This window comes from Streptomyces sp. NPDC034086 (assembly GCF_055575515.1).
Map to the genome: position 1 here is coordinate 114,171 of NZ_JBVISM010000008.1, position 183,835 is coordinate 298,005.

At 73.6% G+C, this 183,835-nt stretch carries 161 protein-coding genes, 6 tRNA genes, 1 pseudogene and 1 riboswitch (1 of these 169 running past the window's edge); of the genes and pseudogenes, 83 read left to right on the plus strand and 85 right to left on the minus strand.

Features of this window, described 5'->3' with window-relative positions:
- Positions 1-279, plus strand: partial view of an MBL fold metallo-hydrolase gene (locus tag ACZ514_RS19810; RefSeq protein ID WP_468171828.1) — the end only. It extends 474 nt beyond the left edge of the window; only the last 279 of its 753 coding nucleotides appear in the window; its start codon lies beyond the left edge, outside the window; it ends in the stop codon at positions 277-279.
- A gap of 74 nt (positions 280-353) precedes the next feature.
- On the opposite strand, the gene ACZ514_RS19815 is transcribed toward ACZ514_RS19810, so the two are convergent.
- A complete protein-coding gene (locus ACZ514_RS19815) occupies positions 354-1,610 on the minus strand; it encodes a PTS transporter subunit EIIC (RefSeq protein ID WP_468171831.1) in 1,257 nt (418 codons plus the stop codon).
- A 242-nt stretch (positions 1,611-1,852) separates the two neighbouring features.
- Entirely contained in the window at positions 1,853-3,154 is a 1,302-nt protein-coding gene (locus ACZ514_RS19820) for a PTS transporter subunit EIIC (RefSeq protein ID WP_468699647.1), read from the minus strand.
- 157 nt (positions 3,155-3,311) lie between these two features.
- Here ACZ514_RS19820 and ACZ514_RS19825 point away from each other — a divergent pair, with 157 nt between their 5' ends.
- The 4 genes from ACZ514_RS19825 to rdgB all read left to right on the plus strand — a co-directional run bounded on the left by ACZ514_RS19825 (position 3,312) and on the right by rdgB (position 5,555).
- Complete coding sequence (locus ACZ514_RS19825; RefSeq protein WP_469125265.1) at positions 3,312-3,620, plus strand: PTS sugar transporter subunit IIB; 309 nt, start codon at positions 3,312-3,314, stop codon at positions 3,618-3,620.
- A 105-nt stretch (positions 3,621-3,725) separates the two neighbouring features.
- On the plus strand, positions 3,726-4,460 hold the full coding sequence (rph, locus tag ACZ514_RS19830) for a ribonuclease PH (RefSeq protein WP_468171840.1): 735 nt from the start codon (positions 3,726-3,728) through the stop codon (positions 4,458-4,460).
- A gap of 97 nt (positions 4,461-4,557) precedes the next feature.
- Entirely contained in the window at positions 4,558-4,944 is a 387-nt protein-coding gene (locus tag ACZ514_RS19835; RefSeq protein ID WP_468171843.1) for a hypothetical protein, read from the plus strand.
- Between the two features lie 8 nt (positions 4,945-4,952).
- On the plus strand, positions 4,953-5,555 hold the full coding sequence (rdgB, locus tag ACZ514_RS19840) for an RdgB/HAM1 family non-canonical purine NTP pyrophosphatase (protein WP_468171846.1): 603 nt from the start codon (positions 4,953-4,955) through the stop codon (positions 5,553-5,555).
- A 224-nt stretch (positions 5,556-5,779) separates the two neighbouring features.
- Here rdgB and ACZ514_RS19845 read toward each other — a convergent pair.
- From ACZ514_RS19845 to bcp, 3 genes are all read right to left on the minus strand, one after another.
- A tRNA-Leu gene (locus ACZ514_RS19845) sits at positions 5,780-5,863 on the minus strand.
- Positions 5,864-5,905: 42 nt separating this feature from the next.
- Positions 5,906-6,925, minus strand: a complete 1,020-nt coding sequence (locus ACZ514_RS19850; RefSeq protein ID WP_468171849.1) for an HNH endonuclease signature motif containing protein — start codon at positions 6,923-6,925, stop codon at positions 5,906-5,908.
- A 137-nt stretch (positions 6,926-7,062) separates the two neighbouring features.
- A complete protein-coding gene (bcp, locus tag ACZ514_RS19855; protein ID WP_468171852.1) occupies positions 7,063-7,530 on the minus strand; it encodes a thioredoxin-dependent thiol peroxidase in 468 nt (155 codons plus the stop codon).
- Between the two features lie 116 nt (positions 7,531-7,646).
- Here bcp and ACZ514_RS19860 point away from each other — a divergent pair, with 116 nt between their 5' ends.
- From ACZ514_RS19860 to ACZ514_RS19870, 3 genes are all read left to right on the plus strand, one after another.
- A complete protein-coding gene (locus ACZ514_RS19860) occupies positions 7,647-7,964 on the plus strand; it encodes a DUF3618 domain-containing protein (protein ID WP_388941009.1) in 318 nt (105 codons plus the stop codon).
- A 68-nt stretch (positions 7,965-8,032) separates the two neighbouring features.
- Positions 8,033-8,374, plus strand: coding sequence for a GroES family chaperonin (locus ACZ514_RS19865; protein WP_388941012.1), 342 nt, complete (start codon positions 8,033-8,035; stop codon positions 8,372-8,374).
- A 52-nt stretch (positions 8,375-8,426) separates the two neighbouring features.
- A riboswitch (guanidine-III (ykkC-III) riboswitch) is annotated at positions 8,427-8,499 on the plus strand.
- A gap of 33 nt (positions 8,500-8,532) precedes the next feature.
- Entirely contained in the window at positions 8,533-8,853 is a 321-nt protein-coding gene (locus ACZ514_RS19870; RefSeq protein WP_030158619.1) for a DMT family transporter, read from the plus strand.
- A 29-nt stretch (positions 8,854-8,882) separates the two neighbouring features.
- Here the strand turns inward: ACZ514_RS19870 and ACZ514_RS19875 are convergent, their stop codons facing one another.
- The gene (locus tag ACZ514_RS19875) at positions 8,883-11,345 is read right to left on the minus strand and encodes a transglycosylase domain-containing protein (protein ID WP_469125266.1); all 2,463 of its coding nucleotides are present in this window, start codon (positions 11,343-11,345) and stop codon (positions 8,883-8,885) included.
- A 220-nt stretch (positions 11,346-11,565) separates the two neighbouring features.
- Here ACZ514_RS19875 and ACZ514_RS19880 point away from each other — a divergent pair, with 220 nt between their 5' ends.
- From ACZ514_RS19880 to ACZ514_RS19900, 5 genes are all read left to right on the plus strand, one after another.
- Positions 11,566-12,369 carry an ABC transporter permease gene (locus ACZ514_RS19880; protein WP_469125267.1) on the plus strand — a complete coding sequence of 268 codons (804 nt, stop codon included), beginning with the start codon at positions 11,566-11,568 and terminating at the stop codon, positions 12,367-12,369.
- A gap of 61 nt (positions 12,370-12,430) precedes the next feature.
- Complete coding sequence (locus ACZ514_RS19885) at positions 12,431-13,333, plus strand: ABC transporter permease (protein ID WP_469125327.1); 903 nt, start codon at positions 12,431-12,433, stop codon at positions 13,331-13,333.
- 2 nt (positions 13,334-13,335) lie between these two features.
- Positions 13,336-14,298 carry an ABC transporter ATP-binding protein gene (locus ACZ514_RS19890; RefSeq protein WP_469125268.1) on the plus strand — a complete coding sequence of 321 codons (963 nt, stop codon included), beginning with the start codon at positions 13,336-13,338 and terminating at the stop codon, positions 14,296-14,298.
- A 78-nt stretch (positions 14,299-14,376) separates the two neighbouring features.
- Complete coding sequence (locus tag ACZ514_RS19895) at positions 14,377-15,177, plus strand: DUF1707 SHOCT-like domain-containing protein (protein ID WP_468699653.1); 801 nt, start codon at positions 14,377-14,379, stop codon at positions 15,175-15,177.
- A gap of 160 nt (positions 15,178-15,337) precedes the next feature.
- Entirely contained in the window at positions 15,338-16,699 is a 1,362-nt protein-coding gene (locus ACZ514_RS19900; protein WP_468699654.1) for a DUF445 domain-containing protein, read from the plus strand.
- Between the two features lie 354 nt (positions 16,700-17,053).
- Here ACZ514_RS19900 and ACZ514_RS19905 read toward each other — a convergent pair.
- Positions 17,054-17,352 (minus strand): annotated as a pseudogene (locus ACZ514_RS19905) (hypothetical protein).
- A 53-nt stretch (positions 17,353-17,405) separates the two neighbouring features.
- Entirely contained in the window at positions 17,406-17,588 is a 183-nt protein-coding gene (locus ACZ514_RS19910; protein ID WP_468171871.1) for a hypothetical protein, read from the minus strand.
- A gap of 157 nt (positions 17,589-17,745) precedes the next feature.
- Here ACZ514_RS19910 and ACZ514_RS19915 point away from each other — a divergent pair, with 157 nt between their 5' ends.
- A complete protein-coding gene (locus ACZ514_RS19915; protein WP_468171874.1) occupies positions 17,746-18,285 on the plus strand; it encodes a GNAT family N-acetyltransferase in 540 nt (179 codons plus the stop codon).
- Between the two features lie 29 nt (positions 18,286-18,314).
- Positions 18,315-19,319, plus strand: coding sequence for a hypothetical protein (locus tag ACZ514_RS19920; protein WP_469125269.1), 1,005 nt, complete (start codon positions 18,315-18,317; stop codon positions 19,317-19,319).
- On the opposite strand, the gene ACZ514_RS19925 is transcribed toward ACZ514_RS19920, so the two are convergent.
- Positions 19,312-19,698, minus strand: coding sequence for a hypothetical protein (locus ACZ514_RS19925; RefSeq protein ID WP_469125270.1), 387 nt, complete (start codon positions 19,696-19,698; stop codon positions 19,312-19,314). The genes ACZ514_RS19920 and ACZ514_RS19925 overlap by 8 nt on opposite strands.
- A 691-nt stretch (positions 19,699-20,389) precedes the next feature.
- Between ACZ514_RS19925 and ACZ514_RS19930 the strand changes: the two genes are divergently transcribed.
- The 4 genes from ACZ514_RS19930 to ACZ514_RS19945 all read left to right on the plus strand — a co-directional run bounded on the left by ACZ514_RS19930 (position 20,390) and on the right by ACZ514_RS19945 (position 25,732).
- Positions 20,390-21,073, plus strand: a complete 684-nt coding sequence (locus tag ACZ514_RS19930; protein WP_469125271.1) for a hypothetical protein — start codon at positions 20,390-20,392, stop codon at positions 21,071-21,073.
- A gap of 99 nt (positions 21,074-21,172) precedes the next feature.
- On the plus strand, positions 21,173-22,585 hold the full coding sequence (locus ACZ514_RS19935) for a ParB N-terminal domain-containing protein (RefSeq protein WP_469125328.1): 1,413 nt from the start codon (positions 21,173-21,175) through the stop codon (positions 22,583-22,585).
- Positions 22,582-24,411 carry a DEAD/DEAH box helicase gene (locus tag ACZ514_RS19940; RefSeq protein ID WP_469125272.1) on the plus strand — a complete coding sequence of 610 codons (1,830 nt, stop codon included), beginning with the start codon at positions 22,582-22,584 and terminating at the stop codon, positions 24,409-24,411. Before ACZ514_RS19935 ends, ACZ514_RS19940 begins: the two co-directional genes overlap by 4 nt.
- Positions 24,412-24,535: 124 nt before the next feature.
- Positions 24,536-25,732 (plus strand): DNA cytosine methyltransferase, encoded by a 1,197-nt coding sequence (locus ACZ514_RS19945; protein WP_469125273.1) that lies wholly within the window; start codon positions 24,536-24,538, stop codon positions 25,730-25,732.
- Here ACZ514_RS19945 and ACZ514_RS19950 read toward each other — a convergent pair.
- From ACZ514_RS19950 to ACZ514_RS19960, 3 genes are read right to left on the minus strand one after another with little or no spacing between them, the layout of a single operon-like run.
- The gene (locus ACZ514_RS19950) at positions 25,729-26,175 is read right to left on the minus strand and encodes a very short patch repair endonuclease (protein ID WP_468802080.1); all 447 of its coding nucleotides are present in this window, start codon (positions 26,173-26,175) and stop codon (positions 25,729-25,731) included. The genes ACZ514_RS19945 and ACZ514_RS19950 overlap by 4 nt on opposite strands.
- Positions 26,165-27,064: a NaeI family type II restriction endonuclease gene (locus ACZ514_RS19955; protein WP_469125274.1), complete on the minus strand. Its 900-nt coding sequence runs from the start codon at positions 27,062-27,064 to the stop codon at positions 26,165-26,167. The genes ACZ514_RS19950 and ACZ514_RS19955 overlap by 11 nt, the downstream gene beginning before the upstream one ends.
- Positions 27,061-28,077, minus strand: a complete 1,017-nt coding sequence (locus tag ACZ514_RS19960) for an SEC-C metal-binding domain-containing protein (protein ID WP_469125275.1) — start codon at positions 28,075-28,077, stop codon at positions 27,061-27,063. Before ACZ514_RS19960 ends, ACZ514_RS19955 begins: the two co-directional genes overlap by 4 nt.
- Positions 28,078-28,151: 74 nt before the next feature.
- On the opposite strand from ACZ514_RS19960, the gene ACZ514_RS19965 reads away from it, so the two are divergent.
- The 4 genes from ACZ514_RS19965 to ACZ514_RS19980 all read left to right on the plus strand — a co-directional run bounded on the left by ACZ514_RS19965 (position 28,152) and on the right by ACZ514_RS19980 (position 31,174).
- The gene (locus tag ACZ514_RS19965) at positions 28,152-28,976 is read left to right on the plus strand and encodes a class E sortase (protein WP_469125276.1); all 825 of its coding nucleotides are present in this window, start codon (positions 28,152-28,154) and stop codon (positions 28,974-28,976) included.
- A gap of 123 nt (positions 28,977-29,099) precedes the next feature.
- Entirely contained in the window at positions 29,100-29,396 is a 297-nt protein-coding gene (locus tag ACZ514_RS19970; protein WP_469125277.1) for a DUF6412 domain-containing protein, read from the plus strand.
- Positions 29,397-29,509: 113 nt separating this feature from the next.
- Positions 29,510-30,175: a YidC/Oxa1 family membrane protein insertase gene (locus ACZ514_RS19975; protein ID WP_468171892.1), complete on the plus strand. Its 666-nt coding sequence runs from the start codon at positions 29,510-29,512 to the stop codon at positions 30,173-30,175.
- Between the two features lie 141 nt (positions 30,176-30,316).
- Complete coding sequence (locus tag ACZ514_RS19980; protein WP_468699668.1) at positions 30,317-31,174, plus strand: fumarylacetoacetate hydrolase family protein; 858 nt, start codon at positions 30,317-30,319, stop codon at positions 31,172-31,174.
- A gap of 93 nt (positions 31,175-31,267) precedes the next feature.
- Here ACZ514_RS19980 and ACZ514_RS19985 read toward each other — a convergent pair whose 3' ends face one another.
- Together ACZ514_RS19985 and ACZ514_RS19990 are read right to left on the minus strand one after the other, a co-directional pair.
- Positions 31,268-32,533 (minus strand): ALF repeat-containing protein, encoded by a 1,266-nt coding sequence (locus tag ACZ514_RS19985; RefSeq protein WP_469125278.1) that lies wholly within the window; start codon positions 32,531-32,533, stop codon positions 31,268-31,270.
- A gap of 96 nt (positions 32,534-32,629) precedes the next feature.
- On the minus strand, positions 32,630-33,751 hold the full coding sequence (locus tag ACZ514_RS19990; protein WP_469125279.1) for a Gfo/Idh/MocA family oxidoreductase: 1,122 nt from the start codon (positions 33,749-33,751) through the stop codon (positions 32,630-32,632).
- Positions 33,752-33,806: 55 nt separating this feature from the next.
- Between ACZ514_RS19990 and ACZ514_RS19995 the strand changes: the two genes are divergently transcribed.
- The 5 genes from ACZ514_RS19995 to ACZ514_RS20015 all read left to right on the plus strand — a co-directional run bounded on the left by ACZ514_RS19995 (position 33,807) and on the right by ACZ514_RS20015 (position 38,645).
- Complete coding sequence (locus tag ACZ514_RS19995) at positions 33,807-34,919, plus strand: ROK family transcriptional regulator (protein ID WP_469125280.1); 1,113 nt, start codon at positions 33,807-33,809, stop codon at positions 34,917-34,919.
- A gap of 607 nt (positions 34,920-35,526) precedes the next feature.
- Positions 35,527-36,306, plus strand: a complete 780-nt coding sequence (locus tag ACZ514_RS20000; protein WP_468171907.1) for a hypothetical protein — start codon at positions 35,527-35,529, stop codon at positions 36,304-36,306.
- Between the two features lie 185 nt (positions 36,307-36,491).
- Positions 36,492-37,271 (plus strand): HAD-IIA family hydrolase, encoded by a 780-nt coding sequence (locus tag ACZ514_RS20005; RefSeq protein WP_468171910.1) that lies wholly within the window; start codon positions 36,492-36,494, stop codon positions 37,269-37,271.
- Positions 37,272-37,377: 106 nt separating this feature from the next.
- Positions 37,378-37,983 carry a hypothetical protein gene (locus ACZ514_RS20010; protein ID WP_468171913.1) on the plus strand — a complete coding sequence of 202 codons (606 nt, stop codon included), beginning with the start codon at positions 37,378-37,380 and terminating at the stop codon, positions 37,981-37,983.
- Positions 37,980-38,645 (plus strand): class F sortase, encoded by a 666-nt coding sequence (locus ACZ514_RS20015; RefSeq protein ID WP_468171916.1) that lies wholly within the window; start codon positions 37,980-37,982, stop codon positions 38,643-38,645. The genes ACZ514_RS20010 and ACZ514_RS20015 overlap by 4 nt, the downstream gene beginning before the upstream one ends.
- A 143-nt stretch (positions 38,646-38,788) precedes the next feature.
- Here ACZ514_RS20015 and ACZ514_RS20020 read toward each other — a convergent pair.
- Positions 38,789-38,862, minus strand: a tRNA-Lys gene (locus ACZ514_RS20020).
- A gap of 227 nt (positions 38,863-39,089) precedes the next feature.
- On the opposite strand from ACZ514_RS20020, the gene ACZ514_RS20025 reads away from it, so the two are divergent.
- The 5 genes from ACZ514_RS20025 (at position 39,090) to ACZ514_RS20045 (ending at position 45,572) form a co-directional block, all read left to right on the plus strand.
- Positions 39,090-40,532, plus strand: a complete 1,443-nt coding sequence (locus tag ACZ514_RS20025) for a peptidoglycan-binding protein (RefSeq protein ID WP_469125329.1) — start codon at positions 39,090-39,092, stop codon at positions 40,530-40,532.
- Between the two features lie 11 nt (positions 40,533-40,543).
- A complete protein-coding gene (locus ACZ514_RS20030; protein WP_469125281.1) occupies positions 40,544-42,622 on the plus strand; it encodes an SPFH domain-containing protein in 2,079 nt (692 codons plus the stop codon).
- 401 nt (positions 42,623-43,023) lie between these two features.
- The gene (locus tag ACZ514_RS20035) at positions 43,024-43,689 is read left to right on the plus strand and encodes a lytic polysaccharide monooxygenase auxiliary activity family 9 protein (protein WP_468171922.1); all 666 of its coding nucleotides are present in this window, start codon (positions 43,024-43,026) and stop codon (positions 43,687-43,689) included.
- Between the two features lie 26 nt (positions 43,690-43,715).
- Positions 43,716-45,422 carry an AMP-binding protein gene (locus tag ACZ514_RS20040; protein ID WP_469125282.1) on the plus strand — a complete coding sequence of 569 codons (1,707 nt, stop codon included), beginning with the start codon at positions 43,716-43,718 and terminating at the stop codon, positions 45,420-45,422.
- A 76-nt stretch (positions 45,423-45,498) separates the two neighbouring features.
- Positions 45,499-45,572, plus strand: a tRNA-Lys gene (locus ACZ514_RS20045).
- A gap of 135 nt (positions 45,573-45,707) precedes the next feature.
- Here ACZ514_RS20045 and ACZ514_RS20050 read toward each other — a convergent pair.
- Positions 45,708-46,466, minus strand: a complete 759-nt coding sequence (locus tag ACZ514_RS20050; protein ID WP_388946303.1) for an IclR family transcriptional regulator — start codon at positions 46,464-46,466, stop codon at positions 45,708-45,710.
- 263 nt (positions 46,467-46,729) lie between these two features.
- Between ACZ514_RS20050 and ACZ514_RS20055 the strand changes: the two genes are divergently transcribed.
- Positions 46,730-47,893: an LLM class flavin-dependent oxidoreductase gene (locus tag ACZ514_RS20055; RefSeq protein ID WP_469125283.1), complete on the plus strand. Its 1,164-nt coding sequence runs from the start codon at positions 46,730-46,732 to the stop codon at positions 47,891-47,893.
- A 265-nt stretch (positions 47,894-48,158) separates the two neighbouring features.
- A complete protein-coding gene (locus tag ACZ514_RS20060; RefSeq protein ID WP_468171931.1) occupies positions 48,159-49,856 on the plus strand; it encodes a glycosyl hydrolase family 18 protein in 1,698 nt (565 codons plus the stop codon).
- An 87-nt stretch (positions 49,857-49,943) separates the two neighbouring features.
- Here the strand turns inward: ACZ514_RS20060 and ACZ514_RS20065 are convergent, their stop codons facing one another.
- Positions 49,944-51,776 carry a putative bifunctional diguanylate cyclase/phosphodiesterase gene (locus ACZ514_RS20065; protein WP_468171934.1) on the minus strand — a complete coding sequence of 611 codons (1,833 nt, stop codon included), beginning with the start codon at positions 51,774-51,776 and terminating at the stop codon, positions 49,944-49,946.
- A gap of 369 nt (positions 51,777-52,145) precedes the next feature.
- On the opposite strand from ACZ514_RS20065, the gene ACZ514_RS20070 reads away from it, so the two are divergent.
- A complete protein-coding gene (locus ACZ514_RS20070) occupies positions 52,146-53,384 on the plus strand; it encodes a M6 family metalloprotease domain-containing protein (RefSeq protein WP_468171937.1) in 1,239 nt (412 codons plus the stop codon).
- A 115-nt stretch (positions 53,385-53,499) separates the two neighbouring features.
- On the opposite strand, the gene ACZ514_RS20075 is transcribed toward ACZ514_RS20070, so the two are convergent.
- From ACZ514_RS20075 to ACZ514_RS20090, 4 genes are all read right to left on the minus strand, one after another.
- Positions 53,500-53,573, minus strand: a tRNA-Lys gene (locus ACZ514_RS20075).
- Positions 53,564-54,157, minus strand: coding sequence for a bifunctional DNA primase/polymerase (locus ACZ514_RS20080; protein WP_468171940.1), 594 nt, complete (start codon positions 54,155-54,157; stop codon positions 53,564-53,566). Before ACZ514_RS20080 ends, ACZ514_RS20075 begins: the two co-directional genes overlap by 10 nt.
- A gap of 179 nt (positions 54,158-54,336) precedes the next feature.
- Positions 54,337-54,684 carry a hypothetical protein gene (locus ACZ514_RS20085; RefSeq protein ID WP_469125284.1) on the minus strand — a complete coding sequence of 116 codons (348 nt, stop codon included), beginning with the start codon at positions 54,682-54,684 and terminating at the stop codon, positions 54,337-54,339.
- A 73-nt stretch (positions 54,685-54,757) separates the two neighbouring features.
- The gene (locus ACZ514_RS20090) at positions 54,758-55,315 is read right to left on the minus strand and encodes an NADPH-dependent FMN reductase (protein WP_468171946.1); all 558 of its coding nucleotides are present in this window, start codon (positions 55,313-55,315) and stop codon (positions 54,758-54,760) included.
- Between the two features lie 135 nt (positions 55,316-55,450).
- On the opposite strand from ACZ514_RS20090, the gene ACZ514_RS20095 reads away from it, so the two are divergent.
- Together ACZ514_RS20095 and ACZ514_RS20100 are read left to right on the plus strand one after the other, a co-directional pair.
- Entirely contained in the window at positions 55,451-55,945 is a 495-nt protein-coding gene (locus ACZ514_RS20095) for a MarR family winged helix-turn-helix transcriptional regulator (RefSeq protein ID WP_468171949.1), read from the plus strand.
- A gap of 68 nt (positions 55,946-56,013) precedes the next feature.
- Positions 56,014-56,430, plus strand: a complete 417-nt coding sequence (locus ACZ514_RS20100) for a GNAT family N-acetyltransferase (protein WP_468171952.1) — start codon at positions 56,014-56,016, stop codon at positions 56,428-56,430.
- An 18-nt stretch (positions 56,431-56,448) separates the two neighbouring features.
- Here the strand turns inward: ACZ514_RS20100 and ACZ514_RS20105 are convergent, their stop codons facing one another.
- Genes ACZ514_RS20105 through ACZ514_RS20120 form a run of 4 tightly spaced genes read right to left on the minus strand, consistent with a single transcriptional unit; the run spans position 56,449 to position 61,128 of the window.
- Complete coding sequence (locus ACZ514_RS20105; protein ID WP_469125285.1) at positions 56,449-57,036, minus strand: hypothetical protein; 588 nt, start codon at positions 57,034-57,036, stop codon at positions 56,449-56,451.
- Between the two features lie 35 nt (positions 57,037-57,071).
- The gene (locus ACZ514_RS20110; RefSeq protein WP_468171958.1) at positions 57,072-58,406 is read right to left on the minus strand and encodes an AAA domain-containing protein; all 1,335 of its coding nucleotides are present in this window, start codon (positions 58,404-58,406) and stop codon (positions 57,072-57,074) included.
- Positions 58,403-59,974 (minus strand): hypothetical protein, encoded by a 1,572-nt coding sequence (locus tag ACZ514_RS20115; protein ID WP_468699684.1) that lies wholly within the window; start codon positions 59,972-59,974, stop codon positions 58,403-58,405. The genes ACZ514_RS20110 and ACZ514_RS20115 overlap by 4 nt, the downstream gene beginning before the upstream one ends.
- On the minus strand, positions 59,962-61,128 hold the full coding sequence (locus tag ACZ514_RS20120) for a hypothetical protein (RefSeq protein WP_468171964.1): 1,167 nt from the start codon (positions 61,126-61,128) through the stop codon (positions 59,962-59,964). The genes ACZ514_RS20115 and ACZ514_RS20120 overlap by 13 nt, the downstream gene beginning before the upstream one ends.
- A gap of 192 nt (positions 61,129-61,320) precedes the next feature.
- Between ACZ514_RS20120 and ACZ514_RS20125 the strand changes: the two genes are divergently transcribed.
- Together ACZ514_RS20125 and ACZ514_RS20130 are read left to right on the plus strand one after the other, a co-directional pair.
- Complete coding sequence (locus ACZ514_RS20125; RefSeq protein WP_468171967.1) at positions 61,321-61,917, plus strand: histidine phosphatase family protein; 597 nt, start codon at positions 61,321-61,323, stop codon at positions 61,915-61,917.
- A 42-nt stretch (positions 61,918-61,959) separates the two neighbouring features.
- Complete coding sequence (locus ACZ514_RS20130) at positions 61,960-62,301, plus strand: VOC family protein (RefSeq protein ID WP_468171970.1); 342 nt, start codon at positions 61,960-61,962, stop codon at positions 62,299-62,301.
- 94 nt (positions 62,302-62,395) lie between these two features.
- On the opposite strand, the gene ACZ514_RS20135 is transcribed toward ACZ514_RS20130, so the two are convergent.
- Positions 62,396-63,718, minus strand: coding sequence for a tetratricopeptide repeat protein (locus ACZ514_RS20135; RefSeq protein WP_469125286.1), 1,323 nt, complete (start codon positions 63,716-63,718; stop codon positions 62,396-62,398).
- A 275-nt stretch (positions 63,719-63,993) separates the two neighbouring features.
- On the opposite strand from ACZ514_RS20135, the gene ACZ514_RS20140 reads away from it, so the two are divergent.
- Complete coding sequence (locus ACZ514_RS20140; protein ID WP_468699686.1) at positions 63,994-64,473, plus strand: hypothetical protein; 480 nt, start codon at positions 63,994-63,996, stop codon at positions 64,471-64,473.
- Positions 64,474-64,498: 25 nt separating this feature from the next.
- Positions 64,499-65,392: a spermidine synthase gene (locus ACZ514_RS20145; protein ID WP_468699687.1), complete on the plus strand. Its 894-nt coding sequence runs from the start codon at positions 64,499-64,501 to the stop codon at positions 65,390-65,392.
- A 6-nt stretch (positions 65,393-65,398) separates the two neighbouring features.
- Here ACZ514_RS20145 and ACZ514_RS20150 read toward each other — a convergent pair whose 3' ends face one another.
- Positions 65,399-65,944 (minus strand): hypothetical protein, encoded by a 546-nt coding sequence (locus ACZ514_RS20150; protein ID WP_468699688.1) that lies wholly within the window; start codon positions 65,942-65,944, stop codon positions 65,399-65,401.
- Positions 65,945-66,046: 102 nt separating this feature from the next.
- Between ACZ514_RS20150 and ACZ514_RS20155 the strand changes: the two genes are divergently transcribed.
- From ACZ514_RS20155 to ACZ514_RS20175, 5 genes are all read left to right on the plus strand, one after another.
- On the plus strand, positions 66,047-66,733 hold the full coding sequence (locus ACZ514_RS20155; protein WP_468171985.1) for a response regulator transcription factor: 687 nt from the start codon (positions 66,047-66,049) through the stop codon (positions 66,731-66,733).
- Between the two features lie 55 nt (positions 66,734-66,788).
- Positions 66,789-68,165 carry a sensor histidine kinase gene (locus tag ACZ514_RS20160; RefSeq protein WP_469125287.1) on the plus strand — a complete coding sequence of 459 codons (1,377 nt, stop codon included), beginning with the start codon at positions 66,789-66,791 and terminating at the stop codon, positions 68,163-68,165.
- Between the two features lie 88 nt (positions 68,166-68,253).
- Complete coding sequence (locus ACZ514_RS20165; RefSeq protein ID WP_468171991.1) at positions 68,254-68,418, plus strand: DUF5993 family protein; 165 nt, start codon at positions 68,254-68,256, stop codon at positions 68,416-68,418.
- Positions 68,419-68,430: 12 nt separating this feature from the next.
- On the plus strand, positions 68,431-69,072 hold the full coding sequence (locus ACZ514_RS20170; RefSeq protein WP_468171994.1) for a disulfide bond formation protein B: 642 nt from the start codon (positions 68,431-68,433) through the stop codon (positions 69,070-69,072).
- A 141-nt stretch (positions 69,073-69,213) separates the two neighbouring features.
- Entirely contained in the window at positions 69,214-69,513 is a 300-nt protein-coding gene (locus ACZ514_RS20175; RefSeq protein ID WP_468171997.1) for a hypothetical protein, read from the plus strand.
- A 126-nt stretch (positions 69,514-69,639) separates the two neighbouring features.
- Here the strand turns inward: ACZ514_RS20175 and ACZ514_RS20180 are convergent.
- The 4 genes from ACZ514_RS20180 to ACZ514_RS20195 all read right to left on the minus strand — a co-directional run bounded on the left by ACZ514_RS20180 (position 69,640) and on the right by ACZ514_RS20195 (position 72,359).
- Positions 69,640-69,712: transfer RNA gene (locus ACZ514_RS20180), tRNA-His, on the minus strand.
- 93 nt (positions 69,713-69,805) lie between these two features.
- On the minus strand, positions 69,806-70,408 hold the full coding sequence (gene orn, locus ACZ514_RS20185; protein WP_467886517.1) for an oligoribonuclease: 603 nt from the start codon (positions 70,406-70,408) through the stop codon (positions 69,806-69,808).
- A 78-nt stretch (positions 70,409-70,486) separates the two neighbouring features.
- A complete protein-coding gene (locus tag ACZ514_RS20190; RefSeq protein WP_467886515.1) occupies positions 70,487-71,662 on the minus strand; it encodes a helix-turn-helix domain-containing protein in 1,176 nt (391 codons plus the stop codon).
- Positions 71,663-72,038: 376 nt separating this feature from the next.
- A complete protein-coding gene (locus ACZ514_RS20195) occupies positions 72,039-72,359 on the minus strand; it encodes a hypothetical protein (protein ID WP_469125288.1) in 321 nt (106 codons plus the stop codon).
- A gap of 483 nt (positions 72,360-72,842) precedes the next feature.
- Here ACZ514_RS20195 and ACZ514_RS20200 point away from each other — a divergent pair, with 483 nt between their 5' ends.
- Together ACZ514_RS20200 and ACZ514_RS20205 are read left to right on the plus strand one after the other, a co-directional pair.
- A complete protein-coding gene (locus ACZ514_RS20200; RefSeq protein ID WP_468172003.1) occupies positions 72,843-73,373 on the plus strand; it encodes a universal stress protein in 531 nt (176 codons plus the stop codon).
- A gap of 99 nt (positions 73,374-73,472) precedes the next feature.
- The gene (locus tag ACZ514_RS20205; RefSeq protein ID WP_469125289.1) at positions 73,473-74,039 is read left to right on the plus strand and encodes a GPR1/FUN34/YaaH family transporter; all 567 of its coding nucleotides are present in this window, start codon (positions 73,473-73,475) and stop codon (positions 74,037-74,039) included.
- A gap of 127 nt (positions 74,040-74,166) precedes the next feature.
- Here the strand turns inward: ACZ514_RS20205 and glmS are convergent, their stop codons facing one another.
- The 3 genes from glmS to ACZ514_RS20220 form a co-directional block, all read right to left on the minus strand.
- A complete protein-coding gene (gene glmS, locus ACZ514_RS20210; RefSeq protein WP_468172009.1) occupies positions 74,167-75,984 on the minus strand; it encodes a glutamine--fructose-6-phosphate transaminase (isomerizing) in 1,818 nt (605 codons plus the stop codon).
- 71 nt (positions 75,985-76,055) lie between these two features.
- A complete protein-coding gene (locus ACZ514_RS20215) occupies positions 76,056-76,331 on the minus strand; it encodes a hypothetical protein (RefSeq protein WP_388938730.1) in 276 nt (91 codons plus the stop codon).
- A gap of 106 nt (positions 76,332-76,437) precedes the next feature.
- Entirely contained in the window at positions 76,438-77,322 is an 885-nt protein-coding gene (locus ACZ514_RS20220) for a DUF4429 domain-containing protein (protein WP_468172012.1), read from the minus strand.
- Positions 77,323-77,385: 63 nt separating this feature from the next.
- Here ACZ514_RS20220 and ACZ514_RS20225 point away from each other — a divergent pair, with 63 nt between their 5' ends.
- Positions 77,386-78,975 carry a beta-N-acetylhexosaminidase gene (locus ACZ514_RS20225; RefSeq protein ID WP_469125290.1) on the plus strand — a complete coding sequence of 530 codons (1,590 nt, stop codon included), beginning with the start codon at positions 77,386-77,388 and terminating at the stop codon, positions 78,973-78,975.
- A gap of 74 nt (positions 78,976-79,049) precedes the next feature.
- On the opposite strand, the gene ACZ514_RS20230 is transcribed toward ACZ514_RS20225, so the two are convergent.
- The 10 genes from ACZ514_RS20230 to ACZ514_RS20275 all read right to left on the minus strand — a co-directional run bounded on the left by ACZ514_RS20230 (position 79,050) and on the right by ACZ514_RS20275 (position 92,402).
- The gene (locus ACZ514_RS20230; RefSeq protein ID WP_468172018.1) at positions 79,050-80,831 is read right to left on the minus strand and encodes an IucA/IucC family protein; all 1,782 of its coding nucleotides are present in this window, start codon (positions 80,829-80,831) and stop codon (positions 79,050-79,052) included.
- Complete coding sequence (locus ACZ514_RS20235) at positions 80,828-81,406, minus strand: GNAT family N-acetyltransferase (RefSeq protein ID WP_468172021.1); 579 nt, start codon at positions 81,404-81,406, stop codon at positions 80,828-80,830. The genes ACZ514_RS20230 and ACZ514_RS20235 overlap by 4 nt, the downstream gene beginning before the upstream one ends.
- On the minus strand, positions 81,403-82,704 hold the full coding sequence (locus tag ACZ514_RS20240; protein ID WP_469125291.1) for a lysine N(6)-hydroxylase/L-ornithine N(5)-oxygenase family protein: 1,302 nt from the start codon (positions 82,702-82,704) through the stop codon (positions 81,403-81,405). Before ACZ514_RS20240 ends, ACZ514_RS20235 begins: the two co-directional genes overlap by 4 nt.
- Positions 82,688-84,178, minus strand: a complete 1,491-nt coding sequence (locus ACZ514_RS20245; RefSeq protein ID WP_468172027.1) for a pyridoxal phosphate-dependent decarboxylase family protein — start codon at positions 84,176-84,178, stop codon at positions 82,688-82,690. The genes ACZ514_RS20240 and ACZ514_RS20245 overlap by 17 nt, the downstream gene beginning before the upstream one ends.
- 161 nt (positions 84,179-84,339) lie before the next feature.
- Positions 84,340-85,248, minus strand: a complete 909-nt coding sequence (locus ACZ514_RS20250) for a siderophore-interacting protein (RefSeq protein ID WP_469125292.1) — start codon at positions 85,246-85,248, stop codon at positions 84,340-84,342.
- A 188-nt stretch (positions 85,249-85,436) separates the two neighbouring features.
- A complete protein-coding gene (locus ACZ514_RS20255; protein WP_469125293.1) occupies positions 85,437-86,483 on the minus strand; it encodes an ABC transporter substrate-binding protein in 1,047 nt (348 codons plus the stop codon).
- A gap of 148 nt (positions 86,484-86,631) precedes the next feature.
- Positions 86,632-87,792, minus strand: coding sequence for an acyl-CoA dehydrogenase family protein (locus ACZ514_RS20260; protein ID WP_468172036.1), 1,161 nt, complete (start codon positions 87,790-87,792; stop codon positions 86,632-86,634).
- Between the two features lie 7 nt (positions 87,793-87,799).
- Entirely contained in the window at positions 87,800-88,720 is a 921-nt protein-coding gene (locus tag ACZ514_RS20265; protein WP_468699740.1) for a hydroxymethylglutaryl-CoA lyase, read from the minus strand.
- Positions 88,721-88,731: 11 nt separating this feature from the next.
- Positions 88,732-90,762, minus strand: a complete 2,031-nt coding sequence (locus tag ACZ514_RS20270) for an acetyl/propionyl/methylcrotonyl-CoA carboxylase subunit alpha (RefSeq protein WP_469125294.1) — start codon at positions 90,760-90,762, stop codon at positions 88,732-88,734.
- A 23-nt stretch (positions 90,763-90,785) separates the two neighbouring features.
- On the minus strand, positions 90,786-92,402 hold the full coding sequence (locus tag ACZ514_RS20275; RefSeq protein ID WP_468172042.1) for a carboxyl transferase domain-containing protein: 1,617 nt from the start codon (positions 92,400-92,402) through the stop codon (positions 90,786-90,788).
- A 100-nt stretch (positions 92,403-92,502) separates the two neighbouring features.
- On the opposite strand from ACZ514_RS20275, the gene ACZ514_RS20280 reads away from it, so the two are divergent.
- Positions 92,503-93,081, plus strand: a complete 579-nt coding sequence (locus tag ACZ514_RS20280) for an SACE_7040 family transcriptional regulator (RefSeq protein ID WP_469125295.1) — start codon at positions 92,503-92,505, stop codon at positions 93,079-93,081.
- Between the two features lie 56 nt (positions 93,082-93,137).
- Positions 93,138-93,944, plus strand: coding sequence for a phosphatase (locus ACZ514_RS20285; RefSeq protein ID WP_468172048.1), 807 nt, complete (start codon positions 93,138-93,140; stop codon positions 93,942-93,944).
- 39 nt (positions 93,945-93,983) lie between these two features.
- On the opposite strand, the gene ACZ514_RS20290 is transcribed toward ACZ514_RS20285, so the two are convergent.
- From ACZ514_RS20290 to ACZ514_RS20310, 5 genes are all read right to left on the minus strand, one after another.
- Entirely contained in the window at positions 93,984-94,391 is a 408-nt protein-coding gene (locus ACZ514_RS20290; protein WP_468172051.1) for a helix-turn-helix transcriptional regulator, read from the minus strand.
- On the minus strand, positions 94,351-95,364 hold the full coding sequence (locus ACZ514_RS20295; protein ID WP_468172054.1) for a cation diffusion facilitator family transporter: 1,014 nt from the start codon (positions 95,362-95,364) through the stop codon (positions 94,351-94,353). Before ACZ514_RS20295 ends, ACZ514_RS20290 begins: the two co-directional genes overlap by 41 nt.
- 19 nt (positions 95,365-95,383) lie before the next feature.
- On the minus strand, positions 95,384-96,259 hold the full coding sequence (gene tesB / locus ACZ514_RS20300) for an acyl-CoA thioesterase II (RefSeq protein WP_468172057.1): 876 nt from the start codon (positions 96,257-96,259) through the stop codon (positions 95,384-95,386).
- 5 nt (positions 96,260-96,264) lie between these two features.
- Positions 96,265-97,422, minus strand: a complete 1,158-nt coding sequence (locus ACZ514_RS20305) for an acyl-CoA dehydrogenase family protein (RefSeq protein WP_467886458.1) — start codon at positions 97,420-97,422, stop codon at positions 96,265-96,267.
- A gap of 211 nt (positions 97,423-97,633) precedes the next feature.
- The gene (locus ACZ514_RS20310) at positions 97,634-99,106 is read right to left on the minus strand and encodes a PucR family transcriptional regulator (protein ID WP_469125296.1); all 1,473 of its coding nucleotides are present in this window, start codon (positions 99,104-99,106) and stop codon (positions 97,634-97,636) included.
- A 116-nt stretch (positions 99,107-99,222) separates the two neighbouring features.
- Between ACZ514_RS20310 and speB the strand changes: the two genes are divergently transcribed.
- Together speB and ACZ514_RS20320 are read left to right on the plus strand one after the other, a co-directional pair.
- On the plus strand, positions 99,223-100,185 hold the full coding sequence (gene speB / locus ACZ514_RS20315; protein WP_007264163.1) for an agmatinase: 963 nt from the start codon (positions 99,223-99,225) through the stop codon (positions 100,183-100,185).
- A gap of 60 nt (positions 100,186-100,245) precedes the next feature.
- Positions 100,246-101,931, plus strand: a complete 1,686-nt coding sequence (locus ACZ514_RS20320) for a thiamine pyrophosphate-binding protein (protein WP_469125297.1) — start codon at positions 100,246-100,248, stop codon at positions 101,929-101,931.
- A 46-nt stretch (positions 101,932-101,977) separates the two neighbouring features.
- Here ACZ514_RS20320 and ACZ514_RS20325 read toward each other — a convergent pair whose 3' ends face one another.
- Positions 101,978-103,078, minus strand: coding sequence for an alpha/beta hydrolase (locus ACZ514_RS20325; RefSeq protein ID WP_469125298.1), 1,101 nt, complete (start codon positions 103,076-103,078; stop codon positions 101,978-101,980).
- 297 nt (positions 103,079-103,375) lie between these two features.
- On the opposite strand from ACZ514_RS20325, the gene ACZ514_RS20330 reads away from it, so the two are divergent.
- Positions 103,376-107,116, plus strand: a complete 3,741-nt coding sequence (locus ACZ514_RS20330) for an ABC transporter ATP-binding protein (RefSeq protein ID WP_469125330.1) — start codon at positions 103,376-103,378, stop codon at positions 107,114-107,116.
- Between the two features lie 50 nt (positions 107,117-107,166).
- On the opposite strand, the gene ACZ514_RS20335 is transcribed toward ACZ514_RS20330, so the two are convergent.
- Complete coding sequence (locus tag ACZ514_RS20335) at positions 107,167-107,721, minus strand: EF-hand domain-containing protein (protein WP_469125299.1); 555 nt, start codon at positions 107,719-107,721, stop codon at positions 107,167-107,169.
- Between the two features lie 305 nt (positions 107,722-108,026).
- Here ACZ514_RS20335 and ACZ514_RS20340 point away from each other — a divergent pair, with 305 nt between their 5' ends.
- Positions 108,027-108,395 carry a hypothetical protein gene (locus tag ACZ514_RS20340; protein ID WP_468174724.1) on the plus strand — a complete coding sequence of 123 codons (369 nt, stop codon included), beginning with the start codon at positions 108,027-108,029 and terminating at the stop codon, positions 108,393-108,395.
- Between the two features lie 88 nt (positions 108,396-108,483).
- Positions 108,484-109,956, plus strand: a complete 1,473-nt coding sequence (locus ACZ514_RS20345; protein WP_468174721.1) for an aminopeptidase — start codon at positions 108,484-108,486, stop codon at positions 109,954-109,956.
- A 5-nt stretch (positions 109,957-109,961) separates the two neighbouring features.
- Here ACZ514_RS20345 and ACZ514_RS20350 read toward each other — a convergent pair whose 3' ends face one another.
- Positions 109,962-111,797, minus strand: coding sequence for a glycoside hydrolase family 3 protein (locus ACZ514_RS20350; RefSeq protein ID WP_469125300.1), 1,836 nt, complete (start codon positions 111,795-111,797; stop codon positions 109,962-109,964).
- A 149-nt stretch (positions 111,798-111,946) separates the two neighbouring features.
- Positions 111,947-112,843 carry a LysR family transcriptional regulator gene (locus tag ACZ514_RS20355; protein ID WP_468174715.1) on the minus strand — a complete coding sequence of 299 codons (897 nt, stop codon included), beginning with the start codon at positions 112,841-112,843 and terminating at the stop codon, positions 111,947-111,949.
- A gap of 82 nt (positions 112,844-112,925) precedes the next feature.
- Between ACZ514_RS20355 and ACZ514_RS20360 the strand changes: the two genes are divergently transcribed.
- A complete protein-coding gene (locus ACZ514_RS20360) occupies positions 112,926-113,849 on the plus strand; it encodes an EamA family transporter (RefSeq protein ID WP_469125301.1) in 924 nt (307 codons plus the stop codon).
- Between the two features lie 96 nt (positions 113,850-113,945).
- Here ACZ514_RS20360 and ACZ514_RS20365 read toward each other — a convergent pair whose 3' ends face one another.
- Positions 113,946-114,503 carry a DUF937 domain-containing protein gene (locus ACZ514_RS20365; RefSeq protein WP_468174709.1) on the minus strand — a complete coding sequence of 186 codons (558 nt, stop codon included), beginning with the start codon at positions 114,501-114,503 and terminating at the stop codon, positions 113,946-113,948.
- A gap of 277 nt (positions 114,504-114,780) precedes the next feature.
- Here ACZ514_RS20365 and recD2 point away from each other — a divergent pair, with 277 nt between their 5' ends.
- The gene (gene recD2 / locus ACZ514_RS20370; RefSeq protein WP_468174706.1) at positions 114,781-117,030 is read left to right on the plus strand and encodes an SF1B family DNA helicase RecD2; all 2,250 of its coding nucleotides are present in this window, start codon (positions 114,781-114,783) and stop codon (positions 117,028-117,030) included.
- 183 nt (positions 117,031-117,213) lie between these two features.
- Positions 117,214-118,503: a citrate synthase gene (locus tag ACZ514_RS20375; protein ID WP_136216460.1), complete on the plus strand. Its 1,290-nt coding sequence runs from the start codon at positions 117,214-117,216 to the stop codon at positions 118,501-118,503.
- Positions 118,504-118,878: 375 nt separating this feature from the next.
- Here ACZ514_RS20375 and ACZ514_RS20380 read toward each other — a convergent pair whose 3' ends face one another.
- The 5 genes from ACZ514_RS20380 to ACZ514_RS20400 form a co-directional block, all read right to left on the minus strand.
- Positions 118,879-121,173, minus strand: coding sequence for a heavy metal translocating P-type ATPase (locus tag ACZ514_RS20380; protein ID WP_469125302.1), 2,295 nt, complete (start codon positions 121,171-121,173; stop codon positions 118,879-118,881).
- A 102-nt stretch (positions 121,174-121,275) separates the two neighbouring features.
- Entirely contained in the window at positions 121,276-121,509 is a 234-nt protein-coding gene (locus tag ACZ514_RS20385; RefSeq protein ID WP_468174700.1) for a heavy-metal-associated domain-containing protein, read from the minus strand.
- A 167-nt stretch (positions 121,510-121,676) separates the two neighbouring features.
- On the minus strand, positions 121,677-121,877 hold the full coding sequence (locus tag ACZ514_RS20390) for a helix-turn-helix transcriptional regulator (protein WP_469125303.1): 201 nt from the start codon (positions 121,875-121,877) through the stop codon (positions 121,677-121,679).
- A 281-nt stretch (positions 121,878-122,158) separates the two neighbouring features.
- The gene (locus ACZ514_RS20395) at positions 122,159-123,172 is read right to left on the minus strand and encodes a Gfo/Idh/MocA family protein (protein ID WP_468699707.1); all 1,014 of its coding nucleotides are present in this window, start codon (positions 123,170-123,172) and stop codon (positions 122,159-122,161) included.
- A gap of 26 nt (positions 123,173-123,198) precedes the next feature.
- Positions 123,199-124,113, minus strand: coding sequence for a sugar phosphate isomerase/epimerase family protein (locus tag ACZ514_RS20400; RefSeq protein ID WP_469125304.1), 915 nt, complete (start codon positions 124,111-124,113; stop codon positions 123,199-123,201).
- A gap of 171 nt (positions 124,114-124,284) precedes the next feature.
- On the opposite strand from ACZ514_RS20400, the gene iolC reads away from it, so the two are divergent.
- The 5 genes from iolC (at position 124,285) to ACZ514_RS20425 (ending at position 130,073) form a co-directional block, all read left to right on the plus strand.
- Complete coding sequence (gene iolC, locus ACZ514_RS20405; RefSeq protein WP_469125331.1) at positions 124,285-125,208, plus strand: 5-dehydro-2-deoxygluconokinase; 924 nt, start codon at positions 124,285-124,287, stop codon at positions 125,206-125,208.
- Positions 125,209-125,215: 7 nt separating this feature from the next.
- Positions 125,216-126,271, plus strand: a complete 1,056-nt coding sequence (gene iolB / locus ACZ514_RS20410) for a 5-deoxy-glucuronate isomerase (protein ID WP_469125332.1) — start codon at positions 125,216-125,218, stop codon at positions 126,269-126,271.
- The gene (gene iolD, locus ACZ514_RS20415) at positions 126,268-128,157 is read left to right on the plus strand and encodes a 3D-(3,5/4)-trihydroxycyclohexane-1,2-dione acylhydrolase (decyclizing) (protein WP_468699709.1); all 1,890 of its coding nucleotides are present in this window, start codon (positions 126,268-126,270) and stop codon (positions 128,155-128,157) included. The genes iolB and iolD overlap by 4 nt, the downstream gene beginning before the upstream one ends.
- A gap of 12 nt (positions 128,158-128,169) precedes the next feature.
- On the plus strand, positions 128,170-129,669 hold the full coding sequence (locus ACZ514_RS20420; protein WP_468174685.1) for a CoA-acylating methylmalonate-semialdehyde dehydrogenase: 1,500 nt from the start codon (positions 128,170-128,172) through the stop codon (positions 129,667-129,669).
- A gap of 113 nt (positions 129,670-129,782) precedes the next feature.
- The gene (locus ACZ514_RS20425; protein WP_469125305.1) at positions 129,783-130,073 is read left to right on the plus strand and encodes a DUF6879 family protein; all 291 of its coding nucleotides are present in this window, start codon (positions 129,783-129,785) and stop codon (positions 130,071-130,073) included.
- 314 nt (positions 130,074-130,387) lie between these two features.
- On the opposite strand, the gene ACZ514_RS20430 is transcribed toward ACZ514_RS20425, so the two are convergent.
- The 5 genes from ACZ514_RS20430 to ACZ514_RS20450 form a co-directional block, all read right to left on the minus strand.
- Positions 130,388-131,614, minus strand: coding sequence for a hypothetical protein (locus tag ACZ514_RS20430; protein ID WP_469125306.1), 1,227 nt, complete (start codon positions 131,612-131,614; stop codon positions 130,388-130,390).
- Positions 131,615-131,678: 64 nt separating this feature from the next.
- Positions 131,679-132,704 (minus strand): WxL protein peptidoglycan domain-containing protein, encoded by a 1,026-nt coding sequence (locus tag ACZ514_RS20435; RefSeq protein ID WP_469125307.1) that lies wholly within the window; start codon positions 132,702-132,704, stop codon positions 131,679-131,681.
- Positions 132,705-132,830: 126 nt separating this feature from the next.
- Positions 132,831-134,126: a hypothetical protein gene (locus ACZ514_RS20440; protein WP_469125308.1), complete on the minus strand. Its 1,296-nt coding sequence runs from the start codon at positions 134,124-134,126 to the stop codon at positions 132,831-132,833.
- Positions 134,127-134,339: 213 nt separating this feature from the next.
- The gene (locus tag ACZ514_RS20445; RefSeq protein WP_469125309.1) at positions 134,340-135,677 is read right to left on the minus strand and encodes a S8 family peptidase; all 1,338 of its coding nucleotides are present in this window, start codon (positions 135,675-135,677) and stop codon (positions 134,340-134,342) included.
- A 325-nt stretch (positions 135,678-136,002) separates the two neighbouring features.
- The gene (locus tag ACZ514_RS20450; RefSeq protein ID WP_469125310.1) at positions 136,003-136,719 is read right to left on the minus strand and encodes a 4'-phosphopantetheinyl transferase family protein; all 717 of its coding nucleotides are present in this window, start codon (positions 136,717-136,719) and stop codon (positions 136,003-136,005) included.
- Between the two features lie 82 nt (positions 136,720-136,801).
- Between ACZ514_RS20450 and ACZ514_RS20455 the strand changes: the two genes are divergently transcribed.
- Positions 136,802-137,578: an alpha/beta fold hydrolase gene (locus tag ACZ514_RS20455; protein WP_468174651.1), complete on the plus strand. Its 777-nt coding sequence runs from the start codon at positions 136,802-136,804 to the stop codon at positions 137,576-137,578.
- Between the two features lie 10 nt (positions 137,579-137,588).
- Here the strand turns inward: ACZ514_RS20455 and ACZ514_RS20460 are convergent, their stop codons facing one another.
- Positions 137,589-138,140 carry a hypothetical protein gene (locus tag ACZ514_RS20460; protein WP_469125311.1) on the minus strand — a complete coding sequence of 184 codons (552 nt, stop codon included), beginning with the start codon at positions 138,138-138,140 and terminating at the stop codon, positions 137,589-137,591.
- Positions 138,141-138,405: 265 nt separating this feature from the next.
- On the opposite strand from ACZ514_RS20460, the gene ACZ514_RS20465 reads away from it, so the two are divergent.
- Positions 138,406-138,936, plus strand: coding sequence for a phospholipase (locus ACZ514_RS20465; RefSeq protein ID WP_469125312.1), 531 nt, complete (start codon positions 138,406-138,408; stop codon positions 138,934-138,936).
- A 129-nt stretch (positions 138,937-139,065) separates the two neighbouring features.
- Here the strand turns inward: ACZ514_RS20465 and ACZ514_RS20470 are convergent, their stop codons facing one another.
- A complete protein-coding gene (locus ACZ514_RS20470) occupies positions 139,066-140,478 on the minus strand; it encodes an oxygenase MpaB family protein (protein ID WP_468174644.1) in 1,413 nt (470 codons plus the stop codon).
- Between the two features lie 185 nt (positions 140,479-140,663).
- Positions 140,664-140,739, minus strand: a tRNA-Arg gene (locus tag ACZ514_RS20475).
- A 332-nt stretch (positions 140,740-141,071) separates the two neighbouring features.
- On the opposite strand from ACZ514_RS20475, the gene ACZ514_RS20480 reads away from it, so the two are divergent.
- From ACZ514_RS20480 to ACZ514_RS20500, 5 genes are all read left to right on the plus strand, one after another.
- Positions 141,072-142,685 (plus strand): dynamin family protein, encoded by a 1,614-nt coding sequence (locus ACZ514_RS20480; protein ID WP_468174641.1) that lies wholly within the window; start codon positions 141,072-141,074, stop codon positions 142,683-142,685.
- 4 nt (positions 142,686-142,689) lie between these two features.
- Entirely contained in the window at positions 142,690-144,687 is a 1,998-nt protein-coding gene (locus ACZ514_RS20485) for a YfjP family GTPase (RefSeq protein ID WP_469125313.1), read from the plus strand.
- A 98-nt stretch (positions 144,688-144,785) separates the two neighbouring features.
- Positions 144,786-145,193, plus strand: a complete 408-nt coding sequence (locus ACZ514_RS20490) for a single-stranded DNA-binding protein (RefSeq protein WP_468699721.1) — start codon at positions 144,786-144,788, stop codon at positions 145,191-145,193.
- A 278-nt stretch (positions 145,194-145,471) separates the two neighbouring features.
- Positions 145,472-146,653 (plus strand): TQXA domain-containing protein, encoded by a 1,182-nt coding sequence (locus ACZ514_RS20495; RefSeq protein WP_469125314.1) that lies wholly within the window; start codon positions 145,472-145,474, stop codon positions 146,651-146,653.
- Positions 146,654-146,681: 28 nt separating this feature from the next.
- Positions 146,682-148,250, plus strand: coding sequence for a phosphatase PAP2 family protein (locus ACZ514_RS20500; protein WP_469125315.1), 1,569 nt, complete (start codon positions 146,682-146,684; stop codon positions 148,248-148,250).
- Here the strand turns inward: ACZ514_RS20500 and ACZ514_RS20505 are convergent.
- Positions 148,235-148,798, minus strand: a complete 564-nt coding sequence (locus tag ACZ514_RS20505; protein WP_468174625.1) for a hypothetical protein — start codon at positions 148,796-148,798, stop codon at positions 148,235-148,237. The two genes, ACZ514_RS20500 and ACZ514_RS20505, sit on opposite strands and share 16 nt — an antisense overlap.
- Before the next feature lie 257 nt (positions 148,799-149,055).
- Here ACZ514_RS20505 and ettA point away from each other — a divergent pair, with 257 nt between their 5' ends.
- The 3 genes from ettA to ACZ514_RS20520 are packed head-to-tail and all read left to right on the plus strand — an operon-like array spanning position 149,056 to position 151,913.
- Positions 149,056-150,720 (plus strand): energy-dependent translational throttle protein EttA, encoded by a 1,665-nt coding sequence (ettA, locus tag ACZ514_RS20510; protein WP_468174622.1) that lies wholly within the window; start codon positions 149,056-149,058, stop codon positions 150,718-150,720.
- Between the two features lie 9 nt (positions 150,721-150,729).
- On the plus strand, positions 150,730-151,197 hold the full coding sequence (locus tag ACZ514_RS20515) for an acyl-CoA thioesterase (protein WP_468174619.1): 468 nt from the start codon (positions 150,730-150,732) through the stop codon (positions 151,195-151,197).
- Positions 151,194-151,913: a DUF8010 domain-containing protein gene (locus ACZ514_RS20520; RefSeq protein ID WP_468174616.1), complete on the plus strand. Its 720-nt coding sequence runs from the start codon at positions 151,194-151,196 to the stop codon at positions 151,911-151,913. The genes ACZ514_RS20515 and ACZ514_RS20520 overlap by 4 nt, the downstream gene beginning before the upstream one ends.
- 12 nt (positions 151,914-151,925) lie before the next feature.
- Here ACZ514_RS20520 and ACZ514_RS20525 read toward each other — a convergent pair whose 3' ends face one another.
- Positions 151,926-152,330 carry a globin gene (locus tag ACZ514_RS20525; protein ID WP_388938846.1) on the minus strand — a complete coding sequence of 135 codons (405 nt, stop codon included), beginning with the start codon at positions 152,328-152,330 and terminating at the stop codon, positions 151,926-151,928.
- A gap of 108 nt (positions 152,331-152,438) precedes the next feature.
- Between ACZ514_RS20525 and ACZ514_RS20530 the strand changes: the two genes are divergently transcribed.
- The gene (locus ACZ514_RS20530) at positions 152,439-153,428 is read left to right on the plus strand and encodes a methyltransferase domain-containing protein (protein WP_468174613.1); all 990 of its coding nucleotides are present in this window, start codon (positions 152,439-152,441) and stop codon (positions 153,426-153,428) included.
- Between the two features lie 10 nt (positions 153,429-153,438).
- On the opposite strand, the gene ACZ514_RS20535 is transcribed toward ACZ514_RS20530, so the two are convergent.
- The 14 genes from ACZ514_RS20535 to ACZ514_RS20600 form a co-directional block, all read right to left on the minus strand.
- Complete coding sequence (locus ACZ514_RS20535) at positions 153,439-154,452, minus strand: FHA domain-containing protein (protein WP_469125316.1); 1,014 nt, start codon at positions 154,450-154,452, stop codon at positions 153,439-153,441.
- A gap of 16 nt (positions 154,453-154,468) precedes the next feature.
- Entirely contained in the window at positions 154,469-155,794 is a 1,326-nt protein-coding gene (locus tag ACZ514_RS20540; protein ID WP_469125317.1) for a VWA domain-containing protein, read from the minus strand.
- A gap of 38 nt (positions 155,795-155,832) precedes the next feature.
- Positions 155,833-157,410, minus strand: coding sequence for a protein phosphatase 2C domain-containing protein (locus ACZ514_RS20545; RefSeq protein ID WP_469125318.1), 1,578 nt, complete (start codon positions 157,408-157,410; stop codon positions 155,833-155,835).
- Between the two features lie 3 nt (positions 157,411-157,413).
- On the minus strand, positions 157,414-160,323 hold the full coding sequence (locus tag ACZ514_RS20550) for a serine/threonine-protein kinase (RefSeq protein WP_468174600.1): 2,910 nt from the start codon (positions 160,321-160,323) through the stop codon (positions 157,414-157,416).
- Positions 160,320-161,579, minus strand: coding sequence for a hypothetical protein (locus tag ACZ514_RS20555; protein ID WP_469125333.1), 1,260 nt, complete (start codon positions 161,577-161,579; stop codon positions 160,320-160,322). The genes ACZ514_RS20550 and ACZ514_RS20555 overlap by 4 nt, the downstream gene beginning before the upstream one ends.
- A 116-nt stretch (positions 161,580-161,695) precedes the next feature.
- Positions 161,696-162,628 (minus strand): glutamate ABC transporter substrate-binding protein, encoded by a 933-nt coding sequence (locus ACZ514_RS20560; protein WP_468174741.1) that lies wholly within the window; start codon positions 162,626-162,628, stop codon positions 161,696-161,698.
- A gap of 167 nt (positions 162,629-162,795) precedes the next feature.
- Positions 162,796-164,202 (minus strand): hypothetical protein, encoded by a 1,407-nt coding sequence (locus tag ACZ514_RS20565; protein WP_469125319.1) that lies wholly within the window; start codon positions 164,200-164,202, stop codon positions 162,796-162,798.
- Between the two features lie 188 nt (positions 164,203-164,390).
- Positions 164,391-165,395 (minus strand): N-acetylglucosamine kinase, encoded by a 1,005-nt coding sequence (locus ACZ514_RS20570; RefSeq protein ID WP_468699746.1) that lies wholly within the window; start codon positions 165,393-165,395, stop codon positions 164,391-164,393.
- A gap of 74 nt (positions 165,396-165,469) precedes the next feature.
- Positions 165,470-166,732, minus strand: a complete 1,263-nt coding sequence (locus tag ACZ514_RS20575; protein WP_469125320.1) for a 6-phospho-beta-glucosidase — start codon at positions 166,730-166,732, stop codon at positions 165,470-165,472.
- A 5-nt stretch (positions 166,733-166,737) separates the two neighbouring features.
- Entirely contained in the window at positions 166,738-167,574 is an 837-nt protein-coding gene (locus ACZ514_RS20580; protein WP_468174738.1) for a carbohydrate ABC transporter permease, read from the minus strand.
- A 1-nt stretch (position 167,575) separates the two neighbouring features.
- Positions 167,576-168,523: a carbohydrate ABC transporter permease gene (locus ACZ514_RS20585; protein ID WP_468174588.1), complete on the minus strand. Its 948-nt coding sequence runs from the start codon at positions 168,521-168,523 to the stop codon at positions 167,576-167,578.
- A gap of 5 nt (positions 168,524-168,528) precedes the next feature.
- Positions 168,529-169,863 (minus strand): ABC transporter substrate-binding protein, encoded by a 1,335-nt coding sequence (locus tag ACZ514_RS20590; RefSeq protein ID WP_468174585.1) that lies wholly within the window; start codon positions 169,861-169,863, stop codon positions 168,529-168,531.
- Positions 169,864-169,916: 53 nt separating this feature from the next.
- The gene (locus tag ACZ514_RS20595; protein ID WP_469125321.1) at positions 169,917-171,128 is read right to left on the minus strand and encodes an ROK family transcriptional regulator; all 1,212 of its coding nucleotides are present in this window, start codon (positions 171,126-171,128) and stop codon (positions 169,917-169,919) included.
- Between the two features lie 141 nt (positions 171,129-171,269).
- Entirely contained in the window at positions 171,270-172,337 is a 1,068-nt protein-coding gene (locus ACZ514_RS20600; protein ID WP_468699730.1) for a mechanosensitive ion channel family protein, read from the minus strand.
- 278 nt (positions 172,338-172,615) lie between these two features.
- Between ACZ514_RS20600 and ACZ514_RS20605 the strand changes: the two genes are divergently transcribed.
- Positions 172,616-173,149: an HNH endonuclease gene (locus ACZ514_RS20605; RefSeq protein ID WP_467886326.1), complete on the plus strand. Its 534-nt coding sequence runs from the start codon at positions 172,616-172,618 to the stop codon at positions 173,147-173,149.
- Between the two features lie 42 nt (positions 173,150-173,191).
- On the opposite strand, the gene ACZ514_RS20610 is transcribed toward ACZ514_RS20605, so the two are convergent.
- Positions 173,192-176,185, minus strand: a complete 2,994-nt coding sequence (locus ACZ514_RS20610) for a beta-N-acetylglucosaminidase domain-containing protein (protein WP_469125322.1) — start codon at positions 176,183-176,185, stop codon at positions 173,192-173,194.
- Positions 176,186-176,425: 240 nt separating this feature from the next.
- On the opposite strand from ACZ514_RS20610, the gene ACZ514_RS20615 reads away from it, so the two are divergent.
- The 3 genes from ACZ514_RS20615 to ACZ514_RS20625 are packed head-to-tail and all read left to right on the plus strand — an operon-like array spanning position 176,426 to position 178,926.
- Positions 176,426-176,638: a hypothetical protein gene (locus tag ACZ514_RS20615; protein ID WP_468174735.1), complete on the plus strand. Its 213-nt coding sequence runs from the start codon at positions 176,426-176,428 to the stop codon at positions 176,636-176,638.
- A 33-nt stretch (positions 176,639-176,671) separates the two neighbouring features.
- Complete coding sequence (locus ACZ514_RS20620) at positions 176,672-178,636, plus strand: 4-alpha-glucanotransferase (RefSeq protein ID WP_469125323.1); 1,965 nt, start codon at positions 176,672-176,674, stop codon at positions 178,634-178,636.
- A gap of 56 nt (positions 178,637-178,692) precedes the next feature.
- The gene (locus ACZ514_RS20625) at positions 178,693-178,926 is read left to right on the plus strand and encodes a hypothetical protein (protein WP_468174571.1); all 234 of its coding nucleotides are present in this window, start codon (positions 178,693-178,695) and stop codon (positions 178,924-178,926) included.
- A gap of 118 nt (positions 178,927-179,044) precedes the next feature.
- On the opposite strand, the gene ACZ514_RS20630 is transcribed toward ACZ514_RS20625, so the two are convergent.
- A complete protein-coding gene (locus ACZ514_RS20630) occupies positions 179,045-179,560 on the minus strand; it encodes a MarR family winged helix-turn-helix transcriptional regulator (RefSeq protein ID WP_468174568.1) in 516 nt (171 codons plus the stop codon).
- Between the two features lie 169 nt (positions 179,561-179,729).
- Here ACZ514_RS20630 and ACZ514_RS20635 point away from each other — a divergent pair, with 169 nt between their 5' ends.
- Genes ACZ514_RS20635 through ACZ514_RS20645 form a run of 3 tightly spaced genes read left to right on the plus strand, consistent with a single transcriptional unit; the run spans position 179,730 to position 182,608 of the window.
- Positions 179,730-180,689 (plus strand): EamA family transporter, encoded by a 960-nt coding sequence (locus ACZ514_RS20635; protein ID WP_468174565.1) that lies wholly within the window; start codon positions 179,730-179,732, stop codon positions 180,687-180,689.
- Between the two features lie 46 nt (positions 180,690-180,735).
- Positions 180,736-181,695: a DMT family transporter gene (locus ACZ514_RS20640; protein ID WP_469125324.1), complete on the plus strand. Its 960-nt coding sequence runs from the start codon at positions 180,736-180,738 to the stop codon at positions 181,693-181,695.
- Between the two features lie 10 nt (positions 181,696-181,705).
- Positions 181,706-182,608 (plus strand): LysR family transcriptional regulator, encoded by a 903-nt coding sequence (locus tag ACZ514_RS20645; protein ID WP_468699735.1) that lies wholly within the window; start codon positions 181,706-181,708, stop codon positions 182,606-182,608.
- Positions 182,609-183,835 lie beyond the last annotated feature (1,227 nt).

Below are 183,835 nucleotides of genomic sequence, written 5' to 3' on the forward strand. Positions count from 1 at the left end.
TCGGGCGACACCGGGGTCTGCCCCGAGCTGGGCGTGCTGGCGGAGGGCGCCGACCTGTTCCTGTGCGAGGCGTCCTTCACGCACGGCAAGGAGGACATCCCGGACCTCCACCTCAACGGCCGGGAGGCGGGCGAGTACGCGCGCGACGGGCGGGTCGGCCGGCTCGTGCTGACGCACATCCCGCCGTGGACGGACGCCGCGCGGAACCTGGCGGACGCCCGCGCGGTCTACGGCGGCCCGGTCGACCTCGCGTACGCGGGCGCCGAGTACGAGGTCTGACGTCGTACGGGAGTACGACGCGGCCCCCGCCTCCCTTCCGGGAGAGCGGGGGCCGCGTCGCGCGGTACCGCCTGCTACTTGGCCTCGGCCTTCGCCAGTTCGGCGAGTTCCTCGTCCGACTCGCGGCCCGGGGTGGGCAGGTTCCACTTGGTGATCGCGAAGCGGAAGATCGCGTAGTAGAGGGCCGCGAAGCACAGACCCACCAGGACGAGCATCCACGGCTTGGTCGCGATGCCCAGGTTCAGGAAGAAGTCGATCGCGCCGGCGGAGAAGCCGAAGCCGTCCTTCATGCCGAGCGCCCAGGTCAGGGCCATGGACACACCGGTCAGGACCGCGTGGACCGCGTACAGCACCGGGGCGATGAACATGAAGGTGAACTCGATCGGCTCGGTGACACCGGTGACGAACGCGGTGAGCGCGAGGGAGAACATCATGCCGCCGACGACCTTGCGGCGCTCGGGGCGGGCGCAGTGGACGATCGCCAGGCAGGCGGCCGGGAGGGCGAACATCATGATCGGGAAGAAGCCGGTCATGAACTGTCCGGCGCTCGGGTCACCGGCGAGGAAGCGGCCGATGTCACCGCTCTTGCCGTTGTACTCGCCCGCCTGGAACCACGGGAAGGAGTTGAGCAGGTGGTGCATGCCGACCGGGATCAGCGCGCGGTTGGCGACGCCGAAGATGCCCGCGCCGACGGCGCCGGACCCGACCAGCCACTCGCCGAAGCCGTGGATGCCCTTGCCGAGGACCGGCCAGATCAGCCCGAAGAGGATGCCGATGAACAGGCCCGCGAAGGCGGAGAGGATCGGGACCAGGCGGCGGCCGCCGAAGAAGCCCGCCCAGTCCGGCAGCTTGGTCCGGTAGAACTTCTGGTAGAGCAGGGCGACGACGAGGCCCATCACCACACCGCCGAGGACCTTGGCGTCCACGGGCGCCTCGACCATCGCGACCTTGCCGTCGACCACCTTGGCGATCTTCGGCAGGCTCGGGTCGGTGAAGGTGGCGAGCACCTTCTGGAAGACCAGGTAACCGGTGACGGCCGCCAGGGCCGTTGAACCGTCGGACTTCTTGGCGAAGCCGATCGCGATGCCGACGGCGAACAGCAGCGCCATGTTGCCGATGATCGCGTCACCACCGGCCGCCATGTACGTGGCGATCTTGTTGATGAAGTCCGGCAGCGACGCCTTGCCGAGCATGTCGTCCTGGCCGAGGCGGATGAGCAGAGCGCCGGCGGGCAGCACGGCAACGGGGAGCATGAGGCTCCGGCCGATGCGCTGCATGACGGCCATCACGCCAGCGCCCTTCTTCTTCTCCGCAGCGGTCGCTGTGGACATGGGTTCCTCCAGAGGACAAGGCGCTGCCTGGGGACGTGGAAAACGGGGGTGGCGGCGTCTCGGAAAAGGGGGACCACGGGCCGCTCGGCAGCCGCATGGTCTACACCATTGGGTGGTGTAGACCAGTTGTAGCACGGTCGGGGTTAGATAAGGAACCTTCGATTTCCTGTGGCCTGCGCCACAGGACGGAGGGCCTCCGGATCAACCGATCCGAAGGCCCTCGCCCCGTGCCAAGGGGTATGTCACGCCTTGGTGTTCTCCGCCTGCATCGCGGCGATCTCCTCATCCGACTCCCGGCCCGGCGTCGGGATGTCCCACCGCGTGATCGCGAAACGGAACACCACGTAGTAGACCACCGCGAAACCCAGCCCGATGGGAATGACCAGCCAGGGCTTCGTCGCCAGACCCCAGTTGATGACGTAGTCGATCAGACCGGCCGAGAAGCTGAACCCGTCGTGCACCCCCAGCGCCCACGTCACCGCCATCGACACGCCCGTCAGCACCGCGTGCACCACGTACAGCGCCGGCGCCACGAAGAGGAAGGAGTACTCCAGGGGCTCCGTGATCCCCGTGACGAAGGACGTCAGACCCACCGACAGCATCAGCCCGCCGACCTCCTTGCGCCGCTGCGGCTTCGCGCAGTGCGCGATCGCCAGCGCCGCCGCCGGCAGGGCGAACATCATGATGGGGAAGAACCCGCTCAGGAACTGCCCGGCATCCGGATCACCCGCCAGGAACATGTTGATGTCGCCGTGCACCGTCGCCCCGTCCGGCTTGGTGAAACTGCCGAACTGGAACCACACCGGCACGTTCAGGAACTGGTGCAGACCGATCACCAGCAACGCCCGGTTCGCGACACCGAAGATCCCCGCACCCCAGGCGCCCAGACCCACCAGCCAGTCCGAGAAGCTCTCCAGCGCGTCACCGACCGGCGGCCACACCCACAGGCACAGCGCCGCGAAGACGATCGCCACGAACGACATGATGATCGGGACCAGCCGGCGCCCGTTGAAGAAACCCAGCCAGTCCACCAGCTTCACCCGGTGGTAGCGCTGCCAGAACCAGGCCGTCAGCAACCCCATCACGATGCCGCCGAACACCCCCGGATTCTGGTACGCGTACCCGGCGAAGGTGTCCGCCGGAGTCAGGCAGCCGCCCCCGACGTCCTTCGTGCCGGGCGGACACGGCTTCGGGAAGGCGTGCAGCACGCCCCGGTAGACGAGGAACCCCGCCACCGCCGCCAGCGCCGTCGAACCGTCCGCCTTCTTCGCCATGCCGATCGCGACGCCGACGCAGAACAGGAGGGGCAGACCCAGATCGGCGTCCAGCAGGGCCCCGCCCGCACCCGCCATCACCTTGGCCACGGCCGTCCAGTCCAGCCCCTCCGCACCGAACACGTCCGGCTGCCCGAGCCGGTTCAGGATGCCCGCGGCGGGCAGCACCGCGATCGGCAGCTGGAGACTGCGCCCCATCTTCTGCAGCCCCTGGAACAAGCCGTTCCACCACCGCCCGCGCGGCACCGCCGCTGCGCTGCTCGCGCTCATCCGCGTCTCCCTCGACCGGCCCGTTTTTGGCACGCGCAGCCCGTGCGGCACACTGGTGTAGACCAGTTGCGGGCAGGCTGCCGCTGATCGTCATCCTTCGGCAGGAACCCCGCCCGCGCCCGCACAGATAGGCCAACCGTGAGCGACCTGAGCTACCGTGACAAAGCGGACGCAGCGGGTAGCCGGGCACGGCCGCACAGACCCGTTCTTCGACACACTCAGGGAGAAACACATGGCCACCAAGGCTGAGAAGATCGTCGCCGGGCTCGGCGGCATCGAGAACATCGAAGAGGTCGAGGGCTGCATCACCCGCCTGCGCACCGAGGTCTCCGACCCCTCCCTCGTCGACGAAGCCGCCCTCAAGGCCGCCGGCGCCCACGGCGTCGTCAAGATGGGCACCGCCATCCAGGTCGTCATCGGCACCGACGCCGACCCGATCGCCGGCGAGATCGAAGACATGATGTGAGCTGAACCCACCGCTCACCCGCCCCGCCACGGGGCAGAACGAGGACCCCGTACCGGCCCGCCGGACGGGGTCCACGCGTACCCCCGCACCGACTAGGCTCACACCATGTCTCGCATCGACGGCCGCACGCCCGAACAGCTCCGCCCGGTCACCATCGAACGCGGATGGAGCAAGCACGCAGAGGGCTCCGTCCTCATCTCCTTCGGAGACACCAAGGTCTTCTGCACCGCCTCCTTCACCGAAGGCGTCCCGCGCTGGCGCAAGGGCAGCGGCGAAGGCTGGGTCACCTCCGAGTACTCGATGCTGCCCCGCTCCACCAACACCCGGGGCGACCGCGAATCCGTCCGCGGCAAGATCGGCGGCCGCACGCACGAGATCTCCCGCCTCATCGGCCGCTCGCTCCGCGCCGTCATCGACTACAAGGCCCTCGGCGAGAACACCATCGTCCTCGACTGCGACGTCCTCCAGGCCGACGGCGGCACCCGCACCGCCGCCATCACCGGCGCCTACGTCGCCCTCGCCGACGCCATCGCCTGGGGCCAGAAGAAGAAGCTCGTCAAGGCCGGCCGCAAGCCCCTCACCGGCACCGTCGCCGCCGTCAGCGTCGGCATCGTCGACGGCGTCCCGCTCCTCGACCTCTGCTACGAGGAGGATGTGCGCGCCGAGACCGACATGAACGTCGTCTGCACCGGCGACGGCCGCTTCGTCGAGGTCCAGGGCACCGCCGAGGGCGAGCCCTTCGACCGCAAGGAACTCAACGCCCTCCTCGACCTCGCCGCCGGCGGCTGCGCCGACCTGGAAGCCCTCCAGCTCCGCGCCCTGGACCTCCAGGTCCCCTAGCAACCGCCGGCCGCGGCCACGCGTCTACGCGAGTACGGGCGCACGGTCTCACCACCGTGCGCCCGTCCACGCATCCGAGCCTTTCCCGGGGGAATCCATGAAGCCGAAACTCCGCATCGCCGCCGTAGCCGTGGCGGCCGTCCTGACCGTCCCCGCCCTGACGTCCTGCGACGCCATCTCCACCGCCATGGACTGCGCCAACACGGCCGTCGCCATAGCGGACAGCGTGGGCGACCTCCAGCAGGCCGTCTCCAACGCCGGCAACAGCGTCCAGGACACCCAGAACGCGCTCGACCAGGTCGAGACCAACCTCAAGAAGATCAAGGACACGACCGGCAACGCCGACCTCGGCAAGGCCGTCGACTCCATGAGCACGGCCGTCAAGAACGTCCGCACCGCCGTCAACAACGGCGACGCCACCCCCGACGTCCAGCCCGTCGCCGACGCCGCCACCGAGATCTCCAAGGTCTGCACCCCGGGATAATGGGCCGCATGACCCGCCTGATCCTCGCGACCCGCAACGCGGGCAAAGTCACCGAGCTCCGCGCCATCCTGTCCGCCGCCGGCCTGCCGCACGAACTGGTCGGCGCGGACGCGTACCCCGAGATCCCCGACGTCAGGGAAACCGGCGTCACCTTCGCCGAGAACGCCCTCCTCAAGGCCCACGCCCTGGCCCGGGCCACCGGCCTGCCCGCGGTCGCCGACGACTCGGGGCTCTGCGTCGACGTCCTGAACGGCGCCCCCGGCATCTTCTCCGCCCGCTGGGCCGGCGCCCACGGCAACGACCGCGCCAACCTGGACCTCCTCCTGGCCCAGCTCGGGGACATCCCCTCGGAACACCGCGGCGCCCACTTCTTCTGCGCGGCGGCCCTCGCCCTCCCGGACGGCACCGAACGCGTCGTGGAGGGCCGCCTCCTCGGCACCCTCCGCCACACCCCGGCGGGCGGCGGCGGCTTCGGCTACGACCCGATCCTCCAGCCCCTGGGCGAGACCCGCACCTGCGCGGAACTCACCGCGGACGAGAAGAACGCCATCTCCCACCGCGGCCAGGCCTTCCGCGCCCTCGTCCCGGTGATCCGGGAACTGCTGGGCTAGGCCGTCTCTTTCGCATCTTGCCGGTTAAGCCCGCGTCGTCCGGTGCCGTGCATCGCAAGGCGGAGAGGCTCCCGATTACCGGACGTCCTCGGGTGCCTCGACAACGCGGCGAGGTGCGGTGCCGGGCGACGCGGGTCAGGCAAGATCCGGAAGAGACGGCCTAAGGCCCGCCGGACGCGGCGAAGGCCCCGTACGCGGATGCGCGTACGGGGCCTTCGTGCCGGTGCGGTCGGAGGGACTCGAACCCTCAAGGGATTTCTCCCACAACTACCTAAAAGTTGCGTGTAGGCCAATTCCACCACGACCGCGACTAACCGGCCAATTCGGACATTGATCCTGGCCGGCTGCGGCTAGTCTACGACTGCGGAGGTCTGGCGGGCGACACCATTGCGGCGACCGCCTCCGCGGCACCAGGTGTCGGTCAGCGCATGGCAGTTGGGGCACAGGTACCGCAGGTTCTCGCGCCGGTTGTCGAGCCAGTCGCCGCTGACGTGGTCGATCTGGAGGGTGATCGGCCTTCCCCGCCATTCGCCGGGATTCCCGCACGTGGCGCAGGCGTAGGGGACGCCGACTTCTTGCAGGGCGCGGTGCAGCCGACTGCGGTTGGTCCGGGGAGAACCCGCGGGAAGCGCGATCAGTACGCCAGACGCGACGGGCCGGCGCGTCATGGCCGGGGCCGCCCATGTGCGCCGCTTGAAGTGGCTGACGTCGAGTCCGAGCTCCGTGACGCGTCGCCGCACCCGGCGATGGTTGACGTCGTTCACTTCGAGACCGAGGGCCCGCATCAGGTCGGCGAAGCCGGTCACGTGCGGAACGGCGGCGCGCACGGCCTCCTCCGGGATGGTCCGGCGGGAGTTGCGGAAGTGCGCGGTGTCGATGCCGTGCTCTTTCAGCATCCTTCCGAGTGCGGCGCGGGACCGGCCGTCGTCGGGAACGCCCAAGGCGCGGGCCGTGCCGCGGAGGCTGTCGGCGGAGCCCGCTGCCGCCGCGAGTTCTGTGGGAGTGAACGGCAGCTCGACGCGGCCCCGCTCCATGCCCGGGAAGTGGCTGGTGTCGATACCCGCTGCCGCGATGCGGCGGGCGAGGTGCGACAGCGTGCCCGTGGCGGGCCGGGCGCCGAGTTGCAGCGCCACCTGGCGCAACGTGGTCGATGAGGCGACAGCCGCGGCTATGGCCTCGTCCGGGTACGTGTGCCGGGGGCTGCGCTTCGCGAAGTGGCTGGTGTCGATCCCGTGGAGGGCGACCTTTTCCTGCAGCACGCGGCGTTGCCCGCCGTTCTCCCTCAGGCCGAGGCGCCGCATCAGATCGGCCCAGCCTTTCGACGCGGCCACTGCGGTGGTCAGGGTGCCTCGCGCGTACGGGCCGGTCACGGTTCCGTTCCCCCTCTCGGCCGGGCGTTCCGGCCTCGTACGGGTCAACGAACCGCTGGGCGCGGTGTTACGTGCGATAAACGGAAAGCCCCGCACCACTTCTGTGCGGGGCTTTCCGGGGCGGGAGGCGGGCCGGGTCAGATGCCGAGGTCCTTGATGATCTTCGCTACGTGGCCGGTGGCCTTGACGTTGTAGAAGGCGTGCTCGACCTTGCCCTCCTCGTCCACGACCACCGTGGAACGGATCACCCCGGTGACCGTCTTGCCGTACAGCTTCTTCTCGCCGAAGGCCCCGTACGCCGTCAGGGTCTCCTTCTCGGGGTCCCCGACGAGGGTGACCTTCAGGTGCTCCTTCTCGCGGAACTTCGCGAGCTTCTCCGGCTTGTCCGGGGAGACGCCGATGACGTCGTAGCCGGCCGTGGCCAGGACGTCCAGGTTGTCCGTGAAGTCGCAGGCCTGCTTGGTGCAGCCCGGGGTCAGGGCCGCCGGGTAGAAGTACACGATGACCTTGCGGCCCTTGTGGTCGGCGAGCGAGACCTCGTTGCCGTCCGCGTCGGGCAGGGTGAAGGCGGGGGCGATGTCGCCCGGCTGGAGTCGCTCGCTCATGTCAGTGCTCTCCTCGGGAGGGGATCCGTACGGCATGAGCCTAAGCTGACCTAGCTGACAGACTGTCCATGACGGATCAAGCCCATACGTGACGACACGACGACGGAGGCAGCGCGGTGCCGGAAGCCAGGACCCCCGCACAGATCGAGGCGGACATCGTCCGCCGCCGCGAGCAGCTCGCCGAGACGCTCGACGAGATCGGCGTGCGCATGCACCCGCAGACGATCATCGGGGACGCGAAGGCCCGGGTCGCCTCGACGGTGGACCACACGGCCGGCCGCGCCTTCGTCGCGGTGAACCGGCTCGTCACCGACGTGAAGGACGGCCTGCGCCACGAGGACGGCGCCCCGCGCCTCGAGCGGATCGTGCCGGTCGTGCTCCTCGCGGTCGGAGTGGTGGGGCTGCTCGTGGCCTCCTCGCGCCGCAAGCGGTGACGGGGCGGTGACGGGGCGGTGACGACCCTCCGGGTCACGGGCCGGGTGGCGGCAGGTAGGTTCGAGGCGTGAGCGAGAACACCACCCACGACAAGCTGCCCATCCGCATGCTCCACGACCGCGTGCTCGTGAAGTCCGACACGCCCGAGGGCGAGCGGCGCTCGGGCGGCGGCATCCTGATTCCGGCGACGGCCGCGGTGGGCAAGCGGCTCGCCTGGGCCGAGGTCGTCGCGGTCGGGCAGAACGTGCGCAGCGTCGAGACGGGCGACCGCGTGCTGTACGACCCGGAGGACCGGGCCGAGGTGGAGGTGCGCGGGGCGACGTACGTGCTGATGCGCGAGCGGGACCTGCACGCCGTGGCCTCGGAGCGGCTGGAGGGGTCGAAGGACTCCACCGGGCTGTACCTCTGATCCGTTCCGGGGGAGAGGGCCGGTGACAGGGGTCACCGGCCCTTTCGCATGCCCTTTGCTACGGTGGAGCGGAACCCCCGACGAGACGCGCCGTACCGGGTAGCAGGACGCGAAGACGACGCACCCCCTTGCCGTTTCTCGTCCCGGAGGTGCCTGTCATGGCCTGGGTTCTTCTTCTCGTCGCCGGTCTGCTCGAGGTCGGCTGGTCCATCGGCATGAAGTTCACCGAGGGGTTCACGCGGCTGTGGCCGTCGGTGTTCACGGGGGCGGGGATCGTCGCCAGCATGGTGCTGCTGTCGTACGCGGCCAAGACCCTGCCCATCGGTACGGCGTACGGCGTCTGGGTGGGTATCGGGGCGGCCGGGGCGGCCGTGCTCGGCATGGCGGTGCTGGGGGAGCCCGTCACCGCGGCGCGGATCTTCTTCATCTGTCTGCTGCTGGTGGCGGTGGTGGGGCTGAAGGCCACGTCAGGGCACTGACCGGCTCGGTCGGCGGCTCGGTCGGCGGCTCATTCGAGGAACTCGGCGGGCGGGCGGCGGCGGCCCTGGGTGGTGCCGCCGTCGGTGTCGCCCCCGTTCGTCCCGCCGCCGGCGGTGTCGCCGCCGTTCGTCTGGCCTCCGGTGGTCTGGCCTCCGTTCGTCTGGCCTCCGGTGGTCTGCCCGCCGTTCGTCTGGCCGCCCTGGGTCTGGCCGCCGTTCGTTTCGCCGCCGGTGGTCTGGCCCCCGTTGATCTGGCCCCCGTTGGTCTGCCCGCCCTGCGTCTGCCCGCCCTGCGTCTGGCCGCCGTTCGTCGGGGTCGTCGGGGTGGGCGGCCCGGGCGGGGTGGGCCGGTCGGGCCGCTGCCACGGCGGGCGGCTGCCCTCGGGCCGCTGCGGGACGGTGGGCGGCGGAGGCGGGAGCTGGGCCGCGCCCGGCTGGAGCTCCAGGTCGAATTCCTCCGGGTCCGTGGCCTCCAGGGCCGCCTTCGTGTAGGCGGCCCAGATCCGGGCCGGGTAGCCGCCGCCTCCGATGCGGGCCTCGCCCAGCGCCCCGTACAGGGACTGGAGGGTGCCCGTGTCCGGGTCCTGGCCCATGACCGAGACCACCGTGACCAGGTCGGGGGTGTACGCCGCGAACCAGGCGGCGCGGTCCAGTTCGGCGGTGCCCGTCTTGCCGGCGGCCGGGCGGCCGGCCGCCAGGGCCTCCGTACCGGTGCCGTTGTCGACGACGCTGATCAGCATGGAGGTGGTCGTGTCGGCGGCCTCCCGGCTGAGGGCCTGTCGGGGGGTGCGGTCGGGGAGGGGGACGTCGTCGTCGTCCTTGGAGATCTTCTCCAGGAAGGTGTAGGGGGTGTACCGGCCGTGGTCGGCCAGGGTCGCGTAGGCCTGGGTCATGTCGACGACGCTGGCCTGCATGGTGCCGAGCGCCATGGCCGGGCCGACGACGAGGTTCGGGGTGTTCTCGGGGATGCCGAGGGCGATGGCGGTCCGCTTGACCTTCTCGGTGCCGACGTCGACGACCATCTGCGCGAAGACGGTGTTGACGGAGAGGTCGGTGGCGGTGTTGACGGTGATGTCCCCGTACGACTGCTGGCCCTCGTTCTCGGGCGCGTACACGCCCCGGGTGCCGACGACGCGGCGCTTGTTGTCGCCGTTGTAGAGGGTGTTCGGGGTGATCCGGCGGCCGTCCTGGGTGCGCGAGTCGTTCTCGACCGCCGAGGCGAAGACGAACGGCTTGAAGGTGGAGGCGACCTGGTAGTCGTGCCGGGTCGCGTTGTTCACGTACTGCTTGGTGTAGTCGATGCCGCCGTAGAGGGCGACGACCTTGCCGGTGGCCGGGTCGATGGAGGCCCCGCCGGCCCGTACCAGGCGGTCCGCGGGGCGGGCGGCCGGGTCGAGCTTGTCGACCAGTTGCTTCTGGACGGCGTCGGCGAGGGCGTTCTGGCGGCGCTTGTCGATGGTGGTGGTGATCCGGTAGCCGCCCTCGGCGAGGGTCTTGTCGTCGAGGATCCCGTGCTCGGTGATGTAGTCCTTGACGGCCTCGACGAGGTAGCCGCGCTGCCCGGACAGCCCGGCGGCGCCGCGCACCTTGCCGGGCTCGGGGAACCGTACGGCGGCGCGCTCGCCGGCGGTCATCCACTTCTTCTTGACCATGCCGTCGAGTACGTAGTTCCAGCGGGCGACGGCACGGTCGCGGCTCCGGGGGTGGGAGACGACGTCGAAGGCGCTGGGGGAGTTGAGGAGGGTGGCGAGGTAGGCGCCCTCGGCGGTGGTCAGCCTGGTGACGTCCTTGCCGTAGTAGGCCTGGGAGGCGGCCTGGATGCCGTAGGCGTTGCGGCCGAAGTAACTGGTGTTCAGGTACCCCTCGAGGATGTAGTCCTTCGACTTCTCACGACCGAGTTTGATCGCGATGAAGAACTCCTTGACCTTCCTTTTGATCGTCTGTTCCTGGCCCAGGTAGTAGTTCTTGACGTACTGCTGGGTGATGGTCGAACCGGACTGGGTGCCCTTGCCGGTCGCCGTGTTCCAGGCGGCCCGGACCATCGCCTTGGGGTCCACCGCCCGTTCGGAGTAGAAGTCCCGGTCCTCGGCGGCCAGTACGGCTTGCTGGACGCCGAGGGGGATCTGGGAGAGCGGGACGTTGACGCGGTTGACCTCTCCGTCACGGGCGAGCGGGGAGCCGTCGGCGTAGAGGTAGACGTTGGACTGGGCGGTGGCGGCCGCGTTGGCCGGGGGGATGTCGACCAGCAGGTACCCGGCGACGAGCGCGCCGCCGAGCAGCAGGGCGCACAGCAGCAGGGTGCCGGCGACCGCGCGCCAGGTGGGAACGAAGCGGCGCCACCCGGTGCGCCCGCGCCCGCCGCCGGTGCCGCCTGCGGTGCCGGTGCCGGTGCGGCCGGTCCGGGGGTGGGACGCGGCCGGGTGTGCGGGGGGACGGCCCGGGAAGTCGGGGTCACGGGGGGCCCAGCCCGGCGGGGGTGACGGGTCGCTCATCTCCGGGGCTCCTCGGGACCGTGGGAAATATCCACATCTGTACCTCATGGTGTCTACCCGATGGCCGGTGATTTGCCTCCGGACGGACATAAAACGGTCGCGTGGCTCGCCCCTCCGCACTAAGCTCCCGCGCTTTGGCCGGCGCAGCGCCGACGGCTCCGGCCGGGCCGGTGCCCCGACGCCTCCGGCCTGGGAACGACGCGGGAAAGGGAGGGATACGGTGCGTCTCTATCTGGCCGTCGCGGCCGGCGGCTTCCGCCGCTACGCCGCCTACGGGACGGCGACGGCCGCCGGCGTGTTCACCAACACCGTCTTCGGCTTCATCGTCGCCTGCACGTACGTGGCGCTGTGGGACGAGCGCCCGCACCTCGGCGGCTACGACCGGGCGCAGGCCCTGACCTTCGTATGGGTCAGCCAGTCCCTGCTCGCGGCCGGTTCGCTCATCGGCGGCGGCTTCCAGGAAGAGCTCCAGGAGCGCATCCGTACGGGTGACATCGCGGTCGACCTGTACCGCCCGGCCGATCTCCAGGCGTGGTGGCTCGCGGCCGACCTGGGCCGGGCGGGCTTCCAGCTGCTGGGGCGCGGCCTGCTGCCGCTGGCGGCCGGGGCGTTCGCCTTCACCCTCGCCCTGCCCGCCGATCCGCTGCGCTGGCTGCTGTTCCTGGTGTCGGTCACCCTCGGGCTGGTGGTCGGCTTCGGCGTGCGCTACCTGCTGGGGCTGGCGGCGTTCTGGCTGATGGACGGCGCCGGCGTCAACATGATGGCCACCGTCGTGACCGTCTTCTGCTCCGGGATGCTGCTGCCGCTGACGGTCTTCCCGGGCGGGTTCGGCGAGCTGGTGAGGCTGCTGCCGTGGGCGGCGATGCTCCAGGTGCCGCTGGACGTGCTGCTCGGTACGCATACCGGGGCCGGGGCGGCGGTGCGGGCGCTGGCCTTCCAGGCCGCGTGGGCGCTGGCCCTGCTGGGTGCGGGACGGCTCGTGCAGTCGGCGGCGGCCCGGAAGGCGGTGGTCCAGGGTGGCTGAGACCGGGGCCCGGGCGGCGGTGACCCGGGGGGCGGTGGCGCGCGGGGCGGGGGCCGGGGTGGTGGCCGGGGCGGACGCGCCCGGGCGAGGTGGTCCGTACGAGGGGCGGCCGGGGCGCGGCGGCCGGGTGCGCGAGGGGCGGCCGGGGCGCGGCGGCCTGGTGGGCGAGGGGCTGCGCGGGTACGGGCTGATCGCGGGGATGTGGATCCGCTCGACGATGACGTACCGGACCTCGTTCGCGCTGGCCACCCTCGGGAACGCGGCGATCACCGCGCTCGACTTCGTCGCGATCGCCGTCATGTTCACCCACGTGGAGGTGCTGGGCGGCTTCACGCTGCCCGAGGTCGCCCTCCTCTACGGGGCCGGCTCGGCCTCCCTGGGCCTGGCCGACCTGCTCCTCGGCAACACCGACCGGGTGGGGGCGCGGATCCGCGACGGCTCCCTCGACACCATGCTGGTGCGGCCCGTGCCGCTGCTCGCCCAGGTCGCCGCGGACCGGTTCGCGCTGCGCCGGCTCGGGCGGATCGCGCAGGGCCTGGGGGTGCTGGGCTGGGCGCTGTCGGTGCTGGACGTGCCGTGGACGCCGGGGAAGGTGCTGCTGGTGCCGGTCATGGTGGTGGCGGGGGCGGCGATCTTCGCCGCGGTGCTGGTGGCCGGCGCGGCCTTCCAGTTCGCCGCCGGGGACGCGGCCGAGGTGCAGAACTCCTTCACGTACGGGGGCTGCACCATGCTCCAGTACCCGCCGACGGTGTTCGCGAAGGAGCTGCTGCGCGGGGTGACCTTCGTCGTCCCGCTGGCCTTCGTCAACTGGCTGCCCGCGCTGTACGTGCTGGGGCGGCCCGATCCGACGGGGCTGCCGGGGTGGGTGGCGTTCCTGAGCCCACTGGTGGCCTTCGTGGTGTTCCTTCCCGCGTCGCTGGCGTGGCGCGCGGGAGTCCGTTCGTACCGAAGCACGGGGAGCTAGCGGTGTCCGAGGCGCTCATCTCTTTGGACGGGGTCGAGAAGGTCTTCGACGTACGGCGTCGGGTGGGCCTGCTGCGGCGTGAGAAACGCCGGGTCAGGGCAGTGGACGGGATCAGCTTCGAGATCGCCCGGGGCGAGGTCGTCGGCTGCATCGGGCCCAACGGGGCCGGCAAGTCCACCACCATCAAGATGCTGACGGGGATCCTCACCCCGAGCGGCGGCCGGCTGCGCGTCGCCGGTATCGACCCGGCGCGGGAGCGGATGCGGCTCGCGCACCGGATCGGGGTGGTGTTCGGGCAGCGCACGACACTGTGGTGGGACCTGCCGCTGAAGGACTCGTACGGGCTGATGCGCCGGATGTACCGGATCCCGCGGGCGCGGTTCGAGGAGAACATGGAGCGCTGCGTGGACCGGCTGGACCTGGCCCGGCTGCTCGACGTACCGGTGCGGCAGCTGTCGCTGGGCCAGCGGATGCGCGGGGACATCGCGGCGGCCCTGCTGCACGATCCGGAGGTGCTGTACCTGGACGAGCCGACGATCGGGCTGGACGTGGTGAGCAAGGCGAAGGTGCGCGGCTTCCTGCGGCAGTTGAACGAGGAGCTCGGCACCACGGTGCTGCTCACCTCCCACGACCTCCAGGACGTCGAGCAGTTGTGCGAGCGGGTGGTGGTGATCGACCACGGCCGGCTGATGTACGACGGGGCGCTCGGCGGGCTGCACGCCTGGGGGGAGGGCGGTGAACGGACGCTGGTGGTGGACCTGGAGCGGGAGCTTCCGCCGGTGGAGGTGGCGGGGGCGCGGGTGGTGAGGGTGGAGGGGCCGCGGCAGTGGCTGGCGTTCCCGGCGGGGGAGTCGGCGGCGCCGCTGGTCGCGGCGGTGGCGGCGCGGTACCCGCTGCTGGACCTGTCGGTGCGGGATCCGGACATCGAGGACGTGATCGCGCGGATGTACGCGGGGAGGGGGTGAGGGGGGTGGGGGCGAGGTAGGGACAAATCAGGGTCGGGACCGGGGTGACGGGTCCGGTCTGTGCATAGGGTGGTCCACATGAGTGACGAGCGGCCGGAGAAGCCGTTGCCGGAGAACCCGTTGCCGGAGAAGGCCTCGCTGGAGAAGCCGGCGGAGGGGTCGGCGGGGGTGTCGGGGGAGGCGCCCGTGGCCGGGGCGGCCGGGGCGGCCGGGGTGGCAGGGGCGCCCGCGCTGAGGGCGTCGGACGCCGACCGCGAGCGGGTGGTGGACCGGCTGCGGGACGCGGTCGCCGAGGGGCGGCTCGACATGGAGGAGTTCGAGGAGCGCCTCGAGGCGGCGTACGCGTCCCGTACGTACGCGGAGCTCGAACCCCTGACCCGCGACCTCCCGGCCCCCGGGGCCGCCCCGCCGTCTCCGGTCTCCTCCGCTTCACCGTCCCGTTCCCCGTCCCGTTCCTCGTCCTGGCCGGGCCGGATCGGCGGTGCGGGGACCTCCGCCACGGGCGTCGCCGTCATGTCGGCCTTCCAGCGCAAGGGCCGCTGGACGGTGCCCGCCCGCTTCAAGGCGGTGGCCGTCTGGGGCGGGGGCCAGCTGGACCTGCGCGAGGCGGACTTCGCGGAGCGCGAGGTCGTCATCACCTGCGTGGCCGTCATGGGCGGCATCGAGATCACCGTCCCGCCGGGCGTGGAGGTCGACGTACGGGGCATCGGAGTCATGGGCGGCTTCGACCCGGGCGCGTCCCAGGAGAACCTCCCGGAGCCGGGCGCCCCGCGGGTGGTCGTGAACGGCTTCGCCCTCTGGGGCGGGGTGGCGGTCAAGGTCAAGGCGCCCAAGGGGCCGAAGCCGGTGGACGGTGGGAGCCCGCGCAAGGAGCTCTAGCGAGGAGCTCGAGGGAGGAGTTCCAGCGAGGAGCTCTGGCGGGGAGCTCTGGCGGTCCGGCGGGTCAGGGCCCGCCGCCCGGCCGTGATCCGCCGGCGCCCCGGCGACTGCAGCGGTACCGGCGGCGCGCCGGGAACTCCCCGGACCTCCCGGGAGTCGGATGCTATGCAGACAAAACCGGCCGTCGGGGGAAGGGCAGGAGCAGCACGTGAACAGCCACGACGGGGTGCGGGCCGCCCCACCCCCCGCCCGCGGGGCGTTCGTCTTCAGCACGGCGGACGAGGAGAGGCAGCGCGGTGTCCGCCGTATGAAGGCCACCGCGACCGGGCTGCTGGCCCTGGTCGCGCTGGTCTACGTACTGGCCACCTGCGCGCGGAACGCCTGGGGCGCCGGGGCCTGGGCCGGGTACGTCGCCGCGGCGGCCGAGGCCGGCATGGTCGGTGCGCTCGCCGACTGGTTCGCGGTGACGGCCCTCTTCCGGCGGCCCCTGGGGCTTCCCATCCCGCACACCGCGATCATCCCGACCAAGAAGGACCAGCTCGGCGTCTCGCTGGGGGAGTTCGTCGGCGAGAACTTCCTCTCCTCGGAGGTGGTGCGCGCCCGGCTGCACGCCCTCGGCATCGGCGGCCGGCTCGGTGCCTGGCTGGCCGAGCCCGCGCACGCCGACCGGGTCACGGCGGAGCTGGCCACCGCCCTGCGCGGGGCCCTGACCGTGCTGCGGGATTCCGACGTACAGGCCGTGGTGGGCGAGGCGATCACCCGGCGGGCGGAGGCGGCGGAGATCGCCCCGGGCATCGGCAAGACCCTGGAACGGGTCGTCGCCGACGGGGGACACCACCGGGCCGTGGACCTGGTGTGCGTGAAGGCGCACGACTGGCTGGTGACCCACGGGGACTCCGTCATGGACGCGGTCCAGGGCGGCGCTCCGGGCTGGACGCCGCGGTTCGTGGACCGCAAGATCGGCGACCGGGTGTACAAGGAGCTGCTGCGGTTCGTCACGGAGATGCGGGACATGCCGGGGCACCCGGCGCGCGGGGCGGTGGACCGCTTCCTGCGTGACTTCGCGGCGGACCTCCAGTCGGACACGGAGACGCGGGCGCGGGTGGAACGGCTGAAGTCCGAGATCCTGGCGCGCGACGAGATCCAGGACGTGATCGCCTCGGCGTGGTCCGCGATCCGTACGATGATCATTTCAGCGGCGGAGGACGAGCGGAGCGAGCTGCGCCTGCGGGTACGGTCCTCGCTGATGTCGCTGGGCTCCCGGCTCGCCACGGACGGCGGTCTGCAGCGGAAGGTGGAGGGCTGGACCGAGGGTGCGGTGGTGTACGTGGTCACCACCTACCGGGCGGAGATCACCTCGCTGATCACGGACACGGTGGCGGCCTGGGACGCCGAACACACCTCCCGCAAGATCGAGGCCCACATCGGCCGCGACCTCCAGTTCATCCGCATCAACGGCACGGTCGTGGGCGCGCTGGCGGGGCTGGTGATCTATTCCGTGTCGCGGGCGCTGGGGGGTTAGGGATGGAGGGCGGCGCAGGGCTTCGGGGGCGGTAGCCCCTGGGGCGGTGTCAGGGCCGGTTCGGGGGTTTCCCGTCAGTCCCATCGTCCTTCCGGGGCGGGAGGGGCGGCTCCCTCGGTGATGAGACGAGGGGCCGGGGGCGGCGGGAGCTCGCCGGGCCTCCCGGCCCCCTCTGCGTGCCTGGCGCGGGACCGGGGGGCGGTCACACCTGCACGGGAGGCTGACCAGGGCTCCCTGGGGAGCGGGCCGGACGCGCTGGATCGCTACGCGGTGCCGGTGTTCGGCGGTCGTGTGGTGGTCCGGTCCCGCCCGGTCCCTGACGGTGGGGGTCAGCCCGGTCCCCGAGGGCGGGGTTCAGCCCCGGTCGGCGACCGCCCAGGACGTCGCGGCCACGACGGCCGCCGCCCCCACGACGGCCGGCCACGCGCCGACCTTCTTCGCCAGCGGGTGCGCCCCCGCGAAGCCGGCGAGGTACAGCGCCCCCAGCCCGGCCGCGGCGGGACCCCGCCCCGCTTGTGCCACTCCCGCCCGGCCACGAGCCCGGCGGCGCCGAGCACGACACCGCCCAGGGGGCGCTTCTTCGTCCAGCGGGCGACGGCGTAACCGCCGACCAGGCCGGCCGCCGCCACCGCGGAACTGGGTACCCGTGCCATGTCGAACTCCCTCGTACGTCTTGTCTTCGGATCGGTTTGTCTCCGCCCCCAAGCTAACGCGGCCCGCTCCACGCACGCCGGGCCCCCACCGCCCCGAGCAGGAGCACCGTCCCGCCCACCACCGCGTCGGGCACCGCCTCCCGCACCGGGCGCGGCAACAGCGCGACGACCCCGAGGACGAGGAGGAAGGCGAGCGCGCACCGCCCCGCCACCCGCAGCAGCCTGTCCGTGTTCACGGTTGCTCAACGCCCCAGCCGGGCCCGCGACACGGAACGGGCGGAGGCGATTTGTCGCACACTCGCCGTTTCTGCGCATCACCGGGCCGGGGAACCCCCTGGGCGTAAATTCGGTCTTCCAGCAGGAAACCCGCCCAACTCACCGGGAGTCGACGCAGTGATCTCCTACGGACGCACCGTCCTGGACCTCGAGGACGAGCTGGTCGACGCCTACGCCGACGTCTTCTCCGCCGCGCCCTGGAACGAATGCGAAGAAACCATTCGTCAGTTCTCGACGCGCCTCCAGACCGACGTCCGGCGCCCGGGGTTCCGCATCGCCTTCGCGCAGTCGGCGGCCGGGGTCGACGGGTTCGCCACCGGCTGGCTGACGCGGGCCCCCTTCCCGCAGCACCGGGCGTACCCGCAGGTCACCGCGCAGCTCGGGCCCGACCGGGTGCGGGACCTGCTCGTCGGGGCGCTGGAGATCGACGAACTCGCCGTACGGGCCCACGCGCGCGGCCGCGGCACCGGCCGGGCCCTGCTCGCGGAGATCACCGAGGACGCCCCGCAGCGGCGCGCCTGGCTCCTGACCTCGCGGCTGGCCACCGACACGGTCGCCACGTACCGCCGCCTCGGCTGGCACGAGGTGCCGGCTCTGCCCGGGACCCGGTCGGGCGTGGTCGTCTTCCTGTCCCCGAACCACCCGGGCCGCAGCTAGACCCGTCACGGAACGGGCATATCCGGGCCATGATCACGCCCGGAGCAGCCAAAGTGGCCCGCCGCCAGCTCGGCCTCGCCACCCGTCACCAGCTCACCACCGCCGCCGGGATCCCCGACGGCACCGTCACCTCCCGCACCCGCCCGGGCGGCCCCTGGCAACGCCTGCTGCCCCGGGTCTACCTGCTCCAGACGGGCCCGCCCGACCACCGCCAACGCGCTCTGGCCGCGGTCCTCTACGCCGCCGAACCGGCCGCGGACCCGCTCTCCGGCGCGACCGCCGCCCTCACCGGAGCCGCCGCCCTCGCCCTCCTCGGCATCCGCGACACCCCGCCCACCCCGGCCGACGTACTGATCCGCGCCCCGCGCCGGCTCACCGGCACCCCGCAGGTGCGGCCCCTGACGACCTCCCGCTGGCCGCGCACCATGACCGTCGCGGGCGTCCCCACCGCCCGCCCGGTCCGCGCGGCCGCCGACTTCGCCGCCCGCCCCGGACCCGACGCGCACCCCGACCGCGTCCGCTCGGTCCTGGCCCAGGTCGTCCAGGCCGGCTGGTGCCACCCGCACGACCTCCACGCCGAACTCCGCGCCTCCCGCCTCCTGGGCCGCCCCGCCGTCCGCGCCGCCGCGGTGGAACTCCTGGCCGGGGTCCGCTCGGTGGCCGAAGCCCGGGCCCGCGACGCCCTCGCCGGCACCGACCTCCCGACCCCGCTGTGGAACGCCCGCCTCTACACCCCGGACGGCACGTTCCTGGCCACCCCGGACGCCTACTGGCCCGACGAGGGCGTGGCCCTGGAGGTCGACTCGGCGGAGTACCACTACACCCGCGACGCCTGGCACGCCACGCTCCGCCGCCGCCTGCGCCTGGAGTCCCACGGCATCCTGGTCGTCAGCGCGACCCCGTCGATGATCCGCGACACCCCGGACCAGGTCCTCGCGGCCCTCCGCACCCTCCTCACCCTGGCCACGATCCGCCCCCTCCCCCCAACGGCCAGGGCCCGGGGCCACCAACAGCTTCACCTGCCGTTCAGTTAGCGGACCGTGCAGCGGTCAGCAGGAATGCCACATCTTCTGCTCGTCCGGCGTGCTGAAACGCGGCCAGAATGTTCAATACGGCCTGCCTGTCGGAGCGTTCGCTCACGCTGCTCAGGACGGCGTCTGCGGCATCGGCGTGTCCTGCGGCCCGGCATGCGCCCACGGCTTCCAGGAGTTCCGCCGGGGAGAGTGTCCGTCCAGCCCGCCACAACAGCAGTCCCGCGTCCCGGTGGCGTCCGTCGGCGAGGAAGGCTGTCAGGGTCTCCAGCTCGGTCCAGTGTCCGGCACTCGGCGGTCCGGCAAGCGGCCGGTCCCCCTCCGCGAGGGGGACCGGCACCTGACGCGGGCCCGACGCCCGCTTCAGGGCGCGGCGCGACACGGCCTTTCCCTGCGGCGGAAGCCGTCTCGTACGGCGGACCCGAGGGCCAGTGAAGGTCGCCGCGGAAGGACGGGAGTCCGGGGAAGCCGGCGATACCTCAGCTGCCGCAGGGGCGTTCCGCTCCCCGGTGTGGGGGACACACGCACAGTGCTGGACTCGGGCCATCCTTCGCATATCCAGAAGGTGATCGAGAGTGCAAGGAAGCTCTGTACCGGTCCCGTCAGGCCCCGTGCACTCATCCAGCAGTGCGTTGAAGAAGGCGATGACCTGTGACTCGTCCGGGATCCGTCCGCCGTTGAGGTGGTTGGACAGGCTGCTTGGGACGAGGTACCCCGACTTGGCGATCTCGGCCTGGGTCCTCGGGCTGCAGTCCCGCAGCTTGCGCAGCATCTGCACGAACTCCCGGTGCGCCGGAGACAGATCCGAGGGCAGTTCCTTCCATTTTCCAGTCCGCCGCGGCATCACCACTCCATTCGTTCTGACCTCTGATATCCCCCGAGTCTTCCGGCAGAAGCGTCTGAGGTGAACCGCTCAGAGTTTTCATCTGCCCTCGATATTCCGTCAACTCTGTTCTGAACAAGCAGGGCTGAGTCAGAGTTATGCCGTTCGCCGAGGCGCCGGTGGGGGCTCCTCAAGCTGCCCCAGCGGACAGCCGGACAGTTCAGCTGGGGCCAGAGATAAGGAGATAGGCATGAGTCTTCCCTCGTGGACGGACGAGAAGTTCGGCACGATGAAGCGGGCGGCGTTGTGGCTCGTCACGGTGGTGGGGGAGGGCAACGTCTTCACGAAGGAGGACGTCAAGCAGGCCTTCCCGGGCATCAGCCAGGCCGACCGCCGGGTGCGTGACCTGCGCGACTTCGGGTGGAGGATCGACACCAACCGTGAAGACCTGGGCCTGGGCCAGCATGAGCAGCGTTTCGTTTCCCAGGGCGAGCCTGTCTGGGAACCGGGCAAGGGAACCCGGCCGGCCTCCTCGATCACCGATACGCGGCGCCGTGAAATCCTGGCCCGGGACGGGCACCACTGCCGCTCGTGCGGAATCACCGCTGGGGAGATCTACGCCGGCACCTTCGTATCTGCCCAGCTCGACATCGCCCGGAGGCCGGTGACTCAGCCCGACGGCACCACCAGCGTGGAACCGGTCGCCGAGTGCAACCGGTGCCGCGTGGGCGGCAAGGGCCTGACGGCAGATGTGGGTGCGGTCCTGACCCGGGTGAGCCGTCTCGCGGGGCTGGACCGTAAGACCTTGACGGCGTGGGTCGCGGCTGACGCGCGCGAGTTCGCCGAGGTGGAGCGCCTCTGGGCGGATATCCGTACGCTGCCGGCCGAGGCCAGGAACCAGGTCCGCGCGGCCCTCTCGCTGCCGCCGGTCTGACAATAGCTACAGACGGGGGCCGCACGGCCCGGCGGCCCCCACCCAATCGCCCGACTATGCATCAATAGGGATGCAGCCAGAGGAGAACGCACCGTGAGCATGGATTACGGCCGGCCGCCCCGTGCCGCTGAGAACGAGGAGCTGATTGAGAAGCGCCTCAAGGAGGCCAGCGCAGGTGACGGGCTGCAGGAGACACTGACGGTCGAGTGGCGCCTCAAGCCGCTGGTGGTCCAGGTCATCGACTTGCCCGTAGACCGGCTTTACTTCAACCCTTCCACGCACCGGATCCGCGCACAGCGCAGCTTCGACCTGGAGCGTGATCACCTGCTCACCGAGGACCCCTGGGCGCCGGAAAGCCAGGACTATCTCCGGTACCTGCTCCAGGCGCTCCCTTCCGATCCGGCCAAGCGGGACGGAGCTTTCGACGAGCTCAAGGCGAGCCTCAAGGAGTACCGCCAGAACGAACCCGGTCTCGTCACACGCGAAGGGATCCTGGTCAACGGCAATACCCGGGTCGCTGCCCTGCGCGAACTCGGCGTGGCGAGCGTCAGGGTAGGTGTGCTGCCGGAGTCGTGCACCTGGTCCGACATCAATGCGGTCGAACTGTCCCTGCAGCTGCGTCACGACACCCGCCGGCCGTACTCATACATCAACCGCCTGCTCACCATTGAGGAGCAGGCCGCGGCAGGCAGGCCGCTTGCTGACATCGCGAAGGACTTCCGGATCCGGCCGGAGACCGCTGAGCAGGACCGCTGGGTTCTGTCCACGCTCAACGACCTCGTCGCACGGTCGAAGACCGCGTCGGCGCAGCTCAAGCTGATGGATTTCGAAGACCAGCAGGAGAAGCTGCGCGAGCTGCACCGTGCCTTCGCCAAGGCGTCCCGGCAGAACCCCGGGCAGGCTGACCTGCTGAAGGAAAACCGTCTCGCGCTCATTGTTCTGGAGTTCTCCAAGACCGACGTCCGCCTGGCGGACGTGGACTTCCGCACCCGGTACCTCCACCGGCACCTTCCGGAGCAGCTCAAGCAGGTTCCCTCTGAGCCCGCTGCAGGGCGCGTCATTCCAGGCCTCAACCGGTCCCTCCCGGCCGACGACCCTCACGTGGCGGCGGCGAAGGCATTCACGAACACGCTCCTTCAGGCGAAGGCAGTGGAGAGGGCGCCGGGTGCGGTGGAGCAGCAGGAGTCTGAGGAGGCGGCCGAGCTGTGGCGCCAGGCAAGGGAGGCGGTGGAGCAGGCACTCGTGCCGGCGGGCAAGGATGCCCGCGTCCGTAAGCGGAAGCAGGCCGCTCCGGACCGCCTTTATGATGCCGTCCAGGACATTGAGCAGTGCGTCACCGACATGACCCTCGCCCGTGCTTCCCGCAATCTGGACGAGGAGACGCTGGACGAGGCGCTCCTGGCGCTCAGGGCCGGCCTCACGAAGCTTGCCCGTGAGGCAGCGCGCATTGACGAACCTGGTGATGGTGTCGTCTGGCTGCTCGGTGCCATGCAGCAGCAGGAGCAGGTGTGACCGAGCCCTCGCTGCACCTGGCTTTCGACGTCTCCCGTACGAAGGCCGTGCTCCGTGCTGCCGAGCCGTACGGCGCTGACCTGACGCATGTGGCCGCCGGCTTTCCCGTCGGCGGTCAGCGCGGTCCTCACCTGCTGGAGGTACCGCTTGACGACTTCCTTGCAGGCCTGCAAGTACTGTCGGACTGGCCGGCGCCAGATTCGGTTGAGTGGGAACAAGACCTGCTTGCCCTGGTCAGCGATGTCTTTGACGACGCGGACCAGGCGGCCGCACATCTGGATGAGAAGCCGGGGGCCGATGGCGCCGGTGCAGCAGGAGCCGACGCGGTAGTGGATCTCCTCGGTGATGGCTGGCGCGGAGCCCTGACGGACTTCCAGCGCCGGGACATCTCCAGGCTCCTCGCGATGAGGCACGGTGCCAACTTCAGTGTCCCTGGTGCCGGCAAGACGAGGGTCGGCCTGGCGGTCTACGCGGCCATGAAAGAACGGGGCACTGCCAGACGGCTGCTTGTCGTGAGTCCGAAGTCAGCCTATGAGTCCTGGCTCTCTGAAAGCCGCGAGTGCTTCGACAGTCCACCGGTCACCACCGTTATGGGCGCCATCCCTGATCCGCACGCCGAGATTCTGGTGGTGAACTACGAGCGTCTGGACCGTTCGCTCGCAGGACTCGCCGGCTGGCTTCGTGCTGCACCGTCGATGGTGATCCTCGACGAGGCGCACCGGATGAAGCTCGGCGCCGGGGGCACGTACGGAAGTGCCTGCATGGCGCTCGGTCCGCTGAGCCGACGACGCCTGATCCTCACGGGCACGCCAGCACCCAACGGAGCCCGTGACCTGGAGAATCTGCTGTCCTTCGTCTGGCCCGGCCACGGCCGCCGGGTGGTCACTCAGGCGGTGGCCGGCGGCGACCTGGCCCATGCGAGTTCGGTACTCCGCCCGTTGTTCACCCGCACGACGAAGAAGGAACTGGGGCTGCCTCCCTTCCAGCCAGTCATCCGGACTCTTCCACTGAAAGGGCTCCACAGGGAGATCTACGACGCTTTGGTGGGCCGGTTCACCGCGCGCGCCGAACTGTCCAGGGACGACTTCGACGCCCTGGGCAAGGCGATGCTCCGGCTGCTGATGGCTGCCACCAGTCCTGCGCTGCTGATGGAGGGAAGCAGCAGACACGAGGCCATTAGCTTCCAGGTTCCCCCCCTGGACATTCCTGTGGATGAACCGCTCTACGGCCTGCTGCAGAAGCTGCCTCAGTACGAGATGCCACCGAAGTACAAGGAACTGAGGGAGATCATCTCCGGCAATGCGGCAGCAGGCCGGAAGACCCTGGTGTGGTCGACGTTCGTCCGCAATATCACCAGTCTGGAGCTTCTGCTGAGCGAGTTCCAGCCCGCCGTGGTGCATGGCGGCACACAGGACCGGGAGGAACAGATCAGCCGGTTCCGGAATGATCCGGACTGCCTTGTGCTGATCTCCAACCCTGCCACGCTGGGTGAAGGCATCAGCCTGCACCGCCACTGTCATGACGCGGTTTACGTGGACCGGGATTTTATGGCTGGGCGGTTCCTGCAGAGCCTGGACCGCATCCACCGGCTCGGGTTGGACCCGCACGCTGAGACCCGTGTCACCGTGCTTGCCTCGGAAGGCACGATCGATGAGGTGGTGGCACTGCGCCTGGCGGCCAAGCTGGAGTTCATGGGCGCCATCCTGGACGATCCTTCGGTGCGGCAGCTGGGCGATCTGCAGGAAGAGCGGCCAGTGACCGCAGGTATGGACGAAGCCGACATGCGGGCCGTCCTGGAGCACGTGCAGGCTGCGGGCGCCTGCTGAAGAGGGCAGGCGGCGGGTGTGCCGGATGGTGCCTGGCGCACCCGCGAGGGCGGATGTGGCCCTGGGTGTCAGCGGCAGATGCGACACTTGCCTGTCTGCATCTGCTACACCCCAGGAGGACTCGATGGGCGCCCGCGACGACGCGCTGATTTCGATTGAGATTTGTGCTGGCGCCGGGGGGCAGGCCATCGGCCTCCACCAGGCTGGTTTCAAGCACCTCGCACTCGTTGAGATCGACCAGTACGCCGCTGCCACCCTGCGACGCAACATCGCGCACCGAGAAGGCTGGGAATTCGAGCGGGACTTCTGTGACGTCATTGAGGGGGACGTTAACGACTTCAAGCCGATGGTGCAGCTGGACAAGCCGGTCAAGTTCCTCGAGGGAGCCCTGAAGGAGAAGCAGCTGGATCTTCTCGCAGGCGGGGTTCCCTGTCCCCCTTTTTCACATGCGGGTAAGCAGTTGGGCAAAGACGACGAGCGTGATCTTTTCCCGCAGATGCTGGGACTTGTTGACGAACTCCTGCCCAAGGCCGTTATGATCGAGAACGTCCGGGGAATCAAGGACGATAAGTTCAGCGAATACCGCGAATGGGTCATGGCGCGCCTGCAGGGCGGGATGGCGACGGATCCGGTTACAGGTGTCCGGCAGGAGTATGAGGGTGCCGGATATGAGGTGTGCGGCTGGAAGGTGCTGGAAGCCAGCGATTTCGGCGTGCCGCAGCTGCGCCCGCGGGCCATCCTGGTGGCCATTCGTAGGGATATCCTCGGCGGTCAGAAATTTAATTGGCCTGTTCCGGAGGCTAGAATTAAGACGGTCGGCGAAGCTCTCGAGGCCACGATGGCCGAGCGGTACCAGCCGTTCATCGCAAAGGGCGGCCGGGAGGGCCGAGAAGCTGAAATGGCGCTGAAGGCGTGGCGTAAGGCCGCCACGGGCGTTGCACCCACCCTCGTCGGAGGTTCCAAGAAGCACGGGGGCGCCGACCTCGGGCCGAGCAGGGCCAAGGCGGCGTGGGCCAAGCTGGGCGTGAACGCCCTTGGTGTTGCGAACTCCCCGAAGGACGTGGAGAAGAAGGACAGCGCAGACCGCGACCTTTTCCGCGCCGGCCCGATGCTGACGGTCACCCAGGCAGCGATCATCCAGGGTTTCCCACCCGAGTGGGACTTCGAAGGTGACCCGTCCGAAGGCAGACTCCCCGGAAAGACCGCGCAGTACCGTCAGGTCGGCAATGCATTCCCGCCGCCCGTGGCCCGAGTAGTCGGCCAGGCCATCGCCGAGGTTCTGCGCGGCGCGCGTCCGGAAGGCGTGCCGTCCGCAGACTAAGGGCGGCGTTCCTGCACGGCGGCGGCGATCGCCGCCGCGCAGGCCTCCGACCCCTCGTGCTCCCAGAACCGGAGCACGAGCCAGCCGGCCTCCTCGAGCTGCCGGTCCGTGTCTCGATCACGCGCGATGTTCCGGGCCACCTTCTCCGACCAGTAGCCCTGGTTGGTCTTGGGAGGCACGTAGTGCTCGGGACATCCATGCCAGTAGCAGCCGTCCACGAAGACCGCCACCTTTGCCGGCCCGAAGACGAGGTCAGCGGTCCGCCTGAGCTGGGGCAGCGGCCGGGTGGCGACCCGGTAGCGCAGTCCTCGTGCGTGCACGAGACGCCTGATGACCCATTCCGGCTTGGTGTCGCGGCTGCGGATCGCCTGCATGTTGCGCCGCCGGGCAGCTGACGAAGCCCAGGAACCCTCAGGTGGCTGCCAGGGGCCCTCACCCGTCATGGGTCTGCCCTCCTTCGAGTCGCAGCGCCACCCAGTCCTCGGGCCCCAGAGTGATCTTGTGTGCGGCGGCGATGTCTTGCTGTTCCCGCCACTTCCCGCACAGCAGGGTAAGACCATCCCGCGCGAGCTGCTTCCTGATGTTGCGGGCCCTGCGCAGCGGGTCAAGTCTGCCCGCGCCGACAGTCGCGATGACGCTGCGCGGGATGATGTGGCCTTCCAGGTAGCGGAACATCATGGTGAACCGCTGTTCCTGCCCGGGGCGCTTTGCGAGGACCCTGCCAGCCTGCTCTGAGGTGAGGAGGGTCAGCGGGTTGACCGGCAGTGGTGTCCAGTCGTACAGCGGAATGCTCCACAGGGCCCGGGCGTCGACGGCAAGGCCTCTTTTGCCGTCCTTGTTTCCTTTGCCGCGGTAAAGCCACGAGCGGTGCGCCCGTACCAGCCACGAGCGGTGCCTGCCTCTCCCCAGCTGTATCTGGGTGCAGATGCAGAGCTGGCAGTGGGCCTCCGACGGTATCGCCCAGTTCGAACCGACGGTCGCCTTGATGTCGACCGGCACCTTCTCGATGAGCGTATCGAGCGGGGCCTCCTTCGGAAGACCGAACGAACGAAGGACCTCGTACTCGAGCTTCGCTCCGACAGAGGCCCTTTCTCCCGGGTGCACGTCGTGAGCCAGCAGGTCGTAGCGGCCGGTCCGGGCTCCGTCCAGCACGTAGTCGATCGCATTCGCGATGGCTCCCGTGTACAGGCCGGCCACATCGAAGGGCTGCAGCCAGTCCAGGACGGTCTGGGCGTCGGTGTCGTCGCCGGGGGCGAGAAGTACATGCTCACCGGCGTCGGTGTTCGTGCAGACCTCGCCCGGTCCCTGGAGGACGAGACGTCCCTTCCTCATACGAGCGCGGCCCCCGCATTCTCGCCGTGGCACTCCGTGTACGGCTTGCCCGAGGTGCACCAGCAGGGGGAGGTGGGGGTGGGGGGCCAGGGGGTGGCTTTGCCTCGGGCGGCCAGGGTGGTGGCGTATTCCGCCAGGAGGGACGGGGAGGCCGGGGAGGTCTTCTCCGATGCCGCGAAGGCCTCGTACGAGGGGACGCTGCCCGTCACGATGCCGAGGTTGGTGGTGCCCGAGGCGGCCAGGGTGCGCAGGGAGGACTCCACCGCCGCGAGGTGGGCGTCGTGCGAGGGGTATTCCGCCGCGAGGGTCGGGTAGCTCGTGAGCAGCTCGGCCAGTTCGCGCTGGGGCCAGTGGAGGATCGCCACCGGGAAGGGGCGGGACAGGGCGGCGCGGCGGTCGCCGAGTTCGGCGCGCAGCCGGGCGATCTCGGCGCGGAGTTCGGCCGGGTCGTCGGATCCCAGGGCCCAGATGCGCTTCGGGTCGTGCAGCTCGTCCAGCGGGATCGGGCCGATGTGGCGGGTGTCGGCCACCATGTCCCAGTCGTCGTGCGGGAGGGCCAGGAGCCGGCGTACCCGGTGCCGGCCCGTGAGGAGGGCCGTGGTGGCCCGGGTGAGGGGGGCGGACTCCGGGATCAGGAGGGTCGCCGCCTCGGTGAAGCACTCGTGCGCGGCCTCCAGCTCGTCGTGGGCCTCCAGGGCCTCCGCGATGACCTCCCACGGCGCCGGGTCGGTCGGGCCGGCCGCGCGGATGCCGGAGATCAGGGCGCGGGCCTCGGCCTCGTGGCCGTACTCCCAGAGGTTCGCGGCCTGGAGGGCCTTGATCAGGTGGGGGTCGGAGGGGGAGTCGGCGAGGAGTTGGTCGTAGAGGGCGCTCGCGCGCTCCCGGGCGTCGGCCAGTTCGAGGTGGGCCGCGGCCTGGAGGAGCAAGGGCTCCTGGTCCTCGGGGTAGCGGGTCGCCGTGCGGATGAGGCGCTCGGCTTCGGCGATGTGCTCGGCAGGCGTATCGGGGCGCATGGTTCACACCGTACTGCTGCTGGTCAGTTGAGGGGGGAGGTCTTAGGGTGCGGCCCGTGCGGGATGGTGTGCGGGTGGTGGTTCAGGGGGGCGGCCGACGGGAGCGCCGGGCCGGTCTCGCGCGGCTGCTGTGGGTGGCCGCCGAGGTGATCACCACCGTGGGTGTGGTGGTGGCGCTGCTGGTCGTGCACCAGGTGTGGTGGACCAACCGGCAGGCCGCGGCCGCCGCGCGGCAGCAGGTCCGGGTCCTGGAGGAGGAGTGGGCCGGGTCCGGGGCCGTCGGCGGTGGGGATCCAGTGGCCGTCGAGGGGGAATCGAGCGTTCCTTCTCCTTCCGGCGCGCCGCCCGTGGCGGATCCGGAGGCGGTGGCTCCCTCTGTGGCGCCGCCGTCCGTACGTCCCCCCGTGGCGCCCGCGCCGGCGGGCGGTGCGGCGCCGGCGCGGGACGAGGCGTACGCGGTGCTGAGGATCCCGCGGCTGGGTCTGGCGGTGCCGGTCGCGGAGGGGGTCGGCAAGCGGGCGGTGCTGGACAAGGGCTACGCCGGGCACTACCCGGGGACCGCGCGGCCCGGGGCGGAGGGCAACTTCGCGCTGGCCGGGCACCGGAACACGCACGGGGAGCCGTTCCGGTACCTGAACCGGCTGCGGGGCGGGGACGAGCTGCTCGTCGACGTGCGGGGGCGGCGGTACGTGTACGTGGTGGGGCAGGTGCTGGGGGAGACGAGCGCGGGTGACGTGGGGGTCATCGCGCCGGTGCCGCGGAGCGGGGTGAAGCCCGGTTACGGCTACGAGGCGGCGGGCTCCTACATCACGCTGACCACGTGCACGCCCGAGTACTCCTCCGCGTACCGGCTGGTGGTGTGGGGGACCCTCAAGACCGTTGTCAGTGGGGCCGGTTAGTATCGGTCGTGCGTTCCCGTTGTGTCTGCGGGTCCGCTCCGGTCGCGGGAGTCGAGGGAGGTGGTGAGGGTGCTGGTGCGGCGGGTTCGTGCGTGGTTCTCCTCTTCCTCTTTCTCTTTCCTGGTGTCCTCCTCGCGGGTGTTCCGGCTGCTCGTGGTGCTGCTGGTGCTCGGGGGGTTCCTGGGGCTGGTCTCCGGGGACGCCGGACTGGCCGCCGGTGTGGTCGCGCTGGCCGCCGCCGTCGCCGTCGGGGCCGCCGCGCTCGCCGCGTGCCTCGTGCGGCCCGTGCCGCCGCACCGAATACGTACCGCGATCCGTGATCGTGAGCAGCGCACGGCGTTCCTGCCGCAGCGCGATCCCGATGCCTCCGGCCGGTCGCGGCCCAGGGCGCCCGGCCGTCTCGTCCTGACGGCCGCGTAGGGGCGCGCAGTGCTTCCTGCCTTCTGCTGACCTATCGCTGATGTCGCCCCTCGCGGGTCGTCACGCCGAAATGCACCTTTTCGACGTTTGACGAGACCCCTCGGAGGGCCCGCGTGTCCGTTTTCGCTGATCTTGTCGTCGAGCTGGGCCGGCTCCTGGAGCCGGTGCTGGCCGAGTCCGCGACCGCTGCCGCGATCGTGCTGTTCACCGTCCTCGTGCGGCTGGCCCTGTACCCGCTGGGCCGTGCCGCGTTCCGGGCGGCGACCCCGGCGGCCGGCTGCCTGCCGATGCTGTTGCAGCTGCCGGTGTTCTACCTGATGTACCAGGCCTTCTCCTCGGGTGGTGAGCTGCTGGGGCACCGGCTCTTCGCCGCGCCGCTCGGTACCCGCTGGACCGGGGCGCTGGAGGAGGGCGGGCCGTTCGGGGCGCAGGGGCTGGTGTTCCTCGGCCTGTTCGCGGCGATCGCGGTGGTGGCCGCGTGGAGCGCGGTGCGGGGGCGGCGCGCCGCCGCGGCCGCGCCGGCGCCGGAACTGCCCACCGTGAAGGGTGCGGGCGGCCAGGCCGCGCTGAGCGCCGAGCAGCTGGCGGCGATGCGCAGGCTGGGCGGCGTACTGCCCCTGCTGTCGTTCGGGACGCTGGTCACGGCGGCGGTGGTCCCGCTGGCCGCCGGGCTGTACCTGCTGACGACCACCGCCTGGTCGGTCGGGGAGCGGGCCTGGCTCCAGTCCCGCAAGGACGGCGAGGGCGGGAAGGACGGAGCGGTGCGTTCCAGTCTGTGAACAGGGTCTTGCGGATCGGTCGGACATCTTGGAGGATCAGCCAATCCTCCGATGGCCGCAACCCATCGGCCGGCCCGTGCCGTGCGCCCGCTCCACCGGCACGCCCACGGGCCGACCACCCACGACCACGGGAGAATGCCCATGAAGCTGCTGCGTGTCGGACCCGTCGGGTCGGAGCGCCCCGCGCTCCTCGACCAGGACGGCACCCTGCGGGACCTGTCCGGTCTGATCACGGATGTGGACGGCGCCCTGCTGTCCGACGAGTCCGTGCTGTCCCGGGTACGGGACGCCGCGGCGGGCGGCGAGCTGCCGGTCCTGGACGCCGAGGGGCTGAGGATCGGCTCCCCGGTCGGCCGGATCGGCAAGATCGTGGGCATCGGGCTGAACTACTTCGGGCACGCGGCCGAGATCGGCGCGGAGCCGCCGGCCGAGCCGATCCTGTTCCTGAAGGCCGCGGACACCGTGGTGGGCCCCGACGACACCGTGCTCATCCCGCGCGGCAGCGTGAAGACCGACTGGGAGGCCGAGCTCGGCGTCGTCATCGGCAGCACCGCCCGCTACCTGGGCTCCGCCGCCGAGGGCCTCGCGCACGTCGGCGGCTACACGCTGGTCAACGACGTGTCGGAGCGCGAGTTCCAGATCGAGCGCGGCGGGACCTGGGACAAGGGCAAGAACTGCGAGACCTTCACCCCGCTCGGCCCCTGGCTGGTCACGGCCGACGAGGTCCCCGACCCGCAGGTCCTGGACGTCAGGCTGTGGGTCAACGGCGAGCTGAGGCAGGAGGGCAACACCTCGGACCAGATCTTCCCGGTCGGCGAGGTCGTGCGGTACCTGAGCCAGTTCATGACCCTGTACCCCGGTGACGTCATCGTCACCGGCACCCCGGCCGGTGTGGCCATGGGGCAGCCGGAGCCGAAGCCGTACCTGCGGGCCGGTGACGTCGTGGAGCTGGAGATCGAGAAGCTGGGTCGGCAGCGCCAGGAGTTCAAGAGCGCGTAGGGCGCTCGGAGCGCGTACGGCGTGCGTGCGGGGAGGGGCGGGCTGCCGGTGGCGGTCCGCCCCTCCCCGTGCCCCTGTGCGTGACGGTCCCGCTCAGCTCCCGGCCGAGGCGCGTCGGCGACGGTTGGCGACCACGAGGCCGGCGCCCGCGGCGAGCGCGGCGGCGCCGGTGCCGGCGATCCACGTCTGCGAACCGGCACCCGTGCTGGCGAGCGAGCCGGAGCCGGAGCCGCCCGCCGGGGTGACGTCGCCGTTGCCGGCGGTGCCCTTGGCGGCCGCCGGATGGACCCCGCCGGTGGTGGCGGTGCCGCTGCCGGTGCCCGCGCTGCCCGTGTTGGCCGAGCCTCCGGTGGTGCCGGTGCTGCCTGTGGTGCCGGTGTGGCCGGAAGCCTGGTCCTTGGCCCGGGCCACGTGCCGGCCGGTCTTCAGGAACGCGGCACGGTCCTCGGGGGTGCCCTTGAGGGCGGCGAGAGCGGCCTTCTTCAGCTCCGGGCCGGCACCGTTCACCATCTTCGAGATGGCGACCTGGTTGTCGTCGTCGCGCAGCGCGTGCTGACCGTTCTTCACGAACTCGCGCAGCTGCTCTGGGGTCGCGTTGTTCTCGAGGAGCTTGATGATCCCCTCCTTCAGGCCCGGCCCGGCGCCGTTCAGCATCGAGAAGAGCGCGACCCGGTCGTCCACGGCGCGGATCTTGTGCTGGCCGGTGGCGACGAACTCGCGGATCTGCTCGCGCGTGCCGTTGCTCAGCAGGTCGTTGACGGCCTGGGTGATGCCCCGGCCGGCGCCGTTCAGCATGCGCAGCATCTCGACGCGGTCGTCCTCGAGGCGGGCCGCGTGCTGGCCCTCCCGCAGGAACGCGGTGAACGCCGCCTGCGTTTCCTTGCGCAGTGCCTCGACCGCGGCGGCCTTCACGGCCTTCCCGCCGGCGTGGTGGATCTGGGAGATCCGGACGTAGTCGTCGTCGTACTGCTGCAGTGCCCACTCGACCGTCAGGAAGTGCCGCAGGGCGGCGGCGTCGCCCTCGAGCGCCTTCGCGGCCGCCGCACGGACGCCGGGTCCGCTCGCCGGGTCCTTCAGGATCCCCTCGATCCGGGCCCGGTCCTTCGCCGCCTCCGGGCCCTCGGACGGGCCTTCGGACGGGCCCTCGGACGGGCTCTTCGCCGGCGTCGCCGCCTGGGGTTCCGCGGGCTTCGCAGGCTTCGCGGCCTGCGGTTCCTGGTCGGGCGCGGCCGGCGACGACGGGGCGGCCGACGAGGCGTCAGCGGCGAAGGCGGGCGAGGCGAGCAGAACGGCCGGGGCGATCGCGGCGGTTGCCACGACGGACGCGATCCGGGGCAGCTTCACAGGCAGGGTTTCCATTCTTCACATGTGTGATGATCGGCGGCCTGTGCAGGATAGATCGCAATTCGGTGCTCAATGCATCGATTTTCCGACAAAGGGCCATCGGGCCGGACGTCACATTTCCACGGTCACCCCGTCGCGGGAGGACCTGCGGGCCGCCTCCAGCACCGCCAGGCAGCGCGCCGCCTCCTCGGCCGTCACCGGCGCCGGACCGCCCGTGCGCAGGGCCGCCGCGACCGCCGCGTAGTAGGCGGGGTAGTCGCCCGGGGCCGTCGGCACCGGGAGCCCACCGCCCGTCAGCGGTGACTCGCCGGAACCCAGCCGCCCCCACAGGTGCTCCGGCTCCTCCCCCCACGGCTGCCCCCCGGCGCCCGGCCGCAGCCCCTCGCGCAGGGCGGCCTCCTGGGGGTCCAGGCCGTACTTGACGTAGCCCGCGCGCGAGCCGAGTACGCGGAACCGCGGGCCGAGCTGGGCCGCGGTCGCGCTGACGTAGAGGTGGGAGCGGACCCCGTTGGCGTGCGTGAGCGCGATGAAGGTGTCGTCGTCGGCCTCGGCGTCCGGGCGGCGCACGTCGGTCTCCGCGTAGACGCGTACCGCCGGGCCGAACAGGACCAGCGCCTGGTCCACGACGTGGCTGCCGAGGTCGTACAGCAGGCCGCCGATCTCCTCCGGGGCTCCCGACTCGCGCCAGCCGCCCTTGAGCTGCGGGCGCCAGCGCTCGTAGCGGGACTCGAAGCGCTGCACCTCGCCGAGTTCGCCGCCGGCGAGGAGGCGGCGCACGGTGAGGAAGTCGTTGTCCCAGCGGCGGTTCTGGAAGACGGAGAGGAAGGTGCCGGTGCGCTCCGCGAGGGCGGCCAGTTCGTACGCCTCGGCGGCGGTGGCGGCGAGCGGCTTGTCCACGACCACGGGGATGCCGGCGGTCAGGGCTGCCGTGGCGAGGGGGACGTGGGTCTTGTTGGGGGAGGCGACGACGACCAGGTCCGGGGCGTCGGGCCGCTGCCACAGCTCGTCGGCGGAGGCGGCGATGCGGACGTCCGGGTAGGCCTCGCGGGCCTGGGCCTGCCGTCCGGGGTCGGAGGTGACGACCGTGTCGAGGAGGAGGCCTTCGGTCGCGGACACGAGCGGGGCGTGGAAGACGGAGCCGGCGAGTCCGTAGCCGATGACCGCGACGCGCAGCGGGGCGGCGGGGGAGGAAGGGGAGGCGGAGGAGGCGGGGGAGGCGGGGGAGGCGTTCATGGGACCACTTTGGCAACAGCGTTGCGTAAGTGCAAGGAGGGTGGACAATGGCGGGGTGAACAGGGGTGACGGGGACGGCGAGAGCGGCCACGCCGGCGGCGGCGGGCGAACCGGGGTGAACCTGCCCGCGCTGCGCGGGCACAACGAGGCGCTGCTGCTGGACCTGCTGCGCGCCGCCGGGACGCCGGGGCTGGGCCGGGCGGAACTCGCCGCCCGGACGGGGCTCACCCCCCAGGCCGTCAGCAAGATCACCGCCCGGCTGGCGGCGGAGGGCCTGGTGGCCGAGGCCGGACGCGGCGCCTCCACCGGCGGCAAACCGCGCACGCTGCTGCGGCTGGTGCCCGGCGCCCGGCACGCGGTGGGGATCCACCTGGACCGCGACGAGCTGAGCGGCGTCCGGGTCGACCTGGCGGGCGGCGTCGTCGCGCGGTGGAACGGGCCGCTCGACTTCGGCGCCGGCCCCGAACCGGTGGTGGACTCGGTCGTACGAGCCGTCGCGCGCGTGTCCGGTGAGCCGGGAGCGGCACCGCCGCTGCTCGGGGTGGGTGTCGCCGCGCCGGGCCCGCTGGACTGGCGCGGCGGAGTGCTCGGGAGGGTGACGGGGTTCCCGGACTGGGCGGGGTACCCGTTGCGGGAGGTATTGGCGGGGCGGCTGGGGTTGCCCGTGGTGCTGGACAAGGACACCAACGCCGGGGTCGCGGCGGGGGCTCCGGGCGGGCCCGGCTCGGGCACCTCCGTGTACCTCCACGTCGGCACCGGGCTCGGGGCGGGGCTCCGGCTGGACGGGGCGGTCCACCGGGGCGCGCGCTCGGCGGCGGGGGAGTTCGGCCACCAGGTGCTGCGGCTGGACGGCCCGCCCTGCCGGTGCGGGGGGCGCGGCTGCCTCGAGGCGCTCTGCCTGGCGGCGGTGGCCCGCGGCGACCTGGCGGAGGCGGCGCGGATCCTGGGGGAGGGCGCGGCGAACCTGGCCGCGCTGCTGGACGTGGACCGGATCATGCTCGGCGGGCGCGTGGTGGACGCGGACCCGGAGCCCTTCGTGGACGGCGTCCGTGCGGCGCTGGCGTCCCGCGCCCTGCTGGAGCACGCGCCGTCGGTCGCGCGCGCCCCGGCCGGGGTCGCGGAGGGCGCGGCGGCCCTGGTCCGGGGCCGCGTCTTCGGCTGGACCTGACCGGGACGCCGCCGCCCTGGCCGGCCGGGCGCGGGGCGGCCGGCTCCGCCGGGCCTCCCGGCTGCTGCTCCGGGCTCCGCCGGGCCTCCCGGCTGCTGCTCCGGGCTCCGCCGGGCCTCCCGGCTGCTGCTCCGGGTTGCGCCGGGATTCCCTGGGCTTCGCCCGGAGCCCAGGGCCATGTGGGCCCCGGGCTGTGCCGGGCGTCCCGGCGGCTGTGCCCGGACCCTCGGGCTGTCCGGGCTCCCCGCGCGCCGCCCTCCGCGGTGGCGCACGCCCCCGGTGGCGTCTCCCGGCGGGTTTCCGGCCCGGGGCACTGGGGCGGCTCCCCCTTGGGTCTGCGGCCGGGCGGCACAGGGGGCCGCGCCCGTCCCCGAGTCGCGCCGCGTCCCGCGTGGCGTGACCTGCCGTGCTCCCCGGGCGGCGGCGCCTCCCTGGCGCGCCCCCAGCCCTGGCCCGTTTGACCCGGGCCGCCGTACGGGCGTAAACCGGGGGTGCTCGGGCGTGGGGTGGGATGTGGGTCGCGCGGGCGTGGCAGGGTGCGGGAGGGCCGGGGTGATTGTCGCCTCGTCCGATCATCGTTCCGTCCGGCGAGCAGCGAAGGTCCGCCATGAGACTGCGCAACGCCCTTGCCCTCACCGCCCTCCTCCTGGCCCTCAACACCGCGACCGCCGCTGCCGACGTCGGCAACGGCGGCGGTGCCCGCCCCGCCCCCGCGCTGCCCTCCCGCGCGCACGCCACCTGCGGCGACGGCAAGGCCGGCGCCTTCCCCATCGGGGCGCGGATCCGGGGTGGGCCGGCGGTCTACCGGGCCGGTGCCGGGCCGCAGACCTGGCTGCTCGACCTGACCAACACCACCAGCGGCACCTGTTCGGCCATCCATCCCGTGGTCGTCTTCACCGACGCCGCCCGGGCGCTGCGCCCCGCCCACCTCCGGATGGAGTTCGAGGCCCCCGGCGGCCCCTTCCCCGTCACGCTGGAGCGCTCCGACCGCGACGAGATCATCGCCGTGTTCGACGGCGGGCACGGCGGGCACGGCGGGCACAGCGGCGGCAACGCGGGGAACGGCGGCAGCCGGTTCGCCGGGTTCTCCGTGCCGGCCGGCGGTTCCGCCACCGTCAAGGTGCGGCTGGCCTTCGCCCCCGACGCCCCCCTGGGTGAGGTCGTCGCCGACGCGGCGCTGGTCCAGCGCGAGGCCGACGACGGCGAGTGGGTCGGGGAGGCGGGCGGGTACCGCTTCTCCGTGGCGGGGCCGCAGGATCCGGCCGAGGCGGGTTCGCTCGCCCACACCGGGCCCCGCGAGTGGGCCTACGGCTCCGCGGCCGTCGCCGCCGTCGCCGCCGGGGGCGGCCTGCTGCTCGGTGCCCGGCGGCTCCGGGCCTCCGCCTAGCGGCGCCGCCGGCCGGCCCGAGGGGGTCGGCACCTCACCCCGCCGCACGGGGCGGCGTACACCGCTGAACGCCCCGCCCCGTCCGGGCCGTGGACGCCCTCCCCCTCCGCGGCCCCGCACCGCTAGGGTGGTTCAGACCAGAGGCCCCCCGAGGTCAGAGGCCCCGCAGAGCGGAGAGACGTCCCGTGGCAGAGCGCAAGCCGATCGAATCCTGGCTGACCGACATGGACGGAGTCCTCATCCACGAGGGCACCCCGATCCCCGGCGCGGATGCCTTCATCAAGCGGCTGCGCGAGTCCGGCAAGCCCTTCCTGGTGCTGACCAACAACTCCATCTACACCCCGCGCGACCTCCAGGCCCGGCTCAGCCGGATGGGTCTGGACGTGCCCGTCGAGAACATCTGGACCTCGGCGCTCGCCACCGCGAAGTTCCTCGACGACCAGCGCCCGGGCGGCACCGCGTACGTCATCGGCGAGGCGGGCCTGACCACCGCCCTGCACGACATCGGCTACATCCTGACCGACCACGAGCCCGACTACGTGGTCCTGGGCGAGACGCGCACGTACAGCTTCGAGGCCATGACCAAGGCCGTCCGGCTCATCAACGGCGGTGCCCGCTTCATCTGCACCAACCCCGACGAGACGGGCCCCTCCACCGAGGGCCCGCTCCCGGCCACGGGTGCGGTCGCCGCGCTGATCACCAAGGCGACCGGCAAGAAGCCGTACTTCGCCGGCAAGCCCAACCCCCTGATGATGCGTACGGGTCTCAACGCCATCGGGGCCCACTCCGAGACCAGCGCGATGATCGGCGACCGCATGGACACCGACGTGCTGGCCGGCCTGGAGGCGGGCATGCAGACCTTCCTCGTGCTGACCGGTCTCACCACGGTCGAGGACACGGAGAAGTTCCCGTACCGGCCGACCAAGACGGTCGATTCCATCGCCGATCTCGTCGACCTGGTGTAGCCGGTCGCGCGGCAGCGCGTACGGCTGACACGTACGGGCCAAGAGAGCGCCGCTCCGGATGCGGAGCGGCGCACGGCGCGTGAGGCTCCTTGTGAGGAGGTTCACCATGCGCTGTTCTCTGATCGCTCTGCGTGTCGCAGGGGCCGCCGTCGCCCTGACGGCATTCACCGCAGTGACCGCCCCCGCCGCCCTCGCGAACGAGTGGGACCGCGGCGGCGTCTCGGCGGAACCGAACCCTGCCGCACCGGGAGCGCACGTCAAGATCCGCGTGCTGGGCTGTCACGGTGACCGGGGTGTGGCCCGTTCCCCCGTCTTCGTGTCGGACGTGCGCCTCTCCTCGCGCCACGGGGACGGCCGCACCCTCTGGGGCGAGGCCGCCGTCCGCTCCCACGCCGACCCGGGCTGGCACGAGATCCGCGTCAAGTGCGAGGGCGCCGACGGCCTGCGGGGTTCCATCGAGATCCGCCACCGCGACCACCACCACCGCCCCGACCCGCACCGTTCGCCGGTCTGGCCGGTGCACGCGGGCGGCGGCGGGATGTCCGCCGAGGTCGCCGGGGCCACCCGGCCGGTGACGGCCGCGAAGAAGAGCCACGGCGGCGAGGGCCCCGGGCTGCCCCACACCGTGATCGGCGCCGTTCTCGCCGCCGCCGCCACCCTGGCGGTCGCGGGCAGGGCCATCACCCTGCGACGTCGCCGCAACGGCGGATGAGCGAGCCCAGGGCCTCCGCCGGCGGCCGGCTGCTGACCTTCGCCGCCTGGACGGTGCTGGTCATGGGGCTGTGGTTGTGGGGCAAGGAGATCACCGGGGTGCCGCCCGTTCCGGCCGCCGACCAGGCCGGCGCGCAGCCGGGGCCGGCCCTCCCGGCCGCGCGGCCCCCGTTGCCCGGGGCGATGCCCGCGCGGGTCGACGTACCGGCCCTGGGGGTCCGGGCACCGGTGATCGCCCGGGGTCTGGACGCGCAGGGGGCGATCGATCCGCCGCCGTACGAACTCCCGGGCACGGTGGGCTGGTGGGGCGCGGGCCCGGCGCCCGGTGCGGTGGGGGCCGCGCTGATGGTGGGGCACGTGGACACGAAGTCGAAGCCGGCGGTGTTCTACGGCCTGAGCTCCCTCAAGCCGGGCCAGAAGATCCGCGTGGAGCGGGCGGACGGCACGGTCGCCGAGTTCACCGTGGAGGACGTACGCGTCTTCGAGCGCGCGGGCTTCGACCCGCACGAGGCGTACGGGCCCCGGGTCGGGGGCCGCGCCGAGCTGAGGCTCGTGACCTGTGGCGGGAACTACGACAAGGCGGCCGGGCAGTACGCGGCGAACGTGGTGGTCTCGGCGTACCTCACGGGCGCGGGGGCGAAGCCGGCCGCGGCGTCGGTCTAGCGGTTCGTCCGGGTCAGCCGGGCCGCCGCCCCGCCCCCAGCCCCCCGGCAGCCGCCGACCCCAGCGCCCGGCCGCCGGCCGGGCCCACGGCAGAACGAAGAAGACCCCCGCGGCTTTCGCCACGGGGGTCTTCTTCTCGTCTGTGCGCCGCCAGGGACTCGAACCCCGGACCCGCTGATTAAGAGTCAGCTGCTCTAACCAACTGAGCTAGCGGCGCTTGCTGACAGGCAAAACTCTACCCCACCTGGAGAGGTACTCGTGACCGGCCGCGCCCGTTCTGTCCGATTAACCCATGTTTAGGGTGTTTGTCGTGCACGATATGTCTGGTCGAGCCGAATCTGATGCCCCGACAGATGCGTGCCCGGCCGACCAGTGGACGAGCAGGGGAGTGGACGGAACCGCATGACGACGCAGCCTCCGGTGCATGTGCACATGCCGACGCCGATGACGATGCCGGTCTTCGAGGAGTACGAGCCCGCCGGCGACTGTGTGTGCCCCGGGTGCGCGCAGCGGCGCCGCACCCTCGCGCGCGGGCGGGCCATAGCGCTGCGGGACGGCGGACACCCGGCCGCGCGCGGGGCCCGCCGGGCGCTGGTACTGGCGACCGCGGCCGGTGTGGTGCTGGGCGGCGGGTCGGCGGCGCCGGCCGCCGCCAAGCCGGTGCCGGGCCCGGGGCCGGTGGCCCTGGACGACCGGGACGGAGCGGACGGTCCGGGCACCCCGCAGGGCGACCGGGCCCCGCTGCACGGACGCCCGGCCCCCGGCCCGGGCCCGCGCCCCCCGTCCCCGTCGGCGGGGCGGCCGGGCGCGCCGCCCGCGGTGCGGGCCATCGACCGGGCCACGATCATCAACCGGGCGAAGACCTGGCTGGACGCCCAGGTCCCGTACAGCATGACCGCGTACTGGTCGGACGGCTACCGGCAGGACTGCTCGGGGTACGTCTCCATGGCCTGGAACCTGGGTACGAACGAGTGGACCGGCAGCCTCGACTCCTTCGCCACGAAGATCACGAAGGAGGAGCTGCTGCCGGGGGACATGCTGCTCTTCCACAACCCGGCGGACCCCAACAACGGCTCGCACGTCGTCATCTTCGGCGGCTGGGTCGACGAGACGCGCACGCACTACGTCGCGTACGAGCAGACCCGCCCGGCGACGCGGAAGCTGGCCACGCCGTACGGGTACTGGAAGAACTCCGAGAAGTACCTGCCGTACCGGTACAACGGCGTGACCACCGGCGTCCTCCCGGACCCGCCGGTGCCGGACGCGCAGGTGCCCGGTTCCCCCGTACCGGGCTCCCCCGTACCGGGCGCCCCGCCGGCGGGCACGGCAGCCTTCCCCGGCGCGGCCAAGTTCGGCCCGGGCGCGGACAACGAGTACGTCGCCGAACTCGGCAAGATGCTGATCGGGCGCGGCGCCCTGCGCTTCTACCCCAAGGGGCCGAGCTCGAAGTGGAGCGACGCCGACCGGCAGGCCACGCGGGCCTTCCAGGAGGCGCAGGGCTGGACGGGCGCCGACGCCGACGGCATCCCCGGCGAGCACACCTGGCGGCTGCTGGTCCAGCGCAAGGGCAAGGACATCCCGCCGACGGGACGGACGACGGCGCCCGGCGCGGTGAAGCCGGCCGTGGCCCTGCCCGGTCCGAGCGGGGTGCCCGCCTACCCGGGGCCCGGGGTCTTCCGCCCGGGGCAGTCCCATCCGGCTGTCCTCGCCCTCGGCCGCCGGCTGGCGGCGAAGGGCTTCGGCAAGCACTACACGTCCGGCCCGGGCCCGCGCTGGAGCGAGGCCGACCGCCGCAACGTCGAGGCCTTCCAGCGCGCCCAGGGCTGGCGCGGCGCCTCGGCCGACGGCTATCCGGGCCCGGAAACCTGGCGCCGGCTGTTCGCATGACGGAGGCAACGATGTACCCCACCCACACCACGTTCACCACGGGAACCTTCCGGATCCCCGCGCTGCCCGCAGCCCCCGCCGGCGCCACCGCCCACGCCCAGGGTCCCGCCGGCCCGCTGCCGTCCCGGGCGCCGGCCGTCGCGCCGGCCGTGGACCCGGCCGCCGGGCCCCGTCCCGAGCCGGTCGCCGCGTACCGCGGGTCATGGACGCCGCGGCCCCCGACGGCGGAACCCGCCCCCGCCCCGGTCGTCACCCCGGCCCCGGCCGCCGCCGCGCCCCCGGCCGGGCCGGGGCCGCAGACACCGTCCCGGGCCGGGGTTCCGGAGCCGGGCGGCTTCCGGGACCGGCCCGCCGCGCAGGCCGGCCCCGAGCCGACGGCCCGGGGCGCGCACCCCGACGGCCCCGCCCCCGGGCGGGCCGTCCAGCCGTTCGGAGCCACCCGGTTCGCGTCGGGGGTCGCCGCGGTCCGTCCGGCCGGGCCGGAGCCCCTGGCCGTGGCCCCGGCGGCGGAACCCGCCTCCGCGACCGGCGGTACGGCCTTCCCCGCGGCCCCCGCGACCTGCACTCCGGCCCCCCGCGCCGCCGAGCCGGCCGACGCGACGGCCCCCCGCGCCGCCGAGCCGGACCCGGTCCCGGCCGGGCCCGCGCACCCCGGCCCGGCCCCGTTGGCCCTGGCGGGGTCCCCGGCCGCCGCCCCCGACCCGGCGCCGGGGGTCTTCCCCGGCGCCGCCCGGGGCTACGCCCCCGAAGCGGAACCCGCCCGGCCGGGGCTCCCGCACCCGGCCGACGCCGAAGCCGACGCCGCCGACGCCAAGACCGAAGCCGAAGCCGAAGCCGACGCCGAAGCCGAAGCCGAGCCCGCCCGGCCGGGGCCGCCCCGGGGTGATGTGCCCGCCGCCCGGAGCCAGGCCGGGGCGGACACCGCCCCCGGCATCCCGCACCCCGCCCCCGAGCCCCCGCACGGCGTTCCCGGCCCCGGGCCCGCGGAGATCGCCGCGCGGGCCGTCGCACGCGGGATGCGCACCGAGGACCCCGCCCCGCGCGGCCTCCCGCACCACCCGCGCGGCACCGCCGTCACGGAGGTTCCGCTGCACCTCCCGTTCCGCCCGCGGCCGCAGCCCCCCGGGCCCGCGGCCGCCGCCCCCGCCGCCCCCGCCGCGCGGAAGCCGGCCGCCGGCCGCCGCGTCCCCCGGGGCGACGACCGGCTCCGGGAGCACCGCGGGCCGGTACTGCCCGGCTGGATCGCGGTGGCCGTCGGCGGCCTCGCCCTCCTCGGATGCGCGGCCGTGCTGTGGCGGGCCGGGGTGGTTCCGGCCACCGTGGTCGCCGCCTTCGGGGCCCCTCCCCGCCCCTACCGGGGGCTGCACGCCACGCACTGGCCCCCGCTCGCCTTCCTCGGCATCGTCACCCTCCTCGCGCTCGGCGGCCTGGGCCGCGCCAAAGCGGGTCACGCCTGGGTGCTCACCCTCTTCGGACGCTACCGGGGCACGGTCCGGCGTACCGGCCTGACCTGGATCAGCCCCCTCCTGCTGCGCCGGCGCGTCGACGTCCGGCTGCGGCACTGGCGCAGCGAGCCGATGCCCGCCGTGGACGCGGGCGGGCTCGCCCTCCAGGTGGTCGTGCAGGTCGTCTGGCAGGTCAAGGACACCGCCCGGGCCACGCTCGCCGTCGAGGACCACACCGAGTACCTGGCCGAGCAGGTCGAGTCGGCGATGGCCCGGGTGCTGTCGCAGCTGCCCGCCGACGCCTTCCACGAGGACGCCCCGACGCTGCGCGACGCCGAGGCCGTCGGCGACGCGCTGACCCGGATGGTGGCGGCCGAAACCGAGGCGGTCGGGATCGAGGTGTTCTCGGCCCAGCCGACCCGGATCGAGTACGCCCCCGAGGTCGCGGAGGCCATGCGCCGGCGCCGGGTCGCCGCGATCGACGCCAAGCACCGGGACACGGTGCTGACCTCGGTGGTCGACGCCGTGGACGACACCGTCCACCGGCTGACCTCGCGCGGGATCGTGGAGCTCGACGACTACGAGCGCAAGGCCCTGGTGAAGGACCTCACCGTCGCCTTCTACACCGGGCGGTCCGACCAGTAACAGCCGTCACGGGGGTTCCGCGAGCGAACGGGTGGCCGGTGAGGACCGGACCACCCGTTCGCTCATTGGTATAGACATGGCCAACTGCCGTCCATACCCTGGGACTTGGTCTAGACCTAGAGCGGCCGACCGGCTCCCCCCGGTCGGCCCGGCACCTCCGTTAGCCGCACCGGCCCCACGATCCCCGCACCTCGAACCAGCCTCACCAGCCCCGCCAGCTCCCATCAGCCCCACCAGATCTCACCAGCCCCGCCAGCTCCCATCAGCCCCACCCGGCGGCCGGCCCCACCGGCCGCAGGATCCCCGCTCCGGCCGGCCCGCCAGGGCCGATCCCCGCACGTGCGCATCCCCACGCGCGCGCATCCCTCGCCGGATTCCCCCCCCCACGCCCAAGGAGCACCATGCGTTCCTTCCGCATGCCCTCATGGCCCGTACGCCCCTCAGACCCCTCCCACCCCTCGCGCCCGTCCCGCCCCGCGCGGGCAGCCGCCGCCGCCACGCTCGGCCTCGGGCTCCTCGCCGGGATCGCCCTGCTCGGCGCCCCCAGCGCCAGCGGCCACGGCTACACCGACACCCCCATCAGCCGCCAGAAGCTCTGCGCCAACAGGACGGTCTCCGACTGCGGCCCCATCCAGTGGGAGCCGCAGAGCGTCGAGGGGTACAAGGGCTTCCCCGCGGCCGGTCCCGCCGACGGGAAGATATGCGCCGGCGGGCACGCCGAGTTCGCCCAGCTCGACGACCCGCGCGGCGGCAACTGGCCCGCGACGCGGGTGAACTCCGGCCAGCCCTTCGACTTCCGCTGGCAGTTCACTGCCAACCACTCCACCACCGACTTCCGGTACTACGTCACCCGGAACGGCTGGGACCCGGCCAAGCCCCTCACCCGGGCCGCCCTCGACCCGCAGCCCTTCCTCGTCGTCCCGTACAACGGCGGCCGCCCGGACATGACGACCATCCACCGCGGCTCCATGCCGGCGGGCAAGACGGGACGGCACGTGATCCTGGCCGTCTGGACCGTCAACGACACCCCGATGGCCTTCTACGCCTGCTCCGACGTTCAGTTCTGACGCTACGTCAGCTACGCTCCGGCGGCATGCGGACCACCACGCCGTCCGGCGCCGGCGAGACCGTCGCGGAACTCGTCGCGCGCCAGTGGGGCGACCACCGGCCCGGGCTGATGTACGGGGCCGGCGCGTCCGGCGGCGCCGGGCCCACCGTCCTCAGCCGCCACCGGACCGCCCAGGAGTCCGCGGCCCGCGCCGCGCTCCTCGCCGACCTGCTGCCGCCCGGGGCGGAGCCGCACGTGGGGGTGCTGCTCGACAACACCCCCGAGTTCCCCTTCTGGCTCGGCGCGGCGGCCCTGGCGGGAGCCGCCGTCGCCGGGATCAACCCCACCCGGCGCGGCCCCGAGCTGGCCCGCGACATCCTGCACACCGACTGCCGGATCCTCGTCACCGAGCCCTCCCACCTCCCGCTGCTGCGCGGCCTCGACCTGCCCGGCGTACGGCTCCTCGTCACGGGCACCGAGGAGTACGGGGCCCTGCTCGCCCCGTACGCCGCCGCGGGGCCCGGCGGCCCGACGGTGCGCGCCGGGGCGCCCGGCCCCGGCACCCGGCTGCTCCTCTACTTCACCTCCGGCTCGACCGGCGCCCCCAAGGCCGCCGTCTGCAGCCAGGGCCGCCTCGCGGCCGCCGGCGGATCGCTGGCCCGGCACTTCTCGGTCACCGCGGACGACGTCCACTACATCTGCATGCCGCTCTTCCACGGCAACGCCGTCATCGCCGACTGGCTGCCCGCCCTCGCCGCCGGCGCCCCGGTGGCACTGCGCCGCCGCTTCTCGGCCTCCGCGTTCCTGGCCGACGTCCGGGCCTACGGGGCGACGTACTTCACCTACGTCGGCCGGGCCGTCCAGTACCTGCTGGCCACCGAGCCCCGCCCCGACGACCGGGAGCACCGGCTGCGCCTGGGCTTCGGCACCGAGGCGGGGGCGGTGGACGCGGCCCGTTTCGCCGAGCGGTTCGGGGTCCGGCTGGTGGAGGGGTACGGGGCCACCGAGGGCGGCGCCTCGCTCCAGCGCGGCCCCGGCACCCCGGAGGGCGCGCTGGGCCGGGCGGCCCCGGGGGACGACCTGGCCGTCGTGGACCCGGAGACGGGCCGCGAGTGCCCGCCCGCGGTCCTGGACGGCCGGGGCCGGCTGCTCAACGGGGACGAGGCCATCGGCGAACTCGTCAACCGCGGCGGCGGCCTCTTCGAGGGCTACTGGCGCAACCCCGGCGCCGAGGCGGCCCGCACCCGGCACGGCTGGTACTGGACCGGTGACCTGTTCTTCCGGGACCCGGAGGGGTTCCTCTACTTCGCGGGCCGCGCCGACGACCGGCTGCGGGTCGACAGCGAGAACCTGGCCGCGGCGGTGATCGAGAACGTCCTGGCCCGCTGGGAGGCGGCGGCCGGTGTCGCCGTGTACGCGGTCCCGGACGAGGTCGCGGGGGACCAGGTGATGGCCGCCCTGGCCCTGCGGGAGGGCGCGGCCTTCGATCCGGAGGCCTTCGGCGCCTTCCTGGCCGCGCAGCCGGACCTCGGTACGAAGATGGCCCCGCGCTACGTACGGATCCTCGACGCGCTGCCCGTCACGGCCACGAACAAGATCCACCGGGTCGCCCTGCGCCGGGCCGGCTTCCTCGGCCCCGGCCCGGTCTGGCACCGGTCCGGCGGTGCGTACCGCCCGCTCGGTGGGGAGGAGCTGGCCGCGCTGCTGGCGGCGTACGAGGCGCAGGGCCGCCGGGAGCTGCTGGACCGCTGAGGGGCTCGCCGGGCGGGCCTGCGGTTACTGGTTTGGAGCACCCCTGGGGAGCAGGTAGTATTTTCTCTGTCAGCAGGCGCCGCTAGCTCAGTTGGTTAGAGCAGCTGACTCTTAATCAGCGGGTCCGGGGTTCGAGTCCCTGGCGGCGCACCTGATCTTCGGGCGGTTTCCGGTTCACCGGGAACCGCCCGAAGTGTTTCCGGGCCGCCGCGGTGCGCTTTCGGGAGCCGCAGGGTGTTCGGGGCGGAGGGCGGGGCCCGCGCCCGGCCTTCTTCCGCGGGGTCCTCAGAGGGTGAGCGACAGCAGCAGCGGCGCGGCCTTGCGGTTCAGGGTGTCGGCCGCGGCGCGCAGCCGGTGGGCGTGCTCGACCGGCATGGACAGGGCCAGGCAGCCCACCGCGGCACCGGCCGTGATCGGGACCGCCGCGCAGACCGTGCCCACCGCGTACTCCTGGAGGTCCAGGACGGGGACGGTGGCGGGCTGGGAGTCCAGCTTCGAGAACAGGATCCGCTCGTTCACGATCGTCTTCGAGGTGAGCCGGGCGATCTTGTGGCGGGACAGGTGGTCGCGCCGCCCGTTCTGGTCGAGCTGGGTCAGCAGGCACTTGCCGACCGCGCTGGCGTGCGCCGCCGAGCGGAAGTCCACCCACTCGTGCACCTTGGGCGTGCGCGGGCTGTCCGCGAACTGGGTGATGCGGACCTCGCCGTCCACGTAGCGGCTGATGTAGACGGCCGCGCCGACGGAGTCCCGCAGCTTGTCGAGGGTGTCCTGGAGCTTTTCCTGGAGGGCCTGCTGGCGGCCGAGGCCGGAGCCGAGCAGGACGAGGGAGTCACCTATGGCGTAGGCGCCGTCGGAGACCTGGAGGACGTATCCCTCGCGACGGAGCATGAGGAGCATCGGGGCGAGATGGACCGCGGGCAGGCCGGTCTCACGCGCGATCTGCACGTCGGTCACACCGCCGGTGTGCCGCGAGATCGTTTCGAGCACGCGCAGGGCGTACTGCACCGAGTGGAACGGCGCGGTCGGCTCGGGCTTCAGCGCCACGGTTTCCCCCTACCAGGTTGTTACCGCTTGCTCTACCACGATAGCCACCAAGAGGCCCACGTGGAGCGTGTGTTGAGGAGATTGATGGCTTAATCAAGTCGTCCGGCCTGGAACTACTCATGAGGCATATGCCACTGGCATGGGCATGCCCCGGTCTGCCGGGAATGCCCGGCGCGCACTTCCCGTTCGAGTTCTTCGTACGAACGCCGTACGAGGCGTACGGGGCGCCGCGGGCGCACGAGCGGAACGGGACGGGAGCGACCATGAGCGACACCGGGGACGCGGGCCGGGGCACGGACGGGTCGGCGGAAGGCAAGCCTCCGCGGGGGGACCGGGCCCGGGACCGCGGGCACGACCCGATCCGCGGGACCGCCCGGGGCGATGCGCCGGTGCCGCTGTCGGTGCTCGACCTGGTCACCGTGGGCAGCGGGTCCACCGCCCACGCGTCCCTGCGCACCAGCGTCGGGATCGCCCGGCAGGCCGAGGCCCGGGGCTACCACCGCCACTGGGTCGCCGAGCACCATTCCATGCCCGGGGTCGCCAGCTCCTCCCCGGCCGTGATCCTGGCCCACCTCGCCGCCCACACCTCGCGGATCCGCCTCGGCTCGGGCGGGGTGATGCTGCCCAACCACGCCCCGCTCGCCGTGGCCGAGCAGTTCGGCACCCTGGAGGCCTTCGCCCCGGGGCGGATCGACCTCGGGCTCGGCCGGGCGCCGGGCACCGACCCCCGCACGGCGGCCGCGCTGCGGGGGCCGGGCCGGCTGGACGAGGCGGCGGACGAGTTCCCCCGGCGGCTCGCGGAGCTGACCCGCTTCCTGGACGACGACTTCCCCGACGGGCACCCGTACGCCCGCGTGCACGCCGTTCCCGGCCCGGTGCAGGGACCCGCCGGGCGCCCCCCGGTCTGGCTGCTGGGCTCGTCCGGCTTCAGCGCCCGGCTCGCGGGGGAGCTGGGCCTCCCCTTCGCCTACGCCCACCACTTCTCCGCGGCCGGCACCCTGCCCGCGCTGGAGCTGTACCGCGAGAGCTTCCGCGCCTCGGCGGTGCTGGACGCCCCGTACGCCCTCATCGGCGTCTCGGCGCTGGCCGCCGACACCGCCGCCGAGGCGCGCGCGCAGGTGCTGACCGGGGCGCTGTCGATGCTCCGCCTGCGCGGCGGGCGGCCCGGGCTGGTCCCGACGCCCGAGGAGGCGGCCGCGTACGGCTTCTCGCCGCTGGAGCGGGAGTTCGTCGACGGCTGGCTCTCGAACGTCGTCCACGGCACCGCGGACGAGGTGCGGGCCGGACTCGACGCGCTGGTGGCGCGGACGGGCGCCGACGAGCTGATGCTGACCGCCAACGCCCATGGCGGAGAGGCCCGGTTGCGCTCGTACGGACTCGTCGCAGATGCGTACGGGATGCCCGCCGGGCCCTCGACGCCCGCCTGAGCGGGGGTGGATCCGGGGGAACGGCATGTGGCTGGTTTGTTGCCGAAGGCTTGCGGGAGCGTGGCCTAAGGGAGCCTTAAACCGCTCGTCACACGGGGTGGCGGGCGGTTTCTGAGGGGTGCGCGGGTCTCTGACGAGGGAATTTGGCCCTTGAGTGGTCTAGTCCTTCTTTGGTCCAAACCATTGACTGGGGTGTCGGGTGATCGCTATCACTTCTCTCACCTACCGCTGTTTTCCTCACCTCCCACCCCCACGGAGGCAGTCCATGCACGTTCGTAAACCCCTCATCGCGGCCGCCGCCACGGCCGCGCTGGCGGCCGGAGCGCTGGCCGGCTTCGCCGGACCCGGCACCGCACAGGCCGCCGACGCCTCCACCACCGCGACGCCCGGCGGTGTGCGGATCGCCTACTACGACCAGTGGAGCGTGTACGGCAACGCCTTCTACCCCAAGCACCTCGACACCCGGGGCATAGCGGGGAAGCTGGACGTCATCAACTACTCGTTCGGCAACATCCACCCCACCGAGCTCACCTGTTTCGAGGCGAACAAGGCGGCCGGCGACGACGCCAACCCCAACGCCGGCGACGGCGCGGGCGACTCGTACGCCGACTACCAGAAGTCCTTCAGCGCGGCCGACAGCGTCAGCGGCGTCGCGGACAAGTGGGACCAGCCGATCGTGGGCGTCTTCAACCAGTTCAAGCAGCTGAAGGCCAAGTACCCCCACCTGAAGGTCAACATCTCCCTCGGCGGATGGACGTACTCGAAGTACTTCAGCGACGCGGCGAAGACCGACGCCTCCCGCAAGAAGCTGGTCTCCTCCTGCATCGACCAGTACATCAAGGGCAACCTGCCCAAGGCCGACGGCTTCGGCGGCCCCGGCACGGCGGCCGGGGTCTTCGACGGCATCGACATCGACTGGGAGTACCCCGGTTCGCCCGACGGCCACCTCGGCAACCACTACGCACCCGAGGACAAGCAGAACTTCACCCTCCTGCTCAAGGAGTTCCGCGAGCAGCTCGACGCCTACGGCCAGGCCAACGGCGGGAAGAAGTTCATGCTGACGGCGGCCCTCCCGGCCGGCCAGGACAAGATCAAGCACATCGAGACGGACAAGATCGGCGCGTACCTCGACTACGCGAACATCATGACGTACGACATGCACGGCGCCTGGGACGGCGACGGGCCGACGTACCACCAGTCCCCGCTGTACTCCCCGGCCGGCGACCCGACCGACGTGATCGCCCCGGGCACCCAGAAGTACAGCATCGACAACGCCATCGACTCCTGGCTCGACGGCAACCCGGCCTACGGCATCGCCGGCGGCTTCCCCGCCAACAAGCTGACCCTGGGCTACGAGTTCTACTACCGCGGCTGGAAGGGCGTCCCCGCCGGCGCGGCGGGCGGCCTCGCCCAGCCCGCCACCGGCGCCTCCCAGGCCCGTCCCACCAGCCAGCAGGCCGGCATCGCCAACTACAAGGAGCTCGGCGGGATCGTCGACAACCCGGCGACCACCTACTGGGACGACCAGGCCAAGGCCTCGTACTTCTACAAGGACGGCGAGTTCTTCACCGGCCTGAACCAGAAGTCGATCCAGGCCCGCGTCGACTACGGCAAGCAGCGCGGCTTGGCCGGCGCGATGATGTACTCCCTGCTCGGCCTGGACAACAACACCACGCTGCTCAACCAGATCTCGGACGCCCTCGGCGCCGCCACCCAGCCGCCGACCACCCCGCCGACCACGCCCCCCACCACCCCGCCGACCACGCCGCCGACGACCCCGCCGACGACGCCCCCGACCACCGGCTGCGGCAGCGTCCCGGCCTACGTCGCGGGCACCGTCTACACCGCCGGCAACGAGGTCTCGCACAACGGCCGCACGTACCGGGCCCAGTGGTGGACGCAGAACGAGGCGCCCGGCACCACCGGTGAATGGGGTGTCTGGAAGGACCTCGGCGCCTGCTGATCTCCCCCCACCCCGCGCCGAGCGCCGGTCCGCCCCGCCCCCTTCCCGGGGGCGGGGCGGTTCCGGTTCCCGGGACGCGGGCGCCGCTCAGGCCTCCGGCGTCCCCGAGGCGAACCGGGCCCCCGGCGGCGGCGCGATCATCTCGGCGATCCGCTCCGGCGCCACGGCGCGGGAGTACAGCCAGCCCTGCCCGGTGTCGCAGCCGACGCGGCGCAGCCGGGCCGCCTGGCCGGCGGTCTCCACGCACTCGGCGGTGACCGTCAGCCCCAGCCGGTGCGCGAGCTGGACGAGGGCCTCCACGATGGTCTCGTCGGCCGGGTTCGGGTGGGTGCCCTCCTCGTAGCGGAAGCCGCGGACGAAGGAGCCGTCCAGCTTCAGCACGGACACCGGGAGCCGGCTCAGGTAGGCGAGGTTCGAGTAGCCGGTCCCGAAGTCGTCGATGGCGATCCGCACGCCCATGTCGCTCAGCGCCTGGAGGGCCTGGAGGGGGCGGCCCGCCGACCCCATCACCGCGGACTCCGTCAGCTCCAGCTGCAGCAGCTGGGGGGCCAGCCCCGTCTCGGCGAGGATCTCCGCGACGTCCCCCACCAGGTCCGAGTCCCAGACCTGGCGCACCGCCACGTTCACCGAGACGAACACCGGCGAGTCGCTGGGCTGTTCGATCTGCCAGCGGCGCGCCTGACGGCACGCCGTGCGCAGCACCCACCGGCCCAGCTGCACGATCGAGCCGTCCTCCTCGGCGATGCCGATGAACCGATTCGGCGTCAGCATCCCGAACTGCGGGTGCCGCCAGCGGACCAGGGCCTCCACCCCGCGCACCACCCCGCTCTCCAGGTCGACCAGCGGCTGGTACTCCAGCTCGAACTCCCCGCGCTCCACGGCCGGGCGCAGGCTGGAGGAGAGGGCCTGACGGGTCATCCGGTGCGCGTTGCGCTCGGGGTCGAAGAGGGTCCAGCGGGCCTTGCCGTCCGCCTTCGCCCAGTAGAGGGTCGTGTCCGCCGCCTGCATCAGCCCCGTCGCCGAGGTGCCGGCCGCGTCCCGCTCGACCACGCCGATCGACGCGGACACCGACAGCCGCTGCCCGGCCAGGTCGAAGGGCTCCTGTACGGCGGCCAGTACGCTGCGCGCCAGGTCGGCGAGCTGCTCGGTGCCGGTGGAGTCCTCGACCAGCAGGGCGAACTCGTCCCCGCCGAGCCGGGCGACGAGGTGGCCGCCCGAGCGGCCGTAGCCGGACTGGTCCGCGCACTGGCTGAGCCGGGCCGCCACGGCGGTCAGCAGCCGGTCGCCGACCCGGTGGCCCAGGGTGTCGTTGACCGCTTTGAAGCCGTCGAGGTCCAGGTAGCACAGGCCGATCCGGCCGGTGCCGCCGGTGCCGTAGGCGGAGGCCTCCAGGGCGGCCGAGAGCCGCTCGAAGAAGAGCGCCCGGTTGGGCAGCCGCGTCACCGGGTCGTGCATCTGGAGGTGCCGCAGCCGGGCTTGGAGGTCGCGCCGGTCGCTGATGTCGGCGACGGACAGCAGGACGTCCTGGGTGCCGGTCACCGGGCCCAGGGTGACCTCGGCCCACAGCGAGTGCCCGTCGGGGTGCTTGAGGCGGCGCGTGCACCGCAGCCGGGCCTGCCGGCCGCGCAGCACCTCCTGGTAGGCCTGCCAGGTACGGGCCTCCGCCGCCAGGTCCACCAGTTCGGCGGCGCACTGCCCGGCGAGGGCGTGCGGCTCGGCTCCCAGGAGGGTGGCCAGGGCCCGGTTGGCGGCGATCACCTCGCCGCCGCGGCCGATGACGGCCATGGCGAGGTGCGCCGCGTCGAAGGCGGCGCGGTAGTCGCGCGGTTCGGGCACGGCAGACACGGTTTGGTGACGCTCCGTAAGGGTCGGTCGGATGCTTTCGGCCGCCGAACCGGTCTCCTCTGAGGTTCCGCTCACCGTTCGCTCCCGCTGTGTTCGTGAGTGTCCGCGCAGGAAAGTGTGCCGATCATAGAGGCTGCCGGGAGCCCCTATCCAGCGGCGTCGCCGTGCGGGGACGGGTCCGTCGCCGTGCTGACGCCTTTCGGGGGGCGTCCTGACGGAGTGTCGGACGGCGGCCGGGTGACCGTTTGCGCGCATCTGTGAGCATCAGGCGGCGTGAGTCGATTGCATGTGATCGATCGTGACGCGCTGTAGTGGCCGCCGTGAACTCCGAGGGTCACCGGCTTGCCGCACCGGTCACTCGTGTGGGGCACCGGAACAGGACATTAGTCAGACAATCGCCTCAAGGTGGATGGGACGGGACGAATCCACCAGCGGGAGGTCGACGTGCGGCGAGAGCAGACACCCGGGGGAGTGGACCGCTCCCGCGCGCGAAGTACGGCCGCGGCCCTGACTTCCATGACGGCGCTCGCCGCCATGTCGCTCGTCGCGGGGCCGGCCGTCGCCGACACCGCCGCCGCGGGGCCCTGCGCGCTGACGCGGACGGCCGCCCACCACTCCCTCGGCGTGGACACCTGGAACGGCTCCTACCCCAAGCCGGAGCGCACGCTCCACGCGGTCATGGTCTTCCTCTCCTTCCCCGGCCACCGCACCGCCGTCACCCCCGCCGAGCTGACGGCCGACTACTTCCCGGCGACCAGCGAGTTCTTCGAGCGCGCCTCCTACGGCCGCTTCCGGCTGGCCCCGCACCCGCAGGAGCAGTGGATCCGGATGCCCCGGCCGGCGACCGCGTACGGGATACAGCGCGACTGGGCCCCCGAGGACCGGGCGGCCTACCTGCGGGACGCGGTCGCGGCCGCCGACCCGCGCGTGGACTTCAGCGCGTACGACGTCGTGTACTTCGTCGCCGACCCGAGCGCCCCCGGTGTGGACTCCGACGCCACCAAGGTCGTCAACTTCGACCGCCCGATCGTGGCGGACGGCACGGAGCTGCGGCGGATCGTCACCGTCTTCGAGCAGCACCCGCCGGACCGCAACGTGCTGGCGCACGAGACCGGGCACGTCTTCGACCTGCCCGACCTCTACCACCGGCCGACGGACGGCAAGGGCGACTGGGACACGTACGTCGGCGACTGGGACGTCATGGGCAGCCAGTTCGGGATGGCGCCGGACCTGTTCGCCTGGCACAAGTGGAAGCTGGGCTGGCTGGACCCCGCCCAGGTGGACTGCGTACGGTCCGGCACCTCCCTGCACACCCTCCAGCCGCTGTCGCAGGCCCCGCCGCCGGGCGGTACGGGCGGCACCCGGCTCGCGGTGGTCCGTACGGGCCCCGGCAGCGCGATCGCGGTCGAGGCGCGCGGCTCCGCCGGGAACGACGGGGACACCTGCACGGAAGGGGTCCTGGTCTACCGGGTCCGCAACGAGGCGTCCTCGGGCGGCGGGCCGATCGAGGTGCTGGACGGCCACCCCCGCACGGAGGCCTGCTGGGACCGCTCGGTCTACCCGCCGCTGGCGGACGCGCCGCTGGAGGTCGGGGAGACCTTCACCGTGCCGGGGGAGCGCATCACCATCGAGGTGGCGGACCGGACCCAGTCGGGCGCCTACACGGTGAAGATCACGACCTGAGGAAGGCCCGCGGCCCGAGGGGAGCCGTTCCCGTCGCCGTGCGGGAGCCGTTCCCGCCGCCGCGCGCACACGAAGAAGGCCCCCGCTCCGAAGAGCGGGGGCCTTCTCCCGTCTGTGCGCCGCCAGGGACTCGAACCCCGGACCCGCTGATTAAGAGTCAGCTGCTCTAACCAACTGAGCTAGCGGCGCCTGCTGACGTCGTAGACATTAGCAGGCGTTTCGGCCGAACCAAAAATCGATACCGGACCCCGGGCCGCGTGCAGGAACGCCCAGAGCAGGGCGTCCGGCCCGGGCAGCCAGGGCCGCCGGGCGTCCGGGGCCACCAGCCACCGCGACGGGCCCGGGGCGGCGGACAGCGGGGGCACCGTGACGGCGTCCCCGTGCCCGTGGCACAGCGGGGCCGGGGCGGCCGGGCCCCACTCCTCCCACGCGAGCAGCGCCGGGAGCCGCTGGGCGGTGCCGGGAGCGGCGAAGAGCAGCATCCGCCCGCGGTGGACGGCGGCCGGCCCCGAGCCGGGCCCCCGCTCCCAGAGCAGGTCGAGCATCCGGCGGCCGAGGACGAGCGGAACGTTGACGACGTCGAACGCGGTCCCGCAGGGCAGCACCGCGGGCGCGCCGGGCCGGGCCCGCCAGGCGGCGAGCGTCTCCTGCGGGCAGGCGGAGGCGGAGGCCAGCCAGGCGGCGCCCGGTGCGGTGACCTGGGTGGCGGGCGCGGTGCGTGCGTCGGGGCCGTCGAGGGCGGGGCAGCCGGCGGCCGTCGTCGAGGTCGTCATATGCCAGGTGTACCCGCCGTAGCGCGGCGGTTCCGCGGAGTTACGCAAAACCGGGACGGGGCGGGCGGTCCTGGGGTATGTTGCGCCGCGCATATGCCGCGCGCCGCAGGGCCCCCGGACCGGCCGCCCCGTTTCCGTGTGGCCCGGCCGGACCGTGCCGGGCCGCACCCCAGGGCGTCCTAGGCGGTGCCCGGGGTGGTGCCGCGCTGGAGGTCCTCGCCGAACTCGATCATCTTGCGGGCGTAGTCCTCGGTCCACTCGGCCATCGCCGCGATGGCCTCCGGCGGGAGCCGGTCGAAGCGCCGGGGATCCGCCAGCTGGGCCGCCGCCATGGCCTGGAACTCCACGGCCCGGTCCTGCGCGGCCCGGAAGGCCAGCGTCAGCTCGGTGGACCGGGTCAGCAGCTCGCGCGGGTCCTCGATCGACTCCAGGTCGAAGAAGTGCTCCGGGTCCGTGACGGCCGCCGAGGGCTCGAAGAGCAGCGGTGCCGGCCGTTGCCTCCGCTCGGTCCGCTCGGGCTCTGCCATGCGTGTCCTCCTGCTGCGCTGCGAACTCCTGGGCCACCCTCCATTGTCCAGCGTCGCGCAAGGGTGCCGTGCGTCAGGCGGCGGCGGGCTCCTTCGCCAGCGCCGCGATGTCGTCCAGCACGCCCGCGACCTCGCCGGCCAGGCCCTCCGGCGCCCCGAAGCCCTCGGCCCCGATCAGCGCGTTGATGCCGGCGACCGCCACCGAGCGCCCGGCGGGCCGCATGCCGAGCTGGGTGAGCACCGGCAGCAGCATCCGGGCGGCCGGGGCGCCGCCGGAGCCGCCCGCGCTGTAGCTGACCAGGCCGACCGGCTTGCCCTGCCACTCGCGGTAGAGGAAGTCGACGGCGTTCTTGAACGGGGCGGTGAACCCGCCGTTGTACATCGGCAGGACGAACACGAACGCGTCGGCGGAGTCGACGAGCGCGCTCCACTCCCGGGTGTGCGGGTGGGCGTAGTTGCCGCTGGAGGCGTACTCCGGCTCGTCCAGGAAGGGCAGGGCGAGCTCCGCGAGGTCCACCGGGACGACCTCGAAGGCGCCGTGCTCGCGGGCCTGGCGGACGACCCACTCGGCGAGGGGCCGTCCGGAGGAGGTCGGACGGGTGGCGGCGGAAAGGACGAGGAGGCGGGTCATGGCTGAACTCCCTTGGTGTGGAGGCGCGGTGTGCGGATCGCAGTCTGGTTGTTGATGTGTCACCCAGGAAAGCCGCTGCTGCGTGATATGTCAACTAGGTAGTTGATGTGTCACCAGACTGGTTAGGCTGGCCCCATGACCGACACGCCCGAGCCGGCCCACCCCCGCTGGCTCACCGAGTCCGAACAGCACGCCTGGTACGCGTGGCGCCGGATGTTCCCCCTGGTCGACGCGCGGATCGCGCGTGACCTCACCGTGGACAGCGCCCTGTCCGAGGCCGACTACGACGTCCTCTCGGTGCTCGGCTCCACGGAGGGCCACCGCATGCGGATCAGCGCCCTCGCGGTGCTGATGCAGTGGTCGCGCAGCCGCCTCTCCCACCAGATCAGCCGGATGCAGGGGCGCGGACTCGTCCGCCGCGAGGAGGTGGCCACCGACGGCCGGGGTGCCGAGGTGGTGCTCACCGCCGAAGGGCTGGACACCATCAACGCGGCGGCCCCGCTGCACGTGGAATCCGTACGGCGGCACCTGATCGACGTCCTCACCCCGGAACAGCTGCGCGCCCTGGCCGACGCCGGCGAAACCCTCCGCCGCCACTTCGGCATCGCCCGCAAGGACAACCCCGGATAGGCGGCGCCCGCACGGCCGCGGCCGATATCCCTTGGCCCGGCCCCGGCGGACGGTGCTTGGATGGCCCGATGGACGGCTACGAGATCTCCACCGACCCGGACCGGCTCGACAACGCGCTGGTGCACCGCTGGCTGTCGCAGGACGCCTACTGGGCCCTCGGCCGCAGCCGCGAGGCCCACGACCGGGCCGTCGGGTCCTCCCTGAACTTCGGCGCGTACGACACCGTTTCGGGCGCCCAGCTCGGCTACGCGCGGATCGTCACCGACCGGGCCACCTTCGCCTGGCTCTGCGACGTGTACGTGGACCCCGGCGCGCGGGGCAAGGGCCTCGGCGGCGCCCTCGTCCAAGCCGTCAAGGCCCACCTGGCCCCGTACGGCCTGCGCCGGATCATGCTGGCCACCGCCGACGCGCACGAGGTCTACGCCCGCGCGGGCTTCGAACCGCTGGCCACCCCCGAGAAGTGGATGGCGTACGGGGAGCAGTAGCCTCCCCGCCGGCGTCGCTCAGCCGTCCCAGGCCGCCACGAGCTCGCGGTAGCCCGCGAAGCGGGGGCCGGGGACCGGCTCGTCGGCCGGCCGGCCGTTCAGCCGGCACAGGCGCAGGCGGTCCCCCTCGGTGTCGAGCACGCAGCACACCCCGCCCGCGGCGGCGGTGAGGCCGGTGAACACCGCTCTGACGCTCGCGGACCGCTCGAACAGCCGGCTCATCTCCGACGTGGCCGCGGTGAACCGCATCGATGCGTGACGCGGGTGCAGCGCGGGCGCGAACCGCACGGTGAGGTAGACGTACCCGACCGCGACCCGCCCGAGCGCGTCCGGTTCGGTGCCGTGGCCGCGGGCGTACGCGCCCACCGCCTCGTCGGCGCCGCACAGGAGCGAGGTGTCGAGCTCGAGGGTCCCGCCCGTGGAGCAGTCGACCGGCTCGCTCGTGAAGCCGGAGGTGAAGGGGACGACGACCCGCTCACCGCCGGGCAGGGTGAGCGTGAGCGGCGGCACCCGGCCGGTGCGCGGCGCCAGTGCGACGAGCGCGCGCAGTGCCCGGGGGACGTTCCCCGCGGGCAGGAAGACCTCGTAGCCGTAGCGGAGCCCCATGCTTTCCCCCTTCGTGCCGGTCGTGCGGGCCCGCCCTACGGGCGCCACGGGACGCGGTGGTCGGACCAGGAGTCCCACGTGGTCATCATCGCCTCCCACCCGTCCGGGAACTTCACCGTCACGCCCAGCTGGACCGGTTCCGTCGAGGGGTGGTCGTCGAGCAGCTCCGCCACTCCCGCCCGGGCCACCACCACGCAGGCGTGCCGGTGCCGGGAGGCCAGGACGCACAGGCGGCCCGTCTCCAGGTGGAAGGCCGTCGCGTCGGGGCGCCCGGACAGCGGGTGCAGGACCACCGTGAGGTCGTACTCGCGGCCCTGGAGCCGGTTCGCGGTGTCGACCGTGACGCCCGCGACGCCCAGGGCCGCCAGGGCCGCGCGCACCGCCGCGGCCTGGTCGCGGTGGGCCGTGCCGACGGCGATGCGGGCCGGGGTCAGCGGGGAGGGAGCGGGGGACCGCTCGTCCGAGGTCACCGCACCGCGGTCCAGGGCGCGCCGCACCACCAGGGCCACCGCCCGCACCGCCTCCGGGTCCGTGCGCGGGGTGTGCCGCGCGGGCAGCTCCAGCAGCCCCCAGCCCGACGCGGCGGCCTCGTCCAGGACGCGGTCCGGGCCCGAGCCGTCGCCCGCGACCCCGTACGCGAGACGGCGCTCGCCGGGTCCGGTGCCGCTGCGGAACTGCGAGTACGGGTAGAAGGCGCGCGAGACCAGCGGCGCGGCGGTCGCCGGGAGCCGCCACGACACCGGCAGCCGGTGCTGCGGCAGTTGCGGGTTGTGGGCGAGGAGGGTGGAGACGGCGCTCGCCGAAGGGTCGTACGACAGGCCGGCCCACTGCTCCGCGCCGACCACGCTGAACGGGTCCAGCTGCCCCGGGTCGCCCACGAACAGCGCCCGCTCGAACAGCCCGGCCACGGCCAGCAGCGCGTCGGAGCGCATCTGGTAGGCCTCGTCGACGATGGCGTGTTCCCACGGCTCGGCGTCCTTGACGTACGCCCACTTCGCGGCCGTGGAGATCGTGATCGGCAGTTCGGCCAGCTCCGCCGGCTTCGCGGAGAGGGTGACGGACGGCAGGTCCCGCAGCGCCGGGTCGTAGGCGTCGGCGTCGCTGCTGTGCAGCCGGCCCACCTTCAGCTCCGGGTCCTTCTCGGCGAGCCGCAGCACCAGGTCGTCCACCTGGGCGTTGGTCTGCGCGACCACCATCAGCCGGCGCCCGGCGGCGGCCAGCTCCCGGGCGGCCCGCACCACGAGCGTCGACTTGCCGGCGCCCGGCGGGGAGTCCACGACGACGCCCCGCTCGGTGCCGTGCAGGGTGTCGTGGAGGATGGCGGCGGTGGCCCGGTCGGCGGCCGCGCCCGGGTCGAAGGCGGTGGTCACAGCAGGTCCTCGTCGGTCACGGCGTCCAGGGCGGGAGCGGTCCGGGAGCCCGGCGGACCGCCGTGCGTCCACGGGGTGTTCTCCGGGTCGGGCAGCTTCGGGCCGCCGCGCGCGTCGTGCTCGAAGAGCGTCCAGCAGTCCCGGTCGCCCTTCTGCGGCACCGAGCCCGCCACCGGTTCCCGGCCGGCGCCCATCTTGTCGAGCACGCGCAGCACCAGCTGCCCGTCGTCCTCGTACCGCACGAACTCGAAGGCCTGCTGGCGGCCGTCCAGGGACCGGAACACCTTGCCGCCGCCCTCGTCCGCCAGCTGCGGCCGGTCCTCGGTGGCCACCGTGACCAGCGGGCGCGGCCGGGGCCGCTTGCCGTCCGTCCACTCCATCAGCACCTCGGTGACCTCGCCGGCGAAGGCCTCGCCCGCGAACCGCCGGCCCGCCATGACGAGCGGGTCGTCCAGCGCCTCCTGCGCGTCGAGCCGTACCTGCTCGGTCTCCCGCGTGGCCAGCTTCTGGGCCGCCGTCACCGCGTCGTCGCGGCGCGGCTGCGGCGGCTCGCCGGCCCGGACCCGGTCGCGGTGGCCGGTGAACGACCAGCGGTCGCGGGTCCAGCGCTCCTCGGCCCGCTCGCCCGGCGGCAGGGTGCGCAGCAGCCCGATCGCCTCCCAGGTCTGCGACCAGGCGGGCCGCATCTGGTCCTCGACCAGCCGCCGGACCGCCTGCTCGGCCGCTCGCACCGCTTCCCCGTCGCGGGGTCCGCCCGCCGCCCGGGCCGCGTCGAACCTGGCGATGGCCGGCGCCAGCAGCTTGTTGTCGAAGGCCGGGTCGGTGGCCGGGCCGGACGGCGGCACCAGCAGCTGCCCGTCACCGTCCCGCGCGAGCTCCACGCGCAGCGCCCGCTCCGCCCCCGAGACGCCCTCCGGCGGGTCGATCCAGGCGAGGAGGGCCCCCAGGTGCTGGTCCTCCAGGCTGCTCTGGCCGGTCGCCCAGTGCCGGGCCAGCAGCTCCGTGGCGGCCAGCAGCATCGAGGAGCCGGGCACCCGGGAACGCTCGGCGAGGTGCGTGAACCAGCGTCCCAGCAGCGGCACCTGAGTGGGCGCCGGGTACGGGTTGTCCGGATCCTCCTCGGCGGTCCGCCGGAACCGCATCGACCGGCCCAGCAGGCGCACGTACTCGATGCCGGCCCGGCTCGGCACGACGATCTGCGGGGCGTCCACGCACAGCTCGGCCTCGACCTTGACCTTCCTGCCGCTCTCCGGGTCGGTCTCGGTGCGCTCGGCCGGCTCGACGACGTCCGCGTACGCGTCCACGTACGCCATCACCTCCGCGGCCAGGTCGGCCAGGAACTCCCAGCGCAGGTCCCGGTCGCGCGGCTGGGGTATGACGAAGACCCGCGGGTCCTGCGGGTCGGTGCCCAGCATCGCGCCGAGCGGCGCCCCCGCCTCACCGGCGGTGGTCAGCGGTACGAGGACCAGCGGCCGCCCGCTCAGGTGGCGGTGCCGTACGGTCGCGAGCGGCCGGGCGCGGCCCGCGCGGACCGCCTCCAGCCGGGCCAGGGTGCTCAGCAGGGGCATGCGGGGGTCTCCGGGGCCTGGTACGGGGGTCGGGCGGCGGCCTGCTCGAGCGCCTCGGCGCGCAGCCGGGCGGCCTGGCGCAGCGCCTGGGCGGTGGCATCGCCCTCGGGGCCCGCTCCGGCGGCCGCGGCGAGGGCGGCCTCGACGGTGGCGAGGCCGCCCAGCTCCCCCCGGACGGACCGGCCGAGCGCGGCCGGCTCCCCGGCGGCGCGGGCCCGCTCCCGGCAGTGGAAGGCCAGCTCGCAGGCGGCGAGGCACTCGGGGGCGTAGGAGGCGGAGACCGCCGAGACGGCCTCGGTCAGCTCGGCGGCGGGCCGCGCCGGGTCGAAGCACAGCCCCGGCGGCAGCGCCTCGGCCAGCTCCTCCACCCGGGTCAGCCGCTCCAGCTGGCGGCGGGTGACCGACCGCTCCCGGCGGATGTCCACGGGCGCGGCGGTGGGCAGGTTGGAGAAGTCCTTCGGGCAGACGAGCAGCACCCGGTGGCCGACCTCGGCCCCCTCCAGTTTCCCGGCGGTCTGCTCCAGGGCCAGCACGTACACGGCGGCCTGCCGCGCGGCGGCCCCCACCTTCGCGGCGTCGGCGGCCCCGTCGATCATCGGGAACGACTTGATCTCCACCACGGTCCAGCGGCCGTCGGGGTGCACCACGACGGCGTCGGGCTCCAGGTACGCGGGGGTGCCCGCCACCTCCAGGGCCAGCATCGGATGGTCCAGCAGCGTCCACGTCCCCGCGGCGGTGGCCTCCCGCAGGGCCAGTGCCGTCCGCGCGGCACGTCCCTCGGGGCCGGCGGCGGTGAGGTCCGGCACCCGGGAGTGCGGCCCGGGCGGCTCGGCCCCGCCGTCGAGGCGGGCGTGCGTCAGCCGCAGCAGTTCCGCGCCGCCGTCGGCCTTGACCCTGGCCTCGAAGGAGTTGCCGCGCACGATCGCGAACTGCGACTGCCCGAAGGCGGCGGGGGAGCCCAGCGCGGCCGCGAGCGCGGTCTTGTCGACACCGGCGCCGTCGAGGAGGGCCCGTCTGCCGCAGCCGGGGTTGGCGGCGAGCGCGGCGAGCGCCCGCGCGTCGAGCGGGCGGGGCGGCACGGCGGGGCCGCGCAGGTCGGCGAGCCGTTGCCGCAGTGTCGTCTGGGGCGGGCCGTCGGGCGGGTAGGAGCTCACGGGCGGAAGTGTCCCATCCGCCACTGACAATCGTGGTCATACGGCGGAAAAGAGCCGGTCGGCCACCCGGCGTCCGCCTCCCGCGCGCCCCCTCCGGCCGGCGGGGCGTCCCCCTTTTCCCGTCGGGGATGATGGACGGACGACCCCATCGCCCCTGGAGGGGTGAACCCCCAAGGACCGGGAGAAACACAGATGGCCCCCCGCATCCTGCTGGCCCGCCACGGGCAGACGGCATGGTCCCGGCTCGGCAAGCACACCGGACGCACGGACGTGCCGCTGCTGGAGGAGGGCAGGCTGGGGGCGAAGCGGCTGGGCGAGCGCCTGGCCCGGGAGCCCTGGGCGGGCCTGCGCGGCCTGGAGGTGCGCACCAGCCCGCTGGTCCGCGCCAGCGAGAGCTGCGACCTGGCCGGTTACGGGGCCCAGGCCGACCCCTGGGACGCCCTCATGGAATGGGACTACGGCGACTACGAGGGCATGACCCCGGCCGAGATCCAGGCGGTCCGGCCCGGCTGGCTGATCTGGCGCGACGGGGTCCCCGGCGGCGAGTCCGTCGCCGACGTCGCGGCGCGCGCCGACGAGGTCGTGACCTGGGCCCGCTCGGCGGAGCGTGACGTCCTCGTCTTCGCCCACGGCCACATCCTGCGCACCCTCGCCGCCCGCTGGCTCGGCTTCGAGGCCTCCTTCGGCGCCCGCATCCGGCTGGAGCCCACCTCCCTGTCGGTCCTGGGCTGGGCCTACGGTGCCCCGGCGCTGGAGCGCTGGAACGACACCGGGCACCTGGAGGGCTGACCCAACTCCCGTGCTCCGGGGCGGGTTTGAGACGATCACGGTATGACGATCAGCTCTGTGGTGCTGCGCCGGCGCGTGGCCGACCTGGAAACGGCGGCGGCGTTCTACGAGAAGCTCACCGGGGAGCCGGCCACCCGGTTCGCCTTCGCCGGCCTGGAACTGGCCGCCACCGGACCGTTCCTGCTCTTCTCCGGGCCGGACGGGGCCGCCGGGCGGTTCGCCGGGGTGGCGGCCACCCTGGCCGTGGCCGACCTGGACGCCGCGGTGGCCGGGGCCCGCGGAGCCGGTGCCGAGGTGGTCGCCGCTCCTGCCGAGACCCCGAACGGCCGCCGGGCCGTGCTGCGCCACCCCGACGGCGGGGTCTTCGAGTACGTCGGCCCCTGACGGGAAGGGCCGGTCGTCTCTGTCGGATCTTGGCGGTCGAGCCCGCGGTGCCGGGCGGCGCGGGTCAGGCACGATCCGGAAGAGACGGCCCCGCTCAGGCCTGGGCGTGCCGGGCCAGGAAGGCGCCGACGCGCGGGGAGCGCTGGTGCGGGACCAGGGTGCGGGCCGTGCCCGCCAGCATCGACCGGATGCGGGTCGAGCCGACCTCGGCCAGCAGGTCCAGTACCCGTCCGCCCGCCCAGGCCGCCTCGTCGGGCGCGCCCGCCCGGGCCAGGTCGTCGGCGAGTTCCGCCGTGTAGAGGGCCACGTTCCGCGCGAAGTGCGGGTCCTGGAGGTCGGCCGCGCGCCGGGCGTGCCGGGCCGCGCGGGCGTGCTCCCCGAGCGCGGCCCAGCAGCGGGACTCCAGCGATTCCAGCTCCGCCTCGCCGAAGAAGGACATCCACTCCGGGTCGGCGGGCGACGCGCCCCGCGCGAACTCCGCGTGTGCCCGGGCCAGGGACTCCTCGCACGCCCTGCGGTCCCCGAGCCCGGCCCAGCCGCCCGCCTCGCGCAGCGCCAGCAGCGCGAGCAGCCGGGGCGAACCGAGCGAGCGGGCCGCCTGCCGCCCCGCCTGGGCGGCCCGCACCGACTCGCGGGGACGGCCGCGGTCCCGGGCCAGGAAGGCCATGTTGCTGAAGGCGTGCGCCTCCAGGGCGGCGTCGCCCGCGACCCGGGCGGTGGCCAGGGCCTCGGCGTAGTGCGAGCGGGCGTCCTCGAAGCGGCCCGAGTCGTGCGCCAGCCAGCCCACCGAGACGGCCAGTTCCCCGGCCCCGGCGTGCAGCCGGTCCTCGGTGGACTGCCGGGTGGCGCCCGCGTCGAGCAGGGCGTAGGCGGTCCTCAGGGGCTGTGCCGCCCGCCGGTAGAGGGCGTCGGCGCCGTGCCGGTCGTCCAGGAGCCGGATCTGGCGCACCGCGTCCTCGACCGCGGCGGCCTCGGCCTCACCGGCGCGGGAGGGGATCCGGCGGCCGTCGCCGAGCAGGGTGAGGCTGAGGGTGGCGGCCGCCACGGTGGCGGACCCGCCGGTCATGAACGCGCGGCGCAGCACGTCGCTCTCCTTGGGACGCCGGACGGGGTGGGTGGGGGTCTGGGGCGCGGGCCGCGCGCGCTGCGCGGAGCGGCCGCGCACGGTCTCGCGGGGGGAGAAGCCGAGGTCGGCCAGGGTGTGGCCGGGGAACATGTGGAGGAAGACGCGTTCGTAGGCGTAGTTGGGGCAGCGGATCTCGCCGGACTCGACCCGGCCGATGTAGCGGGCGTCGCAGGAAACCGTTTCGCCGATCTCCCGGGCCGCGCGCCGGACCAGGCCCGCGAACTCGGCCGGTGAGCGCTGCCCGCGCAGCCCGCGGAAGGAGGAGTTGGGTGAGTGGGGGAACGCCGCCATGGACGTGTGCCTCTCTGGACGATCCCAAGGGGTCCCGCGGGACCCCCTTCGATCCGTGTCGGTCTCGCCCCGGAGTCAGGGCTCCGGCGCGCACGAACGTACCGCCGGGGAGAGGCGCTTGATGTGGTGTTTGGCTACAAAACGGATATCTCACCCGCGATCCGCCATGAACTGCCATCCTTTGCGGCGTCTTGCCGCCGCACCCGTTGACGCTTCCGTGCGTTGAACCCATGCGGATACGGATCGAGGAGGGGTTCCCCTTGGCGGAGGCCGGCATGGACAGCATCGGAACGAACACCGCGGCCGCGCCCTGCGCGGCCCACCCGGCTCCGAGCCCGGTCCCGGGTCCCGTCCATCCGCCCGTCGCGCCGCCCCTCCCGCCGCATGCCTTCGCCGCGGCCCCGGACCTGGTGACCGTGCCCACCCGCCAGGGGCTGGAGGCGGTGGACATCATCCGCCGCGGGGCCGGTCTGGCGGCCCCCGGCGTCGGCCCGGTGCTGCACGACGGCTCCGGCGACACCCTCGGCTTCCTCGTCCCGCCCGGCACCGCCGACGCCTGGGACCTGCCCGGCAGTGCCTGTACGCAGACCAACGGGCGCGGCATGCGCTTCGGCGACGCCGTCCCGCCCGTCTCCGGCAGCGCGGGCTGGCTGCTGCCCCCCGAGGCCGTGGGGCCGGTCACCGACCCGGAGGTCCTGCGGGCCGCGCTCGGCGAGGCGGCGCGGCTGATCGAGGCGGCCGACAACTGCCGCTGAGGCGCTGACCAGCCATAATGGGGGAGTGGCAGGCAAAGGCAAGAGCAAGGGCAGGGACAGGGGTGACAGGGGCGGCGCGATACCGGACGCCGGGCCGGTCACCGGGCAGGTGGGCGGCGGGCTCGCCGAGCTGGCACCGGACCGCGAGCGCCCCCGCGCCTGGACCCTGCTGATCGACGGGGCCCCGCAGTCCCATGTGGACCTGGACGACCCCGCTCGGCTGGACTTCGCCTACCAGCGCCGGATCGGCCACCTGATCGACCTCGCCGCGCCCGCCCGGCAGCCCCTGAACGTGGTGCACCTGGGCGGCGGCGCCTTCACCCTGGCCCGCTACACGGCCGCCTCCCGCCCCCGCTCCACGCAGCAGGTGGTGGAGATCGACGCGGCCCTGGTGGCGTTCGTACGGGAACACCTGCCGCTGGACCCCCAGGCGCGGATCCGCGTACGGGCCGTGGACGCGCGGGCGGGGCTCGCGAAGGTGCCCGACGGCTGGGCGGACCTGGTGATCGCGGACGTGTTCGGCGGGGCGCGCACGCCGGCCCACCTGACCAGCGTGGAGTTCCTGGACGACGTACGCCGGGCGCTCGCGCCCACCGGGTGGTACGTGGCCAACCTCGCGGACGGTCCGCCGCTGGCGCACCTGCGGGGCCAGGTCGCCACGGCCGCCTCGCGGTTCGCCCGGCTGGCGCTGGCGGCGGATCCCGTGGTCTGGCGGGGGAAACGTTTCGGCAACGCGGTGCTCGTGGCCTCCGACCAGGAGCTGCCCGTCGCGGAGTTCACCCGCCGCGTGGCGAGCGACCCGCACCCCGGCCGGGTCGAGCACGGCCGCGCCCTGGCCGACTTCACCGGCGGCGCGGCCCCGGTCGCCGACGCCTCGGCGGTGGCCTCCCCGCAGCCGCCGCCCTCGGTCTTCCGCTGACCCGCCCTACGGGTCGACGATCTCCACCGCCGGCGGATGGTCGTGCCAGGTGCAGAACACCGACACCTCGCGGCCGCCCTGGGTGAAGGTGACCCGGATCCAGAAGTCCTGCTTCCACACCTGCATGCGCCAGCCGGCCTCCGGGGTCGCCGAGACCAGCGCGGCCGAGGAGGTCCCGAGGTCGAAGACGACCCGGCCGCCCGACACCGAGTAGTTCTTCACCGTGCCGGGCGCGCCTCCCTGGCCGCCCTCCGGGTACGGGCGCCGGCCCGTCGGCGGCACCTGCTGCGGCTTCGCCGGCGAGGACGCGCCCGCACCGGCCGGCGCGGGCGGGACCGCCGAAGGGGACGCGGAGGACGGGGCGGAAACCGAACCCGAAGGCCCAGGCGTCGGGTCCGGCCCCCGCGTGGCCGGGGACGGCGCCGGCCCGCCGGGCCCCCCGGCCGTCAGCGGCACCGCGCGCGGGGGATCGTAGGCGGTCCCGGCCAGCACGGTGTGCACACCCCACCACGACAGGGTCGCCGCGGCGGCGGTCGCCAGCACCCAGGCCATGGCATGTACAGGTCCTCGTCGCATCAGGGCACATACTGCACCACCCGTCACAGACCCGGCCCGGCAGCTCCCCGCGTCGCCCGGATGGACTACCGTGCGCCCATGGCTAGTGTGCTCGTGGTCGAGGACGACCAGTTCGTACGTTCCGCCCTCATCCGGCACCTGACCGAGGCCTCGCACACCGTCCGGAGCGTCGGCACGGCCCTGGAGGCCCTGCGCGAAGTCGCCCACCACCCCTTCGACGTGGTCATCCTCGACCTCGGACTGCCCGACCTCGACGGCTCCGAGGCCCTGAAGATGCTGCGCGGCATCACCGACGTACCGGTGATCATCGCCACCGCCCGCGACGACGAGGCCGAGATCGTCCGGCTGCTCAACGACGGCGCCGACGACTACCTGACCAAACCCTTCTCCGTCGAGCACCTCTCCGCCCGGATGGCCGCCGTCCTGCGCCGCGCCCGCGCCGCCGGGGCCGAAGCGCCCTCGCGCGTGCTGCGCGTCGGCGGGCTCGCCATCGACCCGCTGCGCCGCCAGGCCGAACTCGACGGCGCGGTGCTCGACCTCACCCGGCGGGAGTTCGACCTGCTGGCCTTCCTCGCCGGACGCCCCGGAGTGGTCGTGGCCCGGCGCGAACTGCTCGCCGAGGTCTGGCAGCAGTCGTACGGGGACGACCAGACCATCGACGTGCACCTGTCCTGGCTGCGCCGCAAGCTCGGCGAGACCGCCGCCCGGCCGCGCTACCTGCACACCCTGCGCGGCGTCGGCGTGAAGCTGGAGCCCCCGCTGTGAGACGCGGCGCCGGCGGCCGGGCGCGCCGTCGGCCGGGCGTCGTGAGGCGGACGCCGTGAGGTGGGCGCTGGTCAAGGTGTGCCTCGCCGTCACGACCATGGTGGTCCTCGCCTTCGCGGCGCCGCTCGCGATGGTCGTGCGGGAGATGGCCAGCGACCGGGCCTTCTCCAACGCCGAACGGCAGGCCGCCACCATGGGACCGACCCTGTCCATCACCACCGACCCGGCCCAGCTGCGCCGGGCCGTGGAGTCCACCGAGATGGGCGCCGCCGGGCGGATGGCCGTCCACGTCCCGGCGATCGGCGGCGCCGCCCCCGTGGACATCGGCGACGGACGCGCCGGAGCGGACGCGGTGGCCGAGACCCGCTCCCTGGGGCGGGCGACCACCGCCGGCGTGCCCGGCGGCGGTTCGGCGCTGCTCCAGCCCGTCGCCCTCGGCTCCGGCGACATCGCGGTGATCGAGATCTACGTGCCGGAGAGCGAGGTCAGCAACGGGGTCACCACCGCCTGGCTCATCCTCGGCGGGGTCGGGCTCGCCCTCGTCATCGGCTCGGTGGCCGTCGCCGACCGGCTCGGCGCCCGCCTGGTGCGCCCCGCCGAACGCCTCGCGGACGCCGCGCACCAGCTGGGTGAGGGCAGGCTCGGCGCACGGGTCCCCGAGGAGGGGCCCAAGGAACTCCGCTCGGCGGCCGTCGCGTTCAACTCGATGGCCGACCAGGTCGTCGAACTCCTCACCAACGAGCGCGAACTCGCCGCCGACCTCTCCCACCGGCTGCGCACCCCCCTGACCGTGCTGCGGCTCAACGCCGCCTCCCTCGGCGACGGCCCGGCCGCCGAACACACCCGGGCGGCGGTGGAGCAGCTGGAACGGGAGGTCGACACGATCATCCGCACCGCACGCGAGCAGCGCCCGCCCGCCGCCGCGGCCACCGCCGGCTGTGACGCCTCCGAGGTGATCCGCGACCGGATGGCCTTCTGGTCGGCGCTCGCGGAGGACGAGGGCCGCGAGGTCCGGCTCGCCGGCGTGGACCGCACCGTACGCGTCCCCGTGGCCCGCCCCGAGCTGGCGGCGGCCCTCGACGCCATGCTCGGCAACGTCTTCCGGCACACCCCGGAGGCCACCCCCTTCGCGGTGGACGTGCACGACGCCGGGGACGCCGTCATCGTCCTCGTCTCGGACGGCGGCCCCGGGATCGCCGACCCGGCCGCCGCCCTGCGGCGCGGCAACGACGGCGCCCGCGACGGCTCCACCGGGCTCGGCCTGGACATCGTGCGCCGGGTCGCCGAGTCCACGGGCGGCGACGTACGGCTGGGCCGCTCGGTGCTCGGCGGGACCGAGGTGCGGGTGTGGATCGCGCTGGACGACCGGGCCCGGGGCGGCGAGCGCGGGGCGCGCGGCCGGCGCGGCCGCCGCAGGCGCCGGGGCGGCTGACCCGGGCCGCCGGGCCCGGCGGGGCAACCGGCTTACCCGGGGGCGCGCCTCGCGGGGCCGAAGTCCGCAGGTCGGTACGGTCCGCCCCATGGACACCCTCATCTTCGGCGGGATCCTCGCCACCCTCGTCGCCATGTACCGGGATACCTCCCGGACCGTGGTGCTCGGCGCCTGGTGGACCATGCTGGTCGCCGTCCTCCTGCTGATGGCGCACCACATCACCAGCGGCCTCGCCCTCGACCTGAGCTACTGACCCGTGGCCACGATGAGCAGCCTCCTGCCGGAGGCGCCCCTGGAGAGCGGCCTGCTGGCGCGGGCCCAGTACTGGTTCGCCTGCTTCTTCGCCGCCGGCTGGACGGCGGTCGTCTGCGGCGGCCTCTTCTACCAGTTCGCGCTGTGGGAGTACCCCTGCCCGCTCTGCGTCGTGCAGCGGATGTTCATGCTGCTGGCGGCGATCGGGGCCGGGTACATCGTCCGCACGGCCCTCACCGTGGGCGCGGTGACCGGCCGGGACTACATGACGGGCTGGGGCATGGCCCTGGTCGCGGTGATGGGCGGCTCCTTCACCGCGTGGCGGCAGACGATGCTGCACGTCCTCCCCGGCGACAAGGGCTACGGCAGCACGGCGCTGGGCCTGCACCTGTACGTGTGGGCGTGGATCCTCTTCTCCGCCTCGGTCGTCGCGATCGGCGTCGTCCTCGCCCTCGCCCACGCCACGGCCGGGCGGACCGTCCCCACCGCCGCGCCCGGCCCGCACCGGACGGCGGGCATCCTCGTCCTGGCCTTCCTGGGCCTGGTCCTCGCCGTCAACGTCGTGGCGGTGTTCCTGGAGGAGGGCTTCCACTGGTTCCTGCCGGACGACCCCGACCGGTACCGCTTCTTCTACGACGTCGGAATCCTGGACTGAGACGCCCCGCCGGACTGCGGCACGGACCGTGCCCCGCACCGGCCCGCGTCCACGCCGGCGGCCCCTCCGCCCGGACGGGGGCGCACATGTTGCGGCGCCCCCGGACCGCGCCGAGGGTGGCCGTGACGGAAGGAGCCACGCATGAGAGTCATGCTCAGGGCCCACATGGACACGGCCGCCACCAACGAGGGCATCAAGAACGGATCCCTGCCCAGGTCCATGAAGGACCTGATGGAGAGGACCAAGCCGGAGGCGGCCTACTTCGGCCTCCACGAGGGCGTGCGCTCCTGCTGGATGGTCTTCGACCTCCAGGACAGCGCGCAGCTGCCGCCGCTCCTGGAGGACCTCTTCCTCCAGTTCAACGCGGAGCTGGAGGTCGCCCCCGTCATGAACGCGGAGGACCTGGCGAAGGGCCTGGCCGAGATGCGGACGTCCCCGTAGGACCCGCAGGACCGGGACCCGGCCCGCCGGCGGAACCGATCGTCCACGGGCCGGCGCGGGGGCGCACCGAGGTCCGGGAACGCAGAAGGCCCCGGTCCGCTCTCGCGAACCGGGGCCTTCCCGCAGGGTGAGTGACGGGACTTGAACCCGCGGCCACCTGGACCACAACCAGGTGCTCTACCAGCTGAGCTACACCCACCATGTCCGGTCGCAGAACGACCGGCCGAAGAAAAGGGTACAGGGTCCGGGAGGGTGCTCGCTCCACCTTTCCCCCGCGCCCCCCTCCGGGGGACTACGCGTCCGTCACCACGTGCTTGGCGGCGATGGCCCGGGCGGTGTCCGAGTCGGGTCCGGGCTGCGGCACGAAGACCGCTTCCCGGTAGTAGCGGAGCTCGGCGATGGACTCCTTGATGTCCGCGAGCGCCCGGTGGTTGCCGTTCTTCGGCGGACTGTTGAAGTACGCCCGCGGGTACCAGCGGCGCGCCAGCTCCTTGACCGAGGACACGTCCACGATCCGGTAGTGCAGGTGGCCCTCCAGCGCGGGCATGTCGCGCGAGAGGAATCCGCGGTCGGTGCCGACGGAGTTCCCGCACAGCGGGGCCTTGCGCGGCTCCTTCACGTGCTCCCGTACGTACGCCAGGACCTGCGCCTCGGCGTCGGCCAGGGTCGTGCCGGCGGCCAGCTCGTCGAGCAGCCCGGAGGCGGTGTGCATCTCGCGCACCACGTCCGGCATGGTCTCCAGGGCCGCGTCCGGCGGGCGGATCACGATGTCCACGCCTTCGCCGAGCACGTTGAGCTCCGAGTCGGTGACCAGTGCGGCCACCTCGATAAGTGCGTCGTCCGTCAACGAGAGCCCGGTCATCTCGCAGTCGATCCACACCATGCGATCGTTCATGCGCCCCACCTTATGCCGAAGGTCCCCCGTACCGGTGCTCGGCCGGTGCGGGGGACCTCTTCGCTCGTGCGGGGACGGCTACGCGTGCTCGCGCAGCACCCGGCTCGGGGCGTACAGCTCGGTGACGCTCGGGCCCGAGGCGGCCAGGGCCGCCGCGGCCCGCTGGGGCTGCGGAGTGCGCTGGTGCGGCAGCGGGGAGCCCTGCATCTCCGACACCGGGGACACCTCGGCCTGCGGCCGGCGTGCGCGGTAGGCGGAGCGGTAGGCGGCCGGGGAGGACCCCAGCTGCCGCCGGAAGTGGCCGCGCAGGGCGACCGGCGACCGGAAGCCGCAGCGTCCGGCGACCTCGTCGACCGAGTAGTCGGAGGTCTCCAGCAGCCGCTGCGCCTGGAGCACCCGCTGCGTGATCAGCCACTGGAGCGGAGCGCTGCCGGTGAGGGAGCGGAACCGCCGGTCGAAGGTGCGCCTGCTCATGTAGGCGCGGGCGGCCAGCGTCTCCACGTCGAACTGCTCGTGGAGGTGTTCCAGTGCCCAGGCGACGACCTCGGCGAGCGGGTCGGCGCCGATCTCCTCGGGCAGCGACCGGTCGAGGTAGCGCTCCTGGCCGCCGGTGCGGCGCGGCGGGACGACGAGCCGGCGGGCCAGTGCCCCGGCCGCCTCGCTGCCGTGGTCCGTGCGCACGATGTGCAGGCACAGGTCGATTCCGGCCGCGGTGCCCGCGGACGTCAGCACGTCGCCGTCGTCGACGAACAGCTCGCGCGGGTCGACGTGGACGGACGGGTAGCGCTTGGCGAGCGTCGGCGCGTACATCCAGTGCGTCGTCGCGGGCCGGCCGTCCAGCAGGCCGGCGGCGGCGAGCACGAAGGCTCCCGTGCACAGGCCGACGATCCGGGCCCCCTCCTCGTGCGCCAGGCGCAGCGCGTCGAGCGCTTCCGGCGGCGGGGGCGAGGTGATGGAGCGCCAGGCCGGAACGACGACCGTGCCCGCCCGGGCGATCGCCTCCAGCCCGTACGGCGCGGTCAGTTCGAGTCCGCCGGTGGTCCGCAGGGGACCGTCCTCCCCGGCGCACACGAGCAGTCGGTAGCGTGGAACTCCCGCGTCCTGGCGGTCGATCCCGAACACGGACAGCGGAATGGAACTCTCGAAGATCGGTCCGCCGCTGAACAGCAGCACCGCGACGATCTCCCTGCGGCGACGCCCCGCGAGCTTCCGGCCCGCGTCGGCGACGACGGCGGCGGTGGAATCCTGGCTCATGGCGCTAAGCCCCCCTTGGGTGTCGCGACTCCTTGGTCTGGTCGCACCTGCACGTTTCCCCTCGGCCTTGCACGTGGATCCCCCGCCGTAAATACATGATCGAATCTACTGCGTCCCGTGGTGTCGGCGTGACAAGTTCAGCACGCAGCGCTATGTCGACTTGGCAACTTGGCGAAAAGCATTCGATCAGGAAGCGTTCCACTCCGCTACCCGCCCGGATAGCCCGCGATCCGGCCGTGGCCAGTACTCACGGGGTCGAATCGTCCCCTCTCGCCCGTAGTCGCTGGTGGTGACGGGGTCGGCGGAACATTCCGGCAAGGGAAGCACGGGGTCCGGAAGTTGGCCGAAAACAACCGGGTGTGTACGTACGAACCGGTCAGTCGTGAGGGGACAGGCCACCGGAACCGTGGCAGCCGCGGTGGGAACCCGCCCCGGTGCGGGAGTGCCGGCCCCGGTGGGCGGACGGAAGCGGATCCTCCGACCGCACGCGGGCGGCGGCCCGTGCCGCCTTCTCCGAGTACCGCAGCAGCACCCGGCAGGCGGCGGTGACGGCGGCCAGCCCCAGGGTCGCCACGGCGGCCCCGCCGTACGAGGTCCCGTAGACCACCAGGACCACGGGCACGAGCAGGCAGCTGAAGGCGGCCCAGCGCACCACGTCACCCGCCGGGTCGTCATGGGCGCGTCCGGCGGACCGCACGGACGGGTGAAGCGGGGCGCGCGCGGTCGACGGCGCGGAGCGGGCGGACCGGGCGGACCGCGTCATCGGAGCGGGCTGGACGGGCTGGACGGGGTGAACCGGATGACCGGGCACGGCGTACTCCCTGCGGGCTCTTCCTGGACGGTCGGACTCCTGTCCAACGCCCCGGCCGGGCCCCGGTCACTGCGCGCACGGGTGGCGCGGGGGGTCCCTCGTCACTGGCTGTAGGGGACAGCTGCCATTGCCAAGCCGCCCGCGCTCCGGCATGCTCCCTGGGACGCTCTCCAAGGGCGGCATGCCCTGTGCAGGACAGGAGTGTCGCCGTACCCTGGGGGGTAAGGGCTTGGGAAGATGCTTCCAGGACAGAACCCGGTCACACTGCGTCGTCAAAAACGTCCGTGATCCAGGCCCCCGTCGTCAGAAAGTCCGAGTCGCCGAAACCGCCCCTGTCGCTTCCCCCGAGGACTCTTCGCCGAGACACCCATGGCCGGTCACGAATTCTCCGAACCCGCGGACCGCAAGCGCAAACCCTTCGCCGATTCCGTATCGAGCGACCTGCGCGCGGTGGAACAGACACGTCACCCCTGCGACCCGGCCTTCCGGCACGGCGTGGTGGTGGGCTTCGACGGCTCCACGTCCAGCGAGCGGGCCCTGGCCTACGCGATCGGCATGGCCCGGCGTTCCGGTTCCGGTCTGATCATCGTCCACGTGGCGAACCGGCTCCCCACCACGGTGTGGGCCGGCTGCGAGCCGCCCGTCTTCGTGGACGTGCCCGACCACCGCACCGAGGTGCTCGGTCTGGAGCTGGCCTGCGCGGACTACCTGTCCGAGGTTCCGTGGATCCTCGTCGAGCGCGGGGGTGACATCTGCCACGAACTGGAGGAGGTCGGCCGGGAGTACTCGGCGGACGCCATCGTGGTCGGTTCCACTCACGGGATCGTCGGACGGATCTTCGGCTCGGTCGCGGGACGGCTGGCGAAGCGGGCGCAGCGACCCGTTGTTGTCATTCCGTGACCCGCTGTACGTCGCTCGTGCGGTTGTGAACCCTCTTGTAAAGGGTAGATAAATGCTGCTGGGACGCAGCACACAACTGCAGATCGAAGGGAGCCCGCCGTGGACAACGGTGTCTCTGCGGGAAGCACGGCCTCGACCTCGACCCTGGGCAACATCGCCCTGGGGCTCACCCTCCTCGCCTTCGGTATCGGCCACACGGGGATCCTCTCCGGTGTGACCGCCGCCCACTCCGTGCCGCTCGCGATGTACGTCGGCGGCGCGGCCCTCTTCCTCCTCGGCCTCCTCGAATACCGCGGCGGCGACGGCTTCAACGGCACCGCCTTCGCCGGCCTCGGCGTCTTCTGGTTCACCTGGGCCAAGGGCGCGGGAGCCCAGGTCTCCGACGAGGCGGCCGGAACGTTTCTGGTCCTCTTCGCGCTGCTCGCGCTGACCCTCACGCTCGCCGCGTCGAGCGGGCTGTTCGGCCAGGGCGTGTACGGCCTGCTCACCCTCTCCCTCGCGCTGCTGGCCGTCGGGGCCTTCGTGGACGGCGCCGGTCTGGCGAAGGCGGGCGGCTGGGTCGCGGCCGTGTCCGGACTGCTGGCCTGGTACGGGGCCACCGCCGCGCTGGCCAACTGGCCGATGGCGCTGGGCAGGACCTCGGGGCGCGCGGTCGCCGCGGGCTGACGGGCCCGTACCACGGGTGAACGGACGGGGGTGCCGCCGGAGTTCCGGTGGCACCCCCGTCGCGCCGGCCGGGGAGGTCGCCCCTCCCCGGCCGACGTGCAAGCGCGGTGGTACTGCTCGGCCGTGACTACTCGACGGTGACGGACTTCGCGAGGTTGCGCGGCTTGTCGATGTCCCGGCCCAGGGCCTGGGCGATGTGGTACGCCAGCAGCTGGAGCGGGATGCCCATCAGGATGGGGTCCAGCTCGTCCTCGTTCTTCGGGACCACGATGGTGTGGTCCGCCTTCTCCTGCTCGCGGTGGGCGACGGCCAGGATCCGGCCGCTGCGGGCCTTGATCTCCTCCAGGGCCGCGCGGTTCTTCTCCAGCAGGTCGTCGTCGGGGACGATCGCGACGGTCGGCAGCGAGGGCTCGATCAGCGCGAGCGGGCCGTGCTTCAGCTCGGAGGCCGGGTACGCCTCGGCGTGGATGTAGGAGATCTCCTTCAGCTTGAGGGAGGCCTCCAGGGCCACCGGGTAGCCCCGGACCCGGCCGATGAACATCATCGACTTGGCGTCGGCGTACTCGGCCGCGAGGCGCTTGATGTCCTCCTCGCCCTTGAGGATCTCCTCGATCTGCGCGGGCAGCCGGCGCAGGCCGTCGATGATCCGCTTGCCGTCGGTCACCGACAGGTCCCGGATCCGGCCCAGGTGCACGGCGAGCAGCGCGAAGGCCACCACCGTGTTGGTGAAGCACTTGGTGGAGACGACGCAGACCTCCGGGCCGGCGTGCACGTACACGCCGCCGTCGGCCTCGCGGGCGATGGCCGAGCCGACCACGTTGACCACGCCGAGGACGCGGGCGCCCTTGCGCTTGAGCTCCTGGACGGCCGCGAGGACGTCGTACGTCTCACCGGACTGGGAGACGGCGATGTAGAGGGTGTCGGGGTCCACCACCGGGTTGCGGTAGCGGAACTCGGAGGCCGGCTCGGCGTCCGCGGGGATGCGGGCCAGGCTCTCGATGAGGCCGGCGCCGATCAGGCCCGCGTGGTACGAGGTGCCGCAGCCCAGGATCTTGACGCGGCGGATGCCGCGGGCCTCGCGCGGGTCCAGGTTCAGGCCGCCCAGGTGGACGGTGTTGAACCGGTCGTCGATCCGGCCGCGCAGCACGCGGTCGACCGCGTCGGGCTGCTCGGAGATCTCCTTGTGCATGTAGGTGTCGTGGCCGCCCATGTCGTAGGAGGCGGCCTCCCACTCCACGGTCTCCGGGGTGGCGGTGGTCGTCGTACCGCTGGTGGTGTAGGTGCGGAAGTCGTCGGCCTTGAGGGTGGCCATCTCGCCGTCGTTGAGGGTCACGACCTGGCGGGTGTGCGCGATCAGGGCGGCCACGTCGGAGGCGACGAGCATCTCCTTCTCGCCGATGCCGAGGATGACCGGGGAGCCGTTGCGGGCGACGACGATGCGGTCGGCGAAGTCGGCGTGCATCACGGCGATGCCGTAGGTGCCCTCGATGACCTTGAGCGCCTCGCGGACCTTCTCCTCCAGGCTGTCGGCCTGGGAGCGGGCGACCAGGTGGGTGATCACCTCGGTGTCGGTCTCCGAGGCGAAGACGACGCCCTCGGCCTCGAGCTTGGCGCGCAGCTCGGCGGCGTTGTCGACGATGCCGTTGTGGACGACGGCGACCTTGTTCCCGGGGTCGAGGTGCGGGTGCGAGTTGAGGTCGCTCGGGGCGCCGTGGGTGGCCCAGCGGGTGTGGGCGATGCCGGTGGTGCCGGCGAAGCGCTTGGGGACGCGGGCCTCCAGGTCGCGGACGCGGCCCTTGGCCTTGACCATCTTCAGGGCGGCGGCCTTCGGGCTGTTGACGACGATGCCCGCGGAGTCGTACCCGCGGTACTCGAGCCGTGCCAGGCCCTCCAGCAGCAGCGGTGCGACGTCACGCTTGCCGATGTAACCGACGATTCCACACATACGGTCTTGCCCCTCCTGAAGTTCGGTGTCCTGCTCGTCCGCGCGCGGCCCTCGCGGCCGCCCCGGCCCGGTCAGCCGTAGACGATGCGGCGCAGCTGCCGGAGCGAGAGCTCCGGTGGCGCCACGGCGCGGTGCGGCAGCTCGGCCGCGATCCGCTCGAAGATCTCCGCGTTGACCGCCCCGCCCGACTGCAGCTCGCGGTGGCGGCGGCGGACGAACTCCTCGGTCGTCTCGTTGAAGTACGCGAGCACGTCGAGCACCACCCGGGCGGCCTCGCCGCGCCGCAGCGCGGTGCTGCGCACCAGGTGGTCGACGAGGTCGTCATGCGACGGGCGGCGGTCGAGCACCAGTAGATATTGACTGTCCGAGGAGTGAAACGCAAAGATCCTGCCCGACATCGGGCAGGATCCCGCTGGTCTGGACCAGGGAAGAGGAGATTCCGGTACTCCCTGGTCAGAAACGACCCAAAATCGCCGCCTTCGCCGCCGAGAACTCATCGGCGGTGAGGACGCCCGACCGGTGCAGCTCGCCCACCTCGCGCAGCCGCCGCAGCAGGGTGTCGTGGTCCGCGGCCTCGCCCGCCAGCGCCGGGGCCGACTCCGCCAGCGGCAGCGGCGCGGCCGCCTCGGGCGCGGGAGCCGCCGGGTGGGGCATCCGCACGGCCACGGCCGCGGCGACCAGCGCCATCAGCGGATCCTTCTTGAAGCCGAAGAGCTCCACGGCGCAGCGGTCGTACTTGGGCGCGGAGGCCGGAGGGGCGCCGTCCAGGGTGAACCGCAGCCAGCCGTGGTCCAGGCCCTTCGAGGGGTACCAGTCCACCGCGCGCACGTCCGCGACCCGGAACTCGCAGGGACCCCCCGAACGCTTGGCCTCCTCCGCCGTCCAGTTCCACTCCAGGACCACCCGGTCGCCGTCGAAGGAGGCCGTGGCGTCACCCGCGCCGAAGGAGACGGGCACGGGGGGTCCCGGCAACAGGTACGCGTCGCAGGGTCCGGGATCGACCTGGTCGAGCAGCAGGGCGTTGCGCACCTCGTCCACGAAGTACTCCGCCACCCCCGACCGGTCGGACTCCACGGCCAGCCGGTACGGGTCGGAGGCCTCCGGCAGCCGCCCGCCCGTCACCTGGAGCAGCGGGTCCGCCCCGTCACGCGGCCTGAGCCGCAGCCGGCCTGCCTTGCGCCCCGGCTCGTAGCTGATCCCCGCGATCGCGCGCAGCGGCACGACCACCTCGCCCAAGTGCTGCCGGAGCAGCCCCACCCCCTTGTCGCGGCCCGGCACGATGCGCACCGCGTCCCCGTCGAAGGTCCACGTACCGTCCTTCTGGATGATTTCCGCCATCCGGTGATTCTCCCACCGGTATGTGGGGCCCGAAGGGGGGCCGTCCGGCCTATACCTGGGCACATGAGAGTCCTGCGACGCACGCTCGGCACCCTCCTCGTCCTCGGCGCCCTCGGCGGCGCCGTCTCCTGCGCCGAGGCGCACGGAGACGACGCCAGACCCGGCTCCGGGCGTCCCGCCGCCCTCACCCCCTACGAACGGCTCCTGCCCGCGCCGGCCTCCGTCCGGGCCGCGGGCGCCGGGTACCGCTTCGGCGCGGGCACGGTGATCCGTACCGGGCCGGGCTCGCCGCGGGAGGTGCGGCGGGTGGGCGAGCTCCTGGCGGACCAGCTGCGCGGGCCGAGCGGGCTGCCGCTGCCGGTGGCCGACGGGGAGGAGGGGGACGGGATCCGGCTGCGGCTGGACGACCGGGCCCGGGAGCTGGGCGCCGAGGGCTACCGCCTGCGGACCACCCCCTCCGGGGTCACCCTGACCGCCCGCACCCCGGCGGGCCTCTTCCACGCCGGGCAGACGCTGCGCCAGCTGCTGCCGGTGCGGGGCGCGGGCGAGGTCCCGGGCGGGGAGATCGCCGACGTCCCGCGCTTCGCGTACCGGGGGGCGATGGTGGACGTCGCCCGCCACCACTTCCCGGTGGAGCAGGTCAAGCGGTACGTCGACCAGCTCGCCCAGTACAAGATCAACACCCTGCACCTGCACCTCACCGACGACCAGGGCTGGCGGATCGCCATCGACTCCTGGCCGCGCCTGGCGACGTACGGCGGAGCGAGCGAGGTCGGCGGCGGGCCCGGCGGCCACTGGAGCAAGGCCGAGTACCGCGACCTGGTCGCCTACGCGGCGGAGCGCTACGTCGAGGTGGTCCCCGAGATCGACATGCCCGGCCACGTCAACGCCGCCCTGGCCTCCTACGCGGAGCTGAACTGCGACGGCAAGGCCCCCGAGCGCTACACCGGGACCAAGGTCGGCTTCAGCTCCCTGTGCGTGGGCGAGGAGCGCACGTACGAGTTCATCGACGACGTCCTCGGTGAGCTGGCCGCCCTCACCCCCGGCCGCTACCTCCACATCGGCGGCGACGAGGCCCACTCCACCCCGGCGGCGGACTACGCGGCCTTCATGGACCGCGCCCAGGCGGTGGTGGCGAAGCACGGCAAGACGGTGGTGGCCTGGCACCAGCTCGCGAACGCCCGCCCGGCGCGGGGGGCGGTCCTCCAGTACTGGGGCCACGACCGGACGGCGGCGGCCGAGAAATCCGCGGTCGCGGCGGCGGCCGGGGCGGGCCACCCCCTGATCCTGTCCCCGGCGGACCGCGCCTACCTGGACATGAAGTACGACAAGGCGACGAAGCCGGGCCTGGCCTGGGCCGGGTACGTCCCGGTACGGCGCTCCTACTCGTGGAACCCGGGCGCCCACCTCCCGGACGTCCCCGAATCCGCCGTCCTGGGCGTGGAGGCCCCCCTGTGGACGGAGACCATCGCGACCCGCGCCGACTGGGAACTGATGGCCTTCCCCCGCCTCCTGGGCATCGCGGAACTCGGCTGGTCCCCGGCCGCGTCACTCGGCTGGGACACCTACCGCCCCCGCCTCGCCGCCCAGTCCCCCCGCCTGGAAGCCCAGGGCACCGCGTACTACCGCTCGCCGGAGGTGCCGTGGGAGTAGCCCGGCACCGGCACCGGGGACGGCGGCGGGCGGGCTGCCGGAGGACGTTCCGGGAGCCCGCCCGTTCCGGGGCGTCAGCGCCGGGCGAAGGGCGCGAGGGGGTTCTCGAGGGTGCCGACCAGCTGGAGGGCCGCCGACGGGTCCGCGAGGTCCACCATCTGCTTGTTGTCGCGCAGCTGGAGGCGGTTCAGGCAGGACAGCTGGAACTCCGGGGTGAAGAGGTCGTACTGCGCGAAGCGGTCCGCCAGGGCGGGGGCCGAGTCCTGGTAGTCGTGGGCGCAGTCCGCCACCGCCTGCCAGAACACCTCCTCCGTGCAGATGCCCTCCTCGGCCAGGATCGCGTTGAGGAAGCGGAAGAAGCAGTCGAAGACGTCCGTGAAGACCGACAGGAGCTTCATGTCCTCCGGGATGTCCGCGCGGACGCGTTCCACCGCCGGGGGCAGGACCGCGTCCGGGTCCATGACCACGATCTCCTCGGCGATGTCCTTGAAGATCGCCCGCTGCACCACCCCGTCCTTGATCACCAGGATCGTGTTCTCGCCGTGCGGCATATACGCGAGGTCGTACTGGTAGAAGCAGTGCAGGAGCGGCAGCAGGTACGCGCGGAGGTACGGCTTCAGCCACTGCGCCGGGGTGAGGCCCGATTCGGCGATCAGGGCGCCGGCGAAGGAGCGGCCCTCCGCGTCGACGTGGAGGAGCGAGGCCATGGTGGCCAGGCGTTCGCCCTCGCGGAGGGAGTTCACCGGGGACTCGCGCCACAGGGCGGCCAGCATCTTGCGGTAGGGGGAGTAGCGGTCCGTGGCCCGTTCGTACTGGCGGTGGTGGTAGCCGATCGCCGCGCGCTCGCGGATGATCGAGAAGTCGACCGACCGGAGGACCTCGTCCGACTCGATCAGCTGGTGCAGCCAGTCGTTGATGGCCGGGGTGGCCTCCATGTAGGCGGCGGACAGGCCCCGCATGAAGCCCATGTTGAGGACCGAGATGGCCGTCTTGACGTAGTGCTTGGTGGGGGTGGTGGTGTTGAAGAAGGTGCGGATCGACTGCTGCGGGAGGTAGGCGTCCTCGCCCTCGCCCAGCAGGACCAGGCGGCGGTTGGCGATCTCCGCCGCGAAGGTGACGGTGGTCTTGTTCCACCACTGCCAGGGGTGGACGGGGAGGAAGTGGTAGTCCTCCGGGTCGAGGTCCAGGGCGGTCAGCCTGGCCCTGAAGCCGGCGACCGCGGCTTCGCCCAGTTCCCCGCGCATGAACGTGTCGTGGTCCAGGCCCGTGCCCGCCGTGAAGGTGGAGACGTCCTTGTGGGCCGCCGCCCACACCAGGTGGACCGGGCTCGCCGTCTCCGGCGCGTACGCCAGGTACTCGTGCACGCCGAAGCCCAGGCGGCCGTTGTTGGCGACGAAGCAGGGGTGGCCCTCGGTCATGCCCGTCTCGATGTCCTGGAAGCCGGACTTCGCGAGGGTGGCGGAGGACGGCTGCGGCTTCGTGTACTTGAAGCCCGTGCCCGCCAGGGTGGAGGAGATCTCCTCGAGGTAGACGGGGAGCACCTCCGCGCTCAGGCCCAGGGTCCGCTGGAACTCGATGTGGAAGTCCAGGGCGTCCAGTTCCAGGGTCCCGCCGTCGTGGTGGCGGGTGATGGACCGCTCGTCCACCGCCCAGTGGTCCAGGGCGAGCCGGGCCGAGCGGAAGCGGTATTCGACGGCCCCGTCGTCGCTGCGGACGGAGTAGAGGTCCTCGCCCAGCGGCTCCGGGGTCAGCAGGCGTTCGTGGGAGAACTCCGCGAGGGCCTTGCGGACCAGGGCGCGGTTGGCGCGGGCCCACAGCTCGGGGGAGAGGTGGGAGACGGCGTCGTCGAGGCTCACACCGACCCCCGCTGGGTGGCCTCGAACTGCTCGCGGGTGCAGAAGCTGAGCAGGGCGACCTTCTCGGGCTTGCGGACCTCGCGCTCGGGGACGAAGCCGACGGCCTCGTTCAGGGCGTGGACCGCCTCGTTGCGGACGTCCGGCTCGACGACGACGCGCCGGGTGGCGGGGTCCGCGAAGAGGGCGGCCATCACCGTCGTGATCACCGCGCGGGTGAAACCGCTGACCGGGGTCTCGGTGGGGGCGACCAGGAAGTGCATGCCGACGTCGCCGGGCTGCGCCTCGTACAGGCCGACCAGTTCCAGGCGCGAGGGGTCGTAGCTCTCCATCAGGAAGGCGGGGCGGCCCTCGTGGAGGCCGATGAAGGCGTGGTGGTGCTCGTGCGCGGTGATGCGGACGTACTCGCGCTCGACGTCGGTGAGGGTGGCGTCCTGCATCATCCAGAACGCGGCCTTCGGGTGCGTGACCCAGCCGTGCAGGAGTTCCGCGTCCGAGAAGGGGTCCAGGGGGCGGAGGGAGAACGTCCCGAGGGCCGTGTCGGTGCGGGCGAAGAGGAGCTCTGGGGTGGTGCTCATGCGTGGATGCCTTCCGGGGCCGCGAACTGCTGGAACGCGATGGACTTCTCGACCTTGTAGTGCTGGCGGCCGAGCAGCTCACCGACGATGTACGCGTTGCGGTACGCGGCCATGCCCAGGTCGGGCGAGGTGAGGGAGTGGTTGTGGGTCGTGCCGTTCTGCAGGTACACCCCGCGCCCGGTCACGTCGACGCTGTAGTTGCGGGCGGCGTCCAGGCGGCCGCGGCCGTCGAAGTTCAGCCGGCCGCGGACGGAGGCCAGGAAGTCCGGGATCCGGTACGTGTAGCCCGTGGCCAGGACCAGGCCCTCCGTGGTGAGGGAGAAGTCCCGCTCCTGCTCCTCCTGGCGCAGGCCCAGGGTGTAGGTGCCGGTGGTGGTGTCGTACGCCGTGCTGTTGAGGGAGGTGTTGGTGCGCAGCGTCGTGGGGACCGCGCCCGGCATGGTGATCCTCTTCTGGTAGAGCAGGTCGAAGATGGCGTTGACGAGGTCGCCGTCGATGCCCTTGAAGAGGTTCTTCTGCTGGGTCTCCAGCCGGTAGCGGGTGTCCTCGGGGAGGGCGTGGAAGTAGTCCACGTACTCCGGAGAGGTCATCTCCAGCGTGAGCTTGGTGTACTCCAGCGGGAAGAAGCGCGGTGAGCGGGTGATCCAGTCGAGCCGGTAGCCGTGGACGTCGATCTCGGCGAGCAGGTCGTAGTAGATCTCGGCGGCGCTCTGGCCCGAGCCGATCAGGGTGATCGACTTCTTCCGCTGGAGCCGCTCCTTGTGCTGCATGTACGTGGAGTTGTGCAGGAAGTCCCCGCCGAGGCCCTCGCACGCCGCCGGGACGTGCGGCGGGGTGCCGGTGCCGAGGACGAGGCGGCGGGCGCGGTGGGTCCCGCCGCGGTCGGTGTGGACCTCGTACAGGCCGGCGGCCTCGTCGTAGGTGACCTCGGTGACGGAGGTGGAGTACAGGACGTTGTCGAGCCGGTCGGCGGCCCAGCGGCAGTAGTCGTTGTACTCGGCGCGCAGCGGGTAGAAGTTCTCCCGGATGTAGAAGGAGTACAGCCGGTCCTTGTCCTTCAGGTAGTTCAGGAAGGAGAAGGGCGAGGTCGGGTCGGCGAGGGTGACCAGGTCCGACATGAACGGGGTCTGCAGGTGGGCGCCGTCCAGGAACATGCCGGCGTGCCACTCGAAGTGCGGCTTCGACTCGATGAACAGGCCGTCGAGCTCGCCGATGGGCGCGGTCAGGCAGGCGAGTCCCAGGTTGAAGGGGCCCAGGCCGATGCCGATGAAGTCGTGGGGCTCAGTGGTGGACGGCAAGGGATTCTCCCAGGAACTGCTCGGCGTGTGCGGCGAGGAGGTCGAGGACGGCCGCGATGTCGGCCGTCGTGGTCTGCGGGTTGAGGAGGGTGAACTTCAGGTACTGCTTCCCGTCCACCTTGGTGCCGGCGACGACGGCCTCGCCGGAGGCGAACAGGGCCTTGCGGGCGTGCAGCTGTGCCTCGTCGACGAGGTCGGGGCGCGGCTCGCCCGCGGGGAGGAAGCGGAAGACCAGGGTGGAGATCTGCGGTTCGACGACGACCTCGAAGCGCGGGTCGGCGGCGAGGACCTCGTAGCCGGCGGCGGCCAGGTCGACGACCTCGTCGAAGAGGGAGCCGATGCCGTCGGCGCCCATGACGCGCAGGGTCATCCAGAGCTTGAGGGCGTCGAAGCGGCGCGTGGTCTGGATGGACTTGTCGACCTGGTTGGGGATCCGCTCCTCGGCCATCCGGCGCGGGTTGAGGTAGTCCGCGTGGTAGGTGGCGTGCCGCAGGGTGTGGCGGTCGCGGACCAGCATCGCGCTGGAGCTCACGGGCTGGAAGAACGACTTGTGGTAGTCGACGGTGACCGAGTCGGCCTTCTCGATGCCGTCGAGGAGGTGCCGGCGGGTCGGGGAGACCAGCAGTCCGCATCCGTAGGCGGCGTCCACGTGCATCCACGCGGAGTGCTCCGCGGCCAGGCGGGCGATCTCGGGCAGCGGGTCGATGGACCCGAAGTCGGTGGTGCCGGCGGTGGCGACGACGGCCATGGGGAAGAGGCCCTCGCCGGCGCAGCTCTCCAGCTCCAGGGCCAGTACGGCGGTGTCCATGCGGCGGTTGCGGTCGACGGGCACGCGGATGACGGCCTCGTAGCCGAGGCCCAGCATGGCGGCGGACTTCTGGACGCTGAAGTGGCTGGCCTCGGAGGTGAAGATGCGCAGCTTCGGCAGCACTTCGGCCTTGGTGATCCCCGCCCCCGCCTCGTGGGCGCGCTGCATGACGGTCCGGCAGGCCTCGTCGCGGGCGAGGAGCAGGGCGTGGAAGTTCGACTGGCTGCCGCCGGAGGTGAAGACGCCGTCCGCGCCCTCCCCGAGCCCGATGCGCCGGGCGGTCCAGTCGATCAGGCGGCGCTCGATCAGGGTGCCGCCGATGGACTGGTCCCAGGTGTCGAGGGAGGAGTTGACGGCCGACAGGACCGCTTCGCCGACCACCGCGGGGATGACCACCGGGCAGTTGAGGTGGCCCAGGTAGCGCGGGTGGTGGAAGTAGACGGCGTCGCGGAGGTAGACGTCCTCCAGCTCGGCGAGTGCGGCGGCGGTGTCGGCCAGCGGCGCGTCGAGGTCGATCCCGTCGATGACCGGGGCGAGTGCGTCGACGGATATGCCGGTGTGGGGCCGCCGCGTGGTGGCGAGCCGGGCCGCGACGCGGTCGACGCCCTCGGTGACGGATCGCCGGTAGAGGTCCGCGGTCGTCTCGTTCAGCAGATGCGTGCGCATCAACTTTTCCTCCGGGCATGGGGAAGCGGGGGGCGGGGGAGGGGTGGGGTGGGGTGCGTGAGTTAGGTTAGCCTAACCTAAGTTGTAGTACAAACGGAGGAGGGCCCCGGCGTGTGCCGGGGCCCTCCTCCGTCAATGTCCCTGCTCCGCGCAGGAGTCGGCTACAGCTCGGACGCCGGGTCCTCGCTCGGGGCCCGGCCCGCGTACGCCTCGGCGAGCAGCTGTTCCTCGCTCGCCCCCAGCCGCCAGTACCCGGTGAAGCGCACCGCGCGCCGGTCTGTGCCGCGCTCCCCCACCAGGTGGCGCCGGACGGCGCGCACCGTGCCCGCCTCGCCCGCGAGCCAGGCGTACGGGGCCTCGGCGGCGGGCGGTTCCGCCGCCCGGACCGCGTCCACCACGCGGGCCGCCCGCTCGGGGCCGGACGCGCCCCCCTCGCGCACGATCCAGGTGATGTCCGCGTCGGCGCGGGTGTGCGGGGCGAGCCGGTCGTCCGGGTGCGGGACCTCGAACCATGCCTTGACCCGGGCCCCGGCGGGCAGCCGGTCCAGGATGGCGCAGGCCGCGGGCAGGGCGGTCTCGTCGGCGTACATCAGGTACGCGTCCGTGGCCGCCGGGGGCTGGAAGCGGACGGACTTGTTCTGTGCGACCGCCGGCCCGATCGCCATGATCCGGCGGCCGGTGACGGCCCTGCCCGCCCAGCGGGAGGCCGGGGAGGCGTCCCCGTGGAGGACGAAGTCGATGTCGACCTCCGTCGCGCCGTCCTCCGTGCGCCGCTGATCGCGCACGGTGTACGAGCGCATCACCGGGCGTTCGGCGTCCGGCATCCCGCGCCAGGCCGCGAACCAGGTGTCCTCGTCGGTGGAGGGCAGTTCGGTGTGCTCGGCGTGCGGGGGCGGCAGGAAGAGCGAGAGGCTCTGGTCGTAGCCGCCGGACCTGAAGCCCGCCAGGGACTCCCCGCCGAAGGTCACGCGCAGGAACGAGCGGCCGAGGCGGCGCGTGCGGAGCACTTCCATCGTGAAGAAGCGGAAGTGCGCCGCGGCCTGCCCGGCCTCGGATGCGGTGGCGGTCATGCGCGAGTCCCCCCTGGGAGTCGAAGGTGGCGCCGGCGGCGGGTGGGTGCCGGGCGGTCAGTGCCGGACGCCGGGCCCCCGGCGGTGGCCGGGAGCCCGGCGTCAGGACCGGTGGAAGGGGTGTGGGGCCCCGGGCCGTGTCGTCGAAGCAGGGCCGATCGGGGCTTCGACGGCACGGCCCGGGAGGATCAGGAGACCTTCTTGGCGTTCTGGAGCGCCTTGGCGAGGTCCTCGAGGATCTGCGCGCACTTCTCGTACGAGTAGATCGGCTCGGTCACGCGCGGGGCGATCTGGCCGGCCTTGACGGCGGGCAGCTCGTTCCAGGTCGGCTTGGCCTTCAGGGCCTCGGCCTGGAGGGCCTGGGTGCGGTTGTCGAGCAGGACGAGATCGGCCTTGTACTTGCCGGCGTTCTCCCAGCTGAGGCTCTCGTAGAAGCCCTGCGGGTCCAGCTTGTCCTGCTCGGGCGCGACGAACTCGACGCCCAGGGACTCGAAGTACTTGAGGTCGGCCGAGGTCTTCGGCGTGGAGACGTAGAAGAGCTGGTCGGCGGCGGAGCCGACGAGCACCTTGATGCCCGGGTTGGCCTTGACGGCCTCGCGGACCTTGGCGGAGGCGGCCTCGAAGCGGGCCTTGGCGTCGGCGGCCTTCTTGGAGTTCAGGTCGGCGCCGAGGGACTTGGCGAGATCCGCCGTGCGCTCCAGGGCCTTGTCCATGGTGGCCTTGTCGCCCACGCCGATCGCGGCGGCCGGGGCCAGCTTCAGGATCTTGTCCTTGGAGGCCTCGGGGACGTACCAGTACGAGCCGTCCCAGGTGTTGGTGGCGAGCAGCTCGGGCTTGAGGGAGGCGTACTTCTCGACGTTGAACTCGTCGTAGACGTTCCCGAGGATCTCGACCTTGGAGATGTCCATCGAGCCGGCCATCGGGTCGGGCTTGCCGTCCGCGAGCTTGGTCGGGCCGAAGACGCCCTTGACCTGCACGCCGTAGTCGTACAGCGCGGCGGCGGTGCCGGTGTAGGCCACGATGTTCTTCGGCGTGGACTTGGCGGTGGCGTCCTTGCCGAGATCGTCCTTGAAGGTCCAGGGGCCCGAGGCGGCGGCCGTGCCGCCCTTGCGGCCGTCAGCATCCTTCGCCTTGTCGCCGCCACCGCACGCGGTGAGCGCGGCGACGAGTCCGAGGGCGCCGCCCGCCGCGACGAGGCCGCGGCGGGAGAGGAACGTGGAGCTGGGCTTGGGCATGGCGAAGTCCGCTTTCGTACGTGCAGGGGACGGCCGGGGAACCCGAGGCCGTTCGGAGGGAAGGTTAGCCTAACCTTGGCTGAAAACGGTAAGGGGACCCTAATTTCTCGGGTCCCCTCGTCGTTCCCCGCACGCCGCGGGTCACCGGTCAGCCGGTGAAGCCCAGCTCACGGGCGATCAGCATGCGCTGCACCTCGCTCGTGCCCTCGCCGATCTCCAGGATCTTGGAGTCCCGCCACATGCGGGCCACCGGGTACTCGTTCATGAAGCCGTAGCCGCCGTGGATCTGCGTGGCGTCCCGGGCGTTGTCGACGGCGACCGTCGAGGAGTACAGCTTCGCGATCGCCGCCTCCTTCTTGAACGGCTCGCCGCGCACCAGCCGGGAGGCGGCGTCGCGCCAGCCGATGCGGGCCATGTGGGCACGCGTCTCCATGTCGGCCAGCTTGAACTGGATGGCCTGGTTGTCGCCGATCGGCCTGCCGAAGGCCTGCCGCTCCTTGGCGTACTTCACCGACTCGTCCACACAGCCCTGCGCCAGGCCCGTGGCCAGGGCCGCGATGGCGATACGGCCCTCGTCGAGGATCCGCAGGAACTGGGCGTAGCCGCGGCCCTCCTGGCCCACCAGGTTGGCGAGCGGCACCCGTACCCCGTCGAAGGACAGCTCACGGGTGTCGGAGGAGTTCCAGCCGACCTTGGAGTAGGGCGCGGCCACCGTGAAGCCCGGGGTGCCGGACGGGACGATGATCGAGGAGATCTCCGGTCGGCCGTCCTCCTTGCGGCCGGTGACGGCGGTGACCGTGACCAGACCGGTGATGTCCGTACCGGAGTTGGTGATGAAGCACTTCGAGCCGTTGATCACCCACTCGTCGCCGTCGCGCACGGCGGTGGTGCGGGTGCCGCCCGCGTCACTGCCCGCGCCGGGCTCGGTCAGGCCGAAGGCGCCGAGCACCTCGCCCGAGCACAGCTTCGGCAGCCACTGGCGCTTCTGCTCCTCCGAGCCGAACAGGTACAGGGGCATGGCGCCCAGGGAGACGCCCGCCTCCAGGGTGATCGCGACCGAGGAGTCGACGCGGGCCAGCTCCTCCAGGGCGATGCCGAGGGCGAGGTAGTCGCCGCCCATGCCGCCGTACTCCTCCGGGAAGGGCAGGCCGAACAGGCCCATGCGGCCCATCTCGCGGACGATCTCGTACGGGAACTCGTGGCGCTCGTAGAGGTCGCCGATCTTCGGCGCGACGACGTCGTGCGCGAACGCCTCGACGGTGCGGCGGAGTTCCTCGTGCTCGGGGGTGAGCCGGTGGTCGAGGGACATGGTGTGACTACTCCTTGTGGGAGAGGGCGCGGACGGTGCGGGAGGGGCTGGGGCGGCCCAGCCGTTCGGCCATCCACACGCTCGTGGCGGTGAGGGCGGCCAGATCGACCCCGGTCTCGATGCCGAGGCCGTCGAGCATCCACACCAGGTCCTCGGTGGCGAGGTTGCCGGTGGCGCTCTTCGCGTACGGGCATCCGCCGAGGCCGCCGGCGGAGGAGTCGACCGTGGTCACGCCGTGCTGGAGCGCGGCGAGGGTGTTGGAGAGGGCCTGGCCGTAGGTGTCGTGGAAGTGCACGCCGATCCGGTCGGTCCCCACGCCCTGCTCGTTCAGCGCGGAGAGCAGGACCTGGACGTGGCCGGGCGTGGCGACGCCGATGGTGTCGCCCAGGCTCAGCTCGTCACAGCCCAGGTCGAGCAGGGCCCTGGCGACGGAGACCACCTGGCCGACCGGGACCGGCCCCTCCCAGGGATCCCCGAAGCACATCGAGAGGTACCCGCGCACGTGCGCCCCGTCCGCCTTGGCGCGGGCCACCACGGGCTCGAACATGGCGAGGGACTCGGCGACGGTGCGGTTCAGGTTCCGGGCGGCGAAGGTCTCGGTGGCCGAGCCGAACACCGCGATGCGGGTCGCCCCGAGGGCGAGCGCCCGGTCCAGGCCCCGTTCGTTGGGGACCAGGACCGGGAGGTGCGCCCCGACGTCCGAGAGCAGGGGGAAGAGCTGCTCGGCGTCCGCCAGCTGGGGGACCCACGCGGGGTGGACGAAGCTCGTGGCCTCGATGGTGGTGAGGCCGGCCGCGGCGAGCCGGTGGACGAACTCGGCCTTCACCTCCGTGGGAACGGCCGTCTTCTCGTTCTGCAGCCCGTCGCGCGCGCCCACCTCGTGGATGCGTACGCGCGGCGGGAGCCCGGCGGGGGCCGGGAAGGTCATGGGCAGCCCGTTCACGCGGCTCCCTCCTCCGCGTCGGGGGTCACCACGGCCAGGACCTGGTCCATGGCCACCGTGGTGCCCGGCGTGACGTCGAGCTCGGTGACGGTGCCGTCGTGCGGGGCGGAGATGACGTGCTCCATCTTCATCGCCTCCACCACCAGCAGGCTCTGACCGGCCGTCACCCGGTCGCCGACGGCGACCTTGACGACGGTGACGGTGCCGGGCATCGGGGCGGCGAGGGTGTCAGCACCCGCCCTTCCGCCGCCGCCGAGGGAAGCGGCCACCGGGTCGTGGTGCTGGACGTGCCAGCTGTCACCGTCGCGGCCGAGCCAGATCCCCTCCGGGGAGGCGGCGACGCCGAAGCGGTGGGTGACGCCGTCCAGTTCCACGCTGATGGTGCCGGGGGTGCGGTCGACGACGCGGCCGCGGACCGGTGCGCCGGGCTCCTGCCCGGCCGCCGGCCCGCCCCCGCCGAGGAGCAGTTCCGTGCCGGAGCCCGACCGGCGGGTGCGGACCTCCACCGGGTCCTGGCCCGGGAGGCGGAAGTGGTGCACCGTCCACGCGGGCGTGCCGCCCAGGCGCCAGCCGTCGCCGGCGCCGAACGGGTCCACCCAGCCGTCCGTATCCGCCGCGGCGGGCCGCGCCAGCAGCGCCGCCGCCGCGTACACCTCGGCCGGGACGCCCTCCGGCAGGAGGGACGGCAGGTCCCGCTCGACCAGGCCGGTGTCCAGGTCGCCCGAGACCACGTCCGGGTGCGCGAGCAGCCGCCGCAGGAAACCCGCGTTGGTCTGGACGCCCAGGATCACCGTGTCGGACAGGGCCCCGCGCAGCACCCGCAGGGCACTGGCGCGGTCCGGCCCGTACGCGATGACCTTGGACAGCATCGGGTCGTACGTGGAACCGACGGGGACGCCCGCCGTCAGACCGGAGTCGGTGCGCACCGCCCCGCCGTCCGGCTCCGACAGCGCCAGCACCGTGCCGCCGGACGGCAGGAACCCGCGCGCCGGGTCCTCCGCGCAGACGCGGGCCTCGATCGCGTGCCCGGTCAGCCGGACGTCGTCCTGCCCGAACCCGAGGGGGGAACCGGCCGCGACGCGCAGCTGCTGCTCCACCAGGTCCAGGCCGGTGACCAGCTCGGTGACCGGGTGCTCCACCTGGAGGCGGGTGTTCATCTCCATGAAGTAGTACGAGGACGGGTCCCCGCCCGGGACGATGAACTCCACCGTGCCCGCGCCGACGTACCCGCAGGAGCGCGCCGCCTCCACGGCCGCCGCGCCCATCGCCGCGCGGGTCTTCTCGTCCAGCAGGACCGAGGGGGCCTCCTCGATGACCTTCTGGTGGCGCCGCTGGAGGGAGCACTCGCGCTCGCCCAGGTGCACCACGTTCCCGTGGGCGTCCGCCAGCACCTGGATCTCGATGTGCCGGGGCCGGTCGATCCACCGCTCCACGAGCAGCGTGTCGTCCCCGAAGGAGGACTTCGCCTCGCGGCGGGCCGCCGCGATCTCCTCGGCCAGCACCGCCTCGTCCCGCACCAGGCGCATGCCCTTGCCACCGCCGCCCGCCGAGGGCTTCAGCAGCACCGGCATGCCGATCCCGGACGCGGCCGCGGCCAGTTCGGCGTCGGTCAGACCGCTGCCGGAGGAGCCCGGGACCACCGGGACCCCGGCCGCCCGGACCGTCTCCTTGGCCGTGATCTTGTCGCCCATCAGGGAGATGGCGGAGGCGGGCGGCCCGATGAAGGCCAGCCCGGCGTCCGCGCAGGCCCGGGCGAAGGCCGCGTTCTCCGCGAGGAAGCCGTAGCCCGGGTGGACGGCCTCGGCGCCCGTGCGCCTCGCGGCGTCCAGGAGCCGCTCCACCGACAGATAGCTCTCGGAGGCGGCCGCCGGACCGATCCGGACGGCGGTGTCGGCCTCCCGTACGTGCCGCGCGTCGGCGTCCGCGTCGCTGAAGACGGCCACGGAGCGGATGCCGAGCTCCCGCAGGGTGCGGATGACCCGGACCGCGATCTCGCCGCGGTTGGCGACCAGAACAGTGCTGAACATCAGTGAGGTCCTCACGTCACACGTCACATACGGAAGATGCCGAAGCCGGAATCGCCCAGGGGGGCGTTCGCGCACGCGGTCAGGGCCAGTCCCAGCACCTGCCGGGTCTCCATCGGGTCGATGACCCCGTCGTCCCACAGCCGCGCGGTGGCGTAGTAGGCGTTGCCCTGCTCCTCGTACTGCGCGCGGACCGGTGCCTTGAAGGCCTCCTCGTCCTCGGCGGGCCACTCCTGGCCCGCGCCCTCGATCTGGTCCCGCTTGACGGTCGCCAGCACCGAGGCGGCCTGCTCGCCGCCCATCACCGAGATCTTGGCGTTGGGCCACATCCACAGGAAGCGCGGCGAGTACGCCCGCCCGCACATCGAGTAGTTGCCCGCGCCGTACGAGCCGCCGACGACCACGGTCAGCTTCGGGACCCGGGTGCAGGCCACCGCCGTGACCATCTTCGCGCCGTGCTTGGCGATGCCGCCGGCCTCGTAGTCGCGGCCGACCATGAAGCCGGAGATGTTCTGGAGGAAGAGGAGCGGGATGCCGCGCTGGTCGCACAGCTCGATGAAGTGGGCGCCCTTCTGGGCGGACTCGGAGAAGAGGATGCCGTTGTTGGCGACGATGCCGACCGGGTGGCCGTGGATCCGGGCGAAGCCGGTGACCAGCGTCTGCCCGAACTCCGCCTTGAACTCCTGGAAGCGGGACCCGTCCACGATCCGGGCGATGACCTCGCGGGCGTCGTAGGGGGTGCGGGAGTCGACGGGGACCGCGCCGTACAGGCCGGACGGGTCCACCTTGGGCTCCTCGGGAGCCTCGACCGACCAGGGCAGCGCCCCGCGCTCGGGCAGGGTCGCCACGATGTTGCGCACGATCCGCAGCGCGTGCGCGTCGTCCTCCGCGAGGTGGTCGGTGACCCCGGAGGTGCGGGAGTGGACCTCGCCGCCGCCCAGCTCCTCGGCCGTGACCACCTCCCCGGTGGCGGCCTTCACCAGCGGCGGGCCGCCGAGGAAGATCGTGCCCTGGCCGCGCACGATGACGGCCTCGTCGCTCATCGCCGGTACGTACGCCCCGCCCGCCGTGCAGGAGCCGAGGACGGCGGCGATCTGCGGGATCCCGGCCCCCGACATGCGGGCCTGGTTGTAGAAGATGCGGCCGAAGTGCTCCCGGTCGGGGAAGACCTCGTCCTGCATGGGGAGGAAGGCGCCGCCGGAGTCCACCAGGTAGAGGCAGGGGAGACGGTTCTCCAGGGCCACTTCCTGGGCCCGCAGGTGCTTCTTGACGGTCATCGGGTAGTACGTGCCGCCCTTGACGGTGGCGTCGTTGGCGACGATCACGCACTCGCGCCCGCTGACCCGGCCGATGCCCGCGATGACCCCGGCGGCGGGGGCGGCGCCCCCGTACATCCCCTCGGCGGCCAGCGGGGCCAGCTCGAGGAAGGGCGAACCGGGGTCGAGGAGGGTGTCCACGCGGTCGCGGGGGAGCAGCTTCCCGCGCGCGGTGTGGCGGGCCCGGGCCTTCTCGCCGCCGCCGAGACGGGCCGCGTCGAGCCGGGCGCGCAGGCCTTCGGCGAGTTCGCGGTGGGCGGCCTCATTGGTCCGCCAGGCCTCGGACGCCGGGTCCGCGGCGCTCGTCAGCACTGGTGCCTGCTGCATCGGTCGAGCTCCCTTGCTCGTGCACGCTTTGTTAATGACCGTTAACGCGTTCGGGTCTCAGGTTAACGAGCGCTAACCGCCCTGTCTAGAATGGATTTCCATGAGCACCAGAGCGGCCACCCCGACCCGTCGCGAGCAGATCCTCAGTGAGGCCGCTCGTCTTTTCGCGGAGCGCGGCTTCCACGGCGTGGGCGTGGACGAGATAGGGGCGGCGGTCGGCATCAGCGGCCCCGGTCTGTACCGGCACTTCGCCGGCAAGGACGCCATGCTCGCCGAGCTGCTCGTCGGGATCAGCGAGCGGCTGCTGACGGGCGGCCGGCGCCGGGCAGAGGAGGCCGCCGGGGACCCGGAGGCGCTCCTCGCCTCCCTCGTCGAGGGCCACATCGACTTCGCCCTGGACGACCGCGCCCTGATCACCCTGCACGACCGCGAACTGGACCGGCTCCGCGAGGCCGACCGCAAGCTCGTGCGCCAGCTCCAGCGCCAGTACGTGGAGCTGTGGGTGGAGGTCGTACGGGAACTGCACCCCCGGGTGGAGGAGTCGGAGGTACGGGTGGCCGTGCACGCCGTCTTCGGACTGCTGAACTCCACCCCGCACCTGGCCACCCCCGGCCGGGAGGCGACCGAGTCGCTGCTGCGCAGGCTGGCGAACGGGGCCTTCGGGGCGTTGTCGGGGTGAGGCGCGGCTCGAGCGGCGCTTGGTGGAACGGACGGCTCCGGGCGGGCGGCGGCAGAATGGGCCGCATGCCGAAGCCGATAGAGACGCCCGTACCCAGCCGCGCCGAACTCGTCGACCACCTGGTCCGTACGCGCATCGCGGGCCGGGTGGCCACTCCGCGGGAGAACAACCTCTCCCACTACCGCAAGCTCGCCAATGGCGACCGGCACTACTGGCTCGGCCTGGAACTGGGCGACCGCTGGGCCGACGAGCAGGACGTCCTGGCCGTGATGGCCGAGCGCGTCGGCGTCGTCGACGATCCGGCCCACCGGGCCGGACAGGACACCATCGACCCGGAACTGACCGTCGCGGGCCTGGACCGGATGGCGGCCCGGCTGCACAAGGCCGCCCTGGACCGGCAGAGCGTGCTGCTGGCCACCGGCCACCCGGGCGGCCTGCTCGACGTCCACCGCGCCACCGCCGACGCGCTGCGCGCCGCGGGCTGCGAGATCGTCCGCGTCCCGGCCGGCCTGATCGCCGACGAGGGCTCGGTGTGGCAGTTCGCCGACGTGGCCGTGCTGGAGCGGGGCGCGACCCTGTGGCACACCCACTCCCCGGCCCCGATGGCCGCGATCCTGGACGGCCTCGCGGCGGAGGGCCGCCCGCAGCCGGACCTGGTCGTCGCCGACCACGGCTGGGCGGGCTGCGCGGCGCAGCGCGGGCTCGACGCGGTGGGGTACGCGGACTGCAACGACCCGGCGCTGTTCGTCGCCGAGGCGGAGGGCACCCTCCAGGTGGCGGTCCCGCTGGACGACCACGTCCGCGACCCGCGGTTCTACGACCCGATGGTGGCGTACCTGCTCTCGGCGGCGGGCCTGCTGTAGCCGGGGCCGCGCGGTGGGCGCGGACCGGGCCGGGGGCCGCTACGGCATCCCCGGTCCGTTCCTGACCGGCCGGGTGTGGATCTTCGCCACGCAGGCCGGCAGGGCCGCGTCGTCCCCGTGGACGCGGGCCCGGTACGCGCTCGGGGTCTCGCCCACCAGCTCCGTGAACCGGGAGCTGAACGACCCCAGCGAGGTGCAGCCCACCGCGAAGCAGACCTCCGTCACCGACTGGTCGCCCCGCCGCAGCAGCGCCTTGGCCCGCTCGATCCGGCGCGTCATCAGGTAGCCGTACGGGGTCTCCCCGTAGGCGGCACGGAAGCTGCGCGAGAAGTGGCCCGGTGACATCAGGGCGGTCCGCGCCAGCGCGGCGACGTCCAGCGGCTCCGCGTAGTCGCGGTCCATCAGGTCACGGGCCCGGCGCAGCCGGGCGAGGTCCTCGAGGTTCACCCGTCCAGCCTCGCACGCCCCCCGGCGGTACCGCGGGTTCCGCCGGGGAGGGGGTCGGGTCCAGGTACACCCGGCGGATCGCCGGCCACCGCTCCCGCAGCTGGTCCTCGGCGTCCTCGCAGGCCGCCTCCACCTGCCGGGCCGAGGCCAGGTCGTGGAAGTCCACCTTCGCCGCGATCAGCACCTCGTCCGGCCCCTGCACCAGGGTGGTCAGCTCCAGCACCCCCTCGACGTGCGGGACCGACAGCAGCTCCTCGCGGACCTCCGCCCGCATCGGGGCGGGCAGCGGCCGCCCGATCAGGTACCGGGCGTTGGAGCGCCCCAGCTCCCACGCCACCGCCGCCAGCAGCAGCCCGATCAGCAGCGACGCCACCCCGTCGTAGACGCCCGAGCCCGTGAGCCGGGCTCCCAGCAGTCCGCCCGCGGCCAGCGCGAGGCCGACCAGCGCGGCGGCGTTCTCCAGCAGGACCGCCTTCACCGCCGTGTCCGGGGTGTGCTTCACGTACAGCCCCAGCGGCGCCCGCCTGCGGGCCGCCTCGCCCGTCACCTGCCGCCAGGCCACCAGCAGCGAGTACCCCTCCAGGACGAAGGCGACCGCGAGGACGGCGTACGGGAGGGCCGGGTCACCGGGCTCCTCCCCGTGGACCAGCGTGTGGATCCCGTCGTGGACGGCGAAGACCGCGCCGCCCGCGAAGGTGGCGATCGAGGCGAGCAGCGCCCAGACGTAGCGCTCGGGCCCGTACCCCAGCGGGTGCGCCTCGTCGGCGGGGCGGGCGCTGCGCTTCAGGGACGTCAGCAGCAGCACCTCGGTGACCGTGTCGGCCACCGAGTGCGCGGCCTCGGACAGCATGGCGCTGGACCCGCCGACGATCCCGGCGACGGCCTTCGCCGCGGCGAGGGCCAGGTTGGTGACCACGGCGACGACCACCGTGGCGACGCTCTCGGATTCCGCCCCTTCGGCTGCGACCGGCATGGGGTGACGGTATGTCCGCTCAGCCGCGCGGGACGCGTACGACACCCTCCTGGATGACGGTGACCGCCAGGCGGCCGTCGCGGGTCCAGATGCGGGCCTGGCCCAGGCCGCGGCCGGCGGACGCCGAGGGGGACTCCTGGTCGTACAGCAGCCACTCGTCGGCGCGGAAGGGCCGGTGGAACCACATGGCGTGGTCCAGCGAGGCGCCGACCACGTCGCCGACCGCCCAGCCGCCCCGGCCGTGCGCCAGCAGCACCGAGTCCAGCAGGGTCATGTCGGAGACGTACGTGGCCAGGCAGATGTGCAGCAGCGGGTCGTCCGCGAGCTTGCCCTGGGTGCGGAACCAGACCTGGGAGCGCGGCTCCCTCGGTTCGCCGACCGAGCCCCACGGCGGGGTGGTCGCGTACCGCAGGTCGACCGCCCCGCGGGACTCCAGCAACCGCTCGACGGTGCCCGCGTCACGGAAGGTCCCGCGGTAGGCGGGCAGCGCCTCGGCGGCGGTCGGCAGGGTCTCGGGGTCGGGCGCGTCCGGCACCGGGGCCTGGTGCTCCATCCCCTCCTCGTACGTCTGGAAGGACGCGGAGAGGTGGAAGATCGGCTGTCCGTGCTGGACGGCGACCACGCGCCGGGTGGTGAAGGAGCGTCCGTCGCGGATCCGGTCCACGGAATACACGATCGGCGCGCCGGAGTCGCCGGTGCGCAGGAAGTACGAGTGCAGCGAGTGCGGCAGCCGGTCGGCGGGCACCGTGCGGCCGGCCGCGACCAGGGCCTGGGCCGCGACCTGGCCGCCGAACACGCGCGGCACCAGGGAGGTGCGGCTCGTGCCCCGGAAGATGTCCTCCTCGATCTGCTCAAGGTCGAGCAGATCGAGGAGGTCCGCCAGTGCGTCGTTCAAGTGGGTTACAGGCCCATCGACTTGGCGATGATCGACTTCATGATCTCGCTGGTGCCGCCGTAGATGCGGTTGACGCGGTTGTCGGCGTACAGGCGGGCGATCGGGTACTCGTTCATGTAGCCGTAGCCGCCGTGCAGCTGGAGGCAGCGGTCGATGACGCGGTGCGCGACCTCGGTGCAGAACAGCTTGGCGGAGGCGGCCTCGGCCGGGGTCAGCTCGCCCGCGTCCAGGGCCTCCAGGGCGCGGTCGGCGACCGCCTGGGCGGCGTCCACCTCGGCCTGGCAGGCGGCCAGCTCGAACTTGGTGTTCTGGAAGTGCGCGACCGGCTTGCCGAAGACGGTGCGGTCGGTGACGTACTGCTGGGCGAACCGGACGGCCGCGGCGGCCTGGGCGTAGGCGCCGAAGGCGATGCCCCAGCGCTCGGAGGCCAGGTTGTGGCCGAGGTAGTAGAAGCCCTTGCCCTCCTCGCCGAGCAGGTCCTCGACGGGGACCTTGACGTCGACGAACGCCAGCTCGGCGGTGTCGGAGGTCTTCAGGCCCAGCTTGTCGAGCTTGCGGCCGATCGAGTAGCCCTCGGACTTGGTGTCCACGGCGAAGAGGGAGATGCCGAAGCGGCGGTCCTCGGCCGACGGGGCGGAGGTGCGGGCGCAGACGATCACGCGGTCCGCGTGCACGCCGCCGGTGATGAAGGTCTTGGCGCCGTTGAGGACGTAGTGGGTGCCGTCCTCGGAGAGCTTGGCGGTGGTCTTCATGCCCGCGACGTCGGAGCCGGTGCCCGGCTCGGTCATCGCCAGCGCCCACATCTCCTCGCCGGAGACGAACTTCGGCAGGAAGCGCTTCTTCTGCTCGTCGGTCGAGAGCATCTTGATGTAGGGAAGGGCGAGCAGCACGTGCACGCCGGAGCCGCCGAAGTTGACGCCCGCGCGGGAGGTCTCCTCGTAGAGGACGGCCTCGAACTTGTGGGTGTCCAGGCCCGCGCCGCCGAACTCCTCGGGCACGTTGATGCCGAAGATGCCCAGCTCGCCGAGCTTGTAGTAGAAGTCGCGCGGCGCCTGGCCGGCCTGGAACCACTCGTCGTAGACGGGGACGACCTCGGCCTCGATGAAGGCGCGGAGGGTCTCGCGGAACGCCTCGTGGTCCTCGTTGAATACGGTACGGCGCACGAGCCGCCTCCTCGATCCCTAGTTCGGCCAGACTATGTCTAAGCGCTTGCTCATAGCTAAGTTACCCGGCGGTCACTCCGGCTGTCCAGGGAGTGTGACGCGGTCCCCGCAACCTTTCCGCGGCCGGGTGCCGGCACCGGCGCCGGCGGCCCGCGGGGCTAGGCCGTCTCTTCCGGATCTTGCGGGTCAGGCACGATCCGGAAGAGACGGCCTAAGGCAGCAGGCGCAGCGCGAACCACAGCTCCATCCGGGCGTCCGGGTCGTCGAGGTCCCGGTCCAGCAGCGCCGCGCAGCGGGCGATGCGCTGGCGGACCGTGTTGCGGTGGACGCCCAGTGCCGCCGCGGCCCGGTCCCAGCCGCCGTGGTGGGCCAGCCAGCCGCGCAGGGTGTCCCGCAGGGCGGGGGAGAGCGGCTCCAGCAGGGCCTCGGCGTGGGCCCGCGCCTCCGCCTCGCCGACCAGCCCCGCGAAGCCGGGGTCCGTGTGCCGGGCCAGCGGCGTCCGGGCCGCCTCGGCCCGGGCCAGGGCGCGGCGGGCCTGCGCGCCGGCGGTGGCCAGGGCGGCGGGCGCGGCCGGGGCGCTGACCCCGAGCCGCCACCCGGGCTGCGGGCCGGGCTCGCGGTCGGTGAGCAGGCGTACGCCGTCCCCGCGCGGGTCCAGCAGTACGGTGCCCAGTGCGGCCGCCAGGGCCTGCGGGTAGCCGTCGCCCCGGGCGTGGACCGCGTACCAGGGCCCGGCGCCGAGTGCCCCGGCCGGGTCCCCGTCCAGCAGCAGCCGGGTCAGGGCCGCCGCCTCGTCCCCGGCCGGGCGCTCCGCGGTGACCAGGCTCAGCAGTACGGCGGCGATGGAGGCGATGGTGTGGTCGCCCGGGGTCCGCCCGGGGGTGGCCAGGGCCAGGACCCGCCCGCCGCCCACGGCGTACGCGGCCAGGCTCGTCGCGCCCAGCGCGTCGGTGGCGGTGGCCGCGGCCCCCGGCGCCACCCGCCGCGCCAGCGCGGCCACGGCGTCGAGCACCCCGGCGTCGGGCACCGCCCCGGCGGCCGCACCGGCGGGGCCCGGCCCGGGCGCAGCCCCGGCGGCTGCGGCCGGGCCGGTCCCGGCGGTGACCGCGTCGAGCAGCGCTGCCCAGCCGCCCAGGCCCGCTGCCAGGCGGGACAGCACCGCCGGGACCGGGTCCGGACGGGCCGCGGCCGCCGCCAGGGCCTGCTGCGCCTCCGCGACCCGGCGCAGCTCCCGCGTGCGCGCCTCCGCCATCAGCCGCCCGACGCTGCGGGCGACCGCCGTGAACGGGGTCCCGGGCGGGACCTCCACCAGCGGCAGCCCGTACCGCTCGCACGCCTCGGCCAGGCCCGGCGGCACCACCTCGTGCACCGGGGTCACCCCGAACCCGAGCGCGGCGGCCCCGGCACGGGCCAGCCTGCCGACGTAGGCGGCGGCGCCGGCCTCCGTCAGCTCGGCCCCCGCCGTCAGCAGGAGCTCGCCGCCCAGCAGGTACGGGGACGGGTCCGCCATCTCGGACGCGTGCACGCCGTGCACCTCCGCCACCCCGGGCCCCGCGAGGTGCCGCAGCCCGAGGCCGCGCTCGCCGAGCAGTCCGGCCAGCCCCACGGGCGGCGTCATCGGCTCACCGGCGGGCGCACCGGCCCGCCCGCCGCCGGGGTTCGGAGTGACCGGGACCTCGGACATGGATGCTCCGTACATTTCCGTACTGCCAGATGGATGAAACGTACCCTCCCCACCCCTGCGCGGCACGCTTACGCTCGAAGGACCGCACCCGCAGGACCATCAGAAGGGCACCCCCCATGAGCACGCAGCCGCGCGGCCCCGTCGACTCCTCCCGCATCCCGCGCTACGCGGGCCCGGCGACCTTCGCCCGCCTGCCCCGCCTCGACGAGGTCGGCTCCGCCGACGTCGCCGTCGTCGGCGTGCCCTTCGACTCCGGTGTCTCCTACCGCCCCGGCGCCCGCTTCGGCGGCAACGCCATCCGCGAGGCCTCCCGCCTGCTGCGCCCGTACAACCCGGCCCAGGACGCCTCCCCCTTCGCCCTCGCGCAGGTCGCGGACGCCGGTGACATCGCGGTGAACCCCTTCAACATCAACGAGGCCGTCGAGACGGTCGAGGCCGCCGCCGACGAGCTCCTCGGCAACGGCTCCCGCCTGATGACCCTCGGCGGTGACCACACCATCGCCCTGCCGCTGCTGCGTTCCGTCGCGAAGAAGCACGGCCCGGTCGCGCTGCTGCACTTCGACGCCCACCTGGACACCTGGGACACCTACTTCGGCGCCGAGTACACCCACGGCACCCCGTTCCGCCGCGCCGTCGAGGAGGGCATCCTCGACACCGAGGCGCTCTCCCACGTCGGCACCCGCGGCCCGCTGTACGGCAAGCAGGACCTCGACGACGACGCCAAGATGGGCTTCGGCATCGTGACCTCGGCGGACGTCTACCGCCGCGGCGCCGACGAGGTCGCCGACCAGCTGCGCCAGCGCATCGGCGACCGTCCGCTGTACATCTCCATCGACATCGACGTGCTCGACCCGGCCCACGCGCCCGGCACCGGCACGCCGGAGGCCGGCGGCATGACCTCCCGCGAGCTGCTGGAGATCATCCGCGGCCTGTCGTCCTGCAACCTGGTTTCGGCCGACGTCGTCGAGGTCGCCCCGGCGTACGATCACGCGGAGATCACCTCGGTCGCGGCCTCGCACACCGCGTACGAGCTGACCACGATCATGAGCCGTCAGATCGCCGCCTCCCGCCAGGGCTGACCAGCCCGGCCCGGCGGCGCCGGGAGCGGAACGACCGCAGCACGAAGGGCACGTACGCGCGTGACGCACGACCACGACCTGGTACTCCGTCCCACCGAGGCCCAGACGGCGGCCGCCCTGGCCCCGCCGCCGGGCCGCACGGGCGGGGACCTGGTCGTGGAGACGCTGCGCGGCCTCGGCGCGACCACCGTCTTCGGCCTGCCGGGCCAGCACGCGCTGGGCCTCTTCGACGCCGTCGGCCGCTCCGACCTGCGCCTGGTCGCCCTGCGCACGGAGAACAACGCGGGCTTCGCCGCGGACGCGTACGGCCGGCTCACGGGCGAGGCGGTGCCCCTGCTGCTGTCCACCGGGCCCGGCGCGCTGATGTCCCTGCCGGCCCTCGCGGAGGCGGCGGCCGCCTCCGCGCCGGTCCTCGCGATCTCCTCCCAGGTCCCCACGGAGGGCCTGGGCGGGGGGCGCCGGGGCCACCTGCACGAGCTGCGGGACCAGTCGGCCTCCTTCCGCGACGTGGTCAAGTCGGTCCACACCGCCCGTACGCCGTCCCAGATCCCCTCGGTGATCGCCGAGGCCTGGGAGTCCGCGCTGACCGCCCCGCACGGACCGGTCTGGGTGGAGATCCCCGAGGACGTCCTGCGGGCGCCGACGCTGATCCCGCAGGTCACGGGGATGGACGCGACCCCGCACGAGCTGGCCCCGAGGCCGGAGCTCACCGCGCTGGCCGCGCACTGGCTGTCGAACGCCGCCCGCCCGGTGATCATCGCGGGCGGCGGGGTCATCCGCGCCGACGCCGCCGGCAAGCTCAGGCAGCTCGCGGAGCGGCTGAACGCACCCGTGGTCACCACCTTCGGCGGCAAGGGCGCCTTCCCCTGGACGCACCCGCTCTCCCTCCGGTCCTGGCTGGAGGACCGCCACACGACGGACTTCCTGGAGGACGCGGACGTCCTGCTGGTGGTCGGCTCCGGCCTCGGCGAGCTGTCCTCGAACTACCACACGTTCCACCCCGCCGGCCGGGTCGTCCAGATCGAGGCGGACCTCGGCAAGCTGGAGTCCAACCACCCGGCCCTGGGCATCCACGCCGACGCCCGCCTCGCCCTCCAGGCCCTCCTGGAAACGGTGGAACCCCGCCCGGACGAGGAGGCCCCCGAGCGGGTCCGCGCCCTCCTCGCCGCGGTCGAGGAACGCCTCGCCCCGCAGGACGTCACCCTCGAACGCGGTCTCCTGACCGCCATCCGCCAGGCCCTCCCGGCCCGCTCCCCGTCGTTCTGGGACATGACGATCCTGTCCTACTGGGCCTGGTCCGCCTTCGACGCGAAGCACCCGAACACCATGCACTCCGCCCAGGGCGCGGGCGGCCTCGGCTACGCCTTCCCGGCGGCGCTCGGCGCGGCCGTCGCCGAGCCCGGCACCCCGGTCCTGGCGGTCTCCGGCGACGGCGGCGCCATGTACTCCCTCGCCGAGCTCGCCACCGCCAGGGAACACGGGCTGGACGTCACCTGGCTGATCGTCGACGACGGCGGCTACGGCATCCTGCGCGCGTACATGACGGCCGCCTTCGACGGCCGGACCACCGCCACGGAACTGACCCGGCCCGACTTCACCGCCCTGGCCGCCTCCTTCGGCGTCCCGGCGTCCACCACCACCCCGGACACCCTCCGCGAAGACCTGGCGCGGGCGCTGCAGACGCCGGGGCCCTCGGTGCTGGTCCTCCCCGCCACCCTGAAGATGTTCGCCCCGACCCACCTCTGAGCCGCGCCGGCGCGCGCCGGCCCGGGCACGGGCCCGGCACGCGCCGTCAGTCGGCCCTGAGGCGGGCGCTGGTCCATTCCAGGGCCGGGGGGATCTCGCGGTTCCAGGTGTTGAAGTTGTGGCCGCCGCGGTCGAGGGTGATCGACGAGACGCGGGCCGGGGCCTTCACCGCCTGGACGAACTGCCGGGTCGCCCGCAGGTTGCCCTCGCCCTGGAGCGAGGTGGTGACCAGGAACGACACGTCCGGCTGGGGCCGGTTCGCCAGGTGCCACAGCAGGTCGGACCGCTTCTCCTCGGCCTCGTCGCCGTGGAAGAGGTCCCCCGAGTCCGCGTCGATCTCCGGCTCGTAGTCCGCCGAGAGGCCGACCCCGGCCGCGTACGTCTCCGGGTGCTGGAGGGTCATCTTCAGGGCGCAGTAGCCGCCCGTCGAATCGCCGATGATCGCCCAGTTCCGGGCGGCCGTGCCGACGCGGTAGTGGCTCGCGACGGTCCGGGGGACGTCCGTACCGAAGAACGTCTCGCTCCGCGGGCCGCCGCCGCGGACGTCGACGCACTGGCTGTTGGACGGCCCCACCACGGGCCGCATCATCACCAGGATCATCGGCTGCGTCTTCCTCTGCTTGGCCTGCGTCCAGGCCGTCTGCGGGTACCGCAGCCCCTTCAGCAGGTTCTCCGCCGTGCCCGGGTAACCCGTCAGGACCACCGCGGCCGGGAACCTCCGCTGCTCGGCGCCCTTCTGGAAGTACTCCGGCGGCAGGTACACGTACGCCTCGGCCGCCACCCCCGACCGCTCGGCGTGCAGGGTCACCCGCTCTATGACCCCGCCCGTGCGGGGGTCGCGCCCGCCCGGCACGTCCGGCGCCTGCCGCCCCAGCACCCGGACCGCCGCCCCGCCGGGCGCGGCCTCCCGGCGGGGCGGCCCGGCGGTCAGGTCCTCCCACGAGCCGTAGATCAGGAAGCTGCGGTTCGCCGCGAGCGCGACCGAGGCGAACAGGCACACCTGGACCAGGACCAGCAGTCCGGCACGCCCCAGCACCGGCCCGGCGCCGCCCCGCGCCAGCCGCGGCCACCGCCCCACCGTCACCGTGAACACCAGCACCGTGCACAGCACGGCGCCCGCCAGGAGCGTGCCACTCGTCAGACCCATGAACCGGCGAATCCTTCCAGGATGCCCACATCACCGCCAACCGGTGCGCACCCGGCTAGAGCGCCCCCGGAGCGCGACGGTTCCACGCGCCGCCCCCTGGACGGACGAAGCCCCCGAGCGCCCCCGCGCACACTGGTGCGATCGTTGCGGTGGGATGAAATCCGCCGGTGGGGGCGTTGGAGGAGCGGCAGGACAGGACCGACGGGGAGGCACCACGTGACGGCGGCGCAGACGGAGGCCGGGGAGAAAACGGCCGGCGAGAAAACGGCCGGGGAGCAGCGGAGCTGGGGCAGGCGGCTGGCCGCCTACACGTGGCGGTACAAGGCCAACGTGCTCCTCGCGCTCGGGTCCTCGCTGGCCGGCATGGCCGTCATGGCGCTGGTGCCGCTGGTCACCAAGGTCATCATCGACGACGTCATCGGCGACGAGAGCAGGCCCATGGGCCCGTGGGCCGCCCTGCTCATAGGCGCCGCCCTGCTGGTCTACGTACTGACCTACATCCGCAGGTACTACGGCGGGCGCCTCGCCCTCGACGTGCAGCACGACCTGCGCACCGACATGTACGACACCATCGCCCGCCTCGACGGGCGCCGGCAGGACGAGCTGTCCACCGGGCAGGTCGTCGGGCGGGCCACGAGCGACCTCCAGCTGATCCAGGGGCTGCTCTTCATGCTGCCCATGACCATCGGGAACTTCCTGCTCTTCGGGATATCCCTGGGGATCATGCTGTGGCTGTCCCCGCTGCTGACCCTCGTCGCCCTGCTGATGGCCCCCGCCCTCTGGTTCATCGCCAAGCGCAGCCGCAAGAAGCTCTTCCCCGCCACCTGGTACGCCCAGGGCCAGGCCGCCGCCGTCGCCTCCGTCGTCGACGGCGCGGTGACCGGCGTACGGGTCGTCAAGGGCTTCGGGCAGGAGGAGCAGGAGACCGGCAAGCTCCGCGAGGCCGGCCGCCGGCTCTTCGGCGGACGGATGCGCGCCATCCGGCTGAACTCCCGCTACACCCCCGCCCTCCAGGCCGTCCCCGCCCTCGGGCAGGTCGCCATGCTGGCCCTCGGCGGCTGGATGGCCACCCGGGGACAGGTCACCCTGGGCACCTTCGTGGCCTTCTCCACCTACCTCGCCCAGCTCGTCGGCCCCGTCCGCATGCTCGCCATGGTGCTCACCGTCGGCCAGCAGGCCCGCGCCGGCGTGGAGCGCGTCTTCGAGCTCATCGACACCGAGCCCGTGATCCGCGAAGGGACCGGGGAGCTTCCCGCCGACGCGCCCGCCACCGTCGAGTTCGAGGACGTCCGCTTCGGGTACGAGCCCGGGCGTCCCGTCCTCGACGGCTTCTCCCTCACCCTGGCCGAGGGCGAGACCGTCGCCCTCGTGGGCGCCTCCGGCAGCGGCAAGTCCACCGTCTCCCTGCTCGTGCCGCGCTTCTACGACGCCGACCACGGCACGGTCCGCGTCGGCGGCCACGACGTGCGCGAGCTGACCTACGACTCCCTGCGGGGCGCCATCGGACTGGTGCCCGAGGACTCCTTCCTCTTCTCCGACACCATCCGCGCGAACATCGCCTACGGACGCCCCGACGCCGGCGAGGAGGAGATCCGCGCCGCCGCCCGCGCCGCCCAGGCCGAAGGGTTCATCGAGGCCCTCCCCGCCGGCTACGACACCAAGGTCGGCGAGCAGGGCCTGACCCTCTCCGGCGGCCAGCGCCAGCGCGTGGCGCTCGCCCGGGCCATCCTCACCGACCCCCGCCTGCTGCTGCTGGACGACGCCACCTCCGCCGTCGACGCCCGCGTCGAGCACGAGATCCACGAGGCGCTGCGGGCCGTCATGGCGGGCCGCACCACCCTGCTGATCGCCCACCGCCGCTCCACCCTCGCGCTCGCCGACCGGATCGCCGTACTCGAGCACGGGCGGCTCGCCGACATCGGCACCCACGAGGAGCTGGAGCGCCGCTGCGCCCTGTACCGGCGGCTGCTCACCGACCCCGACGTCCTCGGGGCGCACTCGCCCCGGACCCCCGACGCGCCGTCCATGGCGGAGTTCGAGCGGGACCTGGAGAAGGACATCGAGCTCGAGGCCGAGATCGACTCCGAGCCGGTGAGCGCCAAGCGGCGGGTGGCCGACGGGGTCACCCCCGAGCTGTGGCGGCGCCGGGAGGAGAAGGACGGCGGTGCCGGAGCGGTCCCCGGCATGCCGGGTGCCACCCCCGAGCTGCTCGCGCAGGTGGCCGCGCTGCCGCCCGCCGACGACGAGCCCCGGGTGGACGAGGCCCGCGCCTCGTCCGCCGAGGAGAGCTACGGCCTGCGCCGGCTGCTGGCCGGTTTCTGGGCCCCGCTCGCCGTCAGCCTCGGCCTGGTCGCCCTCGACGCGAGCGCCGGACTGCTGCTGCCCGTGATGATCCGGCACGGCATCGACCAGGGCGTCGAGAAGGCCGCCCTGGGGGCGGTGTGGGCCGCGTCCCTGTTCGCCCTGGCCGTGGTGGCCGCGCAGTGGGCCGCGCAGTTCGCCGAGATCCGGATGACCGGGCGCACCGGCGAGCGCGTGCTCTACTCCCTGCGCGTCAAGATCTTCGCCCAGCTCCAGCGCCTCGGCCTGGACTACTACGAGCGCGAGCTCACCGGCAAGATCATGACCCGGATGACCACCGACGTCGACTCCCTCTCCAGCTTCCTCCAGACCGGGCTCGTCACCGCCGTGGTCTCCGTCCTCACCTTCTTCGGCATCCTGGTCGCGCTGGTGGTCCTCGACGCCGAGCTGGCGCTGGTCGTCTTCGCCACCCTGCCCGTGCTCGTCCTCGGCACGATCGTGTTCCGCCGCAGGTCGGTGGCCGCGTACGAGCTGGCGCGCGACCGGGTCAGCCTGGTCAACGCCGACCTGCAGGAGTCCGTGGCCGGGCTCCGCCTGGTGCAGGCCTTCCGCCGCCAGGGCACCGGCCGGGCGCGGTTCGCCGAGCGCAGCGCCGCGTACCGGGAGGCCCGGGTGCGCGGCCAGTGGCTGATCTCCGTCTACTTCCCCTTCGTGCAGCTGCTGTCCTCGGGCGCGGCGGCGGCCGTGCTGATCGTCGGCGCGGGCCGGGTCGGGGCGGGCACCCTCACCACGGGCGCGCTGGTGGCCTACCTGCTCTACATCGACCTGTTCTTCGCACCGGTCCAGCAGCTCTCCCAGGTCTTCGACGGATACCAGCAGGCCACCGTCTCCCTGGGCCGCATCCAGGACCTGCTGCGCGAGCCCACCACCACCCCGCGCCCGGCCGAGCCCCGCGAGGTCAGGGCGCTGCGCGGCGAGATCGCCTTCGAGGACGTGCGCTTCCGGTACGGCACCGCGGAGGAGCGCGGGGAGAAGGGCGAGGCCCTCGCCGGGATCAGTCTGCGGATACCCGCCGGGCAGACCGTCGCCTTCGTCGGCGAGACCGGAGCGGGCAAGTCCACGCTGGTCAAGATGGTGGCCCGGTTCTACGACCCGACCTCCGGCCGGGTCACCGCCGACGGCACCGACCTGCGGGAGCTGGACCTGACGGCGTACCGCCACCGGCTGGGGGTCGTCCCCCAGGAGCCGTACCTCTTCCCGGGGACGGTCCGCGACGCCATCGCCTACGGCAGGCCCGGCGCGAGCGACGCCGAGGTGGAGGCGGCGGCCCGCGCGGTCGGCGCGCACGACATGATCGCCACCCTCGAGGGCGGCTACCTGCACGTCGTCACCGAGCGCGGCCGCAACCTCTCCGCGGGCCAGCGCCAGCTGATCGCGCTGGCCCGCGCCGAGCTGGTCGACCCGGACGTGCTGCTGCTCGACGAGGCCACCGCGGCCCTGGACCTGGCCACCGAGGCGCAGGTCAACCAGGCCACCGAGCGGCTCGCGGGCAAGCGCACCACCCTCGTGGTGGCCCACCGGCTGACCACCGCCGCCCGGGCCGACCGGGTGGTCGTGATGGACCGGGGCCGGGTCGTCGAGGACGGCGGCCACGCGGAACTGCTGGCCCGCGGCGGACGGTACGCGGTGCTGTGGCGGACCTTCGCCGGCGAGGACGAGGCGGCCACGGCCGCGTAGCGGGCGCCGCGGGCGTAGCGGGCGCCGCGGCGCCGCGGGCGCCCCCGGGGTCAGAGCTCGCCGAAGAGCAGGTTGCCCGGGGCGTCCTCGTCGTCACCGGTGTAGTACTCGCGTACCGACTCGAGGAGTTCGTCCACCGACAGGTAGCCGTCGTGGTTCTTGTCGATCCTCGCGAACAGGGCCTCGGCGTCGGCCGGCTCCAGCCGTGTGTCGAAGGCCAGCTGGGCCTTGTGGAACTCCTCGGGGCTGATCCGCCCGTCGCCGTTGGTGTCCACGACGGTGAGGATCGCCTTCACCATCGGCCGGAAGGACCGGTCGTAGGCCTCGCCGCCGTCCTTGTAGAGGCGGGTCATGCCCCGGGAGTACTCCTCGGGGGTGACCTTGCCGTCCCGGTCCATGTCCAGTTCGGTGAAGAGCTCCTGCCAGAAGTCGACCAGCCCGCCCATCACCGCGTCGGCCTTCGGGGAGTCCGCCGGCTCGTCGAGGGCCGACAGCAGCCGGGCGCCCAGCGCGATGATGTCGTGCTCGTCGATCACGCCGCTGCCGTCGGCGTCCAGGTGCGTGAAGGCACGTTCCAGCTTGCGGTCGAGCAGGTCGTTCGTCATGTCAGTGCCTTCCACGGCTGCGATGAGCGGTCGATCGGTCGCCCAGCGTAGTGTCCGGCCGGATCGCGCAATCCCGTTCGGCCGCCAGGGAGTTGTGGATGCACTCGTACGAGGGAGGAGCCGCCCGGCGCCCGGCGCGCCGCCCGCGTGGCGGCCGTGCCGGACCGGGGGCCCGGTGCAACCTTCCGGGGGGCCGGGGCGTCGTTACGTACGCGCGTGCGTGTTACGTACGACCGATCGGGGGGCGCGGCATGGTGCAGGGCGCGGGAACGCGGGGGAAGAGGGGGCGCGGCCGGGAACGGGCCGTGTCCCTCGGGGTGTTCGTGGCGGCGCTGTGGCTGGCCGTGGGCGGGGTGTTCGCGACGGCGTCCGAGGCGCGGGCGGCCGCCGGCGGGTGCCCGGGACAACTGGTCCGGACGCTGCCGCTGCCCGGGGCCGAGGTGCGCGTGTACAAGAGCCGGACCCAGGTGTGCGCCGTGAACGTGGCCCTGGCCCCCGGGGAGCGCCGGTTCATGGAGGTCAGCGTTCAGCCGCGTGGCGGGGTCCCTGTGGGCGATGCGGGGCAATTCGCCCGGTACGCGGGCCCCGTCACCGTCGGAGCTATCAGCCGATGTGTGTATGTAAAGGGGAGCGTGGCGGCCGGATCGGTGGAGTCCGGCTGGATCCTCTGCTGAATCGGCGGAGCAACTGGGACTGTTCACGGGCATGTTGACCCCGCTAGGTTCACGGCGACCAGCAGTGAACCGAAATTGGGGAGAGTGCATGCGCAAGACGCTTGGCCGGCTGCTGCCGCTCACGGTGCTCATCGGCACCGTCGGCACGGCCGGTTTCACGGCTCAGACGGCCACCGCCGCAGAGCCGGCCGCAGCCGCGCAGGCCACCGCCGGACAGAGCTCCGCGGCGGACATCAAGGACCAGATCCTCGCGATCCCGGGCATGAGCCTGATCGAGGAGAAGCCGTATCCCGGCTACCGCTTCTTCGTGCTGAACTACGAGCAGCCGGTCGACCACCGGCAGCCGTGGAAGGGCACCTTCAAGCAGCGCGTCACCCTGCTGCACAAGGACGTCTCCCGGCCCACGGTCTTCTTCACCTCCGGCTACAACGTCAACACCAACCCGCGCCGCGCGGAGCCGACGACCATAGTCGACGGCAACCAGCTGTCCATGGAGTATCGATTCTTCAACCCGTCCCGCCCCGACCCGGCGGACTGGTCGAAGCTGGACATCTGGCAGGCCGCAAGCGATCAGCACCGCCTGTTCACCGCCTTCAAGAAGCTCTACCCCAAGAACTGGCTCGCCACGGGCGCCAGCAAGGGCGGCATGACGGCGACGTACTACGAGCGCTTCTACCCGCGCGACATGGACGGGATCGTCGCCTACGTGGCGCCCAACGACGTCGTCAACAAGGAGGACTCGGCCTACGACCGGTTCTTCGGCAAGGTCGGCACGAAGGAGTGCCGGGACCGGCTGAGCGCGGTCCAGCGCGAGGCCCTGATCCGCCGCGAGCCGCTGGAGGCCAAGTACAAGGCCGCCGCCGCCGAGAACGGCTGGACCTTCAACACGGTCGGCAGCCTCGACAAGGCCTTCGAGGCCGTCGTGCTCGACTACACCTGGGCCTTCTGGCAGTACAGCCTGCTCGCCGACTGCGCGGCCGTCCCGGACGCGAAGACCGCCACCGACCAGCAGATCTGGGACACGGTCGACTCGATCTCCGGCTTCTCGGCCTACGCCGACCAGGGCCTGGAGACGTACACGCCGTACTACTACCAGGCCGGTACGCAGCTCGGCTCGCCCGACATCAAGCAGCCGCACCTCAAGGACCTGAGCCGCTACGGCTACCAGCCGCCGCGCGACTTCGTACCGCGCGACATCCCGATGACCTTCCAGCCGGGAGCCATGGCGGACATCGACCGCTGGGTCCGCGACAACGCCCACCAGATGCTGTTCGTGTACGGACAGAACGACCCGTGGGGCGCCGAACCCTTCCGCCTCGGGTACGGAGTGCGCGACAGCTACGTGATGACCGCGCCGGGCGCCAACCACGGGGCCAACGTGGCCAAGCTCATGGACGGCGAGAAGGCCCTCGCGACCGCCCGGATCCTCCAGTGGGCCGGAGTGGCCCCGGCCGCGAACGTGTTCAGCACCGAGAGGGCGGCCCCCCAGGCGGCCCCGCTCGCCGCGCCGGACCCGCAGCTCGACCAGAGCGACCTGCGCCGCGAGTCGCTGCGCCGGTAGGCACCTCAGCGGGCCGCGGGCTGGTACGACAGCCCGTGGCCCAGCGGGTAGCGGCCCGGCACCGGAACGGGGAGACGGCCCACGGGCCGGCTCGCCCCCGTCAGCACCCGGGCCGCCGCCCGCAGCTCCACGTCCGTCCACGTGTAGGTGGCCACCTCGGCCGCGCACTCGGGCAGCCGCGCCGGATCGTACGGATTGCGGACCGCCACCAGCACCACCGGGACGCCCGTCGCCACCAGCTCCGCCACCAGCGTGCGCTGCGGGCTCTCGCCCTCCGGGACGTTGTACGTGCACACCAGCACCGCCGCGTGCCCCGGGGCGGCCGCCACCGCCCGCTCCGGCGGGAGCGCCCCGGCCCGGCAGCCCAGCGCGGTCAGCTCCCGCGCCAGGACCGCCGTCGGGGGTCCCGTCGTACCCGAGGGGGAGGCCGGGTCGGCCCCGGTCACCAGCAGCCGCGGCCCGGCCGACGCGTCCAGGGGCAGCAGCCCGCGGGGATTGGCCAGCAGGGTCGTCGTACCGGCGGCGACCGCGTCGGCCGCCGCCAGGTGCTCGGCCGTCCCCACCGCCTCGTCCACCCGCGCGTCGGAGGTGTACGGATCCTCGAACAGGCCCCGGCGGGCCTTCAGCTCCAGGATCCGCAGCACCGACTCCTCGATCCGCCCGCGCGTCAGCTCGCCCGAGTCCACGGCCGCCAGCACGCTGCGGTACGCCAGCTCCAGGTCGGGCGCGTTCAGCAGCTGGTCGCAGCCCGCCTTCAGGGCCAGCACGGGCACCCGCTCGTCCCCGTACTTCTGCCGGACACCGGCCATGTCGAGGGCGTCGGTGACCACCACCCCGCCGAAGCCGAGGTGTTCGCGCAGGACGCCGGTCACGATGGGCCGCGACAGGGTCGCCGGATCCCCCGAGGGGTCGAGCGCGGGGAACACGATGTGAGCCGTCATGATCACGTCCACGCCCGCGCGGACCGCCGCCCGGAACGGCGGCGCGTCCAGCTCCTCCCACTGCGCGCGGGTGTGCCGCATCACCGGCAGCCCGACGTGGCTGTCCGTCTCGGTGTCCCCGTGGCCCGGGAAGTGCTTCGCCGCTGCCGCCACCCCCGCCCCCTGGTAGCCGCGCACCTGGGCGGCGGCCAGCGCCGCGACGGCGTCCGGGTCGGAGCCGAAGGAGCGCACGCCGATCACCGGGTTGGCCGGGTTCACGTTCACGTCCGCCACCGGCGCCCAGTCCTGCCGGATCCCGAGCGCGGCCAGCTCGGTCCCGGCCACCCGCGCCGCCCGCCGCGCCCCCTCGGCGGAGCCCGCCGCGCCCAGTGCCATCGCCCCCGGCAGCAGGGTCGCGGGCCGGCCGATCCGGGCGACGGCCCCGTGCTCCTGGTCCACCGACAGCAGCAGCGGGATCCCCGCCCCCGAGCCGGCGGCGGCCCGCTGGAGGCCGTTGGACAGGGCGGCGATCTGGTGCGGGGAGCGGGTGTTGTGGGCCCACGCGAAGTAGACGACCCCGCCCAGGCGGTAGCGGGCCACCAGCTCGGCGGCGGTGCGCACGCCGAAGTGCCGCAGGTTCAGCTCGGCGTCCGCCGGGTCGGGGTCCGTCGCCGAGTGCCCGTAGGCCCGGGACACGAAGAGCTGTCCCACCAGCTCGGGCAGGCCCAGCCCGGACACCAGGGTCCGCAGCCGCTCCCGGCCCGGGCCGCGGCCCGGCGGACCGGCGGGGGCGCGGGAGTCGTCCGGGATCCGGGAGGCGGCGGTGGAGGCGGTGGAAGCCGCTCCGGCGGCTCCGGCGGCCGTGACGGCGGCCATGGCGGCGGCGGCGAGCAGAGCCCGGCGGGAGGCGTGGTTCGGCACCCCCAGGACCCTACTGCGGGACTGCGCGCCGGGGCTGACGGACACTCGGGAATGGCCCGTAAGTGCCGTGCCGGGCCGTGCCGGGCCGTGCGGAGCCGTGCCGTACGGGGCCGGGCGTCGCGGGCCGGGCGGGGCCCCGACGGCCCGCCTCAGGGCCTCCAGTGCTCCTGGAGGGTGCGTACGGCCTCGGTGATCGCGGGCCGGCGGGCCGCCCCCGTCCGCCACAAGGCGTACAGCCGGCGTACGGGCCCGGGCTCCAGCGGTACGGCCACCGCGCCCGGCGGCAGGGCACCGGTGCCCAGCCGGGGCACCACCGCGATCCCGAGGCCGGCCGCGACCAGGGCGACGATGGTGTGGTTCTCCTCGGCCGTGTGCACGATGTCCGGCTCGAACCCGGCCGTCCGCATGGTCCGCACCAGCCAGTCGTGGCAGACCCGTCCGGGCGGCTGGCACACCCACCGCTGGCCCCCCAGGTCCGCACGCCGCACCACCCGCCGGGCGGTGAAGGGGTGCCCGGCCGGGACCACCAGATCGCAGCGGTCGTCGCCGATGACCGCCTGTTCCACGCCCTCGGGGGCGGGCAGCGGGGCGATGTCCCAGTCATGGGCCACGGCCAGGTCGGTGAGGCCCCGGGCCACCAGGTCCACCGAGAGGTGGGGGTCGACCTCCGTCAGGCGTACCTCCAGAGCCGGATGGCGGCCCGCCAGGTCGGCCAGTACGCCCGGCAGCAGTCCGCGCGCCGCCGAGGCGAAGGCGGCGACCGTCAGCAGCCCGCTCGGCCGCCCGCGCCGCTCCTCCAGGGTGGTCTCGGCCCGTTCCACGATCGCCAGCAGCTCCCGCGCCGTGTCGGCCAGGTGCCGGGCCTCCTCGGTGAGCGCGATCCCGCGCCCGCGCCGCTCCAGCAGCGTGGTGCGGGTCTCCCGCTCCAGCTTGGCGATCTGCTGCGAGACCGCGGAGGGGGTGTAGCCGAGGGCGGCGGCCGCGCCCGCGACCGAACCGTGGACGGAGACGGCGTGCAGGGCGCGCAGCCTGGACAGGTCGAGCATCCGGCCATCGTAAGCAGCGCTTCATCCAACCCGGTAGTGATCTGCGCTGGTGCTACATGGTCCGGGCATCGATCCTCGGAGCATGCGTCCCGCACACACCGCACTCGCCGTACTCGTCGCCGCCGTCTGGGGGTTCAACTTCGTCGTCATCGAGATCGGCCTCGGCCACTTCCCGCCGCTGCTCCTGTCCGCCCTGCGCTTCCTCGTCGCCGCCCTGCCCGCCGTGTTCTTCGTCGGGCGGCCCAAGGTCGCCTGGAAGTGGGTCCTCGGGGTCGGGGCCGCCCTCGGGATCGCCAAGTTCGGGCTGCTGTTCACCGGCATGGCCGCCGGGATGCCGGCCGGCCTGTCCTCCCTGGTGCTCCAGATCCAGGCCGTCTTCACCGCGGTGCTGGCAGCGGCCGTCCTGCGCGAGCGCCCGGGCCGGGTGCGGCTGCTGGGCATGGCCGTGGCGCTGGCCGGGATCGCGGTGGCCGCCGTGGACCGGGGCGTCTCCGGGTCCGTCGCCGGCTTCGCCCTGGTCGTCGCGGCCGCCGCCTGCTGGGGCGTGTCCAACGTGCTCACCCGCAGGGCCGCCCCGCCCGACGCCCTGAACTTCATGGTCTGGGTGTGCACCGTCCCGGTGGTCCCGCTGGTCGCGCTCTCGCTGCTGCTGGAGGGGCCCGAGCGGGACCTGGCCGCGCTGCGCGCCCTGGACTGGTCGGGGGCGGCCGTCATCGGCTACGTCGCCTGGGTGTCCACCGTGTTCGGCTTCGGCGCCTGGGGCTACCTGCTGCGCCGCTACCCCGCGTCCGCCGTGGCGCCGTTCTCCCTGCTCGTTCCGGTGTTCGGGATGTCCTCGGCAGCCCTGGTCCTCGGCGAGGGGATCTCCGGGCCGCGCTGGCTGGCGGCGGTGCTGCTGGTCGGCGGGGTCGGCCTGACCTCGCTGGCCCCGGCGCGCGCGGGCACCCGTACGGGCGCCGCCGCGGGCGCCCCTCGCGCGGCGGCGGCCGCCGGCTCCGCCCCCTGAGGGAGGTCCCGCGCGGCGCCGGCGCGGGGGAGCGGTGCGGCGGAGCGGGTACGGGGACCCGTCCGCGTGCCCGCCCCGTACGCGCTGCCGGGCGGGCTACTTCCTGCCGCCGCCCAGGATCTGGCCCAGCAGGTCGCCCAGGCCGCCGGCCGGGCCGCCGCCCTGCGCCCCGCCCGCGGCCGCGCCGCCGGCCTTCGCCCCGCCCGGGCCCTTGCCGGCGGCCATGCGCTTGGCGAAGACGGCCGTCACGACCGGGATCAGCATCTCGACGACCCGCATGACGGTCGGCGCGGGGATGCCGGTCCTCTTCGCCACGGCATCGGCCACCGGCTTGCCGACCTTGGCGAGCACCCCGGCCATCATCCCGCCGCCGAGCAGCCCGCCGAGGCCGCCGCCGAGCGTGGCCACGCCCTGGAGGGGGGCCTCGGAGGCCCCGGAGCCCCCGGGCGGGCCGGACGCCTCGACGAGGGCCTGGCGGACCTCGTCGTCGCCGGCTTCGGCCTTCTCCTGGAGCCCCCCGGTCATCGCCCCGACGGTCTGGGCGACCGTCTCGCGGGCCCCGTCGGCGTCCGTGCCGAGCAGGCCGGCGATCTCGCCCAGCCCGTCGTCGCCGAGTTCACTCATCACGTCGTCCTGGAAGGAAGATTCGCTCATGCCGAAAACGCTACGTGTGCGGTGATTCGGCGGCACCTCGGAGTGGCGCCCGCGTGGCACTGGGTAACGGAAAGGTAAAGCTGTGGTTCCGGATGCAACCCTCGGGCCGAGTGCGGGGTCGTATGGTGCGTCGGCACTTCCGGGTGGGGATCCGGGGGGATCGGGAAGTCCGACGAGGGAGGGGTAACCGTGAGGGGGTCCGGCCGCGAGGCCGGACCCCCTTTCGTTCGTCCACAGGCCCCGGCGCCCTGTCGGCGGCGGACGGTAGCGTCGTGCCATGGTGAACAACGGGGCGGCGGTGCAACTGGCGGTGGTCGAGGGGGTGCTGGAGCGCATCACCTACGCCAACGAGGAGAGCGGTTACACGGTCGCCCGGGTCGACACGGGCCGGGGTGCCGGAGACCTGCTGACGGTCGTCGGCTCGCTCCTCGGCGCGCAGCCCGGGGAATCCCTGCGCATGGAGGGCCGCTGGGGCTCGCACCCGCAGTACGGCCGCCAGTTCAGCGTCGAGAACTACTCGACCATCCTGCCCGCCACCATCCAGGGCATCCGCCGCTACCTCGGCTCCGGCCTCATCAAGGGCATCGGCCCGCGCATCGCCGACCGCATCGTCGAGCACTTCGGCCTCGAGACCCTCGACGTCATCGAGGCCGAACCGAAGCGCCTGATCGAGGTCCCCGGCCTCGGCCCGAAGCGGACCCGGCTCATCGGCGCGGCCTGGGAGGAGCAGAAGGCCATCAAGGAGGTCATGGTCTTCCTCCAGGGCGTCGGCGTCTCCACCTCCATCGCGGTGCGCATCTACAAGAAGTACGGGGACGCCTCCATCTCCGTGGTGAAGAACCAGCCGTACCGGCTCGCCGCCGACGTCTGGGGCATCGGCTTCCTCACCGCCGACCGCATCGCCCAGGCCGTCGGGATCCCGCACGACAGCCCCGAGCGGGTCAAGGCGGGCCTCCAGTACGCCCTGTCGCAGTCCACCGACCAGGGGCACTGCTTCCTCCCCGAGGAGCGGCTCATCGCCGACGGGGTCAAACTGCTCCAGGTCGACACCGGGCTGGTCATCGAGTGCCTGGCCGAACTCGCCGCGGATCCGGAGGGAGTCGTACGGGAGTCCGTGCCCGACCCGCAGGGCGGCCCGGACCCCCTGACGGCGGTGTACCTGGTTCCCTTCCACCGGGCGGAGCTGTCGCTGGTCGGCCAGGTCCGCCGGCTGCTGAACGCCGAGGAGGACCGGATGCCCGGCTTCCGTGACGTGGACTGGGACAAGGCCCTCGGCTGGCTGGCCGGGCGGACCGGGGCCAGCCTCGCGCCCGAGCAGCGGGACGCGGTCAGGCTGGCCCTCACCCGGCGGGTGGCCGTGCTCACCGGCGGCCCCGGCTGCGGGAAGTCCTTCACCGTGCGCTCCATCGTCGAGCTGGCCCGGGCCAAGAAGGCCAAGGTGGTGCTCGCCGCCCCCACCGGCCGCGCGGCGAAGCGGCTGTCCGAGCTGACCGGGGCCGACGCCTCCACCGTGCACCGGCTGCTGGAGCTCAAGCCCGGCGGGGACGCGGCGTACGACCGGGACCGGCCGCTGGACGCCGACCTCGTCGTGGTCGACGAGGCCTCGATGCTGGACCTGCTGCTCGCGAACAAGCTGGTCAAGGCGGTGGCGCCGGGGGCGCACCTGCTGCTGGTCGGCGATGTGGACCAGCTCCCCTCGGTGGGCGCCGGCGAGGTGCTGCGGGACCTGCTGGCCGAGGGCGGCCCGGTGCCCGCCGTCCGGCTGACCCGGATCTTCCGCCAGGCCCAGCAGTCGGGCGTGGTCACCAACGCACACCGCATCAACACCGGGGTGCCGCCCCTCACCGACGGCCTGCCGGACTTCTTCCTCTTCCCCGAGGAGGACACGGAGGCGGCCGGGATCCTCGCCGTGGACGTGGCCGCCCGCCGGATCCCGGCCCGGTTCGGCCTGGACCCGCGCCGGGACGTCCAGGTCCTCGCCCCGATGCACCGGGGCCCGGCCGGCGCGGGGAACCTGAACGGGCTGCTCCAGCAGGCGATCACCCCGGCCCGGCCGGGGCTGCCGGAGAAGCGGTTCGGCGGCCGGGTCTTCCGGGTGGGCGACAAGGTGACCCAGATCCGCAACAACTACGAGAAGGGCGCCAACGGCGTCTTCAACGGCACCGTGGGGGTCGTCACCGCCCTCGACGTGGACGAGCAGCGCTTGACGGTCCGTACAGAGGAGGACGAGGAGGTCGGGTACGAGTTCGCCGAGCTGGACGAGCTGGCGCACGCGTACGCCGTCACCATCCACCGCTCCCAGGGGAGTGAATATCCGGCCGTCGTGATCCCGGTCACCACGGGAGCTTGGATGATGCTCCAGCGGAATCTGCTCTACACGGCCGTGACCCGGGCGAAGAAACTGGTCGTCCTGGTCGGGTCACGCAAGGCCCTCGGGCAGGCCGTGCGTACCGTTTCCGCAGGCAGGAGGTACACCGCGGTCGCTTCCCGGCTCGCCGGGCGCGTCTCGGTGGGAAACATCACCTAGATGATCGATCATTTGGGGTTCCGACAACCGGTGGGAAGGGGGCAGGATGAGCAGGTTGAAGGCACTCAGTGCCGTCAGACGGACCAAAGGCCGACCCCGAGTGCACTCTCCTGCGCCAAATGGGGGAAGGTAGAGGCAGTCAGGGCACCTCGAAGAAGAGGCACTACGTCGGTGAGGGATGACGTGAGCGACAACTCAGTAGTACTCCGGTACGCGGACGGTGAATACACCTACCCGGTGGTCGAAAGCACCGTCGGTGACCAGGGCTTCGACATCTCGAAGCTGAGGGCCCAGACCGGGCTCGTCACCTTGGACAGCGGCTACGGCAACACCGCCGCGTACAAGTCCGCCATCACCTACCTCGACGGTGAGCAGGGCATCCTGCGCTACCGCGGCTACCCGATCGAGCAGCTGGCGGAGCGCTCGACCTTCATCGAGGTCGCCTACCTGCTGATCAACGGTGAGCTCCCGACCGTCGACCAGCTCGCGTCCTTCCGCAACGAGATCACCCAGCACACGCTGCTGCACGAGGACGTCAAGCGGTTCTACGACGGCTTCCCGCGCGACGCCCACCCGATGGCCATGCTGTCGTCCGTGGTCAGCGCGCTGTCGACGTTCTACCAGGACAGCCACAACCCGTTCGACGAGAAGCAGCGCCACCTCTCGACGATCCGCCTGCTGGCCAAGCTGCCGACGATCGCCGCGTACGCGTACAAGAAGTCGGTCGGCCACCCGGTGGTCTACCCGCGCAACGACCTCGGCTACGTCGAGAACTTCCTGCGCATGACCTTCTCCGTGCCGGCCCAGGAGTACGACCTGGACCCGGTCGTGGTCTCCGCGCTCGACAAGCTGCTGATCCTGCACGCGGACCACGAGCAGAACTGCTCCACCTCCACCGTGCGCCTGGTCGGCTCCTCGCAGGCGAACATGTTCGCCTCGATCTCCGCCGGCATCTCGGCCCTGTGGGGCCCGCTGCACGGCGGCGCCAACCAGTCCGTCCTCGAGATGCTGGAAGGCATCAAGAACGACGGCGGCGACGTCGACGCCTTCATCCGCAAGGTGAAGAACAAGGAGGACGGCGTCCGCCTGATGGGCTTCGGGCACCGCGTCTACAAGAGCTTCGACCCCCGGGCGAAGATCATCAAGGCGGCGGCGCACGACGTCCTCTCGGCGCTCGGCAAGAGCGACGAGCTGCTGGACATCGCGCTCAAGCTGGAGGAGCACGCGCTGGCCGACGAGTACTTCGTCGCCCGCAACCTCTACCCGAACGTGGACTTCTACACCGGTCTGATCTACCGGGCCATGGGCTTCCCGACCGAGATGTTCACCGTGCTGTTCGCGCTCGGCCGCCTCCCCGGCTGGATCGCCCAGTGGCACGAGATGATCAAGGAGCCCGGCTCCCGCATCGGCCGCCCGCGCCAGATCTACACCGGCGAGGTCCTGCGCGACTTCGTCCCGGTCGAGGCCCGCTGAGGCCTTCCCGGCGGCACCGGTCATACGGAAAGCGCCCCGCCGTCGATCCCCCCACGGGTCGACGGTCGGGGCGCTTCCCTTTCCCCGGCGGCGGATTCCCCCCACGGGACCCGCGCCGGGGCGTCGGTGTGTGCCGGGACCCGTTCGGGTCGGGAGGGCCGCTCACAGCTTCCCGAGGGCACGCGTCCCGGCCGGCGGATGCCCGGACGTCCCCCCAAGGACCTCCGTGAAACGTCCCCCAAGACGTTTTCGGCATCGCCCCATTAGACCCGTGCCGACCCCGGATGGTTACGTTGCCCTCGCTGTGATCTGCGTCTCCAGTGAAGGATGTGTGGAGGGAACGGGGAGGAGGCGGCCGGATTCCGCCCCGGGGCCCTACCGGAACGAGCGCAGGCGCAGGCTGTTCGTCACGACGAAGACCGACGAGAAGGCCATGGCGGCACCCGCGACCATCGGGTTGAGCAGGCCGGCGGCGGCCAGCGGCAGCGCCGCCACGTTGTAGCCGAAGGCCCAGAACAGGTTGCCCTTGATGGTGGCGAGGGTCCGCCGGGAGAGCCGGATCGCGTCCGCCGCCACCCGCAGGTCACCCCGTACCAGGGTCAGGTCACCGGCCTCGATGGCCGCGTCGGTGCCGGTGCCCATGGCCAGACCCAGGTCGGCCCGGGCGAGCGCGGCCGCGTCGTTGACCCCGTCGCCCACCATGGCGACCGTGCGGCCCTCGGCCTGGAGCCGGCGGACCACGTCCACCTTGTCCTGCGGGAGCACCTCGGCGATCACCTCGGTGATGCCCACCTCACGGGCCACCGTCTCGGCCACGGCCCTGTTGTCGCCGGTCAGCAGGACCGGGGTGAGGCCCAGCGCCCGCAGCCGGGCCACGGCCTCGGCGCTGGTCGCCTTGACCGCGTCGGCCACGGTCAGGACACCGCGGGCCGTGCCGTCCCAGGCGACCAGGACCGCGGTGGCGCCCGCGGCCTCGGCGGCGGTCTTCGCCCCGGCGAGCGCGGCGGGCAGGGCGATCCCCCGTTCCGCGAGCAGCCGCTCGCGCCCCACCAGGACCTCGCGCCCCTCGACCACGCCCCGCACGCCGAGCCCGGCCACGTTCTCGAAGGAGGCGGGCGCCGGCAGCTCCCCGGCGGCAGCGGCGGCCCCGGCGGCGACCGCCCGCGCGACCGGGTGCTCGGAGGCGTGCTCGAGCGACCCCGCGAACCGCAGCAGCTCCCGCTCGTCCACACCTTCGGCGGCGTGCACCCCGGCCAGGGTCATCCGGCCGGTGGTGACCGTCCCCGTCTTGTCGAGCACGACCGTGTCCACGCGCCGGGTGGACTCCAGCACCTCGGGCCCCTTGATCAGGATGCCCAGCTGCGCGCCCCGGCCCGTACCGACCATCAGGGCGGTCGGCGTGGCCAGGCCCAGGGCGCAGGGGCAGGCGATGATCAGGACGGCCACGGCGGCGGTGAACGCGGCGGCGGGATCGTCGGTGGCCAGCAGCCAGGCGACCCAGGTGCCGAGCGCCAGCACCAGGACGACGGGCACGAACACGGCCGAGATCCGGTCGGCGAGGCGCTGCACCTCGGCCTTGCCGCTCTGGGCCTCCTCGACCAGCCGGGCCATCCGGGCGAGCCGGGTGTCCGCGCCGACCCGGGTGGCCTCGACGACGAGCCGGCCGGAGGCGTTGACGGTGGCGCCGGTGACCGCGTCCCCGACGGTGACGTCGACGGGGAGGGACTCGCCGGTCAGCATGGAGGCGTCCACGGCGGAGGAGCCCTCGACGACCGTTCCGTCGGTGGCGATCTTCTCCCCCGGACGGACCACGAACCGGTCACCGGCCGCGAGCGCGCCGACCGGGATCCGCACCTCCCGGCCGTCGCGCAGCACGGCCACGTCCTTGGCGCCGAGTTCCATCAGCGCCCTGAGGGCCGCGCCCGCCTTCCGCTTGGAACGGGCCTCCAGGTAGCGGCCGAGCAGGATGAACGACACCACCCCCGCCGCGACCTCCAGGTAGAGGGCGGAGGAACCGTCCGTACGGGAGACGGTCAGGTCGAAGCCGTGCCGCATCCCGGGCGCACCGGCGTGGCCGAGGAACAGGGCCCACAGGGACCAGGCGTACGCGGCCAGCGTCCCGACCGAGACCAGGGTGTCCATGGTGGCCGCGCCGTGCCGGAGGTTGGTCCAGGCGGCCCGGTGGAAGGGCAGGGCGCCCCAGACGGCGACGGGCGAGGCGAGGGTGAGCGAGAGCCACTGCCAGTTGTCGAACTGGAGGGCCGGGACCATCGAGAGCAGCACCACCGGCAGGGCCAGGACGGCGGACACCAGCAGCCGCTGCCGCAGCGCGTCGAGCCCGGGGTCGCGCCCGTCGGCCCCCGCGCCGGCCGCGGCGCCCCCGCCGGATTCCGGCTCGGGGCGGGGCGGGGCGGGCGGCGGGGGCTGCTCGGCGGTGTAGCCCGTCCTGACCACGGTCGCGATCAGGTCGGCCACCTGGACCGAGCCGCCGTAGGAGACCCGGGCCTTCTCGGTGGCGTAGTTCACCGTGGCGCTGACGCCGTCCATCCGGTTGAGCTTCTTCTCGATGCGGGCCGCGCAGGAGGCGCAGGTCATCCCGCCGATCGTCAGCTCGACCTCGGAGCCGGGGGCTTCCGCCGCGGGCCGGTCGTGCACCGTGCTGCTGCTCATGTTCCCGCTCCAGGGGGAGGGCCGGGCCGTACGGTCCAGTATGAGCTGGCGGGTGCGGCCCGGCGGTACTGCGGTCGTGCGGGGTGCCGGGAGGCGGCGGGCTCAGGCCCGGCCGGCGAGCTCGTACCCGGCCTCGTCCACGGCGGCGCGTACGTCGGCCTCGGCGAGCGGGGCGGCGGAGGTCACGGTCACCTCACCGGTGGCCGCGACGGCCTTGACCGAGGTCACGCCGGGGAGGGCGGTGAGCTCGGCGGTCACCGCGCCCTCGCAGTGCCCGCAGGTCATGCCGGTGACCTTGTACACGACGGTGTGCTGGGTGTCCGTTTCGGCGGCCATGTCGTTCTCCTCGTCGAAGGGGTGTCTCTCCTCCTCAGTTTATACCCCTAGGGGGTATTGAGCGAATATCCGTCGGCGCTGGAGCGGCGCGGCCGGGCGGCCGGGCCGGGGAGGAGCCCTGGTGACCGGGGCGGGGACCGGGTCCGCCCCGGTCCCGCGGCGCCGGATCACTCCTCGCGGCGGCCCCGGTTGCCCGGGCGGCGCGACACCCAGGTCCGGATGGTGTCGGCGTACCAGTAGGGCTTGCCGGCCTCCACGTGGTCCGGGGCCGGCAGCAGCCCGTGCTTGCGGTACGAGCGCACGGTGTCGGGCTGGACCCGGATATGGGCGGCGATCTCCTTGTAGGACCACAGCTGTCGGTCGCGCATGCAGCCACCTCCTGGTCCACGGCGCGGGGCCGGCCGGGAGGCCGTCGGGGGAGCCGGCGCGTGGACATGACGATCACTCGGGTTGTGCCCGGAGAACGACGCTCGGTGAGCGCGGGGGAGTGGCTGTCGACCGGCTGTGACGGAAAACCCGCGTAGTACGGACATCCGTGACACGGCGGCGACTCCTGTGACGCATGCGGCACAGGAGACGCCCGGGGAGGGCGGGCGTACGGCCGTCCGTGGCGGGCGTACGGCGGAAGTCGGCGCGCCTACCGCATGGGTCAGCGGGCGTACAGCTCCGGCCGCCCGGCCAGCCGCACCTCGGTCCGTACGCCGTCCCGCGCCGCCGCCAGTCCCGCCTCCGACACGGCGGCGGCCGCGTACCCGTCCCACGCGTCGGGCCCGTCCACCCGCCCCCGCGCCGCCGCGGCGACCCAGCGACGCAGCTGGCGGTCGTAGGCGTCGGCGAAGCGGGTGGTGAAGTCCTGGGTGATCTCCCCGCCCCAGCGGCCGGCCGACTGGACGACCATCGCGTGCCCGTCACCGATCCGGGCACTGCCGGACTCCCCGACGGCTTCGCACTGCACCTGGTAGCCGAAACCGCAGTTGACGAAGATCTCCACGTCGACGATCGCCCCGCCCGAGGTCTCCAGCAACACCAGCCGGGGGTCGCGCAGCCCCTCCGGCGCCGCCGAGGACGGCGCGGGGGACAGCACGGTCACCGCGGTGACCTCCTGGCCCAGCAGCCAGCGGGCCGCGTCCACCTCGTGCACCACCGAGTCGCTGATCAGCATGTCGCTGGTGAAGAAGGACGGCGAGGCCGCGTTGCGGTGCCGGCAGTGCAGGAAGAGCGGCCGGCCGATCCCGCCCGCGTCCAGCAGCTCCTTGAGCCGTTCGTACTCCGCGTCGAAGCGCCGCATGAACCCCACCTGGACCAGGCGCCGGCCTAGCCTGCGCTCCGCCTCCAGCACCCGCAGGGCCCCCTCCGGGTCCGGGGTCAGCGGCTTCTCGCAGAGCACCGGCAACTCCCGCTCCACGGCGTGCAGAATCGCTTCCTCATGGGCCGGGCCGGGCGAGGCGATCAGTACGGCGTCCACCCCCGGCGCCGCCATCGCCGCCGCCGGGTCCGTGTACGCGCCCGCCCCGTCCAGGGTCGCCGCGACCTCCTTGACCCGGTCCCCGTCCGGATCGGCCACGGCCACCACCCGTGCGCCGCCGACCGTGCCGCCGATCCGGCGGACGTGGTCGGTCCCCATCTTCCCGGTGCCGATGACGGCGATGCCGAGCGTGCTCATGTCTCTCCTCAGGATGGCCGGGCCGGTCAGCGGGCGCCGCACGCACGCAGGTAGGCGCGGGTGCGCCGGGCGATCGGCAGCGGACGCTCCGGCGGACACGGGTACATGTCCTGCTCCACGATCGCGAACAGGTCCACCCCGAGCCCCTGCGCCGCCGCCAGCACGGGCTGCAGCGCGGGCACCCCGGACGGCGGCTCGCACATCACCCCCCGCGCCACGGCCGGGCCGAACGGCGTCCCCTGCGCCCGCACTTCGGCCAGGACCCGCGGGTCCACCTGCTTCAGGTGCAGGTAGCCGATCCGCTCGCCGAAGGCCTCGATCGCCTCGACGCTGTCCCCGCCGCAGTACGCGTAGTGCCCCGTGTCCAGGCACAGGGAGACCAGCGCCGGATCGGTGGCGTCCAGGAACCGGGCCACGTTCCGCGGGGTGTCGAGGTGCGTGTCCGCGTGCGGGTGGACCACGATCCGCAGCCCGTACCGCTCCCGGACCTCCCGGCCCAGACGCTCGGTCCCCGCGGCCAGTTCACGCCACTGGGCCGCGCCGAGCACCGGATCCTCCAGCACGGCGCCCGTCTTGTCGTCGCGCCAGAAGGAGGGGATGACGACGAGGTGCTCCGCGCCCGTGTCCCGGGCCAGCGCGGCGATCCGCGACACGTGCGCCCAGGTCTCCTCCCAGACGGCGGGGCCGTGATGGAGTCCGGTGAAGACCGTGCCCGCGGACACCCGCAGGCCTCGCCTGGCCGTCTCGTCGGCGAGCCGGGCGGGATCGGTGGGCAGGTAGCCGTACGGGCCGAGCTCGATCCACTCGTACCCGGCGTCGGCGACCTCGTCGAGGAACCGCTCCCAGGGCGTCTGGAGGGGATCCTCCGGGAACCAGACACCCCAGGAGTCCGGAGCCGAACCGATACGGATACGGGTCAACGCGGGTGGGGAGGAGGTCATGACGGCCACCTTAGGGTGCGGAGGTCCGGGGGACCGGGGGGTCGCGGACTGTGCGGGACTCGCGGGACTTCGAGGAACGAGGGAGGACGAATGGCAGGAGGGCCCGCCGTGACCACGGCGGACGGACCGGCGGAGGGGCCGACCGGGGAAGCGGCCTACGACCTGATCACGATGGGGCGGATCGGGGTGGATCTCTACCCGCTCAAGACCGGTGTACCGCTCGCCGAGGCCGAGACCTTCGGCAAGTTCCTCGGCGGCTCGCCGGCGAACGTCGCCGTCGCGGCCGCCCGGCTCGGACGGCGCACGGCCGTCATCACCCGGACCGGGGCCGACCCCTTCGGCGCCTATCTGCGGGCCGAGCTGCGGGCGTTCGGCGTCGACGACCGGTGGGCGGGCGAGGTGGCGGCGTACCCGACGCCCGTCACCTTCTGCGAGGTCTTCCCGCCGGACCACTTCCCGCTCTACTTCTACCGGCTCCCGAAGGCACCCGACCTGGAGATCCTCCCGGACGAGATCGACCGGGAGGCAGTGCGGGCGGCGCGGGTCTTCTGGATGACGGGCACGGGGCTCAGTGCCGAGCCGAGCCGCGGCGCGACCCTGGCCGCGCTGGAGGCCCGCTCGAAGTCCGGGACCACCGTCTTCGACCTCGACTGGAGGCCCACGCTGTGGGACGGCCCGCCGCGGAGCTGGTACGAGCGGGCCCTCGGGATGGCGACGGTGGCCGTCGGCAACACCGAGGAGTGCCGGGTCGCGACCGGGCACGACGAGCCGTACGCGGCGGCGGAGGCGCTGCTCGCCGCCGGGGTGGAGCTGGCCGTGGTCAAACGCGGACCGCGGGGCGTGCTCGCGGTGCACCGGGACGGGGCGGCGGTGGAGGTCCCGCCGGTGGAGGTGGACGTGGTGAACGGGCTCGGCGCCGGGGACGCCTTCGGGGGCGCGCTGTGCCACGGGCTGCTGGCCGGCTGGGACCTGGAGCGGGTGCTGCGGTACGCGAACGCCGCCGGGGCGATCGTGGCCTCGCGGCTGGCGTGCTCGTCGGCGATGCCGTTCCCGGGCGAAGTGGAGGAGGTGCTCGGCCGTGCCGGTGGTCTGTGAGCGGGAGATGGAGTTCACCCGGCTGCGGGTGCTGGAGCTGGCGCCGGGGGAGTCGTACGCGCACGCGTGCGGGGACGCCGAATGGATCGTGCTCCCGCTGTCCGGTGGCTGCGAGGTCCGCTGCGAGGAAGGCGCGGCGGGCGCGGAAGGCGGGGAGGGCGCGGTGGGCGCGGTGGGCGCGGTGGGCGGGGAGGGCGCGGACGGGGCCGGGGTGACCGGGTCCGGCCGGGCCTTCCGGCTGCGCGGCCGGCCCGGGGTGTTCGCCGGGGTCACCGACTTCGCGTACCTCCCCCGCGACGGGCGCGCGGAGGTCGCCTCGGCGCGGGGCGGGCGGTTCGCGCTCGTCGGCGCGCGCTGCGGGACCAGGCTGCCCGCCCGGTACGGCTCCGCCGAGGACGTGCCCGTCGAGCTGCGCGGCGCCGGCCGCTGCTCGCGCCAGGTCAACAACTTCGCCGCCGCGGGTGCCTTCGCCGCCGACCGGCTCATCGCCGTCGAGGTGCTCACCCCCGGCGGCAACTGGTCCTCGTACCCGCCCCACAAGCACGACGAGCACCACCCGGGCGAGGAGTCCCGGCTGGAGGAGATCTACTACTTCGAGATCGCCCCGCACGGCGACACCCCCGGCGTCGGCTACCAGCGCGTGACGCCCTCGCCCGCGGGGAGGACCGACGTCCTCGCCGAGGTGCGGACGGGCGACGCCGTCCTCATCCCGGACGGCTGGCACGGGCCGTCGATCGCCGCGCCCGGACACGACATGTACTACCTGAACGTGATGGCCGGCCCGGGGCCGGAACGGGAGTGGCTGATCCGGGACCACCCCGACCACGCCTGGATCCGCGAGGAGTGGGCGGGGCAGGACGTGGATCCCCGGCTGCCGTTCCCGCCGCGCGCGGAGCCAGGTTCCGCGTCCGGTTCGCAGTCCGGCCCCGCGTCCCGCCCGCAGTCCGGTTCCGCGTCCCGCCCGGAGTCCCGTCCCGCGTCGGGTTCCGCGTCCCGCTCGCAGTCGGGTTCCGCGTCCCGCCCGGAGTCCCGTCCCGCACCCCGTCCCGAGGAGGCCCCGTGACCGTGCCGCCGCGCAGCGTCCGGCTCACCACCGCCCAGGCGCTCGTACGGTTCCTGAGCGTCCAGTACGCCGAGCGCGACGGCCGCCGGCACCGGCTGATCGCCGCCACCTGGGGGATCTTCGGGCACGGGAACGTCGCCGGGATCGGGCAGGCCCTGCTGGAGAGCGGCCCGGACGCCATGCCGTTCCTCCAGGGGCGCAACGAACAGGCCATGGTGCACGCCGCCGTCGGCTACGCCCGCCAGAGCGGCCGGCTCTCCGCGCACGCCGTCACCACCTCCATCGGGCCCGGCGCCACCAACCTCGTCACCGGCGCGGCCCTCGCCACCGTCAACCGGATCCCGGTGCTCCTGCTGCCCGGGGACACCTTCGCGGCCCGGCCCGCCGATCCCGTGCTCCAGCAGCTGGAAGTCCCCTTCGCGGGCGACGTCTCCGTCAACGACACCCTGCGGCCCGTCTCCCGGTACTTCGACCGGATCACCCGCCCCGAGGCCCTGGTCCCGGCCGCCCTCCAGGCGATGCGGGTGCTCACCGACCCGGTGCAGACCGGCGCCGTCACCCTCGCGCTCCCGCAGGACGTGCAGGCGCAGGCGTACGACTGGCCCGAGGAGTTCTTCGCCGAGCGGGTGTGGGCCGTACGCCGCCCCCGCCCCGACCGCCGCGAACTCGCCGCCGCCGCCGCACTCGTACGCGGCTCCGCGCGCCCCCTGGTCATCGCCGGCGGCGGCATCCGGCACAGTGCCGCCCAGGACGCCCTCGCCGCCTTCGCCGAGGCCACCGGGATCCCCGTCGCCGCCACCCAGGCGGGCAAGGGCGTCCTCCCGTACGACCACCCCGCCGACGTGGGCGGCGTCGGCCACACCGGGACGGCCGCCGCGGACGGACTGGCCCGCGGCGCCGACCTGGTCATCGCCGCCGGGACCCGGCTCACCGACTTCACCACCGCCTCCGCCACCCTGTTCCAGAACCCGGCCGTCCGCTTCATCGGCCTCAACCTCGACCCCTACGACGCCCACAAACTGGCCGCCCACCCCCTCGTCGGCGACGCCCGCGAGGCCCTCACCGAACTCCGGGAAGCGGTCTCCGGGTACCGGGTCGAGCCGCCGTACGAGGCGGCGTACACGGCGGCGAAGGCCGACTGGGAGCGCCGCGTCGACCGGGCCTGGGCCGCCCCGCGGGAGGACGCCCGGCCCACCCAGGCACAGGTCCTCGGCCTGCTCGACGGGCTCGTCGACGGCAGCGACATCCTGATCAACGCCGCCGGCTCCCTGCCGGGCGACCTGCACCGGCTGTGGCGGGCCCGCTCCGCCGACCAGTACCACGTCGAGTACGGCTACTCCTGCATGGGCTACGAGATCCCCGCCGCGATCGGCACCGCCCTGGCCGCGCCCGGCCGCCCGGTCTGGGCGCTGGTCGGCGACGGGACGTACCTGATGAACCCGACGGAGATCGTCACCGCCGTCCAGGAGCGGATCCCGGTCACGGTGGTGATCCTCGACAACCACGGCTACGCCTCCATCGGCGGCCTGTCCGGGGCGGTCGGCGGTGAGGGCTTCGGCACGGCGTACCGCTTCCGGGGGGAGGACGGCTCGTACGACGGGCCGCCCCTGCCGGTGGACCTCGCGGCCAACGCGGCCTCCCTCGGAATGGCCGTGATCCGCACCCACACCATCGGTGACCTGCGAAAAGCCCTCGCCGAGGCGCGTGAGTCGGACCGGCCCACATGTGTCTACGCACAGACCCGAACACCCGACACTGTGTCGGGCCCGCCCCCGGCACAGGCGTGGTGGGATGTTCCTGTGGCCGAGACCGCGACCCGTGCGCCGGCCGCCCAGGCCCGTGAAGAGTACGACCGGCAAGCCGCGCAGCGACGTCGCCATCTGTGAAGGAGCAGCACCATGAAGACCGTCAACCACTGGATCGGTGGCAAGACCGTCGAGGGCGCGTCGGGCAACTACGGCCCGGTCACCGACCCGGCCACCGGCGAGGTCACCACGCGGGTCGCGCTCGCCTCCGCCGAGGAGGTCGACGCCGCGGTGAAGGTCGCCCAGGAGGCCTTCCTGTCGTGGGGCCAGTCCTCGCTGGCCGCCCGCACCAAGGTGCTCTTCGCCTACCGCGCCCTGCTGGACGCCAACCGCGACGCCATCGCCGAGCTGATCGTCGCCGAGCACGGCAAGGTGCACTCCGACGCGCTGGGCGAGGTCGCGCGCGGCCTGGAGATCGTCGAGCTGGCCTGCGGGATCACCACGCAGCTCAAGGGCGAGCTGTCGACCTCCGTGTCCAACCGGGTGGACGTCTCCGCCATCCGCCAGCCGCTCGGCGTCGTCGCGGGCATCACCCCGTTCAACTTCCCGGCCATGGTCCCGATGTGGATGTTCCCGCTGGCCATCGCCTGCGGCAACACCTTCGTCCTCAAGCCGAGCGAGAAGGACCCGTCGGCCTCCAACAAGCTGGCCGAGCTGATGACCGAGGCCGGCCTGCCCGCGGGCGTCCTCAACGTCGTCCACGGTGACAAGACCGCCGTCGACGCCCTCCTCGCCCACCCCGGCGTCTCCGCCGTCTCCTTCGTCGGCTCCACCCCGATCGCCCGTCACATCCACACCACCGCCGCCGCCAACGGCAAGCGCGTCCAGGCGCTGGGCGGCGCCAAGAACCACATGCTGGTGCTCCCCGACGCCGACCTGGACGCCGCCGCCGACGCGGCCGTCTCCGCCGCTTACGGCTCGGCGGGCGAACGCTGCATGGCCATCTCGGCCGTCGTCGCGGTCGGTTCCATCGCCGACGAACTCGTCGAGAAGATCCGCGAGCGCGCCGAGAAGATCAAGATCGGCCCCGGCAACGACCCGACCTCCGAGATGGGCCCGCTGATCACCGCCGCCCACCGCGACAAGGTCGCCTCCTACGTCAAGGGCGCCGCCGCGCAGGGCGCCGACGTGGTCCTGGACGGCACCGGTTACACGGTCGAGGGCAACGAGAACGGCCACTGGATCGGCCTCTCCCTCCTCGACCGCGTCAGGACCGACTCCGACGCCTACCGCGACGAGATCTTCGGCCCGGTGCTGTGCGTCCTGCGCACCGAGACCTACGAGGAGGGCCTGGCCCTCATCAACGCCTCGCCGTTCGGCAACGGCACCGCGATCTTCACCCGCGACGGCGGCGCCGCCCGCCGCTTCCAGCTGGAGGTCGAGGCGGGCATGGTCGGCGTGAACGTGCCGATCCCGGTGCCGGTGGGCTACCACTCCTTCGGCGGCTGGAAGGACTCGCTCTTCGGCGACCACCACATCTACGGCAACGACGGCATCCACTTCTACACGCGCGGCAAGGTCGTCACCACCCGCTGGCCCGACCCGGCGGACGCCCCGGCCGGCGTCGACCTGGGCTTCCCCCGCAACCACTGACACCACCCCGCACGACGGAACCCCCGGCCCACCCTCACCGGCCGGGGGTTCCTGCTGTCCGGGGCCGTCCGGGACCTGGCCTTATGCGACTACGCGAATATCGGCGAGACCGCATGGACGGCGGACCGCACGCCCTCGTACCGTCATGGTCACCAGCCCAACCGCGCTGCCCGACAAGGGGGTTTCGCCATGGCTCGTGGGGAACTGACCCGACGATCCTCACGGGGGCGCGAACGAGTACACCGGCCGGCCTGCGACGCCAGGCGGCCAAGGGGCGCCCACAGGGCCGTGTGCACGTCCTGACCCGCCCGCTCTCCGGCTACCTGCGGTTCGAGTTCTCCCAGTACTACGCGCCCCACGTGCTGGCCGGCGAACGGATCCGCATCCTGGACGTGACGGGCTGACCTGGCGCAGACGCTGAAGACGCTACGAAGCGGGCCGGGTGGACTCAGACCCGGCTCGCCCAGCGCTGCAACAAGGTGGGGACACCGAGTGCCCGGAGGACCAATTCGACGTCCACGGGAGCAGGAGTCAGCTTGCGGCTCTCTATGTTGCTGACTTTCGTCTGCGACATACTGGACAAGCGGCAGAACGAGTCGGCCGGCTTCGAGAAGCCGTCTACGGAGTTCCGCTAGTCGCAACCGCTGTGTCGGGCAAGCCCTGGCGGGGGCCTCTTCGCTTTCCTCACCCTTGAACGGCGACGGTCCCGGGGCTGCCCTCATGCTGGGAGCCCCGGGCCGACCGGAGCCGCTGGGACGTCCCGGAGGTACGGCCAGGCGTCCGTGGACGCCGTGGCGGACCAGACCACGTCACCGTGGCCGTAGCCGGGGACCGTGACGAAGCGGACCCGGGCGTTGCCCGCCGCGCGGATCAGTTCCGCCCCGCGCGGCTCGTCGCCCCGGCCCAGCTCGGTGTTGACCCACACCACCTCGCAGCGGATCCGCTCCCACGCGATCCCGTACGCCTTGCCGTCGCCCGCCCACACCGCCGCCAGATCCCGCATCAGGGCCGTCGGGACCAGCCCGCTGCCGAGCGCCGAGGTGGCCGCGTGCCAGGTGGCGAGCGGGGTGCGGGCCAAGGTGAAGCGGTCCTCGGCCGGGGTGGCGCCGAACGCGTACGTGCCCGCGGCGTGGCCCTGCCGGTAGATCCAGTTCGCCGGGCCCGGCAGGGCCGCGGTGCGGACCAGCGCGAAGTGGGCCAGGCCCGCGTGCGTGAAGCGCCGGGCGGGGTCCGGCGGCCAGGGCACCGCCGAGTCGCCGGAGGGGTCGGCCACCGCCCGGGAGACCAGCCCCGCCAGGCCCGGGTCGCTCGCGTGGACGCCCCGCGCGAGCTGCTCCTCGTACGCCTCCCTGGTCCGCGCGGCCCGCTCGGCCGGGGCTCCGGCGTACGGCCCGGTCGTGTCCAGGACCAGGATCCGGCGCAGCCGCTCCGAGGGGTCGTGCGAGGCCGCGTCCAGGGCCAGGACGCCCCCCGCCGAGTGGCCCGCGTACGCGTACGGGAGGCCCAGCACGGAGTCCAGCGCGGCCACCACGCCCGCCAGGTCCCGGCGGTGCGCCGCGAGCCCGAAGTCCGCGGTGACCTCGTCGGGGCGGGCGGCGTCCTCCCGGGGGGTCACCCCGACCACCAGGAGCCTCTGGCGGCGCAGGTGGTGGGCCAGGTTGCCGGCGCCGGGCGTGAAGAAGTCCGCCGCGAAGTTCAGGCCACCGCCGGGCAGCAGGTACACGATCCCGCGCGGGGCCCGCACCGCGTCCGCGACCACGTCCACCGTGACGGGCGCCGGGCCTCCGTCGTCGAGGGGGAGGGTGAGCCGTATCCAGCCGTCCCCGGGCAGGTAGGCGGCGGTGCCGGTGCCGAGTGCCCGCTCGATCCGGGTCAGCAGGCCCACGCCCCCGACCGGCCGTGCGGCGGGCGCGGCGGACCCGGACTCGCTGTGCTCTCGTGCCATCCTTCGTGCCTCCCCGTCGCAGGTGATGGCCGAATGCCGTCACCCCCGGGGACACCCTTGCCGGTCAGCGGGCCCGCGCCAAGTCCGGTTCGCTCTCCGCTTCTTCCGCGGCCGCGCGGCGGCGCCGGCGCAGCACCGGGAGGGCGACGCCCGCTCCCGCCAGCACCAGGGCGGCGCCCGCCGCCGGCCACGGGACCGCGAGGAAGTCCGTACCGGCCTCCGCGAGGAGGTCGGGATGGGCGGACGCGCCCGCCCGCACCGTGACGGAAACCCGGTCCAGCCGGGGCGCGTCCGGCCACGGTTCGGTCAGCTCGATCCGCTGGCCGGGCAGCAGTATGACCTTCCGGTCCCGGGCCGGCCGGTCCAGCAGCCGGCGCCCGAACAGGCCCTCGGCGGACACCGCCACCGTCGGCCCGAGGACCACGTTGCCCCGGTTGACCAGCGTGTACGTGACGGTGGCGCGGGCGTCCTTGACCCACGGCAGCAGCGGGGCGCCCCGGGTGACCCGTACGTCCTCCACGCTCAGGCCCGGCGTCAGCGGCCCGGGCACCCGGAAGTACAGCCGGGCACCCACCTGCCGCTGGACGCCGACCTGCACCCTGCCCTCCTCCCGCACCCCCTCGACCCGCGTGTTCAGCGCGACGATCCCGCCGACGTGGTCACCCGGCACGGCGTCCGGGGGGACCTTGACGGTGAAGGGGACGTCCTTGCGGCCCCGGGGCGGGACGGTCACCGTGGCCGCCGCCTCGGGGGCCAGGGCCACCCAGGCGCCGACGTCCCGGGGCTTCGTCTGCACCGGCAGCAGCGCGAAGGCGCCGCCCGAGGGGGTGTTGACCGCGTCCGCGGCGAAGACGCGGAAGGTCAGCTCCCTGTCGGAGGAGTTCAGGATGGTCACGCTGTCGCCGACGGTGGTGCCGGCCGCGCCCTCGTGGAAGAAGTACGCCCGGTCGGTCACCGTCGCGCCGGCGGGCGGTGTCGGGAAGACCGCCCAGGTGCCGTTGTCCGCGGCCGTCGCGGGAGCGGCGGGCAGCAGCACCAGCGCGCCGCACAGGCCCGGGAGGAGGGAGCGGAGAACGGTGCGCAGACGCATGGGCGGGATCTCCAGTGTCACGGCGGGGGAGTGCGGGGCAGCGCGGCGGAACGCGGCGGAACGGGGGGACGCGGGAGGGTGGCGCGGCGCCGGAGCACCGCACCACCCGGGCCGGGCGGCCGTCCGTCAGGCGATGGAGAAGGTCACGACCGACCGGTAGGTGTCGGCGAACACGAACGGCGGCAGCTGGATCACCGCGGCACCGCCCACGGCGAACTCGCCGCCGGTCAGCTCCTCACCGCCGGCTGCCTGCGAGGCGACCTTCATCGGCGTGTCCGAGATCGCGCCCGGGGCGCCGGCCGTACAGGTGCTCGGACTGTCCGGGTTGGTCACGGTGCAGGTCGGCTGGATGCCGAGCTGGGCCTTCGCCATCGAGTGTCCCGTGGCCTGGTTCAGGAACGGCGTACGGGTCGCCGTCACGTCCCAGCCGAGGCTGCCGCCGCGGAAGTCCTGGACCGTCGCGGCGTTGAACGCGCCGAACACCGACTGTGCCTTGCCGTTGACGGTCACCGGTCCGAAGCTGACGGCCGGCTGGCCGTCCTTCGGGCCGAGGGCCAGCGGTCCGGGCAGCACCTCGATGTCCACCGGGTTCCGCACGCCGGCCTGTTCCTCGATGAAGACGAACGGCTTGAACGGGGCGACCGAGCCGTCGATCCTGATCGTGTCCGCCTTCTTGGTGACGGTGACGGTGCAGGTGGCGGCCCCGGACGCGTCCGCCGTTCCGGTGCCGGTGTCCCCCGTCGGCGCTCCGGCGAGCAGGGCGGAGCAGGTCACCGGGCCGGCCGGGAAGTTGGCCCCGGTGGCGACGACGGAGGTGCCGGCCTTTCCGCTGTTGGGCGTCAGCCTGGTGGTGACCGGGTCCTTCGGCAGGGCGTCGACGGCGATCGAGGCCACCGGGGCGCTCGGGCGCGGGTCCGGCGTACAGGTCGTCGTGTAGACCGTGCCGCCGAGGTCGGCGTCCGTGACCACCTGGTCGACGGTGATCCGGACCGTGGTGCCCTCCGCCCCGTCGGGGACCTTGACGGTCCCGCTGAACGCGGGCGGGTCGGACTTCTTGCCGGCTTCCTGGTGACTGGGGGTCGCCGGACTGGTGACCGTCTGCGCGACCCCGCCGACCAGCAGCTTCACCTTGACGGTGTTGACCGTGTCGATGGTGAACATCGGGATCACCGGCGTCTCGCCGGGGTCGATGGTGATCGGTACGGTCTCGCCCGCCCTGGCGGTGTCCGGCACCGTGACCGTGTAGTCCTGATCGCCGTTGGCGCCCGGCTGGGGTGCGGGCGCGACGCACTTCACCGGCACGGGAGTGGTCTTCGTCGCGGCCCGCGCCGGTCCCGTCAGGGCCACGACGCCGCCCGTCAGGGCCAGGGACAGGGCGCCCGCCCCGGCCAGCACTCTTCGTCTGAGCGTTCTCGTACTCACAGGGTCGCGACTCCTTCGTCATGACGAACCCTTCCCCCCACCCGCTGTGCGGGGAAGGCCGAGCCGGTGCGGATGGCCGTCATTGAGGCGTCGCGGTGCCGAGAAGTCAATGCCCGGCATTCGCCCGATGGGCACAGACATTGATGTCCCATCAGACCGGGTCGGACGGGACGTCCGAGGGCGAGCGGCCGGTGGCTCCGGTGCGTCCTGCCGTCAGCGGTCCGCCGGGAGGTGCAGGAGCAGGTTCGGGGTCCCGGCGGGCAGGTTCGTCACCTTGTCCGGGACGGCGTCGCGGAGGAGGATCCGGCCGACTTCCTCGGGGGTCCCGGCCCTGCCGTCCGCCAGGAGCAGCGCGGCGGCGCCGGCGACGTGCGGGGCGGCCATGGAGGTCCCCGAGGAGCGCGCGAAGGCGGTGGGGGAGTCCTTCCAGGCGGAGGTGACGGCCAGCCCCGGCGCCGAGAGGTCCACGCAGCGGCCGTGGTTGGAGAAGGCCGGCCGCCGGTCCGCCCCGTCGGTCGCGCCGACCGTGAGCGCCTGCGGGACGGCGGCGGGGGAACCGGCGCAGGCGTCCCTGGCCTCGTTGCCGGCGGCCACGGTGAAGGTGATCCCGGAGGCGACCGCGCGGATGACCGCCGCCTCCATGGAGTGGCTGCGGCTGCCGCCCATGCTCATGTTGGCGACGGCAGGGCCCCGGCCGGGGTTGCGCAGGTGGTCCTTCACCATCCAGTCGAGGCCGCGCAGGATCACCGAGAGGCTCCCGTCGCCCTGGCAGTCGGCGACCTTCACCCCGACCAGCGAGACGCCCTTCGCGACCCCGTACGTCGACCCGCCGACGGTGGCGGCGACGTGCGTGCCGTGGCCGTTGCAGTCCTGGGAGCCTCCCAGGCGCCGCCCGGTGTAGCCGTTGCGGGCGCGGCCGCCGAACTCCTGGTGGAGGGTGTTGATCCCCGTGTCGATCACGTAGACGGTGACGCCCCGGCCCTTGTTCCCCGCGTACGTGTACGAACCGTCGAGCGGCAGCTCGCGCTGGTCGATCCGGTCCAGTGCCCAGGGGGCCGACCGCTGGGTCACGGCGGCGGGGCCGTCCGCGGGGGCCGGGGCGGGGGCCGGTGCGGCGTCCGGGGCGGTGGGGGGCGCCGGGACCGGGACCGGGACGGCCGGGGGGTGGGGGGCGCCGGCCGGAGCCCCGGGGGCGGACGCCGTACCGGAGATCCGGAACGGCGCGTCCGGCTCCACGGCCGCCACCCGGGGATCGGCGGCGAGGACGGCGGCGCGGGCGGCGGTGGTGCGCACCGCGAAACCGTTGAGGGCGGCTTCGTAGACCGCTCCCACCTCGTCCCCCGACCGCGCGGCCTCGGCGGCCAGGGTGCGGGTCGGGGCGCGGGAGGTGGTGTCCTTCAGGGTGACGACGTACGGCGAGGTGGGGGCATCGCCGGCCTCGCCGCCGATGGTGGCGGTGGCGGTGGCGGTGGCGGCGGCGGGGTGCGGCGGCAGGACGGCGGCCGCCGCCAGGAGGGCGGCGGCCGGGAGCAGCGCGGTCATGGCGGTCATGCGGCCGATGCTCGGCCAGCCCGGATGGCGCCGCGCGGAGGGTGCGCCGAGTGGCCCCACGACACGCCGCCGAAGGGGCCAATGCCCGGCCGGGGCGGCGGCGCGTTCCTGCCCGGGCGGCGCGTTCCTGCCCGAGCGGGCACACCGCTGGGCGGCGGCAACCCTGCTCGGGCGGCGCGGCCTTGCCGGGGGCGCGGGTCCCGGCCGGTGGGCGTGTCCCGCTCGGGTGGTGGCCCTGTCGGCGCGCCACCGCTGAGGGGGCGCGCCCCGCCTGGTTTACGCGGCCCCGTTCAGGCCGAGCCCCGCCCGGTCCACGCGGCCCCGTTCAGGCCGCGCGGACGGCGAGGGCGGCGGCGTAGGCGTCCGGGGCGGGGAGGTCGCGCAGGGTCCAGCCCGGGACCGGGGCCGGGGCGGGCCCCGAACCGACGTAGGGTTCGGCCAGGCCGAGGGCGACCCCCATGCCGGTGCCCTTGAGGCAGGCCTCCTTGCGGGCCCACACGCGGGCCAGCGCCGCCCGCCGCCCCGCCTCGGGGAGCGCGTCGATCTCGGCAGCCTCCACCGGGTGCAGGCTGCTGAGGACGTCGTCCACCGCGCCCGCCGCCGGCAGGCCCTCCACGTCGACGCCGACCGGTACCCCCGCGAAGGCGAAATAGGCCAGGTCGTCGCTGTGGGACAGGGAGAAGTGCACCGCACCTCCGGCCACGGCGGGACGGCCGTGCGGCTGCCCGCAGCCCGGGCAGTCCTCGCGGACCAGTTCCACCTTCTCCGGCGGCAGCCCGAGGTACCCGCCGAGCAGCACCCGCAGCCCCAGGTGCGAGGCCAGGTAGCTGCGCCGGTCGGCCGGGCGCAGCAGCCGTTCCGCCCGTTCCCGTTCCGTCGCGTCGAGCACTGCCCTTGCCCCGTCGGCCCGGTGACCGCCGATCACCTCCCGGGTGGTGTCGAGGGCCCACACCGCGACGGCGGTCCCCGCCGGGGGTGGTCCCGTCAGGGGTGCGGCGCCGTCCAGCTGGTTGACGTACTGCTGGTTGACGTACTGACTCATCCGACGAGCGTAGACGAGGCAGTTGGGGCCCCGGTTACCCTCATGGCGGACTTGCCGAGCACCACTCCAGGGGGAACAGACCATGCACCACGCCGTCGTGACGCCGGAAGGCGACCGGATCCGCTGGGCCGAGCTGCCGGGGGAGGACGCCCCCCGCGTGTACCTGCACGGCCTCGGCGCCACCTCCCCGGCCTACTTCGCCGCCGGCGCCGTGCACCCGCTGCTGGCCGGGCGGCGCTCGCTGCTGCTCGACCTGCTGGGGCACGGCCACAGCGACCGGCCCGAGACGTTCCCGTACACCCTGGAGGCACACGCCGACGCGGTGGCGCAGGCCCTGTCCGCGGCCGGCGCCGAGGGTGCCGAAGTGATCGCCCACAGCATGGGCGGATCGGTGGCCATCGTGCTGGCCGCCCGGCACCCCCGGCTGGTCTCCCGCCTCGTCCTGATCGACGCCAACCTGGACCCGCAACCGCCCCTCCGGTCCGCGGTCGGCAGCAGCGGTATCGCCTCCTACACGGAGGAGGAGTTCCTGGCCGGCGGCTGGGCGGAGGTACGCGACCGGGTCGGCGCGCACTGGTGGTCGACCATGCGGCTGGCCGGCCGTACCGCCCTGTACCGCAGCGCCGTGAACCTGGCCGCGGGCACCACACCCACCATGCGGGAGCTGCTGGTGGAGCTGAAGATCCCGCGCGCCTTCCTCTTCCCGGAGCAGGACGGAACACCCGCCGGCGCCGATGCCCTGGAGGCGGCCGGCGTCGCCGTGGTGGCCGTACCGGACAGCGGGCACAACATCATGCTCGACAACCCGGAGGGCTTCGCGCGGGCCACGGCGGCCGCCCTCGCGCGGGAAGCGGTCTGAGCCGTCCCGGCTACCTGGCGGGTGACCCGCCGGATATGCCGCCGCTGGTGACGGCGGGGGCGCCGTTCGGGCCGGCGCCCGGTATGAGCGCTCCCGGGGAAGGCGTCCCGTCGGTCCAGGCGTAGACCTCACGGCCGCGTACCGAGACCTGGTACTGGTAGCGGTCCCGGCACTCGGGGCGCTCCTCGCCCCGGGTGTCGCCCGGCCACCAACGGGCGGCCAGACGGGGGCCGCCGGGCTTCTTCCGCGCGGCGGCGTCGCACCGCGGCCCGTCGAGCGGCGTCTTGCCGAGGGTGAACCGGATCAGCCGGGCACCGCCGTCACCGCGCGCGCGAATCCGTATGTCGGTGGCGTCCCGCGGTATCCAACCGGGCAGGACGAACGCCCGGTCGCCCCGCTTCGGCGCGTCGGCGGCGCTGGCGTAGCGCTTGCCCTTCTCCCGCAGGACCTGCTTCTCGAGGGCGTCGGTGACGGGGTTGGGCGGCAGGTTGGGCAGCGCGAAGGCGGCCAGGGCGAGGACTCCCGCGACGGCGGCGGCGATGACGAGCGGACGGCGGTTCATACCCATAAGTGTTCGGGTCGGGACCGGTTCGCGCGTCCCTCCCCGGTATCGATTTCGGATCTGCCGCAGGGCGGATACGGAGTCATACCTGAGAAGGGTGCGGTCCACCGACCAGCACCGACACGTACGCCTCCGCGTCGCGTTATAGGGGCGGTAGGGATCGGGGATATGGCCCGCTCCGAGGGTGGGACCCGTCGCCGCACCGGGAGTTGACCGGGCGGCCCCGTCGCCCGCTCGCCCCGCCGCCCCCACCCGGAGGATTGCCATGCGTCGCCGTCTCGTCCCCCTCCTCGCCGCCGCGTCCGCTGGCCTGCTGGCCCTCGCCACCCCGGCCTCGGCGGTCCCGGCGGACAAGCCGCAGGTCCTGAGCGGCTGGACGCAGACGAGCGTCTCCAGCTACAACGCCTGGGTCACGGCGCGCGCCAACCAGGGGAGCTGGGCCGCGTACGCCTTCGACTGGTCGACGGACTACTGCTCCTCGTCCCCCGACAACCCCTTCGGCTTCCCCTTCCAGACGGCCTGCGCCCGCCACGACTTCGGCTACCGCAACTACAAGGCGGCCGGCACGTTCCCGGCCAACAAGTCCCGGCTGGACGACGCCTTCTACGCGGACCTGAAGCGGGTCTGCTCGCAGTACTCGGGTGTCAAGAAGGGCTCCTGCGACAGCACGGCCTGGACGTACTACCAGGCCGTCAAGGCCTTCGGCGTCTCCCCCCAGGACGCCCCCTCCGACTCGGCCCCCACCGAGCCGGCCCCCACCGAGCCGGCCCTGACCGAGCCGGCCCCGGCCTCCTGACCCACGCGGCCCCCGACCCGCTCGCGCGCCCACCGTCCGCCCGGGCAAGGGCGGGACCCCCTGACACCGTCCCGCCCGAACGAACCCCCGTCGGGCGGGACGGCCGGGCCGCGGCGGCCGCTTCCCGGGTCAGGCGCGGCCCAGCAGCGCCACACCCGCGGCGGTGTCCGCCCGGGCGGTGAAGAAGTCGGTGAACGCGGCGACGAACTCCTCCTCGCCGATCCGGCCGTCGCCGTCCCCGTCCAGCTGGCGGAAGGCGTCGTTCAGCTCGGCGGGGTGGACGCGCGGTCCCCCGAACAGGACGCGGTACTCGTCCGCGCACAGGTATCCGCTGCCGTCGGTGTCGGCGGTGCGGAACAGGGCGCGCACCGCCGGTTCGAGGCCCTGCTCGAGGTACTCGGGGTCCCGGTCCATGCCCTTGAGCATCGCGGAGACGAACTCGGCGCACTCCACGGCACCGTCGCCGTCCGCGTCCATGCCGGCGCACAGTTGCTTCCACCAGGACTCGAAGGCGGCGTAGAGCAGGTCCTCGCGCTCGACGGGAAGCTCCAGCTGCCAGCACACGTTGTGGACCATCGCCTGGAGGTCCGCGGAGTCGACCCGCCCGTCACCGGTCTGGTCGAGCACCTGCCGGAAGAACGCCTCCAGCCGTGCCGGGCGGGAGTCGGCCGTACGGGGCCGGGGCAGGCGCGGAGCCGCCGCGGGCCGCCGCGGGGCCGAGCGCTGCCCGTCGCCGCCGTCGGAGTGGCCGCGGTAGCGCAGGCGGTCCGGCAGGCGGGTCATGACCTGCCGCATGCCGTGGTGCACCGTCCAGGACAGTACGGCGGCGGAACGGGTCCGGGGCATGCCGAACCGTTCGTGCCAGGCCGACGGCAGGTCGGCGACGGTGAGGCTGGTCAGTACGCTCGCGGCCACGGCGCGCAGCAGCGGCCAGGCCGGCCGGAGCCGGCTCAGGCGGCGGGGTGCGGGGGCTTCGCGCAGCATCTCGAAGAGCAGATAGCGGACCTGGTCGCCGAGTTCGAGGACCTCGCGGACGGTCCGGTCGACGTACGCGGGAACGTCGGCGGCGGTCGCCGGGAGGACCTCGCCGGGGATGCCGAGAGCCTCGCAGACCTCCTTGAACTCCGCATACAGGACGTCGAGCTCGGCCGGGTCGAGCGGATCACCGGACAGCTCGCGCATGGCCGTCATGGCCTCGTACAGGGTCAGCATCACCCAGGCGCGGACCTCCGGGTCCTCGGCGCTGTACGGGCGGCCGGCATCGTCGGTTCCGCGGATCCGGCGGTGCGCACGCTCCAGCCTGGCGATTTCGCGCTGCCGCTCCTCGGGCCCCGCGAAGAACAGCCGGCTTCCGCTGTCCATGGTGTGCTCGATCCGGCGCCAGGGGTGGGCCCGGTACGTGGAGTAGCGGGCCGTGCCGGCCGCGACGGCCGGGTGGGCGGTCTGCAGGACGAGCAGCCGCCAGGCCACCAGTCCGATGCGCCATTCGCCGAGGGTCTGGCGGAGGAGGCTTTCGGCGGCGGGTGCAGAGGTGGGCGTCACGCGGTGCTCCTGAAAGACGGGGGCCAACAGGATGACAACGCCGCACAGCAGGGGAGGTTGCGATGCGCCGGCTCCGACGGCCGGCGGAAGACGCCCGTCAGCCATGGGCACGCGCCCGTACGAGGACTTTTCGGGACGCACGCCGTCCCGACTGCGAAAGCCTCGCCGAGGTGGCGAGGCTTCGGTGGTGCCCCCGGCAGGACTCGAACCTGCGGCCAAGCGCTTAGAAGGCGCCTGCTCTATCCACTGAGCTACGGGGGCCGGAAGGTGACCGTGGTGGCCTGGAGCCCCTTGGTGGGGGTGGGACTGCGGTCCGTGCCGGGTCAAGGATAGGGCTCCGGTCGCCTTGTCCCGGTTGCTTCACCCGCGTGCCACGTTGTGGAGGTTCGGTGAAGCGGTCCCGATAATCGCAGGCAGGTGCGATTCGCGCATCGCTTTTGCGCCGCGTCGGCCTGGGTGTTGTGCACTCGTTATGCCTGCGTCCCACTCGTCCGCGGTGTCCATGATGTCCCTCTGGAGTCGCGGTCGGCGCGCAGAGGGCGTATAAGCTTCAAAAATGGTCCCAAATTGGGCATTCTTCGCATGTGGTGACCTTGGATGTTCGGCCTCAGCTGCTCGATGCCCTGTCCGCCCTGCGCGACCGGGTCGCGTCCGTGCGTCTGCCGCTGCCCCTGCCCGGCGCCCCACGCGCCCGCCAGACCAGAGCCGAGCTGCTCGCGCAGCTCGACGACTACCTCGTCCCCCGGCTGAAGTCGCCCGAGGCGCCGCTCCTCGCCGTCATCGGCGGTTCCACCGGGGCCGGTAAGTCCACCCTCGTCAACTCCCTCGTCGGCCGGCAGGTCAGCGAAGCCGGAGTGCTGCGCCCCACCACCCGCACGCCGGTGCTCGTCTGCCACCCGGACGACCACCACTGGTTCGCCGGGATGCGGATCCTCCCCGACCTCATGCGCGTCTGGGCGCCCCAGCCGGACGAGGAACTGGTCCCCGCCTCCAGGAAGAAGCCCGAGCGCGCGCCGGGACACCCCGGTTCGGCCCGCGAGCTGCGGATCGAGACCGTCTCCACCCTCCCGCGCGGCCTCGCCGTCCTCGACGCCCCCGACATCGACTCCCTCGTCGTCGAGAACCGCACCCTCGCCGCCGAGCTGATCTGCGCCGCCGACGTCTGGGTCATGGTCACCACCGCCTCGCGGTACGCCGACGCCGTCCCCTGGCACCTGCTGCGCACCGCCAAGCAGTACAACGCCACCCTGGTCACCGTCCTCGACCGGGTCCCGCACCAGGTGCTCGCCGAGGTCTCGCGCCAGTACGGGGCGCTGCTCACCCGAGCCGGGCTGGGTGACGTGCCCCGGTTCACGGTGCCGGAGCTGCCCGAGTCGACCGGCGGCGGCGGGCTGCTGCCGGCCAGTGCCGTCGCCCCGCTGCTCGCCTGGCTCACCCATCACGTCCAGGACCCCGCCGCCCGCCAGTACGCCGTCGGCCGCACCGCCCTCGGCGCGCTCGACTCCCTCAAGCGCCGCATGCCGGAGCTGGCCTCCGCCGTCGCCGCCCAGCACGCCGCCGCCGTCCGGCTCACCACCGCCGTCGAGGACGCGTACCGGCAGGAGGGCAAGCGGGTCCGCAACCGCCTCGACAAGGGCGCCGTGCTCGCCGGTGACGCCCTCACCCGGTGGCGCGGCTACCCCCTCGACACCAGTGCCGACGAACTCCTCGACTCCCTCGCCGAATCCCTCGCCGCCCTGCTCCAGTGCGCCGTCGCCGCCGCCGACGAGCGGATCGCCGAGGTATGGCGGCGCGAGCCGGCCTCCGGGGCGGTGCCGCCGCCCGGCCCCGACCGGGAGGCGGCGGAACGTATCGGCATGGCCGTACGCCGCTGGCGGCGCGTCCTGGAGGAACTCGCCGAGGAGGAGGTCGCCAAGCTCGACAAGCAGCCCGCGCCCGACCCCGACGGGGTCGCCGCCCTCCTCGTCGCCGCCCTCCTCGGCGGCAAGCGGGCCCGGCCGGCCGGGGAGAAGCTCGCCGAGCGGATCGGCGTACAGGCCGCCGTACGCCTGCGCGACCGGGGCGGCGAACTGGTCGGCGACCACCTCGACCAGGTCCTGCGCGCCGAACGGGACCGCAGGCTCGCTCCCCTCCAGGCCCTCGAAGTCACCCCGGAACCACAGGCCGAGCTGATCGCAGCGCTGTCCGTACTGCAGAAGGAGAGGTGACGCGGTGACCGCCGTGACCGACCGAGACCACGCCGGTGACCGGTGGGACGACGGGTTCATCGCACGCTCGCGCCACCGGAACCCCCGGAAGGGAGGGCCGCGCGGCTCCGGCTCCCGGGCCGGTGACGCCCTCATCGACGACGCCCTCCTCGACGCGGCGCTCCTCGCCAACGACCTCGATGACGACGAGGACGGGGACGAGGACGGGCACGAGGGCCAGGGGGGCGCGCACGGGGGCCGCGCCCGGCACGGCGACGGCGACGGGGACGAGGCGCTCGTACGGGCCGTCTCCGGCGCCGGCAGCGACGGCGGCAAGGCGCCCTCGCCCCCGCTCAGCCCCGAGGCCCAGGCCCTGCGGACGCGCCTCGACGCCCTGCGCCAGCTGGTCGGACTGTCCCGGACCCGCCTCGACGGCAAGACCCTCGCCGAGGCCGGCCGGGTGCTGGACGAGGCGGCGGCGCGCCGGGGCCTGTCCCCGCAGCACACGGTCGTCGCCATCGCCGGAGCCACCGGAAGCGGCAAGTCCACGCTCTTCAACTCGCTCGCCGGCGTGCAGATCTCCGAAACCGGACTGCGCCGGCCGACCACCGCCGCACCCATCGCCTGCAGCTGGTCCGACGGCGCCGCGGGCCTGCTCGACCGGCTCGAGATCCCGGGGCGGCTGCGCCGGCGCCCCCGCGAGACCTCGGAGGCCGGGGCGCTGCGCGGCCTGGTCCTCGTCGACCTGCCCGACCTGGACTCGGCGGTCGGCGCCCACCGGGAGCACGTCGACCGGGTCCTGGCGCTGGTCGACGCCGTGGTGTGGGTGGTGGACCCCGAGAAGTACGCGGACGCGGTCCTGCACGAGCGGTACCTGCGGCCGCTGGCCGGGCACGCCGAGGTGACCTTCGTCGTGCTGAACCAGGTGGACCGGCTGCCCGGGGAGGCCGCCGACCTGGTCCTGGACGACCTGCGGCGGCTGCTGGACGACGACGGGATCGCCCTCGGCGAGCACGGTGAGCCCGGGGCCACCGTGCTCGGCCTTTCCGCCCTGACGGGTGAAGGGGTCGGGGAACTCCGCGAACTCCTCGGGCAGTTCACCCAGGAGAGGGGCGCGGCGACCCGCCGGATCTGCGCCGATGTCGACCGGGCCGCCGTGCGCCTGCGCCCGCTGTACGTGGCGGACGGGCACTCCGGGCCCTCCGGACCCGAGATCGGCGAGGCCGCCCGCGCCGAGTTCGAGGACCGGCTCGCCGAGGCGGTCGGGGCGTACGCGGCCGGTCTCGCCGCCGAACGGGCCTGGCGGCGCAACGCCGGCAAGGCGTGCGGCACGCCCTGGCTGCGGCTGTGGCGCTGGTACGAGAGCAGGCGCGCCCCGCGCTCGCTCGCGTCCCTGGCCGTCATGTCGGCGAAGAACCGGACCCCCGGCGCGTCCGCCGCCGTGCCCCCCGAGGAGGAGGTGACCGCCCGCCAGCGGGTGGAACAGGCCGTACGGACCGTCGCGGACGAGGCCGTCGTCGGGCTGCCCGACCCCTGGGCGCAGGCCGTACGGGAGACCGCGGTGCGCGGCGCCGAGCGGCTCCCGGAGGCGCTGGACGAGCTGGCGGTCACCCTGGGCGCGGCCGTCGCGGTACCCGGCGCCAAGCCGCCGAGGCCGGCCTGGTGGCCCGTCGCGGTGCTGGCGCAGGCCGCCATGACGCTGGTGCAGATCTTCGGCGGACTGTGGCTGGTCGGGCAGATCGTCGGGGTCCTGGAGCCGGAGCTGCTGCCGCCCGTGCTGTTCATGGTGGCGGGCATCGTCGGCGGACCGCTGGTGGAGTGGGCCTGCTCGATCGCCGCCCGGGGGCCGGCGCGCAGGTACGGCCAGGACGCGGAACGGCGGCTGCGGCAGGCGGCGGCCGGCTGCGGACGCGCCCGGGTGCTGGAACCGGTGGCGGCGGAGCTGCTGCGCTACCGGGAGGTGCGCGAGCAGTACGCGGCGGTCGCCGCAGGGGGGACGAGGTTGTCCACAACCCGCCAGTAATCCACAGGCCGGAGCGGGGGAGCCGGGCCTGCGGCCAGCATGGTCGTACCTCGTGCGGATGGCCCGCACGGGTACGGAGCACGGGGGAGGCTGCCGGGATGAACGACACCCTGGTCACGCTGGTGGGGCACGTGGCGACCCAGATCGACTTCAAGGAGACGGTGACAGGGCCGTCCGCGAGATTCCGCTTCGCCGTGACGCCGCGGTACTACGACCGGCGCACCGAGACCTGGACGGACGCCCCCACCAGCTTCTACACCGTGTGGGCGCGCCGGGTGCTGGCGGTCAACCTGGCCAGTTCCGTCTCGGTGGGGGAACCGCTGGTGGTCCACGGGCGTCTGCGGGTCCGGGAGGACCCGCCCGACGGCGAGGGCGTCCGCTGGTTCTCGGCGGAGATCGACGCGATCGCCGTCGGACACGACCTCAACCGCGGAACGGCGGCCTTCCGCAGGGTGGTCAGGACGGACACCCCGCTGATGGGCCCTCAGAAGGCGGCGGTGGTCTGAGTGTTCGAGGCAGCTAGGATTCCCCGGTACTCACGGGCACCTTGGTCTTCGGCCCGAAGGGGAGAACTGTGTCGATTGCTGTTCCCGCATCCTCCGCATCCTCCGCATCCCGCGCGGCGTCCACCGCGCCGGCGGGCGAACCTGCCTCCGCGCCCGCCGTCCCACCCGAGGCCGGACCGGCCGGGCCGCGGGTTCCGCTTCCAGCCGGTGCCGCCGCCGGCCCCGCCACGGCCGCCGCCGGCCCCGCCGGTGCCGCCGCGGGCGGGGTACGGGGCTCCGTGCGCCGGCCGCTGGCGGCGGCCCTGCTGGCCGCGGCCCTCACCGCCGCGCCCGGCGCCCGCGCCGCGGCGGACTCCGGCCCGGCCGCCGCCGGACGGGGGACGGGGGGCGCGAGCGCCGTGCTCGACGGCCTCAAGACGTACGGGCAGGCGGTCCTGCGCGCGGGGGACGGCTCGGTCCGGCAGATCCCGGCCGGGCTGTACGAGATGCGGGTCGACGGCGGCGGCATGCTCCAGACGTACGGAGTCGGGGTCGCCGGCTACGCGCAGCCCCAGGCCCGGTACACGGAGAGCGGCTGGGGCGGCAGCCCCCTCGCCGGGAACGCCGAGGCGGGCCGGATCCGCTGGGTGCTGGAGCACTCCTACCCGCAGCACAACGACCTGGCCGGACTGGCGAAGGCGGCCGGGGCCGCGGCGCTGACCGCCGAGAGCGCGGCGGCGGGCACGCAGGTGGCGATCTGGCGCCTGGCCGACGGGGCGCAGGTGGAGGCGGCCGACCCGGCCGCGGAGATGCTGGCCGACTACCTCCAGCGGGAGGCCGGCCGGCTGCCGGAGCCGCCGGCCTCGCTGGGCCTGGACCCCGGCCAGGTGTCGGGACCGCTGACGGGCGCCGTCGGCACCCGGCTGGGCCCCGTCACCGTCCGGACGGGCGCGCAGAGCGTGACCGTCACCCCGGACGCGGCCGCCACCGCCATGGGCGTGCGCGTGGTCGACGCCGAGGGGCGGCCGGTGACCTCCGCGGCCAACGGCAGCCGGCTGTACTTCGAGGTGCCCGCCGGCACCCCGGACGGGACGGCCTCGGTGACCGTGCACGGCTCCACGAGGGTGCCCGTCGGGCGGGTCTTCACCAGCGGGATCCCGGCCGAGGCGCAGATCGTGGCCGGCTCCAGCGAGTCCGCGGCGGCCGCCACAGCCAAGGCGGTCTGGCCGCAGCCGCCGGCCGTACCGGCGGACACGCTCGGAACGCTGGGGCAGCTGTCCGGTGCCGCGGAGGTGGCGACGGCCGCCGAACCGGCCTCGGCCGGGCCGGACTCCCCGGACGAGGAGCGGCTGGCGACCAGCGGCAGCTCCGCGGCCACCCCGGTGATCGCCTCCCTCGCGGTCGGGCTCGTGGTGCTGGGCGGCATGGTCGTCCTGCTGCTGCGCAAGCGGCCACTGGAAGGGGAGGACGGCGAAGGGTGATTCCGTCCGGCGGGGGTAGAGGCGGGGCGTGGCTGATCAGAGACTGACCTGGCGGGGTACCTTCGCGGCCTGGGACCGGCGGCTGTTCGACGCCGTGGCCCAGCGGCACTGGCCCGGCGCCGAACGGGCCTTGCCCGCGCTGGGCCGTGCCGCGAACCACGGGGTGCTGTGGGGCGCGACCGCCGCGGCGATCACCGTCGTCGGCTCGCCGCGGGCCCGCAAAGGCGCGCTGACCGCGGCCGCCTCGCTGGCGCTCGCCTCGGCGACCATCAACACCGTCGGCAAGTGGTCCGTGCGGCGGCCCCGGCCGCTGCTGGAGGGGGTGCCCCTGGTGCGGCAGCCGGCCGTGCCCCCGTGGACGACCTCCTTCCCGTCCGGGCACTCCGCCTCGGCCGCCGCCTTCACCGCCGGCCTCGCCCTCGAGTCCCCCGGCTGGGGTGCCGCCGTGGCCCCCGTGGCCGCGTCGGTGGCCTTCTCCCGGGTCTACACCGGCGTGCACTACCCCTCGGACGTGCTGGCGGGAGCGGCGCTCGGGGTCGTGGCGGGGTTCGCCGTACGCGGCATCACGCGCCGCGCCCAGCAGGCACGGACCGTTCCCGGCCACGAGCGCCCGGAGGCGGGGGCGCCCGCACTGCCGGAAGGGGCCGGGCTGACGGTCGTGGCGAACACCGCGTCGGGGACGCCCCGGTCCGAGGTGCTCGACGTCGTGCGGGCGGAGCTGCCGAAGGCGGAGGTCGTGGAGTGCGACGGGGACGGGCTGCAGACCGCGCTGGCGGACGCCGCCTCCCGGGCCACCGTGCTCGGGGTGTGCGGCGGCGACGGCACCGTCAACGCCGCCGCCACCGCCGCCCTGCGGGCCGGGATCCCGCTGGCGGTCTTCCCCGGCGGCACCCTCAACCACTTCGCGCTGGACCTCGGCCTCGCCGGCCCGCAGGACACCTGCCGCGCCGTCACCGCCGGCCAGGCGGTCCGCGTCTCGGTGGGCCGCTTCACCCCGGCCCCGGCCCCCGCCCCGCCGACGGGCCCGTCCGGTACGACGGCCTCCGGCTCCGAACCCGCGGCGGCGGGCGGGTCCCGGCCCGATTCCGCCCGGGGCGGCGACGGCGCCCGGTACTTCCTGAACAACTTCAGCATCGGGGCCTATCCCGAGCTGCTGCGGCACCGGCTGCGCTGGGCGCCGAGGATCGGGGGCGGGCCGGCCGCGGTGCTGGCCGCCTGGCGGGTGCTGCGGGCCGAGCGGCCCGTGCGGCTGACCCTGGCCGGGCGCCCCCGGAGCACCTGGCTGCTCTTCGCCGGCAACGGCACCTACCAGGGCACGGGCCCCGCACCCCGCCGGCGGGCGGGCGTCGGCGAGGGCGTGCTCGACCTGCGCGTCGTCAACGGCGGCGGCCGTCCCGGCCCGCGCCTGCTGGCCGCGGCCTTCGCCGGCCCCCTCAGCCGGTCCCCCGTCCACGTCGCCACCCGGCTGCGCCGCCTGCGCGTGGAGGACATCCCGCCCGGCACCCCGCTCGCCTACGACGGCGAGTACGCCCAGGCCCCCGCCGCGCTCGTCCTCGAGTCCCTCACCGACGCCCTGGTCGTCTACCGCCCCCGCTGAAGGCGGGCGTCCGTCCCGAGGTCGACCCGCATCAGGGCGCGCATCTCCTTCCACCGCTCCCCGAGCCGCAGCAGGTGCGCCTTGATCTCCTGGAAGGAGCCGTCCGGTGCCGGGTCGCCCTCCTCCAGCCGCAGGATCAGGTAGAAGGCCTCGGAGAGCCGCTCGGTCGTGGCGTCCAGCTCGGCCACGACCGCCTCGGACCCCACCAGCTGCGCCTCCGCGAAGGCCACGTGCATCGCCTGCCGCGCGTCCTCCAGGGCCGCCCGGCCGTCCGCCGTCACCTGCGCCTTGTGGACGAGCCACAGGAAGTTCATCAGCTCGATCCGGTAGCGCCGGTAGCCGGTCGTGGCCGCCACGTAGCAGGCGCGGCGGACGTCCAGCTCGGACGCCCGCTGCTCGCGCAGCCACTGGCTCTCGGCCATCCGTTCCTGCCGTTCGAACTGCTCGGACTGGACCCGGCCCACCAGCCGCTGCGTCAGCAGCGGCGCGAAGAGCGTGCCCGTCATGCCGATGAGCGCTATCGCGAGCGGCAGCGGCCAATTGCCCACAAGGACTCCCCCCGAGCGTCGTACCCGTACGGACCGGCCGGAGCCGTCACACCGGCCGGAGCCCCTCACCCCGGCCGTACCCGCCGTACCCGCCGTGCCGGCCGGTCGTACCCGTCATACCAGGCGCACTCAGGGTCACCCCGCCCAGGTCGGCCGCCCAGCGGTCCCGGCGGGACCCGGACGGGTTTCCCCCGGGGGATGGACGTACGGCAGTATGGGGTGTATCTGCCCACCATCGATCTGCCGGACGGTTTCTCTTGGCTGAGTACATCTACACCATGCGCAAGACGCGCAAGGCGCACGGTGACAAGGTGATCCTTGACGATGTCTTCCTGAACTTCCTGCCGGGGGCGAAGATCGGCGTTGTCGGCCCGAACGGCGCCGGCAAGTCCACCGTCCTGAAGATCATGGCGGGCATCGAGCAGCCGTCCAACGGCGACGCCTTCCTCTCGCCCGGCTACTCCGTCGGCATCCTCATGCAGGAGCCCAAGCTCGACGAGTCCAAGACGGTCCTGGAGAACGTCGAGGACGGCGTCGCGGAGATCAAGGGCAAGCTCGACCGGTTCAACGCGATCGCCGAGGAAATGGCGACGAACTACACCGACGAGCTCATGGAGGAGATGGGCAAGCTCCAGGACGACCTGGACCACGCCAACGCGTGGGACCTCGACGCCCAGCTGGAGCAGGCCATGGACGCCCTGGGCTGCCCGCCCGGCGACTGGCCCGTCACCAACCTCTCCGGTGGTGAGAAGCGCCGCGTGGCCCTCTGCAAGCTGCTGCTGGAGGCCCCCGACCTGCTGCTCCTCGACGAGCCCACCAACCACCTCGACGCCGAGTCCGTGAACTGGCTGGAGCAGCACCTGGCCCAGTACAAGGGCGCCGTCGTGGCCGTCACCCACGACCGCTACTTCCTCGACAACGTCGCCGAGTGGATCCTCGAGCTCGACCGCGGCCGTGCCCACCCCTACGAGGGCAACTACTCCACCTACCTGGAGAAGAAGGCCGAGCGCCTCAAGGTCGAGGGCAAGAAGGACGAGAAGCGCGCCAAGCGCCTCAAGGAAGAGCTGGAGTGGGTCCGCTCCAACGCCAAGGGCCGCCAGGCCAAGTCCAAGGCCCGCCTCGCCCGCTACGAGGAGATGGCGGCCGAGGCCGACAAGATGCGCAAGCTCGACTTCGAGGAGATCCAGATCCCGCCGGGCCCGCGCCTGGGCTCGATCGTGGTCGAGGTCAACAACCTCTCGAAGGCGTTCGGCGACAAGGTCCTCATCGACGACCTGTCCTTCACGCTGCCGCGCAACGGCATCGTCGGCATCATCGGCCCCAACGGCGCCGGCAAGACCACGCTCTTCAAGATGATCCAGGGCCTGGAGGCCCCGGACTCCGGCGAGATCAAGGTCGGCGAGACCGTCAAGATCTCGTACGTCGACCAGGGCCGCGCCAACATCGACCCCAAGAAGTCCCTCTGGGCCGTCGTGTCGGACGAGCTGGACTACATCAACGTCGGCAACGTCGAGATGCCGTCCCGCGCGTACGTCAGCGCGTTCGGCTTCAAGGGCCCGGACCAGCAGAAGGCCGCCGGCGTGCTCTCCGGCGGTGAGCGCAACCGCCTGAACCTGGCGCTCACCCTCAAGCAGGGCGGCAACCTGCTGCTCCTCGACGAGCCCACCAACGACCTCGACGTCGAGACCCTCGGCTCGCTCGAGAACGCGCTGCTCGAGTTCCCGGGTGCGGCCGTGGTCGTCTCCCACGACCGCTGGTTCCTGGACCGGGTCGCGACGCACATCCTCGCCTACGAGGGCGAGTCGAAGTGGTTCTGGTTCGAGGGCAACTTCGAGTCCTACGAGAAGAACAAGGTCGAGCGGCTCGGCCCGGACGCCACCCGTCCGCACCGCGCCACCTACAAGAAGCTCACCCGGGGCTAGGCCGCAGCCATGGCCAGACACCACTACCGGTGCCCCCTCCGCTGGGCGGACATGGACGCCTTCGGGCACGTCAACAACGTCGTCTTCCTCCGCTACCTGGAGGAGGCGCGCATCGACTTCATGTTCCGCCTGGCGCCGGGGGAGGGCAGCGACTCCTTCACGGGCGGCTCCGTCGTGGCCCGTCACGAGATCGACTACAAGCTGCCCCTCGTGCACCGGCACGAGCCGGTGCTGATCGAGTCCTGGGTGACCCGCATCGGCGCCGCGTCGCTGACCATCCGCTACGAGGTCAAGGACGAGGCGACCGACGACACCCCGGAGACCGTCTACGTCCGCGCCGAGACGGTGGTCGTGCCCTACAACCTCGCCGAGGGGCGGCCTCGCCGCATCACGGCCGAGGAGCGGCACTTCCTCGAGCAGTACCTCGACACGCCCGGGGAAGCTCCGGCGGCCGCCGAAGGGCGCCTCGCGGCATGAACGGACAGCTGCGCCTCGCCGACCCCGGGGAGGCGGCGGACCTCGCCGCCTTCCTGGGCCGGCTGGTGCACTACGACCGCGCCGCCGCGGTCCGCCTGCAAGCGCGGGCGGGCGGCGGCGCGCTCGCCGTCTTCGGACGGCCGCCCTCCTTCGAGGTCCTGGCCATCCGCACCGCACGCCTCGCCGAGCCCCTCGCGACCCCGCTGGACGTCACCGTCTCGGCGGGCGAGCTGCTGGAGGCCGTCGACGAGGACGGCGCCGCCGTCACCGTCCCCGCCGCCGTCACCGGCCCGCCCTGGGCGGGCGTCCTGCCGCCCCGCGGCGGCTGGCGGCCGGTCCCCGGCCTGCCCGGCCCCGAGGCGGTACGGGCCGCCGTGGCCGCCGCCGTCGCCGAGTTCCGGGCCCGTGACGAGGCCCTGCCCCCGCAGCACCGGACCCGCTCCGAGCGGGACCGCATCGGCCGCGAGATCTGGTCGCGGACCCTGGGCGACACCGAACTGCCGCTGCGCGCCGTGCACGCCGCCCAGTCGCTGGGCTTCCTGCGGCCGGTACGCGCCACCGTGCCCGCCGGCGCCCCCGCCGCGGGCGGTCCCGCCCCGGTGGCCCTGTTCGCCTCCGGCGGCTGGCTCCGGCTCAGCACCCCGTACGGGTCCGTCGCCACCCGCCGCCCCGGCGGCACCGGAGGGCTGGGCACCCTCCAGGTACGGCCGGTCTGAGCACGCCGGGGACTATCCCGGCGTGTTGATCATCGAGGCGGCCGCGTAGGTCAGGTACCGCCACAGCTGCGCCTCGTGTTCCGGCGCCAGGCCCAGCTCGTCCACCGCCACGCGCATGTGGCCCAGCCACGCGTCGTGCGCGGCCGCGTCCACCTGGAACGGCGCGTGCCGCATGCGCAGCCGCGGGTGTCCCCGGTCGCGGCTGTACGTCGTCGGGCCGCCCCAGTACTGCATCAGGAACAGCGCGAACCGCTCCTCGGCGGGCCCGAGGTCCTCCTCCGGGTACATCGGGCGCAGCAGCGGGTCCCCCGCGACCCCCTGGTAGAAGCGGTGGACCAGGCGACGGAAGGTCTCCTCACCGCCGACCTGCTCGTAGAAGGTCGTCTCCTGCACCGTGCTCTGCGGATCGTCATTCACCAGACCATCGTCTCAGACGCCCGGACGGAGGACGCCGGCCCCGGGACGGCCGGCGACGGCCCCCGCCGCGAGGTCGCCTCCGGGGCCCGCCCGCAGCACAGTGGAGACATGAGCACGGCGAAGGCCGGGGAGAGGGACCAGCGCGCGGTCGCGCACGCCGCCCAGGTACGGGAACTCGCAGCCGCCGGGGTGCTGGAGGACCCGGCCTGGCGGGCGGCGTTCGCCGCCGTGCCCCGGCACCTGTTCGTGCCGTACTTCTGGACCGGCCGCGGAGCCGGCCACGAGCGGCTGTGGGCACAGGACCCGGACCCCGAGCGCAGGGCCCGCTGGCTGCGCGGGGTGTACACCGACGCCCCGCTGGCGACGAGGCTGCGCGACGGCGAGCTGGTCTCCTCCAGCAGCCAGCCCTCCCTGATGGCGAAGATGCTGCACGCGCTGGAGGTGCGCGACGGGCACGACGTGCTGGAGATCGGTACCGGAACCGGCTACAACGCGGCCCTGCTCTGCCACCGGCTCGGCGACGAGCACGTCACCACGGTGGACCTGGACGAGGAGATCACCGAGTCGGCACGCTCCCACCTGGCGCTGCTCGGCTACCGGCCCGCCGTCGTCACCGGGGACGGGGCGCGCGGCTGTCCCGCCCGGGCGCCCTTCGACCGGATCCTGGTGACCTGCACCCTGCCGCTGATCCCGCCCGCCTGGCTGGGCCAGTGCCGGCCGGGGGCGCGGATCCTGGCTCCGCTGTCGACCGGGCTGATCGCGCTCACCGTCCGGGACCCCGCCTTCGCGGAGGGCCGCTTCCTGCACACCTCCGCGTACTTCGTCCCGCTGCGCGGCGCCACGGCCGCGCCGGGACCCCCGGGGGCGACCGGGCCGCTGCACGGGATCCCGTACGAACTGGTGGAGAACGAGCGCTTCCAGTTCCTGCTGATCCTGACGGCGGGCGTGCTCCACCCCCGCGAGGCGCTCGACCTGTGGCGCGGCGAGGGCCGCCCGGCGCGCGAGCGGTTCGGCGTCACCGTCACCCCGGAGGGGCAGTGGGCCTGGCTCGACGATCCCCAGGGGCCCTACGTGTGGCCCCTGGGGGAGGAGAGCTGAGCGGACCGGGCTATCCGCGGCGGACGGTGATGGTGGTCCAGGCACCGACGTGGACGCGGTCGCCGTCGGCGAGGGGCACCGGGACGTACGGCTGGATGGGCTCCTCGCCGCCGTTGATGGTGGTGCCGTTGGTGGAGTTCTGGTCGACCACGGCCCAGGTCAGGTCCGGCTGCTGCACGAGCACGGCGTGCTGGTGGGAGACACCGGGGTCCTCCGGCGGCACGGACAGGTCGATGTCCGGGGACTCGCCCGTGGAGGCGCGGCGGCGGCCGATGGTGATCTGGCCCCCGGAAAGCGGAATGTGCAGTTCCGGGGAGTAGGCGGGCAGGTTCAGGGCGGCGGCCTCGGGACCGCTGCGCCGCATCATCGCCGTGAAGTACGAACGGTCGGGGCCGATCGTCGCCGACCAGGAGGCGCCGCCGGCCGGCTCGGGGGCGGGCTCCTGCCGTGCCGGCTCCGGCTCCGCGTACTCGGCCCGCGCGTACTCGGCGGGCGGCTGGTGGCCGGGCGGCGGGGCGGGCCGCTGGTACTCCCGCTCCACCGGCTGCGGCGGAGCGGGCCGTTCCGGCGCGGGCGGCTGGAGCAGCCAGTCGTCCTCGCCCTGGAGCGGCTCCGCCGGGCGGTTGACCCGCGACGGCCGGGAGCCCTGGTAGTCGAAGTGGTCCTGGGAGAAGACCGGCTGGGGCGGAACCGGCGGCGGGGGCGGGGGCGTCGGGGTACCGACCGTGCCCGGGCCGGCCTCCGCCCCGTACGGGGTCGCCGTGCGGGTGAGGAAGTTGTACCGGCACTCCTCGCAGAAGGGGGCCATGGCCTCGCGCGGGGTCCTGCACCGCGGGCACAGCTCGGCCTGCGCGGTCGGCTCTCCGCTGGCGGGCGGGTAGCCGTAGCCGTGGGAAGGTGCCGCGGAGGTGCCCGCGGGGGCGGCCATCCGGTGGCCGCAGACCTCGCACCAGTCGTCGGAGGCGGACTGGTGGCCGTTCGGGCAGGTCGGCATCGCGGCGGCTCCCCCTTCTCCCTGCGTCATCGCGTCAGGCTTCTTCTCAGGTCTTCTTCACTCGGACGGTCTGCGTCGAACGCGTCTCAAGGGTCATCTCGTCGGCATCGGCGACCTTCGCCTTCAGCCGCACAGTACCCGCCACCGCGTCCACGACATCCACCACCTTCGCGAGCAGTTTCGCGGTGTCGGCGTTGCCGGAGGCGCTCGCCAGCTGCACGGCACGGCCGAGTTTCGCCGTCGCGTTGTCGACATCGCCCATTTTGCGGGCCTCCAGCCCCTGCTGGATGGCCTCCGCGAGCTCCGCCTGCCCCGTGTAGTGCGCCACCTGCGGGCTGATGGCCGTCGAAGCGGCCAGGTCGTCCGTCCACACCGCCCGGACCAGCCCCTGCGCGAGCGGCGGACGCGGCTCGCCGTCCGGCCCGGGCAGGACGAGCGAGGCACGGGCGGCCAGCATCTCCTGGCCCACGGAACCGCCGGGCACCCGGACGCACACGTGGTACTCGCGGGACTCGTCGCCCCAGGAGCCCGTCGGGTAGTCCCCGGCGCGCGGACCCGCCGCGGTGCGGCGGCCCGTCAGGTCCTGGACGGCGGGCGAGACCTGCTTGACGTACTGGACCTCCGCGCCGACCGGGGTCCACAGGCGCAGCGCGACGTCCGCGACCTCCTTGCCCATGACCTTCTCCATCATGCGCGTGAAGTCCTCGGCGAGACGGGCCGGATCCGCGACGATGTCGGCGGAGCCGAGCAGCGCGCTCGCGATGCCCGTCACCTCCTTCACCTCCCAGTCCGTGCCCACTCCGCGCGCGTCGCAGGTGAAGCGGCCGGCGCAGGCCTCGAGGGTGGCGCGCAGCACCGCCGGGTCCTCGTGCTCGTTGCGGCCGTCGGTGAGCAGGATGCCGTGCCGGATCGGGGCCGGGGTCCGGCGCAGCAGGCCGTCGGCGAGGCGCAGCCAGGTCCCGATGGCCGTGCCGCCGCCGGCGTGCAGGCCGCGCAGGGCCTCCTTGGCCTGGGCGCGGGTGGCCGGTCCGGCGGTGGCGAGGCCGCCCCGGCCCGGGTAGACCTCCTTGGCCTCGTGCGTGCCGGCGATCACGGCGAAGGCGGTGCCGTCGCGGAGGGTGTCGATCGCGGCGGCGGTGGCCTCGCGGGCGCCGCGCATCTTGTCGGGCGGGTACTCCATGGAGCCGGAGCAGTCCACCATGATCACGACGGCCGCGTCCTGGCCGGGCGCGTACGCGGCGGTGGCCGTGGCTCCGCCGCTGGAGGTGACCGTCACGATGGCGTGCACGTCGCGCCCGCCCGCGGGCAGGAACTCGTTCTGGTACACCTCCACGCTGAAGCGGGGGGCGCTCGGTTTGGCGAAGTTCGCCATCGGTTGGACTCCTCCTCCGGGCCGGCTGGGTCGGGCGGTCAGCCCTGGGGGCGGACCTGCGGTTCCGCTTCGGGTTCCGCTTCGGGCCGCGCGGGTGCTTCCGCATGTGCCTCCGGCAGCGCCGCGGGCGGCGCCTCCACCGGGTCGCCGAAGGGCACGACCGCGACCGTGATGTTGTCGTGGCCGCCCCCGTCCAGGGCGTGCCCGACCAGGACCCGCGCGCTGTGCAGCGGCCGCGCGGCGGCGTCCGCCGGCAGGAGCCGGGCCATCTCCCGCGCGGACTCGGCGTAGTTCCACAGGCCGTCGGTGCAGACGACCACCACGCCGGGGTGGTCCGGTCTGAAGCTGGCGGTGTGCGGTTCGAGGTCGTACGCGTCCGCCCCGAGCCAGCCGGTGATGGCGTGGGCCCGGACGTCGGCGTAGGCCTCGGCCTCTCCCATCAGGCCCGCCGCGACCATCTGGGCGGCCCAGGAGTCGTCCTCGGTGAGCCGGCGGGCGAGGGCGGCGCGGTCGTCCGGCACCCAGTAGGCGCGGCTGTCGCCGACCCAGCCGATGGTCAGCACACCGCCGCTGACGACGGCCCCGACGAGCGTGCAGGCGGGCGCGTTCTGCGCGCCGGGCGCCGGCGGGGCGAGGGCGGTCACCGCGGCGGCCGCCGCGAGGATCGCCCCGTGCATGGCCTCGACCGGGTTGGTGCCGCGCGGGAGGGCTTCGAGGAGCGCTTCGTTGGCGGCGCCGGCGGCGGCGGCCGACGCCTCGTCGGGGCGGCTGGCGGAGGAGACGCCGTCGCAGACGATGGCGACGGTGGCCGCGGAGCCGTCGGGCAGGGCCGTGGCCGACACGGCGAAGGAGTCCTCGTTGCGGTGGTGGCGCAGGCCGCGGTCGCTGACGGCGGCGACGCTGCAGAGCTCCTCCTCCAGGTGGTCCCGCTCCCGGGGCTGCGCGTGGCCGCAGTGCTCGCAGTACCCGTCGGTGTCCACCTGCCCGGCGCGGCAGGCGACGCAGGTCCGGCCCTCGCCCTGCGGGGTGCCGGACGGGGTCTCCCGCGCGGCGCCGCCGTACGGCTCCTCGGGCGCGGTGCCGGGCGGGTCGTGGCGGACACCGCCGCCGCCCGCGTACGGGTCTGCGTGCGCGGCGCCGCCGTACGGGTCTCCGTGCGGGCCGTCCTGAGCGGCGCCGCCGTACGGGGCTTCCCGCCCGCCGCCTCCGTACGGTTCCCCGGGCGCGGCGGAGGCCCAGGGGGCGTCCGGCCCGGTTTCCCCCTCCCATCCGGGCGCGGGCACCCCGTACCCGGCGGGGCCGGCGGGGCCCGGGACGGCGTGGTGCGCGGCTCCGGCCGGGACGGGGACCGGCGCGGCGGCACCGGGTGCGGCGGGGACGCCGGGGCCGGGCCGCTCCGGGGCCACGGCCGCCGGGGCTTCGGCGGGGCCGGACGCCGGGGGCTCGTACCCGGCCCGGTCCGCCGCGCCCCGGGCGGGGGTGACCGGGAGGGTCGGGGTGGGATCCGCAGCGGGGGGCGTGGCGGAAAGCGCGTATCCGCACACGCCGCAGAAACGGTCACCCTCCTCCAGGGGCTCCGCGCAGCTGGGGCAGCCCGACGGCCGATGCATCGACATCACTCACACCCACGTCCGGGGACGGAAACGGTTTGCCCGTTCCACCAGTTCGATCCGCTCCTCGCCCCGCTGCGCCAGCCGGGCGAGGACGCGGTAGGAGCGTTCCAGGCCGAAGCGCAGCCCCCGCTCGTCGAGTTGACTGCCGAGCAGCGAGGTCCGGCCGGGGTCGGCACCCCGGCTACCCGACAGTACCCAGTCCAGGGCGGAGCCCAGGACCTCCGTCGCCAGCCGCTCCTGCCGCTCCGGGTCCAGGCCGAACCGCCGCAACGCCTCGACCTGGTCGGAAGCCGCCGCGAGGTCGGCCAGCAGCTCCTCCTGCGGGGAGCGGTCGCGCAGGCGTGCCCGTACGGCCGCCACCCGTGCGGCGGTGTAGTGGATCGACGCCTCCGGTACGGATTCCAGGGTGCGCACCGCCGCCTCCCGGTCGCCGGCCGCCAGCTGGACCCGGGCCAGCCCGAAGGCCGCGCTCACGAACCCCGGGTCGGTGATCCACACGAGCCGGTAGTACTCGGCGGCGTTGTCCAGCTGCCCCAGGATCTCCGCGCACAGCCCGAGAGCCAGCTTCGGCGCGGGCTCGCCCGGGAAGGCGTCGTAGACGGCGTCGAAGGACAGGGCCGCCGTCCCGTCGTCCCCCGTGGCCAGGGAGGCTATGCCGCGCGCCCACACCACCCGCCAGTCGTCCGGGTACCGGGCCTCCAGCTCGGCCAGGGCGTCACCCGCGACGGCCAGTTCGCCCAGCTCGAGCCGGGCGCGCAGTTCCCGCAGGCGCAGTTCGACGGAGTCGGCCGGCGCCGCGCCGAGGGCGCCCAGCAGGTCGGCGGGGGCGGAGGCGAGCAGACCGGCGAGGAAGCCGGCGTTGGGGTCGGCGGGGTCCACCAGCGGCACCGGCAGGGCCAGGGCGGTGTCGCGGGCGTCGAGGGCCGCGAGCCCGGCGCCCGCCGGCGGCGGCGTACGCGGAGCCGGGGGCGGCGGGAGCGCGTGCGCGGGGGCCGCCGGCGCCTGCCGGGGCCCGGGCACGGCGGCCCCGGCGACGTGCGTGGCGGTGGTCCCGAGCGCGGGCAGCGCCGCGCCGCCTCCCGTGGGGGAGGCTCCGGCGTGCGCAGCGGGCACGGCGGCGGCCCCGGCCAGAAGGGCCCGGCCCGGCACACCGGCCGGAACGGACGCCGGACCGTGCGCGCCGCCCGGCCCGTGCAGCGCCGCCGGACCGTGCAGCGCCGCCGGACCCGCGCCCGTGCCCTGCCCGGGAACCGCCGCGGACACCGCGCCCGCCGGGAACACCGCCCCGGCCGCCCCGGCCGCACCCGCCGCCCCGGCCGCACCCGCAGCACCCGCCGCGGCCGCCCTTCCGGTGCGCCGGCCGAACAGCCCGCCCCGGCCGGGGGCCACGGACCGCACCCCCAGCCGGGACACCTCCGCCCCCGGCGCGTCCGCGTACAGCTGGGTGTCCGGAACCCGCAGTTCCGGCCCGAAGAGCGTCGACAGCTGCGGCCGCGGCCGGCCCGTCTGCAACGCGACCACCTCCCGCAGCACACCCGTCAGCTGGTCCGCCATCTCCTGCGCGGACGCGAACCGCCGCCCCGGATCCGGATCGGTCGCCCGTACCAGCAGCCGGTAGAAGGACTCGTACCGCTGGAACACCTCGATGTGCTCCGGATCCGGCAGCGAGTCCACGAACACGTTCGTGTAGCCCTGGAAGTCGAAGGTCAGCACCGCCAGGGTGCGCGCCACCGTGTACAGGTCCGAGGCCACCGAGGGGCCCAGCTCCGCCACCTCCGGCGCCTGGTAGCCCACCGTGCCGTAGATGGCCGACTCCTCGTCGTCCATCCGCCGGACCGCGCCCATGTCGATCAGCTTCAGCTGGTCCTGCTGCTGGATCGCGTTGTCGACCTTGAAGTCGCAGTACAGCAGGTTGCGGCTGTGCAGGTGCCCCAGGGCCTCCAGCGCCTCGATCCCGTACGCGCACGCCTGCTCGACCGGCAGCGGATCGCGCCGCCCGTCCGGCCGGCGCCGCTCGTTGGCGATCTCCTTCAGCGACTTGCCGCCCACGTACTCCATGACGATGTACCCGTCCAGCGAACCGGTCCGCTGGTCCAGGTGCTCCACGAAGTTGTAGATCCGCACGATGTTGGAGTGCTCGATCTCCGCGAGGAAGCGCCGCTCGGAGATCGCCGCCTCCATCGCGTCCTGGTCCCCGGTGTCGAGCAGGCCCTTGAGCACCACCCATCGGTCCGACACCGCCCGGTCCACCGCCAGGTAGACCCAGCCGAGCCCACCGTGCGCGAGGCAGCCCGCCACCTCGTACTGGCCGTGCACCACGTCACCGGCGCGCAGCTTCGGCACGAAGGAGTAGGGGTGCCCGCACTTGGTGCAGAAGCCCTCCGTGCGCCCCGGCCGGTCCCCGCGCGCCCGGCCCACCGGAGCCCCGCAGTCCGAGCGCGAGCAGAACCGCTTGCGCTCCGGCACCTCCGGGTTCTCCAGCACCGCCGCCGACGGATCCGGACGCGGCACCTCCGGCACGCTGACCAGCCCCGCGCCCAGCCGGCTGCGCCCCGACGAGGACGCGGCCGAGCCCGAACTGCGCACCGACACCGACCGGCTGGACGCGCTGCCGGCCAGCGCACGCGACAGCCGGCCCGACACCGAACGGCGCGAGGAGGAGGAGCGCGAGGACCGCGAGGAACGGGCCGAGGCCGAGGAACGGCCGGAACCGCGCGAACCCGCCGAGCCCCGGGAGTCGCCGTGCCGGGCGGCGCTCGTCATCCCCGTCGGCGGCGACACCAGCTCCTCCGCCCCCGCGGCGACCGCACCCACCGGCGCCAGCCCGCAGGTGTCGCAGTAGAGCCCGCCACCGCCCATGTCCTCGTACGCGCCCGGGCAGCCGGGGCGAAGGCAGGGCGTTCCGATCGGGGTCATGCCTCCTCCTCCCCCGGCCGCGCGGGCCGGTGTTCCTGCGGCGCCAGGGCCTCCGCCGTCGCCTGCTGGTAGCGCCGGACCGCCTGCTCCGCGGCCCGCAGGTCGCAGGGCGCGCTCCACAGCATCCGCCGGGCCGCGTCGTACCGCTCGGTCAGCAGCGGGTCCTCGGCCATGCCGTGCCGGGCCGCCTTCGCCTTGTACGCGTCGAGCCGCCCGCGCAGCTCGGCCCGCACCGCCAGGGGCGCCGTCACCGCCGTCAACGATTCACGGGCCCGCCGGAGTTCCTCCTCGGCCCGGTCCTCCAGCGCGTCCAGCAGCGGGGACAGCCGGTGCCACTGCGACCGCCGCCGGTACTCGGCCGCCGCCGCCAGCTGCTCCTGCAGGGCCGTCGGCGGGCCGCTGACCGCCGGAACCTCCGACGCCGCGATCTTCGCCAGCACCTCGCCGCGCGCCGTCCGCGCCTCCGCCAGGGTCCGGTCGGCACGCGACAGCAGGTCCCGTACCCCGATCAGCCGCTGCTCCGCGTCCTGCCGCACCGTCAGGACCGCCTCGACCTCGCGGCGTACGTCGTCCAGCGCGCGCGCCGCCCGGTCGTAGCGGGCGGTGTCCGGACGGCCCCCGCCCGGGGCGGAACTGCCCGCCGCCGGCACCCAGAAGGCCAGCGGGTCGGCGATCACCGCCTCCCGCAGCTGCGTCAGCTCGGCCGTGATCTCCTCCAGGTCGTCCCCCGAGGGGTGCTCGCCCGGCCGGACCCCCACCGAGTGCGCCAGCGAACGCGTCCGGTGCAGCTCGGCGGCGAGCAGGTCGATCCGCGCGGGCAGCGCCGACCACACCGCGTCGGCGGCGACCACCACGTCCAGGGCGGACGCGTACAGCTCGTTCATCCGGGCCACCAGCTCGGCCAGGGAGAAGCGCTCCGCCAGCGCCGCGCCCTCCACCCCGGCCCCGGCGATCGTCACCCCGGGCCCGCGCAGCCGCTCCGTCAGCTCGGCCAGGTCCTCCCGGCTCGGCCAGCGGCGCCGCTCCCGGATCTCCTGGGCGGCGGCCAGGGCCCCGCTGTAGGCGTCGAAGTACGTCCACAGCCGGGTCACCGACGCGTCGGCGGCGGCCCACCGCTCCTTGGTGACCCCGCTCAGCGCGGCCCCCTCCAGCAGTCGCCGCCCCGCGTGGTCCTGGAGCGCGAGCAGGGAGGTCTCGACGGCCTCGTGCTCCGCGCCCAGGCGGGCCAGCGCCCGGTCGACGTCGTCCCGGTCCATCACCGCCGGCCCCGCCCCCGGCAGGGGCGCACGGAGCCCGCTCGGATGGTGCCGGCCCGTACGGGGCCCGCTCGGGTAGGGCTCGCTCACGTACCGCTCCGAATCCGCCATGTTCCTCAGCCGTCCCGGTACTTGGGGGCCGGCGGCACGCCGGCCCCCGGAAGGACGTCCTCGAAGTGCTTCCGGTAGGAGGTGGCCCACGGACTCTGGTCACCGCCCGCCCGGAAGTTCTCCAGCACCTTGTTCACCCGGCGCACCAGGTCGGAGGCGCCCTTGTTCATCGCCACCCCGTAGAACTCGCGGGTGAAGGGCGCCCCGACCAGCTGGACCGACGGGTCCTGCGCCGCCTGCCCGGCGGCCAGCGCGTTGTCCGTGATGATCCCGTCCACCTCGCCCAGCTGGAGCCGCACCAGGCAGTCCAGCTGGTTCGGCACCGACACCCCGACCGACCCGAACGACTGGGACCTCAGGGCCGACTCCGCCGTGGAACCGGCCGCCGTGCAGATGCGGCGGCCCTTCAGCGAGGCGTCGTACCCGGTGATCGGCGAGCCCTTGGGGGCCAGCACCTGCTGGCCGGCCTCGAAATAGGCCGTCGAGAAGGCCACGTCCTCCAGGCGCTTGCAGTTGATCGTCATGGTCCGCACGACGATGTCGACCCGGCCCTCCTGGAGCGCCGGGACGCGCTGACTGGTCGGGATGGCCCGGTAGATGACCAGGTCCTCACTGCCCAGGATGTCCTTCGCTATCGCCTTCACCAGGTCGATGTCGAAACCGTCCAGGCGGCCGTCCGGATTGCGGTAGCCCCACTTGAAACTGTTCTGGTCCACGCCCGCCACGAGCTTGCCCGCCCTGCGGATCCGCTCGATCGCCGGGCCGTCCAGGCCCGACGGGCGCAGGCTGGCCTCCGGGTCCTGGCAGGTGTCGGCCGGCTGGTACGGGGCCGCGGCCACCGGAGCCGGCTCGCGGACCGCCGCGGGCCCGCCCGGCGGCGGGGACCCGGCCGGCGGCAGCAGCACTGCCGCCGCCGTCACCCCGCAGGCAGCGGCCATGGCACTGACCCCGCCCCAGCCGCGCAGCCGGCCCGCCGCGTGCCGCACCCGGGCCGCGCCGGACGGCCGCGGCACGGCGCCCTCCGCCTCCCGCGGCGTCCCGTCCGGCTCGTACGCCCCGTCCGGCTCGTTCGGCTCCGGCCGTGTCCCTCGTATCCGCATCGATCTCACCTGTACTCCGAAAGCCTGCGGCCGATGCCGAGGAGGGCCGCCGCCGCGCCGGCGACCGCCAGCGCCGCCGCGCCCGTCACCAGCCCGCTCAGCGCGCCGAGCCCGTCCCGGGCGGCCAGGGTGAACTGCTTCTGCTCATGGGCCACGGCCCGCTCCAGGGAGGCGTCCACCGTGTCGAAGGAGGCCCCGCTGCTGTCCTTGTGCCGCTCGTCCCCGATGACCCGCAGCAGCGCCTGCTCGTAGTCGCCCTTCATATCGGCGTCCCGGGCCGCCGCGTGCCGCTGCTTCCACTGCGCCACACCCGCGACGGCCTTCGAGACCGGCTCCCGGCCGCTCCCGTCGTCCGCCAGCCGCAGCGCCCGCGCCAGACCCGCGTCGAGCTGCTTCATGTTCTTCTCGTGATCCACGTCGTACTTGTCGGACTTCTTGTCCTCGGCCAGTACGGCGCCCCGCGCGATCAGCGTCAGGTTCTCGCTCGCCCGCGCCTGGAGCGAGGCGATCCGGGCGTCGTTGAGCACCTTCAGGGACTCCTGCCCGTCCGCCCTCGCCTCGCCCAGCCCGGCCCGCGCCACCGACTGCCCCACCGTCAGCCACAGCAGCGCCACCGCCGCCGCGGCCGTCGCCGCCAGCAAGCCGTGGTTGAAGACCCGGTTGGTCCGCCGGTAGGAGCGCCGCTGCGCCCACACCAGGGCGCCCAGCGCGAGCACGCCCGCGGCCGTCGCCGCCACCGGCCAGGACCGGGCCTCGTCGTAGTCCGTGTACAGCCGGCCCGTCTCCGCCTCGTACAGCCGCTGGGCCGCGGGCAGCAGCACCGTGCTCATCTGCTCGTTGGCGTGGCGCAGGTAGGCGCCGCCCAGCGGCAGGCCCTGCCGGTTCGTCGCCCGGGCCTGCTCGATCAGCCCGGTGTAACGGGGCAGCTGCTCGCCGAGCAGCGCTATCTCCTTGCGCGACTCCCCGCCCGCCCCGGTGTTGGCGGCCGCGCTCACCAGAAGCCGGGAGGCGTTCGCGATGTCCTTCTCGTAGCGCTGGCGGACCTCCCGGGGCTCCTGGGCACCCGCGAGGAAACCGCTGGAGGAGGCCGTGTCGGCATCGGCCAGGGAGCGGTAGATGCTCGCCGCGTCCGCGCTCAGCGGCTGGCTGCGGCCGACCACGTCCTCCGCGGCCGCGACCCGGCCGGAGACCTCCCACACCGTCACCGCGCCGAACAGGACGACCAGGGCGGCCACGACCGCACCGATGATCCGCAGCCGGCCCGGCTCGGTCGTCGCCGCGGCGCGCAGCCGCTCCACGCCCTCCGCCCAGGCGGTACCGCGCCCTTGCGGCGCGGGCGGTCTCCCGGCCGGTCCGGCGGGCGCCCCGGAGGTACCGCCCCCGGGCGCCGGCGCGCGTGTCGTGATGGCCACCGTGACCTCCCCCTCGGTCCCTCTGCTCCGCAGCAGTATGGCCGTACGGGCGCCCGGCCACAGCACCCGGTGCCCGATCTTGGACGATCCCCCCTCCCGGGCCGTCCCGGCCGTCGCCCCGCCTGCTCCTACCCCTGCGGATCCCCCCGTCACCCTGCACCGCCGATACCCGTCCCCGTCAATACGCCTCAGCGGCCCCCCGTGGTTCCTGCCACCTCGGTGCCCGGCGCGAGTTCACTCGAACGGGTAAGCAGCCTCGCCGCGGCCCCGGCCGGCGCGCCCAGGGCGTCCAGCCCCAGCAGGGCGGCCCCCAGCACCGGCGGGGCGGTGACCACCGACACCCGGGCCCGGGGCGCGCGGACGGCCAGCAACTCCTCGATGCGGCCGTTCAGCTGCGGGTGCCGGGCCGCGAGCACACCGCCGCCCAGCACCACCGGCACCTCCCGCTCCAGCAGCCCGAGCCGCTCCAGGGCCACCGAGGCCATCGCCACCACCTCGTCGGCCTGCCGCTCCACGAGCGCCGAGGCCACCGGATCCCCCGCCGCCGCCACCGCGAACAGCACCGGCACCAGCTCGTGCAGCCGTTCCCGGGCCAGCGCGCCCAGATGCGCCGCCTCGATCAGCGCGGCCATCGACGCCAGCCCGAAGTGCGCGGGCAGGGCCGTCGCCAGAGCCGTCGGCCCGCCCCGCCCGTCCTCGGCCCGCGCCGCCCACCACAGGGCCTCCTGCGCCAGGCCGCCCCCGCCGCCCCAGTCCCCGGAGATCTGCCCGAGGGCGGGGAAGCGGGCGGTGCGCCCGTCGGGCAGCATGCCCACGCAGTTGATGCCCGCCCCGCAGACCACGGCGACCCCGAACGGGGTTTCCACCCCCGCCCGCAGGATCGCGAAGGTGTCGTTGCGCACCTCCGTGGCCGCGCCCCAGCCGCGCGCCGCGACCGCCTCCGTGAGCCGGCGTTCCTCCACCGGCAGGTCCACGTTGGCCAGACAGGCCGAGACCCGGGCCGCACGCGGCACCCCGGGGAGCCCGGCGGCCGCGGCCGCCGCCGAGACGGCCTCCGCGAGCACGTCCACGGCCGCCTCCACACCGGTCCGGGGCGGCTGGAAGCCCCCGGCGCGTCCGGTGCCGAGGACCGTGCCGTCGGCGGCGACGAGCACGGCGTCGGTCTTGCTGTTGCCCGCGTCGATCGCGAGCACGGCCGGGGCGGGCCGGCCGGCCGGGGCGGGCGGGCCGGCCGGGGCGGGCGGGCCGGCCGGGGCGCCGGGGACGGCTACGCCCACGGCAGGTGCTCCTTGTTGTGCGCGAGCAGCCGGTCGGTCAGCCCCTCGGCCAGGTCGTACTGCCCGACGAGCGGATGCGCGAGGAGGGCCTTGAGGACCCGCTCGCGCCCGCCGCGCAGGGCGGCGTCCAGCGCCAGGTCCTCGTACGCGCCGACGTGCGCGACCAGCCCGGCGTACAGGGGGTCGAGCCGGGGCACGGGCAGCGGGACCGGCCCGTCGCCGCCGACCCGCGCCTGGACCTCGATCACCGCGTCGTCCGCGAGGAAGGGCAGCGTCCCGCCGTTGCGGGTGTTGACCACCTGGACGGACGGCCCGCCGCCGAGCAGGGCCGCCGCGAGGTCGACGGCCGCCTCCGAGTAGAAGGCACCGCCCCGCCGGGCCAGCAGCGCGGGCTTCTCGTCGAGCGCGGGGTCCGCGTACAGGGCGAGGAGTTCCCGCTCCATCGCGGCGACCTCGGCGGCCCGCGAGGGCTTCTCGCCGAGTTCCCGTACCACCTGGTCGTGGGCGTAGAAGTAGCGCAGGTAGTACGAGGGCACCACGCCGAGCCGGTCCAGCAGCGCCCGCGGCAGGCGCAGGTCGGCGGCGACGGCGTCCCCGTGCTCGGCCAGCAGGCGCGGCAGCGCGTCCGCACCGTCCGGGCCGCCGAGGCGCACCCCGAGTTCCCAGGTCAGGTGGTTGAGGCCGACGTGGTCGAGGTGGACCTCGGCGGGCGCCACGCCCAGCAGTCCGGCGAACTTCCGCTGGAAGCCGATGGCGACGTTGCACAGCCCGACCGCCTTGTGCCCGGCCCCGAGCAGGGCCCGGGTGACGATCCCGACCGGGTTGGTGAAGTCGATGATCCAGGCGTCCGGGGCGGCCCGGCGGACCCGCTCGGCGATGCCGAGGACCACCGGGACGGTCCGCAGGGCCTTGGCGAGCCCGCCCGCGCCGGTGGTCTCCTGGCCGACACAGCCGCATTCCAGGGGCCAGGTCTCGTCCTGGAGCCGGGCCGCCTGCCCGCCGACGCGCAGCTGGACCAGTACCGCGTCGGCGCCGGCCACGCCCGCGTCCAGGTCGGAGGTGGTGGTGACGCGCCCCGGATGGCCCTGGCGGGCGAAGATGCGCCGGGCGAGGCCGCCGACCAGCTCCAGCCGTTCGGCGGCGGGGTCGATCAGTGCGAGTTCGCCGACGGGCAGGGTGTCGCGCATCCGCGCGAAGCCGTCGACCAGTTCGGGCGTGTAGGTGGAACCGCCGCCCACCACTGCGAGTTTCATCGGGATCAGCCTTTCACGCCGGTCAGGGTGACTCCCTCGACGAACGCCTTCTGGGCGAAGAAGAAGAGGACGATCACCGGGGCCATGACGAGCGCCGTCGCCGCCATGGTGAGGTTCCAGTTGGTGTGGTGCGCTCCCTTGAAGGACTCCAGGCCGTAGCTGAGGGTCCAGGCGGCCGGGTTGTCGGAGGCGTAGATCTGGGGGCCGAAGTAGTCGTTCCAGGCGTAGAAGAACTGGAACAGCGCGACGGCCGCGATCCCCGGCCTGGCCATGGGCACCACGACGCGGAGCAGGACGCGGACCTCGCCGCAGCCGTCCAGGCGGGCCGCGTCCAGGTACTCGTCGGGGATGGTCAGCAGGAACTGGCGCAGCAGGAAGACGGCGAAGGCGTCGCTGAACGCCAGCGGCACGATCAGCGGCCACAGGGTGCCGGACAGGTCGAGCTGCTTCGCCCAGAAGAGGTACATGGGGATGACGACCGCCTGGGGCGGCAGCATCATCGCGGCGATCACCAGCAGCAGCGCGAACCGCCGGCCGCGGAAGCGGAACTTGGCGAGGGCGTAGGCGACGGGCAGCGAGGAGACCACGGTCAGCACGGTCCCGAGCCCCGCGTACAGCAGGGTGTTGCGCCACCAGGTCAGGAAGCCGGGGGTGTGCCAGACCTGCGCGTAGTTGCCCCACTCCCAGGTGCGCGGCCACAGCTCCCGGGTCAGGGCCTGCTGGTCGCCCATCACGGAGGTGAGGAGGAGGAAGACGAACGGGAGGACGAAGAACAGGGCGGCGGCGACGGCCAGGGCGTGCACCCCGACCCAGTGGAGCACGGCCTTGCGGTGGTGGCGCATCTCAGTCACCGGCTCCGATCAGTCCGCCCCGGCGGCGCATCAGGAGCGCGGTGAAGACCATGGAGAGGGCGAACAGCACCAGGGCCAGGACGGAGGCGGAGCCGTAGTCGAAGCGCTGGAAGCCGAGGTTGTAGACGGTCTGGGGGAGGGTCAGCGTGGACTTGTCGGGGTAGCCCGGCTCGATCTGCTGTCCCGGGCCGCCGATCCTCCCGGCGGCGGTCTTCGCGGCGATGAGCGGCTGCGTGTAGTACTGCATGGCCTGGATGACCCCGGTGACCACGGCGAAGAGGACGACGGGGGAGATGTTCGGCAGGGTGATGTGCCGGAAGCGGGCCCAGGCGCCGGCCCCGTCCAGCTCGGCGGCCTCGTACTGCTCCTTCGGTACGTCGAGCAGCGCGGCCATGAAGATCACCATCAGGTCGCCGGCCCCCCACAGCGCGAGGACGGTGAGCGCGGGCTTGGACCAGGCCGCGTCGGTGAACCAGCCGGGCGCCGGCAGGCCGGCGGCTTCGAGCAGGGTGTTGACGGGACCCGTGCCCGGGTTGAGGAGGAAGACGAAGGAGAGGGTCGCGGCCACCGGCGGGGCCAGGCAGGGCAGGTAGAACAGGGTCCGGAAGAGACCGGCACCGGTCTTGATCCTGGTGACGAGCAGGCCGACGCCGAGCCCGAAGACGACCCGGCAGCTCACCATGACCGCGACGAGCCACAGCGTGTTGCGCATCGCCGGCCAGAAGAGCGGATAGTCGCAGAAGACGTAGCGCCAGTTGTCCAGGCCGTTGAAGACGGGGGCGCGGAAGCCGTCGTACCGGGTGAAGGAGAAGTAGACGGTGGACAGCAGCGGGTAGGCGAAGAAGACGGCGGAGCCGATCAGCCAGGGCGACAGGAAGGCGAGGGTCCGCAGGGCGGAGCGCCGGTGCCTGGCCCGCAGGGCGGGGGTGGTCGTGGCCATCGGGGTTACTTGGCCTTCGCGATGTCCGTGTCGATCTGCCGGTCGGTCCTGGCGAGCCCGGCCGCGAGGTCGGGGACCTCGCCCTTCTCGACGGAGTACGCGAAGTCCTGGAAGGTCAGCTGGTAGGCGCCGCCGTTCACCTGCGCCGGGGTGGTGTTCGACTTGGGGTGCCGGGCGATGTCGAGGAACGTCTTCGACTCGGGGGTCACCCGGAGCCGCGGCGATCGGAGCGCGTCCAGCGTCGAGGGTATGTTGTGGATGTCGTTGGCGAAGTCGACCACGGCCTCGGTGTCCGTGGTCATGTACCGCACCAGCTCCCAGGCGGCGTTCTGCTTCCGGCTCGTCGAGGAGATGCCCACGATGGTGCCAGAGAGGTAGCCCTTGCCGTAGTCGGCCCTCTGGTCGTCCGGGACGGGCAGCGGGGCGGTGCCGATCTCGAAGGGGACGCCGGCCGCCCTGGCCATGGCCGGCCGCCACTCGCCGTCGATCTGCATGGCCACGAGCCCCTTGTGGAAGGGGTGTTCGCCGCTCCATTCGTCGCCGAAGCCGGCGCGGAACCGTTCCAGCTTCTCGTAGCCCCCGAGCTTGGCCACCAGGTCCTTCTGGGCGGTGAGCATCTTCGCGAAGGCCGGGTCGCCGGCGAGGTTCGACTTGCCGTCGGCGGTGAAGTAGGCGGGGCTCCACTGCGCGGCCAGCCGCATCGGGGTGGTCTCGTAGCCGTGGAAGGTGGGCATCACGCCGAGCTGTTCGTACGAATCCCCCTTGGGCCTGGTCAGTTTGCGCGCGGCCTCCTCGAACTCGCTCCACGTGCGCGGGGGTTCGGCGATCCCGGCGGCGGCGAACGCGGTCTTGTTGTAGACGAGGCCGTAGGCGTCGTGGAGCAGCGGCAGGGTGCACTGGTTGCCGTTGAACCGCGTGTACTCCAGCAGGGTCGCCGGGAAGACCTTCGTGCTGTCGATCCCGGACTTCTCCAGGAAGGGGCCCAGGTCCGCGAAGGCGCCGGAGGCGCAGAACGTGCCGACGCTGTCCGTGGCGAAGGAGGAGACCACGTCGGGGGCCTTGTCCCCGCCCGCGCGCAGCGCCTGGTTGATCTTGTCGTCGGTCATGTCGCCGGTGGCCTTGACCTTGATGTTCGGGTGGGCCCGCTCGAAACGGGCGATGTTGTCCTCGATCGCCTTGACCTCGCCGGGCGTGGACCAGCCGTGCCAGAAGCTGATGGTGACGTCGGCCTTCGGGTCGTCGGCGGCGGGGGCGCCGCTCTGGCCGGTGCAGGCGGCGGCGAGTACGGACAGGGCGGCGAGGACGGCCGCGGTGGTGGTCAGGCGTGCGGCTTGGGGCATGGAGGCACTCGCTCTCTGGGGGAGAACTTCGGATGAGGGGCGGAGGGACGGGGTCAGCGGGAGGTGTCGAAGACTTCCTCGCGGGTGGCGGCCAGGGCGCTCTCCAGGGCGCCGCGCAGCACGGGGTGCTCGCGCACCTCGCCGGTCACCAGCCTGGGCCGGGAGGGGGCCAGTTCGGCGAGTTCGTCCTCCAGCAGGGCGCGCAGCGGGTCTCCGCCCGCGGTGATCAGGACGCCGGACAGCACCACGATCTCCGGGTCCAGTACGGCGACCAGCGAGGCCAGGCCGGTCGCGAGCGCGGTGGCGTACGACCGGAGGAAGCGCAGGCGGGCTCCCCGCGGCTCGGCGGCGGCGCGCCGCAGCAGTGCGGCCGCGGCGGCCACCCGCGCCGCGCGCGGGCCGTCGGGGAGGGCGCCGGCGTCGAGCCCGGCGCCGGCGGCGAGGGCGGGCAGGGCGTGTACGCCGGCCAGCTCCTGGTAGCCGCCTTCGTTGGCCCGCGTCACCTGGCGGGCCAGGGGGTGGCCGGGCACGGGCAGGAAGCCCACCTCGCCCGCGCCGCCGGTCCAGCCGCGGTGCAGCCGCCCGCCGAGGACGAGGGCGGCGCCGAGGCCCTCCTCGTTCCACAGCAGGACGAAGTCCTCGTGGCCGCGGGCCGCGCCGAGCCGCTGCTCGGCGACCGCGGCGAGGTTCACGTCGTTCTCGTACTCGACGGACACGGGCAGGGCCGCGGCCAGTTCGTCGAGGAGGGTGGGGGAGTGCCAGCCGGGGAGGTGGCCGGCGTAGCGCAGCCGCCCGGAGCGGGGGTCGAAGGCGCCGGGGGTGGCGATGACGACGCGGTGCAGGGCGGGGAGGGCGAGCCCGGCGTCCTCCAGGGCCGCGCGCAGGGCCCGGGTGACCAGCGCGACGGCGCCGGCGCCCCCGGCGCAGGGGATCTCGGAGCGGCCGGTCACGGTGCCTGTCAGGTCGGCGACGGCGGCGAGCACCCGGTCGGGGGTCACGTCGAGGCCGGCGACGTGGGCGGCGCGGGCGTTGAGCGCGTACAGCTGGGCGTTCGGGCCCGGGCGCCCGCCGTCCGTGCCGGTGGCCACGACCAGCCCGGCGGCCTCCAGCCGGGCCAGCAGCTGGGAGGCGGTGGGCTTCGACAGTCCGGTGAGGTGCCCGATCCGGGTCCGCGACAGGGGGCCGTGGGCCAGCAGCAGTTCCAGGGCGGCGCGGTCGTTCATGGCGCGCAGCACGCTGGGCGTTCCGGGAGTGGTGGCCGGCATGACGGAGGTGCTCCCTCACCGAGGCGACTGTTAGGTAAGTTTCCTATCGGCTCCGGAGGGTGTCAATGCCGCTGCCCCGCCGGTACGGACCGGCGGGGCAGCGGGGGGTCGGGGTGGGCGCGGCGGCGGCCGCGCGGGGACCTACTTGGGCAGCCGGACCCCCGGCGCGGGCGCCTGCGGGATCGGGGCGGTGGCCAGCGACTGCGGGGACGCCGGGTTGGCCAGCGCCGACGGCGCGGCGACGGCCGCCGCCGCGTCGGGGGCGGCCTCCTCCTCGCCGGGGTCCGGGGCACCGCCGATGATCCGGATCCCGGCCGCGTCGAAGGCCTCCTTGATCCGCCAGCGCAGCTCGCGCTCCACCGCGAACTGCTGGCCCGGCATCGTCTTCGCCGACACCTTCACCGTCATGGAGGCCAGCAGCACCTCGTCCAGGCCCAGCACCTCCACCGGACCCCACAGCCGCTCGTCCCACGGGGTCTCCTTGGCCAGGGTGTCCGCGACCCCCCGGACCACCTCGCGGATGTGCGCGAGGTTCTCCGTCGGCTTGACCTGCACGGCCACGCCCGCGGTCGCCCAGCCCTGGCTGAGGTTGCCGATCCGCTTGATCTCGCCGTTGCGGACGTACCAGATCTCACCGTTGTCGCCGCGCAGCTTGGTCACGCGCAGCCCGACCTCGATCACCTCGCCCGAGGCCACCCCGGCGTCGATCTGGTCACCGACGCCGTACTGGTCCTCCATGATCATGAACACGCCGGAGAGGAAGTCCGTGACCAGGTTGCGGGCACCGAAACCGATCGCCACACCGGCCACACCCGCGCTCGCCAGCAGCGGCCCCAGGTCGATCTTCAGCGCGGCCAGCACCATCAGCGCGGCCGTGCCGAGGATCACGAACGAGGACACCGAGCGCAGCACGGAACCGATCGCCTCCGAACGCTGGCGGCGCCGCTCCGCGTTGACCAGCAGCCCGCCGAGCGCGGTGCCCTCGACGGCCTCCGCGCCGGAGTTCATCCGGCTTATCAGCTTGGTCAGGGCCTTGCGGACCACGGAACGCAGCGCCACCGCGATCACGATGATCAGCAGGATCCGCAGGCCGATGCTCAGCCAGGTGGCCCAGTTCTCCTCGACGAAGCTCGCGGCGTTCGTCACGCTCTCGGCGGCGTCGTCGGTGGTGGACGCTGCCTGCGGTAGCAGGATGGCGGGCGAGGGCACGGCGGGAACCTCCAGGGCATAGCGGTCCGCCCGCGGAACGGTCGTACGGTCGTGCTGACGGTGCGGGCGGACCCTCCACACTAACGGGGCACAGGACCGACCCCGTTGTGCTGTTCGAGGGAGAGACCGGACTCACCTGGGGAGGAAAGGGAGTGTGGTCGAAAACACCCCGGGCCCGTTACCGGCGCGTGGTGGCGCTTCGACCAGCCCTAAGGGGAGACTGAGAGCAGATCGTCCCGGCGCGAGCCACGCGCCGCCGGCGTACAAGGAGGCAGTCCGTGCCGCACGTCCTGGTCCTCAACGCGTCGTACGAGCCCCTCGGCGTCGTACCGCTCCGCCGCGCGCTCGTCCTCGTCCTGGAGAACAAGGCCATCTCCCTGGAGGAATCGGGCGCCTTCCTGCACAGCGCGACGCGAGCCGTCCCCGCGCCCAGCGTGGTCCGGCTCAAGCGCTTCGTGCGGGTCCCCTACCGGGGGCCCGTTCCACTCACCCGCCGCGCGCTGTTCGCCCGCGACGGCGGCCGCTGCATGTACTGCGGGGCCGTCGCGACGAGCGTGGACCACGTGGTCCCGCGCAGCCGCGGGGGCCAGCACGCCTGGGACAACGTGGTCGCCGCCTGCCGGCGGTGCAACCACGTGAAGGCGGACCGGCACCTGCTGGAACTCGGCTGGCGCCTGCGCCACCAGCCGGCCCCGCCCTCCGGGCTGGCCTGGCGGATCATCGGGACGGGGCACCGGGACCCGCGGTGGATGCCGTACCTCCAGCCGTACGGGGCGCAGGACGCCCTCGAACGCATCGGAGCCACCGCGTAGCCCCCCGCGCCCGGGCCGTGCGCGCGCTCCGTCCCGCAGGGCTCAGGGGACCACCGCGAGGGCCGTGGCGGACCAGAGGCTGCAGCCGAAGCGCGTCGCGCGCCGCTCGCAGGTGACCCGGAGGTAGCGCGTGTCCGGCGCGTCCAGCCGGACCGCGTCCACCCCGCCCCGGGAGGACACCACCGCGCCCGGGCGCCACGTCACGCCGTCGCGGGACGTCTCCACCCGGAACCGCGAGGGGTGGGCCTCCTGCCAGTGCAGGGTCAGCAGCCCCACCCGGGCCGGGGAGGCCAGTTCGGCCTGCCACCAGGCGCCGTCCACCGCCGGCGACGACCACCGGGTGGCGGCGGACCCATCCACCGCCGCCGACGCCGGGAACTGCGGGGCCTCGTCGCCGGAGGAGCGGGCCCGTGCCGTGCGCAGCAGGTCCGGACCGCCGGTACGCGGAACCGCCCGGACGGTGAGGGTGCGCACCTCCCCGTCGAACGCGAGCGGGACCTCGTACACCCCGGCCGGGGTGCCCGCCGCCACCGTGACCTCCACCGGGACGGACACCGTCGCGCCCCGCGGCACCGCGACGTCCTGCGGGAGCCGCACCTGCACGCCCGCCGGCGGGGCCGCCGTCAGCGGGGCCCGGAACTCGCCGGGGCGCAGGCCGGACAACTGCGCCGGCACGGTGCGCGCCGCGCCGCCGATCTCCACGTCCGCGCGGCCCCCTCCGGGCAGTTCGAAACGGGCCCGCGGGCCGTCCGCGAACCACGGGACCACCGAGTGCACCACCGGGCTCGGGCCCGCCCACGACAGCCGGACCGCGTCCGCCCGTACGCCCGCCGCGTCGGCCTGCGTCCAGCCGGACACCGCGGCGTCGGCCAGCCGCCGCCAGCCCTCGCCCGGCACGTGCGCCTCCACGCTCACGCCCCGCGCGCCCGGCGCCAGCGGGTCCGTCATGACCGTGACCGCCGCGAGCGGCCGCGCCGAGTCCAGCCGGACGGTGTGGGAGCCGGCTTCGCGCACCACGGTCCCGTCCTTGCGGGACGCGCCCGTCCAGGCGTCCGACTCCGCCGCCGCCTTCGCCAGGAAGGGGTCCAGCACGGAGGTGTCCACCCGCACCCCGCCCGGCTCGGCCAGCGCGCTCCGCGCCCGCGCGAGCTCCCGCGAGGCCTGCCAGGCGGCCGCCCCGTCACCCCGGGCCTCGGCGCGCAGCAGGTCGACCGCCAGCTCGCCCGCGGCCCCGTACCGCGCGAGCCGCTCCAGCCAGGGCCCGGCCTCCTCCGCCACCGGCGCGTCCAGGCGCCGCGGGGCCTCCCGCAGCACGGTGAACGCCGCGCGGAGCCGGTCCCCGGCGGCCTTGTCCCCGGCGGCGCGGGCCCGCCAGAACTCCTCGACCAGCGGCTTCAGATAGGCCGACTCCTCCACCTTGAGGCCCGAGGAGGCCGTGTTCCCCGCCAGGGCCGCGAGCGCCGCCCGGGTCCCCGGGTCGGGGCCGGACAGGTCCAGGACCGCCGCCGCCCAGGACTCCCCGGCCCGGTAACCGCGCGGGTTCCAGGCGTAGTCCGCCGCCGTGAACAGTGGGATCCGGGACAGGGTGCCCTGCGCCATCGCGTTGGCCAGCACCCCCGCCGAACCGCCCGCCACCGCCGGATCCCGCCCGGCGTACGGGCCGAGGAAGATGCGGCCCGGGTCCCAGTCGTTGACCGGGTAGTTGTCCATGGTGACCAGCGGATGCGCGAGCGCCGCCCGTGCCCCGGCCAGCTCCTGGCCGGTGATGGTGCGCGGCACCACGCCGACGCCCGTCCAGGCCACTTCCACGCGCGGGTCCAGCGCCCCGGCCAGGGCCGTCCGGTAGGCGGTGGCGCCGTTCTGGAAGTACTCCGTCGGCAGCAGCGACAGCGGGGCCGACCCCGGATGCCGCGCCGCCAGGTGCGCGGCCAGCTCGCCCGCGACCTCGGCGTGCGCCTTCGCCGCCGCGGCGGGGCCCGTCCCGTACCGCGCCCGGTCGGCGCGGCAGCCCCATTCGGTGTAGCTGACGTCCTGGAACTGCACCTGGAAGGCCCGGAAGCCCAGTTCCCACATGGCGTCGGCCTTGCGCAGCAGTGCCGCCCGGTCGTCCGCCGACGACAGGCACATGGACTGCCCCGGGGACACCGCCCAGCCGAGCACCACCCGGTTGGCGCGGGCCCGTTCAGCCAGGGCGCGGAACTCCTCCTGCCGTGAGCGCGGGTACTCCTCGCGCCAGGCCGTGGTGCGGTAGGGGTCGTCACCGGGTGCCAGCAGCATCCGGTTCTGCTTGGTGCGGCCCAGGAAGTCCAGCTGCTCGAGGCGCTGCTCCTGGGTCCAGGGCTGCCCGTAGAAGCCCTCGGTGATGCCGCGCACCGGGGCGATGGGCCAGTCCCGCACCAGCATCCCGGGCACCTTGCCGTGCCCGGCCGCCAGCAGCCGGCGCAGCGTCTGCGCGGCGTGGAACAGGCCGTCCTCGCCCACGCCGGCCAGCGCGACCGTGTCCCGGCCGCCGGTCCGTCCCACCGCCAGCCGGTAGCCGCCGGCGGGCAGGTCCCCGGCCGGCGCGGCGCCCAGCGCCCGCAGGGCCTCCTCGGCGTCCGGACCCTGGAGCCGCACGACGAGGGCCCGCTCGGGCAGCGCCGCGCCCGGGGGGCGCACGAGCGGGTTCCGCACCCCGGCCGCGCGCAGGGCGGTGCGCACGACCTCGACGGCGTACGGGTCCACGTCCTGCGGGGCCACCAGCACGGCCTCCGCCGGCAGCGGCAGCTCCCGTCCCGGGTCGGCGGTCGCCGACTGCGGCCTCGGCCACACGGCCGGGCCCTCGGAAGCGGCTCGGGGAACGTCGGAGCCCGGGTCGACGACGGAACCGAGTCCCGCCGCCTGGACGGGGGCCGACCCGCTGTCGGGGCGCGCGGAGCCCGGGTTCCCCGGTGCCGCGGCCGGTCGCGGCGGAGCGGAGGCGACGGCCCCGCCGAGCAGCGTTCCGATGACGGCGACGGCGGCGGCCGTGGTCCGCTTCCTGCCCCTGAGCTGCATGGAGCCTCCCCCGTCCCGGTCGTCCCCCGACCGTGTGAACGAGCCAGAGCCCACCACCCGTGCGGCGTGGGTGTCAATGCGGGTGGGGTGATCTGACCTGGATCCGCCAGGAATGCGATGCCCCTGACTGGGTATGGCTGCGGTGTTCACCACGGGTGTTGCATGGGCGGTCCGAGCGACCGCACCAGCGGTCCGAACAACGGCACCAGCGGTCCGAAGAGCCGCACCAGGGAGGACCTCATGAACGCCCGCACCGCGTCCGGCACCCGCGGGAAGCCGGCCCCGCTCGCCCATCTGCCCGTCCCGTCCGGGCCCGGGGACCTGCCGGCCGCCGACGCCGCGCACCCGCCGCTGACCAGCGAGCCCCCGCTGGCCGGCTCCGCGTACGCGCCCCTGACCAGTGAGTCCCCGCTCGTGGCCGAGTCCCCCCTCACCAGCGAGCCGCTCACCTAGCCGTCCCCCAGCCCCCTCCAGCTCCAGCCAAGGATGACGATGGACGACCTCGCCCGGCTCGCGGCCCTCTACGGCGTCGCCACCTCCTACCAGCCCGCCGAGGACGTCACCGTCCAGGTGCCCGAGGCCACGGTCCGGGCCGTGCTGGGCCTGATCGGCGTCCCCGCCGGCACCCCCGAGGACGTGCGGGAGGCGGTCGCCGCCACCGAGCGGGAGCGGGCCGGGCGGCTGCTCCCGCCGACGCTGGTGCACTGGAGAGGAGAACCCGCGCCGGCGGCCCTGGCCGGGCTGCCGGCCGGGACGCGGGTGCGGGTGACGCTGGAGGACGGGGCCGGGCAGGCCGACTGGCACCCCGCCCTGCCCCTGGGGGTGCACCGGCTGGCCGCCGAGGCACCCGACGGGCGCACCGCCTCCGCCACCCTGATCGTGGCCCCGGACCGGGCCCCGGAGGCGCCCGTCCGCGTGCACGGACTCCTCGTCCAGCTGTACTCACTGCTCTCGGAGCGCTCCTGGGGCATGGGCGACCTGGGCGACCTCGCGGAGCTGGCCCGCTGGGCGGCCCGCACCCACGGCGCCGGGTTCGTCCAGGTCAACCCGCTCCACGCGGGCTTCCCCGGCACCCCGAGCGACCCGTCCCCCTACCGGCCGTCCTCCCGCCGCTTCCCGGACCCGGTCCACCTGCGCGTCGAGGACCTGCCCGAGTGGGAGGCCTGCCCGGACCGGGACGCCCTCGCCGGACTCGCCGCCCGGGGCGGAGAGCTGCGCCGGGAGGTGCTGGAGAAGGGGGCGCTGATCGACCGGGACGCCGTCTGGGCCCTCAAGCGCGCCGCCCTGGAACTGCTGTACGCCGTCCCGCGCACCCCCGCGCGGGAGGCCGCCTACCGGGCGTTCCGCGCGGCCCAGGGGGACGGGCTCGCCGCGCACGCCGCCTGGTGCGCGGCCGCCGCCGGGGAGGACCCCGGAGAGCGCGCCGATTTCCACTCCTGGCTCGTCTGGCTGACGGACACCCAGCTGACCGCCGCCCAGCGGACCGCGCGGGAGGCCGGGATGGAGGTCGGCATCGTGCACGACCTGGCCGTCGGGGTGCACCCGGACGGCTCGGACGCCCGTACCGGCTCCTTCCACGCCCGCAGCGCCTCCGTCGGGGCCCCGCCGGACGCCTTCAACGCGCGCGGCCAGGACTGGGGACTGCCGCCGTGGCGGCCCGACGCCCTGGAGGAGTCCGCGTACGCGCCGTTCCGGGCCCTGCTGCGCGGGGTGTTCCGCTACGCGGGGGCGGTGCGCGTGGACCACGTCATGGGCCTGTTCCGGCTCTGGTGGATCCCGGAGGGCACCCCGCCCGCGGAGGGGACGTACGTCTCCTACGACGGCGAGGCGATGCTGGCCGTACTGGTCCTGGAGGCCCACCGGGCCGGGGCGCTGGTGGTCGGCGAGGACCTCGGGACGGTCGAGCCGGGGGTGCGGCGGGCGCTGTCCCGGCGCGGGATCCTCGGTACCTCCGTGCTCTGGTTCGAGCGGGACTGGTCCGGTGACGGCGAGCCGCTGCCCGCCGCGGCCTGGCGGCCGGAGTGCCTGGCCACCGCAACCACCCACGACCTGCCGCCCTCCGCCGCCAAGCTGGCCGGGTCCCACGTCGAACTGCGCGACCGGCTCGGCCTGCTGACCCGTCCTCTGGAGGAGGAGCGGGCGGAGGACGCCGCCGACACCGCGCGGTGGCTGGCGGTACTGGACCGGCTGGGGCTGGAGACCAAGGGCGAGGAGGCCGCCGTACGGGCCCTGTACGCGTTCCTGCTGCGCACGCCCGCCCGGCTGGTCGGCGTGTGGCTGCCCGACGCGGTGGGCGACCGGCGGCCGCAGAACCTGCCGGGCACCTGGGACCAGTACCCCAACTGGCGGCTGCCCCTGGCCGATGCCGGGGGGCGGCCGCTGACCCTGGAGGCGCTGACCGCCTCGCCCCGGGCGAACGCCCTGCTGGGCGCGGTCCGGGAGGGCGTGTGAACCCGTACGGCACCCCCGGGCGCGCGCCCCGTTCGGGTGTTCGCTACGTTTGCACCGTGGACAAGAAGAACGCTCTGCGCGCCGGCGCCGTCACGGCCGGAACGACGCTGATGATGCTGCTGATGACGTCTCCCGCGCTCGCGGTGACCCGCGACGACGGTGACGACCCGGGCCCGCGCCTGAGCATTGGCGAGACGCTCGGCCTGTACGTGGCCGCGCCGATCGTGCTGTTCCTGGTCATCGCGGGTCTCGTGATGGTCGGCGACAAGTCGCGCAAGACCAAGGTCTGACCCCGCAGGGCAGGCCTTTCGTCAAGACTTCCGGACGCCGGAGGTCCGCGGAACCGGTGCGAGCCGGCCCCGTGCGGCCTCCGGCGCCTCGGCGTGCCCGGAAGGGCGCGGGCCCGCCCTAGTTCAGGTCCGCGAGGAGCTTGCGCAGCAGCGCCGTGAGCTGTTCGACCTCTTCGGGGTCGAAGCCTTCCAGGGCCGCGCGGTGCACCTCCAGTCCCGCGGTGACCGCCTCGTCGGCGAGGGCGAGTCCCCGGTCGGTGAGGGTCACCTGGAGCCCGCGCCGGTCGTGCGGGTCGGGGCTGCGGGTGAGCAGGCCCGCCCTCTCCAGCTTGTCCAGGCGGCCGGTCATGCCGCCCGTGGTGAGCATCAGCGTGGCCGACAGCTCGCGGGGGGAGAGGGTGTACGGGGCTCCGGAGCGGCGCAGCGTCGCCATGACGTCGAACTCCCCGCGGGTGATCCCGTGCCGGTTGTAGGCGCGCTCGACGGCCTCGCCCACGGCCTTGGAGATCCGGTAGATCCGTCCGAAGACGGCCATGGGGGCGGTGTCCAGGTCCGGTCGTACGGCGGCCCACTGCGCCGTGATCGCGTCGACGGCGTCCTTCTGGGGGGCGGGGGCCTTCTTCACCTCGGTCATGACCGAAGTATCCGATTCCGCTCGCTCGTTCGCAAGAAAGTAGCTTGCTTAAAAGTAGCTTAGCGGTAAGCTACTTATCAGCGACCTACCCGGGGAGGTCCGGGGACGGGCCCCCGGGTGGGTCGCGGCCAGCCCGCACCCCGCCAGCCCATCCTCACCTGCCCGAGGAGTGACCGTGAACCGTGTCACCACCACCCTCCTGACCGCGCTCGCCCCCGTCTCCTGGGGCTCGACGTACTTCGTCGCCAGTGAGCTGCTCCCGCCGGACCGCCCCCTGTTCACCGGGGCCATGCGGGCCCTCCCCGCCGGTCTGCTGCTGGTCGCCCTCTCCCGCACCCTGCCCAAGGGCGCCTGGTGGTGGAAGTCCGCGGTCCTCGGCACCCTCAACATCGGAGCCTTCTTCCCGCTGCTCTTCCTCGCCGCCTACCGGCTCCCCGGCGGGGTCGCGGCCGTACTCGGCTCCGCCGGCCCGCTCTTCGTCGTGGGCCTCGCCGCCCTCCTCCTGGGCGAGCGGGCCAGGCCGCGGACCGTGCTCGCCGCCGTCGCCGCCGCGTTCGGCGTGAGCATGGTGGTGCTGACCGCCCAGGCCGAACTCGACCTCATCGGCGTCATCGCGGGCGTGGTCTCCTCCGCCGCCATGGGGGCGGGCACCGTGATGACCAAGCGCTGGGGACGCCCCGAGGGCGTCGGCCCGCTGGCCGTGACCGGCTGGCAGCTCACCGCGGGCGGCCTGGTCATCATCCCGATCGCCGCGCTGGTCGAAGGGGCGCCGCCCGCGCTCGACGGCAAGGCCTTCCTCGGCTACGGCTACATGATGCTGATCAACACCGGGGCCGCGTACTTCCTCTGGTTCCGCGGCATCGGCCGGCTCACCGCCACCTCCGTCACCCTGCTCGGCCCGCTGTCGCCGCTCACCGCCGCCGTCATCGGCTGGGCCGCGCTCGGCCAGTCGCTGTCGCCCGTCCAACTGGCCGGCATGGCCATCGCCTTCGGCGCCACGGTCGTCGGACAGCTCCCGGGGAAGGCCGCGCCCGTCGCGGAGGAACCGGCCGCCGAGGAAGAACCCTTCAGCTCTCCTGAAGAGACTGATCGAAATGTTTCGATGGACCTGGGCAAAGTGAGGGTGTGAAGGTAGGGGGCACGCACCACACCGAACCCCGAGGGGGAAACCAGCAGTGACCGTCATGGACCGGGTCCGCACCACCTCAGCCGCCGCCGGCGCACTCGCCGGCGGCGGCGCCGCTGCCACGTCCGGGAGGAAGAAGGGAGCCGCGGGGCTCGGCGTCCTGCTCGCGCTGGTCGCGACGGTCGTCTGGTCCGGCAGCTTCGTCGCCACCCGGGGCATGGCGGACTCGGTCCCTCCCGTACAGGCGGTCTTCTGGCGGTGGATCGTCGCCGCCGTCGCGGTCGCCCCCTTCGCGGCCCGGCAGGCCTGGCGGCAGCGGGCGCTGCTCCGCCGGCACCTCGGCTACGTCTCGCTCGCCACGCTCTTCGGAGTCACCCTCTACAACACCCTGGTCCACCAGGCCGGACTGACCACCTCCGCCTCCAACATGGGCATGATCATGGCGGCCTCGCCGGTCGTCATAGCCCTGTACGCACGCCTCGGCGGCGAACGGCTCGGCGTCCGGCGCTCCTCCGGGATGCTGCTCGCGGCCTTCGGGGTGCTGCTGCTGGTCGGTGACGGATCGCTCGGCTTCGACTTCGGCGCCGGCGACCTGTGGATGTTCGGGGCCGCACTGTCCTTCGCCACCTACAGCGCGCTGCTCAAGCGCAAGCCCGCCGAGATCGGCGGACTGGCCTTCCTGCTCGCCACCTTCGTCCTCGGCGCCCTGATGCTGGCGCCCGCCTACGCCGTGTCCCTCACCGTCCAGGGCGGCTTCGAAGTCACCACCGGGACCGTCGGGCCCCTGCTGTACGTCGGCGTCTTCTCCTCCGCCGTCGCCTTCTTCGCCTGGAACAAGGCCGTCTCCCTGATCGGGGCGGCCCGCGCGGGAGTCGTCTACTACCTCCAGCCGGTGTGCGTCGCCGGGCTCGGCCTGCTCCTCCTCGGCGAGCGGACCGGTCCGGCACAGCTGCTGTGCATGGCGCTGATCCTGGGAGGTGTCGCCCTCGGCAGCGCGACCCGGAGGTAGTTTCGCTCCCGTGACCGACTGGGACATCAAGAAGCTGCGGATCCTGCGCACGCTGGCCGACCGGGGGACGGTGACCGCGACGGCCGAGGCGCTGCACATGACGCCCTCGGCCGTTTCCCAGCAGCTCACCAACCTCGCCCGGAACCTGGGGGTGACGCTGCTGGAGGCCCAGGGGCGGCGGGTCCGGCTCACCGACGCCGCGCACCTGGTGCTGCGGCACACCGAAGCCGTCTTCGCCCAGCTGGAACGGGCCGACGCCGAACTCGCCGGCTACCTGGCCGGGGAGGCGGGGGAGGTGCGCGTCGGGGCCTTCTCCACGGCGGTGCCGGTGCTGGTCGTCCCGGCCGTGGCCGCCCTGCGGCTCAGCCACCCGGGCATCGAGGTACGGGTACGGGAGACCGAGGCCGCCGAGTCGTACGCACTGCTGTCCGCCGGGGCCGTGGACCTCGCCCTCTCCCTGGCCGCCCACGCCCCGGGGGCGCGGGACGCCCGCTTCACGCGGGTCACCCTGCTGGAGGACCCCCTGGACGTGGCCCTGCCCCCCGGCCATCCCCTGGCGGGCGCGGCGGAGGTACGGCTGGCCGACCTGGCCGCGGAGCCGTGGATCTACGGGGGCAGCGGGCCCTGGTCGGAGATCACCCGCTCCGCGTGCGAACCGGCGGGCTTCGTACCGGAACAGGCCCACTCGGCGTCCGGGTGGACCGCGATCCTGGCGATGGTGGAGGCGGGGATGGGCGTCGCCCTGGTCCCGCGCATGGTCTCCGCCCGCGCCTCGGGCGTGGCCGTCCGCGCCCTGCCCCACGACCGCCCGACCCGCCACGTCATCGCCGCCCTCCGCCGCGGCACGGAATCCGCCCCGGCCCTCTCCCGAGCACTCAAAGCCCTCCAGGAAGCGGCGGGGGCGCTGGCGTGAGGGGGGAGGGGGGCGGGGTTTCGGGGGCGGGGGTTCTGCGGGGCGGTATCAGGGCTGGTTTGGGGGTTTCCCGTCAGTCCCATCGTCCTTCCGTGTCGGGCCGGTCCCTCAAGGGCGCTCCTTCGTCGCGTCGCTACGCGATGGCCTTCGGCCACCCTTGACCGACCGACCCGCCCCGGAAAGACAAGGACTGCCGAGAACCCCCCAAAGAAACGGGACGGTCCAGAGGAGAAGCACTCCCGCATCAGTGATGAGGCGGGGTGGTCGGGCCCTGCCCGTGTCCCGCATGCGGGCCCCCAGAGACCCCCGGCTATCCACCCGGACGCGTCAGATCGCTACGTACTCCCCATGGCATAGCGTCCGCCCACCGTCCGGGGCTGATACCTGCACGCGATGTCGATCAGAGCCCCATCGGGGAGCGGTGACCGCGTCAGATCGCTACGCGCCCCTCCCGGCTTAGCGTCCGGCCGCCGTCCTGGGCTGATGCACGGAATGTCGATCCCAGCCCCATCGGGGAGCGGTGAGCGCGTCAGTTCGCTACACGCTTCCGTCTGGGAGGCGTCTGCGGCGCCGCCTGTGGTCATGCGGCCCACCAGGGAGGGGAATCGCCCCTTTTGCCCTCATTTGGCGAGCATGGATGAGACCTGAAGGGTCTCTGCCGGAGTCTGCCGTTGAAGAAGACAACGCCACACTCCGACAGACGGTCGAAAGACCCGCGAAAGGCCCCCGGAGAGCCGCATTTCCCCCTCGAAGCACCCCTTCAAAGCCCCGTCCCGGCACCCCTCAGCCCCAGACGGCCATCAGCCGCCGAGAAATGAGGAGCACGTAGCGATCTCACGCGCCCCCCGCTCCCCAATGGCGCTCTGATCGACGTCGCGTGCAGGTATCAGCCCAGGATGCGGGCCGGACGCTATGCCATGGGGAGCGCGTAGCGATCTGACGCGCCCACCGTTCCCCGATGGGGCTCTGATCGACATGTGGTGCGGGTATCAGCCCCGGACGGTCGTCGGACGCTAAGCCGGGAGGAGCGCGTAGCGATCTGGCGCGTGGCGGTGGATCGCTGGGAGTCTCTGGGGGCCCGAATGCCCGGCAGGCCGACACCCGACCCCTCGCCTCATCAGTGATACGGGAATCCTTCTCCTCTGGACCGTCCCGTTTCTTTGGGGGGTTCTCGGCAGTCCTTGTCTTTCCGGGGCGGGACGGTCGGTCAAGGGTGGCCGAAGGCCA

Coding starts and splice junctions, on each gene's coding strand:
- ACZ514_RS19955 (WP_469125274.1), bottom strand. CDS start 27,064: ATGAGGAAGGGACGTCTCGTCCTCCAGGGACCGGGCGAGGTCTGCACG.
- ACZ514_RS20610 (WP_469125322.1), bottom strand. CDS start 176,185: ATGCAGCTCAGGGGCAGGAAGCGGACCACGGCCGCCGCCGTCGCCGTC.
- ACZ514_RS20385 (WP_468174700.1), bottom strand. CDS start 121,509: ATGGCCGCCGAAACGGACACCCAGCACACCGTCGTGTACAAGGTCACC.
- ACZ514_RS20555 (WP_469125333.1), bottom strand. CDS start 161,579: ATGGACCGGGACGACGTCGACCGGGCGCTGGCCCGCCTGGGCGCGGAG.
- ACZ514_RS20165 (WP_468171991.1), top strand. CDS start 68,254: ATGGACACCCTCATCTTCGGCGGGATCCTCGCCACCCTCGTCGCCATG.
- ACZ514_RS20265 (WP_468699740.1), bottom strand. CDS start 88,720: ATGACCTTCCCGGCCCCCGCCGGGCTCCCGCCGCGCGTACGCATCCAC.
- ACZ514_RS20545 (WP_469125318.1), bottom strand. CDS start 157,410: ATGTCGATGCATCGGCCGTCGGGCTGCCCCAGCTGCGCGGAGCCCCTG.
- ACZ514_RS20460 (WP_469125311.1), bottom strand. CDS start 138,140: ATGAACCGCCGTCCGCTCGTCATCGCCGCCGCCGTCGCGGGAGTCCTC.
- ACZ514_RS20445 (WP_469125309.1), bottom strand. CDS start 135,677: ATGACCGCCATGACCGCGCTGCTCCCGGCCGCCGCCCTCCTGGCGGCG.
- ACZ514_RS20590 (WP_468174585.1), bottom strand. CDS start 169,863: ATGCCCCAAGCCGCACGCCTGACCACCACCGCGGCCGTCCTCGCCGCC.
- ACZ514_RS20365 (WP_468174709.1), bottom strand. CDS start 114,503: ATGAGCGAATCTTCCTTCCAGGACGACGTGATGAGTGAACTCGGCGAC.
- ACZ514_RS20080 (WP_468171940.1), bottom strand. CDS start 54,157: ATGACGACCTCGACGACGGCCGCCGGCTGCCCCGCCCTCGACGGCCCC.
- ACZ514_RS20355 (WP_468174715.1), bottom strand. CDS start 112,843: ATGCTCGACCTGTCCAGGCTGCGCGCCCTGCACGCCGTCTCCGTCCAC.
- ACZ514_RS20170 (WP_468171994.1), top strand. CDS start 68,431: ATGAGCAGCCTCCTGCCGGAGGCGCCCCTGGAGAGCGGCCTGCTGGCG.
- ACZ514_RS20270 (WP_469125294.1), bottom strand. CDS start 90,762: ATGTTCAGCACTGTTCTGGTCGCCAACCGCGGCGAGATCGCGGTCCGG.
- ACZ514_RS20615 (WP_468174735.1), top strand. CDS start 176,426: ATGAACGCCCGCACCGCGTCCGGCACCCGCGGGAAGCCGGCCCCGCTC.
- ACZ514_RS20630 (WP_468174568.1), bottom strand. CDS start 179,560: ATGACCGAGGTGAAGAAGGCCCCCGCCCCCCAGAAGGACGCCGTCGAC.
- bcp (WP_468171852.1), bottom strand. CDS start 7,530: ATGAGCGAGCGACTCCAGCCGGGCGACATCGCCCCCGCCTTCACCCTG.
- ACZ514_RS20515 (WP_468174619.1), top strand. CDS start 150,730: ATGGCCAGACACCACTACCGGTGCCCCCTCCGCTGGGCGGACATGGAC.
- ACZ514_RS19930 (WP_469125271.1), top strand. CDS start 20,390: ATGAGTCTTCCCTCGTGGACGGACGAGAAGTTCGGCACGATGAAGCGG.
- ACZ514_RS20015 (WP_468171916.1), top strand. CDS start 37,980: ATGAGCGAGCCCAGGGCCTCCGCCGGCGGCCGGCTGCTGACCTTCGCC.
- ACZ514_RS20575 (WP_469125320.1), bottom strand. CDS start 166,732: ATGAAACTCGCAGTGGTGGGCGGCGGTTCCACCTACACGCCCGAACTG.
- ACZ514_RS20040 (WP_469125282.1), top strand. CDS start 43,716: ATGCGGACCACCACGCCGTCCGGCGCCGGCGAGACCGTCGCGGAACTC.
- ACZ514_RS20425 (WP_469125305.1), top strand. CDS start 129,783: ATGGACGGCGGACCGCACGCCCTCGTACCGTCATGGTCACCAGCCCAA.
- ACZ514_RS20000 (WP_468171907.1), top strand. CDS start 35,527: ATGAGACTGCGCAACGCCCTTGCCCTCACCGCCCTCCTCCTGGCCCTC.
- ACZ514_RS19985 (WP_469125278.1), bottom strand. CDS start 32,533: ATGGAAACCCTGCCTGTGAAGCTGCCCCGGATCGCGTCCGTCGTGGCA.
- ACZ514_RS20125 (WP_468171967.1), top strand. CDS start 61,321: ATGGCCCCCCGCATCCTGCTGGCCCGCCACGGGCAGACGGCATGGTCC.
- ACZ514_RS20150 (WP_468699688.1), bottom strand. CDS start 65,944: ATGGCCTGGGTGCTGGCGACCGCCGCCGCGGCGACCCTGTCGTGGTGG.
- ACZ514_RS19870 (WP_030158619.1), top strand. CDS start 8,533: ATGGCCTGGGTTCTTCTTCTCGTCGCCGGTCTGCTCGAGGTCGGCTGG.
- ACZ514_RS20275 (WP_468172042.1), bottom strand. CDS start 92,402: ATGCAGCAGGCACCAGTGCTGACGAGCGCCGCGGACCCGGCGTCCGAG.
- ACZ514_RS19875 (WP_469125266.1), bottom strand. CDS start 11,345: ATGAGCGACCCGTCACCCCCGCCGGGCTGGGCCCCCCGTGACCCCGAC.
- ACZ514_RS20090 (WP_468171946.1), bottom strand. CDS start 55,315: ATGACCCGCCTCCTCGTCCTTTCCGCCGCCACCCGTCCGACCTCCTCC.
- ACZ514_RS20490 (WP_468699721.1), top strand. CDS start 144,786: ATGAACGACACCCTGGTCACGCTGGTGGGGCACGTGGCGACCCAGATC.
- orn (WP_467886517.1), bottom strand. CDS start 70,408: ATGAACGATCGCATGGTGTGGATCGACTGCGAGATGACCGGGCTCTCG.
- ACZ514_RS20250 (WP_469125292.1), bottom strand. CDS start 85,248: ATGACCGCCACCGCATCCGAGGCCGGGCAGGCCGCGGCGCACTTCCGC.
- ACZ514_RS20190 (WP_467886515.1), bottom strand. CDS start 71,662: ATGAGCCAGGATTCCACCGCCGCCGTCGTCGCCGACGCGGGCCGGAAG.
- ACZ514_RS20400 (WP_469125304.1), bottom strand. CDS start 124,113: ATGACCTCCTCCCCACCCGCGTTGACCCGTATCCGTATCGGTTCGGCT.
- ACZ514_RS19900 (WP_468699654.1), top strand. CDS start 15,338: ATGCTATGCAGACAAAACCGGCCGTCGGGGGAAGGGCAGGAGCAGCAC.
- ACZ514_RS20560 (WP_468174741.1), bottom strand. CDS start 162,628: ATGGCCGCTGCCTGCGGGGTGACGGCGGCGGCAGTGCTGCTGCCGCCG.
- ACZ514_RS19950 (WP_468802080.1), bottom strand. CDS start 26,175: ATGACGGGTGAGGGCCCCTGGCAGCCACCTGAGGGTTCCTGGGCTTCG.
- ACZ514_RS20235 (WP_468172021.1), bottom strand. CDS start 81,406: ATGAGCACCACCCCAGAGCTCCTCTTCGCCCGCACCGACACGGCCCTC.
- ACZ514_RS20100 (WP_468171952.1), top strand. CDS start 56,014: ATGGACGGCTACGAGATCTCCACCGACCCGGACCGGCTCGACAACGCG.
- ACZ514_RS20520 (WP_468174616.1), top strand. CDS start 151,194: ATGAACGGACAGCTGCGCCTCGCCGACCCCGGGGAGGCGGCGGACCTC.
- ACZ514_RS19815 (WP_468171831.1), bottom strand. CDS start 1,610: ATGTCCACAGCGACCGCTGCGGAGAAGAAGAAGGGCGCTGGCGTGATG.
- iolB (WP_469125332.1), top strand. CDS start 125,216: ATGGAGTTCACCCGGCTGCGGGTGCTGGAGCTGGCGCCGGGGGAGTCG.
- iolC (WP_469125331.1), top strand. CDS start 124,285: ATGGGGCGGATCGGGGTGGATCTCTACCCGCTCAAGACCGGTGTACCG.
- ACZ514_RS20550 (WP_468174600.1), bottom strand. CDS start 160,323: ATGACCCCGATCGGAACGCCCTGCCTTCGCCCCGGCTGCCCGGGCGCG.
- ACZ514_RS19945 (WP_469125273.1), top strand. CDS start 24,536: ATGGGCGCCCGCGACGACGCGCTGATTTCGATTGAGATTTGTGCTGGC.
- ACZ514_RS19895 (WP_468699653.1), top strand. CDS start 14,377: ATGAGTGACGAGCGGCCGGAGAAGCCGTTGCCGGAGAACCCGTTGCCG.
- ACZ514_RS20260 (WP_468172036.1), bottom strand. CDS start 87,792: ATGTCCCTCGACCACCGGCTCACCCCCGAGCACGAGGAACTCCGCCGC.
- ACZ514_RS19980 (WP_468699668.1), top strand. CDS start 30,317: ATGAAGCTGCTGCGTGTCGGACCCGTCGGGTCGGAGCGCCCCGCGCTC.
- ACZ514_RS20200 (WP_468172003.1), top strand. CDS start 72,843: ATGGCCGGTCACGAATTCTCCGAACCCGCGGACCGCAAGCGCAAACCC.
- ACZ514_RS20140 (WP_468699686.1), top strand. CDS start 63,994: ATGGACAGCATCGGAACGAACACCGCGGCCGCGCCCTGCGCGGCCCAC.
- ACZ514_RS19990 (WP_469125279.1), bottom strand. CDS start 33,751: ATGAACGCCTCCCCCGCCTCCCCCGCCTCCTCCGCCTCCCCTTCCTCC.
- ACZ514_RS20430 (WP_469125306.1), bottom strand. CDS start 131,614: ATGGCACGAGAGCACAGCGAGTCCGGGTCCGCCGCGCCCGCCGCACGG.
- ACZ514_RS20135 (WP_469125286.1), bottom strand. CDS start 63,718: ATGGCGGCGTTCCCCCACTCACCCAACTCCTCCTTCCGCGGGCTGCGC.
- ACZ514_RS19960 (WP_469125275.1), bottom strand. CDS start 28,077: ATGCGCCCCGATACGCCTGCCGAGCACATCGCCGAAGCCGAGCGCCTC.
- ACZ514_RS20420 (WP_468174685.1), top strand. CDS start 128,170: ATGAAGACCGTCAACCACTGGATCGGTGGCAAGACCGTCGAGGGCGCG.
- ACZ514_RS20535 (WP_469125316.1), bottom strand. CDS start 154,452: ATGACGCAGGGAGAAGGGGGAGCCGCCGCGATGCCGACCTGCCCGAAC.
- ACZ514_RS20175 (WP_468171997.1), top strand. CDS start 69,214: ATGAGAGTCATGCTCAGGGCCCACATGGACACGGCCGCCACCAACGAG.
- glmS (WP_468172009.1), bottom strand. CDS start 75,984: ATGTGTGGAATCGTCGGTTACATCGGCAAGCGTGACGTCGCACCGCTG.
- ACZ514_RS20540 (WP_469125317.1), bottom strand. CDS start 155,794: ATGGCGAACTTCGCCAAACCGAGCGCCCCCCGCTTCAGCGTGGAGGTG.
- ACZ514_RS20085 (WP_469125284.1), bottom strand. CDS start 54,684: ATGGCAGAGCCCGAGCGGACCGAGCGGAGGCAACGGCCGGCACCGCTG.
- ACZ514_RS20295 (WP_468172054.1), bottom strand. CDS start 95,364: ATGCCGGTCGCAGCCGAAGGGGCGGAATCCGAGAGCGTCGCCACGGTG.
- ACZ514_RS20360 (WP_469125301.1), top strand. CDS start 112,926: ATGCGTCCCGCACACACCGCACTCGCCGTACTCGTCGCCGCCGTCTGG.
- ACZ514_RS20455 (WP_468174651.1), top strand. CDS start 136,802: ATGCACCACGCCGTCGTGACGCCGGAAGGCGACCGGATCCGCTGGGCC.
- ACZ514_RS20280 (WP_469125295.1), top strand. CDS start 92,503: ATGAGCACCAGAGCGGCCACCCCGACCCGTCGCGAGCAGATCCTCAGT.
- ACZ514_RS20620 (WP_469125323.1), top strand. CDS start 176,672: ATGACGATGGACGACCTCGCCCGGCTCGCGGCCCTCTACGGCGTCGCC.
- ACZ514_RS20225 (WP_469125290.1), top strand. CDS start 77,386: ATGAGAGTCCTGCGACGCACGCTCGGCACCCTCCTCGTCCTCGGCGCC.
- ACZ514_RS20105 (WP_469125285.1), bottom strand. CDS start 57,036: ATGGGGCTCCGCTACGGCTACGAGGTCTTCCTGCCCGCGGGGAACGTC.
- ACZ514_RS20395 (WP_468699707.1), bottom strand. CDS start 123,172: ATGAGCACGCTCGGCATCGCCGTCATCGGCACCGGGAAGATGGGGACC.
- ACZ514_RS20595 (WP_469125321.1), bottom strand. CDS start 171,128: ATGCCGGCCACCACTCCCGGAACGCCCAGCGTGCTGCGCGCCATGAAC.
- ACZ514_RS19835 (WP_468171843.1), top strand. CDS start 4,558: ATGAAGCCGAAACTCCGCATCGCCGCCGTAGCCGTGGCGGCCGTCCTG.
- ACZ514_RS20580 (WP_468174738.1), bottom strand. CDS start 167,574: ATGCGCCACCACCGCAAGGCCGTGCTCCACTGGGTCGGGGTGCACGCC.
- ACZ514_RS20255 (WP_469125293.1), bottom strand. CDS start 86,483: ATGCCCAAGCCCAGCTCCACGTTCCTCTCCCGCCGCGGCCTCGTCGCG.
- ACZ514_RS20220 (WP_468172012.1), bottom strand. CDS start 77,322: ATGGCGGAAATCATCCAGAAGGACGGTACGTGGACCTTCGACGGGGAC.
- ACZ514_RS20130 (WP_468171970.1), top strand. CDS start 61,960: ATGACGATCAGCTCTGTGGTGCTGCGCCGGCGCGTGGCCGACCTGGAA.
- ACZ514_RS20345 (WP_468174721.1), top strand. CDS start 108,484: ATGCGCAAGACGCTTGGCCGGCTGCTGCCGCTCACGGTGCTCATCGGC.
- rdgB (WP_468171846.1), top strand. CDS start 4,953: ATGACCCGCCTGATCCTCGCGACCCGCAACGCGGGCAAAGTCACCGAG.
- ACZ514_RS20055 (WP_469125283.1), top strand. CDS start 46,730: ATGAGCGACACCGGGGACGCGGGCCGGGGCACGGACGGGTCGGCGGAA.
- ACZ514_RS20390 (WP_469125303.1), bottom strand. CDS start 121,877: ATGCGCGACCGACAGCTGTGGTCCTACAAGGAGATCGCCGCCCATATC.
- ACZ514_RS20335 (WP_469125299.1), bottom strand. CDS start 107,721: ATGACGAACGACCTGCTCGACCGCAAGCTGGAACGTGCCTTCACGCAC.
- ACZ514_RS20530 (WP_468174613.1), top strand. CDS start 152,439: ATGAGCACGGCGAAGGCCGGGGAGAGGGACCAGCGCGCGGTCGCGCAC.
- ACZ514_RS20435 (WP_469125307.1), bottom strand. CDS start 132,704: ATGCGTCTGCGCACCGTTCTCCGCTCCCTCCTCCCGGGCCTGTGCGGC.
- ACZ514_RS20035 (WP_468171922.1), top strand. CDS start 43,024: ATGCGTTCCTTCCGCATGCCCTCATGGCCCGTACGCCCCTCAGACCCC.
- ACZ514_RS20060 (WP_468171931.1), top strand. CDS start 48,159: ATGCACGTTCGTAAACCCCTCATCGCGGCCGCCGCCACGGCCGCGCTG.
- ACZ514_RS20155 (WP_468171985.1), top strand. CDS start 66,047: ATGGCTAGTGTGCTCGTGGTCGAGGACGACCAGTTCGTACGTTCCGCC.
- ACZ514_RS20465 (WP_469125312.1), top strand. CDS start 138,406: ATGCGTCGCCGTCTCGTCCCCCTCCTCGCCGCCGCGTCCGCTGGCCTG.
- ACZ514_RS20450 (WP_469125310.1), bottom strand. CDS start 136,719: ATGAGTCAGTACGTCAACCAGCAGTACGTCAACCAGCTGGACGGCGCC.
- rph (WP_468171840.1), top strand. CDS start 3,726: ATGTCTCGCATCGACGGCCGCACGCCCGAACAGCTCCGCCCGGTCACC.
- ACZ514_RS20380 (WP_469125302.1), bottom strand. CDS start 121,173: ATGAGCAGCAGCACGGTGCACGACCGGCCCGCGGCGGAAGCCCCCGGC.
- speB (WP_007264163.1), top strand. CDS start 99,223: ATGAGCACGCAGCCGCGCGGCCCCGTCGACTCCTCCCGCATCCCGCGC.
- ACZ514_RS19920 (WP_469125269.1), top strand. CDS start 18,315: ATGATCACGCCCGGAGCAGCCAAAGTGGCCCGCCGCCAGCTCGGCCTC.
- ACZ514_RS20245 (WP_468172027.1), bottom strand. CDS start 84,178: ATGCGCACGCATCTGCTGAACGAGACGACCGCGGACCTCTACCGGCGA.
- ACZ514_RS20095 (WP_468171949.1), top strand. CDS start 55,451: ATGACCGACACGCCCGAGCCGGCCCACCCCCGCTGGCTCACCGAGTCC.
- ACZ514_RS20285 (WP_468172048.1), top strand. CDS start 93,138: ATGGGCCGCATGCCGAAGCCGATAGAGACGCCCGTACCCAGCCGCGCC.
- ACZ514_RS20025 (WP_469125329.1), top strand. CDS start 39,090: ATGACGATGCCGGTCTTCGAGGAGTACGAGCCCGCCGGCGACTGTGTG.
- ACZ514_RS20310 (WP_469125296.1), bottom strand. CDS start 99,106: ATGTCCGAGGTCCCGGTCACTCCGAACCCCGGCGGCGGGCGGGCCGGT.
- ACZ514_RS19935 (WP_469125328.1), top strand. CDS start 21,173: ATGGATTACGGCCGGCCGCCCCGTGCCGCTGAGAACGAGGAGCTGATT.
- ACZ514_RS20325 (WP_469125298.1), bottom strand. CDS start 103,078: ATGGGTCTGACGAGTGGCACGCTCCTGGCGGGCGCCGTGCTGTGCACG.
- ACZ514_RS19820 (WP_468699647.1), bottom strand. CDS start 3,154: ATGAGCGCGAGCAGCGCAGCGGCGGTGCCGCGCGGGCGGTGGTGGAAC.
- ACZ514_RS20115 (WP_468699684.1), bottom strand. CDS start 59,974: ATGCCCCTGCTGAGCACCCTGGCCCGGCTGGAGGCGGTCCGCGCGGGC.
- ACZ514_RS20585 (WP_468174588.1), bottom strand. CDS start 168,523: ATGGCCACGACCACCCCCGCCCTGCGGGCCAGGCACCGGCGCTCCGCC.
- recD2 (WP_468174706.1), top strand. CDS start 114,781: ATGGTGAACAACGGGGCGGCGGTGCAACTGGCGGTGGTCGAGGGGGTG.
- ACZ514_RS20030 (WP_469125281.1), top strand. CDS start 40,544: ATGTACCCCACCCACACCACGTTCACCACGGGAACCTTCCGGATCCCC.
- ACZ514_RS20010 (WP_468171913.1), top strand. CDS start 37,378: ATGCGCTGTTCTCTGATCGCTCTGCGTGTCGCAGGGGCCGCCGTCGCC.